A 230,686-nucleotide genomic window follows, 5' to 3' on the forward strand; every position below is an offset into this window, starting at 1 on the left:
TAGCAAAAGACAAGGACGAGCAGACAGACTATTTTTATCATCTATGGTCAATGAAAGAAAGCTTTATCAAACAGGAAGGCAAAGGCTTATCGCTTCCGCTTGATTCCTTTTCAGTGCGCCTGCACCAGGACGGACAAGTATCCATTGAGCTTCCGGACAGCCATTCCCCATGCTATATCAAAACGTATGAGGTCGATCCCGGCTACAAAATGGCTGTATGCGCCGCACACCCTGATTTCCCCGAGGATATCACAATAGTCTCGTACGAAGAGCTTTTATAAATGGCTCATCAACAGCTTGACACCGCGCTCAATATCTTCCGTTTTCACATTGGAAATATTGATTTTTAATAGATTTTCTTTCTGATAATCTGATAAATAATGACGGTCTATCGCCTCAAGGAGAACCCCTTGTTTTTTCAGTCTATGAATCACTCTTGAGGCGGGCAGATCCTGAGGAAGCACCAGGTGGGTGTGCATGCAGGGTGCCTGCCCGCTGGAGAACGTAAAGCGGCCGCTTCCCAGCTGCCTGTGTGTTTGAATGGCTTGATGAAGCTTCAGCGACCGCTCTTTATAAGAATCTCTGATTTTCTCCTTATGCCTGCCGTACATACCGCTTTTCAGGTAAATCTCCAATGCCGCTTGAGAAATCATCGAACAGTCGATGTCGTTCAGCTTTTTGTACGCATAGAACGTGTCAGTCAGCGCTTCGGGCAAAACAGCCGCCCCCACGCGAAGGCCGGGGAACATCATTTTCGAGAAGCTTTTCAAATAGATGACATGTGAGGACAGATCATATGCGTACAGCGGATCTGCCTTTTTATTTTCCTCCAGATCACCGAGGTAATCATCCTCAACGAGATAGACATCATACGCTTCTGCCAGTCTCACAAGCTCCTGTTTATCACGCTCTGACAATGAGTAGCCAAGCGGGTTATGGAAGCGCGGCATCGTATAAAAAAATTTAATCGATTCTGTTTGAAATAACCGCTCAACCTCGGCTATATCAAGCCCTTCTTCCGTTCGTTTCACCCCGATAGCGGGAATCCCAAGCGTCTCAAGCTGTTCGACCATCAAATGGTAGCCCGGCTGTTCAATGGCGATCTTCTCTTTCCCATTTGGGAACGGCATGGCACAAAGCAAGGATAACGCCTGCTGGACACCTGATGTAATGAAAATATGCCGTTCATCCGCAAATACCTGTTGAGTGGCCAAGAGCTTTCGGAGTACGCGGATGAGTGAGGGAAGCCCCTTTGGCGTCCCATAAATAAACAAATCGTTTTTGTATGTATCAATCGCTTTGTTGATACAGTGCTGAAAATCAAGATACGGAAACACATCTGGATCCGGCGCAGATGTGGCAAAGTCGATGGGGCCAGGCTGCCCGCTTCTTGATTTCCCTGTCTTTTTCACAATATAATAGCCGCTTTTCGGAACAGAATAGATAAGGTGGCGCTTTTCCAGCTCCTGCAGCGCGCGGATCACTGTGCTTTTGCTGACTTGGTAGCGGGCGGACAGCTGACGGATAGATGGAAGCCTGTCTCCTTCTTGATAGGCGGTGCTTTGCATCATCTCCTCTATCCTCATTAATAGACTCATATATTTCTCCATGCCTTCTCCCCCTGTTTTGTACCGGTACAGTTCATTGTTTTTCTCATTGTACCGTTCTGACCGCGGCCATACAATAAAAGGAGCGACCGGCGCTGCAATTCAGGTAAAGGAGCCCTTCCCATTATGGTTAAACATCAGCAAGCCCCCGCTTATATAGCGGCTATTTTATATTCGTTCATTATCGGTTTATCCTTTCTATTCGTAAAAATCGCACTGCAAACAGCAGAGCCGTTTGATATTTTGGCGCATCGGTTCACCATTGCGTTTGCTGCGGCGACTGTACCGATCTTATTCGGCTGGGTAAAGCTATCAATCCGCGTAAAGGACGTCATTGCCATTTTGCCGCTCGCCCTGCTGTATCCCGCGTTATTTTTCAGCTTTCAGGCATTCGGCCTTGTGTACTCGTCCTCCTCTGAAGCGGGAATTATTCAGGCAGCCATTCCGATTTTCACGATGGTCTTTGCCGCTTATGTTTTAAAGGAACGCCCAACGTGGACGCAAAAGGGGTTCACGGTTTTATCCGTTGCCGGCGTCATGTTTATTTTTGTGATGAAAGGCGTTGACGTGGAATCAGCCAGCTTAAAAGGGTCTTTGCTGATCCTATTGTCCGCTTTGTCCTCAGCGATGTACAATACTGCTGCCAGAAAAATGACGCAGCGGTTCAAGCTGACCGAGCTCACCTACATCATGTCAGCCATCGGCTTTGTCGTCTTCAACGCCATCGCCCTTGTGCGTCATGGAGCGGCGGGAACAGTCGGCACTTATTTTCTGCCGTTCCGGGAGCCCGGCTTCGTTCTCGCCATTGTGTATTTGGGCGTGCTGTCTTCACTTGTCACTTCATTTCTGTCTAACTATACGCTGTCGCGAATTGAGGCGTTTAAAATGAGTGCTTTTAATCATGTATCTACCATTGTGACGATGATTGCAGGAGTTATGATTCTCAACGAAAGCCTGGCCTGGTATCATCTTGCCGGGGCTGTTTGTATTATGATTGGCGTGGTGGGGAGCAATATCAATCTGGAGAAAAAAACAAAGCGCCCTGGTATGCCTGCAAAAAAATGAGAAATTATGCTAGACTGAAAGGAAAAACATGGTTAGAGGTGTAGGTTTACCGTATGATTCAATATGCTAGTGAAAGTATCAATCTTCCAGGAGAAATCGCTTTTAAGGATGTAAGAGAAATCTTTTTTTATCAAATCGCAAAAATATCATGCTTTTACTTTCTGTTGTTTTGCACCATATTTGCTGCAGTTAACTTCATTAACGGATGGCCCCGTATCGTTTATGGCAGTGACGCGCTTAACTTGTTTATGAACAGTATGTTGATTATCGTGATGTCCGTTCTGTTTACACTGCTGCTCCTCCTTCTTCTATATGTGAAGTTTTCCAGAGCATACAAGAAGAACGAACGGATGAAATTGAAAAGAACATATACTCTGAACCAAGAAGGAATTCGTATATGTTCTAAAAAATATGACCTCATTTTCAATTGGGATGAAATTACAGCTGTTTTCGAATATAAAAATATCTTCAGGGTCAATACATCAAGTGGCCAATATATTGCGATCCCCAAACATTTTTTTCACTCCGAAGAGGAGATGAACAGATTCAAGGAGATTATCCTTAAAAATACCGAAACAAAAAAACTCAAATTTAAAAAGGATCAGCATTGACAGTGCTGATCCTTTTATATTGAATGGTGGGTTTCTTTTGCCTTCTGTTTATCTAAAAACGGCACCAGCTCTATTACAGCCGATAAACCCACAAACACGATGCACACAGCGACAATCAGCAAATAACCATGAGTCATGTCAAAAAACAAACCGCCCGCATACACGCTAAGAGCTCCGGCAACCTGATGGATAAAGAAATTGATGCCTAACAGCGATCCGATCAATCCTGTTTGATAGCTTTCCGAAATTGACGCCGCGGTCAGCGGGATCACGCCTGTGTAACTGAGCCCGAATAACAGGATAAACCCGAAGTACCAAAGGTCGCTGTGATGAATTCCGAGAATGGGAATGAGCAGGCAAATGAGGCTGAGCAGCCGAATGAAAAATAAGATGGATAGCATGACGCTTCTGCTGCCGAGGAGATCGGACAGCCAGCCTGCCAATAATCCGCCAATGATAATAAACGCCCCGAACGCGGCCATCATTCCGTTGACATGAGAGACATGTGCATCCTTCAGCATCGGAACGAGATGAGCATCAATGATTCCCATCGTAAATCCGCAAGTACACACGCCGAAGTACAGGATATGAATGAGGCGGGATTGCTTCATCACGTTCCAAAACCCCCGCCAATCATAAGATTTTTTCACAGACTCCGCTTGCGCATACGGCGGGTGCTTCATCCCAATGACGAGGAGCGGCAGCAGAACAGCCGCCATGACGATTCCCAAAATCGTATAGGTGCTCTGCCAGCCGGCATGATACGGAGCCGCAGCCCAAATGGGCGAGAGAAGCAGCAGGCCCGCAGAGTTGGCATTGGTCAAAATAGCAAGCGCCAGACCTTTGTGTCTGTCAAACCAACGGCTGATGAAATACTGGGTCGTCACGCCGACCGCGCAGGAGTATCCGATTCCGCCAAGCACACCGTAAATGGCGGAAAACACATGAACATTCGGTGAATAAGGAAGCACCAAAAAGCTTGCGCTGATGCAGACAGCTCCAAGCGCCATAATTTTTCTGACACTGAAACGGTCGATGAAAAAACCGACAAAAAACTGGACGATGCCGGTTGTGATCATAAAAATGCTGACAGAAACCGAAATCAGCGACCTGTCGGCATGGAAGGCATCCGCCATTGGCAGCATAAAAAATTGAAAGGAATTTCTGAATGAGTTCATTCCGATGGCGAAAACAAACGTAAACAGCAATACAAACCATTTCATCCTGGGAGACGTGCGCATGTTTCGACCTGCCTTTATTTGAGTATTTCGACTATTATACCATGCGAAAATTGGCATTCAACACAAAAAAAAGCGGAACAGCCGAAGCTGTCCGCTTTTGATCACGGTTGAATGATCGGATGCTGATTCAAGATCGCAAAAATCCGTTCTGCGACTTCTTCCGTTTGTGACAGCAGGAACATGTGTCCTCCGTCAAATTGATGGAATGTGATGTCTTTTGCCCACTTCTTCCAGCCTTCCGCATCTCGTATGCATTTTTTATCATCAAGCCCGTTAAAGACATGAACAGGCGACTGGATCTGGGCCAGATCGTAAAGCTCAAATTGTTCAAGAGCCCGGTAATCTGATCGGAAAGAAGGCAGGAAAAAGGACATGACCTCCTTATTTTCAACAAGCTCTGCGGGCATTCCGCCTAATTGGATAATATGATCGAGAAACTGATCATCAGGCAGGTGGGACACTTTCTTCCGCTGAATATGAGGCGGCTGGATTGCAGAAATGATAACCGCCTGCGGAAAGATGCCCTCACGCTCAAGCTTTTGCGCCAGCCTGAAGGTGATCATTCCGCCCATACTGTGTCCGAACAGCACAAACGGCCGATCAGGGCGAAGGTTCAGTTCTTGCTTGTACAAATCTGTCAGCTCTTCGAGATCCTCAATGGCTGACGTTTGATTCGTGCCGTGTCCCGGCGGCTCGGCAGCGAGCATCTCGCACTCCCCCTGCAAAAAAGCATGGAGAGGGCGAAACGACGCCGAGTAGCCGCCAGCAAACGGAAAACAGATGAGCTGCGTTTTTTCCGACGCATCAAATGATTTGAAGAGTTGGCTCATTGGCTGTCTCCTCCTTTCATCACTTCTTTTATGAAACCGTTACGGTTTGTGTATTAAGAAATTCGAGCAAAATCTCCGCATTCCTATCTAGCGTTTCGCCCTGCAGCATTTCTGCGTGTGTTCCGAAGCCTCTTTTCATACGGTAAGCACCCGTTGTAGCTTCTTCCCATGATGCAAGCCATTCCGGCATGTCAAAAGCAGCGCCGGAAGTCAACAGATCAATATCTGCTTTCACCTGGCCTGTGCTGATCAGGCTGACGTAGTATGAGTAAAAAGCATGTGTTTTTTGCTTGAGGCCTTGTTTGACGGCTTCGCTGTTGAGCGCTTCATTGTCCCGATTGACATTCATCAACGCTTCGACATCACTTTCAACCGTGCGTCCGTCCAGATCACTGACACCTTGTTTTTTATAGGAATCCACCATGATGATCCGCTGAACAATACGGCCTTGTTCCTCAAGCTTTTTCGCAGCTTCAAACGCCAGGCTGCATCCCGCTGAATACCCAAACAATGTTAAAGGCCCTTCCGGCTGCAGCTTCTGGATCAAATCCGCATAGCGGTCAAGCCGGTCTTCCTCCTCAATAAAATCAAAGGCGCACAGCTTGTATGACGGCAAGCGGCTGGATAGATTTTGGTACATAAGGCCATAGCCCAAGACCGGCGGGAATGCGAAAATGATCTGCTCCTGATCCTGATTCATTATCGTTACATTCTGCAAGCCATCAGGGCCCCCGTTTTTCACATACGCTGAAATGCCGGCGATCGTCGGCGCTTCAAACAAAAGCTTTACTGGAAGATCAATCCCGAGCTCTTTCTTGATGCGGGAAGCGGCGGTCATGGCCTTCAAGGAATGCCCTCCGAGCGCAAAGAAATCGTCATGAATGCCAATTTGCTTTCTGCCGAGAACCTCCGACCAGATTTGTGCGATTGTTTCTTCCATATCGTTCCGCGGTCCGATCCATTCTTCCGCCAGCTGATCCTGATCAGGTTTTGGGAGCAGCCGTTTATTGACTTTCCCGTTCGTCGTTAAAGGAAGCTCATCCAAGAAGGTAAAGGTTTGCGGCACCATGTAAGCAGGAAGCTGTTTTTTCAGGTGCGCCTTCACGTCCTCAGCTGAAAGCTGCGTCCGGTTCACGAGGTAGGCATTGATTGATGCATCGCCAGACTCATGGCGGTCCGCCACAACGACTGCATCTTTCACACCTGGGTATTCCTGCAGCTGCTTTTCAATTTCTTCAAGCTCAATCCGGTGTCCGCGTATTTTGACCTGATCGTCAATACGGCCGGCGTATTCAATCGTTCCATCCGGCAGCCAGCGCGCTAAATCCCCTGTGCGGTAAAGCGTTTCTCCCGGCTTGAACGGGTTCTTAATAAACTTTTCCTTCGTGAGGTCAGCACGATTTACATATCCTTTTGACACGCCCATTCCGCTGATGCACAGTTCACCGATCGCCCCGAATGGCTGGAGCTGGCTTTGCTCGTTCAGAATATAAACACTGGCATTGCTGATCGGCTTTCCGATCGGCAATGAGGAGATGGAATCCGGTATATCATGCACGACGTGAGCAGTCGCAAACACTGTTCCCTCAGTCGGCCCGTAGCAGTTAATCAGCTTGCCCGGCCCCATGACCCGCAGCGCTTTTCTGACATGAGGCACTGACGCGCGCTCTCCGCCGAATAATATACAGCGTAGTCCCTTCATCCAATCCTCTCCCGCATCCGTGAGAAGATTAAATAGTGCGGTTGTCGCAAACATGACATTGACATTCTCTTGCAGGATCAGATCTGTGAGCCGTTCTGTATCAAGCAGCGTATGTTCATCTGCGATAATGAGCCGTGCCGCATTCAGCATAGAAGCATAGAAATCAAAGGTAAATGCGTCAAAGGCGTAATTGGAAACAGATAAGAATGTATCTTTCTCAGAGAATGCCATGTAGTCTACATGCTTGACCAATCCTTGAATATTGGCATGAGTGGTGATATTGCCCTTTGGCTTTCCGGTTGTGCCGGACGTGTACATGATATATGCCGGATCATTAGGATCAATCGCGGTTGCAGGATCGCTTGCCTGTTCTTCAAACCGTGTTTGATCATCAATGAAGAGCGTTGTGCCTGTATACGGCAGCTCAGCCGCTTGTTCTTTCATCTTCTGATGCGTCAGAAGACAGGCTGCCGCACTGTCAGCCAGCATATACGAGATTCGGTCCTCTGGCAGCTTCGGATCAACCGGCAGATAGGCTGCTCCCGCCTTTAATACACCGAGAATGCCGATTACCAGTTCAAGTGAGCGCTTCGTGTACAGCGCTACAACAGAGCCTTTGCCCGCACCGTGTTTTTGCAGCCGGCGTGCAAGGCGGTTCGCTTCCTCATCTAATTCGCGATAAGACAGGGTCTGGCCGGAATACGTAAGCGCCGGCGCATCCGGATTGACGTTCACTGCTTCCTTGAACCAATCCGTCAGAGGCTTTGTTTCATGAGCTTGAGCCGGCGGGTTTAAGCCGGTTAGCAAAAATTCTCTCTCCCTGTCGTCAACGAGGTTGATCGTGCTGACAGGCTGATCAGGATTCTGGATGAGCTGCTGAATTGCTGTGAGAAGCTGAGATTTCAAGCGCAGGATAAACGCCTCATCAAACACATTCTCATTATAGGCAAGCTTAATCAGCATCTCATCTCCCGGGGAAGCCATCAGGTTGAGATCATAATTCGACTTCTCAAAAACATGAACATCCACCATATCAAAGCCGTTTTCACTGCTTTCTTCATTTTTCGCATCCTGAAGCGGATAGTTCTCAAAAACAATGATGTGGTCAATCAGTTTCGGCTGATCGGCCTGGCTTTGGATGTCATAAAGCGGCACATATTGATGCGGCTCAGACTGCAGCGATTGCTCCTGCAGTTGCTTGAGCAAGCCGTTAAATGTGATACCCTCAGACAGCTTCACACGTCTCGGGACAACGTTGATAAACAGCCCGACCATATGTTCAACGCCTTTGATTTCCGCGGGACGCCCTGAAACAACTGTACCGAAGGCCAAATCGCCAGACTGCTGATAGCGGCTGATCAATACGCTCCAGACTGCCTGCAGCGCCGTACTTAAAGTGGTATGCTGCGATTTTGCAAGCTCGGTAAAAGCCTTTGTTTCCGCCTCCGGCAGTGAAAAGAGCAGCTCTTTCGGCTCATAGCCGTCCTTCTGTTTCTTTCTTTGCTCCGCAAACGTCGTTTGTCCTTCAAAGTCCTCTAAATACTCGCGCCAGTAACGCAGTGATGCTTGTTTATCCTGCTTTTCAAGCCACTTGATGTAGTCTTTATACGGTTTGACGGGGGGCAGGCTGTACGGCTTTTGTTCGCGCAGAGCATTGTATACCTTAAATAGATCCTGTACGACGATGCCGAAGCACCATCCGTCCAAAATAATGTGGTGGTAGCTCCACACCCATTCAAAGCTTTCTTCAGCTTTCTTGAAAATGGCTGCCCGCATCGGAATATCCCGCGTCAAATCAAAACCCCTGATCTTATCCTGTTCTTTGTACTCATTGATTTTGGCTGTTTGCTCGCTGCCCGTTAAGTGTGTCAGATCGATTTCTTCTATATGGAACTGCCGTTTTTTCAATACGACTTGGACAGGTCTTTTTACTTTTTCGTGAATGAACACGGTACGAAATACATCGTACCGGTCCATGATCACATTCATGCTTTCTTCAAGACATTTGATATTCAAGCTGCCTTTTACTTTCATCGTGATTTGTTCAAGGTAAAAGCTTTGGCCGGGATTCAGGATGGCATGAAAAAGCATCCCTTCCTGCATCGGCGATAGGTAATACATATCTTGAACCTGATCCTTGCTAAATTGACTCATATGTTTCGCTCCCGCCTTCTGTAATTCCCTTGCGTTTTATTTTAAATTCTCCTCAAGCATGTCAAAGATATCTCCCATCTCGTCCATTTCAAGGTCTTCGGCGCTAAAGTCGCTTGGTGTGAATTCCTTGTCTTCTTTTTCCGTGCAATGGCGGATTAGCATCAGGAGGTTTTCTTTAAACCGTTCCATTCGCTCTTCAATCGTGGCTCTTTCAAACTCCTTTTCATTGTAGGAGCAGGAAAGCACAAACCGGCCGTTTCTGATCATGCCGCTGAAGCTTAATGCGTACAGCGCCTCTGATTCTCCGCTTACTTGGCGCCCCATATCGAAAGCGGACGGTTCAAAGAAATCGGTTTTGACTTCACTGTCGAATTGGCCCAAATAGTTGAAGCTGATCTCCGGTGTGAAGCCCTTTGTTTCCGCTGTTTCTGTGAAATAACGAAGAATGCCGTAGCCAACACCTTTGTCGGGAATGCGGCGCAGGTTTTCTTTGACTGTTTTGATCACAGCCGAGGCATCTGCGTCAGATATGTCGAGCACAACAGGGTATTGTGCCGTAAACCAGCCGACCGTTCTGGAGATATTCACATTCGGGATAATGTCCTCCCGACCGTGTCCCTCAAGGTTAATGCCAATTTTGGCCCCCTTTGTCCATTCTTTCATTGTCAAACCGAGCGCGCTGAGAAGAATATCGTTGATTTCAGTTCCATATGGCTGATGAACATCTGTTAAAAGATGCTTAGTGTCTTCTTCCGTTAATTCACATAGGACGGATGATGTATCCTTGACGATCCGCTGCTCTGTTTCACAATCCTTCGGTAAAGGAGAAACCTGTTCAGCGGCAATTTGCGACCAGTATTCAGCCTGCTGTAAAAGATGCGCTGATTGGCTGAATGCCGCCAGTTCTTCCGCCCAGTCCTTGAAGGAGTTTGTTTTTTGCGGGAAGACAAGGCTCTCTTCTTTCTCAGCCTGCATGTAGCCTGAAGCAAAGTCTTCAAGCAAAATCCGCCATGACACACCGTCGACCACGAGATGGTGTACAGCAATGAGCAGGTGATCCCCAGCTTCTGTGCGATATTGCTCCGCCTTTAAAAGCGGCCCGGTTCTCAGATCGAGACTGCTTTGCAGCTTGTTCGCGAGAATCTTAATCTGGCTTCTCAGCATCTCTTCATCAGAGCCGTACAGATCCACGATTTCGAAGCTGACCTTGCTCTCACCGATCGGTTTATACGCCTGAACGATGTCCCCGTTTTCCTCACGATAGACCATGCGGAGCGCGTCATGATGCTCGATCAGCGCCTGCAATGTTTTCTCCACCCGTTCAGGGTCAAAGCCCTTCGCGGCGTGAAGCATCACCGATTGGTTCCAGTGGTGCTTGTTCGTGAAGTTCTTTTCAAAGAACCAGCGCTGGATCGGCGTCAGGATGACTTCGCCCTCTACCGGGCCTTGGTCTGCCTGTTTGCCTTCGGCACGCTCTACATATTGGGTAAGCTCTTCGATCGTCGGATGCTGGAAGAGATCTTTCATTTCCAGCTTCCAGCCGTGCTGATTCAAGCGGCTCGCCATTTGAATTCCTTTGATGGAATCTCCGCCAAGCGAGAAGAAATTGTCGGTGACACCGACTTCAGGCATTCCAAGCACGTCCTGCCAGATGCCGGCAAGCAGCTCTTCCATGTCGGTCGTCGGCGCTTTGTATTCTCCGCTTCCCGCTTCGATGTCCGGCTCAGGCAAGGCTTTGCGGTCCACTTTGCCGTTTGCCGTAACCGGAAGCTCGTTCAGCGTCACCCAGAACGCCGGGATCATGTAATCCGGCAGGGTTTCCTTCAGTGCTGATTTCAGTGCTTCTATGTCAGCTGTTTCCGGTGTGACATACGCCGCGATTGCTGTATTGCCGCCTTTATCTTTGACAGCCGTCACCGCCGCATCCTGCACCTCAGAAAGCTGGGCGAGCTGGACTTCAATTTCTGAGAGCTCGATCCGGTAGCCGCGGACCTTGACCTGCTGGTCGATCCGGCCGATGTATTCGATGCCGCCGCCCGTCCATTTCACCAAATCGCCGGTGCGGTACATGCGCTCACCCGGCACAAACGGATCAGCGACAAACCGCTTCGCGGTTTCGTCTTCTCGATTCAGATAGCCGCGTGCCAGTCCGCGCCCCGCCACGCAAAGCTCTCCGGCTACGCCTTCCGGCTGCACCTGATTGCCCTCGCCGAGGATGTATACTCTCGTATTGGCAATGGCCCGTCCGATGGAAAGCGAGCCTTCCTCCGGATGGATTTCTGCGCTTGTGGCAACGACCGTGTTTTCTGTCGGCCCGTAGTTGTTGACGAGTGTGTACGGCTTTTTCACTGCGCGCTTCAGCTTGTCTCCTCCGGTGAGCAATACGCGAAGTGATGTGTTCTCAAGCTCCATGAACTGTTCCGCAAGCTGTGTCGGCAGGAACGTGATCGTTACGCCGTTCGTTTCAAAATAATCGTTCAGGCGGACGATATCGAGGCGGATCGCTTCATCAATGACGTGAAGTTCGGCGCCGATCGTCCAGGTCGGGAACATCTCCCAAATGGAAGCGTCGAACCCGAAGCCCGCGTACTTCGCACTGCGGTCCTCCGCTGTCATGCTGAACGCGTCGTGGTGCCAGAAGCACAGGTTCACAAGCGCATGGTGCTCGACCATGACACCCTTCGGCTGTCCGGTCGTTCCAGACGTGTAAATCATGTACGCCAAGTTCTCCGCGGTTACAGCCGTCTCTGGATTTCCCTCGTCGTTTTCATCAAGCGGCAGGCTTAGAATCGTGCGGCTTCCGTCGAGAAGAATGACATCTCCCGTATAGCTGTCCGGCACTGAAATGCCTTCCTGTTTCAAGAGGAGCTTCGCGCCGCTGTCCTGTAAAATATACTCAATCCGCTGATCCGGGTAGTCAGGATCAATCGGCACAAACGCCGCTCCGGCTTTCAAGACGCCGAGCACCGCGGCGGACATTTCAAGCGACGGCTTCGTGAGAATGCCGACGCGGTCATCCGGGCTGATGCCGCAGTCCATCAGAATCCGCGCGAGACGGTTTGCCTTCGCATTCAGCTCGCCGTACGTCCAAGACTGGCCGTTGTATGTGACAGCCGGGCGGTCTTTGTGGCGCTGGACAGTCTCTTCGAATAGCTGATGAACTGTTTTGTCTGTCGGCACAGGCAGCGCCTTGCCCTTCCATGCCTCAAGAAGCGCTTGCTTTTCTGTCTCTGTGACCAGTGACAGGCTGGAAAGCGGCTGGTTCGGGTTATCCGCAACAGCCTTTAGTAGCCGCAGAACGTATTCGCTCCATTTTTCAACTGTTTCTTTCGCGAACAGATCTGTCGCATATTCGAGCTGCAAGCCAATGCCATTTTCATCAGTAAATCCGCCCAGTGTCAGATCAAACTTAGAAGTTCCCTGATGAGCCTCATAAGGTGAAATGCTCAGATTTTGCAATGTAAGCTGTTCTTTATCAGGGTTTTCTGTCGTCACCATCACATTAAACAATGGGTTTCGGCTCATATCCCGAGGGAGATCAAGCTGATTAACCAGATCTTCAAACGGATACTCCTGATGCTCAAGCGCTGACAGGTTCGTCTGCTTTGCTTGCTCCAAAAGCTCCGCAAATGTTTGCTGTTCTTTCGCTTCCATTCTCAGGGCAAGTGTATTGACGAACATTCCCGGCATGTCCTGAACATCAGCATTCGTCCGGCCGGCAGTAACGGAGCCGATGACGATATCCCGCTGTCCGGAAATTTTGCTTAAAAAGACGTGGAAAACAGCATGGAGCACCATGTGCAAGGTCGTTCCGGTTTCCGCAAGCAGTTTTTCTACCGCCTTTGCCGTCTCACTTCCCGTACGGAAACGGATCGTATCTCCTTTAAAGCTTTGCACAGGCGGACGGGCATAATCGAGCGGGAGATCAAGCTCTGGCAGCTCGCCAGAAAGAACCGACATCCAATACGCCTCATGCTCCTTCATCCGTTCTTTTTGCTCAGCTTCATTTTGCCAAACGGCGAAATCTTTATAATGAAGCGCCGGCTCCGGAAGCTGTTCTCCTTTGTAAAGCAGCGCCAATTCTTTTACAAAAATGCCTCTTGAGACGCCGTCTGCGATGATGTGATGCATATCTAAAAGCAGCAAATGTTTTTTCGCTTCTATTCGGAGCAAAGCTGCGCGAATGAGCGGTGCGTCGTTTAAGTCGAATGGCCGGATAAATTCCTTAATCTTTTGGTCCGCTTCGTCTTCTTTGGCTTCAAACACATGAAGATCAACCTCCGCCTTCTCAATGATGCGCTGAACAGGCTCACCATTAGCTTCCATAAATGATGTCCGCAATGATTCGTGACGGTTCACAAGCTGATTGAGTGAGTAACGCAGGCGCGAAATATCAAGCTCTCCTTCCATTAGAAGAACAGATGGCATGTTGTAGCTTATCGTCTGGCGGTCAAGCTGATTGAGCACGTACATCCGTTTCTGGGCGGATGACAATGGATACATAGCCTGCTTGTCAGCCGGTTTGAGGACTTGATGGCCGCCTGAAACGGCAGACGCCTCCATATAAGCCGCCAGCTGGCGAACAGTCGGCTGCTCGAACAGTGCTTTAAGCGGTACGCTTTTCTCCAATTCCGCCTGAATGTTGGCAATCAGCATCATCCCTTTTAATGAATGGCCGCCTAAATCAAAAAAATTGTCATCAATGCCGATAGCTTCTATGCCAAGCGTTTTCTGCCAAATGCGGCATAAACTTTCTTCAAGCGCTGTCTCCGGTGCGGCCAAGGCCTTGCCTCCGGATTGTGCCGCGTTAGGCTTCGGCAGAGCGTTTCTGTCGGTTTTTCCGTTTGCCGTCAGCGGAATCGCGTCAACCTGCACAAAGAAAGCAGGAATCATATGAGACGGCAGTGTTTGGGAAAGCTGGTACCGGAGCTCTGCTTTTTCAATATCTTGATCCGACGTATAATACGCGCAAAGCTCTTGAAGACCGCCCTCGGAAACCGCTAGTACAACCGCTTCTTGAATTCCGCTGAGGCTGAGCATGACCGTTTCAATTTCTTTCGGCTCAATGCGGTAGCCTCGGATTTTCACCTGATCATCAGCCCGGCCGATAAATGCAAGCGTACCGTCAGAAAGTCTTCGTACGACATCTCCGGTTTTGTACATGAGGCTTCCCGGCGAATATGGATTTTCTACAAATCTCTCGGCTGTCAGCTGAGGCCTGTTGAGATACCCTCTCGCAAGCCCCTGTCCCGTGATATAGAGCTGTCCGCTCGCTCCCGGCGGCACAAGCTTCAATGCTTCATTTAAGACAAGCGCGCCGGCATTCGCAATCGGGCGTCCGATTGTCGGGCGTTTCGCAAATGCATCCGGCTCAGACAGATCAACCCGCCCGGCGATGGCGCCGATCGTTGCTTCTGTCGGGCCGTAGTGATTGATAAATTCGGTATGTCCATACATCTTACGGAAGGCGAGAACATCAGTCGGGATGATTTTTTCTCCTCCCAAGACGATCAAGCGCAAGGATTCAAAGTTCGCATCTTTTGCAAAACTGGCGGTGTTCACCATTGTATGGAACAGAGACGGTGTCAGCTTGATATATGTGATCCCATGCTCCTTGATATAGTGCGCTATTTCATCTGGCGCCGTATAGGTTTCCTTCTGGACGATATGGAGCTCGCCCCCGCCCAGAAGTACGGGGAACATGCTCGTATATCCAAGGTCAAATGCGTAAGATGAAAGCAATACAGTCTTATCATTTTCCGTCAGGCTCGCCTCTTCACTAAACCAAGAGACATAGTTTGTCAGATTGCGATGCTCAATCTGCACGCCCTTCGGCTTTCCGGTCGTACCGGACGTATAAATGACGTATGCAAGATTGCGAGACCCTGAAATGGATGATGGGCGCTCCTTGCTTTCATTTCTCCATTTACCGTCATCAAGGCTGACGATTGTCCCTTCATATTGCCCAATAGCCGTCATGTTTCTTTCATTCACGACCGCAAATTTTGCTCCGCTGTCCTCTAATGAATAACGGATTCGTTCTTCAGGTGTATCAGGATCAATCGGAAGGAAAGCTGCCCCCGCCTTCATGACACCGAGAATCGATACCATGACTTCAGCTGACCGGTCCATAACAATCGCGACAATGTCTTCATTTCCTGCCCCTTGGGCACGAAGATGATGCGCCAGCTGGTTCGCCTGTTCATCAAGCTCGCGATAGGTCAGCAGATTTCCGCCAGCCTTCACCGCAGGATGGTCAGGTGTTTGCTGGGCCTGTTTTTCAAAAAGAGCGGCAAAGGTTGCTTCGGTAATTTGAGTCATATGTCTTTCTTCTAGCAAAGCAGCCGTTTCTGCAGATGAAAGCAGATCTACATCAGACAGCCGAACGTTCGGATTAGCCGCGGCCGCTTTGATGATATTGACAAAGTGGCGGCTCCAGCGGCGGATCGTCTCGTCCTTAAACAAGGCAGTCGCATAGTCAAAGCTTAGGCCGATATCCTCTTCACGCTCGACCGCTTCCAAGGAAAGATCAAATTTCGCAACATGATGAAGCATGGAATACGAGGAAATCTTCAAATCTCCTAATCTTAATGAAGGAATCTCCATATTCTGCATGTTGAACATCACGCTGAACAGCGGACTTCTGCTTGTATCCCTTGTAAGCGGAAGCTTTTCAATCAGCTCCTCAAGCGGATAGCTCTGGTGCTCGAATGCTTGAAGGCTGGCTGTTTTGACCTCTTCAAGGAATTGCGCGAAGGTTTTATCTCCCGCTGGTGCCGTTCTGAGTGCCACCGTGTTGACAAACATACCCGGCACACCTTGCAGATCAGGATGTGTTCTGCCAGCTGTCGGCGAGCCGACAATGATATCATCCTGTGACGCGTACTTGGAAAGGAGTACATTGAACGCCGCCAGCAAAAACATGTACATTGTCGTATCTGTTTCTGCCATGAGCGATTTGATTTGAGCCGTGATTTGCTTATCAAGCCCAAACATCACGCGCTCTCCCGCAAAGCTCCGTTCAGCAGGCCGCTCGAAATCCGCGGGAAGATCCAGTATTGGCAGTTCGCCTTTAAAGACATCGAGCCAGTATTCCTCATCTTTTTGATAATCAGTTTGTTCTTTGTGCCAAACTGCGTAATCTTTATAGTGAATTTGTGGCAGTTCCAGATCTGCGCCTTGATATATTTTGGCAAGATCACCGATTAGAATGCCTGTTGAACTGCCGTCAGTAATAATATGATGCATATCAATGAGCAGCAGGTGGCGTTTTTCTTCCAGCTGGACAAGCTTCGAACGGACGAGCGGCGCGCGGTTTAATTCAAACGGCTGAACAAATGATTTGATTATCTCTTCCGCGTCTTCTTCCCGTCCCTTGGCAGCCTCCAGCTGGAACGATATGTTTTTATGAACGGTTTGCACAACCTCTCCGTCGATCATGTCAAACGATGTACGGAGGATTTCGTGCCGGTTGATTAATTGCTGAATCGCGTTTTCAAGCCGGTCTTTATCTACTTCTCCCTCCAGCAGAAGTACAGCGGGGACGTTGTAGCTTGTGTTTGCTTGTCCAAGCTGATTGAGGATATACATTCTCCGCTGGGCCGGGGATACAGGATAATGCAGCTGATAAGATGCTTGCCTGATCGGTTCAAACGTCTGCTCCTCCTTGCTTTCGTTCTCTTCCAAATACAGTGCCAGTTCTTGAATAGTCGGCTTTTCAAAAAGCACTTTTATCGGAACTTCCTTATGAAAATGCTCTTGAATTTTCGCCGTCATCATCATCGCTTTCAAAGAATGACCGCCGATCATAAAGAAGTTATCGGTAACGCCTGCTCTGACGCCGAGTATTCCTTCCCAGATCTCCGCTAATTTCTTTTCACTCTCTGTTTCTGGTGCTGCGTATTCCGGCTGCACGGCTTCTGATTGCGGTGCAGGCAGTTCTTTTTTATTGATTTTCCCGTTTGGCGTGAGCGGCAGGCTGTCCATTTGAATCAGGTGGGCAGGGACCATATAGTCAGGCAAAGACTGAGACAGTGTTTTTCTCAGCTCACTCACAGCCACTTCACGATCCGCCGTGAAGTACGCGCAAATTTCATTTTCATCTGCTTTGTTCTTGCGGATGATCACCGCAGCCTCTGTCACATGCTCAGCCATGTTCAGTTTTGTTTCAATTTCGCCAAGCTCAATTCGGAAGCCGCGCACCTTCACTTGGTTGTCGATTCTGCCTAAAAATTCAATATTGCCGTCCGGCAGCCATCTTGCCAAGTCACCAGTGCGATAAATTCTCTCACCCGGTCTGAACGGATCTTCGAGAAATTGCTTCTCTGTCAGCTCAGGGAGATTGACATACCCACGCGCTACACCGATTCCGCCTACGCAAAGCTCACCAGGCGCGCCGATTGGCTGCAGGCATTGCTGCTCATCCAGGATGTAGGCAGTGGAATTTCCGATAGGCTTCCCGATTGGGATAGAGCCCCCATACTCACGGTCGATCAGAAAACTGGTTGAAAACGTCGTGTTTTCTGTCGGGCCGTATCCGTTCCACAATGAAAGCGACGGCGATGCCTGTTTTACTTTGCTGACAATATGCGGGACAAGGGCATCTCCGCCGATGATTAAATGGCGCAGTGTGCCGAACATACCCGCATCCTTTGCAGCAAGCTGGTTGAATAAAGGTGATGTCAGCCACATCGTCGAGATTCTTTGCTCACGCAGAAATGCAGCAAATTGTTTCGCATCAAGCAGCGTCTCTTTTTTGACCGGATAAAGCGCTGCGCCATTCAGCAGTGCGCCGAATACCTCAAACGTTCCGGCATCAAAGCTGACAGCTCCCGTTTGCGCCATGCGGTCCTCTTCAGTAACAGGAACGTACCCGGCATTTTTGACGAGGCGCAGAATGCTTTTATGTTCGATCATGACGCCTTTCGGTTTGCCCGTTGAACCGGATGTGTACATGATGTACGCCAAATCAGACGGGGCGGATGGCAGGTTGAGATTGTCAGCCGCTTCGCTCTCTTCAAAGCCTATGTCCAGTGTAAGAACCGGCACTTGCAGCTGATGTGCCTGCCCTGTATAAGAATTTCCGATCAAAACCATTCGAACGGAGCTGTCCTCTGCCATGAAACGAAGACGATCCCCAGGAAGCGCTGGATCAAGCGGCACATATGCGGCGCCTGCTTTTAAAACAGCCAGCATGCCGACAACAGTTTCTACTGAGCGGTCGTTCATAATCGCTGCTGTTTCCCCTTTTTGAAGACCTTGTTCGACAAGCTTTCTCGCCAGACGGTTGGCCGTTGCATTCAGCTCGCGGTACGTCAGCTCGGTTCCTTCATATACGACGGCGGTGCTCGCCGGCGTCCGTTTCGCTTGCTCTTCAAACACTTGGTGTACAGCCATTCCTTCAGGGAGTTCGGCTTTCGTGCTGTTAAACACCTCGACAATTTGCCGCTGCTCTTCGTTTCCAACAAGCCCGTACTCACGCACAAAAGCGGCCGGCTGAGCGACAGCTGCTTCCATCATGCGGGTAAGGTGCTCCGCTGTCCGTTCGATAAAAGCGGAATCAAAGGCGGCTCCGTTATATTTAATTTTGACGGTCCACGTTTTGCCCGGATACACAATCAGGTTGAAATCGAAGCTCGTTTGTTCAAATGCGCTTTCTACCTTAATCGAAAACCCGAGGCGGTCTTCCATGCTGCCGTTTTCAAGCTCTTGATCAAGCGGATAATTTTCAAACGCGACAAGATGGTTTAAGAGATTGCCATCAAGAGCTGAGCGTTTTTGAATCTCATAGAGCGGCACGTAATCGTAACGCTCTGCCTCTACTGCATGCTGCTGAACAGCTGTGAAAATATCAGCGAATGCAGCATCTCGTTCAACTTTCACCCGCACTGGAATGGTGTTGATAAACAGCCCCGCCATCGTTTCGATTCCGTTGATTTCAGACGGTCGTCCCGAGACGACCGTTCCGAAGATCACATCATCCGTAAAGTTGTATTTGCTGAGAACAATGCCCCAAACGGCCTGAAATAGGTTAGGCCCTGTCACTTGATGGAGATTTGCGGTTTGCTGAATACGGGCAACCAGTGTTTCGTCCCATGTAAATGAATATTCTTTATTGACGTATTCGTCTTTTTTCACAGGCAGGCGGCCCGGGAGCACGCTGGGCTGTTCAAAACCCGCCAAGCGCTCGCTCCAGTAGCTCTCCGCTTCTTCATTGTCCTGTTTTCCAAGCCACTTGATGTAATCGGAATAAGGCTTGCCCTGACCGTTTGCCGGTGTCCTGCCTGCTCTGAGCGCTTCATAGTTTTGGAACAGGCTTTTCATGAGGACGCCCATGCTCCAGCCGTCCATCATAATATGATGATTGCTCCAGACAAGATACAGCTGATCTGCAGCAAGGCGGAAAACCGCCACCTTGAACAATATGTCTTTTGCCAGGTTAAAGCCTTGGCGCTGAACGTCTTGTTTGTAACGCTCAATGTGCTCCTTCTGGCGATTCTCGTCTGCATGACTGATATCCTCATAATGCACCTTTGTTTTGCGTTCCGCTAACACGACCTGACGCGGTTTTTGCAGCTGCTGATGCACAAATACCGTACGGAGAATATCGTATGACCGAATCAGTTCATTGACGCTTTTCTCAAAGATTTCAAGATCAAAAGCGCCGTGAATCCCAAGCTCTAATTGTGTGAAGTACGAGGAAGAATGCGGATCAAGCATCGCATGATACAGCATTCCCTCCTGCATTGGTGTCAGTGCGTACACCTTTTGAATCGATTTTTTGCTCATATGCCACCTCTATTAGAAAATTTCCATTAATTTATCCAGCTCATCCAGCGTCAAATCGTCGTCACCAAGATCACTCGGGGTCAGTTCCGTACCGTCTTGAGATAGGCAATGTTCAATGATTCTGAGAAGATGCGCTTTAAAGCTGTCACTGAATGTTTGTACTGTTTTTTCATGAAATTCAAGAGAATGATAGGCCAGTGACATCGTCAGTTTTCCGTTTTCGATATATCCGACAACATCCAGCGCATTCGGTTTTTCTGTTTCAGGGCTTAATGACTGTCCTGATGGCAGCTCTGATCTCGTAAACAAACCTGCATCCGACATTTCGTCAAACTGACCTAAATAGTTGAAACTGACATCCGGCTGAATCGAGAACGCCACATCTTCTTTATGTTCCGGTGCCGTCAGATAGCGCAGAATGCCGTATCCGACTCCCTTATTCGGCACATGTCTGATATCTTCTTTCATTTGCTTCAGCTGGTAGCCCAGATCATCCGCATGCTTCATATCGAGCACCATTGGGTACATACTTGTAAACCAGCCGACTGTGCGGGAAATGGTCAGGTCTTCTATGATTTCTTCACGTCCGTGCCCCTCTAAATGAACATTTACTCGATCCTGACCCGTCCACTCCTTCATTGCCAATCCGAATGCCGTCAGCAAAATATCATTCATTTCTGTGTGATATGCCTCATGCACCTTTGTGGTGAGCTGTTCTGTCTCTTCAGCAGTCAGCGAGAATTCAATTGTCTTTGTATGTTTCATTCGCTGATCACCAGATTCGCGGTCTTTCGGAAGCTTTGCCGCGACAGCTTGTTCTTCAAGCTGTCTCCAATACTCTTTTTCTTTCAAAAAGGCTTTGGAGTTCGCGAAGTCTTGCAATCTCTCTGCATACTCTGCAAATGAATGTGTTTTCTGCGGGAGAACCGGTTCATTGCCTTGCTCAAGCTGTGTATATACTGCGGCGAAATCCTCCAGTAAAATCCGCCACGACACGCCGTCAACCACTAAGTGGTGAATGGCAAGAAGCAAGTGGTCTCCGTCTTCCGCTTGGAACAAGCCTGCTTTTAACAAGCCGCCTTCCTGCAAGTCGATGCTGCTTTGCAAACGCTCCGCTTCTCTCTCTATACGGTCTTCGTAATCTGCAGCTTGGCCCTCAATCTGGATGACCTCCAATTGAGCGGAAGCAGCTTCAAGACCTCTGTTGTATTGAATGACGTCTTCCTGTCCCTCACGGTAGACCATACGGAGCGCGTCATGATGCTCGATCAGCGCCTGCAATGTTTTCTCCACCCGTTCAGGACCAAAGCCCTTTTTGGCGTGAAGCATCACAGATTGGTTCCAGTGGTGCTTGTTCGTGAAGTTCTTTTCAAAGAACCAGCGCTGGATCGGCGTCAGGATGACTTCGCCCTCCACCGGGCCTTGGTCTGCCTGTTTGCCTTCGGCACGCTCTACGTACTGGGTAAGCTCTTCGATCGTCGGGTGCTGGAAGAGATCTTTCATTTCCAGCTTCCAGCCGTGCTGGTTCAAGCGGCTCGCCATTTGAATTCCTTTGATGGAATCTCCGCCAAGCGAGAAGAAATTGTCGGTGACACCGACTTCAGACATTCCAAGCACGTCCTGCCAGATGCCGGCAAGCAGCTCTTCCATGTCGGTCGTCGGCGCTTTGTATTCTCCGCTTCCCGCTTCGATGTCCGGCTCAGGCAAGGCTTTGCGGTCCACTTTGCCGTTTGCCGTAACCGGAAGCTCGTTCAGCGTCACCCAGAACGCCGGGATCATGTAATCCGGCAGGGTTTCCTTCAGTGCTGATTTCAGTGCTTCTATGTCAGCTATTTCCGGTGTGACATACGCCGCGATCGCTGTGTTGCCTCCTTTATCTTTGACAGCTGTCACCGCCGCATCCTGCACCTCAGAAAGCTGGGCGAGCTGGACTTCAATTTCTGAAAGCTCGATCCGGTAGCCGCGGACCTTGACCTGCTGGTCGATCCGGCCGATGTATTCGATGCCGCCGCCCGTCCATTTCACCAAATCGCCGGTGCGGTACATGCGCTCACCCGGCACAAACGGATCAGCGACAAACCGCTTCGCGGTTTCGTCTTCTCGATTCAGATAGCCTCGCGCTAATCCGCGTCCCGCCACGCAAAGCTCTCCGGCTACGCCTTCCGGCTGCACCTGATTGCCCTCGCCGAGAATGTACACTCTCGTATTGGCAATGGCCCGTCCGATGGAAAGCGAACCTTCCTCCGGATGGATTTCTGCGCTTGTGGCAACGACCGTGTTTTCTGTCGGCCCGTAGTTGTTGACGAGTGTGTACGGCTTTTTCACGGCGCGCTTCAGCTTGTCTCCGCCTGTCAAGAGAACACGGAGTGATGTGTTCTCAAGCTCCATGAACTGTTCCGCAAGCTGTGTCGGCAGGAACGTGATCGTTACGCCGTTCGTTTCAAAATAATCGTTCAGGCGGACGATATCGAGGCGGATCGCTTCATCAATGACGTGAAGTTCGGCGCCGATCGTCCAGGTCGGGAACATCTCCCAAATGGAAGCGTCGAACCCGAAGCCCGCGTACTTCGCACTGCGGTCCTCCGCTGTCATGCTGAACGCGTCGTGGTGCCAGAAGCACAGGTTCACAAGCGCATGGTGCTCGACCATGACACCCTTCGGCTGTCCGGTCGTTCCTGACGTGTAAATCATGTACGCCAAGTTCTCCGCGGTTACAGCCGTCTCTGGATTTTCCTCATCGTTTTCATCAAGCGGCAAGCTTAGAATCGTGCGGCTTCCGTCGAGAAGAATAACGTCTCCTGAGAAGCTATCCGGCACTGAAATGCCTTCTTGCTTCAAGAGAAGCTTCGCGCCGCTGTCCTGTAAAATATACTCAATCCGCTGATCCGGGTAGTCAGGATCAATCGGCACAAACGCCGCTCCCGCTTTTAAGACGCCAAGCACCGCGGCGGACATTTCAAGCGACGGCTTCGTGAGAATGCCGACGCGGTCATCCGGGCTGATGCCGCAGTCCATCAGAATCCGCGCGAGACGGTTTGCCTTCGCATTCAGCTCGCCGTACGTCCAAGATTGGCCGTTGTAGGTGACAGCCCGGCGGTCTTTGTGGCGCTGGGCAGTCTCTTCGAATAGCTGATGAACCGTTTTGTCTGTCGGCACAGGCAGCGCTTTGCCCTTCCATGCCTCAAGAAGCGCTTGTTTTTCTGTCTCGGTGACCAGTGACAGGCTGGAAAGCGGCTGGTTCGGGTTCCCGGTAACAGCATCTAAAAGCTCCATCCAATATTGCTTCCATCGTTCAATCGTTTCCTGCTTAAACAGAGCTGTATTGTATTCGAGTACGAATGTAAGCCCTCCGTCGGTTTCGTCAGCCGTCAGCGTGAGGTCAAACTTGGCTGTTTTCCGTTCAAACGGATGCGGCTCAAGCTGAATCCCTTTCATTGTTAAATCCTTTATATTCGCATTTTGCATTGAAAAAACTGCATCGAATAACGGATTTCTGCTTGTGTCACGCTGAACCTGAACATTTCCGATCAAGTCCTCAAGTGGGTAATCCTGCGCATCAAAAGCGCTGAGTGCCGTTTCTTTCACTTCGTTAAGATAGTTGGCAAACGTCTTTTCACCCTTCGGATACGTGCGCAGCGCCAATGTATTGACGAACATTCCGATGACGCGGCTGACGTCCGCTTGAGATCGTCCGGCGACAGGTGAACCGACGATGATATCGTCTTGCCCGCTAAGTTTTGATAAAAATGCACTGTATGAAGCCAGAAGCACCATGTAAAGCGTGGAATCCGTTTCTTTTGCAAGCCTGCGCAGAGCATCGGCTTTGCCTGCTTCTAATGAAAATGCAATGCGGTCTCCCTCAAATGTTTGAACGGCAGGCCGACTGTAATCAGTCGGAAGCGTCAGCACCGGCAGTTCTCCGTCCAGCTCCTTCAGCCAATGCTCTTCTTGCTTCTTGTAAAGCTCAGACTGAATGAACTGCTGCTGCCACACGGCATAATCCTTATATTGAATACGGAGCGGCTCAAGGGTTTCTCCGTCGTACAGCTTTGAAAGCTCCTCAATCAGCACACCGACAGATGCACCATCAGAAATAATATGATGCATATCGAACAGCAGCACATGCTCAGTGTCTGAATGCTTGATAAGCCCTATTCTGAACAGTGGAAGTTGGTCGATTTTGAAAGGCTTAATAAACTCAGAAACGATCCGCTCTGTCTCTTCTTCCGGGGCTTCGAAATAGGCTATCTCGCACTCAGCCTCTTCCCAGATCCGCTGCACCGTTTCTCCATCTTTTATTTCAAACGTGGTTCTCAAGGCTTCATGACGCTGCATTAACTGCTGCATGACGCTGTTAAGCCTTTCAACATCAAGCTCACCTGTCAGGCGCAGAACCGCCGGCATGTTATAGCTCGTTTGCGCATCCTCAAGCTGCTGAAGCACGTACATCCGTTTTTGCGGTGAAGAAACAGGATACGTATCTTGTTTCTCTGCCGGGCTGATACTTGCGGCTGTCCCTTTTTCAGCAGAGGCAATCACCTGTGCCAAGCCCTCAACCGTCGGTGACTGGAAGAGATCCTTGAGTGACAGCTCAACGCCCAGTTCCTGATGAACCAAGGCAAGCATCTTCATGCCTGCTAATGAATGTCCGCCAATGTCAAAGAAGTGGTCATAAACGCCGACTTGTTCTGCCTGAAGCACATGTGCCCAAATGTCTGCGACTTTTTGTTCCGTTCCATTGCGTGGCGCAACATATGAAACACCTCTTGAAACGTTGGCATCAGGAATCGGCAGCGCTCTCCGGTCAATTTTTCCGTTCCCTGTCAGCGGCAGCTCGTCCATTTGGATAAACACCGCAGGAACCATATATGCCGGCAAGTCCTTCGCAGCATGCTCTCTCATCTCCTGTGATGAGATGTCTCCCTCTCCGACACAGTAAGCACACAACAGTTTATCTCCCGCTCCTTGATCAACGGCAAGCACAACACTTTCCTGAACACGATCATGGGTTTGCAGCTGATGTTCGATTTCTCCAAGCTCGATGCGCTGTCCGCGAATCTTCACCTGATGGTCGATTCGCCCGATAAATTCGATGTCGCCATTCGGCAGCCATCTCGCAAGGTCTCCCGTTTTATACATGCGTTCGCCGGATGTAAACGGATGGGGAACAAATTTCTCCTCAGTCAGTTCCGGACGGTTGTAATAGCCTTTCACGAGTCCTTCGCCGCTGACGCAAAGCTCTCCGGCAATCCCGGCAGGCTGCACGTGTCCCGTACGGTCAAGAATGTATACTTCCGTATTGCTGACCGGTTTTCCAATCGGAACAGACAGCGTGTGCTCCTCCAATTCATCAACCGGATGATACGTCGCGAAAACCGTGCTTTCAGACGGCCCATACATGTGAAGGAGCTTGCCCTTTCCAACCGTTTGCAAAGCTTTTCTGACATGCTCAACCGAAGCCCGTTCCCCGCCAAACATAATCTTGCGAAGCGTTGACAAGCACGCCGGATTCAAGTCCACAAGCAAGTGGAACAAAGCGGTTGTAATCATGAGAATGCTGATGTTCTCCCGTTCAATGACGCGGGACAGGCGAGCCATGTCCAAAACGGTTTCCTTCGGTATCAGCACCAGCTTGGCTCCGTTTAACAAAGAGCCGAACATATCGAACATAAACGCGTCAAACACGTAATTGGAAAGACCGAGAATCGTATCCTGTTCTGTAATGCTGAGATAATTCGTTTCCTTCACCGTGCGGAGAATATTGGCATGTGTCACGATATTCCCCTTAGGTGTTCCAGTCGTTCCGGAAGTATACGTCAGGTTGGCCATTGCTTCAGAATCAAGAGGCAGTGCGAGATTGCGCGCATCGGCATGATAGCTTTCTTCCTCATCGGCTAGCACGATAACGCCCTTAAATTCCGCTTCTTCCGCCAAAGCCTTTAATTTTCTCTGAGTGAGAAGCACCTTTGCTCCGCTGTCACGGAAGAAATGCTGCATCCGCTGAATCGGATGTTCCGGATCAATCGGAACATAAGCCGAACCTGATTTTAATACTGCCAAGATCGACACAATCATATCCATTGACCGCTCGCATAAGACAGCCGCAGTTCTTCCTTCGCCAGCTCCAAGAGAAAGAATGCCGCGGGCTAAACGATTGGCCCGTTCATTCAGTTCACGATAAGTAAGTGATTCGCCTTCATATTGAAGCGCAGTGTGGTCTGGCGTATTCGCCGCTTGCTCCTCAAACAGCTGAACAATTGTTTTATCTTTAGGATAAGGTGTTCTGCCCGGGTTAAACTGCTGAATTTGCGAAGCAGCCTCCTCTTCAGAAAGAAGCTTATACTCGGAAATCCGCTTCTCCGAATCAACCGCAGCCTCTTCAAGCAAACGCGCAAAATGCGTAAGCAGCCTGTCTGCCGTGCTTTGTTTAAACAGCTTCGTGCTGTAATCCAAATCAAGCTCAATGCCTTCATCGGTTTCTCTCGCCTGCACCGTCAAATCAAATTTGGCAATCTTGAAATTGGTCTCTTGAACAGACAAGGAAAGATCGCCGACAGCCGGAATGCCCTCTGTCGCGTTTTGAAGGCTGAACATCGTGTCAAACAGCGGATGCCTGCTAACATCACGCGGGATGTTCAAATCTTCAACAAGCCACTCAAACGGATAGTCCTGATGAGAAAAGGCATCCAGCACCCGTTTGCGGACACGCGAGATCAATTGGGTAAACGTCTCATTCTGCTTCACCTCACTGCGAATCGCAAGCGTATTGACGAACATCCCGATAATGCCCTCTGTATCGGAGTGATTTCTGCCCGCTGACGGTGTCCCGACAATGATGTCATCCTGCCCCGTATACTTTGACAAAAGCGTATAGTAAGCGGACAGCATCACCATATATAAAGTGGCGCCGTTTTGTTCAGCCAAACGATTGAGGCGATCCTTTACCCCCGCATCCAGCTTGATTGACACCCGATCCCCTTCAAAGCTTTGAACAGGTGGTCTTGGGTAATCGGACAGAAGCTGAAGCACCGGGAGCTCGCCTGCAAAGACTTCCTTCCAATAAGCCTGGTCCTTCTTGTACCCTTCAGCAGCCTGTCTGCTTTGCCATACAGCGTAGTCCTTATACTGGAGACGAAGATCAGGAAGCTGTTCGCCTTTATAAATGCGTGCTAACTCCTCCAGCATAATGCCAATGGATACACCGTCAGAAATCAAATGGTGCATGTCAAACAGCAGCATATGACGGTTCTCTTCAAGCCCCAGCAAACCGATTCTGAACAGCGGAGCTTTCGCCAAATCAAATGTCCGAACGAATGAAGCCATAATTGCCTCATCTGAGCGGCCGCCTCTTTCAATCATTTCGATGTTGAAATCAACGCTATCGTGAATTTTCTGTCTCGGCGTGCTGTTTTCAAGAACAAATGATGTTCTCAATGACTCGTGGCGTCGGATTAATCCCTGAAATGCGCGCTCCAGCTTTTGAATATCTAAAGGCCCTTCCAGAATTGCTGCTGCTGGCATGTTATAGCCGACTCCCGCATCCTCGAACTGGCTGACGATATATGTTCGCTGCTGTGCCAATGAAAGCGGGTAATGCTCCTGTTTTTCAGCAGGTTCAATCACCGCAAAAGCTTTGCTTTCTCTGTGATCAGCTTCCTCTGCAAGAGCCGTAATCGTCGGATGCTCAAACAAAAATTGAAGCGGAATCTCAATGCCTGTTTCCTTATGAATCTTTGTTAAAAGGGTCATGGCTTTTAATGAATGTCCGCCAGTTTCAAAGAAATTGTCAAAGATCCCCGCCTTCTCAACGTTCAGCACGTCCTGCCAAATGGCTGCGATTGCTTTTTCAGTCTCATTTCGCGGCGCTGTATAGGCAGTGCCGCTGACAGCCTTCACCTCTAGTGCAAACAGCTTGCGGCGGTCGACTTTGCCGCTTGGTGTAAGCGGAATTTCTGTCACTTCTGTAAAGTAAGCCGGCACCATATAGTCAGGAAGCTGTCTGGCCGCATGCTCCCTCAAACCGGCTGGCGCAAATTCGCTTCCAGGCTTCTGCACAACATATGCGCAAACCTCAAGATTTCCCTGTTCGTCAGGGCGTGCCAAAACAACGGCTTTTGCAACGTCTGGCGCCTGCTGAATCACGGCTTCAATTTCCCCAAGCTCAATCCGGTATCCGCGGACTTTGACCTGGTCATCCTCTCTGCCTAAATATTCGATTGTTCCATCTGGAAGCCAGCGCACCACGTCCCCGGTCCGGTACATGCGATCGCCCGGCACGAATGGATCTTGTAAAAACTTCTCTTCCGTTAATTCAGGCAAATGTAAATAGCCTCGGCCCACACCGTCTCCCGCGATATAAAGCTCACCCGCCACGCCTTCAGGCTGCAGCCGGCCTTTTTGATCCAAAATATATAAGCGGTTATTCCCCAGCGCTTTCCCGATCGGCACATACGCTGATTGAACTGCATTCTCAGGGATAACCGGATGAACAGACGCGTCAACGCACGTTTCAGTCGGCCCGTATACATTGGTCAAACGCGGCGCTGTGCCTGCTTCTTTAAACAGCTTCAGCAGCTTGTCCGCAACAACAGTTGACAGGCCTTCTCCTCCGATCAGCATGTGCTTCAGTTTTAGGCCTTCAAAATCGCCTGCTGCTGCCAGCATTTGCAAATGAGCAGGTGTTCCATCCGTCGCCTCAATGCTGTTTCTCCGATAATATGCAGCAAGGGCGGCCCCGTTCGTCACTGTTTTCTTCGGTACGATATAAAGGGTTTGTCCCAAAAGAAGCGACGCGAAGATCTGCTTCACTGACGCATCGAAGTGGAACGGCGCAAGCAATGCCATCCGCAGGGTTTGGCTGCCGCTTTGATAAATCGTCTGCTGCAGAGATTCAACCAAATGATGAACCTGGCGATGCTCAATCATAACGCCTTTCGGACGTCCGGTTGTTCCCGATGTGTAAATAATGTAGGCAAGGTTCCGTGCGTTCACATCTGCATTCAGGCTTTCTTCTGCACCTTCCGCAATCGCCTGATCTAAGTCAATCAGCTCAGCATCGGCTTCAGGCGCCGCAACCTTCGATTCAGTCAGGATGAAGTCCGCCCCGCAGTCCTCCAAAATATATTGAATGCGCTCAGCAGGAAAACCCGGATCAATCGGCACATAGGCTCCGCCGGCTTTTAAAATTCCCATGATAGCTGTAATCATCCGTTCAGAACGTTCAATCAAAACCGCGACAGGACTGTCCGGGCCAACCCCTTTCTGTTTCAGCACATTGGCGATGCGTGCGGATTGTTCATGTAACGTTCGATAGGACAATGTACGATCTTCGAATACAACCGCTGGATGATCTGAAAGCTGCTCAGCCTTTTCTTGGAACAGTTCCGGGATCGTCATGTCCTTACGGTAGCTCACAGATTTACCGCCGGCCCTCGCAAGCAGCTTCTCTTTCTCCGCATCAGAAATCATCGTTAATTCATCAATGGTATGCTCTGGATGCGTTAACGCGTTCTCCAGCATGGTAATCATGCGCTCACAAATCATGTTGATTTCTTCACGAGAAAATAAATCAGTGCGGTAATCAAAATCTATGGTGAGTTTCCCAGTATCCCATCGATCCTTTACATGAATTGAGACATCATTTAATCCGCTGCCGCTGAAAATCGGCTCAGTCAAAAAGGCAAGATCCTCTTCTTTCTGCCACTGCATCACTTGATATTCAAGAGAAACAGTAAACAGCTTGGTCAGAGAGCTCTTTGTTTCACGCAAATCGTTGATCAGGAGATTATACGGGTACTTTTGGTGGCGGAGTGTCTTCATGAGATCCTTCATCCGGTCTTTGACAAATTCTAAAAACGCCTGCCCGCCGTCAATGTTTGTCCGAAGCGGAACCGTAGAAACAAACATGCCAAGCATCTGCTTCTCTTTCGCATTTGTCCGGTTGCCCATAAAGGTTCCCGTCACAACATCATTCTGGCCGCTGACCCTGTACAAGTAGGCGGCGAGCAACGATTGAAATACCGAAAGAACACTGACTTTATTCGCCTCACAAAACGACAGAATCTGCTGATGAAGCGCTTCAGGCACATCTTTAGAGAACCTCTCAGCATCTAAACTTCCCCCTGCGGATGCATTCCGTTTCAAGGAAACAAGTTCAGGCACCGATTCAAATTGTTTGTTCCAAAACGCCTTGTCCTTTTCAAACCGCTTCGATTGAGCATAGTCCTGTTCAGATAAAACATGATCGATAAATGAATGCGAGATTCCTTCTTTTGCCTCTGAGCCGCTGGCTAATTCTAAATAAATGTGCATGATCGCATTCCCGAGAATATTCATGGAGATACCATCAGAAATCACGTGATGAACATTTGCGTAAAACCATACTTCATTTTCCTTTATGGTGAACAAGGAAAAACGGAATAAATCACAATCGTACAACGGCAAAGGTTTTTTCGTTTCCTCCCGGCTCCATTGTGAAATAAACTCTATCGCATTCGGATCTTCAGTAGTGTCAGTATGTTTTATATCAACAGGCCGATACTCGCTAATATATTGTACAGGCTCCCCGTTTTCATCTAGCCGCAACCGAAGGCGCATGGCGTCATTTCTGCGAATAAACTCTTGAATCGCCTGCTCAACAAGCACATAATCAATCGCATCAGCTGAAACCAGCTTACCAATCCCCGCAAGATTTGAAATGCTCGTGTGAGGATAAAATTTTTCTGTGTACCAAATTCGTTTTTGTGCATCCGTTAAAGGATAAAAAGTTATTTCCATATTGTCATACCTCCCCTAATCTTTATAAGCAGTGAACATGTGCAACGCATTTTCTCTTTCTTATCCATATCAGCTTTTAATTCTTATGAACTAACAGCCGAAATAGCCCAAAGTACTACACTTAAAAAGCAGTGCTTCCAATCAAAAAACAGATGGCCGCTATTAAAGCAGGCTGCCGTCAGTCAGCATTGCGGCGTTTAACATAAGCGGATAAAGACCGCAAGACCCCACCCTAATAAGAAACCAATTTTGGCTATTTATTCATTGTTTTCAATATTTTTTATCTTTCTACCGTTTACTTTAAATGAAAAAAATGTTTTTATCACCGAAAAATGGGTGAAAAGTTTCATGCGGGATGCCGAAAGATTCCAGTTTATTTACAGGGATATTTTTGCGGGATGCCGCAATCATTTCCACTAAACATTATTTACAGAAAAATAAAAATTTTTAAACCAAACTGCTGCGTTCAATCTTTTTTTATTGCTGAATGCAATTTACAATCTTTACATGACTATGTGTACCGCGCAAAACCGAAAAAAAGGCAAAAAAAAGACACCCTTGCGAAGAGCGTCTTACAACGATTCTTTCATGACATTTTTGTCGATATCAATCAATTCCATATAACCTTTCCCCCACTCATACATGGCTTCAAGAATAGGCATGAGGCTTTCTCCGTGCGGGGTCAGAGAATATTCAACCTTCGGCGGGACAACTGGATACACTTCCCTGTGAACAATCATATCCTGCTCAAGCTCTCTCAGCTGATTCACGAGGATCTTCTGCGTAATATCAGGAATCAATGTTTTTAATTCATTGAACCGTTTTGTGCCTTCTTTTCCTAAATGCCATAAAATGAGCATTTTCCATTTACCGCCAATCACTGCAAGCGTTAATTCCTTCTCACAATTAAACCTTTTGTCGTCCATCCGGCTCAATAGAATCCCCCCCTTAGTAACCTTTTTGTATGTTAGATACGTATCATCACTTACTTTTTTGCAGACTCTTTTTTCATTATACTCACTCATAAAATCAAGCGAAAGAAATCTGATTGTCTCTCCTCACAGTATCCTCCAAGTAACTTGTTGACTTCAAAGTGCCTACTTCTCATCAAAAGAAGGAACCTATAGAATGAAAAATAATTCGAAAAAGGGAGTGGATCAACAATGGAATTACAGCTTGCATTAGACCTCGTCAACATCCCGGAAGCCATTGAGCTCGTCAAAGAGGTAGAACAATACATCGACGTAGTTGAAATCGGAACACCGGTCGTCATCAATGAAGGCCTAAGAGCCGTTAAAGAAATAAAAGAAGCATTTCCTCAATTGAAGGTTCTTGCAGACCTGAAAATCATGGATGCCGGAGGCTACGAAATTATGAAAGCGTCGGAAGCAGGCGCTGACATCATCATCGTTTTAGGGGCTACAGACGATGCAACGATTAAAGGCGCAGTAGAAGAAGCCAAAAAACAAAAGAAGAAAATCTTAGTGGACATGATTAACGTGAAGGATATCGAATCCCGTGCGAAAGAAATTGACGCACTCGGTGTTGACTACATCTGCGTCCACACTGGCTATGATCTTCAAGCAGAGGGCAAAAACTCTTTCGAAGAATTAACGACAATCAAAAATACCGTAAAAAACGCAAAAACCGCAATCGCGGGCGGCATCAAACTTGATACACTGCCAGAAGTGATCAAGCAAAACCCTGACCTTGTCATTGTTGGGGGCGGAATTACAAGCGCAGCTGATAAGGCGGAAACAGCTTCAAAAATGAAGCAGCTGATTGTCCAAGGATAACTTCTATGAAAACGACTGAATACGTAGCGGAAATTCTCAATGAGTTACACAATTCAGCAGCTTATATTTCTAATGAAGAGGCTGACCAGCTTGCCGATCACATTCTGTCATCCCACCAAATTTTCACCGCGGGTGCGGGTCGGTCTGGCCTGATGGCAAAATCCTTCGCGATGAGACTGATGCACATGGGCTTCAACGCCCATATAGTAGGTGAGATTCTCACTCCGCCGCTCGCCGAAGGAGATCTAGTTATTATCGGCTCAGGATCAGGCGAGACAAAGAGCTTGATTCATACCGCAGCAAAAGCAAAAAGCTTACACGGAATTGTTGCCGCTTTAACCATCAATCCGGAATCAAGCGTCGGAAAACAAGCGGACCTCATCATCAGAATGCCTGGTTCTCCTAAAGACCCGTCAAACGGAAGCTATAAAACCATTCAGCCAATGGGATCATTATTTGAACAAACTTTGCTGCTATTCTATGATGCAGTGATTTTAAAACTCATGGAGAAAAAAGGACTCGATTCTGAAACTATGTTCACTCACCACGCAAACCTTGAATAGCATCACACAACCGGCCTGAAGATCAGGCCGGTTTTATTTTTTCTAAAATAAAACTTTAAACCCGAAAACCCGATAAGTAATATGACCTACAAATCCTAAAAGGAGGAATTATGTTGATAAAACGATTTAAGATGAAGCTAGGAACTAAAATTCTTTGCCTCGTTTTCGTGGTGATTCTTTTGTTTTCGGCATCAGTTGGCACTGTGATGCTTAAGGAAATTACAGAAAACATGAAACAAATGGCAACTGAAAAAGCGAAAGGTGATCTCGCTTTAAGCAGCACTTATATTGATGATGTCATATCAGGCGACTGGCAGGTGAAAAACAATAAGCTCTATAAAGGGCAAACACAAATCAATGGAAATGAAGAGCTTGTTGATCTGCTTGGTGAAAAAACAGGTGATACCATTACCATTTTCCAAGGCGATACTCGTGTTGCAACCAATGTCATGAAAAATGGCGAAAGAGCTGTCGGCACTCAGGCTTCTTCTGAAGTTATTGCCGCTGTTTTAAAGAAAGGAAAGTGTTTTTACGGACAAGCAGATGTAGCAGGTTCTTCTTATCAGACTGCATACATGCCGTTAAAAGATCAAAACGGGAGCATCATCGGCATGCTGTATACCGGAGCTAATCAAAGTATTTTAGCATCACTTACACAATCACTTTTCACTCAATTCGCTATCGTTCTTGTTATCGTCATTATGCTATCAGTCATCCTTGTCTTGGTTTTCACCAGAAAAATCAACAAGCGCCTGAACGCTTTAAAAAGCGCCTTTGAAAGTGCCGGAAACGGAGATATGACAATAGAGGTGTCAGACAAAACCGGTGACGAGCTATCAGAACTAAGCGTCTATTATAATAAGATGAGAATGAAGCTGAACGATACCATACAAACCGTACAACAATCAGCCCTTCAGCTTGCGTCAGCCTCTCAGCAGCTCTCAGCCGGAGCAGAGGAAACAAATCAAGCTTCAGAAAAAATCACAGAAGCTGTACAGTAGATTGCAAATGGAGCCCAAGATCAGATCATCCGAATTGAAAATAGTGAAAGCTCATTAAAACAAGCTTCAGCAGACATCCGGGATATTTCTGCAAATACTGCCGCTATCGCTGACAAAGGGCAGCTCGCTCAATCAAAAGCAGACATTGGACAAAAGGAAATTGCAAATGTACAGGCGCAAATGGATGCGATTCACCAGTCAATTCAGAAAAGCGGAGAAATCATACACCAGTTAGACGGCCGCTCTAAACAAATTGAGCAAATTTTATCGGTCATCACCCAAATTGCCGATCAGACAAACCTGCTTGCGCTGAATGCAGCTATTGAAGCTGCCAGAGCCGGTGAACAAGGAAAAGGCTTTGCTGTTGTTGCTGATGAAGTACGGAAATTAGCAGAAGAGTCTCAACAGTCCGCGGGGCAGATTTCAAAACTGATCATAGAAATACAAAAGGATATGAACCGGTCTGCAAGATCTGTTGAGCATGTGAAAACAGAAGCTGCAGAAGGAGTCACCATGATCCAGCGCACCAGAGATGCATTTAAGGAAATTGCAGCTGCAACAGGTGAAATCAGTGCCGAGATTAGTGATTTATCAGCATCTGTAACAAACATTTCAGCCAGTGCACATCATATAAATCATTCCTTTGCAGCCAATACGGCCGACATTAAAGAATCTACTAAAAATACCCGGCAAGCAGCTGCATTAACAGAGGAGCAATTTGCTGCAATGGAGGAGATTACCGCAGCTTCTGAAACACTTTCTCAATTAGCTGAGGAGCTTACCGGTATCATAAGCCAATTTAAAATGATTAATCAAGCCGAAAACGGCTGATGACTTACTATCATTATTGTAAATTGGCAATCGTATTTTGCTGAAAACAAATATTTCGATCTGCTAAAATTACGATTTCTGCAATAAACTGAGCGTAAAACATAAAATTTAAACCTTTACACCAAATGCTTTCTGGATTACTCTTGTGTCAGTTTTAAAAGCGGGAGGTGAACATCACGACGGACATCATAAAAACGATACTTCTCGTCATCGTCATCATAGCAGCTGCAGCTGTCGGCCTGATAAAAGGAGACTTTTTCTCAGCTGATCAAAAAACGTCTCAAACGAAAGAATATGATGAAACAATCGCCTTCCCATCTGACCGGTATCCCGAAACTGCCAAGCATATTAAGGATGCGATAAATGAGGGGCACTCAGAGGTGTGCACTATTGACAGAGACGGAGCTGAAGAACGCCGCGAGCAATCATTAAAGGACGTACCTTCCAAAAAGGGGTATGACAGAGATGAATGGCCAATGGCCATGTGCAAAGAAGGCGGTGAGGGAGCTTCTGTAGAATACATTTCTCCCGCTGACAACCGCGGAGCAGGCTCTTGGGTCGGGCATCAGCTTACCGATTACCCAGACGGCACAAAGGTTTTATTCACAATTCAGTAAACAGTACATAGAGGAGGAACAGCACATTGATCAAATCATGGAAGCCGCAAGAACTTTCGATTTCATATCATCAATTTACTGTATTTCAAAAGGATTCTACACCTCCTATAATGGATTGGACTGACGAAGCGATTGAAAAAGGATATACTGCGGCAGACGGAGCCATTTCATTTGAGGCACAGCGAAATACAAAGGCCTTTATTCTTTTGCGCCTGAACAGTTCAGAAACAGTAAACTCCTACGAAAAAAAAGTGACTGTTCCTTTTCATGTCACAGAAAACGGAATTCATATTGAAAGCATTATGTCTAAGAGACTGTCCTTTGATCTGCCTAAAGGAGACTATCAATTGACATGCTGGACTGTGCCGGCTGAAATGTCAGATTTGCACGCCGACACTTATATTATTGATGCTGTTTCTGTGTAATGAAAAACCCCTGAGAGAATAACTCTCAGGGACTCTTTATAAACTTTCTCCGTTCGTCTTGATGACATCTTGATACCAATAAAAGCTTTTTTTCTTCAAGCGTTTTAAATCGTATGTGCTTTCTTCATCACGATTGACATATACAAATCCGTATCTTTTTTGGTAGCCGTTCAGCCAGCTTAACAGATCAGTAAACGACCAGCTGCAATAGCCGATTAAATCAACACCGTCACTGATGGCTTGTCTGCATTGCTCAAGATGCGAACGTAAATAATCAATTCGATAATCATCCTGTACAGTGCCGTCCTCAACTTTATCAAATTCACCCAAACCGTTCTCTGTTATAAACACTGGAAGCTGATAGCGGCTTGTAATTCGGCGAAGACCGATACGCAGCCCAATTGCGTCAATTGTCCAATCCCAGTTGCTTGTTGTCAGATGCGGATTTTTTTTCGTTTTGAACACTCCGGGTATCCCCGTCTCCTGATTGGTTCCCTTTTGGCCTGTCGTATTCATTTTCCCTTCTGACACACCATCAAGCGGATTTCGTTCATAGGTGATCGTCTGATAATAATTGACACCTACAAAATCAGGCTTCCCTTTGGCAAGCAGCTCGATATCTCCTGCTTCGATTGTCGGCGCCCATCCCTGTTTTTCCAAGTAGCGGAATGGAATTTGCGGGTAGGTTCCCCAGCAATACATGTCAAGCCACCAATTGTTCATAAATTCTTCGGCGTTTTCAAATGCCAGTATATCCTCTGGATGGCTTAATAAAGGGTAAGCCGGAGAATATGCAAAGCTAGGACCTATTTTGCCTTCAGGCACATATTCTCTAAATGATTCGATGGCTTTTGCATTAGCCAGAAACGCAATATGGTTTGCTTCGTAAAATCGTTTTCTGTCTTTCACTCCAGGCGGATGCATGGCTGTAATAAATCCGTGATTAAAATTGTAGTTCTGTTCATTTAACGTAACCCAATATTTCACCCTGTCTCCAAAACGTTTATAAAGAGTAATACAGTAGTGATTAAAATCCTCTATGATGTTTCTGGATTCAAACCCGCCGTATTCGTCCATAAGCGCTTGAGGCAAATCCCAGTGATATAAAGTCAGAACCGGCTCGATGTGATGAGAAAGCAATTCATCAATCAGACTATCGTAAAACGCTAGACCTGCTTCATTGATCTCTCCTTTTCCTTTTGGAAAAACCCGTGGCCAGCTGACGGAAAATCGATATGCTTTTAACCCCATCTCAGCCATCAGAGCGACATCTTCTTTAAATCGGTGATAATGGTCAACCGCAATCTCGCCATTGGTTCCTTTAAACGTTTTGCCCGGTATTTTCGTAAACACATCCCAAACAGAAGGGCCTTTGCCATCTTCATTCCAAGCGCCTTCAATCTGGTACGCTGCAGAAGCAGAGCCCCACAAAAAATGTTTCGGAAAAGATTTTGGATGCTGGTGGATCATAGTGTTTATCACTCCTGAATTATTTGATAAACCTATCATAGGCTATGAAACGCGTTTCAGATCAACTCGATGTTAGTCACGGAACAGCTCCGCTAATATTTTTTCTCTTTGTCCAAGAAAATATCGTGTTAATTGAACATGCTCTGTATTCTCATATTCAATATGATGTATTCTTCCACCATCAAAGCTTAAAATATTAGCATTGGGATAGCCCAGTAGGATTGGGGAGTGAGTCGCAATGATCATCTGTACATTTCCGCCCTTCACCAATTCCGCCCTTCACCAAATCATGTATAACTCTCAAAAAAGCTAATTGTCTAGCTGGAGAAAGTGCTGCTTCTGGCTCATCTAAAAGGTAAATCGCTTTCTCTTTAAAACGATGACGGAATAGAGACATAAAGGACTCTCCATGTGATTGATTGTGTAGCGGCCTCCCTCCATAGGAACGGTATGGCTGAGGAGCATCTAGTTCCATCTCATCCAGATGAAGAGAAAGATGATAAAACGATTCAGCCCTTAAGAAGAAGCCATTTGTTACCTTTGGAAGCCAAGATAAACGTATATAATCTCCTAAATGGGAATCTGACTCCCGTAATTCATAGACATTATTTCGGCTTCCGCCCGCTGTATTGAATTCACACTTATCTGCTATCGCTTCAAGCAAAGTAGATTTTCCAGATCCATTTTCCCCCACAAAAAAAGTCACTTGGCTAGTAAATAAGATGTCATTTAATTGACTTATAGCCGGGATAGTAAAAGGAAATCTGTCAAAGTCCAAAATCTTATCTCGAAGAAGAGTAACCTTTTTTAAAAACATAGCATCTCCTTTCTATACTCAGTTAAATAATATATTGAGAAATATCTTCTGCATCCATAAAAACATAGCCCATCCTAGTATTCCAACACATAATGCAAACCAAAACGGCACATGAATTTTCAGCAAAAAAGCCAAAATAGCTAGTAAACAAACTGTAGCTGGGATTCCTGTAAGCACACCAGATGCAAATTGACTTTGTATTTGCATCCAAAAAAGGCTTAATAAACTGACCAAGGGCAAAGCAGCAATGATGCCGCCATAGGTCGGATGTCTTTTTGATATTTCAGTAACAAAACCGATAATCAACGCAGAGATGATTACTTTACTTAAAACTGCCATTGTTTAGCTTCCCTACTTAAAAGTTCAAATGCCTGTTCAAGTAATTGCTTTTCTGATGTGCTCATTCGTTCAATTATTTCTTTTAATTTCTCTTTATCTAGCTGTGTATGCTGTTCAAGAACAGATCTTCCTTCTTGTGTTAAGAAAACTAAAACTTTTCGTTCATCCTGTTGACTTCGCCGTTTAGCTATAAATCCCTTTTGAATCAAACGTTTAGTATGCTCTGACGCTGTATTGTGAGAGACAGACAAGTATTCAGCCAAAGCTCCTATTGTCACCTCACCTTGCTTTTCAATATGCTGCATAATCCGTATTGCCTGGTGAGAAATATTATCTTTATGTTGATAATGTAATAAATAATAAATATCTGTCCACTGCTGATTAAGTTTAGAGATTAAATCCATTTCCATCATTATACACCCGATTTATATCTTATTATAAGATATAATCAATAAAAGCGATATATTTTTTCGGAAAATTCATTCAGTAACTTTTAACAATAAAAAAGCACCCAATTCCCATTGGATGCTTTCCATCTTAATGTCTTTTTTCAAATTTATGCGGATGAGGATGGTGCTTTGGAACAAAGCCGTTTTGTTTCATCATTTCAAAGTGTTTGTCCAAGTGATTTTTAATGTGTTCTCCTCTTTCTTTAGGCAGGACACCGTATTGTACATACTTTGAGATTACGTCTTTGCGCTTTTTAAGAATCTCTGCTTCCAGTTGTTCAACCTCTTTCTTTTGCTGATCTGTCAGTGTAACATTTGCGGGAGGCTGCTGCTGTTTTTCAGCGGCCTCAGCTGTACCGGTCAGAGAAATGACAGTCGTTGCAATGAACATTGTTATGATGTTAATGGTTATTCGTTTCATCCAGTTTATTCCTCCAATCCTATTTTTCATATGGTTTGCTGCCTTGTATTTTTTATGCATAAAAATAAAAAGAGCGAACCATTATTCGCTCTTTCTAATCTCTTCGTCAGTATTAAGTTCTTCTTCACCTGGTGTCGCATAAGTGACATATGTTCCCGCGATTAAATCATGCAGGGTCCGTTTGTCTTCTCGTACGGCAATCAGAATCAGGCTGGCGATCAAGCCGAGTCCGAAGGTTATAAAGTAAACCAGGCCGGCTACAATAACCCGTAAAAACATTGTTAACAGGCTGACTTGTGATCCTTCTTTTTTTACGATTCTGATTCCGCAGATCCTTTTTCCGATAAGATAACCGTGCCAAAACACCGGCAGCAAAATAGAATACAGCAGAACAACCAAACTGATGAACATGCTGTCGTTTGGGTCTTTTCCTGTAATCAGCCAATAGATCAGCAAAAGCGGCACGGAGACTATAATGTAGTCTAACAATGCAGCTCCAAGTCTGATCCAAAATCCGGCTGGTTTGTAAATATTCATTTGACTCCCCCATTATGGTTTAAATGTTTCCGTTTTCTTTCTCATCGAATATATCATATGCCTTAGGGGCATCAGCAAGACTTAAATTTATTCTGAAGATCGGTTTCATGCTTCTTGACCATTTCTTACGGTATTGGCATAGAGGAATAACGGATCTGCTGCATCCTTCACGTCCACATGTGTTTCCTTGGTACGTCGGGCATTCATCCTTGGACAACTCCTTTGTTCATCACCAATTCCCTTCATAGCCGCTATTAAACACCTACTATGCCTTTTGTATACACAATTCGAACTTTTTGAAAACGCGATCAACATATTGCAACCCCTTATGTTCAATGCTATCTTTTTAGTTGATTAACAGATTGGGGGAAATATAGGTGAAATCATTCAAGCAATCCAAAGCCGTTATATTCAGTTTCACAATGGCTTTCTTTCTTATATTGGCAGCCTGTTCCGGCAAAAATGAAGCCGATTCCAAGGATACAGGCTGGGAGCAAATCAAGGACAAAGGGAAAATCGTAGTCGCTACATCAGGTACGCTCTACCCCACTTCTTATCACGATACTGACTCAGGCTCCGATAAGCTGACGGGCTACGAGGTTGAAGTTGTTCGTGAAGCGGCAAAACGCCTGGGACTGAAGGTTGAGTTCAAGGAGATGGGCATTGACGGGATGCTGACAGCGGTGAACAGCGGACAGGTTGACGCAGCCGCGAATGACATCGATGTGACGAAGGACCGCGAGAAGAAGTTCGCATTTTCTACTCCATATAAATATTCATACGGTACGGCAATTGTCCGAAAAGACGATTTATCAGGGATTAAAACGCTTAAGGATTTAAAAGGGAAGAAAGCGGCTGGCGCGGCTACAACCGTCTACATGGAGGTCGCGAGAAAATACGGCGCCAAAGAAGTGATTTATGATAATGCGACGAATGAGCAATATTTAAAAGATGTTGCCAACGGACGCACTGACGTCATTTTAAACGACTATTACCTGCAGACACTTGCGCTCGCGGCATTCCCGGATCTCAACATTACAATTCATCCTGACATCAAGTACATGCCGAACAAACAGGCCCTTGTCATGAAAAAAAGCAATGAGGCACTTCAGAAAAAGATGAACGAAGCATTGAAAGAGATGAGCAAGGATGGCTCTTTGACTAAACTGTCGAAACAATTCTTCAATAAAGCAGATGTATCAAAAAAAATTGATGCCGACGTTCAGGACGTTGATTTGTAATCGGACGCCATGATCAATAGCATTCAATGGGAATATATTTTCAACACGAAGCTGGTCATTGAATCGTTCCCTTATGTCATAAAAGGCATTGGGTATACACTGCTCATCTCTTTTGTAAGCATGTTTGCAGGAACTGTGATCGGCCTGTTCATATCACTCGCTAGAATGTCTAAGCTTGCTTTGTTAAGATGGCCGGCGAAGCTCTATATCTCATTTATGCGGGGCGTTCCGATTTTAGTGATTTTGTTTATCCTTTATTTCGGGTTTCCTTATATCAGCATTCAATTTTCCGCTGTCACGGCTGCTTTAATCGGTTTTAGCCTTAACAGCGCCGCCTACATTGCGGAAATTAACCGTTCAGCCATTTCATCCGTCGAAAAAGGACAGTGGGAAGCCGCATCCTCGCTGGGTCTTTCCTATTGGCAGACGATGAGGGGCATCATTTTGCCGCAATCGATACATATTGCGCTGCCTCCGCTTGCCAATGTATTGCTCGACTTAATCAAGGCGTCCTCTCTCGCTGCGATGATTACAGTGCCGGAATTGCTCCAGCATGCGAAAATCATCGGGGGCAGAGAGTTTGATTATATGACCATGTATATTCTGACCGCTCTCATTTATTGGGCCATCTGCTCCATTGCCGCGGTCTTTCAGAATATCCTTGAGAAAAAATACGCTCATTATGTTTAAACAAACGTTTCATTAAAAAAAGCCGTTCTCCAGGGGACGGCTTTTTTTCTATTGATTCAGCTTCCATTTAAACGGGTCCTCAAACAGCGACCAGTCGGAATCAAATTCATACTCAGTCAACAGGCATTGATCAAGCTCTTTCGTGATCGTTTCTTCATCCAGGTCAGTTCCGATAAAAACTAGCTGCGTTAGGCGGTCGCCGAACTCCGGGTCCCACTCCTCCAGGATTTCCGGCTCCTGCTGTTTGACTTGCTCCTGCTCAAGCTTCGGCAGCGCCGCCACCCAATAAGATACAGGCTCAATCGTAACCGACGGACCTGCTTGCGACATCAGCAAAGCGAGGTTGTTATGAGATGCGCACCAGACGATTCCTTTGGCACGAACCACGTTCTTTGGCATTTGATCTATCCATTGATAAAACCGTGTAGAATGAAACGGCAAACGTCTCTTATATACAAATGAAGAGATACCGTATTCTTCTGTTTCCGGGGTGTGTTCCGCATGGCCTGCCGTCAGCTCTTGAATCCAGCCGGCCGATCCGCTCGCTTCCTCGAAGTTAAATAACCCTGTATGCAAAATCTCCTGCGGTTTTACATTTCCTTTGACAGCGAATGAACTTGGCTCTTGGCTGCAGTTTACGAAGAACGTTTTCAAGCTGTTCGAGCTCTTGCTCGCTGACCAAATCACATTTATTTAAGATCAGTACATCGCAAAACTCAATTTGATCGATCAAGAGGTCGGCGATTTCTCTTTCATCCTCTTCCCCCAATGCTTCTTTGCGGTCCAGAAGGCTTTCGCCTGACTGATAATCATGCCAAAAACGGTTGGCATCAACCACTGTCACCATCGTATCCAGCTGACAGAATTTTGTAAGATCGATTCCCATCTCTTCATCGATATAAGAGAAAGTCTGGGCCACCGGGATCGGTTCGCTGATTCCTGTCGATTCGATGACGATATAATCAAACCGTCCGTCTTTTGCCAGCTTCTCAACTTCAATTAATAAGTCTTCGCGAAGCGTGCAGCAAATGCAGCCGTTTGACATTTCCACAAGCTTTTCATCTGTTCTGGAAAGGCCCCCTTCCTGCTTAACCAAGCCCGCGTCAATGTTCACCTCGCTCATATCGTTTACGATAACCGCTATTTTCAAGCCTTCGCGATTTTGCAGAATGCTGTTCAGCAATGTTGTTTTTCCCGCACCTAGATATCCGCTCAGTACGGTAACCGGAATCTTTTTCATAATAGTGCCTCCATTAAAATAGAATGATTACGATTTAAATTGTATACTTCGCCATATGTACAATGGTGTAGAGCAGCTTTTCGCGCTCATTTCTCGCTGCTGCCCGATTTCTAAATCAGTAAAGGCTCCAACCGCGTTTAATCCTTTTCCCCATCGCAAATCCCTGCCCTTGCCGACATTCGGAAAACCGCAGCTTGCATAAAGCAATTGCTCCACTTGCGTTGCTGAACCGATGGAAAGCGCAAACATCTCATCAGAAAGTAGCTTGGGTTTCGTTTCAAGTTTTCAACAAGACGCTTCATGGGGATCAATGACAGCAAGATCCTTAGCCTTTCCGCTTTTCACAGATACAGCCAATGATAAGCCATTTACCACAAAACGTAATTATTACGATTTAAATTGTATGGTCTTTTTTCCTTTTTGTCAACGGTTTTCAATTCAGCTGATCACCACTTTTGTATGTTCAGGGATATTTTCATATATCCATTTTGCATCTGGAATGGTCAGCCTGATACAACCGTGAGATGCTTTCGTTCCTAGTTTTTCTGCTTCCGTTTTGATGACTTTTTGATCCTTTGTCATTGGCACACTATGAAATAGAAATTCGCCGTGGTTTTTCCATGATACCCAGTATTCTGCGCCTTCCTGGTATCCTTCGGAGAAAAACCATTCTCCCCGTTCAGGCTCTACATAAAAGGTGCCCTTTGGCGTAGCATCATCTTTTGTTTGATCAAGACCAGAAGAGATCATCATTGTATAGATGGTGTTGCTTCCTTCCTTGATGTAAGCCTTCTGCTCCTTCACATTCACATCAATCCAGACATGCTTCTGTTTAATATCCGGGTATTCTCCGCCCGAAGGCTTCGTCCAATCAATGCTTATTTTTGCTGTTTTTCGAACGTCCGTTATGTTTTCGACCGTTTTCTTTGTATTGATACTTGCGTGTTCTTCTGCATGTTCGGAGCAGGTTGACAGCAGGCAGGCTGGCATAAGAACTGCAATAATGAATAATGAGAGTTTCATATTTTATCCACTTCCTTCGAAAAACACAGCTTCGCATAGGCATCGTGGAGATGGATCGATTCTTCATTGCGGCATTCAATCTCAAAGGCCGACACCCATTCAAGCTCAAACAAATCAGCAGCGATGCAGCCGGGTGAATATCCGCCCAAATGCTGACCGTTCCCCTCTGATTATGGGCACTGTATTCGCTGATTTCCTTGGAGCAAGGGCACAGAGTCGTTACTTTTGCTGAGATGCCGGCACGCTGTTTAAACGGCTGATCTTTGCGATAGGTGACAGACATGAATATATCAGCATGCATCAAACCCGCTTTCTCAAGCTTCGGACTTTTCCGTTCGAAAAACCACGGAAACCTCACTTCAACTGAGGCAGGTGATGTGTCCATGTTTTCTGCAAGCTCTTTCGTGAATTGCTGAAGAGAGGAAAATGAGAGAATCCAGCCATTTTGATGATAGACTTGCAGCAGCTCTGTTAACCGGCTCATGTTAATCCCCTTCTGATTTCTCGGCAAATTACAAGTCATTGTAAAGTTCGCAGCCGTTGTTTGCTCGGCAGGCATCATGGCAGAAGTGATTGTGACTGGATGGGACACATTAGCGACACCTACATGCTGAATGTCAAAAAAATAATCCTTCCTGATATTTTGCAGGTCCTTCATTTTCTCTTTTTCCACTGGTTTCTCGCCTTTGATCGGACTGACCGATCCAAAGTATTGAAGACGCTCCGTTTTTTTCGGAAGCAGCGTATGTTGATTCATTCAGAAAACTCCTCTCACTAACAAATCGTAATAATTACTATTTATTTTGATCGGTTCACTGTTGAAAATCAAGAGAAAATAAAAAAGACACGCACAAACGTGTCCGTCAAAACCCTAAACATCCGCCGGGCTGCTTTCCGCGCTCCAGCTTTTCCGCCAGTAATAGCCTGCGGCAAGCACAAGTGCAAACGCCAGCAGCGCGATACAGGAAAACGTGATAAAACCGATAGCATATGTGCCTGTCATCTGTTTGAGAGATCCTAAGATGTTCGGCAGGAAAAACCCTCCGATTCCTCCGGCCGCACCGACGATTCCCGTCACCATGCCAATTTCTTTGCGAAAACGCTGCGGCACGAGCTGGAATACTGCGCCGTTTCCCATTCCGAGCCCCATCATTCCGACAAACAATAGAACAATAACCATTGAAAGAGATGGCAGGCTGCTGACTCCGGCCATACACAGTGCCACGATGACAAACAGTACAGAAAGAACTTTCGTGCCGCCGACACGATCCGAAATCAAGCCCCCGACAGGCCGGAAAAAGCTCCCCGCCGCCACACATAATGTAACGAAGTCCCCTGCGTGAATTTTTGACAGCTGGTATTGATCAACAAAGAAAATAGATAAAAAGCTTGAGAGCCCGACAAATCCGCCAAATGTGACGCTGTACAGCAGGCAGAAAAACCATGTTTCCTTTTGCCCGAACACATGCAGATAGCTTTTGAGCGGCTGGGGAGACGGCTGTGCAGGGGAATCCTTTGCCATGGATACAAAAAGAATAAAGACGATCAATAATGGAATTAGCGCAATTCCCATGACAATGTGCCAGCCGAACTGCTCCGCCAGACGAGGGCCAAACAGGGTTGCAAACAACGTGCCGCTGTTCCCCGCTCCGGCAATCCCCATCGCAAGCCCCTGCAAATGAGGCGGATACCATCGGCTGGCCATAGGCAGCGCTACAGCAAAGCTTGCTCCCGCCACGCCAAGCAGAATCCCGATGGCATACAGCTCAGTCAGGGAACGGCCGCCGAATGTCCCCCAAAGCAGCGGAATCATCGTCACCAGCATCCCGATCACTGCCGTTTTTTTCGGTCCGATTCTGTCCGTTAAAATACCAAGAATGATACGAAACACAGATCCAGATAAAATCGGCACAGCTACGACAAGCCCTTTCTCAAAAGGAGACAGGCCAAAATCCTGAGAAATATAAACACCCAGCGCCCCAAGCATAACCCATATCATAAAACTGACATCAAAGTATAAAAAGGAACAGAGCAACGTGAGTGGATGACCGCTAGTTTTCAGTTCCGACAGCTTCATAAGATTCCCCTTTCTAGACCCTCATTATTTTACATTTTCTGAATCAAGGATATAGGACCATTATTTTCTGGAAAAGACATGTGTAAGTTTTTGTGACACGTTTAATGCGTTAACAATGCATTGTGACATAATTTTTAATAGGAGAAAACTTACGAGCTTCGCCAAAGGAGGTCTGATACATGAAGAAACAAAGATTAGTGTTAGCGGGAAACGGCATGGCCGGAATCCGCTGTATTGAAGAAGTATTAAAGCTGAATCGCCACATGTTTGAGATTGTCATTTTCGGAAGCGAGCCGCATCCCAATTACAATCGCATTCTCTTATCCTCTGTATTGCAGGGTGAAGCGTCACTCGATGATATTACACTGAACAGCAAGGATTGGTACGACAAGCACGGGATCACGCTTTACACAGGCGAAACGGTTATTCAGATTGATACAGATCAGCAGCAGGTCATCACAGATCGGAAACGCACTCTGTCGTATGACAAATTAATAGTGGCAACAGGCTCCTCCCCTCATATTCTCCCTATCCCCGGGGCAGACAAAAAAGGTGTCTATGGATTTCGGACAATAGAAGACTGCCAAGCGCTGATGAACATGGCCCAGCACTTTCAAAAGGCTGCGGTAATCGGAGCCGGCTTATTAGGACTGGAAGCTGCAGTAGGTTTACAGCATCTCGGTATGGATGTCAGCGTCATTCACCACTCCGCCGGCATTATGCAAAAACAGCTCGATCAAACAGCGGCGCGGCTGCTGCAAACAGAGCTGGAACAAAAAGGCCTAACCTTTCTTTTGGAGAAAGACACCGTCTCCATTTCCGGCGCCACGAAGGCAGACCGAATCCATTTTAAAGATGGCTCTTCATTAAAAGCAGACTTGATTGTGATGGCGGCCGGCGTCAAACCGAATATTGAATTGGCTGTATCCGCTGGAATCAAAGTGAACCGCGGGATCATCGTGAATGACTTCATGCAGACAAGCGAACCGAATATCTACGCCGTTGGTGAATGCGCTGAGCATAACGGAACGGTGTACGGATTGGTGGCTCCGCTTTATGAGCAGGGAAAAGCGCTCGCCAGTCATATTTGCGGCGTTCCATGTGAGGAATATCAAGGCTCAGCACCATCAGCGGCGTTAAAAATAGCTGGAATCGATGTGTGGTCAGCAGGAAAGATCCAAGAGGATGAACGCACGACGAGCATCAAAATCTACGACGAACAAGCAGGCGTTTATAAAAAAGCGCTTTTTGTAGATGAAAAACTGGCCGGCGTTATTTTATTCGGAGACACCCGTGACAAGCAGCGGCTTCTCGACAGCCTCCTTAAACAACGAGACATCTCCATTGTCAAAAAGCAGATCATCGAACCGGAGACAAGCGGCCCTTTATTTGAATCCATGCCTTCCAGTGAAACGATTTGCCAATGCAACACAGTGACGAAAGGCGCGATTGAAGAAGCGGTGCACACGAATAGCTTAACAACTGTTGAGGAAGTCAAGCACTGCACCAAAGCCACTGGGTCCTGCGGAGGATGCAAACCGCTCGTTGAAGACCTTTTGAGGCACATGACCAACAGCGAATATACGAAGCCCGCCGGCACACCTTCGTTTTGCAGCTGTACTGATTTTACAGAAGACGACATCATCGCTGAGCTTCAGCGCAGGCCATTCACTAATCCGGCAGAAGTGATGAACCAGCTTGACTGGAAAACAAAAAACGGATGCAGTACTTGTGTTCCTGCGATTCAATACTATCTGGAAATGCTGTACCCTGGGTTTGTCCAGCCTGAGCCAGCCACTGAAGAGACATGCATCCTGATCCCGCAAATGTACGGCGGGCGGACAAACGCGGAGCAGCTAAGAACCATCGCCAACATCATTGAGGCATACAGCATTCCCGACGTATCCATCACTCACGGCCAAAGGCTGAAGCTTTCCGGGATCAAGCCTGCGGATCTCCCGAACATAAAAAAAGACCTGAAGATGCCCGTTTACACTAATGAACACCGACACGCGCTGCAAAGCATCAAAGCATGTACATGCGGGCAAAATCGATCAATTCAGCAGCTGGCAGCCCAAATCGAAAGACAACTTGAGATGCTTCCCTTACCCGCTCCCATTTCTATCAGCTTATCATGTGAAACAGACTGCACCGATGCCGCCCTGCAAGATGTCGGCGCAATTCGGAGACAAGCTGGCTGGGACATTCACATCGGCGGCGTCCGGGGAACTCATGCCCGTTCAGGAGCTTTGTTTTGCGTGACTGAGAACGAAGACAGCACTGCCGGCATGATCAAAGGACTGATCCAGTATTATCGGGAAACGGCTCATTACTTAGAAGGTGTTCATCAGTGGATAGACCGTCTCGGGATCGTTCATATCAGAGAAGTGCTATTCGAAGAAGACCTAAGGGCACAGCTGCTGGAAAGCCTCCAAACAGATCTGTCACTGATTCAAAACCCGACTGTAGAGACGGGTGCATATAAGAAAGGATGAGGCATTTTGACTGAACGACTGCTTAGATATTTCCGTGATAAACAGCAAGACGTCCAATCAGAAAAAACATATGACACTCAATGCCCGTTTTGCAGCATGCAGTGCAAAATGCAGCTCGTGGAACAAACCATCGTCACGCGCAAAAAGTACACTGCGATTGGGATTGATAATCCTACAACACAGGGTCGGCTATGCATGAAGGGCATGAACGCCCACCAGCATGCCCTGAACTCCTCCCGCATCACCCGGCCGCTGCTGAAGAAAAACGGCGAGTTTATGCCTGTTTCCTGGGAAGAAGCACTGAATTACATTAAAGACCAAGTGACAATGATACAAGTAGAACACGGCCATGACGCTATGGCGGTATACGGAAGCGCCTCGATTACAAATGAAGAGGCGTATTTGTTAGGGAAATTCGCACGGGTGGGCTTACAGACAAAATACATCGACTACAACGGGAGGCTTTGTATGTCCGCCGCAGCAACCGCAGCCAACCAAACATTCGGCGCGGACAGAGGCTTAACGAATCCCTTATCAGACATTCCCCACACCCGTGTGATCATTCTGGCCGGCACCAATATCGCGGAGTGCCAGCCTACGATTATGCCATATTTTGAAAAAGCGAAAGAAAACGGAGCTTACATCATTGCCATTGATCCGCGTGAAACAGCGACAACAAAAATCGCCGATCTTCATTTGAAAATCAAACCCGGCACAGACGCCGCCCTTGCCAACGGTCTCGTCAAAATCATCATTGACGAACAGCTTATAAACGAGGATTTCATTCAATCACGAACAAATGGATTCGAAGAGCTGAAGCAGCATACTGACTCGTTGGACCTGAATGACATCGCCGAACAGACGAGTGTCCCCCTGGCGGATATAAGAAAAGCGGCTGTAAAGTTTGCCAAGGAAACGTCCGGCATGCTGTTTACAGCCCGCGGGATTGAACAGCAAACCGATGGAACAGCGGCTGTGAAAGGCTTCTTAAACATGGTGCTGATCACAGGAAAAATCGGTACACCTTACTCAGGTTACGGGGCGATCACCGGACAAGGCAACGGGCAAGGTGCAAGAGAGCATGGCCAAAAAGCCGATCAGCTTCCGGGCTATCGATCTATTGAAAACGAACAACACCGGGCACATGTTGCGAAAGTGTGGGGAATCCATCAGGATGATCTGCCGCGAAAAGGTGTCTCAGCCTATGAAATGATGGAAAAAATCAATGACGGCGACATCAAAGGATTGTTCCTCATGTGCTCCAATCCCGCTGTCTCCAGCCCAAATGCGAATCTTGTGAAAAAGGCTTTACGTAAACTGACATTCTTTGTTGCAATCGATTTGTTTATTTCTGAGACTGCGAAATACGCAGATGTGATTTTACCCGCCTCCTCTTACTTAGAAGATGAAGGCACCATGACAAATGTAGAAGGACGCGTGACATTAAGAGAAACAAGCCGGCCATGTCCCGGCGAAGCAAAGCATGATTGGCAGATCATTTGTGATCTCGCATCCGCTCTCGGCAAGGGCCGCTACTTTTCTTATACGTCAGCGGAGGATATTTTTGATGAATTGAGAGAAGCGAGCCGAGGCGGGATTGCCGATTATTCAGGCATCTCATACGGCAGGCTCAGACGTGAAGGCGGCATTCATTGGCCGTGTCCGGAACCTGATCATCCCGGAATTGGACGCTTGTTTACAGAATCATTTGCTCATCCGGATCAAAAAGCGGCATTAAGTGTGATTCCAAACGAGCCACCTGTTCCAAAAGAGAAGCCGACAGCCGATTATCCGCTTTATTTAACAACAGGCAGAGTCATGTCTCACTACTTAACAGGCGTCCAAACAAGAAAAAGCGCCGCCCTTACCGCGAGACATTTTGAATCGTTTATCGAAATCCATCCGCAAACAGCAGCAACCTACAATATCGAGGACCGTGTGCTGGTAAAAATAGAATCGCCGCGGGGAAGCATCACCGTCCGCAGCAAATTATCAGAACAAATCAGAAAAGATACTGTTTTTGTTCCCATCCATTGGGCAGACGCTCAAAATGTGAATGATTTAATCGGGGAAGCCTTAGATCCAGCCTGTAAAATGCCCGGTTTTAAGGTATGCGCCGTCCGAATCAGACCTATTTAAATTTTTCATAAAATTTTTAGAACTTTTCGTATATTTTGTTACATTTTATAACATGTATCTTAAATATTCCTTTTTGCTGTGCTACGCTGGAAAAAACATTGATAAGGAGCGGATCATCTGATGGGAAAAAAACAGCTAGTTCTTGTTGGTAATGGAATGGCCGGGGTAAGGGCCATTGAAGAGATACTGAGTGTTGCTAAAGACGAGTTTCAGATCACAATTTTCGGAGCCGAACCGCATCCCAATTACAACCGAATCCTTTTGTCAAAAGTGCTTCAAGGCGATACAGATATTAAAGATATTACGTTAAACGATTGGGACTGGTACGAAGAAAACAACATTCAATTGTATACAAATGAAACAGTCATCAAAGTGGACACGGAAAACAAAACAGTCATCACAGATGCAGACAGAATCCAGCCTTACGACGAATTGATCCTGGCGACAGGCTCGCTCCCTTTTATCCTTCCGATTCCGGGCGCAGACAAAAAAGGCGTCACAGCTTTCCGGGACATAAAAGATACAGACACAATGCTCACCGCGTCAAAACAATATAAAAAAGCAGCCGTCATCGGCGGAGGACTTCTTGGTTTGGAAGCCGCTCGCGGACTGCTGAATCTTGGCATGGACGTGTCCGTCATCCACCTCGCCCCATTCCTGATGGAGCGCCAGCTTGATGCAACGGCAGGACGCCTGCTGCAAAACGAGTTAGAAAAACAAGGTATGACCTTTTTACTTGAAAAGCAAACCGAAGAAATTGTTGGTGACGATCGTGTCGAAGGCCTCCGTTTCAAGGATGGCACAAGCATTGAAGCTGATTTAGTGGTCATGGCTGTCGGCATCCGCCCAAATACAACGCTCGGGGCCGAGAGCGGCATTCCGGTTAACCGCGGCATCATCGTCAATGATTATATGCAGACTGAAATCCCGCACATTTACGCGGTCGGCGAATGTGCCGAGCACCGAGGAATCGCCTACGGGCTTGTGGCGCCGCTCTATGAACAGGCAAAAGTGCTGGCGAAGCATATTTGCGGCATCGAAACAAACCCGTATGAGGGCTCCGTTCTCTCCACACAGTTAAAGGTATCGGGCGTCGAGGTTTTCTCTGCCGGGGACTTTGATGAATCAGAGGACAAAAAAGCGATTAAAGTCTTCGATGAGCAGGACGGCATCTATAAAAAAATTGTCCTGAGAGACAACAAAATTGTCGGTGCTGTTTTATTCGGTGACAGCAGCGAAGGCAATCGCCTGTTTTCTATGATTCAAAAAGAAGCCGATATCTCTGAAACCTCTAAAATATCAATCTTACAGCCTCTCAACCAAGAAGCAGGCACAAGCATCACCGCAGCGATGAGCGACGATGAAATCATCTGCGGCTGTAACGGCGTGTCAAAAGGTGCGATTATTCAAGCCATACAGGAAAAGGGCTGCTCGTCAACGGACGAGATCAAAGCATGCACTGGCGCATCCCGCTCATGCGGAGGCTGTAAGCCACTCGTAGAAGAAATCCTCCAGCATACGCTCGGATCAGACTTTGATGCGTCAGCGCAAAAAGAAGCCATTTGCGGCTGCACCACATTGTCAAGAGATGAAGTCGTAGAAGAAATCAAAGCCAAAGGGCTGTCACATACAAGAGAAGTCATGAATGTGCTCGGCTGGAAAACGCCAGAAGGCTGTTCCAAATGCCGGCCGGCTCTGAACTACTACTTAGGCATGATCAATCCAACCAAATACGAGGATGACCGGACATCCCGCTTTGTTAATGAACGAATGCACGCCAATATTCAAAAAGACGGAACATACTCAGTCGTTCCTCGGATGTACGGCGGCGTGACCAACTCCACAGATTTGCGCAAGATCGCCGATGTCGTTGACAAATATGAGATCCCGCTCGTGAAAATGACAGGCGGCCAGCGAATTGATCTTATCGGCGTGAAAAAAGAAGACCTTCCGAAGGTATGGGAAGATCTTGATATGCCGTCGGGCTACGCATACGGAAAAACGCTCCGCACAGTGAAAACATGTGTAGGCGAGCAATTCTGCCGCTTCGGCACACAAGACTCCATGGCACTGGGCATTGCGCTTGAGAAAAAATTCGAAGGGCTAAACACGCCGCACAAAGTCAAAATGGCCGTGTCTGCATGCCCGCGAAACTGTGCGGAATCCGGCATTAAGGACCTTGGCGTTGTCGGCATCGACGGAGGCTGGGAGCTTTATGTCGGCGGAAACGGCGGAACCCACTTGCGTGCCGGCGATTTGCTGATGAAGGTGAAAACAAATGAAGAAGTCTTAGAATACGCAGGCGCTTACCTGCAATATTACAGGGAAACCGCAAACTATCTGGAGCGTACGTCCGCATGGCTTGAGCGCGTCGGTTTATCCCATGTCCAATCCGTGTTAAACGATCCGGAAAAGCGGCAGGAGCTGAACGACCGAATGAATGAAACACTCTCTGTCCACAAGGATCCGTGGAAAGACTTTTTAGAGGATAAACAAACCTCGAAAGAATTATTTGAAAATGTCGTGACCACATCATAATGACAAAAACAATCATTGAGGAGGAATGGGCATGGTAAACAAAGACGTAACAAAAGTATGTATCGGAAAAATTGAAGAATTGCCTGAACAATTAGGCAAAACAGTGTATATTGAAGATAAGGAGCTCGCGGTTTTCAAGCTTTCAGACGGAAGCATCCGCGCCATCGAAAACCGCTGTCCGCATAAGGGCGGCGTCCTGGCAGAAGGCATCGTCAGCGGTGAATATGTTTTCTGCCCGATGCACGACTGGAAAATTTCCTTAGAAGACGGAATCGTCCAAGAACCTGACCACGGATGTGTCAAAACATATGAAACGCTGATCGAAGGAGAACATGTTTATCTCGTATATTGATCAAAAGACCGGATCACTTTTCTAGTGGTCCTTCATTTTTTACAGTGACGGAAGGATGACATGATCATGAAGAATGGAATCGTTTATTTCGTGGGAGCCGGACCCGGCGACCCAGGCCTGCTCACCATCAAAGGAAAACAGGCGCTCGAGGAAGCAGATGTCATTTTATATGACCGGCTCGCCAACCCGAAGCTGCTCGAATTTGCATCACCGGATTGCCAGTTTATTTATTGCGGAAAACTGCCAAACCGCCATTTTATGAAACAAAAAGAAATTAACGCCCTGCTGGTTGAAAAAGCATTAAATGGGTTAACCGTCGTTCGCTTGAAGGGCGGAGATCCGAGCGTATTCGGCAGGGTCGGCGAGGAAGCAGATGCTCTTCATGAGCACGGCATTCGCTATGAAATGGTGCCGGGAATCACCTCTGGAATTGCAGCGCCGCTATATGCGGGCATCCCCGTCACGCATCGGGATTTCGCATCGTCTTTTGCCATGATTACAGCGCATGATAAATCATTAAAAGGCACGCCGAACCTTGACTGGGAAGGGCTTGCACGAAGCGTACAAACCCTTGTTTTTTACATGGGTGTCAAGAACTTGTCTTATATTTGCCAGCAGCTTATTTCATACGGGAAATCGCCTTCTGTCCCTGTCATTGTCATCCAATGGGGAACGTGGGGCCGCCAGCGGAGTGTGAAAGGAACACTTGAGAACATTCAGCAAAAAGTGCAGGAGCACCAGATCACAAACCCTGCCATTATTGTCATCGGAGACATCGTCAACTTTCAAACACACAGCTGGTTTGAAAGCAAACCGCTCATCGGACGGCATTTGATGGTTGTGACTCATGGCGAAGATGAAGACCCGCTTGCAGACAAGCTGCGCGATTCCGGCGCCGATGTCATCGAGTGGCCGAAATGGCGGACCGAAAACATGCCAGTCAATGAAGAAATTCTTCGAAAGATTGGCATCTTTGAAGACGTTTTTTTCACATCGCGCCGGGTGGTTTGTGAATTTTTCAGAGCACTGGCTTCTCAGAAAATCGACATCCGCCAGCTGACAGCCAAACTGAGTGCAGCATCTGAACAAGCAAAGACGGAGCTTGAAAAACGGGGGTTTCTTGTCACCGCCACTCAGCCTGATTCAGAGAAATGTCTTGTTGTCGGGAGCCGCCATGCAGTGGAATTCATGCAAAAGCATGAATCCTGTTCGTTTTATATCACTCATGAAAACGTCATAGATGACCGGTTCACCCACATGATTCAGCGTACCATCAGTGAATCCCCGCTGCACATGGTCATTTGCCCGAACAAGCTGTCCGTTCAGCAATTGATCAATGGTGGCGAACAAATTGGCATTTCGCCGGAACCGTCAGCAAGCCGGCCTCCTATCGTCTGTATAGGCGATGACTCAGCTGCCGGGGCTTATGGATTCACAGCCATCCAAGAACAGGATGAATTGTTTGCTTTCATCCAAAATCAACAAGCGGAAAAAAAACTCCTTCACAGCTGATGGCAAACAGCCCTTTCCCCTAAGGGCTGTTTTATTTATGTACCAATTTTTTATGATGGGTTGAATACATCGCCATATTCTCAGCCTTAGGATCCAAATAAGCCTTAGCGCTGTTGACTGCTGTCGGGCCTTCGGTAAAGCCGCCGGCAATTAATCTCAGCTTGCTTTCATAAAAAGCCGCGTCGCCCGCCACAAACACGCCCGGAAGATTCGTTCGCATATGTCTGTCAGCTTTCACCCTTCCTCCTTCAATCTCCAGCCCCCACTCCATCATCGGCCCCAGATCAATTTTGAAACCATGATTAATGATCAGCTCATCAACCTCTATATCTTCCCTCTGGCTAGACTCAGTATGACAAACGGTCACGCTTTTGATGCCCTCTTTATCCCCGTTCAACTGCTCTAGCCGATAAGGAGTAAGCACCCGCACCGATGATTGCCTCATTTTCGTCACGCTGCTTTCCATTCCGCCGAATTCCTCACGCCGATGAACGACAGTCACAGACGCCGCAATCGGTTCAAGCTCATTAGCCCAATCGACCGCAGTATCACCGCCGCCTGATATCACCACGCGCTTCCCTTTAAACGCATCGAGCTTCTCCACTCCATAATGAAGATTTTTGCCCGCATATCGGGCCGCATCCTCGCTGTCAAACTCATTGACCTCAAGCGTACCCATGCCGCAAGCCAAAATTACAGTTCTTGTATAGTGCTTTTCCCCTTCAGAACCCGTCAGTACAATGGTGCCTTCATCCAGGCGTTCAAACCCGGTCACACGCTGATTCAATACGATATCAGGATCAAATGTTGCCGCCTGCTCCTTCAGCTGCTCGATCAGCTGCTTTCCCGCAATCCCCGGTATGCCGCCGATATCGCGAATGATTTTCTCAGGAAAGAATAAAGACACCTTCCCTCCGAGCTTCGGCAAAAATTCGATTACCTTTGTTTTCAGCTCCCGCATCCCGCAGTAAAAAGCAGTAAACAGCCCAATCGGCCCCCCGCCTATAATCGTAACGTCATATACCTCTTGATTCTCAGCCATCCGTCCTGCCTCCCGTTCACTATATCAAAGTTTTAATTGAGAATGAATATCAATACAAAGTATATCATATTTCAAGGGCCTTTGTTTATTCATTTCTTCTCCTTGTGGTCAATTGCTGAAAACTCTATAATAGGCAAAAAACAATTGGGAGTAACAGATGAAAAGACGAGTCGAAACGATCACCTTCGAAGGACATACACTAGAATATTCAGTGGCTGGAAAGGGTGCCCCCATCCTTTTCATGCATGGCGGCCATTCAAATTGTTACGAGGAATTCGGATACACAGCGTTGATTGAGCAAGGGTATTCCATCATTACGCCTTCAAGGCCCGGCTATGGACGAACGTCAAAAGAAATTGGAAAAAGTCTTGCCAACGCCTGCCGTTTCTATGTGAAATTATTAGATCATCTACAAATCGACAGTGTCCATGTGATCGCCATCTCAGCAGGAGGGCCGAGCGGCATATGCTTTGCCTCACATTATCCGGAAAGAGTAAATACATTGACCCTGCAATCCGCGGTCACCAAAGAGTGGCTCACCCCAAAAGACACTGAATATAAATTGGGGAGAATTCTCTTCCGCCCGCCGGTGGAAAATTGGATATGGAAGCTGATTTCTTCTTTGAATAACGCTTTCCCGCGTTTGATGTTTCGAGCTATGAGCCCCCAATTCAGCACGCTTCCGTTTCAGCGAATCAAGTCCTTGATGAATGAAAAAGACATAGAAGCATTTCGGAAAATGAACAGCCGGCAGCGCTCGAGTGAAGGATTTCTGATTGACTTGTCACAAACCGCCGCTGTCTCTTTAAAAGACCTGCAAGCCATCATATGTCCCGTGCTGATTATGCAAAGTGTTTATGATGGATTGGTTGACTTGTCACATGCACATCATGCAAAAGAGCACATTCGTGGCGCTGTTCTCTGTTTGCTTCACTCATGGGGACACCTGATTTGGCTCGGAAAATAAGCTGCAGAAACAGACAGTATCCTACTCGTTTTTTTGGAATCCTAACCAAAGTGAAACGATCCTTTCCCCTCCTCCGTCAAACAAGCAGTGCCTTTTTTTCTGGTATCATAAGAAAGGCAGCTTAACATGAGCGGAGGTTTTATTGTGACAGCACAATCATCTTTTCTTCAGCTGAATTCTATTTTTATCAGCATTTTAATAGAAGCCATTCCGTTTATTCTGATTGGCGTCATACTTTCCGGAATCATTCAAATGTTTGTTTCTGAAGAAATGATTGCAAGAATCATGCCGAAAAACCGTTTTCTCGCCGTTTTATTCGGTGCGCTGGCCGGCGTTTTATTTCCCGCCTGCGAATGCGGCATCATCCCGATTACGAGGCGGCTTCTGTTAAAGGGAGTTCCTCTGCATGCGGGCGTTGCTTTCATGCTGACCGCGCCTATCATTAATCCTATCGTTTTATTTTCTACTTATATTGCGTTCGGGAATAGATGGAGCGTGGTCTTTTACAGAGGCGGACTGGCTCTCGCCGTTTCGCTGATCATCGGGGTCATCTTATCCTATCAATTTAAAGATAACCAGCTTTTAAAGCCTGATGAACCCGGGCACCACCATCATCATCACGGCACCTTGCTCCAAAAACTGGGCGGGACCTTGCGGCATGCCATTGATGAATTTTTCTCCGTGGGGAAATATTTAATCATCGGCGCCTTTATCGCAGCCGCTATGCAGACGTATGTCAAAACATCCACTCTGCTTGCGATCGGGCAGAATGATGTATCCTCTTCCCTCGTGATGATGGGTCTGGCGTTTGTCCTGTCGCTTTGTTCAGAAGTTGATGCGTTCATCGCGTCTTCCTTCAGCAGCACATTTTCATTAGGATCGTTAATCGCCTTTCTCGTCTTTGGCGCAATGGTGGATATTAAGAATCTATTGATGATGCTTGCGGCCTTCAAAAAACGATTTGTTTTCCTGCTGATTACCTACATTGTCGTGATTGTTTTAGCGGGATCACTACTGGTAAAGGGGTGATTGGATGTTTCGTCTATTGGTGCTGATGGGATTTACGTTTTTCTTTTATCATCTGCATGCCTCAGGAAATCTAACAAAATATATCAATATGAAATATGCCTATCTTTCCTTTATTGCGATCTTCCTGCTGGCCATTCTGACCGCCGTCCAAGCATATCTATTTATCAAGTCGCCTGAAAAAAGCGGTCATCACCATGACCATGATTGCGGGTGCAGCCATGATCACGAGCATGACCATGAACAAAACAAGCCATTTTATCAGCGTTATTTGATTTATGTTGTTTTTCTTTTTCCTTTGGTGTCAGGCATCTTCTTCCCGATTGCAACGCTTGACTCATCCATAGTCAAAACAAAAGGGTTCTCGTTTAAGGCGATGGAGAGCGGAGATCACTACTCCCAAACACAGTATTTGCGGCCTGATGCCAGCCTTTATTACGCGCAAGACAGCTATGACAAACAAATGAAACAGCTGTTTAATAAGTATTCCAGCAAAAAAGAGATTTCTCTGACCGATGACGATTTCCTAAAAGGAATGGAAACCATCTATAACTATCCGGGTGAATTTCTCGGACGGACGATAGAATTTCATGGATTTGCTTACAAAGGAAACGCAATTAACAAAAATCAGCTGTTCGTATTAAGGTTTGGCATCATTCACTGTATCGCTGATTCCGGCGTGTACGGGATGCTTGTGGAATTTCCGAAGGACATGGACATCAAGGATGATGAATGGATTCACATTAAGGGCACTCTGGCCTCAGAATATTACCAGCCATTCAAGTCAACTCTCCCTGTCGTCAAAGTAACTGACTGGAATACCATTAAAAAACCTGATGATCCGTATGTTTACAGAGGATTTTAAGTGAAGACGAAACCAGTACAAGTACTGGTTTCTTTTTTATTTCTTTTTCATCAGCATCAAATCGAGATAGAGCTGGCACCGCGTTCTGAAATCGCTTAAATCGATCGACGTCATCTCAGTAATCTGTTTGATGCGGTAATTCAATGTATTTTGGTGAATAAACAGCTGTTCTGCCGCTGGTTTTGTTTTGCAGTTGTTGAGGAGATAGATTTCCAAGGTTTTGAGCAGCTCAGTGCTGCTTTCTTCGTCTTTCGCTTTTAATAAAGCTAAATCTTTATTCTCGTATTCTAAAAATTCATTTTTCTGTTCGATGCTTTCTAAATAGCGGTAAATGCCGAGTTTGGCATATTCATATGGAATGTTTTCCTGATTGCCGGTGATTTCTGCGGCTTTGATGACTTCAAGTGCTTCTGTGTAGCTCTTGCCAAGTTTTAATAGGTGATTATATTCGTTTCCGATACCGATATAAATAGGGGTAGGTATTTTTTGAAAGTGAAAATGTGTTAACAGCTTGTTAATAAACTCAGAAGCTGCTGAGGAGACGGAGCTTTTTTGGGAAAAACTCGCTACGACGATGACAATATTTGATTCGATCGTTAAGACATGACTGACCTTATCCCGTAAATTCAGGTACGACCTGATATTTTCCTTTAAATCCTCAACCGCTTCCCCATCCCCATTTGCGGCGTGCAGGATCACAACTGAAAACATGGAAGGCAGCACGGTGTTGATCCTTTCAGCTTCCCGTCTGAGTTCCTTCTCAGAGGTAAATTGCTGATAGATCGCCCGTTTGATGAGATCCTCTGCTTTTTCTTCCTTTTCCTGTTTCAATTTATTCGTTTTATAAATGATTTTCCCGACATGGAAGGAGGTCTCGTACAAAAAGTCGAGCTCTTCATCCGTCAGATTTTGGTCCAGCTCCTGAATCCAGATGTAGCCCATGACTTCCCCTTTGTGCTTTGCACTCACGACCACCCTCTGGTTTAACCCAATGCTTTCAATTTTATTGACGCGAAAAGGCTCAGGCTCTGTTTTCAATTTTTCAATAATTCCGTCCTTCAGAAACCTCTCAAAAATCTGGACCGGACACTTTTTCGAAAAAATAGTCTGCTGGTTGGCAGAATCAAAATGGTTAATATAGTAAGAATTATAGGCTAGCAAAAAGAAATCCGCGCTTTCCAGTATCACTGGCTTTTGCAGTTCATAGCTAATAAAATCAATCAGCTTATCAACATCTGAAAATGAAAAAACTCTCTCTAAAAGCTCTTCCATACCTTTTTCTCCTATACTTTTTTTACTTTAATCATATCCATACGGGGTCTTTTTGTATAGAAAAAAATACGTTTGTTTCCAAAAGAAAAAAATGCCGCTTAAAAGGAGAAAAGAGGAAAAAGGGACAGCCCCTTCCTCCTCCTTTCGATCTTTATTGTGACATTGTATCTTGGTAGTCGTTGAACTGGTCTGTGACAGCTTGTGACGGAGCCTGCGTCAATATGCTGACAAAAAAGACAGATAATAGACTCGCAGCAAAACCAGGTATCATTTCATACAGAAAGTCCGAAAGACCGGCATTCGCCCAAATGATTACAGTCGCTGCTCCCACAATCATGCCGGCGAGTGCCCCCCATTTGGTCATTCGTTTCCAAAACAGACTGAGCAGTACAACCGGCCCGAATGATGCACCGAAGCCCGCCCACGCGTAGCTGACCAATCCAAGGATGGTGTTATTTTTCTCCCAAGCCATAACCAACGCGACAATTGAAACAGCCAGAACAGCCAGTCGGCCTAAAAACACCAGTTCTTTATCTGAAGCTGAGCGTCTGAACATCGACTTATACAAATCTTCTACCAGAGAGCTTGATGTCACAAGCAGCTGGGAAGAAATTGTACTCATAATCGCGGCCAAAATCGCTGAAATCAGAAAACCCGTGATAATCGGATGGAACAAGATATTCCCTAATTGAATAAAAATCGTCTCTGGGTCCTTCAGTGTCATGCCGCGCTGATGGTAATAAGCGATTCCGCCCAAACCGGTCAGCACTGCGCCTACTGCAGACAAAATCATCCAGCCCATCCCGATTCTGCGCGCTCTTTTGATCTCTTTGACAGACGTGATCGCCATAAAACGCACAATAATATGCGGCTGGCCAAAGTATCCCAGCCCCCAGGCAAACAAAGAAATAATGCCAAGGACGCTCGTTCCTTTGAAAATGTTAAACATATCAGGATCTACAGAGCGAATTTCAGCAACTGTATCACCTGCTCCTCCCGTGTGGAAAAACGTAACGATCGGCACAAGAATGAGTGCGGCAAACATAATGATCCCCTGAACAAAATCTGTCCAGCTGACTGCCAAAAAGCCGCCAAACAGGGTGTATGCCACAACAACACCCGTCACAATCCACAGGCCGGTGTGATAATCCATCCCCAAGATGCTGTTGAATAAGACGCCGCCGGACACCATTCCGGACGATACATAAAACGTGAAAAAGACTAAAATGACAATTCCTGAAAACAGTCTGAGAAGCTTTGTTTGATCTCCGAAGCGATTTTCCAGGAATCCGGGAATTGTAATGGAATTCCCCGCTTTTTCAGTATAGGTTCTCAGCCGCGGTGCGACGTAAAGCCAGTTCGCCCACGCTCCAAGGCAAAGTCCGATGACGATCCAAGCGCCGCTCAGACCAGTAGAAAACATGGCGCCCGGAAGCCCCATCAGCAGCCAGCCGCTCATATCGGCAGCGCCGGCACTGAGAGCGGTTACTGCCGGACCCAAAGAGCGTCCTCCCAGCATGTAATCCGTCAGATTCGACGTACGCTTGTAAGCAAAGTAGCCGATTAGCAGCATTCCCGCCATATAAATACAAATTGAAATAATCAGCTGTGTGTTTTCTATGGCACTTCCTCCTCTTTTTTATAGTATATGGATGAAATGGACACCCCCGCAGGGAGGATGCCCATTTAGTCCCGCTTAGAACATTTCACTGATTGTTTTTGCCTGCATATGCAGAGCCAAGTAATCCGGCCCGCCTGCTTTTGAATCCGTTCCCGACATTTTGAAGCCGCCAAACGGATGGTAGCCGACGATAGCACCTGTACAGTTGCGGTTGAAGTATAGGTTTCCGACATGGAATTCCTGTTTCGCACGCTCGATGTGCTTGCGGTTGTTTGTGATAACCGCGCCTGTCAAACCATATTCAGTATTGTTTGCCACTTCTAAAGCTTCATCAAAGTCTGACACTTTACAAAATGCAACGACAGGTCCGAAAATTTCTTCCTGCATGAGTCTTGCTTTCGGATCAAGGTCAGCGAAGATCGTCGGTTTGATGAAGTATCCTTTCGAATCATCACCGGTACCGCCGCTTACTAAACGCCCTTCCTGTTTTCCGATCTCAATATAGCTCATAATTTTATCATAAGAACCTTGGTCAATGACAGGTCCCATATAAACATCTGCACTGTCAGGTTTAGCTGTTACTTTTGATTCCGTAATTTCAATGACACGCTCTAATACTTGATCATACACTTTTTCATGAACTACTGCACGTGAACCTGCAGAGCATTTTTGTCCCGCAAAGCCGAATGCTGAAGTAAAGATCGATTGAGCCGCTAATTCAATGTCCGCATCCTCATCGACAACAACCGTATCTTTACCGCCCATTTCAGCGATGACACGCTTAAAGTGCTGCTGGCCTGGCTGAACCTTCGCCGCGCGTTCGAAAATTCTCGTACCAACTTCTCTTGATCCCGTAAATGTGATAAGGCTTGTTTTCGGATGGTCAACAAGATAGTCGCCTACTTCCGCTCCGCTTCCCGGAACAAAGTTGACTACGCCTTTTGGCAATCCGGACTCTTCAAGCACCTCAACAAATTTTGCTGCAATAACAGGTGTAGCACTCGCAGGTTTCAGAACCACTGTGTTTCCAGTAATGATCGGCGCCACTGTTGTGCCTGCCATGATCGCAAACAAGAAGTTCCAAGGCGGGATAACGACTGTCACTCCAGTCGGCGTGTATACATATTGGTTTTTCTCGCCTTCACGGCTGTTGACCGGTTTGCCTTTTGCCAGTTCGATCATTTGACGTGCATAATACTCCATGAAGTCAATCGCTTCAGCCGTATCGGCATCCGCCTCGTTCCAAGGCTTTCCTGCTTCTTTCACAAGCAAAGCTGAGAATTCATGTTTTCTTCTGCGGACTTTGGCAGCAGCGCGGAACAGGACAGCCGCTCTCTCTTCAGGAGACGTGTATCTCCACTCTTCAAATGCTTTTGCAGCCGCTTGAATCGCTTGCTCAGCGTGCTCTTGAGACGCTTTTGACACTCGGCCGACGACTTCTTCTTTATCAGCCGGGTTGATTGAAACGATTTTCGCTTCCGTTTCCACTCTCTCGCCGTTAATGACAAGCGGATAGTCTTTTCCTAAATATTCGCTTACTGTCGCAAGCGCTTTTTTAAACGCTTCCACGTTGTTTTGATCTTGGAAATTTGTGAATGGCTCGTGTTTGTAAGGTGTTGTCATGATAATCTCTCCTTTTTTACTTCTTTGTCATTCCTTTGAAAGCAAATGCAATGTTTGACGGACGTTCTGCAAGGCGTCTCATAAAATAGCCGTACCAATCCTCGCCGTATGGCAGGTAGACTCTCATGTTATAACCTTCTTTTACGAGGCTGAGCTGGGTTTGCGACCGCATGCCGTACAGCATCTGAAATTCAAACTTGTCATTGGCAATGCCATGTTCCTTGGCAAGCTGCTTTGTAAAGTCGATCATTTTGTCGTCATGTGTGGCAATCGCTGTATAGTGACCGTTTAAGAGCTGCTTTCGGATGATTTTTTTGTAATTTTCATCGACATCGCTTTTCTCCGGGAAAGCTACTTTTTCTGATTCTTTATAAGCTCCTTTTACAAGGCGAAGGAACGGGTTTAAAGAATCCAAATCGTCAATGTCTTTTTCCGTCCGGTACAGATAGGCTTGCAGCACTGTGCTCACATGCTCGTATTTCTTTCTGAAATCTTTGAAAATATCAAGCGTTTTCTGGCATCTGACTTCGTCCTCCATGTCAATGGTGACCATGATTTTATGTTTCTCGGCCGTCTGAAGGATTTTTGTCATATTTTCATACACCAAATCCATATCTATATCCAAACCTAAAGACGTCATTTTTAAAGAAACGTGTGAGTTCAGCTCCTGATCCGCGATGGTCGCAATGGTTTGAATGCACTCTTCCGTACGCTCCCGTGCGACCTCGGCGCTGTTCACAAACTCGCCTAAATGATCGACAGTAACTGACAAGCCTTGGCTGTTAAGCTGTCGAATGGTCGGGATTGAACTGTTAAAGTCATTCCCGCCGATAATTTTACCCGCTGCTACCCGGCTTCCCCAGTTCCTCGCCATTTTATTGAGAAAGCCGCTTTTGGATAAAAATAAGAAAAAATCTCTTGTGATCACTTCCAACCTCAACACCCCGCAATCTAAGAAGTACTTGTATGAGTTTATTGTAAATGGACAAAACCGACGTTCACAATATTCTCAAAATACAAAGATTCTGATTATTTTTGTGGGTTTGCCACAATCAGATAGTTAGAAAGTCGGGGGAATTCTGTCGAATAAAGGAGAAAAGGAAGCGACAAAAAACTTCAGCTTCCTCCATCCTTCCACACTTCTTCAACCGTATTCAAAAGCAAACGGTTCAATTCAGATGTCATATCTTTTTTCTCTGCCTTCAGTTCTTTTGCCGCTTCCATGATTCTTTCGATTTCCGTTTCAATGAATTGGTGAATTACATCGATTCTTGCTTCGAGGTCAAGCTCTTCCCCTCTTCTTTTCCGTTCAAGCAAGGTTTCCATTTCAGCCTTCAGCTCGGGTTCACGAACAAGTTCATTCATCAAAACAGTAAAGTCCATTGGCGGTATGGTTCCGTGCTTTTCAATCCATTGGCAGGCCAAAATAGGCCGAAGAACGTAGAAGTACTTTTTAATTTTGACCTCTTGTCCTTGTAGATAATCTTTGACGTTCCTTCTCGCCATATTGATATAGTGATACACGCTTGCTTCAGGCTTAAATGCCTCCGTGCGCAGTTTTCTTAACTGCTCTGCGGTCGTAAATGCTTCGTAATACACAATGTCTGAGGACAGCCATTCGAGGAGCGGAGGGTTTGACTTTTTGAAAAGCCTAAGCGTTTTTCTCAGCTCCCAGCCGCTGATATCCAGCAAATCGTGAATCGGTTCCTCAATGACATCACGCTCCTGCTCAATTGAAAAATACCACTCCTTTTTCGGCACATAAATAAAGCGGACGTCGTAATCACTATCCTGCGACGGAAATCCCCATGCGCGGCTTCCTGACTCGACGGCATACACGATTTTGACTCCATATGACTGCTCGATCCGTTTTAATTCATCAATGATTCTTTGTTTCATATCTATTCGTCTCCAGTCTGTTCTCATTCCGGCAGTTTGCAGAAAAAAACCGCCTGATGATATGCGGCGGCTTTTCACATTTATCAGCCTTTAAGATGCTGCTTAAAAAAAGCAAGTTTTTCCGTTTGAAAAGCAGGGATATACTCATGTCCGAAGTAGCGGTACACCTTCAGCTCTTTCTCTGTTTCCAAATGATTGTAGGCGGCAAACACGGTGGATGGCGGCGTGACCTTGTCAATCAGGCCGATTGACATCAGGACAGGCACCTTCACTCGGTCAGCGAGATTCATAATATCGAAATATGAAAGTGTCTTCATCGCCTGCACTTCTGTTTCCGGGCTGCCATTTCTTCTGAAGAAGGAATTGATTTCAAGGTACGGCTGTTCAAGCGCCACATCAATGGCCCGTTCGAAGTTGCTTAAATAAGGATAATCGGCAACCGCGGCTTTTGGAATGTCTGACAGCGCTGCTGCGGCAATGGTTAAACCTCCGCCTTGGCTTCCTCCTGTCACACCGATCCTTGTTTCATCAACCTCGTCGAAACTGCTGATGACCTCAAGCGCGCGGACGGCGTCCAAATAAACACCGCGGTAATAGTATGTATCTTTATCAAGAATTCCTTTCGTCATCCAGCCCAAAGCGTGACCGTGCGGTGAAATACTCGTATCCTCGCTGCTCTGCTGGCCGCGGACAAGCATGCCGAATGCGGCGTAGCCATGGAGTGCCCAGTTTACCATTTCATGAATCTCACCATCATAGCTTGCATTGTAGCCATGATATTTCACCATCGCCGGATGCGGGCCTTCCTTGTCAGGCACTGCGTACCATCCGGTAATGCGGGCGTTTCCGAAGCTTTTATATGTGAGACGGTACACTTTTACTCCGTCAGCAGGATAGTCAACCGGCTGTAAATCAGGTTCTGCTTGGACTTTTGCAAGTTCCTCTAAAGACAATTTCCAAAACTCAGAAAAATCTTTCGGTGCTGTTTTTTCAGGCTTATATGTTTGCAATTGGTCGAGCGGCAGATCGAATAGTTGCATTTCCGATTATTCCCCTTTGTTTTATAACATTTAGTTTGTATTCCTATACTACCACGTTTCGGCTTTGTTTTCTAAATATTTTCATCTTTGTTTCCCAGACAGCCTTCATCAAACGTTTGTTTAAGACTTTCCCGGGTTAGTTCCATAAAGGCCTGGGCGGTCAGACTGACATAGCGGTTCTTTAAAAAGACAAAGACGAGGGTTCGTGATGGCGCGGATTGAATCGATAAATAGATCACCCCCGGATCTTTATCCCTTCTGACCATATTCGGTGCCATTGTCACACCTAAACCGTTAGCCACAAGAGATTGGGCGGTTTCAATATGGCTCGTCTTAAAGGCAGCATTCGGCTTAAAGCCGCTTTCCGCACAGAGATCGAGAACTGTCCTGCGAAAACCGAAGCCTTCTTTTAACAGAATAAAGGGCACGTTCCTTACCATGTCAAGCGGCACACACGGCTGGCGTCCCTCCTTACCTTCCAGCGCTTTCTCAATCAGCGCGACCAATTCCGGCGGCATCCACCTTTGTTTTTCCTTCGGCACTGCGAGAACAATCGGTTCCGTGAGCAAAGGTGTAATGGAGAGCCGTTCATCCTCGATCGGCAAGGATAAAACAGAAAGGTCAACTTCTCCCTTTGCCGTCATCTCCTCTAATGAAACCGGATCTTTTTCAACAAGCTGAACCTCCACATGAGGATAGCGCGCCAAAAACTGCCTCAGCAGCGGAGGAAAGAGATATCTCCCTGTCACAGCAGGAATCCCGATGGATAATTTATGACCGATTCCCTGTGATCTCTCCTGCATTTCCCGAAGCAAATCATCTCTGGAACGAATGATGTCCTCGGCTTTTTCAATGAAACGCCTGCCGTGAGGTGTCAGTGTAACAGAGCCATGGGATCTGTGAAAAAGGGTAAGCCTCAGCTCAGCCTCAAGCTTTTTGATTTGCTGGCTGAGAGACGGCTGTGCGATATGAAGATGTTCCGCCGCCTTTGTAAAGCTTTGGCGCCGGGCAATTTCCACTGCATATTCCATCACTTTAATATCCATTTCAGCCTCCATAGGTTGAACCTATCGTTTTCATCATTTTTATATCTTGGACGAATCATAACAGAAATTGCTAACATAATCCATATCATCATTTACAAAAGAAGGAGCTGGTTCAAATGACAAATGAAACACCGTTTTCTATAAACGCCGAGATGTATCGGGATGAAAAGGTATTTGCCGAGGGGGAAGATTTGGGATTGATGATCAAAACGGCGGAATGCCGAGCAGAGCATCGGGTGCTGGATATCGGAGCGGGCGCCGGCCATACGGCGCTGGCATTTTCTCCTTATGTACAGGAGTGCATCGGTGTTGATGCGACGAAAGAGATGGTTGAGGTTGCGTCCTCCTTCGCGCAAGAAAAAGGAGCTGAAAACGTACGCTTTCAGCAAGGAACGGCAGAGTCACTCCCCTTCCCCGACGATTCATTTGACATCATCACCTGCCGATACGCAGCCCACCATTTTTCAGATGTCCGCAAAGCTGTCAGCGAGGTTGCACGCGTACTAAAACAGGACGGACATTTTCTCTTAGTTGATCATTACGCGCCTGAAGATCCCGTTCTTGATGAGTTTGTCAATCATTTGAACCGGCTTCGAGACCCTTCCCATGTTCGAGAAAGCTCATTATCAGAATGGCAGGCGATGTTCAGCGCCAATCAACTGGCCTATCAAGACATCCAAAAGTGGAATTTGCCGATTCAATACGATAGCTGGATCAAACGAGGCGGAACTCCCGCTGACCGGGAAAAACAAATCATTGCCCACTTGAACCACGCATCAGACGAAGCACGCGACACGTTCTGTATTACATTGAACCAAAACGGACAGCCCATCTCCTTTTGTTTAAAAGCGATTTTGATACAAGGGATAAAACGATAAAAAAAGCCGTGCGCTGTGATATTATCCCCTCTAAGTAGACAGTGTAAAAAGCCCGCTTTTCAAAAGTGGCTGTTACACTATACGTGGAGGGGATTTTTTATGGCGAGAAAAGGGCAACACTTTCAGCACTATACGAAAGAATTTAAGATGAAAGCTGTCAAAATGTACGAGGAAGGAAACAAAAGCTATAACACGTTAGCTGAAGAATTAGGGCTTCGAAGTTCAACCCAGCTCAAAAATTGGGTGAAAACATATCGGGAAGGCAAGTCTTTTGATGATCAAAGGGGAAAAGATACAAAGTCAGACAATCCTTTTATTGGACGCCCTAAAACAACGTTTAAAAGTGTTGAGGAAGAACGAGATTATTTAAAGGCACAGGTCGAATACCTAAAAAAGCGCTATCCAAATCTGCATGGGGAGGACGGATTTTGAAGGCAGCACGATTTGAAGCTGTTCACGAATTGAAGGACCGTTATCCGATTACGTGGCTGGTATGTATCGCCAAAGTGTCACGGTCAGGGTACTATAAATGGCGCAAGGCTCAAAGGTTTCGAATGGCAAGGCAACAGAGAGATCAGATCATAAAAGAGCACATCATGGCGATTCATCATTCACGCCTTTCTATGGCTATCCTCGGATTACTGTCGCTTTAAAGAAAGAAGGTTTCTGCGTCAACCATAAGCGTGTTTACAGATTGATGAGAGAGATGAACATCCACTCGATTATTCGAAAAAAGCGTCGTTATTTTGGAAGAAAGGCATCGGTTGTCCTGCCAAACCGGCTTAACCGAGAATTTCAAACCAATCAGCCTAATCAGTTATATGTAACCGATATTACCTATATTGCTTGCGGACAACGATTCTATTATCTTTCTGCAGTACAAGATCTTTACAACAATGAGGTTGTCGCATGGAAACTGTCAAAGCGAAATGATCTTGAACTGGTGATGAAAACAGTGGAAAGTTTAACAGCTCAACGGGATGTCCAAGGGGCCATTCTCCACTCTGATCAAGGATTCCAATACACAACAAAAGCATATCAAAAGCGACTTGAAACCGTTGGTTTGAAGGGCAGCCATTCCCGTAAGGGAAACTGCCTGGATAACGCCTGTATCGAATCATTTTTCTCGCACCTCAAAACAGAGAATACATACTTTTCTTCATGCCAAACTGAAAAAGAGCTCCACAAAAGCATTAAAGATTACATCCAGTTCTATAATCACGAACGATTCCAGAAAAAATTAAACCAGTGTGCTCCGGTAGAATACCGTAACACACTGGTTGCTTAGGCTTTTTATGGCTGTCTACTTGACAGGGGTAAGACCACTGCGCACGGCTTTTTACATCGGCTGATAAAGATCCCAGCCAATTTTTAATGTCTCAACAATGTAATCGGCAACCTCTTCCGGGGAAAGGTTGTCTGTTGCCACTTTTGAATTGTGCTTGTCATAAATGACTTTTCTTTCGTTAAACAGCTGTTCCATTTCATCCATTGAACGGTTATGCAGTACAGGGCGGCTTTCGATCAATAAATCCGCGCGCTGCTTCCAGTTCTCCCATGACAGGTCCAGATGAAGCACGAGACAGTTTTCCAGACAGCAATTTCTGATTTCTTCTTGTTTAAAAGATCCCCCGCCCAGAGATACGATTTTGAATCGTTTATGATGGCAGATGTCTAAAATATATTCCTTCTCCGTTTTCCGGAAAAAGTCTTCTCCCTTTTTCTCAAATATCTCAGGAATTGACATATTGAAATCCTTTTCGATCTGCTGGTCAATATCAATAAAATCTCTATATAATTTTTTAGCGACCAATTGGCCGATTGTTGTTTTTCCTACACCCATGAATCCGATCAGGACGATATTTCTTTCTCTTACTGGGATGGCTCGTTTAGCGTTCATCTTCGGCGAAATCCTCCTAAGGAATGAAATTATATATTCATTATATGCTTATTTAGCGAATATTTATATAGATACCGGCTTTACCGGTCAAGCTTATAGTGCGCTTTGTTGTAGCCATTTTTGCCTGAATGACATTCATTGTACAACATTTCTGCAGGTATTTTAATACTTCGACGCAAAAAAGCGTTAAAACCTTCCGCCTTTATTGTTTTTCCAGCTGACTCTTCGATGGAAGGGTCTTTTTCTGTATGATAAATAGGAAGGGAGAAATGGCGATGATCATTTGGATAAACGGGGCATTCGGTTCGGGAAAAACACAAACAGCCTTCGAACTGCACAGAAGGCTGAGCCCATCTTACGTGTATGATCCCGAGAAAATGGGTTTTGCGCTGCGCTCCATGGTGCCGCAGGAGATCGCAAAGGACGATTTTCAAAGCTATCCTTTATGGCGGGCGTTCAATTACAGTTTGCTAGCTTCTCTGACAGATACATACCGCGGCATCCTTATTGTGCCTATGACGATTGTACACCCTGAATACTTCAATGAGATCATCGGCAGGCTCAGACAGGAAGGCAGGATCGTTCACCACTTTACACTAATGGCTTCAAAGGAAACCTTGTTAAAAAGGCTGCGCACCAGAGCAGAAGGAAAAAACTCATGGGCCGCCAAACAAATTGACCGCTGTGTTGAAGGATTATCATCACCCATTTTTGAGGACCACATTCAAACAGACAACCTGTCGATTCAGGATGTGGCAGAGAACATTGCCGCGAGAGCCGAACTCCCATTAGATCCTGATACAAGAGGCAGCCTCCGAAGGTTCGCCGACAGATTAATGGTAAAGCTGAATCATATCCGCATCAAATAAAGCTTCTGTACACGACAAAAGCCCGCTCCGAGAGCGGGCTTTCTTCAACTTATTTCCACCAGTCATCAAACATAGACGCCGGAACCTGGCGTTTATGTTCAGTCATGCTGTAGCGTTTTTCCAGCGCTTCTGATACTTTCGCTGATACTTCTTTTCCTTCGAGATAATCGTCAATCTCGTCGTAGGAAATGCCAAGCTCTGTTTCATCCGACTGCTGCGGTTTTTCGTCGAGCAGATCGGCAGTCGGCTCTTTTAAGTATAAGCGTTCCGGTGCACCCAGCTCTTTCAGCAGGGTTCTTCCCTGGCGCTTCGTCAAGCCTGTCAGCGGCAGGAGGTCTGCTCCGCCGTCACCGTACTTCGTAAAGAAACCAGTCACTGCTTCAGCAGCATGGTCTGTTCCTAACACAAGAAGGCCTTCCTGGCCGCCGATCGCGTATTGCGCGATCATTCTTGTTCTTGCTTTTACGTTTCCTTTATTAAAGTCAGTCAGCTGATCGCCTGTTTCCTGCTGATACTGATCAGAAAAAGCGCTGACTGTTGATTTAATATCAAACTTCCATGATTTATCCGGCTTAATAAACTTCAAAGCAAGCTGGGCATCGTCTTCATCCTGCTGTGTGCCATGCGGAAGACGGACAGCGATAAATTGAGCGTCTCCGCCCTCCTCGCGAATGCTCTCCACCGCAAGCTGAGCGAGTCTTCCCGCAAGTGTTGAATCCTGGCCGCCGCTGATTCCCAATACAAAGCCTTTAGCACCAGTTTTCTTTACATATTGTTTTAAAAAATTGACTCGGTCCTCAATTTCTTGCTTTGGATCAATTGAGGGCTTCACATGTAACTCACGCATAATCTTTTCCTGCATGCTCATCCCAATCATTCCTCCTGTACATTTTCCCTTGTTACTGATCATTTCCCCAAATCAATGAAAATGAATCATGACTGTTATGTATCCCTATTAAATATAGCACAGGTCTTCATTCACAGTGAACAAGAGAGATCAGCTGACTTCAACCCGTATGGATGTCACACTGTCGCCATTGCATTTCCCTTTTTCAATCGGGCAGGAAGAAAACGCGACAATTAAATCCATCTCCGGCATTCGAAAGCGGCGTTTCCACAGACAGATTCCCTTTCTCATCAAGGACAGTATTCATAAAAATCGCAAATGGGTAATGCATGTGAGGCTTCGGTACGCCAAACTGCTCAAGCGCACGGTTCATATTGTCATAGCACGTATCCTGAAACTCATCCTTTTGCTTCCCATATAAGAGCCTGTTCATATCAGGACGGCAGGCGGGCAGCAGCAGATCATGCTTGCCGACCGTATCTTCAATCAGGGTTAACATCGGCTTATACAGGTTGGAGTAGAGATGGTCGTTGACCTTCACATGAATGGAGTGATTGGCGTCTATCGTCGCTCCCTGATCAAGGTGTTCATAAAAATCCTTGGCATGGTATGCGACAAAATCAGCCACCTGCTGCCCTTCTACATCAACCACCTTTAAAATCTGCCCCTTTTTCAGCTTCAGCCCCAGCCCTTTTTTCGGCTCCACAATATATTGCTGTGTCATTGGTTTGCTCCTTTTTTCATTAGTATGAGCGTCCGCTTCCTTCTCCATGTAAAAAGAGGCAAAAATCCGATGTATATAAGCTTCGGACAGATCACAATCTAACCTTAGATAAAAGGGGTTGAATAAATAATGAGCCAAACAAAAAAAGACCAGCCAAAAGGGAATCTGGCTTGGTGGCAGCTGTCACTGATCGGAGTCGGCTGCACGATTTGAACAGGCTTCTTTCTCGGTTCCAGCATCGCAATTGTAAAAAGCGGTTTTTCCGTTCTCCTTTCATTTCTGATCGCAGGGATCAGTACGTATTTTGTCTTTGAACAGCTCGCCAAGCTATCGGTGAAGCAGCCGGAAAAGGGCTCGTTTTGTGCGTATGCCCGAAAAGCATTCGGCAAATGGGCAGGCTTCAGCAACGGCTGGGTGTAGTGGACATCAGAAATGCTGATTACCAGAAGCCAGCTGACAGCCATTTCGCTCTTTACGAAGCATTGGTTTCCTCAAGTGCCGCTATGGGTGTTTGCCTCAATCTACGCAGTACTTGGGCTCCTTATTATTTTCACCGGCCTGTCCGTCTTTGAAAAAACAGAAAACGTGCTGGCAGTGATTAAAACAGCTGCTTATTTTTATGTTTATTGTCATTGCCATCCTGGCTTTATGCGGTATCCTGTCCGGCGGAAATCATGGCGTACATGTTCCAAATAAGACGAGTGAGTTTTTCCCATACGGCGCCATGGGGCTGTGGACAGGTTTAATCTACGCGTTTTACGCTTTTGGCGGAATTGAGGTCATGGGGCTGATGTCGGTTCACTAAAAAAAACCTGAGGAAGCGTCTAAAAAAGGGAAACTGATGCTGGCGACGCTGGCGATTATTTATATCATTTCAATCGGGCTTGCTCTGCTTTTGGTTCCGTTACACGCGTTTACTGAACAGGACAGTCCGTTCATTACATCATTAAAAGGATATAACCTTGAGATCATCCTTGATATATTTAACGGGATTTTCATCATCGCCGGGTTCTCGACCCTTGTCGCTTCGCTTTTTGCCGTTACGACATTGCTTTGTACAATGGCTGATGACGGCGACGCGCCGAAATGCTTTACTCTAAAGGAAGGCAAAAAAATATGCTGGCCGGCACTTCTGACGTTTGCGGGGCTTGTCCTCTCCATTATTCTGTCGTTAGTGCTGCCTAAAAACATTTATGAGCATATGACAACAGCTGCGGGGCTTATGCTTTTATACACTTGGCTGTTTATCATGTTCTCCAGCAAAAAGCTGACTGATCCCGAGGGCATGGGAAAAACGCAAATTTATTGTTCTGATTGCTGCGGCTGTGTCCGGTACATTGTTTGATAAATCAAGCCGGCCGGTTTTTTCGTCAGCATAGGTTTTCTCGTGATCATCGCCATCGTTACCATGATCTATCAAAAAAAGCAGGGTCATAAAGATCGCCCTGCCAGTCCTTGATTTATTTCATTTTGTTGAACATGTTCTTTAAATAAGAAAACGGGCACTTCGATACCTGTTTTTCGTCATCACGGAGGAAATACTGCTTCCATTCACGATTATCTTTTCCTCCGTACCAGCCTAATTGCGGGTGAATCGGAGCCTGATCATAGGCCTCTAAACGAGATCGGATCAGCCTGCTCATGTTACGGCCAAATGCAGTTGATCCATTTAGGTCCTCAAACACCCACCTTGGCTGAAACGTGATCATAAAAAAAGGAAAGCTTCGGCTTTTTCTCGCCTCGTGCGCCGGTGTAGCGCAGAGAAGAAAGTACGGCTCGCCGTCAAAACAAAACTCCCATTTATAATGCTCGGGATCGGCCGGAATGTCTTCCGGCCATTCTTTTTCGTCTTGATGACTCAGTCTATTTAAAAAGCGCCAAAACAGCTCTTCATACGCTTCAATCGAATAATGCTCCGCCAAATCTTCCGGTGTATCAAACAACACAACGAGGGATGCGTATTTTCCCGTGTCCCGCGATATCTTGCCGTACTCCGCAAGCAACGGAGCCAGTTCCTCCGCTGTGCGGTTTTCCCGCGGATCTCCGGCAAAAGCAATCCGAAGCTGATCAGTCAGAAACGCCTGGCGTCCGGGAATGCACGGAAACGTATCCGCGTCGTCCCCCAGAGTTTCTGCCAGCAGCTCAAAAGCGATTCTTTGCCATTCAGGAAGCTCTTCCTGAATACGTTCCAGAAAACTTTTGGTGTAAATCCCATTCACCATTGATCCACCTCAAGTATCCATCTGGATACTATATTAAAACTGGAAGCGGCAGGTGACTGTCCTTCATGAATCAGCCCAATAACTGTTTGATGCCCTGACCCGCAGGAGATATTCCAAGCGGGAACACGTTCCCAGATTCCTGATGCGATCCTGCATTATTGACGCGATGTCATCAAGTATTACGTATGTCTTTTTGCTCGCTTTGATTCCAATTGTCCTCGCGGCGGTTACCATTTTGTTTATGGGGAAAACCAGAGTGAAAACAACAGCCGAAATGACAAAGAAAGCAAATTAACATAAAAAAAGCAGTACATGCTGGGCATGTACTGCTTTTTTCTATTACACTCCTAATCTTGCAAGAATAAACATCCATATACAAATGATCAATAACAGAATCAGGCTGTACGCCACTGTCCTTTTAAACAGTTTAGATTCCTTGCCTGTTTGGCCGACCGCTGCGGCAGCGATGGCGATAGATTGAGGAGAAACAAGTTTCGCCATGACACCGCCCGCCGTATTTGCGGCTAACAGCAAATCTGAACCCGCACCGATCTGCGCTCCCGTGACAACCTGCAAATGGCCGAACAAAGCATTATTGCTGACAACAGAACCGGTGATGAACACGCCAATCCAGCCGAGAACAGGACTGACAAACGGGAACAGGTCTCCTGTTTTCGCCAATGCTAACCCAATTGAAGAGCTGAGCCCTGCGAAGTTGGCCAGATTGGCAAACCCCATCACGAAGCAGATCGTCATAATCGGCACCCACAGCTCTTTTCCTGTCTCCTTCAAGGAAGCAAAGGCATCCCGACAAGAGAAATTTTTGCTGAACAGCCCTGTCACGATGACCGCCGCTAAAATCGATGTTCCAGTCGCTGACAGCAGATCAACTTTAAAGACTGCATCTAACGGCATGGCAGATGGCGCAATCGGCGGCATTTTCATAATTTGCTGATGCAGAAAAGGCATTTTGAACAGGAGCGTTGATTGATATAACAGCCCGCCTTCTTGGAAAAGCGCTTTGAAGGCAGGAAGGCTCCAGATGGTGATCGCCGCAGTTAAAATGTAGAAAGGAGACCACGCTTTCGCAATATCAGCAGCACGGTATGCCTTTTTCTCACCAGCATCGCCGGCCCCTTCCTCGCGGTAAATCTCTTTCGGCTGCCATTTGCGGAGGAAGAGGGCAAGCCCGCCCATGCTGAATAAGGCCGCCAAAATGTTTGCTAATTCCGGCCCGAGCACCGCCATTGTCAGTGTCTGAACCGCTGTATACCCACCGCTCACAACCAGAAGAGCGGGCCATGTCTGTTTGATTCCTTTCATTCGGTCTAATAAGAATACAAGCAGGAATGGTATTAAAAATGAGATCATCGGCAGTGTCCACATTAATGTCCGTGACAGCTCAAGAGCAGACAAATTACCAATCTGTGCCCCTGTGATGACAGGAATTCCGATCGCCCCAAAGGCTCCGGAGGCTGCGTTTGCAATCAAGCAGAGCGCTGCCGCTTTTAACGGTTTAAAACCAAGTTCGACGAGCAGCGCCGCCAATCGGAACACCAAAACCGGCCGCGCCTTCTAAAAATGCGTTAAAACAAAAACCAATTAATAATAGCTGTAATCGTTGGTCAGGCGAAATGCCGGCAATGCTGGACCGAATAATGGTAAATTTCCCGGTTTTCACTGCGATTTTATACAGCCACACCGCCATCAGGACGATGTAGCCAATAGGCCACAGCCCGCTCCCGATTCCTAACAAAACAGAAGAAATCGCTTTTTCAACCGGCATATGAAATGCCAAAACGGAAACGAAGAAACTGACGGCTAGGGTAAGAAATGCCGCAAGAATGCCTTTCATTTTCAAAACAGTTAAAGCCAAAAGAAAAAAGAGAATCGGAGTGAGCGCCACAAGTGCGCTCACATACTCGTTTCCAAACGGATCATACAACTGCTCCCACATTGACAATCAGCCCTTTACTCTAAAGTTGCGGTTAGTTGACTTTTTGTTCTGCAAAATGAGGTTTTAAAATGTTTTTAAGGACGCCGGCGCTGTGAAGGAACTGTTCTTTTTCTTTCTCATTTAAGTTCAGCTCAGTGATACCTGCGATCCCTCCGCGGTTCACGACAGCCGGCACACCGATGTACACGTCATCTGCACCGTATTGCCCGTCCAAATATGTGCTGACAGTTAATATGCTGTTTTCATTATGAAGAATGGCTTTTGTAATGCGAGCAAGACTCATCGCAACCCCATAATAAGTCGCGCCTTTTTTCTCAATGATATGGTAAGCTGCGTTTTTCACATCATCTACAATTTGGTCCAGCTCCTCTTGTTTGTACGCATCGTTTTTCTCAACGAGTTCACTGACCGGCACACCGCCGACATTCGCGTGGCTCCAAACAGGAAGCTCTGTGTCGCCGTGCTCTCCGATAATATGCGCGTGTACGTTTTGAGGCGCTGCGCCAAAGTATTCGCTCAGCATGAAACGGAATCTCGCAGAATCTAGTGTTGTGCCGCTTCCGATCACCCGCTCTTTTGGCAGGCCGCTAAATTTCCATGTTGCGTAAGTCAGGATATCAACCGGATTTGTCGCGATTAAGAAAATGCCGTCAAATCCGCTCGCCATGACCTCACTGACGATGCCTTTGAAAATCTTCAAGTTCTTTTCTACTAATTCAAGGCGTGTCTCACCAGGTTTTTGGTTTGCTCCGGCGCAAATGCAGACAATATCAGCATCCTTGCAGTCTTCATATGTTCCGTAAGATGTTTTGACCGGTTGTGGCGCAAACGCCTTTCCGTGGTTTAAATCCATCACATCGCCCATTGCTTTTTCTTTATTTACATCAATGACCACAAGCTCATCTGTGATCCCTTGGTTAATTAACGCAAATGCATAACTGCTTCCAACAAAACCCGCTCCGATTAAAGCTACTTTATTTACATGTTTGTTCATCATTAATCATCCTTCCAGGGTATGTTTCTCTTTGATGTCTTTTTCTTTGTGAAGTATTTCACATTTATATTGTGCAACGCTTCACAAACTTTTGCAAGGGAAAAGTTTTGTCTGATTTATGAACAAAAAAGAAACCATCATAGATGGTTTCTTTCGGTAAGTCCCGTCTAGCCTTGTCCTCAATGGGGAAGAGAACCGCTTAAGCCCGAGTCATTATATAAACCATTTTGCACGTAATCAAAGCCAGGCTGATTCTGGCCGGGCACTTGGGCGCTGCCATTATTAAAAATCACTTTGGCGTTGGTTGTATCCGTGTCCGCAGGCAGTGTCAGCGTGTAAATTCCATCTGCATTTTTAGTCATTGGTTTTCCAGGCCAAGATCCCGTCAATTCAATTGCCTGGCCCCCATCATGTTTATAGATATAAGCATTTACCTGGCTCCAATGATTCGGATTTTGATAGCCGATGGTTTTGGCCGAAGCTGGATCTCTTTTAACAAAGCTGTATTCCTCGGCCCTCGTTACACCATCACTGTTCGTTCCTTTTAACATGATGGTGTATGTTTTGCCAAATGGATCTCCTTTTCCGATTGTGAATTGATCTCCATCCTTAAACGCCGTCTCTGGTCCATTATTGATTTGATAAACGGCTTTTGTTGTATTCGCATTTGCACGCAAGGTAATCGTCAGTTGATCATTGAAAGAATGTGTTACACCTGATTTCAATATCATCAGGATAAAGCACAGCTACAGACCTGGCATTGATCGTGCCTGTCAGTTTACCATCGTTCACTTGAAATGAACCCGCTCCAGCTTTATTGTCATACCTGCCATCAGGCAATTTTGTTGCCGTATTGATAGAGACAGAGGATGAACCTGCATTTGCCAGCACAACGCCATGTGAGCCGCGCTGATTCATAAATATCTGGTTGTTTCCATTCGGGTTCGAGAGTTCCTCATGCTGTCCAGCCATCACATTGTGAAATCTATTGACCGCAGTGATAGCCTGATCTTCAAATAAAGCACTCCCGCGATCGCCTATTTGGCTTTTCCCCGGGAATCTCACACCATTTCCGCCTCCCTCAGGTCTGGAAAAGAAAAGAGGCGTACTGCCTGAACGAGAAGCTATCACCGCCCAGCCTAAACGGATATCATCATCGCTCATCCATGTCGACTCTTCATCATCATTGGCATACGTATCATGCGACTCCACCCATGTCACCAGCTTGTCCGCAGACACATCAGATGCATAGTGGGAGATATTCGACACGCCCAGATTACGATTCTTTAAAGCGGACCTTATGGAATGCCCATAGTTAGACGCTGTCACATCCATATAATTCGCATATGCAGCATCTCTGGAGGCACTATCCTGCAGGATTTCTCCGTATTGGAACTCTGCAGATGTATTTGTGATATTCGGCCAAAATTGACTGCCGTAACTCCCATCATCCGGAAGCTCTATATGTTTGGCGGCATCAAATCGAAAACCGTCTGCCCCGTCATTCAATGCCCTTTCTAAGAACCGTTTCAGATAGGACTGTACTTGTGTATTTTGTGTATTCCAGTCATACAGCCCGGGCAATGAATTCTGCGTGACATCCCATCGATCAGACCAGTTTTTAATTTGTGTGTTTCCATGTGTCCAGTTTGGAATACTCTTAACCTCATTGGAAATCGCGGCATAATCACTGGTGGTATGATTGATGACCGCGTCAACAATGACCTTTATGCCATATTCTTCAGCGGCTGCACACATTTCTTTAAATTCTTGTTCAGTACCTAAGTAACGGTTGCCAATTTGATACGATGTCGGCTGATACAGCCAGTACCAGTTCGACATGCTTTTATCTCCTTGATTCCCTTCCTTTACTTGGTTAATCGGAGATGTCTGAATGGCTGTATATCCTGCATCATGAATATCCTTCATATTGTGTTTTAACGTATTGAACGACCAATTCCATGCATGAAGAATGGTTCCGCTTTTGATCGACGGTGCTGTAAGCTCATTCGATTTGTTCGCCGTTTCAGCACTCGCAGCCGCCGGTCCTGCCAGAACCAAATAAAACAGCAATAAAAATCCAGCGAATAACGGCAGTAAAGAGGTTTTGAATCGTTTTGCAAACATTCTTGACACTCCTTATTTGATTTTTTGAAGACTTACTTCGGAGTCAAAAATCCCTCTTACTTCATTCTTCCGCTTCCTCCTTTCAAGCTGATGTGAAGACTGGAGAATTTTGTTAACGCTTACATTTTAAATTATCACAATCACTCTATCAAAACAACTTGGCAGAGTGAATACAAATCAATGTTCCTATAAAAAAAACTGCCCGAGACTGTGTACGCTTCCCTCGCTTTCCAAACAAAAAAAGAAACCATCTATTTTTCAAGATGATTTCTTTTTTATTTCTTCTTTTACCGCTCTTCTGTAAGCCAGCTTCACAATCACATACCGAAGCAGAAACAGAACGCCGCCGCAGACGATAAAAAGAAGAATCATTTTCAGCCAAGCGAAGAATGTATGGGGAATCCCCCTGTCGTACATCGTAAGCACCACTACCGCAAAGGCGACCGCAATTGATTCTATTCGCTGCTGCTTCACCCGTTTTTGCAGTTCTTCTTTGGTGTCTATTCTCGGCATGAGCATTCCGGATGCCGCAGCCCTGATGCAGTAATATAAGATAATGATGAACAAAAACACAAGGCTTGCAGCCCATTCTTTAAACGGAAATTCAAACATAATGCCGCGGATGATCACATCAAGCAGCGCAAATGCTCCCGCTATCATCCCAATCTCCGACCAGATTTTTTGTTCTTTTTCTTTTACCCTCTTATTTTTCCCATTCACGCCTGAAAGTCTATTATGCAGATTATTCATGACCTTCCTCCCGCACTTTTACGAATGGCTTATGGCTTACATGTTACAATAACAGCCTGCGCTTCTGCAATGAATAACTCAAAAGCCCGCCGTACAAGCCGGCGGGCAGCAATCGTTAAAACGGCCCCCAATTGATCATGACGCCGATCACGATAAAGACAAGCCCGATCAAGAACCAAATCAGAGCAAGCGGCACCATAAACCGCAGCCACTTGACATACGGAATACCGCTGGCGGCAAGCACTGCCATGAGAACGCCGGATGTCGGGTTCACACAGTTGACGACCCCTTCTCCAAGCATAACCGCCTCCACCGCAACCTGTCTCGTGATTTCCATCAAATCAGCGAGCGGCGCCAGGATTGGAATAAATACAACGGCTTCGCCAGACCCTGAAGAGATGAGAAAATGAAGCAGCGCACTGGCGATATACATGCCGATTGCCCCGGCAATCGGGCTGAATCCGTCCAAAAGTGAAGCCAAAGCATTGACGACAGTATCGAGAAGCTTTCCATTTTCAAGGATAACGGAAATGCTTCGTGCCATCCCGACAATCAGCGCCCCATATACAAGGCTTTGGCAGCCCGTAATGAAGGTTTTGGCAATATCGTTCGCCGCAAGTCTGCCTATTAAACCGGCAAGGACAGAAATAAAAATAAATGTCGCAGCCATTTGGGAATCTGACCAGCCAAGCTTCAAAGCGCCGTATAAAAATCCGACAAGTGAGAGTCCCGCCACAGCCAAAATCAGCTTATGGCGAACGGTAAACGGCACTGGCTGATCTTCTTCTTTACCGGCTTCGCCCATTCCTGCCGCAGGGAACCAATCTGTTCCTAACACACTGGCATCTTTTGATTTTTTTAATTTTCTCGTATACAAATAGATATAAATAATAGAAGACAGCAAAAAGCATATGTATATCACAACTCGCAGGCCGATTCCAGAAAAAAGAGGGAGCTCCGCGATTGATTGTGATAAACCGAGCGGTGACGGTGATAATATGGTGGAGTTAAATCCAGCGTAGCAGCCGATGTAAATAACAGCGGCTCCCGCGACTGCGTCCCATTTTAAGGATCGTGCCACAATGAGGCCGATGGGGATAAAACCGATAACTGAATTCACGACAATCCCGGTTGTTCCGAGAATGGAGAACAATGCGCCGACAATACAAATAAATAATAATTGCTTTGTGCGGAATTTGCTGATGACATTGTAAATCAGGCCATTGATGGCACCCGTTTTTTCTAGAATAGCAATGGTGCCGCCTGTGAATAGAATCAGAAAGATGATGGGTGCTGATCCAACCATTCCATCCTGTAGAGAAGTAAAAAAGCTGATCAAGCTGACCGGAGACTGTTCAATTGAATGATAGCTTCCCGGAACAGCGGTCGTGACATCCCCCTTTGTCACGCGGTCAAATTCACCTGCCGGCACAATATATGAAGCGATTGCGCAAATGAAAGCAATCATAAATAAGAGGACATAGGCGTCAGGCATTTTAAATGTCATTCGTTTTTTCTTAGGCTGTGTTTCGGCTGCTGGCATACTCATATTTCGATCCATCCCCTCTGTTTGAAAATATTAATTATTCTGAATAGTAGCAATATGTGCTATATTATATACAGCCTATCTTCCTGTTTCAATATAAATAAAGTAAAGAGGGTAAAAATTCATTCTGATAGAAGGAGGTATTTCTTACCATGCAAAAGCTTTCAGAAGACATGAAACAAACCATTATGGACATCTTCGAGCATCTGCACGCGAATCCTGAAGTCAGCTGGAAGGAATATGAGACAACTTCATTTTTGAAACAAAAGCTTGAGGATTTAGGGTGCCGGACGCGCACGTTTTCAGACTGCACCGGGGTTGTCGGCGAAATCGGCTCAGGCTCACCTGTTGTAGCGGTACGCGCTGATATTGACGCGCTGTGGCAGGAGGTTAACGGCACATTTCGCGCCAACCATTCCTGCGGACACGATTCACATATGACAATGGCATTGGGCACGTTAATGCTGCTAAAAAAACAACCTGAGCTTCCGAAGGGTACAATCCGTTTTATCTTTCAGCCGGCAGAAGAAAAAGGCGGCGGCGCCTTGAAAATGATAGAAGAAGGCGTGCTTGATGATATCGACTATTTGTATGGCGTTCACGTCCGTCCGATCCAGGAAACACAAAACGGCCGCTGCGCTCCGTCTATTCTGCACGGATCAAGCCAGCACATTGAGGGAACGATCATCGGGGAAGAGACTCATGGCGCCCGTCCGCACCTCGGGAAAAACAGCATTGAAATTGCGGCATTTCTTGTACATAAGCTCGGACTCATTCATATTGACCCGCAAATCCCGCATACCGTCAAAATGACAAAACTTCAAGCCGGCGGTGAAAGCTCTAACATCATTCCAGGAAAAGCATCGTTCAGCCTTGATTTGCGCGCACAGACCAATGAAGCCATGGAGGCGTTAATCGCCGAGACAGAAAGAGCCTGTGAAGCGGCCGCCGCTGCATTCGGCGCAAAAATCGATCTGCAAAAAGAACACAGCCTTCCTGCGGCAACACAAAACAAAGAAGCTGAAGCGATCATGGCAGAAGCCATTACAGATATCATCGGGGCTGAGCGGCTTGATGACCCGCTTGTCACTACCGGCGGAGAGGATTTCCATTTTTACGCCGTGAAGGTGCCGAATCTGAAAACAACGATGCTCGGACTAGGCTGCGGGCTCCAGCCGGGACTCCATCATCCGCACATGACATTTGACAGAAATGCGATGTTCAACGGCATTCACATTTTAGCGAATGCCGTATTAAAAACTTTTCAAAAGGCTGATTCACCCGCTGCCGCTTACGTAAAATAACGCAAAAAAAGCAGCCTGACACAGGCTGCTTTTTTGATTACTTCTTCAAATCTTCAATTGAGTTGACATTTTTCATATATTGAGGAACAACAAGCCCCATCTTCACACCCGTCATACTTGTGCCAATATCATCATATTTGCCTTTATATTTAGCGGCGTATGCTTTATGGGTATTCGGCAGCCATGCGGAAAGGGATGCATCCGCACTTCCCGTCGCAATTGCAGTCCACATCGGCCCAGCCTCTACCTGAGTAAGTGTTACCTCATAGCCCAAGTCTTCTAAGACTTTGCCTATGACGTTTGTACTTGCAATCTCACTGTCCCACGCCACATAGGCAAGGTTGATTTTGTCTCCCTTTACCTTTTGAACGCCTTTTGTCCATTCGGCAATCTGATCCTTGTGTTTATTGACGTACTCGGCAGCAACTTTGGCAGGTTTCTCGCCTTCCTCCACCTTGATCATGATTTCGCCCATTTCGTCTTGCGTCCATTTAAACTGGCTCAGAAGCTTTGCGGCATTCGGCTGTTCTTTGCTGAAGCCTTTGCGTGTGATCGTATGGATTTCCTCTGCGCTGCCATAAGATTGTTTCGGATCATCGAGATATTTCAGCTTATATCTAGAGAACATCCAGTGCGGTGTCCATCCTGTAATGATAATCGGTTTCTTACGGTCGTATGACTTTTTAAGCGTAGCGGTCATCGCAGCACTTGACGCAGAAATCAATGTCCAGTCATTCAGGTCATAATCCTTCATCGCTTTGTCAGTCAGGGACATAATCCCTGAACCGGGGTCAATCCCGATGATGGTCTTATTCACCTGTTCTGCTGCGGATGCATTTTTTTCGTTTTCTGAACCGCAAGCCGCAAGTGAGAGCGCCAGCATGGCGGAAACGCCGATGCCGATGATTTTTTTAAGCATCAGGCATTCCCCCTGCTTTTCTTCTTCACTTTAATATTTTGAGTAATACGGTCCAGCGTAATGGCAACGATAACGATGGCGATACCGGCCTCTACTCCGACCCCGGTTTTCAGCTGTGTAACGGCACTGTATACTTCAGAACCAAGTCCCGGTGCACCGACCATTGCGGCGATAACAACCATTGATAACGCAAGCATGATGCTCTGGTTAATTCCGGCCAAAATCGTTTTTGTCGCAAGCGGAAGCTGAACTTTAAACAAACGCTGAGCTGTTGTAGAACCGAATGCCTCAGTTGCTTCAATCAGATCCGCCGGCACTTGTTTAATACCGAGAACAGTCATGCGGATTGTCGGCGGCATCGCGAAGATAACAGATGCAACAACACCCGGCACAACACCGATGTTAAAGAAGAAAATCGCCGGCAATAGATATACGAAAGCAGGCATTGTCTGCATTAAATCAAGAATTGGCGTTACAATACGGCGAACCGTTTCTTTCTGAGACGCCCAAATTCCGATCGGAACCCCGACCACAATCGAAATAATCACAGATGTCAACACAAGCGCCAATGTTTGCAGCATTGGGTCCCAATAACCTAAATAATCGATCAGGAGGAATCCAATCAACGTAAATAACGCAATTCCCCTTGTACTGATCCACCACGCAAGTGCGGCGAAAATAATCGTTAACAAAATAGATGGAATAAATCCAAGACCGGTGACAATTCCATTTACAAAAGCGGCCAATCCGTTAGCGATTCCGTCGAAGAATCCGCCAAACGTCATCGTAATCCAGTCAACAAAACGGTCAATGATATCTGCTAAAGGTATTCTAGGCAGTCTATCCATCTTACTTCACCTCCTGTGCAGAAGGATCTTGTGTTTGTTCTTTAGTGCCTTCAGCATTGATATACTCGTTATTGCCGGCAAGTGCGCCAATCAGCGCGCCTCTTACGACAATTCCTTTCATTCTTTGCTTCTCATCCACAACCGCAATTGGAATATTCGCATCAGACACAACGTCAAAAATCTCAGTCAGATACGTATTCTCTGGTACAGTCGTAAATTCTGTATTCAAGATGTCTTGAAGTGACAAATCAGACTCAGCCGCTTTTTTCGCATCAGACGCATAGATAACACCTAACAATTTCTTTTGTTTATCCACTGCATAAATTGAAGAAATTCCAAGGTTTTTCATCAGTGTCAATGCTACGCGAGGCCCTTTATCAATCCGCACTGTTTCAGCGCGTTTCATAATGTGGCCTGCTGTGAGGACTTTAGACAAATCAACATCTTCGACGAATTTCTCAACATATTCGTTAGATGGATTCATCAGGATTTCTTCAGGCGTGCCGATTTGAACGATGTTGCCGTCCTTCATTAGGACAATTCTGTCGCCGATCCGCAACGCTTCGTCCAAGTCATGCGTAATAAAGATAATTGTTTTTCCGACATTATCGTGAAGATCAAGAAGCTCATCCTGCATATCTTTACGAATCAGTGGATCAAGCGCACTGAACGCTTCGTCCATCAGAAGGATGTCCGGATCATTTGTCAACGCGCGGGCAAGGCCGACACGCTGCTGCATCCCGCCGGAAAGCTGATCTGGATATTGGTGTTCAAATCCTTCGAGCCCGACGAGCTTAAGAGACTCAAGCGCTTTTTGCTGCCGCTCTTGTTTGTCTACACCTTGAAGTTCCAGTCCGTATTCTGTGTTTTCAAGTATCGTTCTGTGCGGGAACAGAGCGAACTTTTGGAAGACCATGCTGATTTTCTTCCGGCGGACTTCCCGGAGCTGGTCTTTAGACATATTTGTTATCATGTCACCATCAATGTAAATATTTCCGGCAGTCGGTTCAATAAGCCGGTTTAACATCCGTACTAAAGTTGATTTACCGCTCCCTGATAGACCCATGATGACAAATATCTCACCATCATATACTTCAAAATCTGCCTGATTAACCCCAACGGTTGATCCGGTTGCTTTCAGGATCTCTTTTTTTGTCTTTCCGTTGGCAAGCATTTGAACTGCCTTCTTTGTTTGTTTCCCAAAAATCTTAGAGACTTTCTCGACTTTTATCTTAATTGGTTTCTCATCTACACTCATATTTTCCCTCCATATTAAGCAATCTTTATTACCGTAACATTTATGTAACTTCCCACACAAACAGCATATTCTCTTTTATTCTGTACCATTTCTTTATAAACATCCATGTGACCACATGATCTTATTTATGCTTCTAAATGCTCTGTAATCCTCCTATATGATTGTATTTTACGGGTGATTTTCCTCCTATCTTATTTGAAAACGCTTTTATTGGAATTGAATTCCTCCTTCCTCTAATAAGTTGCTTTTTCAACATCAATTATGTATTATAGTTTCATGACTATGAAACAATCAGATGATCAAATCAGAGCGCAAATTTTTAAAGCACTGTCTGATGAATCAAGGCTTGCCATTATTCGTACGCTTTATGTCACCGGAAAAGAACTCAGCTGCGGTGAAGTAGGTGAAAAGTGCAATATTGTCAAAACCACGGCATCTTATCATTTTAAAACGCTGCGTGAAGCGGGATTGACGGCAACCCGGAAAGATTCGCGGACAAAATACGTCAGTCTGCGTGAAGACACATTTCAAACATACCTGCCTGGCTTTTTGGAAACCCTCTAACAAAGGGTTTTCTCTATACATATCTGTTTCATAGTTTCAAAGTTATAAAACAATAGGAGTGATAAAATTTGAATCGCATTTGGCTTTTCTTCAGTGTCATGTTTGTCATTGGCACGGATACCTTTTTGCTTTCGCCGCTTCTCCCCCTTTTACAGAATCAGTTTCATGTCTCTACTGATTTGTTAGGCTGGATGGTCAGTGCTTATGCACTCGGTTATGCGCTCTTCGCTATCATTGCAGGCCCAATCTCAGACCGGCTGAACAGGAAAACAGTCATGCTGTGGGGACTTGCAGGCTTTATCGTATCCACGTTTTTATGCGGCATCGCTCCCTCTTTTGCCGCCATGTGCCTGTTCCGTTTTGCCGCAGGCATTAGTGCTGCGTTTGTGACGCCTCAAATTTGGGCGTCCATCCCAGTCATTGTCCAGCCTTCTCAGATCATAAAAGGCATGGGGATTGCGACAGCAGGTTTGGCCGCTTCACAAATGCTCGGACTTCCTTTTGGAGGGTTTCTCGCTTCCTTTACATGGCATACGCCATTTTTCGTTTTGTCAGCGTGCTCGCTTATTCTTCTATTGATCCTGGCGGCGGTCATGCCTGATATCCGGCCTTCTGAACCATTGGCGCACCCATCAATTGTCAACCCCTATCGGGAGCTTTTTTCATTGCCGAAAACATCGGTCATTCTGCTTGCCTATTTTCTGTTTCAAACCGGAAACTTCGCATCGTTCAGCTTTCTGGGTACTTGGCTTTCCGCGGATTATCATTTAACCGTGTCACAAATTGGCGCAGCTATGCTTGTACTCGGACTGGGAAATATGCTCGGGAGCCTTATCGGCAGCCGGGTTTCAGAAAAGCTGGGCATGTTTAAAACACTGATCAGCGGGATGCTGCTAATGGGCGCTCTCTATTTCGCTCTTCCGTTCTTTCCAAACTTGTTTTTAGTAGAAGCCGGCTTTTTTCTCACGTTCTTTACAGCTGGCATCATCTTTCCGTTAATGATGGGTGTCTTTCAATCCATTGCACCAAATGCGCGAGGAACCATCGCTTCCCTTTCCAATGCCGCTATGTATGCCGGGACCACTGTCGGTACAAGTATTGCAGGTTTTTTATATCAAAGCACACAGCATTTCGGAGCTGTCACAGGATTTACTGCCATTTTGTTCATACTTTCTATGACGCTCTACCAGGCAATCAGTAAAACCGGGAAACGCCAATCCGCAGCCCGGGCGCAAATGTAAAAAAGCACCTCATTCAAGAGGTGCCTCAGATTGAAAACCTTGAAGTCTAGGAAGGACGAGCATAGGAGCGGACATTCACAGGATGTGATGACGACGGTGTTTAGGCAGGACGCCTGAGAATTTAGCCGTTGATCCACTTCGCATTGAGCACCAAAGCGCAGTCCTGACAACGAATGCGAGGGTTTGTCGACCTCTTTTAAGAGGTGCTTTTCTATTCTAGCTCAGTTTGTTTCGTTTCTTTCCCCATAATCAAAATACAAGCAACCGCGAGTAAGATTGCAATGCAAAAGATTGAAAAGATGACCGAAAACGAAAAATGACGGGCTGCGAGCGTTCCAACGAGCAAAGGCCCGAAGAAGCCGCCGATTCTTCCAAACGCTGCTGTCGTTCCTGAACCTGTTGCTCGAATCGCAGTCGGGTATTGCTCCGGGGTATACGCATACAGCACGCCCCATGCACCGAGGTTGAAAAACGATAACAGCATTCCAGCCGTAAGCAGAAGACTTAAGGAATCCGCCGTTCCGAAGAAATAGGCGCTTCCTGCTGTACCAATCAAGTAAATGACGAGTATCCACTTTCGGCCCGCTTTTTCAATCAGCCATGCGGCAGAGAAATAGCCCGGTAGCTGAGCAAGCGTCATCAGCAGGACATATTCAAAGCTTTGAATCATGCTGAAGCCTTTCAGCAGCATGACACTCGGCAGCCATAGGAACATGCCGTAATAAGAAAACACCACACAGAACCAAACGAGCGACAGCATCACGGTCGGCCGTATATACTGTCTTGCCCAGACGCTTTTTACATTCTCCCACACCGACCTCTTTTTGGCAGAAAGCGATTCATATTTCGGCGAATCAGGCAGACTCGTCCGCAGGTACAGCGCATAAAAAGCAGTCAGCGCAGTTAACAGAAGTGCAGCCTGCCAGCCGAAGCTTGGTATCACAAAGTAAGAAATCAAGGCCGCTGCGAGCCAGCCCACGGCCCAAAAGCTTTCCAAAAGCACAATCACTCTGCCCCGCTTTTCAGGCACAACCGCTTCCGAAACGAGTGTTGAAGCGACTGGAAGCTCGCCGCCAAGTCCCATACCAATCACGAAACGAAGGATTAGAAATGCCGATAAGCTCGTCACAAAAGCGGAAATGCCGCTTCCGATGGAAAAGCATAAAAGGGTGATGATGAACACTTTTTTGCGGCCGATTCGATCAGCAAGCAAACCAAACAAAAACGCACCCGCAGCCATGCCGATGGAATTGACGCTTCCGATCCATTTCATTTCTTCGGGCGACAGATTCCACTCTACATGGAGCGCGGCGATAATAAACGATAATATTCCGACATCCATTGCATCAAACAGCCACCCCAAACCGGCGACGCCCAGCAGTTTACGCTGGGATATAGGCTGTTGTTTTCCCATTGCCAACACCTCTGATATGCAAAATGATTACCGTTTAAGTTTACACCTGTCTTTACACATTGTCATTAACTAAATGATGTAATTGAAAAACCCCGCTTATGTTGGGACTGACCCCCGTTTTTGAGACAGGGATCAAAACACCTTTTAAACAGCCAATTGCCGATAATTTATCGGTGATTGGTTGTTTAGTTTCGTTTGAATACGAATATTGTTATAATAATGAATGTATTCTATGACAGTGCGTTCTACGATGGCGGTCGTGGTTCGATCAATGCTGTTAAGATAGAACGTTTCAGACTTTAGTGAGGAATGAAACGATTCGATGGAGGCATTATCAGCGGGTGTCCCTTTGCGGGACATGCTCATGGTAATGCCTTTTGTTTTAACAGCTTTCTGATACTCGTAAGATGTATACACAGATCCTTGGTCACTATGTAACACGCAGTTCTCAGGCAGTGTTGGCAGTTGATCAAGTGTGTGTAAGACAAAGTCTGTGTCCTGCTTATCTCCAATCGTAAAAGCAATCACTTCTCCATTATATACATCCAATATACTGGAAAGGTACAATTGTTTCTGTCCATAAGGCAAATACGTGATGTCTGTTACTAGTTTTTCAAGAGGATGATCAGACTGAAAGTTCCTATCTAATATATTGTCGACCACGGCATATGGCTGCCCATTCTTCTTGCGCTTTTTCACCTTAACCCGGCACTGCCACTGATTTTTCTGCATAATACGCTGAACCGTTTTATGGTTAATACACATTCTCTTTTTTAATATAGCTGTGATTTTTCGATATCCATATCGATACTGGTGCTCTCGGCACAACGTGCCGATTTGTTTTTCTAAATGGCGCTTGGGATGATCTTTCTTCAGATTCTTCTTCCAACGATAATAAGACGAGCGAGAGATACCTAAATGAATACAGATATCCTGCACGGTCATTGTGCTGTGCAATTCTTCTACAAGTTCGACTGACGTTTGGCTATCAACTTCCTTTCCAATTCGTTGTACTTTTTTAACACTTCATTCTGTTGTCTCAGATATCGATTCTCTGCCTGCAGTTTCTCTAATTCGGAAGAATACTCCGGACCTTTTCCATAAGTGTATTGCTTACCAACAGGCTGTTCAAATCGATGTGTATCACCAGCCTTATACCATCTGACCCATGTCTTAATCTGCGTATTATTTTTGATATTCAACTCCTGCATGATCTCTTTCATAGGTACGCCTGCCAATCTCATTTCTACAGCCTTCTGTTTCACTTCAACCGGATAACTCACTCTTGTCCCCATAGAAAAAACACCTCCAAGTCTAATTTCGGATAACAATCATCCGTATTCAAACTTGAAGGTGTTTTTATTTGTCTCATCTTATGGGGTCAGTCCCTGTTCCACAAGCGGGGTTTTTATTATTGCTGCAATGCTGCTTTTTTAATATTATCCTGAAGCTGTGCAATTCGTCTCGCGCCGTCTTCGCGGAGGCGTTTGTTTTCTTCCTCGATTTGTTTTGTTTCCTGCATGCCGCTGACAATCGTGTTCCAAGACGATTCGATCGTTTCAATATCTATGCTCGGTCTGCCGGCCATTCTGGCAATTTCAACACTTTGGCTCGAGATGTTTTCAGCATTTCGTTTCAGCATCTCGTTTGTCCGGCGGTCAAGCTCGCTCATGGAATCAGCCACAAGCTTTTGCCGTTTCACCGTAACAGCCTGAATAATGCCGTTTTTGAAAATCGGAATGGTAATGATAAACGCGGAGTTGATTTTCCCGATCAGCTTTGCATTTCCTCGCTGCAGGAGACGGATTTGAGGTGCGGTTTGAAGCGCCACCATCCGTGCCATGTCCAGATCATACACCCGTTCCTCAAGCGCCTGAATGCCGTTGCGCAATGTATCGAGCTGCATTTGCGCCAGCTGGTTTCCGCTTGCCGCTTTTTCCTCATATGAAGGAAGGATCGACTGCATCTCTTCCAGTTTCATCTGCCCGGCAACGACGTATTTTTCAAGCTCCATATAGTATTTGATATTGTTTTCATACATTTCATCGAGCGTGTAGTTCGTCTTCGTCATCTCATCTTTGTATTTTGAAATCTCAACGTGGATTTTTTCAATCTCTCCGCCAAGCGTCTGATACTTTTTAAAGATTTTTTCAATCATGCTGCCGCCGCGTTTGAAAATTTTCGCCATTAATCCCTTTGGCTCATCAAAATCATTTTTGTCAAAGCGGTCCATGATTTTCCCAAGCTGAGTCAGCATTGTGCCGGAGTCTGTCACACTTGTTGTTTTCATCATCCCCAAGATGCGGTCAGAGAACTTGGATATTTCAACGGCCGGCTCCTTGCCGTACTCAAGCAGCTCCATTTGGTTTTTAACGTCAATTTGTTGAGCAAGCCGCTTCACTTCTGGTTCCTGACGGAGCTGAAGACGGATATCGTCAGCTTTTTGCTGGGAAATCTCTTCATTTTTATCGAGAACAAGCGGATTTTGATTTTCTGTTGTCATGCTTTTCTTCTCTCCTTATTTTTGGGTAATGGTTCTGAAGAGCCTTTTCACAAGCGAAGGCTCTTTGTAGTCCTGCTGAAACACCATGTCATCCAGCCAGTGGATATCATACTGGTCCTCTTCAATAAACTGCTCAATATCTTGGTGTCCGGGCGGATTATAAATGATGATATCGATTCCGATTTCATTCAGGAACAGCAGGGCGGCAGCATCCGAACGCGCGAGTCCGCCGCTCATTTCCGTATGATATAAAACGAGTTTCGGAACGGTTTGCGCATAGTCGAACATTTGAATCAATTTCAGCAGATTAGCAGGCAGGTTTGTTGTTTGTTTAAACAAATAGATTTGAACATCCTTGACTTGTTCCTGATGCAAAGCTTTAAGCCGCGGGTGCCTGCACATTCTCGAAATCGTTTTGGCAATGGCAGTCTGAACGCCCGCCGGCAGCTGTTTGTACTGCCACACATTGCTTGCCATCAGCTTGTCCGGATCAATGTTCCCTTCTTGATCAAGTGCGTGGCTGTAGTGAAATTGATAGTTCGACTTTATTTCTTCTGTAAATGGAAAGCTTCTGACCATTTCGGTTTCCTGATAATCCGCTAGAGTATGAAGCCTGTTCCAATATTCCTTATTGTCTTTCGACACGCCCATAATTTTGGCGAATACATTCGGAATCTCAATGGAATGTTTATCAGCTTTGAAATTCGGCCGAATAAAGGCGCGTTCTTTCGTGATTAAAAACAATTCATCATAGGTCGTTTTCAGCGTAACGGACACCGGTGTGTGATCTCTGAACTGCCACGGCTTATACAGCATGGATTCCTCGTGATTCAGCACATGTTCAATTTCCTTTGTTGAGCGGTAAGCCACTGTTGATTTCCGGTCTGGTTTTTCTTTCGGAAACGGCTGAAGCTCAGAAACATCCGGGAGCTTTTCCGTAAAACCGAGCTCCTGCTTCGGGTCGACAAGCGCCAGCTGATCGATTCCCGCCGGATGGAACAGTAGTACATCACAGCCGACCAGCATCAGATAATATAAGAAATAGAGCTGGCTTTTCGTCGCATCTCCATACCAAACAATCTTCGGCATCTCCCGCTCTATATCGGTTTTTTCCAGCCAGGGGTTCAGATGGTTTAAGGAAAACTTCGAGACATCAAGCAGCACTCTGCGAAAATCAGGATGATTCAGCCCCTTTTCATGACTGTCCGCAAAGGTATGTAAAAGCGTCATCAGCGCTTTTCTTAAATGGCGGTGCATCAGGGGATTTGAGTGCTTCGCAATCAGCTTTTCCCCGTCCAAAAAGGCAACAAAGCGGCTGACTGACAGCCCTTTTTCTTTCTGATTGATGGAATGAATATGCTGAAGCTTTTGAAATGTTTCCGGTTCGATTGTTTTATCAAGCGTTTCACTCAAAATCGTTATGCGGTCGTTTACAGACAGCTCATACAGCTCGTTATAGTAGTCCGTCTCATCAATAGGCGTGCCCAATATCTGACCGGCAAGACGAGAAAAAGAAAGGCCTTGTGCAGTTTCATAGTGATCCCGCTCCGGCAATGGCTGAAACAGCAGGCTTTTCCAATCGCCATCAGCCGGAAGTGCTTTATGAATGGTTAGTTCTTCTTGTCTCATCATATCCTCCTTTCCGGTTTGTCATTGAACGATATTTCGGTAACAAAAAAGGAAGGACATTGAACCTCCCTCCTTGTTTTGTTTTATTCTTCTTTTGAAGCGGCTGTTTGTTCGCGCACCTGCTTTTGTTTATTGATGTAGTGAATGATCAATGTTACCGCAAATGCAGCGATAATGATGATGAAGAATACAGAGTGCGGCATTTCGTAATGGAAAGCGCTCCCCGCCATTTTCAGCGCGATAATGCCGATTAACACGAATGCTGTGTTTTCCAGCTCAGGAATTTTATCAATCAGCACAAGGAACACTTTTGCCACTGTACGCATCATTAAAATACCAAGCATACCGCCGATCAGAAGCACCCATACTTTTTCAGATACTGCAAACGCGGCCAGGATGCTGTCCACAGAGAAGGCAAGATCCATTAATTCTACTGAAATGACAGTCGCCCAGAAGATCCCGAACGTGCGGACCATCCAAGAGTTTTTCTTGATGCCGTCCGCTTCCTCTTCTTTTTCGCCTATCCAGAAGTGCTTAATGACGAGCCAAGCCAGGTAAAGCGCGCCAAGCACCTTGATCCACCAGAATTTAATGAGAAGCATACCGAGCCCGATAAAAATAAACCTGAAAATATAAGCTCCAAACAAACCATACGTTAACGCTTTTTTCCGCTGTTTTTCCGGCAGGTGTTTAACCATGACCGCAAGAACAAGCGCGTTATCGGCCGATAAAAGGCCTTCCAGAACAACAAGGGAACCGATCAAACCCCAGGAAACAGGATCCGTCAGAACTTCCCCCCACATTTTCCAATCGAAAAATGAAGCATACGTAGACAAAATATGATGTAAAAAGTCCAAGTTTTTTCCTCCTATTAATTTGAAACGGTGACTTCTCTATTTGTCACTCGCTTACACTTGCAAACCGTAATTCCGGCACAATGCAGCCAGCCCGCCGGAAAATCCGCTGCCGATCGCATTGAATTTCCACTCGCCGCCGTGTCTGTAAAGCTCACAAACGACAACAGCTGTTTCAATGGAGAAGTCTTCTCCCAAATCGAAGCGAAGAAGCTCATTCTGCGTTTCTTCATCCACAACGCGGACAAATGCATTGGAAACTTGTCCAAAGTTTTGGCTGCGTGCTTCAGCGTCGTGAATGGTCACTGTGATGCCGATTTTCTCAATGTGAGCAGGGATTTTTGAGAAATCAACGATAATCTGCTCATCATCTCCGTCGCCCTCACCCGTGCGGTTGTCACCCGTATGGATGACACCGCCGCTCGGATGTTCAAGGTTATTATAGAAGACGAAATCGAGATCATTTACGCAGTTATCATGCGCATCAACTAAAAAGGCCGAAGCATCCAGGTCAAAATCGTGTCCGCCGGAGTACTTGTTTGTATCCCAGCCTAAGCCGATCACCGCTTTTGTCAGTCCCGGATTTGTTTTTGTTAAATCAATGCGCTGTCCTTTTGATAATTGAATGGCCATACTGCCTCTCTCCTTTCTGCTCTTCGTATTTGTCTTAACCGACTTGCAAACCGTAGTCTGTTGCAATGCGGGCAAGGCCGCCTTGGTAGCCTGAGCCGATTGCGGAGAATTTCCACTCGCCGTTATGTCTGTAAAGCTCCCCTGCAATGATTGCCGTTTCAATAGAGAAATCTTCTGCAAGATCGTAACGGATGAGCTCTTCATTTGTTTCTTCATTTACAATGCGGACAAACGCGTTTGATACTTGTCCAAAGTTTTGGCTGCGCGCTTCTGCATCGTGAATGGTAATAACAAATGAGATTTTATCAATGTTTGCCGGTACAGCGCTGAGATTTACTTTTACATTCTCATCGTCGCCTTCGCCAGCACCAGTCAGGTTGTCGCCTGAATGAACGACTGAACCGTTGCCGCCTTCAAGCTGGTTGTAGAAAATAAAGTCGTTTGGTGACGCGCATTTGCCTGCGGCGTCTAACAAAAACACACTTGAGTCAAGATCAAAGTCGTGTCCGCCGTCATACTTGTTCGTATCCCAGCCTAAACCGACAACAACCTTTGAAAGACCCGGATTTGTTTTTGTTAAATCTACTTTTTGTCCTTTTGCCAATGAAATTGTCATGTTTCATCCACTCCTTTTCTTTTATACGTATCGGCTGATAATATCTTCTAATCTCGTATCGTTCATGCCTTCACCAATCGCTGCAAACTTCCACTCACTGCCGCTGCGGTAGATTTCTGCTGTAATCAGGCTTGTTCTGCCGGCGTAATTGTCTCTCAAATTGTACTTGAGCATTTCCTCGTGATTAGATTGATCAACTACGCGGATAAACGCATTTTGAATCATGCCGAAATCTTGTTTTCTTCTGACACAATCGTAAATGTTCACTACAAATACAAGCTTATCGATGTTTCCAGGCACTTTATCTAAATCTATCATAATTTGCTCGTCATCGCCCGCACCGTCACCCGTCAGGTTGTCGCCTGTATGCTGTACACCGCCGCAGCGGCTTTTCAGGTTGCCGAAATAAATCAGATTTTTCTTTTCGGTGAATTTTCCGTTTTCCAGCATCAGCACTGAAGCATCACAGTCGATATTCGGACCGCCTCCGCCAAGCAGTTTGCTGAAGAATCCTCCGCCTGAGGACACTGGGTCCCAGCCGAGACCGACCATCAATTTTGACAGACCGGCTTTTCCTTTTGTTAAATCAATTCGTTGACCTTTTTCTAAAGAAATTGCCACACGATTCACTCCTACTCATCAAAATGTGAAGATAGTCACATTTATTTTTACGCTCACAAGGAAAATAAGCCGTAAATTACTAATATATACGTTTGTTATTATATCAAAGTTTCGTAAAAGTTAAGAATAATTGACGAAAAACCTCGAAAAAAAACTTCCATATTTGATATATGATTTGCAAATGCTATAAAGTGCGCTTCTTAAACAAACCATTTGACGCGGGCAAGTCATTTTGCCTATTCTTGTGTCACCATCTAAAAACAGACAGAAAGGAAGCGGCCTTTTGATTCATTTAAGCATACTTGATCAGGCACCTGTTTCTAAAGGAGAAAGCCCAGTGTCAACTCTCCAGCATTCGGTTGAGCTTGCCCAATTTAGCGAAGAGTGGGGCTATAAGCGTTATTGGTTTGCCGAGCATCACAGCACGAAAGGACTGGCAAGCACAGCGCCTGAAATCATGATCGCCCGCATCGCAGCACAGACAAACACCATTCGTGTCGGATCAGGCGGCGTGCTTCTGCCCCAATACAGCCCATTTAAAGTGGCTGAAACCTTTCGCCAGCTTGAGGCTCTGTATCCAAACCGGATTGACCTCGGCGTCGGCCGTTCCCCCGGCGGCACGACAAAAACCAGGCTTGCATTAACGGACGGGGTGAAAAAGCTTAACCGAATTTAACAGACAGCTGCAGGATGTCTCTTATTTTCTAACAGATACCCTTCCTCCCGACCATCCGTATGCCGGAATCAAAGCGGCGCCCCTTATTGGCACGGCACCCGAGCTATGGGTGCTCGGTCTTGGTGAAAACAGCGCAAGACGCGCGGCGCACCAGGGGATTGGATATGTGTTTGGGCATTTCATTAATCCCGAGCGAGGAGAAAATGCATTCCGCATCTACCGGGAAAGCTTTCGGCCCTCAGCCCATTTTTCGAAACCGTCCGCACTGTTTACGATTTTTGTCATTTGCGCAAAAACAGATGAAGAGGCAGAAGAACTCGCATTAAGCCAGGATTTGTGGCTTCTTCGCGTCGGGAAAGGCTTGGACAGCCGCGTGCCAAGCATCGAGGAAGCCAAAGCCCATCCCTACACAGCGTCCGATAAAAAACTCATAGAAGAAAACAGAAAGCGGATGGTGATCGGTTCTCCAACCACTGTCAAACAGCAGCTGTTAGACCTCACAGGCCGCTACGAAACAAATGAAATCATGGTTCTGTGCAATGTGTTTGATTTTGAAGCGAAAAAAGAATCGTATGAGCGCCTTGCCGGATTGTTTCTATAAAAAAAGCAGTTTTCCCTAGGGAAAACTGCTTTTCATGTTATCGATGCCTTTTTTTGCGCTGAGCTTCTTTTTTGATAAACGTCCAAACTCCCTGAACTGCAAATCCGATTAATAGCAAAACAATCAATAGCAGGGTAATAGACGGACCTGGCGGCGTCCCGAGCTGATAGGATGATGTCAGTCCCGTAAATACGCTGAATAACGAAATGAGTATGGCTGTAATGAAAACCATGTTAAAGCCTTTTGCAATTCTGATGGCGAATGCTGCCGGCAATACGAGCAGGGCTGATACAAGAAGGACCCCGATGATCGGAATAATGACTGAAATCGCAAGGCCTGTGACAATACTGAATGACAACGAGAGAACGTTTGTATTGATTCCCGATGTTTTGGCTGTTGCTTCATCAAACGTCAGCAGGTAGAGCGGCCTTCTCAGTACGATAAAATAAAGCAGGATCAGCAGTGTGATAATACTGATAATATAGACCTGCTGCTGGTTTACTGTCACAAGCGATCCAAATAGGTATTGATCAATGCTCATATTGGCTGTGCCTTTGGAAAGGCTGATTAAAAACATCGCGAAGGACAAACCAGCTGCCATTAAGATGGCAATGGACACTTCTGAATAAGTCCGATACGCCCGCCGCATGTATTCAATTCCGATCGCGCCGATGGTCACGACGACTATGCTTGCTGCGGTTATATTGGTGCTGAGAAAAAAGCCGATGGCAACACCTGACAATGAGATATGTGAAAGTGTGTCAGCCATTAAGGCCTGTCTTCTGAGAACGAGATACACTCCTAGTATCGGAGCCATGACGGCGATCATGCCGCCTGCTAGAAAAGCTCGTCGCATGAATTCCAAGTCAAACATTTCCATCCGCCTTTTTCTCCTCTCTCTAATCGAATCACTTTATCTAAAAATTGCTGTACTTCGTTTTGTTCGTGAGTAACCATCACAACTGTGCGGTTGTGATTTTTCACAAGGTGATGCATAAATTCGTAAAATCCTTTTCTGCTGTCGTAATCAACAGCTGTCGTCGGTTCGTCCAGCATCAGCAGATCCGGGTTGCTGGCGAGCATTCTGGCGATACAGATTTTCTGTTTCTGTCCGCCTGATAAATCACCGATTTTACGATGACGGAGCTCCCACATTTCCACCATTTTCAGTGCTTTTTCTACTTCAAGATGATCTTCTTCATTTAAACGTTTAAACCATTTCCCTTTTGTATAGCGGCCTGACTGAACAAGCTCCAGCACCGTGCTCGGAAAGCCGGCATTAAATGAAGAAATTTGCTGCGGGACGTACCCTATGGTCAGGCGTTTCCCTTCTGTATTCCTTTTACTGATCGTCACTGTGCCTTCCCACGGTTTCAGCATGCCCAGCATTACCTTTATGAGCGTCGATTTAGAGGCGCCGTTTGGCCCAGTGATGCCGACGAACTCACCGCTTTCAATATCAAGTGATACTTTATCTAAAACAGGCGTATGGGAATAGCCGAAAACGATATCTTTCAATGAGACGAGATTCATGTTAATCTTCCTTTCTCACAAAGAAATAGTGTGCACCCTCCGGCGCACACTATCTTATGATTTAACCAATAGTGAATCTTTCAGGGCATCGAGGTTTTGTTTCATAATGTCGATATACCCTAAACCTTTATCCTGTTCTTCTTTGCTCAAGCCTTCCAGTGTATTCAGCACTTCTGTCTTCGCGCCGATTTCACTGGCGAGCGTATCTGCGACCTTTGAGGATGCAATTTCTTCAAAGTAAATAACTTTTACATTATGTTCTTTGGCATATGTTTTCAGCTTTGCCAAGCTGGCTGCGCTCGGTTCTTGGTCAGGTGACAGCCCTGCAATCGGAACCTGCTTCAAGCCGTATTCTTTTGCCAGATAGCCAAAAGCTGTATGCTGCGTGATAAATTCTTTTTTCTCCGCTTTTTTTGCGGTTGTACGATATAGTTTATCAAGATCCTGCAGTTTTGCAATATATTCTTTACTATTTTTCTCATAGTATTCTTTGTTATCCGGGTCCTGCTTCACGATTTGAGCCGTAATATTTTTAACTTCCTTCTGTGCCAGAACAGGGCTGAGCCATACGTGAGGATCCATTGCATGACTGTGCTCATGCTCCCCATGATCATGCTCTTCGTGTTCTTCTTCAGAGCCTTCCATTAAATCAATACCTTTGCTTGCATTAACGAAAACGGCATGGCCTTGGCCCATGCTTTTTTCAGCTGACGGAACCCATGTCTCCATGTATTCACTATTATAAACGAACAAATCAGCATCCTGAATGTTAGCAATGTCTTTCGGCGTCGGTTCCCAATCATGCGGTTCAACGGAAGATGGGATTAACAGATCCACATCGCCTTTGTCTTTTACAATTTGTTTTGTGAATTCATACATCGGGTAGAACGTTGTGACAACGTGCAGTTTATCACCCTTTGAATCCGCCGACCCTTTTGTTGATGAGTTACCGCATGCTGCAACTAATAAAAAGCACGCTGCAATCACAAACAAACCGCTCCATTTTTTAAACATATCGTATATCCCCTCTTTTTCAGTAACTTTAAATCAAAATGATAACGATTTTGTAATCCTATATCATAATAAACCGAAGTCATTACGTTTTGCAATAATAAATTTCATTTTCATTTATTCTTCCCGCCTGCAGAGCGAATATATGTACTAAAAAACCCGGCTAAGAATGCCGGGCTACTTCAATCATTAGTTTGTTTTGTCCAAAAGATAGACCCTGCTCTCATAAGGCCGGAACACCATTTCGTCAGCAAGATCATCGTTGTTATAATTGCTGAGAAGCAGAGAGGCCTGAGCTTTGCCGCAGTTCTTAGGCCACTGAAAAACAGCCTGCTCTTTTGAAAAATTATTGACCGACAAAAGCTGCTGTTTACTGTTTTCTCTCATGTATACAAACAACTGCGGATCATCCGGAAGCAAAAGATCAAAGCTCCCTTTCACGAGGTCAGCGTACTGCTTTCTCAGGCTGATCAGCTTTTTGTAATAAATTAAGACAGAATCAGGATCTCCCTGCGCTTCCTCCACATTGATTGCGGTGAAGTTCGGATTGACCTTCAGCCAAGGCGTGCCGTCAGTAAATCCGGCATTTTTGCCGCTGTTCCACTGCATCGGGGTCCGGGCGTGATCCCGGCTTTTGGCTAAGATCGATCTCATCACATCATTTGGATCATAGCCTTTTTCAAACACCCGTTTATGATACATATTGATCGTTTGGATATCTTTGTAGTCTTCAATCCGGGTAAACGGCGCGTTTGTCATCCCGATTTCTTCTCCCTGATAAATATACGGCGTGCCCTTCATAAAATAAAGTACGGTTGCCAGCATTTTCGCTGATGTTTTGCGGTATTCCCCATCGTCTCCGAATCTGGACACAATCCGGGGCTGGTCGTGGTTGCACCAAAACAATGTATTCCAGCCTTGATGTTCAAGCTTCTTTTGCCATTTTGTCAAAACCGATTTTAAATCAGAAAGCTCAAGGGGCTTCAAATCCCAATGTTCTTTTCCGGGCTGCTGATCAAGCTCCATATGCTGAAAGTGAAAAATCATATTCAGCTCATGCTTATCTGTTCCCGTAAATTTCAGGCCTTCTTCCGGTGTGACACTGCCGACCTCTCCGACAGACATGACATCATATTGGGAAAACACTTCATCTGTCATTTCTTTTAAATAGTCATGGATTTGTTCGCCATTTGGCTGAAAGGGCTTCGGCTCTGCCTGCTGATTGATATAGTCCTCATACGAAGGAAGATATTCTTTCTTAGAAATGAGATGGAGCTGATCAATTCGCAAACCGTCGACCCCTTTATCGAGCCAAAATTTCATCATGTCATACACCGCCTGGCGAACTTCGGGATTTTCCCAGTTTAAATCAGCTTGTTTGACGGCATTCATATGGAGATAGTATTCTCCGGTGTGCTCTTCGTATTGCCAGACCGGGCATCCATAGTTTGAGAGCCAGTCCGTCGGCGGGCCGTTCTTTGTGCCGGGACGCCAATAATAATAGCTGCGGTATTTGCTGTTTTTGTCCAGCTCCGCTTCTTTAAACCACGGATGCTCGACCGAGGTGTGATTTAACACAAAGTCCATCACCAGCTTTAATCCCCGCTGATGCACCTGGTCCAGCAGCTCGTGAAAATCGTCCATTGTTCCGTAAGAATCCATAATCGCCTTATGGTTTGTCACATCATACCCGTAATCAACATTCGGAGAAGGATAGATCGGGCAAATCCAAATCACATCTGCCCCGAGTTCCTTTATGTAGTCAAGACGGGAAATAATCCCCCGCAAGTCCCCAATTCCGTCTCCATCGCTGTCCTGAAAGCTTCTCGGGTAAATTTGGTACACCACTGCATCCTTCCACCAGTCTGTTTTCATCCCGCAATCCCCTGTTTTGTGTTCTATTCAAGCTGAGACGGATAAAGTGTCATCCCGCCATCGACGAAAAGTGTTGTGCCGGTCACATAGCTTGCTTCCTCAGATACGAGCCAAGCCGCTGCTGCCGCCACTTCTTCAGGCTTTCCGAAGGCTTGCATCGGGATTTTTTTCAATTGTTTTTGCCTGCTCTCTTCCTTTTTCGTATCAACATTTGATTCTGTGGCAATGGTGCCGGGCGCTATCGCATTGACGCGGATTTCCTTATCCGCATAATTGAGCGCCAGCGTTTCCGTCATCATCTTGATGCCGCCTTTGGATGTGGAATACTGAACGTTGACAGGGCGCGGAATCTGCTGATGAACACTTGAGATATTCAGCACATTGCCCTTGATATTGTTTTTCATCATGTGGTTAAGTGCTGCTTTCGCTCCCAGAAAGGTTCCGGTAACATTGACATCAATTACTCTCTGCCAATCTTCAAGACTCATCTCATGCGGCATCGCCTCATCACCGTTAAAACCGGAGTTGTTTACCATCACATCGAGCGTGCCGAAATGCTCTAAAGCTGTGTCCAAGAGCGCCTGAATCCCCTCTTCTTTTGACACGTCCGCCTCAACTGCGACGGCTTTCCCTCCGTTCTGCTTAATGATTTCCAGAGTTTCATCTGCTCCAGACGGGTCGCTGTGGTAATTTACAACAACATTCATTTTCTCCTGTCCGAACCGTTCCGCAATGGCTTTCCCGATTCCTTTTGAAGACCCTGTCACAATCGCTGTTTTTCCGGTTAAATCTTTGTACATACTTGATATCCTCCTCTGTTTCTCACTATGCAGTGGAAAATACCCTGTTTTTCCGAGTTGAAAACAGCACAAAAAAAGCAGAGAACCTGTAGTTCTCTGCCATTTCCTATTGAAAACGCTGCTCGGCAAGCTTCTTTTTAATATTCAGCAGCCTGCGGTAAAAGAAAGCGGCGGACTCGTAATGTTCCAGCTGATTGAAACGTTCCGCTGTATCATGCAGCAGATCTTCGGCGTCGGCAAGAAGCTGCCTGGATTCCAGCAGGTCAAAGCATTCTGTAAGCACGTTCAGGTCGCCGCTTCCAAGATACAGTTCATGAATGAGGCGGAATTTCGTCAAGTACATGTCATCCTCCCATTCAGCCGCGCTCTTTTATCCCGCGATCATACGCCTCTGCTGCCTTGTCGTATTTTCCCTCTTTACAGTAGATATGGGTCAGTGAAAATACAGCTTGAACAGCTTGCTGAAAGTTGTGCTCCTCAAAAATGGCGGCGGCTGTTTTGAAATAGCCCTCCGCTTCTTTGTAGTCACCCAGACTGTACTTACAGTGTCCGACATTATAATAGGCAGCGGCGATCATGTACGCTTCTTCAAGCTGCCTGGCATGATCTAAAGCGCTGCACAAGTGGGTCAGTGCTTTTTCATGATGATACACATCGGTCAAATTTCCGGCGATGATAAATTCACACTGAACCCGGCGGCGACCGTACAGCTCATATTTCGTATAGATATCAAGCGCCTGGCTCGCATAATTCATGGAAAAATACGTTTGTTTGATGTGATAATACACTTCTGCGACTTTAAAAAGAAACTCAGCTTTTTCGATCTCATCCTCGACATACTCGAGCTTTTCCTCGGCATGTTTATAATGGTCGATCGCTAATATGAAATTTTTCTGCTTGAATTCGTACATTCCTCTGAAATAATAAAAGTAGTATTCCAGTAAGCCCGTGAGTTTTTGCTGATTGCTTTCAATTTCGTTCAGCATATCAGAGAACGGAGGCTTGGTGTCGCTGTCTTTCACCGGCATCAGCTTATCAAGCATGATTCGATGCCGGAATTCCATCAAAGAAAAATATAAAAGCAAGTCCTGGTTCTCTTCCATATCTTCTAAATCGTATTCAATCTCCTGCTTTAACGCTTCTGCTTGATCTGCTTCAAATGCGCGAATGAGCTTGTACCATTCATTCAGCTTTACTGCTACTTCTTCTGATGGAATCTTTGCTCTCATCGGTCTGCCTCCTTCCTCCTGCTACTATTTATGTTATATTTTATCATAGCTGTTCGCTTTTAGAGAGAGTCAATCACTTAAAAGCGTTAACATTCAGCACATCTTGAGAAAGTGAGACCGATATGAAGTTACCCGCAAAAACATTTGTTATCTTATGTATTCTATTTCTTCTAGATCTTTGTTTTAGTTATATTCGGCATGAATGGCATTCTCAAAACGCCTTGCAGGACATGCCTGTCCCCTCGGATCTTCATCCGATTGTGAAGCAGAATGCCGATGCACTCAAAGCCGCTGCAGCGAATAAAGGCATTACCGTCGTCATTACTGAAGGATTTAGGTCCTTTAAGGAACAAGATGAATTATATAAACAGGGACGTACAAAAAAAGGGAATATTGTCACCTATGCAAGAGGAGGGGAATCGTATCATAACTATGGTTTAGCGATTGATTTCGCCCTTCAAAAAAAGGATGGAAGCATCATATGGGATATGGAATATGACGGCAATCAAAACGGAAAATCAGATTGGCTGGAGGTTGTCGAGATCGCTAAGACACTCGGTTTTGAATGGGGCGGGGATTGGAAACGATTCAAGGACTACCCCCACTTGGAGATGATTCCTAACTAGACACCCCTCACAGCCTTTTCTTTTTCCTTATGTGCGCATCAATATAGGAAGGGTAAACCGGCTTATAGACAAGTTTGTAGTGCTGGTCACTGCCTGCAGTAAAGTCAGGCTGCCATTCCAGCTTCACATCAAAAGCGGCTAAAAACGCTTCTCTCGCTTCTTCAGCGGAAACATCCGGCCTGTGATTTATCGCTTCCAATTGTTCAGGTTCAATATCAGGCGCCATAAAAGCGTCAATCAACCCAGTTTCCGGATTGACAATGATGCGGGCAGCGCCGAACCGCAGCGGCACTCCTTTATACCAGACAGAAAAATGGTTGCGGACTCTCCCTCTTTCATCAATTCGGACGGGATTCACCCTGAAAAACTCAGCCGCTCTCGGATAGAGGGCATACAAAAATTGAAGCGCTATCTCTTGGCATTCTTCCGTGGAGCATTGGCGGTTGTTCGGCCGCTCCATAAAAGAAAGCGCTGCTTTTAATTTTCCGGTTCTTTTATCCGTCTTCATTTTGATTGTGTTTTTATTTCTCGTTTCAAAATAGCTTCTTATGCTTAAATCCTTACGCTCCGGCGCAGCGCCTCTGCGCCATGTGCTTCCAATTTGTTCTCCAAAGTCTCTTTCACTGACTTTCTGCATATCAGAGGTAAAACCCAGCAAGGCAAATATATCAACTTCTTCCTTGTTCTGAAGCGGCGGCAGTGGCGCCGTGTTTTCTATTCTTTCATCTGCGATATGCTGGTCGGGCACAATTTCGTCTACATCTGCGGGATAGCTGTATCCCGGGAGAATCGGTTCATATACAAGCCTTGGTTCCTGTTCGCCATCAATGACATCGTACATCAGCTCAAAAGACATTGTGTTTAAGTAATGGGACACAACCTTCTCTTTTGCTACAAATTCCGTCGGAACTTCGGCTTTATGCCCTTCCCCGTAATATAGAAAGTGGACAACCTGACCGCTGCGTGTCATATCAATTAAAAAGCCTGAATTGGGAATCGGAAGCCCCAGCTCCATTTTGGTATAGACAAACCGGATGTGCTGCCCCCGTTCTTCCTTGCCTTGAAAATGAAAATTCATAAATGTGCCGGGATGATGGACAGCGGCAAACTGAAGAGCCGTCAGCTTCAGCTCGGCATCTGGAAGTTGTTTGTCTGTCTCGGAGCGGACAGTTGTTGAAAAGGTGAGCAAAGCGCCGTCATTTCTAAGTTCAACTGTAATGTGCTTTTCCGGATCTTTAGGGTCCTTCCAGATAAAATATGCCTGCCCGTTCTTCTTTTGCTTTTGGTCGTAATCTTCTATCTCAAGCTCATAATGCGTCGGTACATTTCCGATCTCCTGCGCCTTCTTTTTCAGCTGTTTATTAACCAATGAAGTCATCCCTTTCAAAGAGTCTACGACAAAGAGAATCCTGTTTATTATATAAAAAGACCTTTCTTCATTTAAAGTGAAGAAAGGTCCTTTTCTATTATTGTCATTGTTTTTCGAGATTCTTTCTGTTACTTTCATCACATACTCTCTTCTATACCTGAGGCAATTGCGTGACTTTTGGCTGTATTACCATGAGCTGAAGACAGGCTCTCCTGTATGTGCATCGATAAAACGCGGAAACACCGGCTTATAGACGAGCCGGTAGCTGTGTTCTTCATCATCTCCGTACTCTCTTTCCCAGCCAAGCTCAACTTTAAAATGCTGCCAAAAGATAGCCTTGGCTTGTTCAACTGAAATGGCCGGAATGGGATCAATGGCTGCCAGCTTATTTGGGTCAATATCCGGTCCCATATAAACGGTGATATCCCCTGTCTGGCGGCTGACACAAATTCTGATCTGCCCAAATCGGATCGGAACTCCGTGACAATGCGCTTCAAACGTAAAACCAGCGACTGCGTTTTCTTCTTCATCTTTTTCGTCGTATCTGATCCTAAAATATTGATCGGCATTCGGAAATAAAGCAAATAGAAAGCGAAGCGCGATTTTTTCACACTCTGCCAAGGTTACTGTCAGCGGCCCTTTTTTCTCCATAAATGACATGACGCCTTCGAGTTTTCCTGTTTCTTTGTTATAGATGGTTTTCAGCACTTGATGAGTCCGTCCCTTAAACCAGCTGTCCATGCTTTTATCCGCCGGCTGATACACAGGGTCATCCGGATTCCGCCAAACGATTCCGATTCTCCCATCTCCCAAATCCGCTTCCCGCTCTTTGACAAACCCATTTTCAATACCAATCATGCTGTCAGGATCGGCCTTTTCGCGGATGCCCTCGAATAAAGGGAGAGGAAAGCTCTCCGGCTCCCTGTAATCATCGTCATTATCAACTCCTCCTTGTTCTTCTTGAACCAAATCCGCAGGTACGGTAATCGCCCTGCATTCAGGCTCATACACCAAATGCGGCTGATCATCTCCGTTTTTGTAAACAGAACGATGGAGAACCTCAAACAAAAGGTCGAACTCCACGTCCTTCTTGATAAAGGCAAGTGCCTCTTCAACATCCGCGACCCTCTTTGGCTTGATGATGCTGCCCGCTTCGCCGTAATAGCGGAAATAAACGATCTCACCTGATAAGGAAACATCAGCCATAAATCCGCTCATGGGGAGAGGAAGCCCAGCCTCCATTTGAACATATGAAAATCTCACTTTATCGCCGTATGCATGGTCATTTTCTTCACGAACAAAGGCAGAGAGTGCCCCCGGATGATGAGTCTCGACAAATTGGCGCATGATATCCTCTAGTTTCTCCTCAGACAGCCTTTTTCCGCTTTCAGGCTCAATATCACGGGAAAGGGATTCCAGCTCCCCGTCCGGTCCAAGTTCCACGATAATGCCGATATTCTCATCCTGAGGATCTGTCCAACAAAAATAGGCTCTTTTGTCATCACTGCCATAATCTTCAATTTCCAGTTTTAAGTGTGTCGGCACCCGGCCGATTTCCAGTGCTTTTTGTTTCAGTCCCTCTTTCTTCACAAAGGCGGCCCCTTTCATCCTTCTTAAGTTCCCTCCAACTAATCAAAAAGTAATAGTCTAAAATACATAAAAAGTTACAACGGAATTAATTTTAAGATTATTAGCTTTTATATTGAATAGGTTCATCATCCTATTTTTGGTGAAAAATGTTCTGGTAAAACTGGTAAGGTCCATTCATGACAAAGGAGGGCGGAGTTTCCAGAAAATCCGGTGAAAACCGTGAGAAAAGAACTGATTTTTTTGGTTATATGATGCTAATCCATTCAAAAAGATCCATTTCTCAAAGACAAAAGACTCCCCTTTCCTAAACCATTTGAGGAGGAAAAATGAATGTTTCAGAAAAAAAACGTACGCTGTTTTCCTAATTCTTCTGCTGATGATGTTTACAGCTGCTTGTTCCGGCAGCAAAACAAGCGCGGAGAAGAAAGAATCAGAAACAGAAAAAAGCTCAGATATAGCTCAAGTCAAAATCAAGGATGTCTCTTATACGCTTCCGTCTAAATATGATAAGTCCACTTCAGATGACCAGCTTGTGTTAAAAGTCAATGTCGCGGTGAAAAACACAGGAAAAGACCCGCTGAATGTAGACAGTATGGATTTCACATTGTATCAAGGTGATACCAAAATGTCTGACACAGACCCTGAAGACTATAGCGAAAAGCTTCAAGTCAGCACGATTAACGCTGACAAATCCGTTGAAGGAAATCTTTTCTTCGTTGTAGATAAAGGCAAGCAATACGAGCTTAACTATACGCCGAAATCTTACGGTGATAAAAAACCAAAATCAGTTACTTTTAAAATTGACGGAAAAGACAAAAAAATCCTGACGACGGCAGATAAGCTCCAAGATTCTGCAAAAGCGTTATCAGCTTATGTTGATGTCCTTCTTTTCGGCAAAGATAACGCCGATTTCGAAAAAATCACCGGCGCTAACAAAAATGAAATTGTAAATGATTTCAATGAATCAGCCAAAGACGGTTATCTCTCAGCTTCCGGCCTTTCCAGCACATATGCGGACAGCAAAGCGCTTGATAATATCGTGAATGGCATTAAAGAGGGATTAAGCAAAAACTCTTCCATTCAAGCAAAAACGACTTCAATCTCTAAAGACGAAGCAATTGTTGAAGCCACAGTTAAACCTGTAGATGCATCTTCTCTTTCAGACCGCATCGAAGACAAAGTGAAAGACTACTACAGTAAAAACTCTAGTGCCAGCTATGAGGAGGCAGTGAAATACGCGCTTCAAGTCTATCCTGAGGAATTCAAAAAGCTTGGACCTGCTTCATCTGAAAAAACAGTTGAAGTGAAAATGAAGAAAAATGACATCGACCAATGGCAGCTTGATATGGATGATTACAGAGCAGCAGAATTAGTCGAAGCATTCATCAAAGAATAAAACACCAAAAGGAAATAGCCATGACGGCTATTTCCTTTTTATTTAAAAATGTCGCTGATGAAATTCACTTCGTCTTCGGTGAGTTCAATGTTCAAGGTTTTCAGATTATCCTGTAATTGCTCAGGTCGTTTAGCTCCTGGAATAATGGCATCAATCGCCGGTCTCGTTAACAGCCACGCCAAGGCGACATGTGCCGTATCCGCTTGTTTTTCCTCCGCTACTGCTTTCAGCTTATCTACTTTTTTGAGATTGTGGATAAACGTTTCACCCTGAAATTGAGGTTTATCCTTTCTGAAATCATCAAAGACTGTGTCTTGCGTGAATTTTCCTGTCAGCAGTCCGGACGCAAGCGGAAAGTAAGGAATAAAGGAGATGCCTTGTTTTTCACAGTATGGAAGAAGCTCTTTCTCGGCATCACGCTGTATGAGAGAATATTCGGCCTGGAAGACCTCCAAATAGCCATCAGCATTAAATTCCTGCAATTGCTGATAATCGAGGTTCGAAGCGCCGATCGCTTTGATTTTCCCCTCATCCTTCAGCTCTTTCAAAGTGCCCGCCACTTCAGCGAGAGGTGTTTTTCCATCCGGAAAGTGAACATAATACAAATCAATGTAATCTGTTTTCAGCCGCTTTAGGCTCTTCTCGACCTCGCTGCGAAGAAACTCCCGGCTATTGTCTAATTCAATGCTGCCGTTCACTTCTTTATGAGCTCCTTTGGTGGCGATGATGAGCTCATTCCGCACGCCGCGTTCCTGTACGACTTCGCCGATTAATTCTTCAGATCGCCCCAATCCATATATAAAAGCGGTATCGATAAAATTGACGCCGCCATCCAATGCCGTGCGCACTAAATCCTTCCCTGTTTCATCATGTAGATTTGGAAATAGATTATGCCCGCCGACCGCATTCGCGCCGAATCCGATCCGCTTCACCTTCAGCTTCGTTTTGCCGAGTGTACGTGTTTGATCCATTGTTCCGTCTCCTTTGAAACCAATTTTGATGAAAAATAGTGCAGGGTCACTTTTTGTATTAGATATCCTTTTTCTATTTTCCTTCTTTTTTCAGGATATACAAAAAGGAGAAAGTGTATTTCTCCTTTTGCAAGTTTATTTTGGAAGAACCCATTTGTCTTTCAGGAAGCAGGCTCTGGCTAGTAAAAAGAAGATGGCGATCAGCACAGCGATGGTTCCTGACGTAGACAAAATGGCAGCCGGGTCAACCATCCCGAATAAAAGCTGTTTAAATAACGCATGCAGGTTCAGAAACGGGATGAGAAAGTATGATAAGTCAAATTGGTTCGGTGCCTTGCTGAAGATGAAAAACATCGGGAACACAGGCAGAAAGACAACGAGAGACATATAACTTTGCGCTTCTTTTACCGAGCTGGACATGATGCTGATGAAAAGCTCCATCGCAGATATCAGCAATGCAGAGAGCACAATGATTAAGGCTGAAGCGCCGATTACACTCCACATATGATCTCCCAGCTGGAAGGCCGTTTTCAAATTTTCGGTAAATAACACGGTGGACAAAATCAAAAACACCAAAGCCAATACACCTGAAGCCACGCCAAAAGTGGAAACCGCAAGCCACTTGCCGACCAGCATTTTGTTTCTGCTGACTGGCGTTAATAGCAGCGCCTCGATTGACTTCCGGTCCTTTTCACCGGCCATGATATCAAGAGCGATCGGCATTGCGCCGGAAACAATGGAAGTCAGAATCAGCATGGGCAGAATGGCGGAAAGCATAATAGCGGAAGTCCCTTTCTCCTCATCCGCTTCCTTTTGCTGAATCGTAAACGGCTGGATCACCGATTGATCAATATGCTTATTTGTTAAACGTTGCTGCACAATTTCATTTTTGTACTGATCTAAGGCAGACTGCACAAGCTGCATAGCATTTGAAGACCCTTGATCGATTGAATTGCCGTAAACATCAACCTTAAAAGGTGTCATGCTGTTGACATATGAGTCGAACTCTTTCGGGACGTTCAGATAGGCATCTGCTTTTCCTTCATCAACTGCCTCTTCAGGCTTTGCAAATGTTTTTACGCTGATTTCGTCAATCTCATTAAGCTTGCTTTCCAGTGCGGGCGGAAGCGAATGGCCGACAGCCAGCGTGTACTGCTCCCCTTTGTCGGACAGCATGCTTTCATAAAAGAAGACAAGTCCAAGCATCATAATCATCGGCACTAAGATTGTGAGTAAAATCGTTTTTCTGTCGCGCAAAGCGTCGATCATTTCTTTTTTATAAATATGGCCCAGCATTTAAGAAATCCCCCTGACAAGCTTAGACATAAAGATGTAATTCAAATCCTCACTGCGCTCGCTCTCGTATAGTGATTCAAGCGCCCCTCGGTAAATCACCTCTCCGCTGTGAATCATGATGACACTGTCACAGAGTGCCTGCACTTCCTCCATAATGTGGCTGGAGAAAAGAATCGTTTTTTGTTCTCTTTTCAGCTGCTGTATAAATTCTCGGAAAATGTTGCTTGACGTAATATCAAGCCCAGTTGTCGGCTCATCAAATAAAATGATGTCCGGATCGTGAATCAGCGCTCTGGCAATGGCGACTTTCTGCCTCATGCCTTTCGAAAACCCGCCCACTCTCCGGTTCATATAATCGCGCATGCCGAACCGTTTCGATTAATCTTCTATTCTTGCTTTGATCTCGTGGCGGTTCAGCCCATACAGCCTGCCGAAGTATTGGAGATTTTCTTTAGCGGTCATCCTGTCGTAAAGCCCGGTTTCTCCTCCGAATAAGACACCGATTCTTTTTTTGACTTCGGCCGGCTGCTTGACCGTGTCAAAGCCGTCTACTGTGATTACACCCTGTGATGGTTCAAGCAAGGAAGCAATCATTCTCAGCATCGTTGTTTTGCCGGCACCGTTTTCTCCGAGAATGCCGACGACTTCTCCTTTTTCAATTGTTAAGCTTACATCTCGCACCGCTTTGACTACTTTTTTCTTATCCTGAAACCTGCGGCTGCAATCGGTCAGTGTAATCATGTCACAATCTCCCTTATCTTTATTTCTAGTAATGACTATATACGAAAAGCTGGATTAGTTGGATAAAGTTGTCGCGAAGAGTTCTTTTTATGTCGCGAAATGGGATAGAATAAAGATGATTCTATGTAACTAGGGGAATGATAATGGTAAAAGTCGGACTTGTAGATGATTATCGAGTAGATTTAGAGAAGCTGGAAGCGATCGTGTCCAGAATGCAGGACGTCGAAATTGTCTTTTCCACCGATTCAGCGAAGGAAGCCTACAGGCGGGTAAAGAACGGAGACATTGATCTGCTGCTTGCCGATATCGAGATGCCCCATATGTCTGGCTACGAGCTTGCTGATTTGATCAAATCCCATTCACTTGATGTGGATGTGATTTTTGTTACCGGCCACGGCGGTTATGCGGTTCACGCCTTTGACCTGAACGTCCATGATTATATTATGAAGCCGTACTATGCCGACTGTCTGGCCGCTTCCTTCGACCGTTACTTGAAAAAGAAAACGGAAACGAGTTTGAATGGGCGTATATTGATAAAGCAAAAGTCTGAAATGCACGTCCTGCAAAAGAAGGATATTATTTTCGCAGAACGGACGGGACGTTCGACGACGATTGTGACAACCGCCGAAGAGGTGCAAACGTATCAAACATTAAATGATATTAAAGGTGACCTGCCCGAAAAAGATTTTCTTCGTTCGCATCGTTCCTTTATTATCAACATTCATTACATAAAGCATTTTTCCTCTTATACCAAGCATTCATTCACAGTTTCCTTTGAGGGAACGTCTAAAAAAGCGATGATCACTAAGCAGCAGCTTGATTATTTTCAAAACTACTATTTTTGAGGAGTTTAGTACGTGATTACCCTTTTTCAATGTCTTTATCTGATTTTATTTAGTTTCATATGTTATCAGGGAGATGCTGCTTTTTCACACAGCACAGCCGCCTCTTGGCTCGCCGCTGCTTTAGGCGCAGCTGCTGCAGGATTGTACATTTGGAATACGAAGCGGGTGTGGAAACACTGTTCCTCAGGGCTTTGTGCGTGGATTGCCGTGATTCAAGTGATGTCGGCGGGAGTAGTGTTGATTGGCACAGCCGGTATTATGTGTAATCGCGATATTTGCAGGGTGTGAAGGGCTCCGTATCGGACAGTCTGCTTTGCAGGCAAGGCTTTCTGATCAAATTGATAAGCTGACTCAAGCTGAACAGCACGCCAATCAAATGCTGATTGATGTCAGAAGCCGGAATCATGACACAATGAAACATATCACTGCAATCAAATCAGCTCAGCCCAAGGCAGATACACAAGCATATATTCAAAACTGGGCGGATCAATACAGCCAATATGACTGTTTTTTGAAAGGAGAGAACGCGTACATTGCAGGGGTGCTTTATGATTTTTTAGAAAAAGCCCGCGCCTCGAATGTGAGTGTTTCGCTGCATATGCATACACCGCTTTCTTCCCTTCCGTTTTCGCCTGCTGATCAGGTCAGCTTGGTCGGCAACATATTAGAAAATGCGCTCGACAGCGCGGCGGAGGCCCGAGAAAAAGCAGAGATTAAACTGGAGACTTCACTGCGCAGCGGGCTTTATGTACTGACTTGTGAAAACAGCACTCCCGGGATGGACCCAAAAGTGCTCGATACAATTTATCAATCGTTTGGCCGCTCAACGAAAAACGGCGCTCATGAAGGCATGGGCACATATATCATTCAAAAACTGGTGAAGAGCGCTTTTGGCAGGCTGGATTTTACCTACCGCCACCCCGTCTTCCGGTTAGAAATCAAAATTCCGTTTCAGAAATAAAAAAACCTTGAAAAGCCCGGCTTTTCAAGGTTTTTTTCATTATGAGGATAACGCTTGTGCAAAACGATCTGCTTCATCTTGCAGCGTGCTTTCAATTTCTTTGTAACGGCTGGAAATCGTTGATGCACTGACGCCGTATTTTTTCGCCAGTTTAGCCTGGGAAACGGACGCGCCGTTAAGAGAAATCGCGTTTACATAATATTCAACTGCCGCCGCAAAAGCTTCCGGCTTTCTGATGACAGGTGATTTTTTCTCGCAGAATGTTTTCCAGATGGCAATAACAGCTGGGATCAATTCAGTCGGATACTCTTCCCCGCTCATGCCTTCTTCAATAGCCGCAGCGGTTTCTTTCTCCAAGTCGTTTGCCCACTCAACAGTGCTTACTTCCGCTTTCTCTGCTTTTGGCTCTTCATCTTTCTCAGCTAACAACGCGAACAGAACGTTGTTGAATTCCTGCTTCATGAAGTCCTCCGGCGTTTTGCCGTCCTTCACAGCGGCATCCGCATATTTCTTCACCTTGCTGATCAGCGCTTCTGTTCTCTTCACCGGGAAGATCGTGAACTGCATGAAGAATTCTGCTTTTTCCGCTTCGTGGATTGGGTATCCAAGAATCAGGCTTCCCACTGGAGGAAGGTCTTGATTGCTGGCGTCCATTTCCACTTCGAATTGTTTTGCCGTAATCACATCTTCAAAGTGAATGATGCCTTCCTTCAGGTCCTTCAGCAGCAATAAAGCAGGCGTCATGCTCTGCCATGATTCTACGATCTCACGCGTTTTCGGACGAGTGATCGAATCGCCTTTTTTCTGAAGGTACTCTTCGAAGATTGTCTTCTCACCAGCAAGCGGGTGGAAGAAGATTCCCCAGATTCCTAAGTTAAATACGCTGATGTCTTTCGTCTGTCTGTCCATAGCAGAAAGAAAATCATGCTGGTTGATAAAGCCTGAAATGCTTTCTCTATGTACTGTGAAGGCATACTCCACTAAGTCTTCCTGAATTTGTTTCGCTTCTTTTGCCGCTAGTTCCGCCGGGAAGTCGACAACTTTACTTCCGCAGCATTTTTTATATTTCTTGCCGCTGCCGCATGGGCAAGGGGCATTTCGTTTCACTTTTCCCACAATAAACCCTCCGAATTCTGTTGTAACTTTTCTATTTTAACAAAAATAACTTCTGAGGGCTTGGTTTCGGGCTAAAAAAGAATTTGGTAATGTGATAAGCTGGCTGATTATGCCAATTTACCTATGACATTTTCACCAACTTTTGTGATTTAAGGCTTATCACCTATTCCCACTTTAGGCCCTTCTTTTTTACAATCATTAGGTGTTTATTTAACATTTTAAGGAGTGTTTCTATTGGAACTAGCTGGTTTCATGCTGCGCGCCTGCGCTCTTTTACTTGATGTAATCATTGCCGCAGCAGTGATTTTGGCAGCCGGATTTACGTTTGGCGATGGGTCCGCCGGTGTCATTATTGTCGCCATATTGATGCTGATTGTGTACCCTTTGCTGATGCCGCTGACAAATTGGAAGGGCACACTGGGCAAAAAAATCATCGGGCTGCAAATCGTGAGGGACGAAACATATAAAAAAATATCCTTCCCGCAAGCCATTGTCCGTTACCTGATAGCGTGGGTGCATGTGTTCTCCCGCCTGATCTATTTGACTGCCGCATTTACGAAGAAAAAACAAACCGTTCATGATATGGCTGCGAAAACCATTGTGCTGAAAGCAGAATAACCTTGAAGAATAGCATTCTTCAAGGTTTTGTTTTTCATTAATTCGTATTCTGGCCCCCGCCGTTCAGCCCTTCTTTAATCAGGCTGTTGACTTGGCTGCTGTACAGAAGGCCGATGTGTCCAACGCCATGGATTTGAACGTTTCTAGCACCATCTAATCTTGATAAGTAATTCATGACAATCATATCGGCACTGCTGTAAATGGATGTGTATAAAATCTTTTGATTTGGATCTGTTCCCGGAAGCGCCTTGCCTGTCGTCAAACGGTTCGCGCCGCCAAGCGTCACGACGTTTGCAACTTTATTTCCGCCGTCCAGATTTTTTATGTAGTAAAGTGTGTTCGCGCCCCCCATACTGTGAGCGACAATATCCACTTTTTTCGCACCCGTTTCATCTAAAACCTTTTGCACAAATCGTGATAATACCGGTCCATTGTTATAATTTGTGCCTGTCTTGTCCCAAAAATCAACTGCATACAGCTTGTCCCGCGACCAGCCCTGAGATACGAGATAGCTCTTAATTCCCGCAAAATTGAATGATGCCCCTCCAATACCGTGAACCATAACGACTGGATTGTGTTCAGCGGCTTTTGCTGACGGCTGCAACGCAAACAGCGATGTAACAGACAGCATCAAAATTGTTACAAGTGCAACGATCCTTCTTTTTACAAATTTCATAATATCCTCCTTTTTTTGTAACAAATTCTCCAAATATATTACGTTACCAAATTAATTAAGTAAAGGGTAATTTTGGCTTATTTTTAAAGAAATTTTAAGATTCATAGGTCATTATTGGTCCTAAAAAGCCAAAAAAAGAAGGCTTATTCGCCTTCTTTTCTTCAATACTCATTGAAATAAGCTTGGATTTTTTGAGGATCATTTGTTTTGGTAAGCGCAAGCATCAGCAACATCCGTGCTTTTTGGGGGTTTAAAGAGTTCGATGCCAGCAAGTCCTTTTCCGCATAGTCTTGGTTTGGTGTGACGACACCATTTCCCGTGCGGGTAGAGCGCACCACTGTGACGCCTTTTTTGACTGCGCTGTCCGCCCCTTTTTCGGCTGCGTCAGATAAAGACCCGTTCCCAGAACCGGCAAATACAATCCCCTTTGCTCCGGCTTTTACAGCAGCGTCAAACAGGTAGCTTCCGTCATTTTGGTATCCATAGATAATGTCAACCTGAGGCAGCTCATCAAGATTAGAAACCGAGAAATCCGTGTCCTTCGTATGCTTACGGGTAATCTCATTATTAAAATAGATATCATCGGCAATTGTTCCGACAAAGCCCATTTCATCTGATTTAAATGTATCTGTTGTGGTTGTGTTTGTTTTGGTGACATATCGGGCTGAGGCAATCCGGTCGTTAAGAACAACAAGCGTCCCTTTCCCTTTTGCCTCAGGGGCACCTGCCACTTTCACTGCATTGTACAGGTTAGAAGGCCCATCAGCGCTGATGGCTGTGGAAGGTCTCATCGAACCGACAATAACAACCGGTTTATCACTTTTCACGGTGAGATTCAAAAAATAAGCGGTTTCCTCCAATGTATCTGTTCCATGAGTCACGACGATTCCGTCTACATCATCTGAAGCGAGCAAGTGGTTGATGCGTTTCGCCAGCTTCAGCAATATTTTATTATCAATATTTGTGCTGCCGACGTTAACAATCTGCTCGCCGCTGACGTTTGCAATGTCCTTCATTTCTGGAACTGCCTCGATCAGTGATTCAACGCCGACAACACCTGCTTTATATTCAGTTGTTGAGGTTTTCGATTGATCGGCACCAGCTATCGTGCCTCCTGTCGCTAAAATTCTAGTGTTTGGCAGATCCTTTTTTTCAGAGGCAGAAGCCGAAGAGACTTTTTGTGTCTGCGTTTTTTCTTTCGGGGATTCTTTTGTTTCAGGAGAATGTGAACATCCGGTAAAAACAAACAATAGTGCGGTAAAAAGTACGAGCATTCGTTGTTTTTTCATCTATTTCTCTCCTTACATCCATATGATGATTAATCATTGTACATTTTATCTATTCAGTCAAAAGATCAGTCAGCTTTTCTCTCAGTATTTTTTGTTGTCATATCCTTCTTTTTTTGTCTTTTCATACAATGAATTTTTCTTGACAATTGATGATTGAATCAAGATAATAGACCAGTCACTATATTTTTGATTGCAATTCAGTAAGGTGGGAATGTTATGAGTTATGGAGATTCCCGTGAGAAAATCCTTTCGGCAGCTACCCGGCTTTTTCAGCTGCAAGGGTATTACGGCACGGGGCTGAACCAGATTATAAAGGAAAGCGGCGCGCCTAAAGGCTCTCTTTACTACCACTTTCCCGGGGGTAAAGAACAGCTTGCGATCGAAGCCGTGAATGAGATGAAGGAGTATATCCGTCAGAAAATCGCGGACTGCATGGAATCCTACACCGATCCAGCGGAAGGCATTCAAGCCTTTTTGAAGGAGCTCTCCTGCCAGTTTTCATGTACAGAAGACATTGAAGGCTTGCCTGTGGGCTTGCTAGCGGCTGAGACGTCATTGAAAAGCGAACCGTTGCGCGAAGCCTGTCATGAAGCCTACAAAGAATGGGCCTCTGTGTATGAGGAAAAACTGCGGCAGACTGGCTGCAGCGAGAGCCGTGCAAAAGAAGCCAGCACTGTGGTTAACGCGATGATTGAAGGCGGCATCCTTTTATCTTTGACGGCAAAAAACAGTACGCCGCTCCTTCATATCTCCAGCTGCATTCCTGACCTGCTGAAGAGATAAAAAAACGACATACTACATGCAGTTGATAGAGAGGGGAAATGATTTTGGAAACAACAGCTAAAGCATCTCAGCAATACAAAGTGATGCCGATTATGATTTCCTTGCTGTTGGCCGGTTTTATCGGCATGTTCAGTGAAACAGCGCTGAATATTGCGTTAACCGACCTTATGAAGGAATTGAACATTACAGCGGCAACCGTCCAATGGTTAACGACGGGCTACCTGCTTGTACTCGGTATCCTTGTTCCTGTTTCAGGACTGCTGTTGCAGTGGTTCACAACAAGACAGCTTTTTACCGTGTCACTTATCTTTTCAATTTTAGGTACATTCATTGCGGCGCTTGCGCCGAGCTTCTCGTTTTTATTAGCGGCAAGGATCGTTCAGGCACTTGGAACCGGTCTTTTACTGCCCCTAATGTTTAACACAATCTTGGTGATTTTCCCGCCTCATAAACGGGGTGCCGCAATGGGAACGATCGGGCTTGTCATTATGTTCGCGCCCGCCATCGGCCCAACTTTCTCAGGATTGGTTCTGGAGCATCTCAACTGGCACTGGATTTTTTGGATCTCTCTTCCGTTCCTTGTGCTGGCGCTTGTTTTCGGTATCGCATATATGCAGAATGTATCTGAAACGACAAAGCCGAAAATCGATGTATTGTCTATCATCCTGTCGACGATTGGCTTCGGCGGCATTGTGTTCGGATTCAGCAACGCGGGTGAAGGCTCCGGGGGATGGTCCAGCCCGACTGTTATCGTGTCGCTGATTGTCGGCGTTGTCGGCCTTATCCTATTTTCAATCCGCCAGCTGACAATGAAGCAGCCGATGATGAACCTCCGTGCGTTCAAATACCCAATGTTTATTTTGGGTGTGATCATGGTGTTCATTTGTATGATGGTCATTCTGTCATCTATGCTGCTTCTGCCGATGTATCTGCAAGGCGGCTTAGTCCTGACTGCATTTGCATCTGGTCTTGTTCTCTTGCCGGGCGGTATTTTAAATGGATTTATGTCCCCTGTTACAGGCCGCTTGTTCGATAAATACGGGCCGAAATGGCTTGTCATTCCGGGATTTGTGATTGTCACTGTTGTACTATGGTTCTTCTCAAATGTTACGACCGCTTCAACGGCTGTGCTGATTATCATCCTGCACACCTGCTTGATGATCGGGATTTCTATGATCATGATGCCTGCGCAAACAAACGGTTTAAACCAACTGCCGCGCGAATTTTATCCAGACGGCACCGCCATTATGAACACGCTGCAGCAAATGGCCGGCGCTATCGGAACAGCGGTTGCGGTCAGCATTATGGCTGCAGGCCAGCATGATTATATGAGTACAGTTAAAAACCCTGCCGATCCGGCAGTCATCCCGCAAGCTTTGACAGCAGGCGTACAGCACGCATTTGTGTTTGCAATGATTGTTGCCATTATCGGTTTAATTGGCGCTTTCTTTATGAAGCGCGTGAAGGTAGATCATTAATATGAAAAGCCCCTGACTAGTGTTCAGGGGCTTTTTCATGTTTACTTGTGGATCGTTTTCGCCGCGATCTCATCAATCGCGCGCCGCATGTCCTCCTTCGTATTATAAAAATGGGGAGCGAGACGGATCACATTGTCCCGCGGCGCGCAAATCACTTTTTTCTTCTTCAGCAACGCCGCCGTTTCCGATGCCCGCTCATCCCGGATCGCAACCATACCTGGCTGACCCCCACCTTGTGCCGCCGCCAGCTGCAGGCCTTTTTCAGCGGCATATTGAACTGCATCGGCACAGATCGTTTTCACATGATCCCGAGTATGAGAAACTCCAATATGATTCAGCAGCGATAAAGCCGCTGCAGCTGCGTATACGCTGATAAAAGCTGGGGTGCCCGTTTGAAAACGGCGCGCGTCTTTCGCATAAGCCCCCTCAAATCCGTTCTCTCTGCCGAACCAAGCTGATGCTTTCGGCTTCAGTGCGTCAGCCAGCTCCTTTCTCACATAAAGAAACGCCACACCCGGTATGCCGAGCAAATACTTCCGGGTGCCTGCTGCCAGCATTTCTTCGCCCCATTCCTTCACATCAATGGGAATATGCCCGGCTGATTGATAAGCATCTACAAACAATAAAGAGCCCTTTCTCTGAGAAATCTCGGCAATCGCTTTTATATCCTGAACATAGCCGTCACGATAATGAACGTGAGGAACACACGTCAGTACTGTTTCATCCGAAATATGCGTTTCATATTGTTCAAGCGGCAGCACGCCGTCTATTGATGGAATGACGGATACGGTATAATCGGAGTGTGCCTGCCAAACATGAGGCACCGCCGGAAAATCCATATCTGTATATACAACGTGCTTCTTTCCAAATGCAGTTAAGGACGATGCTACAGAAACCAGTGCATCAGAAACTGACGGCACAATCGCCACTTCATCCGGTTCAGCCCCGATCAGCTTTGCAAACTCGTTTCTCGCAAACTCTGTTTTTTCAATCGCTTCTTTCCAGTTCGTCCCTTTATACAGCAGGCTATCATGATAATCCTGGATCGCCCTTGATACAGGCTCTGCCAATGCGCTCTGAGAACAGCTGGCAAGCATCGTATGCGTCTGCAAGGTTGGGAATAAATGACGATACTGCTGCGGCAAATGCTCCATTATGATTCACTCCTTTACATTATTTTGATGAAAAACCCATAAATAAACAATAGAATAAAAGAAAAAGGAGATGGGAGAATGAGAAAAAAAGTGCTGATCACTGGCTTTGACCCTTTTGACAAAGAAACCGTCAATCCATCATGGGAAGCGGCGAAACGGCTTAATGGCTTCGAGACGGAAGAAGCCATAATTACAGCGGAACAAATTCCTACTGTCTTTAGATCCGCTCTGGACACTCTGCGCCAAGCCATTCAAAAACATCAGCCGGATATCGTAATTTGTGTCGGCCAAGCAGGAGGACGGATGCAGATTACACCGGAACGAGTGGCGATCAACCTTGCAGATGCGCGAATCCCCGATAACGAAGGACATCAGCCGATTGATGAAGAAATTTCTCCAGATGGGCCCGCCGCTTACTGGACAGGGCTTCCCGTGAAACGAATGACTGCTAAGATGAAGGAACACGGCATTCCAGCTGCGGTTTCCTACACAGCGGGAACCTTTGTATGCAACTATTTGTTCTACGGGTTAATGGATTACATTAGCCGGACATCCCCGCACATTCGCGGCGGTTTTATTCATATTCCTTACATTCCGCAGCAAACAATCGACAAAACAGCGCCGAGCCTCAGTCTGGACACGATTGTCCGGGCATTGAGAATCGCCGCTGTTACGGCCGCACAATATGATGAGGATGTGAAGTCACCGGGCGGTACGCTGCACTAAGCGGCCGCCGCTGTTTCTTCCCTCAGCCTCTTTTTGTAGACAAACGCCGATAGGGTGACACTCACTTCAAACAGGACAAGAAGCGGGATCATCACGAGAAAATCAGAAATAAAATCAGGCGGTGTAATCAATATGGACACGACAATCAGCAGAAAATAGGACAGCTTTCTCGCTTTGGCCAGTCTGTAAGGATTTAAGATGCCCAGCCTTGTTAAAAACATCACCACCAAGGGCATCTCAAACAAGAAGCCGAACGGCAGGCTCAAATTCACCATAAACCTAAAGTAGCGGTCAGCCGTAAACATCGTTTCAAAGTGGCCGGAGGATAAATGAGTCAAAAAGCTGAGCACGATCGGAAACAAGACAAAGTATCCGAAGGAGATGCCCGCCAAAAACAACGCAAATAAACCTGGTATGTACATGAGCGTCACCTTGCGCTCCGTTTTCGTCAGTGCCGGTGCAACGAAACGCCACAGCTGGTACGCGGCAACAGGGATAGAAGCCGCAATGGCACAAATGCCGGAAAGCATCATATACACCCAGAGGATTTCACTCGGCCCAAGCACAGCCAGCTTTCCATCCAAATCCCTGATCAGCCAGTCATAAATGTCCTGTACGAACAAAAAAGCCGTGATGAGAAATAGAAAAAATGCCGCGAGGGTGACGATAATCCGGCGGCGAAGCTCTTCTAAATGCCCGATCAGATGGGTTTCTTTTTTATCCATTCAAAAAAGCCCTCCCTTTCATAAAAAAAGAGGCAGACCCGGTGTCTGCCTCATCAGCATTCAGCCCGCGTTTTTGTCCTGCTTTACCGCTGTCAGCTCAGCTGATTTCTCTTCTTTTTCATCACCAGACACAAGTGATTTTGTGGCGCTTTTAAATTCCAGCAGTGTCCGTCCGGCAGCACGCCCGATTTCCGGCAGCTTGGAAGGGCCAAAAATAATGAGGGCGATGACGAAGATCAGAATCAAACCCGGTATTCCAATGTTTGAAAACATAATTTCCACTCCTTAATTCGTGATTTTTGCCCGCTTCTTAATCATTTGTTTTTCGTGGGCTTTGTTGTGCGCAAAGAAACGATCCTCTTCGACCTCATCGGATTGCTTCACCCCGCCTTGGATTGTTGTGGATGATACCTTTCTCAACCCAGTTTGGTCTTTCTGGTAAACGAATGAAGCCCGCGTGGAAATGGCTGCGCCCGGCTCGGTCACAAACGGCATCACCCGATAATCGGCTTTCCACTGGTGAGGCGTCACTGTACAGCGGACATATCCGCGATAGTCGTTAAAGAACTTGATGTGCGGATTTTCTTTTAAAATTTGGTCCGTATCCGCCCGCTTATCGGCGCCGTTTCCTCCGGATGTGATCGAGGTTCCGACAAATTCGGCTCCGAATATTTTTGAACTTGTCTTCTCGAAATCGACATGCAAATTCGATGCCCAGCTTGCGTGTACATCACCTGTCAGTACGACAACATTATTCAGATTTTTGCTTTTAATGAAATTGATCACCCGTTCGCGCTGAGCCGGGTAGCCGTCCCACGAATCCATGCTGTAGATCGGGCTTGCGCTTGTCCCGAAATTCCACTTGGCAAAGAAAATCTGCTGCGCCAGCACATTCCAGTGGGCAGTCGAGCTGCCCAAATTGTTGAAGAGCCACTGCTCCTGTTCTTTTCCAAGCAGGGTCCGATTCGGATTGAGCGATTCATCAGAAGGCGGCTTATTGCCGTCGTTATTGGCTTGGTCGTCCCTGTACTGGCGGGTATCAAGCACATTGAAGGACGCCAGGTTTCCGTACGTAAAGTGCCGGTACAGCTGCATATCTGGGCCATTCGGCAAAGAGGAAATGCGGAGCGGCATATGTTCATAGTATGCCTGGTATGCTGCCGCGCGACGGAGCACGAATGCTTCAACCGACTGTCCTTTTTCAGGTATTTTATTGGCATAGTTGTTTTCAACTTCATGGTCATCCCAAGTTACAACCCAAGGGAATGCCGCATGTGCAGCTTTAAGATTGGCGTCAGAACGGTATTGAGCGTGACGGTTCCGATAGTCTTGCAGCGTAATGATTTCCGCGCTGTTGTGCGTGCGGACATTGCCTGTTTTTGATACATATTCATTTGGGCCGTATTCATATATGTAATCACCGAGATGGAAGACAAGATCAAGCTTTTCCTTTGCCATATGCTTGTAGGCCGTATAATATCCGTGCTCATATTGCTGGCAGGAAGCAAATGCAAAGGTCATTTGCGGCACATTGGCGCCAGGGGCAGGCAGTGTTTTTGTTTTTCCGACAGGGCTTAGTTCATGACCGGTTTTGAAACGGTAATAGTACACTTTGTTTGGCTCAAGCCCGTCCGCTTCCACATGAACGGAATGGGCAAGACTTGGTTTAGCCATTTCAGTGCCTTTTCTTACGATTTTGCGGAAATGCTCATCCTTTGCGACCTCCCATTTGACAGGCACTGCTTGCTTCGGCATTCCCCCGCCATTCAGCGGATCTGGTGCCAGACGTGTCCAAAGCACGACACTGTCAGAAAGCGGATCACCTGACGCTACCCCTAATGTAAACGGATAGCTTGAGAATTTAGGCGCAGCATTTACTTCAAAGGCCCCAACCGACTGGGCAATCGTTAATCCAAGAGAAAGTCCTGCAATCTTCCCCGCTCCTTGAATAAATTTGCGGCGGTCAAACGTATTGTTTTGAAAGCTTTCCTCTTTCAGTTTCTGTACCCATTCATCAAAACGACTGTCGTATGCCATTCAAGATCCCCTCTCTCCTCATTGATCGTCTCCATTATAGGAAATCATTGTTAAACGACTGTGAAGAAGTGTGAACTGATTGTAAGCGCTGAACATTAAAAACAGGTCTTCCCTCACAAGCCTGCTGCTGAAACATGCCGAAAGCTGGCTGAATGACGCGTTTTCTGCATATCCTGTCGTTTGCAAGCCGCCCATTCGGCCTATTTTTCTTCACATGATCTTAAAAAAACAAAAACACCGAGCCATTTCGCAGAATGACTCAGTGCTCTTTATCAGTTATTTCGAAAACAATCTGCTGAAAAAGCCCTTCTTTTTCGGCTTTTCAGCAGGAGGCTCTTGTTCTCTTACAATCCCTTTTTCCTTCGCTTCTTTCAGCCAAAATGGAAATTCAGCAAGCAGAGCATCATAAAGCTCATCATCAGAAATGCGGTCAATCTCTTCGATATGCAGGAAGTTCGTGTTATCAATGACACGCCCTTCTAACGTATCCAGTTTATTGAGAAAATCAAAGTTTCCGTTTCCGATGCCGACAAACTGCCAGAACACCGATTTATCAGAAGAAGCTTCAATTATCGGTTTGATTGACTTTTTACAGCCCCCGTCATTGATAAAAACAATGAAAGCAGGATACGAGCTCGGCTCCTCCGCAACATATTTGCGCAGCACGTCCTTCATGACTGGCGGCTCATCATTTCTGCCGAATTTATGCAAGCGGTCATTATTTAAAATTTCACGATCGACATAGCCCGAAAAATCCTTTTCTGAAACTGGCTTTAATCGGGAAAATTCATTATCATACACCCATACATCCAGCAAACCGTTATCATCAAACTGATCAGCCACTGCCAAAATCCGCTCCACCACATTTTGAACCGTCCCGTTTTTGTAGAGCGGTCTCATCGATCCCGTAATATCAAGAACCAGTCCAACACGAGCCGTCACCTTCGTTAACTGCTTTTTCTCCAGTACGATCTTTACACTTTTCTTTTGCAGGTCAATTGTTGCCATTCTGTCATCTCCGTCAGCTCTTTTTTCTTCGATTATCTCACAGGAATATTTTCCATTGCATCTTTTCAAAGAAAAACACCGTTCAATTTGAACGGTGTCCTGTCTCTAAAATGTGTTATATACATTTTCACACGTCTCCGCCGTCGGCTGATAAAAGCAGTGTGACTTAAATCTGGCCACAAACGGCTGGTTATACCACTGGGCTGGACAGTCCCCCTGCGGCCTGAAGTACCATAAACTAAATTTTGCAGGCCAGCGCCTTTCACCATTAATCGACCGGCGTGCAAGGGCACGCTCGCTATCTCGCGCCCTTTGATAAAAATATCCATGAGTCACAGCCTCAAACGCGTGTGGCTGATAAATCATCTGCCTGATGGTGCGGAGGCCTTTAAAATCTGAGCAATTCGCCCGCAGCCGATTAATTCCAACGTTGCCGACAAGCAGCATCCCCTGCTTGCCTTCGCCTTCCGCTTCCGCTCTGAGCAGCCTTGCCATCAAATCGACATCCGCACTCGTTGCTCTCACGACCGCCATCACGTCACCTCCCCTTGATCTCTTTTCATCATATTTCATTACTTCAGAAGTGATGACGGAGGGACAGGAGAAGTTTTTAAATTTATTCATCTAAAAACAGCAAACATAATGGGCTGTTGGGCATCAAAGCAGCGTCCGGTGCAGTACAAGCTTCACGTTTCCGCTGTCGAAGCGCCGCAGCCTCAATTCCTGATTCACATCATTGACCCCTCCCCAGCAGATTTGCACCCGCCTCCGAAAAGAAATAAGGTTTAACTTTTTACATTTGAGGAATTATACATAACAAATCAAATGACAAAAGGAGGAATTGTAATGACACATGTGAAAGCGCTCGCTATTAAAGGTATTATGACGATTATTGTGTTGTATCTGGTGCTTGGTCTGGGCTTTGGTTTCACGTTTGGTGATACGCTGCTAATGACGATTGTGTTAGGGGTTATTTCTTATTTGCTGGGCGATCTTTATGTATTGCCGAGATGGAATAATATGATTGCAACTTTGGCTGATTTTGGCTTGGCCTTTCTTGTGATCTGGCTGATGGGCATGCCGCTTTCCCTGGGGATGACTGGCGGTGAAGTTGCGTTGGCGGCTTTATTCGGCGCAATCGTCATGGCAATCGGTGAATATTGCTTCCATTTCTATATGATGAGCAAAGAGATTGGCAAGAAGCATTATCTTGAAACAAGAACAGACTCATAATAGAAAGGCCGGTGCTGACAGCATCGGCCTTTTATACTTATTGGGCGCCTTTGTTTACGCATCCTGCTTTTCCGCATTCCTGATCGCCATGTAGGAAAAGAACAATCCGAATGCCGCTAACGATAACGGGATATACACAACAGATGAAATCGAGAAGCCCGGACTTGTTGAGCTGATGAGCATCACAATTACTACAGATGAAATGATGGTCGCCGGAACCGAGTGTCTACGCATCCCAAAAAAGATGGGAACTAAACTGGTTCCAGCGGCGCCAAAAGCGAAAACCGCCATTTTGACCGCCTGTTGAGAAATGATCTCGGAAGTAAGCTCTCCCGGTATGAAATGGCAGATCGAGTTCAGCCAAAAGAAACCGGCGGCTATGAGTATATTTGAAAGTAAAATCGTGATAAACGTCAGTCCGCCCGCGATCATGAGCTTAGCGGTGAGCAGCTTTTTACGGCTGATCGGGTACGTGAACATCACAAGAATGGTTTTGTTTTTATATTCCGAAATCACCAATTTTACGATCAGCACAGCGCCAAATACGATAAATACCGCTCTGACGAAGGTGCCGATGATGAGGAATGCTTCATCCGTACTTTGGAACGAAACCCCGCCATCGGCTTTTTCGGAATAACTGATCAGCCACATAAAACCCATAATGATCACGTTGGCAATGAGGGCACCTCTGATATACCAGCCCATTTTCATTTTTCTTAATTCGATTCTGATCAAATTCATCAACGTGTCTCTCCTCCTTTACGCACTGATGCTATTGCCGTTGATCAATTTGATAAAATAATCCTCCAGCGTCGTATACTTTTTGTTCATTGATTCAATGTCTACATCATTTAAAATCAATGCTTTGGATATGGCAGCCTGAGAGGCTTCAGCCTCGTAAATTCGAATCGTTTTCTCATTTAATATTTTAAAGTTGGTTAATTGCAGCTCTTTCTCCAGCACAAAGCAGGCCCTTGTCTGATTCGATGTAACAAGCTCGATGTATTCAGTGTTCTGGCCCCTGACATCCTCCATTGATACCTCTTCAAGCAGCCTGCCGTCCCGAATGACGCCGATTGTGTCCGCGATTTGTTCGATTTCACCCAGCAGGTGGCTTGAGATCAGCAGCGTCATACCGTACTCTTTGCTCAGCACTTGAAACAATTGCCTGATCTTTTTAATGCCGAGAGGGTCAAGACCATTCACCGGCTCATCCAGAATAAGCAGGTCCGGCTTCGTGAGGATGGCACGCGCAATTCCAAGGCGCTGCTTCATCCCGAGGGAAAAGGTTTTGACGGGTTTTTTATCGATTTGTTTTAAATTCACCATATCCAGCACTTCTTGTATGGCTTTTTTATTGTGGTATCCCATATATTCACAATGCAGATCTAAATTTTCTTCAGCTGTCAGGTTTTCATAAAAAATCGGATATTCAATCATGCTGCCGATGTTCCCCAGCACCTCATATGACGTGTGGGTGAACTTGTTCCCAAGGATGATGATTTCACCGCTTGTCGGTTTGACAAGGCTCGTCAGCATTTTCATGATGGTTGTTTTCCCCGCGCCGTTCGGGCCGAGAAAGCCGTAGATTTCACCTTTTTTAATATGCATGCTGACATTGGATACGACCTCTTTGCCCTGATACGTTTTGGTCAGCCCGTTTGTTTGTACGATATAAGTCAACTTTGTTTCTCCTTCCCTCTCTTTACCTATTTTCTATTGTAGCGGCGAGCCCTGTCATTTTTATTTCTCAAACCTTAAGAAATTCTTACGATTAATATGTCATGCGTTTCAATGTGATCGTAAATGCAGTCCGTTCGTACGGCTTGCTTTGGACGGATATCGTGCCTCCCATTTTTTCTGTAAGCCGTTTTGTGATGGTTAAACCCAGGCCGCTTCCTTGAAATGCTTTATTTCTGGATTCTTCAAGTGTGTACAGCCTCTCAAACACCCGCTGCTGATCGGTTTCACTAATCCCTTTTCCGCGATCCCATACGGTGATGGCGATGTTCCTCTCATCATAAGACAGCGTCAGCCCGATTAACTTGCCGGCCGCGCCATATTGAATCGCATTGGACAATAGGTTTTGCAGGATTCTGTCCAGAGCCTCTTCATTCGCCTGCGCATACACCGGCGTATCCGGGATATCGATGGCTGCTTGAAAGCCTTTTGACTGAACAGCGTCATAATAGTGCAGGATATTTCGTTTGCATATGTCATTCATATGTACTTTGGTGATCGGGATCTCTTTATCTTCAGATTCTAATTTCGCTAAATCAAAAAAGGAGTTGATCATCTGAATGAGTTCATTTGTTTTCTGGCGGAGCTTCTCCAGCAATCTTTCCCGCTCTTCGTCCGGCATGTTCGGATCACTTTGAATCGCTTCGATATAACCAAGAATGACTGTTAACGGCGTTTTCAGGTCGTGCGACATATTGGTCAGCATCCGCTTCATGGATTGCTCTGTTTTGGCAAATTGGGCGCTGATCTGCTGACGATTCTCAACGATAAGATTGATGTTAACAAGCAAGCCTTTGAGCGTATGATCGTCTGTAGGAAGCAAAACTTGTCCTGCCGAATCCCGGCTGAGCATGTAGCTAAGCTGGTCAGCCGTGTAAGCCAGATTCCCGTCCCGCTTCTTTTTCATTATGAATTGAATCACATTCAGACACGCCAGAGCGATGACAGCGGCCACCCATAGCACTGTCATTCTAAAACTCTCCTAATTTATAACCGATGCCCCATAGCGTTTTAATATATTGAGGGGAGGAGGGGTCATCCTCAATCTTTTCTCTGAGCCGCCGCATATGTACGTTAATGATGTTCTGATCATCAAAGTACTCTTCATTCCAAACGGAACGGTAGATTTGTTCTTTCGTAAACACTTTTTTAGAATTTGATGCGAATAAGCACAGCAGCTGCCATTCTGTTGACGTCAGCTGGAGCGGTTCTCCGTTTTTCAAAACGGAAACATTGTCTATATCTATCGCAAGCTGGTGAATCCGGATCACCTTATTCACAGCCGGCTCCTCTGCCGAATATTGCGTTGCCCGCCGTATCGCGGCTTTTACTCTGGCTGTCAGCTCAATCATCGAAAACGGTTTGGCGATATAATCGTCCGCCCCAAAGCCCAGTCCCAATGCCTTGTCCACATCTCCATCTTTTGCCGAAATCATTAAGACCGGAACGTTACTTTTTTCCCGGATGATTTTCAGAAAATCCATGCCGTTCAGCTTCGGGAGCATGATATCAAGGAGGACCAAATCGTATGAACCCTGCTGAAACAGCCGGATACCCTCTTCTCCGTCGAAAGCATGCACAATTCCAAAGCCTTCTTTTGTTAAATAATGATCCACCATTTCACTGATTGAGTGGTCGTCTTCTACAAGCAATATGCGCTGCATCTTCTCACCTAACCTTTACAAAATCAAAAAACACACACGTAATTACACTTATTGTAATTGAAAAACGTGTGTGTTTTATATAAATTATTCTTTTTTTCCTGTTTTCAGCTTCCTGTATTCCATGCCCGTAATGACAAAGAATACAGCAGTGCATCCAATGACTTGAATAAGTCGAAGCCGTTCACCGAGAAATAAAGCTCCATAGAAAATCGTCAGGACAGGCCCTGCCATTGAAATGGCGGCGGCTCGCTGTGCCCCGATTCGTCTTATGCCCTCAAGCATTAGCACAAATGGAATCACAGTGGTTACGACTGCAATTACCGCGAACAAACCATACATAGAAAGCGGATATGCTACCATTGGCGTATTCATGCCAGCCGCCGATTTTATCCCTGTGTAAAGCATCATGGCAGCTCCAGCAGCTGTCATCCCGTATGCATTGAGACGGATCCCCCCGATTTGATGGACGAGATGCCCGGAAAGGACAAGATAACCAGCATAGACGGCCGAAGATAACAAAATGAATACAGCTCCAATCATATTCGCCTGGAAAAGCTCAGCATTCCAGCCGCCCAGCGCCAAGAAAAGCCCAAACATGACCGCCAGAACTGCGAAGAGGTCCTGAATTGAGGACCTTTTCCGGTCACGACACACGGTGAATCCAAACACAAACAACGGATAGCTCATCAGCAATATACGTTCAACCATTGCGGATACATGGTTCAGCCCGATAAAATCAAGCAAGGGAGACAGAAAAAAACAAAACACTCCCGCGCCACAAGCCTTCCATAGGTCTCCTTTTTTCTTACCGTCTGGCATTGGAGGACGGTATATTAAAAAAATCAGCCAAAACAGCGGAACAGCCAGCAGCTGCCTGTATAGCAGCACGGCATCTGGCTCAGCACCCATTTGGTATGCCCATTTTATCCAAATCGATTTAGACGCAAAACAAACTGTTCCGATCAGCAAAAAAATCGTACCTGCTGCGGCCTCACGAATCTTACTCTGCTCTTCTGCTCTCATCTCAGCTCAGCTTTTCTCCTTTACTTATTCAAATGCTTTTGGATAAAATCCAGAAGCGTATATCCTTGAGCAGTCAGAATAACACCTTTTCCGCTGCAGGCCGGGCAAGGTGTTCCTTCGATTTCTCCCGCTCTTTCACATTTAGGACATGCGACCTCAAGATCATCAGTTGCAATGACCATTTGATATCCTCCTTTCTAACTCATCTGCTATGCCACCACCAGCCATCGTCCATTGGCCGTCACCTCCTTTAAGAAACACAAAAAACCCCCGTCCTATGCAAAGGACGAGGGTCTCGCGGTACCACCTTTATTAACAGCTATACAGCCGTTCACTCTAAGTACAGAAAACCTATGTTTCGATACTCCTCTCTTGGTAACGGGGAGAGAAACCCGGCATCGCCTACTATCCGTTCAGCAAAGCAATTCAGAAGCCCATTCGGCATCAGGGAAGGATCGGTTCACACCTGCCACCGACTCTCTGAACCTCCATTCTGATGCGTACTTGCTCTTCCTCACGATTGTTAATCCGTTCTATTATTTGTAAAGTTTATAATACTTGGTTCTTGAAATGAAGTCAATTGGTTAACCCGGTTTTACACCAAGTGCTTCCAGCGCCATATTGATGTGTTCCTCCTGCTGTGTTTGCAGAGCGAGCTTGGCGATTTCCATCGGATACGCCGCCTGCATCTCTGAAATGTGTTCCTGCATTTTTGCCCATATCCGGCCGCCTGCTTGATTATAGTATTCAAGTAAACGGGCAGTTTCTTTTTCCCCGAAAATGGTTTGATAAAGAACAAAATCCTTGGCTGGATCGGCAACCTTCGCTTCTGTCCAATCCAGAAGTCCTGTGACACGTTCATTTTGGTCGATAAGAATATGCGGCGGGTGGAGATCGCCGTGTATCAAAGAAGAGAAACCCGGCCAGTATGCATCATCATCTATCCACTTTTGCCATCTTTCCCAAAGCGTCGTAGATACGCCAAGCTTATTCTTCACATCAACCATAGAGTCTGCTGTCATTTGCCTGAAATCTTCTGGCCTTATCACTTCTATTCCGGATTGCCCAGCAGATATTTGATCCGTGCCATGTAATTCAGCCAGTATGTCGGCAAGTGTGCGGACAAAGTCGTCTGACGGCGGCTGATGATCCATATTCCATACATATTGCTTTTGTTCCAAGTCAATTCCAGCAGCCGGCGTTCCTTTTAACATTGGGTAAGCGATCAATTCCGGTGTATGAATTCTCCAATCCGGCACATCAGCAGTCAAATTCGCGCGGAGAAAGGCAAGCGTTATGCCTTCTGCAGATGCTCTTTCCACAACATCACTTCGCCGCGGTTTTCGCAGCACCCATGGCATACCTGTGTCGTCCTTGGCAAATACAACTTGAAAGTCCATTCCGGTTTCATTCAATTGCGCGTTCTCAGAATGAACCGTCAAACCTTGGCTGCGTGCAAGCCCGACAATCTCAGTGATAAGCTGTTTTTCGTTAAGGTTTGTCATCCCATTTCCCCTTTCTCATGCTCCGGCCTGCAGTAAAGAGAAGGGATGCTTGAAGGTACAAAAAAAGGGCAGGCACGCCACCCTCTTTTTTGATAATCATGTAAGGGCTCATACATAGGCGGATTCATCCCGTCTCGCATTCAGGCGAGAGTTGTTCACTATTGAATTCGTGTCACTCGGAATCTAATGAATGCCATGCTGTAACCCCTCCGTTTCCTATACGCTGATTTTCATTTTACAACATATTCCATCTTCCCGCTATAAAAACATGAATCAAGTCACTGGAGCAGGATTAAACAAGCACAAATCATTATGAAGGCCCCAACGGTCAGCCCACGTTTGTTTGCGGCCGCTTGCCACATCCAAAATCGTCCTGAAGATTTCCCAGCCTACGTCTTCGATACTGGCCTCTCCTGTCGCGATTCGGCCGGCATTGATATCGATTAAATCAGCCCAATGCTCTGATAAGGAATGCCGCGTCGATACTTTCAGCACCGGTGCAGCAGCCAGGCCATATGGTGTTCCCCTCCCTGTCGTAAACACCTGCAGATTCATGCCCGCAGCCAGCTGCAGGGTGCCGCACACAAAATCGCTTGCCGGTGTCGCCGCGAACAGCAGGCCTTTTTGCTCTGCTCTTTCACCAGGGCCGAGCACGCCGGAGATGGGGCTTGTGCCTGATTTCGCTACCGAGCCTAACGCTTTTTCCACCACATTGGATAATCCGCCTTTTTTATTGCCTGGTGACGGGTTTGCGCTTCGGTCTGCGTCTCCCCGCCGGAGATAGCTGTCATACCACTTCATCTCTTTGATCAGTGATTGTCCGACCTCTTCACTGACAGCCCGCGGCGTTAATAAATGAATGGCATCCCGCACCTCTGTCACTTCAGAAAACAAAACCGTTGCACCTGCGCGAACCAATAAATCAGCCGCGTACCCCACGGCAGGGTTCGCCGTCACGCCGGAAAACGCATCACTGCCGCCGCATTGCAGGCCGATAACCAGATCCGAAACAGGGCATGACACCCGGGTTCTGCTGTTCAGCCTGATTAACCGTTCCTCCGCCATTTCCAAAATGGATTGGATCATCGCCGCAAAACCTCGGTGATCCTGGAGCGATAGAATGTCATCATCATTTTCGGAGGCAATTCTTTCCGGGAGGAGCTTTTCACATCCCAATCCGATTACCATTACTTCTCCGCCGAAGTTCGGATGCTTCGCAAGATTTTGAATCGTGCGGATCGGAATGACAGCGTCGGGCGCATTGATCGCCACGCCGCATCCGTATTGATGATGCAGCGGCACAACGTCATCAACATTTGGGTATTTCGGCAGCAGCTCTTCTTTTATTCGTTTGACTGCATAATCCAAAACACCAACAACACATTGAACACTTGTCGTGATGCCGAGGATATTTTTTGTCCCCGCACTGCCATCCGCATTTCGGTATCCTTCAAACGTGTAGCCTTCAAGAGGCGGCCGCGGCTGCGGCACCCTGTTTGCGAGAGGAAGATCGTCTAACGCCGGAGGAGCGGGCATTCTCACGAGGGCTTCCCGTATCCAGCTCCCGCGTTTGATCGTCTCATCAGCAAATCCGATCACCTCTCCGTAACGCACGATCTCGTCCCCTTGATTGAGATCGGTGAGGGCCACCTTATGGCCTTGAGGAACATCCTCTTCAAGTACGAGCCCGCATGAGAAAACAGTGCCCTTTGGCAGTCCTCCATCATTTACAATAATCGCGGTGTTATCTATTTCATGCACTTTGATGTAAAGGGGCGCTTGGTTCTTCCTGAGGTTCATCGCCATATGAAAATCACTCCTCATAACTTAGTAAGCGTTTTCTAAATTGGTTTTAAAAAAACCGCAGCTCTTACGTTTCAACTGCGGTTGCTCACCATTATTTTTCATCCATTCCTTTTAAAATTTTGTCACGGACAAATTTCAGATGCTCATACATGTGGTAATGTGCTTTGTACGGATCTCTTTTGGCAAGGGCGTCGTAGATTTTTTTGTGATATTCGACCGTTACATCTCTCTCCCTGTACGGAATTTGGCTGTCAATTTTCGCATGGGTGATCAACAGGGACTGAATCATCCCTTCAACGACGGGGTTATTGGCGCTTAACGCAATAATTCGATGGAACTCTTTATCCGCTTCACCATAAAGATTGTCAGTGCTGTTGGCAATATCGTCGATCGTCTTCTGCAAACGCTGAAGCTCTTCCTCATTGATTTTTTCCGCGGCAATTGTCACGAGTCCGAGTTCTAGCGCCATCCGCGCTTCAATGATAGCCGGAAGATTATCAGTGGCCAAGGCAAGCATGACGGAAAACGGCTGCATGCCGATTTTATCGTTGAAATATGTGCCCCCTCGTGTTTTTCTCGTAATGACGCCCAGCGTTTCAAGTGAACTGAGTGCCTCCCGAAGCACCGGCCTGCTGACATGCAAAATGTCCATCAGTTCCATTTCTGTCGGCAATTTGTCTCCGGCCCTCAACTGTCCGCTCGATAATAAATGGACAATCCGTTCGATGACCTGCTTGGCTAATGTTTTCCGATTGACTGTATCGACTTTCAAATCCTCTAAACCTTCGTACACGAACAACTCTCCCTTCAGTTGTTCAATTGTAAGACAAAATAGCGGATATGACAATATTTACAATCAAACTTATCGCACAAGACACGGGCGCTTCCGGTCAAATTCCCAGTTGCTGATCAGGAACTGCATTGGGATCGCGTCATTCCGTGCGCCTAAATTCATTTTCCGATAGATCTCATGCGCTTTTTCCACTTGTTCCATATCAATATCGATGCCTAGTCCAGGCTTATCCGGCACCTTGACACAGCCAGAAGAAATCTCAAAAGGCTGTTTCGTTAATCGCTGCCCGTCCTGCCAGATCCAATGGGTATCAATCGCCGTGATCCGCCCCGGAGCCGCTGCTGCCACATGGGTAAACATCGCAAGGGAAATATCAAAGTGGTTGTTGGAGTGCGAGCCCCATGTCAAACCCCAATCATGGCACATTTGCGCAACCCGCACCGACCCTTGCATCGTCCAAAAATGCGGATCAGCCAGCGGTATATCGACCGCGTGGAGCTGAATCGCGTGACCCATTTCCCGCCAGTCTGTCGCAATCATATTTGTCGCAGTCGGAAGCCCTGTCGCGCGGCGGAATTCAGCCATTACTTCACGAGCGGAGTAGCCATTCTCATCCCCGCACGGATCTTCCGCATACGCGAGCACATCTTGCTTTCCTTTGCATAATGCAATAGCTTCCTCTAATGACCATGCCCCGTTCGGATCAAGAGTGATCCTTGCCTCTGGAAAACGTTTCGATAATGCGGTAACAGCTTCGATTTCCTCTTCTCCCTGCAGCACCCCGCCTTTCAATTTGAAATCCTGAAAGCCATAGCGCTCCTGTGCGGATTCGGCAAGACGCACAATGGCCTCCGGCGTCAGCGCTTCCTCATGGCGCAGACGGAACCACGCACAATCTGACTGCTCATCGCTTTGATACGGCAAGGTCGTCCGCTTTCGGTCGCCGATATAAAAGAGGTAACCGAGCATTTTTACTTCATCACGCTGCTTCCCTTCGCCCAATAAAGCCGCGACCGGTTCCTGAAGAAACTTTCCAAGCAAATCTAACAAAGCCGCTTCCAGTGCGGTGACGGCGTGCACAGTGGTGCGCAAATCAAACGTCTGATTTCCTCGCCCTCCCCTGTCCTGATCGCCAAACTGCTTTCTGACCGTTTGCAATATCGCTTGGTACGCACCGATAGATTTTCCGACAACAAGCGGCTCTGACAGCTCCAGTGTGCGGCGAATATGCTCTCCGCCAGGCACCTCGCCGACTCCCTGATTTCCGCTGCTGTCCGTTAAGATTACGATATTCCGAGTAAAAAACGGGCTGTGCGCTCCGCTTAGATTCAGCAGCATGCTGTCATGTCCCGCAACAGGAATCACCTTCATTTCAGTAATTGAGGGAATATTCGATCTTTTCTCTTTTTGAACCTGCTCTTGTATCGGTGAACTCATGCATTTTCCTCCCTTTATAAAGCGCTTTCATAAGTATTAGACAGGCAACGATTGATCGGGGTCTTGTTCTTGTTTCTTTAACACGACCCGTTTGATCGGCCCGACCAGCAGCAAATAGCTTAGGATCGCCGCAATCGCGTTAGCGCCGACAAACACAAGCGCGCCATTAAAAGATCCAGTGGCATTAACAATGTATCCGATAATAATCGGTGTTGTAATCGAGGCAATATTGCCGAAAGTGTTGAACAAACCGCCGCTTAATCCTGCACATTCTTTCGGAGACGTGTCCGACACGACAGCCCAGCCCAGTGCGCCGAAGCCTTTTCCGAAAAACGCGAGCGACATAATGATAACGACGAGCCATGCTGAATCTGTGTAGTTGCAGACAATCATACTGCAAGACAGCAGCATGCCGGCAATGATTGGCACTTTTCTTGCAAAGGTCAGTGAACGGCCTTTTTTGAGCAAGATGTCTGACACAATGCCCCCAAGCACGCCGCCGGCAAATCCGCACAGCGCCGGCAGGGAAGCGACAAACCCAGCTTCAAGAATAGACATGCCGCGGGCCTGAACCAAATATACCGGAAACCATGTGAGAAAGAAATAGGTGAGAGTCGTAATACAGTATTGCGCGATGTACACACCAATCAGCATGCGGTTCGTTAACAGCTGTTTGATATACGGCCATTTCGATTCTGTCTCTTGTTTGCTTTTACTGTCATCCATGGAAATCAGTCCGCCGCCCTGTTCGATGTACGCAAGCTCAGCTTCATTAACCTTTGGGTGTTTTTTCGGTTCGTACACCGTTTTTAGCCAGATGACAGCCAGAAGAATGCCCGCAATACCCATAACAACGAAGACGGAATGCCAGCCGAAAGAGTGGGTAAGCCAGCCCATTAAAGGAGAAAAAATGACGATTGCGAAGTATTGTGCTGAATTAAAAAAGGCTGAAGCTGTCCCGCGCTCGGAGCTTGGAAACCATGAGGCAACAACTCTGCCGTTTCCGGGAAATGAAGGCGCTTCTGATAAACCAACCAGAAAACGCAGTGCAAACAGCAGGATAATCGCTGTGCCGGCGGAGAAAAAGCCAATCGCCCCTTGCAGCAGCGTAAAAAACGACCAGAAAAAGATGCTTAACGCAATGATAGTCTTTGAACCAAAACGGTCCAGCAGCCAGCCGCCCGGAAGCTGTCCGATGACATAGGCCCAGCCAAAGGCAGAAAAGACATATCCCATGGCGACCGAGTCCAATCCCAAATCGTGCTGGACGGAATCTCCGGTGATGGAAAGCGTCGCTCGATCCGCGTAGTTAATAGAGGTCACAAGAAACAGCATAAACACGATGAACCAGCGCACGGACGTTTTTTTGCCCGCCGGTGTAACATTCGCAAAGTCTTTTTTCATAGTATCTTCTCCTTTTCAAAGTAGAGAATCATATGCTGGCTGTGATAAAGCCGGGAAAGAGACGCATGCCTCTTTCCAGCACCATTACGGCTTCACAAAAACGGTTTTGATCGCTGTGAAAAAGTCCTTCGCTGCCTCACCCTGTTCTCGGGAGTGGGAGCTCGACTGCTTCATGCCGCCAAAAGGCGCCTGCAGCTCAACACCTGCGCTTTCTGCATTGATCCGAACCAGCCCGGCATCGATTTCATCAATGAAAGAAAGCATTCGGCCGATGTTTTCCGTGAAGATGGATGCACTTAATCCGAACTTCACATCATTGGCGATGTTCAGCGCCTCTTCCATCGAGTCCACCTTGATCAAGGCGATCACCGGACCAAAAATTTCCTCCTGGGCAATTGTCATCTCAGATGTCACATTGTCAAAGATGGCAGGCTGAACATAATAGCCGTTTTGATACTTTCCGTTCTCCAGCTTTTCTCCTCCTATTAAAAGGGAAGCCCCCTCCTGTTTGCCTTTCTCAATGTATGACAGGCAGTTATCAAGCTGATTCTTGCTGGCAATCGGTCCCATCCAGACATCCTCTTTTAAGCTGTCTCCGATTGTAATATCTTTTGTGCGCTGGAGCAGTTTTTCTTTAAAGCGCTCATAAATTTCGCTTTGTACAATGACACGGCTTGTCGCGGTGCATTTCTGGCCGGTTGAACGGAAGGCCCCCGTTATGACAGCTTCGGCCGCAGCTTCAAGGTCAGCGTCATCAGCTACGATGACAGGGTTTTTGCCGCCCATCTCAAGCTGGTACTTGGCTCCCCTCGCTAAAGCGGCTTGCCCGATGATTTTTCCGACTTGATTTGAACCGGTAAACGTAACGGCGTTTACACCGTCATGCTCAGCAAGCCCCTGACCGACAACAGAACCCGGGCCTGTCACCAAATTGATGACCCCTGCCGGGAGCCCCGCTTCCTCAAAGCAGGCAATGATCTTCGCGCATGTCACAGCTGTTTCTGTCGCCGGTTTGATGACAACGGTATTGCCGTATACCAATGCCGGCGCCATTTTCCAAATCGGAATCGCCACTGGGAAGTTCCACGGAGAAATCACGCCGACCACACCGAGCGGAACACGGGTGGTAAACATGAGCGCGGCTTTGTCAGTAGACGGAATGACGTCACCCGTTTTTCGCATGCCCTCTCCGGCGTAATAGCGCAGAATGGCAATCCCACGGGCTGTTTCTCCCTTCGCTTCCGGCAATGTTTTACCCATTTCACGCGTTGCACAGGCGGCGATTTCCTCCAAGCGCTGCTCCATGATATCCGCTGTTTTGTATAAGTATTGGCCGCGCTCGGCACCCGTCAGCTTTCTCCAAGCCGTTTTGGCTTCATTGGCGGCGGCGACGGCACGTTCCACATCTTCAGCCGTTGAATTCTGTACATATCCGACAATGTCATTCACATCGGCAGGGTTTTCGACCTTGACCATATCGCCTGATTGAGACTTAACCCACTCTCCTTTAATAAAGTTGAGATACGTGTTTTGTTCCGTGATCACAGACATGCCCATTGCCCCTTTCGTGTTTTTTCTGGTCAAACCGTCGCGGCTTTTTTCGGAAAACGATCAGCCGCCTGCTTCAAAATTGCTTCCAATTGCTGATAATGATCTTTTTCAACCGGGCCGACAGGCGGTCTGGCTGTATTCCTTACATTCAAACCCATGATTTCCATACCGGCTTTAATTAAGGATACGGCGTAGCCTTTTCGTTGTTTGCGAATGTCGTTGATCGGCAGAATCACATGCCGATAGAGTTCCTTCACAAGCTCGTCATTTCCATTTTTCAATGCATCATAGAACATTCGCGAAATATGCGGGATATAATTTGAAATCGCTGAAGAGTAAGAGTGGAACCCGATCGGCAGATAAGCCGGCATCGTCACTTCAGCCATCGGCATTCCGTTGAGCCATCCTAAGCGGTCGCCGATCGTATAGACGAGGTTGATATTCAAATCCATATTTCCTACCCCGTCTTTGACACCGACAAGCTGTTCACATTCGGTCAGACGTTTGATCTGTTCAACAGAGAGAACGGCGTTATCGCGCTGATAAAGAATCGCGTTCAAGTCAGTGCTTTCAATAATCGTTTTCGCATACTGGTACAGCCCCTCCTGTTCGCCATGCACCAAATACGGAGGCAGGATCAAGTAGCCGTCGGCGCCTTTTTTCTCCGACAGCTGCGCCCAATCAAGCGCTGTGCTGAGGTTGCCGCCCACCCCCGTGTAAACCGGCACCTTTCCTCCGGCTGCCGAGACTGCGACTTCCACCATTTGCTCATATTCCTTCTGGCTGAGAGATTGGAATTCACCAGACCCGCAAGCAATAAATATCGCTTCCAAGCCCTCATTCAGCAAAAACTCAATGTTTTGAAAAAGAGCTTCTTCCTCCAGTTTTCCTTGTGTGTTAAAAGGAGCAACCGGAAAACCTAAAATTCCAGCGGGTGCTTTTCTGATACGGCTCATCAACATAACCTCCTGTTATTTGTGTATACAGCCTCTATCTGTAAGCGCTATTATTAATTTTTCTTTCACATCCGCTCCTTCCCATATATCCTTTTGTTTAATTGTAAGACAAATAAACAATAAGTCAATATCTTTATTTTCTGATATTTTATAAAAAAGCGGTAAATCACTGTCCGGCCGGGATTCTGCGCAGCAAAAAAACAGCCAGGTCAGCCGGCTGTTTGGTTTATATCCTTCTTTGTTTCATCGTCTCATGCAAAAGCTTTGCTTCCAAAAAAAACACGTGGATGAATTTTTTCATATTTATTCTAGCAGGTGCAAGGGGTTTTGCATCCTTGGATTGGAGTTCTTTTATTTTCTGGCTGACAACCGGAAAATCAAAGAATTTCGATGCATAGGTTTCAAATTTTGGATTCGAAAAATCAGTTGTGCCCAATGAAGCAAAATGGTGCAGCGAATGAATAATCGCTCTGCGGATACGCTGCTCCGAGGCTTTCATTTCGCGATTGACTTCCGTCTGTGAGGCCCCTGTCCCCAGCTTCCGTACCGCTACTTGGGTGAATATTTGTTTTAGCGAAGGGCTTTGTTTTTCGTGCGGCTCGGATTGCTCGTGTTCTGCTAAATACTGCAGGACCGCCATGAGATCATGTGCGCCGCCTTCTCCCATCATGCCCAGCTCGGACAACAGGAATGTTCCTGCCTCTTTTAAACCGCTGTCACTCTTCTGCTGGGGACGCGCTTTCCGTTCAGTCCGATTGACAAGCCGGCTTAGAGAATGCTGAATGGCTCCAATCGAGTGTTCAAGCTCGATCCGCTCCTTCACCTTTTGGAGAACCGTGACAATTTCAATGCGGTTAATCGGCTTATGGATAAAATATTCGATGCCGAGCGAGTACGCTTCCCCGACCATTTCCTTCGCCTCCACTTGAGAGATCATTATGATTTTGCCGGAGTACGTATTCTGGATCTGACGAATCGTCTCAATGCCGTCTCTTCCGGGCATTAACAGATCGATTAATAAAATATCAATCTGCTTAAATTGCAGCATATGCCCTTCCACTTGGCTTCCGTCGTCAGCTTCACCAACAGCTTCCCCGAGATCTTCGTCCTCAATGATCTGCCTTAAAATTGACCGCACTGCACGGTCATCATCTGCAATAAAAAAACGCATAGCTTTCGGTTCACCCTTTCTGAATCAAATGCCGGACAGGCAGCCTGATGGCAAACACCACTCCCCGCTGCTGATTATCAAACGTGATATCCCCTTCTAGCTCAGTCACGATTTCCTTTACGTAGGAAAGTCCGATACCCGTAGAAGGCGTGCCAAATTCGTCATATTTTGAAGTAAAGCCCGGGTCAAACACAATGTCTCCGATTTTCTCGGAAATCCCGGGGCCATTGTCTTCCACCTGGAATTCTACCATACTCTCATTTGGCTTACGGAGCCTCAGGCTGACCATTCCCTCTTCATCCATAGCCTCTACCGCATTTGCTGTTAGATTATTAATGATCGAAAGCACGATAAATACGTGATATTCGTCATGCTCTCCCTCGATCGAGCAGTAAAAATCAATCTGCTTCCCTAGTGCTTCAGCGTACTTTTCATTCATTCGAATCACGAGCTGCAGCAAATCAGAAGCCCTCATATAATCTCTCAAACTCTCATTCGAAATCAGTTTTGAAAGCCCTGCGAATATCCGCTGGTTGTCCTTTTTCACTTCATGAATCTCTCCGGCCAGTCTCAGGATTCTGCCGCTCAGCTGAACATCCTTGCCCTTCATTTCCCGATAGAACTGATACGAATCGTTTGTCACTTTCTCTGTCGTTTTCAATGTCTTTTTTAGGTGCACCGTTTCTTCATATAAATTGGAAACGATCATCAGCATGTGCTCGTGCTGCTGCCTTGTCTGTTTTTCTCTCGATTGTGTTTCATACAGCTTCAGCACACTATAAAAGCTCATCACAATAAATGTGTGAGAAATCGCAATCACCGCAATGTCAGTGATTTTCTCAGGCGTGACAACCGTATGAAAAATGAGAAATTGCACAGCCAGCTCGACACAATCTGACACAACTTCAATCATAAACCCAATGAAACCGAGCATAATCGGCCGTTCACGGAAACGATTGGCCTTTAATATGGAAAACAGACAGGCGTAAGTCATATAAAAGAAAAAGCCAGACGCTTGATCATACAGAATCGGAGTCAGTCCATTGTGTCCTCCGCCCCATAATTCCAGAAAGACGCGAAAGATGAAAACAGCCGCTCCAGTCAGAAAACCCGGCAGCACAGCGGGCACATGCCGCAACAATGATAAAAAGAAGAAAAAAACCGGTGCCCCAAAGCTGACCCGGAATTCTTCATTGAGGGGATAAAATTTCAGTTCACCGGCCAGCGGCACCGTAATCAGCATCAGGGCCAATATATATCCGTCTTTTTCAATAAACCGTTCCAGTTTTATGTTGATCACATCCTCGCTTTTTATTTTGGGGAATCGGGAGAAAACCTGCAAATTGCTTTTGACCCAGAACATGAGGTTTTTATAAATCTTACTGCTTATTTTCAAAATGTTTTTGTCGTATTTTGTATGATTCTGTAGTCTCCATTATACAGTAATTATACCTTCCGCTATTATGAAAGCGTTTAACGCCCCTTTAGCCTTCGTTTTGATACACCTCAGTCCTTTAAGAAAAAAATCAGTGAGGAGGAATTCGATGAAAGAATTGATAAAAGAGCACCAGAAAGACATAAACCCGGCGTTACAGCTTCATGATTGGGTTGAATACTATCGCCCTTTTGCCGCCAATGGACAAAGCGCAAACTATATCCCCGCTTTAGGAAAAGTCAATGATTCACAGCTCGGCATCTGTGTATTGGAGCCTGATGGAACGATGATACACGCCGGCGACTGGAACGTCTCTTTTACCCTGCAAAGCATTTCAAAAGTGATTAGCTTTATTGCCGCCTGCATGAGCCGCGGCATTCCCTATGTGCTGGACCGCGTAGATGTCGAGCCGACAGGCGACGCCTTTAATTCAATCATCCGGCTCGAAATCAACAAGCCGGGGAAGCCCTTCAATCCCATGATCAACGCGGGCGCCCTCACCATCGCTTCGATTCTTCCCGGAGAATCGGCATACGAAAAGCTCGAGTTTCTTTACTCGGTGATGGAAACTTTGATAGGAAAACGGCCGAGAATTCATGAGGAAGTATTCCGTTCTGAATGGGAAACCGCCCACCGCAACAGAGCGCTGGCCTACTATTTAAAAGAAACAAACTTTTTAGAAGCTGAAGTAGAAGAAACACTTGAGGTGTACTTGAAGCAATGCGCTATGGAGAGCACCACAGAAGATATTGCGTTGATCGGCCTGATCCTTGCTCATGACGGGTATCATCCGATTCGACGCGAGCAGGTGATTCCAAAAGATGTGGCAAAATTGGCCAAGGCGTTAATGCTGACGTGCGGCATGTACAACGCTTCAGGCAAATATGCGGCGTTTGTCGGCGTGCCGGCCAAAAGCGGCGTCTCCGGCGGCATCATGGCGCTGGTGCCTCCAAGCGCCAGAAGAGAACAGCCTTTTCAATCCGGATGCGGCATCGGCATTTACGGGCCTGCCATTGATGAATACGGTAACAGCCTCACTGGCGGTATGCTGCTGAAGCATATGGCGCAGGAGTGGGAGCTCAGCATTTTTTAAATATGAAAAAAGAGGTGATTCTATGCAGCAAATCCTGGAACATATCGTGGGTATCGCAAATGATCTTTTGTGGTCAAAGTTATTAATTGTTTTGCTCCTTTCTCTGGGAATCTATTTTACGTTCAGGCTTAAGTTTTTACAGGTTCGCATGCTGAAAGAAATGGTCAGGGTATTAAGAGAAGGTGCTGCTTCCCGGTCGAAAAACACCATTTCTCCGTTTCAAGCCTTTTGCATCAGCATGGCGGCCCGTGTCGGAACGGGAAATATTACGGGCATTGCCATCGCCATTGCACTCGGCGGGCCCGGTGCAATCTTCTGGATGTGGATTATCGCCATTATCGGATCAGCATCCAGCTTTGTGGAAAGCACACTGGCTCAGATTTATAAAGTAAAAGATGTAAACGGCTTCCGCGGCGGGCCGGCGTATTACATGGAAAAAGGGCTGAACAAAAGGTGGATGGGCGCGCTGTTCGCTGTGTTAATCACCTTATCGTTCGGTATCGTCTTCAACTCGGTTCAATCCAATACAGTCAGCCTTGCCTTTGAAAACGCGTTTGGCACAAACCGCCTGACATTGGGACTCATTTTAATTGCTGTATTCGGCACGATTATTTTTGGCGGAGTCAAGCGCATTGCAAAGCTGGCTGAATCCATTGTCGTCGTATTGGCTGTCCTGTATATCGGAGTTGCGTTTTTCGTCATTTTCACCAACATTACGCAGCTGCCAGGTGTGCTTGCGCTAATCGTGAAAAATGCGTTTGGTTTTGATCAGGCCGCCGGCGGGGCTTTGGGCGCGGCACTCATGCAAGGCGTCAGACGGGGAATCTTTTCAAACGAAGCGGGAATGGGAAGCGCACCGAATGCCGCTGCCACCGCCACAACAAGCCATCCCGTCAAACAGGGGCTGATCCAAGCTTTTGGTGTACTGACAGATACACTGGTCATTTGTACAAGCACCGCCTTTATCATCCTGTTTTCGGATGCCTATCATACTCCGGGTCTGAGCGGAATCGCCTTGACACAAGCCTCCCTCAGCTCCCATGTCGGATCATGGGCATCAGGCTTTCTCGCGATTCTGATTTTGTTATTCGGATTCTGTGCTCTAATTGGAAACTATTATTATGGCGAAACCAATATCGGCTTTTTGAACAAAAGCAAAAAACTGATTTTTGTCTACCGTATCGGCGTGCTGGCAATGATCGTGTTTGGCTGTGTTGCCAAAGTCCAGCTCGTCTAGGATCTTGCTGATTTGTTCATGGGTTTGATGGTCATCGTGAATTTAATCGCGATTTTCTTACTATCAAAGGTCGTTTTTACGGCGCTGAAAGACTATACACGCCAGAAAAAAGCAGGCAAGGATCCGGTCTTTTATAAAGATGTGCTCAAAAACCATAATGGCATTGAGTGCTGGCCGGTTTCAGACACAAAGACTGACACGCACAACAAACAAATATCATAAGAAAAGGGTGTTCAGACATATGGGCTGAACACCTTTCTCTTTTTGCGTTTATTGACAAACACGTAAGCCTCCATTACGATTTTCATATCTTTTTCAAAAAAATCTGAAAGAAGGCATCGGTACATTCTATGAATCCTATCCAACACATATTAGATACATACCCGCTTATTGTGCTAGACGGCGCCATGGCGACCGAGCTTGAACGCAAGGGCTGTAATTTGAATGACAGTCTGTGGTCGGCAAAAATCCTGATGGAAGAGCCAAATCTGATTAAACAAGTACATACTGATTATTTCGCGGCAGGCGCCGATTGTGCAATCACTGCCAGCTATCAGTCTACATTTGAAGGCTTTGCCGCACGCGGGCTGAGCGAAGCGGAAGCACGCCGGCTCATCGAGTTGTCCGTCAGCATCGCAGCTGAAGCACGTGATGAATTTTGGTCGCTTGAAGAGAACCGTTTGAATCGGCCAAAACCGATCATTGCGGCTTCTGTAGGCCCTTATGGCGCTTATCTTGCAGACGGGTCTGAGTATCGCGGCAACTACGCAATATCAGAAGATGAACTGATTGAATTTCATCGCCCCCGGATGAAGGCGCTGATTGAAGCCGGAGCTGATGTATTGGCATGCGAAACGATTCCGTGTCTGACTGAAGCCAAAGCGATTGTTCGGCTGTTGAAGGAATTTCCTGAAACGTATGCATGGATCAGCTTCAGTGCTAAAGACGGCCTGCATATCAGTGACGGAACACCTGCAGCTGACTGCGCATCATGGCTTGATGAACACCGCCAAATTGCAGCACTCGGCATCAACTGCACGCCGCTTCAGCATATCCCTTCCTTGATAGAGGAGTTAAAAAAGAACACGTCAAAACCGATCATTGTCTACCCGAATTCAGGTGAGCAATATGATCCGGAAACAAAAACATGGAACGGCGCAGCATGCGCAGAATCTTACGGGGCGAGCGCCCGCACCTGGCATGAAAAAGGAGCGAGGCTGATTGGGGGCTGCTGTCGGACAAAACCCGAAAATATTCAAGAAATTGCGGCTTGGGCCCGCTCTTTAAAAACAACTTGACTTATCGGAATAGTTTGTATATTCTAACTTAAAGCCGGTTCGCCGGCGTCTCGTGTCACTTTCTGACATGAGATTTTTTATTAGGAGGAAATAAATCGCTGATAGAAAGTTGGAAAAAGATGAACTCTGCCCACAACAAGAATGAGACAACCTTTCAGAGAAGTATGAAAAGCCGGCACCTCTTTATGCTTTCCTTGGGAGGTGTCATCGGAACCGGGCTGTTTTTAAGCTCAGGTTATACCATTCAGCAAGCAGGCCCGGCCGGAACGATACTCGCCTACTTAGTCGGTGCCGGCATCGTCTATCTGGTCATGCTCTGCCTCGGTGAGCTGTCAGTCGCCATGCCTGTGACCGGCGCCTTTCACACCTATGCAGCCAAATACATAGGGCCGGGCACCGGATTTACGGTCGCTTGGCTGTACTGGCTGACATGGACCGTGGCATTGGGATCAGAATTCACAGCAGCCGGCCTGTTAATGCAGCGCTGGTTCCCCCATACATCGGTTTGGATGTGGAGTGCCGTCTTTGCGCTGTTCATTTTCTTGCTTAACGCATTTTCGGTCAAGTTTTTCGCTGAATCAGAATTTTGGTTTTCCAGCATCAAAGTATTAGCCATTGTATTATTTATTCTTTTAGGCGGCTCTGCCATGTTTGGCATCATTCCGATCAAAGGCGGAGAAGCCGCTCCGATGCTGTCCAACTTCATGGCGGAAGGCGGGCTTTTTCCAAATGGATTTGTCCCGATTTTGATGACGATGCTGTCCGTTAATTTTGCCTTTTCGGGAACGGAACTAATCGGAATCGCAGCCGGTGAAAGCGTTGATCCTGACAAGACAATACCAAAAGCGATTAAAACAACGGTCTGGCGTCTCTCACTCTTCTTTGTCGGAACAATTTTTGTGCTGTCAGGGCTGATTCCGATTCAAGATGCAGGTGTCATCAAAAGCCCGTTTGTCGCTGTCTTTGACAGAGTCGGTGTACCATACGCAGCCGATATCATGAACTTTGTTATCCTGACAGCGATCCTGTCAGCGGCTAATTCCGGACTCTACGCTTCTTCCCGGATGCTGTGGTCTTTATCAAAAGAAAAAACGCTTCATCCGACATTTGCAAAGCTGACGTCAAAAGGAACCCCTTTTAACGCGCTGGTGTTCAGCATGATCGGCGGCATTCTGTCGTTGCTGTCCAGCGTATTTGCGCCAGACACTGTATACGTTGTGCTCGTGTCGATTTCCGGTTTTGCCGTCGTTGTCGTGTGGATGGGAATCGCTGCTTCTCAATTCATGTTCAGAAAACGTTATATCGAAGCGGGAAACAAGGTTACTGATTTGAAATACAGAACCCCTTTGTATCCGTTCGTGCCGATTGCTGCGTTCCTGTTATGCCTGGCTTCCGTTGTTGGCATTGCCTTTGATCCGAATCAAAGAATCGCACTCTATTGCGGCGTTCCATTTATGGCCATTTGCTATGCAATATATTATGTAAAAAACCGCAAAAGCCAGCCGGCTGCTGATATGACTTATTCAAAATAAAAAGAACCTGCCTTCGGGCAGGTTCTTTTTCGATTTTCACACTTCCACTGTCCAGTTAAACGGGCCTTTCACCTTGCCAAGCTGAATATCTGTTATCGTTTCATACAGCTTTTTCGAGAGGTCCCCGATTTGCCCGTCTCCTACAATCACCGTTTTTCCATGAATGTTGAGTTCACCGACAGGCGTAACGACGGCTGCCGTGCCTGTGCCGAAGACCTCTGTCAATTCTCCGCGTGCAGAGGCCGCATACACCTCATCAATCGATATTCTCTCTTCACGAACCGGAATGCCCCAGCTTCGAATCAATTCAATCGCAGACGCACGTGTAACCCCGCTTAAAATGCTTCCGCTTAAAGCAGGTGTGACAGCTTCCCCGTTTATGACGAAAAAGATGTTCATGCTCCCTACTTCTTCCACATATTTCTTTTCGATGGCGTCCAGCCACAGTACCTGGTCATAGCCCAGTTCATTCGCTTTCCGCTGTGCCTGAAGACTGGCGGCATAGTTTCCAGCCGTTTTTGCAAACCCGACTCCTCCGTTGACCGCCCGCACATACTCATCTTCGACATAGATTCTAACCGGCTTCAGCTGATCGTCGCCATAATAGGAGCCGACAGGCGAAAGCACGATCATAAATGTATAGCTCCTGGATGCCTTCACACCGAGACTCGGTTCTGTGGCAATGACAAAAGGACGAATATACAGTGACGTTCCTTTTTTCTTTGGAACCCAATCTTTCTCCAGCTCAACTAATTGTGTCAATGCCTCAAGGACCAGCTCTTCGTCTAAAGAGGGCATGCTCATGCGCTCACACGATCTGTTCAGCCGTTTGATATTTTGATCCGGACGGAACAGCAGCACTCTGCCGTCGTCTGTTCTGTATGCTTTTAATCCTTCAAAAACAGCCTGGCCGTAATGAAAAACAGATGAAGACGGATCAAGCGTAAGCGGTGCGTACGGCGCAATTCTCGGATGATGCCATCCAATCCCCTCTTCGTAGTCCATCACAAACATATAATCTGTAAAATATTGTCCAAACCCCAAGGAAGACGGGTCGGGCTTTTCCTTATAATATACAGTTTTTTCTCGTTCAATAAGCTTATTCAATCTAATCAGCACACCTTTCACATAATTGTTTAAATATTCAGTCTTTTTAAAGCTGCAAAAAGTATACAGCCTTTCCTTTAATAATACGCCGCTTCACACCTATAAATTTCAGAATATTCTTTAGGATCATCAGCTATTATACACTACATTCATTGTCAGATGAAGCTGAAATTAAAGAAAACAGCCAGTTTTATTCTGGCTGTTTGATTTAGAGCGCTAAACAAAGGACGACAATGTGGCAAATCAGCAAAATATACACTGCGAATACAAATTGCCAATTGATCTTCCGCGCCCATGCAAACACCACCATCAAAACAGGCAGCATCACAGTCCCCGCCAGCTTGTTAACCGTCAGATCCGGACTGTTCGCAACATCATAATGAATCGGCATCTGCGTCGGCAGAAAAGGGTAAAATACAATTGAAAGGATGAATGCAGCAATCACTGCTCCCCACAGCACTTTTCCATTCGTCAATAAAAACATAGAACCACCATTCCCTTCTTAAAACACATTGCTTTATGAATGATATGACTGTTCTACGGTGAATTTCGTTCGGTCTCCCCGTGTAATAATTTGCGCATATTCCACCACTTCTTCATTTTTATCATAGGTAAGGGATTCTGATAAAAACGCAGGCGCTCCGACATTGGTTAATAAGTGTCCGCTGATCGTTTCATCCGTTAAAATCGGTTCGATCGATTCCGTGCCCCTGCTGATTTCAATATTGTATTTTGTCCTTAACAATTCAAACAGCGAGCCGGTGCATTCCTCCTGCGCCAGCCCCGGTGCCGCCTTCCAGGGAATATATGAGGTATGATACTGCAAAGGTTCCCCCTCGGCGTATCTGACTCTGACAAGCTTGTTGACAGGTTCATTCTCTTTCATTTTCAAAAGCTCGGCGATGGAATGATCGGCAGGAATCACCACAAGCTCAAGCACTTTTGATTCAGAACGAAGTCCTCTCATTTGTTCTGCAAAGCTCGTAATCTTATGCGGAATCGGCGTTTGTATTTTTGCCGCCGATACAAATGTCCCTTTTCCTTGAATTCTTTTAATATATCCCTCAAGCTCTAGCTGCTGCAGAGCCAGTCTCACAGTTGTTCTGCTGACATCATATTGTTCGCAAAACTCACTCTCCGTCGGCAGCTGATCATTCGCCTGATATTTGCCCGATTTAATTAACTCAATGATTTTAAACTTGATAACAGAATATAAAGCTGTCATTTCATTCTCCCCATTCTGTATGCATTCCGTTCTTTTTCATTGAGACCATAATACCATTTGCCATCCCAATATGAAAGATTTGTATCCTTCTTTTATAACAAATTTTCAGAAATTGACAGTTTGATAAGGGCGGTGCTAAATTCGTAATGACAAGTATCATAAATTGGTCATAACAAATAAGGTGCTTGTCTATCTCTTTGAGGGGGTGTCACATGAAGATTCTGATCGCCGAGCACTACGAAGAACTCTGTAAGTTAAGCGCTGCCATTATTAAAGAACAAATACAAGCTAAGAAAGATGCCGTTCTCGGCCTGGCAACAGGAAGCACACCGGTCGGCTTGTATAAGCAGTTGATTTCAGACTATCAGGCAGGCGAAATTGATTTTTCAAAGGTTACTACATTTAATTTGGATGAATACGCTGGTCTCTCTCCATCTCATCCGCAAAGTTATAACCACTTTATGCATGAGCATCTATTTCAGCATATCAATATGCAGCCTGATCATATTCATATCCCGCAAGGAGACAACCCGCAGCTTGAGGCGGAATGCAAAGTATACGAGGTTCTCATCCGCCAGGCGGGAGGCATTGATGTCCAAATTCTCGGCATCGGCGCCAATGGCCATATCGGTTTCAATGAACCGGGATCTGATTTTGAGGACCGGACACGTGTTGTGAAGCTCTCGGAAAGCACGATACAGGCAAATGCTAGATTCTTCGGCGGTGATCCGGTGCTGGTGCCGAGACTCGCGATTTCAATGGGCATTAAAACCATCATGGAATTCAGCAAACATATTGTGCTTTTAGCAAGCGGCGAGGAAAAAGCAGACGCTATTCAAAAGATGGCTGAAGGTCCTGTCACGACAGAAGTACCAGCCTCCATTCTTCAAAAACACAATCATGTAACCGTTATCGCCGATTATAAAGCAGCTCAAAAATTAAAGAGTGCACCATGCTCATAACACAATAAAAGGAGACTGTCATGTTTAAAAAGGCATTTCAAATTCTGCAGCAGCTTGGCCGCGCGTTGATGACTCCGGTTGCCGTCCTGCCGGCAGCAGGTCTTTTGCTCCGTTTCGGAGACAAGGATTTACTGAACATCCCTATTATAAAGGATGCGGGCGGCGTTGTATTCGATAACCTTCCGCTGATTTTCGCCGTGGGGGTCGCGATCGGATTAGCCGGCGGAGAAGGTGTAGCCGGACTTGCAGCTGTCATCGGATACTTAATTTTAACCGTCACCCTCGACAATATGGGAAAATTACTCGGCCTTCAGCCTCCGTATGAAGGAGCCGAGCACCTGATTGATATGGGGGTTTTCGGAGGAATCATTATCGGGCTTCTCGCCGCCTATTTATATAAGCGATTTTCATCAATCGAGCTGCATCCGGTCCTTGGATTTTTCTCTGGAAAACGCTTTGTCCCGATTATTACTTCCGTCAGTTCATTGGTGATCGGCGTCATTTTCTCATTCGTTTGGCCGCTAATCCAAAACGGAATTAACGCAGCCAGCAGTTTAATTGCCGATTCAACAGTCGGCCTGTTCTTTTATGCAACGATCTATCGTTTGCTGATTCCTTTTGGCCTGCATCATATTTTTTATACGCCTTTCTATTTTATGATGGGAGAATACACAGACCCATCAACAGGCAACACCGTAACCGGAGACCTGACAAGGTTTTTCGCGGGAGACCCGACAGCCGGGCGCTTTATGATGGGGGATTTCCCTTACATGATTTTCTGTCTGCCGGCAGTTGCTCTTGCCATTATCCATACCGCGCGTCCGGAAAAGAAAAAAATGATCTCCGGCGTGATGATTTCTGCGGCACTCACATCTATGCTGACCGGAATTACAGAACCGGTTGAGTTTTCTTTCTTGTTCGTTGCGCCTGTGCTCTATTTGATTAACTCTATTCTTGCCGGCGTCATCTTTGTCGTTTGTGATTTATTCCATGTCCGCCACGGCTATACGTTCTCAGGCGGCGGAATTGACTACGTCTTGAACTACGGACTGTCTACAAACGGTTGGGTTGTCATTCCTGTCGGGATCGTGTTTGCTTTCATTTATTATTATTTGTTTCGATTTGCGATTCTGAAATGGAATTTGAAAACGCCCGGCCGTGAGACAGATGAAGACGGTCAGAATGAGGAGAAAGCTCCAGTTGCAAAAGACCAGCTTGCCTTTCACGTGCTGCAGGCCTTGGGCGGACAGCAAAATATCGCTAACCTGGATGCATGTATCACAAGGCTTCGTGTGACCGTTCATCAGCCAAGCCAAGTCAGCAAGGATGAATTAAAACGGCTTGGTGCAGTAGGTGTGCTGGAGGTCAACAACAACTTCCAGGCAATATTCGGAACCAAGTCCGATGCCTTAAAAGACGACATCAAAACCATCATGGCCGGAGGCGTCCCTGCCACCGCCGCCACGCTTGACACGTTAACTGACAAACAGCAGAAGCCCGATTCCGGTGAGACCTTTATCTATCCGATTAAAGGAGAAACAGTCTCTTTAGGGGATGTGCCTGATCAAGTCTTTTCAGAAAAAATGATGGGCGAGGGATTTGCGATTATACCATCAGAAGGAAAAGTCGTTGCACCTGCGGAAGGCGAGATCGTCTCGATTTTTCCGACAAAACACGCCATCGGCTTTATGAGCGCCGGCGGCACTGAAATCCTGATTCATGTCGGCATCGATACCGTCAAACTGAATGGGGAAGGCTTTGAAGCACATGTCACAAGCGGACAAGCCGTCAAACAAGGCGAACTGCTTCTCACCCTTGATCTCGATTATATCAAGCAGCATGCCGCTTCAGCCATAACACCGGTTATTTTCACAAATACCTCTGAAGAAGATCTAAAGCACATTCAAATGAAGTAAAAAAGTCCCCCCTGCTGTGGGGGACTTTTTCGCCAACATAATGAAAGCGCTATCAAAATAAAATAACTTGAAAAAAGGTGTTTGCATTTGAATCACGAATGATATGAATATGCCTACATTCTATCGTTCTAAAGGGGGATTCATTTGAAAAAATTAATCGCGTTTCAAATTTTAATCGCTTTGGCTGTCGGCGCGGTGATCGGCCACTTTTTTCCTGATTTCGGGATGGCACTGAGGCCTGTCGGAGATGGATTTATCCGCCTGATTAAAATGATTGTTGTGCCGATTGTATTTTCTACCATTGTCATTGGAGCCGCAGGAAGCGGAAGCATGAAAAAAATGGGCAGCCTCGGCATCAAGACGATCATTTGGTTCGAAGTGATTACAACGTTGGTATTAGGGCTTGGACTTTTATTAGCGAATGTCTTAAAACCAGGTGTCGGGCTTGACCTCTCCCATTTGGCAAAAAAAGATATTCATGAACTTTCCGGCTACACAGACAAAGTTGTTGATTTCAAGCAAATGGTCCTGGATATTATCCCTACAAACATTATTGATGTCATGGCCAGAAATGATTTGCTTGCCGTTATTTTCTTCGCCATTTTATTTGGTGTCGCCGCAGCTGGTATCGGCAAAGCTTCTGAACCAGTAATGAAGTTTTTTGAATCTACCGCTCAGATTATGTTCAAGCTCACGCAAATCGTCATGGTCACTGCTCCTATCGGCGTGTTAGCCCTGATGGCAGCTTCTGTGGGCCAATATGGCATTGAACTCCTCCTCCCTATGTTTAAGCTGGTTGGCACCGTATTCCTTGGCCTGTTCCTGATCCTCTTTGTCCTCTTTCCGCTTGTCGGTCTCATCTTTCAGATTAAGTATTTCGAAGTATTGAAAATGATATGGGATCTGTTTTTAATTGCATTTTCCACCACCAGCACTGAAACCATTCTCCCTCAGCTGATGGATAGAATGGAGAAATACGGCTGTCCCAAACGAGTGGTATCATTTGTCGTTCCCTCCGGCTTGTCATTGAACTGTGACGGCTCCAGCTTATATTTATCGGTTTCTTGTATCTTTCTCGCACAGGCCTTTCAAGTAGACATGACATTGTCCCAGCAGCTGCTCATGATGCTTGTGCTTGTGATGACCAGTAAAGGCATTGCAGCTGTACCCTCAGGATCGCTTGTAGTTCTTCTGGCGACTGCCAATGCTGTAGGACTGCCGGCTGAAGGCGTTGCCATTATAGCGGGTGTTGACCGCGTCATGGACATGGCGAGAACGGGCGTGAACGTACCGGGACATGCGATCGCCTGTATCGTGGTATCAAAATGGGAAAAGGCCTTCCGCCAAAAAGAATGGGTTTCCGCAAACAGCCAAACTGAAAGCATATAGAAAAAAAGAACACCTCAATACGAGGTGTTCTTTTTTTATTCAGCAGCAGCGTGATCTTCTGTTTCAATCGCTGCCAGTCTTGCGTTTACTTCTTCTTCTGTCATATTATGCTCTTTCACATACAGGTTTCTTGGGTTCGTGCGGCATTCGTGGCTGCAGCTGCGCATATATTTATACTCATTTTCCGGTGTGCATATCATTTTTTTATTGCAAGATGGATTTGCGCAGTTCACATAACGCTCACACGGTTCTCCTGTAAAGTAGTCCTTGCCGACAATCACATGCTCGACACGGTTGACAGGCACGCTGATTCTTTCATCAAATACGTAGCACTGGCCGTCCCAAAGCTTGCCTTGCACCTCTGGATCTTTTCCGTATGTCACGATTCCGCCATCAAGCTGAGCTACATCTTCAAAGCCTTGCTTCACCAGCCATCCTGAGAACTTTTCACAGCGCACGCCGCCTGTACAGTACGTTAAAATCTTTTTGCCTTCAAGCATATCTTTGTGCTCTTCAATCCATTCAGGTAATTCACGGAAGGCTTCGATGTCAGGACGGACCGCACCTCTGAAATGGCCAAGGTCATACTCGTAATCGTTACGCGCGTCGATGACAATTGTGTTTGGATCCTGCATCTTCTCATAAAATTCTGCAGGCTTCAAATGCTGGCCTGTTGTTTCGTTCGGATCGACATCATCTTCAAGACGAAGCGTTACAAGCTCTTTTTTATGGCGGACGAAGATTTTTTTGAAGGCATGGCCTTCTGCTTCATCAATTTTAAATACCATGTCCGCAAAGCGAGGATCAGCTTTCATTGTTTCCATATATTTTTCAGTCTGTTCAACCGTACCTGATACCGTACCGTTAATTCCTTCAGAAGAAACAAGGATACGGCCTAACAAACCAAGCTCCTTACAAAAAGCCAGATGCTGCTCTCTAAACGCCTCTGGATCTTCAATCGGAACATATTTATAGTAAAGTAATACTCTGTATTGTTTTTCCATGTTTTAAACACCCTGTTCAATTATAGTTAGTTGCTATGCACACTCTTACTATATCATACAGGAAAATGCCGCAAAGATGAACAGATCCGCCCAGACTGATAAAAATATCCAAGCTCTTACAAACCTAAGCAGCACAAGGGTTTATTAATAACAAATAGTATTTTCCATTAACTCACTAATAAAAGTAGTTGTCTGAAAACTATTTTTGTAGTTCCTCTTCAAAAGATAAATTTACCGGTTCATCTAAAAGTTCTCCCGGCATTTCAAGGTTTGTTGAAGGAACGCTCTCATCTACCTCTTCAAAAACAACATGATCCATCCACACCTGACCCGGCCCAGATAATTGAACGCCAAAAGATATCACAGCGCTATTTTCTGGGACATCTAAAACGATAGCATAATGATTCCAATTGGTTGTTCCGGTAATAGGTCTGTTGCTCATATTATCAAATTGGAGAACATCATCAGCAGCACTGTCAACCCGCATCCAAAGTGAGGCAAAATGCTGCACCCCCTTTGTTTTGATAAAACTTGATAGACGAAGCCTTTTTCCTAGATAGCGATCTGCTTTGAATTGCTGCATCATCGTCGCAAATTCACCGATATCCTGAACCATCGTTGACTTTAAATACCCTGAAGCTTTTCCCTGATGTACATTTTCCCGGTCAATCCCCATTTCGAATTGGAACGGATGGCTCCCGCTCAATACCCAGCCTTTCATTTTTTTCTCCATGTAAGATTCCTCCTTTTTTGAAGTAAAGCGTTTCATAAATGTTCGGTATGCTCCTGGCGGCATGTGATACATCTTTTTGAACGTCCTCGTAAATGCTTCTTGAGATTCAAACTGATAATACAAAGCAATATCGATAATACGATGATCTGTATAAAGCAAAGCTGCCGCCGCATTCGCAAGACGTCTTAACCGAATATAAGAAGCAACCGACATGCCGACTTCTTTTTGAAAAATCCGATGAAAATGGAATTTTGAAAAGCTTGAAACGTTAACAATATCCTCGTTTGATATTTGCTCATGTAAATGTGATTCAATCCAATTGATTGTTTTCTGGACAGCTTTTTCATAATACATTGCACGCTCCAATCTCCTTTCTGTTTTAGAATAATGGATCACGGATTATATGTTTTGATTATTTTTGCGATATGTAAAAATCCCCTGTTTACCACAGGGGACACCGCTCACTTGATAATGACAGAGGGCGTGATATGCTCCAGCCAAATGACACCGTCATATTGTTCCTTCAGGATCATCTGCTCTTCCATGTACCCCCAATAGAGCGCAGTCCGCGGGGTATACATCCACGAAGTGCCTTTCTTGTTTTTTGTATGGAGAAAATCAACAAAAACAGCCGGTCGGTCCGCCGCTTTCAGCAAAGCTTCAAGGCTCCCAGACGGCGGCGGGCTTGTAACCGGCTTAACAGTCTTATTATCGGAGCTATCAAGACTCGCACCTGAGTAAGCATAAATGCCAATCGTATATGTTTGTTTTTTCAGCCGCTCCGGCAAATAATCACCCATGTTAGGGCCGTTTAGCTGTACCCAGTCCTTTATCATCTTCGTATTCTGTTTGCGTAGATGGTAATTGTGGCCCCAGACAATGATTTTCTTTTTCGGATAAAGGGTGTCGGCTACCCACTGAAATTGTTCAGCCATCATGCGGTCTCTCATAAAGAATGAAAAATCCTCAATATTCTCCGGATACTCCTCTAGTTTTTCTTTCATTTCTTCCAGCATATATGTTTCCATTACGTCAATTCTCAGCTGAAGAGAATGCATAAACATCTCATAAGCTTTCGGCTCTTTTGGAAGGTTTTCTTTTAGCTCTGAAGCATGTGTTTTAGTGAACTTGATCAGCTTCTGATAGTTTTTCACAAGCTTTTCCTTCTTTTGCGAAAATTCATCAAACGTATTGCTGTCTGTCACTAATGTTGAAAAATCATTTTCTGATTGGGAGAGCAACTCTGCTTTCTCAGGGTCCACCGCTTTTACCCAATGAGTCGCAGCATCATTGAATGAATTCTTCATGCTTTGAATATCAAAACCGGTAAGGATCAGCGGATCGCCTTTCTCTTTTTGCTCTTTCATGTAATCAAACAATTCAACGACATCTTCTGTGTGCCATACAGCGTAAATGGAGTTTTTCATCGTGCTTTTAGGGGTTAATTGGTCCATATTAAGGTAGGATGCATTTGTATCAGGAAAGCCAGACTCAAATGCCAATACATCGTATCCCAGCTCTTCGTGGAGATATTTGATCATTCTGACCTTTGTGGCGTTGATTTCACCAGCGCCATGTGTCGTTTCCCCTAACTGAACGATTCGTTTCCCTTTCAGCACCTTCTTTAGAAATCGAAGGTCTTTGTTTGAAGCATTGGAAGCATCCAGTGGCTGTGCATGTCGTTCAATCCATGAATCCCAATATTTTTCTTCAGAAGCAGCACGTGCCGAGACTGAAAAAGAAGAAAACGCCAGACAGACAATCAGCAGCGGCAGAGTCATTCTCACTATCATTCGTTTCAATTCTATCTCTCCTTTTCTGCTAGGTTCTCTAGTCATTACGAGATAGATATAGAAAAAGATTCCTTTTTTCACCAACAAAAAAAGCTTCTCTGTTGAAAGAAGCTTTAGCTGGATTCTCTCATCACCTGATGAAAGTAAAACCGATACGTATTTCGTAAAAATGTCTCAACCGGAAGCTGCACATCCGCTTGGTATTTGCTGATGATGAATGGAAACCGCTCGATTCCTTTTTCGCGCAAATTGTTCGCTTGTTCATCATCTATTGCCTTCTCTTGCAAAACCGCTTCAATGATCGGCCAGCACACTTCTCGCACTTGCCGCAGGACGGCTTCATCTCCGGTGTTCTGATAATCTGTAATCCAGCTGATGATTTGTTTCTCCATAAGTCTCACCTTTCTTCAAAAAAAGAGGCGCTGCGTTTATGCAAGCTCCTCTTTTTACTCTTCATAACCTATCAGTTCTCCGACTTGAACTTCTTGGCCTTCTGCTAAATGGGCGGACGGCTGGAACGCGTCTTTTTCAAAAATCAAAATGACGGTTGAGCCAAATGAAAAGTATCCCAGCTCTTCGCCGATCTCCAATTCAGTACGGGTATTCGTCTGCACGATAGAATTAATATTCATCGCGCCGACAGGAATCATCAGGACATTTCGGCTGCCACTATTCAGCTCGTACACAAATCGGTAATTTTTCGACAGCACATCTTTCCCGTATTTTAAGCCTAATTGATTTACCGGGTATGAGCGATTTCCGAGCTCGGCCAGCTTTTGATACCTGCAGCTAATCGGAGAATGGAAACGGTGATAATGCCTCGGGCTTAAATACAGCACGACGAAGTATCCGCCGTTGTATTGATGGTCTGCGCTTTTACAGCCGGTCAGTTCAGCGAATGAGTAATCTTTTCCCTTCACCGTAAAGGTTTGATTCGGGTTGATGATTCCTACCGTCTGAACCACACCGTCAACAGGGCTGACCACCGCATGCGCCTCTTTTGACACAGGGCGCCGCTCCAGATTTATTTGTCGAATAAACAATTCAGACAGCGATCCGTAATCAGCAGCCGTACCGTCCACATCATCCCAATTCAGCCGAAAATGTTTTGAGAAAAGCGGAATGACCGGTTTGCTGATTTTTGACTCGCAAAATCCTTTAATCAGATAGGATGACAGACGATGATTCGTCAGCTCTATCAATGATCGATACAGAATCTTTACAGCCGTATTAAACATGAATAATCCCTATAACCCTTCCGATTGTAATAAAAACAAAGCACCATAAAAAGGCGCCGATTGCCGCAAACGCAACATACGTTTTCAGATCCATTTTGCCGATCCCCGAAAAGTAGCACGTCACATGTCTGACGCCGGGAATAAAATAACCTAAAATAAGAGAATATGGACCGTATTTCTTCATCCATTTTTCCACTTTCATCATTCTTTTTTCTTTTAAGCCGACCCACTTGCCGTACTTGTCGATAAACGGGCGTCCGGCTTTTCTGCCAATCATGTAGCTGATCAGCATACCTAACAAAGCCCCGACAAAACTAATCAATATCGAAAGCTCATAATTCAACACATCGGTATGCGTGAAATAGCCAACAACGGTCATCATTACTTCATCTGGAATCGGCAATCCTACAATCCCTAATACCAACATCAAAAAAATAGCGAGATAACCGTAATCCGCTATGAGCTGCTGAACTAATTCCATCTCCCAGACTCCAGGTTTTCTGCCGCATGTTTTTTAAAATGAGGGAATTTTATTTTACTCACCATCAAATATGAGAGTCCGCAAGTGCCGATTGCCAGAAGGATCGGGTTATAGGTGAAGCTTAAAATAACGAGACACATGCCCGCAAACGGAATCGGCATACCGATAAACGTCGGGAGCTTGCTTTGTTCAATGTTAAATTTAGAGAGGCGAAGCATTCCGCAAATGCTGTACGTCAATGCGCATAAGATCCCGATAAATGGCAGGGTATACAACGCGACACTGTAAGCAAGCATAGAAGGAGCCACCCCAAACGTAACCAGATCGGCAAACGAATCCAGTTCTCTCCCCATATCAGAAACGGCATTCAGCTTACGAGCAGCCATCCCGTCAAAGAAATCAAGGAACATGCCTGTAAAAATAAAAAGCACTGCTGAATGAATGTTGTGATATAGCAAGGAATGAATCGCCAGCAATCCGCAAATGAAGTTTCCTATCGTAATCATACAGGGGATGTAATTCACAGTGTAATCAAACCTCCAATTGTAAAACCATCTATATTATTTGACGATAGTGATCGAATAGCGTTACAGGAAAAATTTTTCTCCAATAAGCATGATAACATAGAATGCTCCCAAAAAAAGCAGCATTCAAATTCTATTATTATACAACATTTGTTACCTTTTGAAAAATGAATGCCAATCTTTTCATGTTCCTTACTATTTTATCCCCCCGCATAAAAAGGACAAGACGCGTTGATTGACGTACTCTGGCTGCTCCAGAGATAACAGATGTCCGGCGTTCTTTACGATTTCAGCCTGAATTCCCGGCACCAATACCGAAGCCCGCTCAAAGGCCATTTGCTGATGGTACATGACCTCGTGCTCACCGAACATCAGCAGTACCGGGACTTGTATCGATTTCAATTCCTGGTCTGTGAACACGTACGGAAAGCCGTTTTCTGTCGGCTTCAGGCTCCTTAGTTCATCCTGCCATTCCACGCCCGCCACAATTTGTCTTTGCAGTAAAGGATGCAGATCATAACTGTTGCCTGTGATCCACTTGATATATGATTCAGCTCCTCTTGCCCCTGTAAGCTCTGCAACGTATTTATAGACATCCGGATGAAATGAAATAAACGCTTCAGCGGGACTCATAACAACCGCCCGCTCTACTCTTTCAGGCGCGCGGAGTAAGAAATTCACGATATGGGACCCGCCAAGCGAAAGGCCGGCCAGGTGTGCCGTCTCAAGTCCAAGAGAATCAAAGACATCTTTCATCCATTCTGCAAAATCAGCTCTCGTTTCCATGGCTGATGATGGTATACTTTTATTTTTGTCTCCTATTATATCGACCGCATATGTACGAAATTGACTGCTCCACGCTGCGATATTCGGATACCACATCGCAGAGCTGAAAAGGCCTCCGTGAAGCAAAATGAGCGAAGGTGCGTCCTTTGGCCCACTTGCAATGATATGTGTTTTTCCAAAACGAGTAGAAACATAGAATGCTTCCGACTCAATCGGCCACAAAGAAAGGCTTTGATCATATGCCTGGTAAAAGCGCAGACCACTTTCAACCGCGGCAAACTGCATTGAATCTTGTATCATCTTCTTCTTTTTCCTCCGGGTATGATTGATATAAAGGATAACGCCCCTTTTGTCTCGTAAGAAAAAATACCTATTTCTTATTATCTCACATAATAAATTTCCAGTATATAGTTTGGTTTCCTGCAATAAATAAAAAAGGCAGTTCCCTTAAAATCAAGGAAACTGCTATTCTTTGAAGACTAATGGAATGGCATGATCTTTCATATCCTCTGTTAACGAGATCTGATGGGTTACTGATGTTTCACCCTTCGTCAATGCGACTGAGTAATCGCCTTTTCTGCCAGTATCCCATTTGATATCTCCGTTTTTGTCTGTTTTACCGAGTATCTCACCAATCTCTGTACTCGGCTCCTCATCTGAAGAGGGCGCTTTGACAATCGTCACTTGAACCCCTTCGACCGGCAGCCCCTTAGCATCCTCCACATGAAGAGTGACAGGAATAGTCGTTTCTTTTTGAGAAGAATGCGTCTGCGAACTGCACCCGCATAAAAACAAAATAGACATGAATATGGCTAGTTTGCTGTATTTATTGATTTGCCCAATATTGAATATTGTTGAATACATCGTTCGTCACCCTTGTTCCCAAGTTATATGACGATCCTCCGTTCGTGTGAATGGCAATAGCTGTCTGCCCTGTATCACTGTAGTTTCGATAAACAGGCGAGCCGCTTTGGCAGCCGTACGTATCGGTTGTATAGGTCAGCTTATACGTTTCAGCGGAGCGAATCGGCTTTGTATCAGACCACATCGTGCCAAAGGTTTTGTCACACGGGAATCCTGTCACTGACGAGGAAAGGCCCACGGGACTGCTGCTGTTTGTAGTCCGGTAGCCGTACCAGCCAACCGTGTTTCCAGGAGAACCGTTTAATTTAATAGCTCCGTAATCATAATTGGTGTCTTTGCTTTCCGTCCATCCTTTGACGGAGTAAAACATCGTGCCTGAATAAGTACCGTACGGATATGACGAGCCATTGCGGCCCGGCGCGGCGGTTATCGTCGAAGCCCATCCATGATCCTGGCTGTACACACAATGTCCAGCCGTGACGACTGTATTTGGATTGATTAAAAATCCGGTACATCCATAAGTGCTTGAAGTGTTGGGATACTTGATTGACAGTTGAACGGTTGCTCTATATGGAAAAGATGTCGTGCTGGAGATTCTGGTGCGTTCATCAGTTCCGATAATGCTCGAAGGCTGTAAAGTTTGAATGTTTTTCTCCAGTTCCGTTTGGCCGCCGTATAACGATTTACTTGTTTTTCCGATTCCCTCATAAGGGGCAGAAACCTGTTCTGCTTTTGACGTTTGGTTTTTCGTAGCATCACCTTCTTTACCGGTATTCGATACAGAAGTTTGCGGGTTCTCTGCCGCTTTTGCCGGTACGCCAAAAGAAACCGCTGCTGCCAAAGCCAAACACAAAACCGTTAAGTAAGCGAACCATTGTTTTCTGAATCTTGGAACTAATTTCATTTTGTCATCTCCCTCCTTTAGTGTCAACCGCCCGTATTGATGGAAGACTTTTACATTATAATCAGGTTTCTGATTCTTATGATAAAACTTTTACGGAGGAAGAAAAAAACAGGCCTTGTACGATGACAAGGCCTGCTCAAACTCTATTTTATCGTTAGCTGGTCCAACGCTTTCTTTGCATTCTCTCTTGCCGTTTCAACTGAATCAGCAGCAGAAAGCGCAACTGCCATCCGACGTCCGGTTTTCGTTATCGGCTTTCCAAAGACGCGCACTTGAGTCTTTGGGACTGCCAGTGCATTTTCCAATCCTTCAACAGTGTAATCCGCTAATTCTTTCGGCGCTTTGAGGGGCCTGCTGGCGCCAGGAGAAAGCTGTGTGATTTCTGTAATCGGAAAGCCGAGAATCGCCCGGACATGCAGTGCAAATTCTGACAAATTTTGCGTTACCAGCGTGACAAGACCCGTATCATGCGGACGGGGAGATACCTCACTGAAATATACCCTATCTTTCGCAAGAAACAGCTCAACACCAAACAGGCCGTATCCCCCAAGCTCATCCGTGATCGTTTTCGCAATATGCTTCGCTTCTTCTATTTGCTGCTCTGTCATATCATGCGGCTGCCATGATTCGATATAATCCCCGTCCTTTTGCACATGACCGATCGGCTCGCAAAATGCCGTACCGTTAACCGCACGTACGGTTAAGAGTGTGATTTCTGATTCGAATGGGATAAACTCCTCAACGATCACGCGGCCGTTTTTCACCCGTCCGCCTTCCATCGCCGTCTCCCAGCAGCTCTCTAAATCCGCTTCAGAGCGGCAGATACTTTGGCCTTTTCCAGAAGAACTCATCAATGGTTTAACGACACAAGGAAAACCGATCTGTGCTGCCGCTTGTATAAATTCATCATATGTATTCGCAAATTCATAGCCAGCCGTCGCAAGTCCAAGCGTTTCCGCCGCAAGCCGTCTGATGCCTTCCCGATCCATCGTCAGCTTGGCCGCACGGGCATTCGGGATGACGTGAAATCCTTCCTCTTCAAGCTTCAGCAATTCATCCGTCGCGATCGCCTCCACCTCAGGCACAATCAAATCCGGCTTTTCTTTCTCAATAATGGTTCTGATCTGCTCTGGGTCCAGCATATCAACGACATAACTGTTATGCGCGACCTGCATTGCCGGAGCATGCTCGTAACTGTCAACTGCCACCGTCTGTACCCCAAGACGCTGGGCTTCAATCACTACCTCTTTACCTAATTCACCTGAACCTAACAATAAAACCTTCTTTGATTGATACATCTTTGCCCCTCCTATCTGTTCCAAACCATTATAACTGAAATATTTGAAAAATAAATTTTTATTAAAGAAACCAAAATAAGAAGATCTTACTTTCCCTCTGCCATTAAAACGAAAACAAATGGACTCCCCATAAATGGAAGCCAGCACAGAAGATCTCCGTTTTCCAGCTGATGTGTTATACATCTCAAAAATTCACGTTTGACATTCAGAGTCATGCAAAAAATGCAGCACAAGCATACATGTCGCACGCGAAAACACACTATCAAATAAATGTTGAGTGATATCTTCTTCTATCAAAGCCGCTTGATTCTCCAGCACATCATTTTTTTCACACTCATCTAGCATTCACTCTGACATATCCACTCCTGCAAAATGCCAGCCCCGAAGTCTTGTTCCAAGCATCACCAGTTCCTTTCCGCTTCTTGCACCTCCAAATTCACTATCAAAAAGAAAAACGCCGTCTACTGGCAGAACTGCGCAGCTAATCTGACAAGCGATGCGCCAATTCAGGCTAACAATTCTCTAAACACATTTGGACAATATGATGTCGACATTTTGAATCTTTCTCACGCACTTGATATCATCTCCTTTATTAACCAACCGACCCAGCATTGATTTAACGTCATGCATGAATGGGAAAACTAAATGAAGATACACACCCAAATAATTCGCGCCGGCATTAAAAAGCACGAATAAATGAAACAGCCAAGTTTCTCATTCCAAACCGGAGCCAGCCCTGTCTCTCCTTGAAAGCAAACCGACTAACAGGAAGCACGGAACAAATAGCGTCATCAATCAATCCCGCAAACCCAACCGAAACATTAATGAACTTAGCTAATGCATTTAGTCTGGCAAAACGCGAAAAACCATAAAACTGGTACAAGAAGCTGACGAGAATTCACGCCGAAGCTGACTTCAGCAGCTTCTCCTGCCCATGAGTAAAATAATTAAAAAGAATCAGTAAAAAAGAACCGTTTTTTTGTATTTTTTCAGTTTTCGCTCCTTTCCTAAATTCACCATGTTACCATACTAATAGGGAGTTCTAGCGAAATGCCACAGGGTGTACCAGACAGAGGCCATTGAAGCCAACAAACTCAGCAATTTACTGTTACTTTGGGCGATCTTAGAGGAATCAATCTAAGTATTAGTATTAATAATCGTCCTAGAGTTGAACTTCAAAGTACACTCTTTAAGGTTCATAGAATCTTGACATATTTTCCCTGTATGGTATGTTGTTGATTGAAGGAGAGGAATAAAATAATGAAGAAACTTAGAAAGCTATTTTATTGTAATGTTGCCCTGCTACTGCTCGTGTTATTGCTTGCTGCATGTTCGGGCAATAAGAAAGAAGAATCAAAAAATCCTTCAGATAATGATTCTGCTTTACATTCTGAAGAAAATAACGATGAGACTAAAGATAGCAATCAAATAGGCAAGGAAGAATCGGAGCCAAATTCAAAAGAATCTGCAACAAAGGATTCAGAGGAAAATTCCTCAAAAGATTCTGCAACAAAAGATTCAAAGGAAAATTCCTCAAAAGATTCTGCAACAAAGGATTCAGAGGAAAATTCTTCAAAAGGTTCTGCAACGGATGATCATTCAAAAGAAACATCTTCAATAGAAGAAAGAAATGAGGGGAAAGGCGAAAATGACAATGTACTGGGAGAATATTCATCCGATAAAATCGAATATGCCCGAGTTTGGCTGCAGCTTGGGCCAAATCAAGATATAGATGAATTGAATGTTCGCCATATTTCAGCCGGCGAACCGATCAATCCTAATGATGACTCCAGTGCCAGCTATCCAGAAGATGTGATCCAGTTGGCAGGTTCTCGGTTAGTGGATGGATCAGTAACTTACAGCGGCAATGGGAATGGCACGATTAATGTATACAATGTTCCTTTACGCTGGGACTCCGCTGATAATTTAGATAAAGGGATAATGAAGAAAGAGACTGAGGACATTAAGAAAAATACAAAAAAAGTGTACGTTGATACAGGCGACGATAAGAAAATTAAGCGACTCATTGATATAATGGTTATTCATTAATCATTCATCGCTAATTATTGAAACGAAAATACCAAACATTTTTCAATAGAAGGGGCAGTTCATCAATACATTGAACCGCCCCTCTGATAAATACTATTTCCACTATCAATTAGAATACTTTAATACATCTATTATAATACATTCTACGATCTTCTAATCCATTATAACCGCCATTGACCCTTCGTGTTACTGCCTCAACTGATGGATTAGTGTCACATAGTGCATTCATATTGTTTGAATGCCACCAAAATCCCGCACTAGTCCATGGATAATTATTAGCTACATAATCAACACCTAGACTTATAATTTTAGAATCACCAATTGCATTGGAAAAACGTGTGTAGTTATAACGACCTGTTAATTGAATATAACCTGCTCCTTTAAATTTTGGACCATCACCTGGTTGAGTATTGCCTAGATCTGCGCGTCCCTCGTACGCTCTCCCTGATGCTAATTCTTTTCTCCATCGTCCAGCTCCGGATTCATGACTACATTGACTAATAAAATGACAAAGTCTAGATCTAGTTGTAATGTTGTATCTTTCTAAACAATTATTCAAATCTTGCAACATAGCTTTTGAAATATAAGAGCTTGACCATCCAATTTGATTTAACTGACTCTCGGTTACATAAGTTACAGATGAACCACCATCTCCTTTATCTGGAGTCGAGTTGTCATCTTTTGTATCATCGTTACTACCATTATCATAAACTTTCAATACTTGGCCGACTTGAATTTTATCTGGGTTGCTAATGTTATTCAGTGATTGGATCTCTGACAATGTCATTCCAAATCGTTGGGCGATACTTCCTAAATTGTCGCCAGATTTAACAGTATAAGTGGTCGTTTTTCGTGTGGAACCATCACTGCCAGAATCATTGCCACTAGCGTAAACTTTCAATACTTGGCCGACTTGAATTTTATCTGGGTTGCTAATGTTATTCAGTGATTGGATCTCTGACAATGTCATTCCAAATCGTTGGGCGATACTTCCTAAATTATCTCCAGATTTAACAGTATAAGTGGTCGTTTTTCGTGTGGAACCATCACTGCCAGAATCATTGCCACTAGCGTAAACTTTCAATACTTGGCCGACTTGAATTTTATCTGGGTTGCTAATGTTATTCAGTGATTGGATCTCTGACAATGTCATTCCAAATCGTTGGGCGATACTTCCTAAATTGTCGCCAGATTTAACAGTATAAGTGGTCGTTTTTCGTGTGGAACCATCACTGCCAGAATCATTGCCACTAGCGTAAACTTTCAATACTTGGCCGACTTGAATTTTATCTGGGTTGCTAATGTTATTCAGTGATTGGATCTCTGACAACGTCATTCCAAATCGTTGGGCGATACTTCCTAAATTGTCGCCAGATTTAACAGTATAAGTGGTCGTTTTTCGTGTGGAACCCCCACTGCCAGAATCATTGCCACTAGCGTAAACTTTCAATACTTGACCGACTTGAATTTTATCTGGGTTGCTAATGTTATTCAGTGATTGGATCTCTGACAACGTCATTCCAAATCGTTGGGCGATACTTCCTAAATTGTCGCCAGATTTAACAGTATAAGTGGTCGTTTTTCGTGTGGAACCCCCACTGCCAGAATCATTGCCACTAGCGTAAACTTTCAATACTTGACCGACTTGAATTTTATCTGGGTTGCTAATGTTATTCAGTGATTGGATCTCTGACAATGTCATTCCAAATCGTTGAGCGATACTTCCTAAATTGTCTCCAGATTTAACAGTATAAGTAGTTGTAGAATATGTTGTTGCCATAATAAACCTCCATTTTTTTTTTTAATCCCCATGAGGAAGAGTACATAATTATCTTAAATCTAGAATGAGGTTTAAGAGTACTCATTAAGTAAGCTAAAAATCCCATAAAAATAAAAAAAAGAACCTAAAAAGTATTCAACCTTAGGTTCTTAGGCACAGGTTAAAAAAGCAGTATGACCAGCTTTTTAGGGCTATAATTGACTTTTAATTCCCTGTCTCATTCATTTTATAAATTTCCTATCTCTAGATAGATAATAGACTTACTCCCTTAGTAAGCTCAGTCAAAGATGATGCGCCTATCATTGAGTGCAAAGTAATTTTATATTTTATGTATCTCATTCTACGTATATAAATAAAAAGCTCCCCTATTTAGGAGAGCTACAGGTCTTATGATTATTATTTTTTGACTTTAATTAAATTCTTCTCCTTCAATAATTGTTTTTGTGAGTGCCCTTTTTTTGTAACATAATTGTTTTTATACCATGCTATTATTGCTGCTACAGAGGTGAATACCATAGATACGAATTGTTCCAATTGTTCATTGTCTAAAGGAAGAGGTGATTTGTTATATATTGTGAGTAGTTGGTTTATAAGTGCTATGATCAAGACGAACGTTCTAACAAATGTCCCTTTATCCATCATCAAATCTCCTTTATTTTTAAAATCTATTGCTATCAGTTAAGAGCTATCTTTTTAAAAGTATAATAATTGATAACTTTAAAGAAAAAGGTAGAAGTATTTTGATTTAGTTATACTTCTATCTTCAACTTTAAAGATTTTATGTACCAATCTGCTTTTATACAGCTCTATAAAGTTTTACATGTAAACAACGCTCCCTAAGCTGATCAATAATTTATCCATTACCTGATTACGTATTACAAACAGTGCTTTATCACTATAACCGATCTCTAGTGCACTTTTTTCAATGGTCCAATTTTTAAAATAACGGTATTGAACAAATCTGTACTCTAGTTCTGTTAATTCTGATAATGAAATATCGATTGAATCTTTTAGAAGTTTGATATGTTGCAACTCACCGGCAAGTTTATCCACCGATTCCTGAAACTCACAGTCATCATCGATGCTTTCTTTAAAGATTTCCATATTATCATTTGTAGCTATGAATTCAAGCTGTTTACTTAGATTAAGGATGGCAACTTTGTAATTATTGTAGTTCTTTAAGTGCTTCTCAATATTTTTCACTAGTTTTTTTCTTTTAGGTTTACTAATTTCTTGAAGTGTATACATATGCAATCACCTTTCTTTTCCTAGAAAAAATCGAACTTGTGTTCCATATTTTAATTAATTGTCCTCAAAAACATTCGATATAAAAAACAAGGAATTTTTGTTAAAAGAAACCTACTTTCATCCTTTCATTTGTTTTTAGATTTATCCCTATATACCTATTTTAATTGTAAAAAATTCTTTCATCTCTAATATTTGTAACCTTATTCTGGCTGAAAACTCTAAAAATAATCCAAAAGTTTATTTTTTTGTAAATAAAAGACCTAAAGGGTATAGACATAGCCTTAAGGGCTTGTTTGATACATAATCTATTTCATTAGGACTTTTTATAGATAGTGCGTCTCAAAGCCTACGTCACTCTCTATGAAAACTAAAACTCGGTTATCCGGACTTTCGACAAACCTTTGAAGAGGAAAAACAGTAATCAAACATCGGAACTTTTCCAGTTCCTCTCTTTCTATGTGGTAGAATCATGAATATATGCTTTTTCTAGAAGTCAATTGCCCGAATTGATTAAAATTGCTGACACAAGTGATCTCATGGACTATTGATAAGGTGACAAAATTTATCCCTGTCAGCACAGGTAAGGCTAGGTATTAGAACCACGGGCGCTTAATGACATTATGTCTACAACGCGGCAGTGATTTTATATAAAAAGGGCAGAGGGCCCAATTGACCTGCTGATTTTCTAAAAGATTTAATCGGATTGCCTATGGCTGGTGTTAGCGGTAAATGTGGTGAACAACTAATATAATGCCCTACGTGGCATAATACGTTCACAACAAGTTTGAATCATTCATCATATAAACCTTCTTGAAAATTTGTGTCGATATACTTCTTTACCAGATGTTTAATTTTAAAATACTAAGTTATAACGAACGTAGGTGAAATCAGAGTATATTTTTGACCTCCTGTTTTCTTCTACCCGCTGACAGAATTCGTTCACATAGAAAGTCAGCATAGATTTTAAAGCCCTGTTGAGTTGGAAAAATCCAGATGCCCGCCTATTAGCACAATATGTATACGTTTACATTAGTTGAGATGGGCACCACAAATCCTATTCATGACTGATGGAAAAGAAAGCAGACCAATAACGGTCTGCTTTCTCTATTCCTAAACAGCAACATCATACAAGAAATCCCCCTAAATCATGCTACACTTAATCCAAGACCACCACACCGACAGGAGGCATCCCATGCAAAACGAAACCCGCACATTGCAGCTTGACCCACACCTTCATATAGAAGCCTACCGTTTCAAGGGAATTATGCAAAAGTTCCCGAACCACTTTCACGATTATTATGTGATTGGATTTATTGAAAAAGGGCAACGGTATCTGGCCTGTCAGGATCAAGAATATATCATCAATCCAGGTGATCTTCTCCTCTTTAACCCCCGTGACACGCATAGCTGTGAACAGATTGACGGCCGGACGCTTGATTATCGGTGTATCAATGTTATGCCGGATATCATGGAGAAGGCGGTGAAAGAGATTACTGGCTCCGGGCATCTCCCTTATTTCTCCCAGCATGTGTTATTCCGCCATGAGCTGACAGCCAGCCTGCAGGAATTGCATATTTTGATATCCGAGGAAAAACAAGCTTTGCGTAAAGAGGAGCTGTTTCTTCATCTATTAGAAGAGCTGATCCGCCATTATTCAGATGTCACGTTCCTTAGCAGCGTTCCAGAACCATCAGACGAAGTCAAAATGGTTTGTGAATTTTTAGAAGAGCATTATGCCGAAAATGTTACACTCAATGATTTGAGTGAATTAACAGGCTGGAGCAAGTATCATTTATTGCGTTCATTTACAAAACAAAAAGGCATTACCCCTAATAGCTACATGGAAACAATCCGGATTAATCAAGCCAAAAAACTCCTTGAACAAGGGGTAAGGCCGATTGATGCGGCATTTCAGACAGGATTCAGCGATCAGAGTCATATGACGAAGTTTTTTAAACGGCAGGTGGGGCTGACGCCGAAGCAATACATGAAGATTTTTGAAAAGGAGCTTCACAGATGAACATACAAAGAGAAACTTCGGGGCATATCGCAGCCATTGTGACCATTCTGATTTGGGGGACGACCTTTATTTCGACAAAAGTTCTGCTGGCTGACTTCTCTCCAATGGAAATATTATTTTATCGGTTTTTGATGGGCTTTATCGCTCTTATCCTCGTCCGTCCCAACATGATTCCGTTCAGAAATTGGCGGCAGGAGCTGTTGTTTGCCGGAGCTGGTTTATTTGGCGTAACCTTATACTTTCTATTAGAAAATATAGCTCTCACCTATACATACGCATCCAATGTCGGCATGATCGTGTCCATTATACCGATGATCACTGCGGTTTTGGCCCATTTTCTGCTCGAAGGCGAAAAACTGCGTCTGACTTTTTTGATTGGATTTGTCTCGGCACTGATCGGGCTTTTATTGATTACGTTTAACGGCAATGTGGTACTGCGTCTAAATCCGCTCGGAGACATCATGGCAGCCGGGGCTGCTCTCGTGTTTGGCGGATACTCGATATTCATGAAAAAATTAAGCGCTTACGAATACCACATCATCGAGTTGACACAGAGAGTATTTTTGTACGGCTTATTGTTTATGGTTCCCGCTTTATTTTTGTTCGACTTCCATTTTGACCTAAGCCGATTTTCATCTGCTTCAAATATACTCAACATGCTTTTCTTAGGGATTGGCGCTTCTGCCCTGTGCTTCGCCACTTGGAATTATTCAGTTGGCGTGCTCGGAGCCGTCAAATCCAGTGCGTATATATACATGGTCCCGGTTATCACAATCGCCGCCTCCGTCCTGATCCTGCATGAAAACATGACATGGATCGCTCTTCTAGGAGGCGCCCTTACGCTTTTAGGCCTCTACATCTCGGAGATGAAACCGAAAGCGAAGCTGTTGGAGAATGGATGTAAAATGGATGCTTAACGGCATCCATTTTTTATTTTGTCCTACGTTTGCCACCTATAAATGAACGCAATCTAACAAAGGAGGAATCGAAATGGTTGATGAAATGGTCTTAATCACACAGCAATGGCTAAACGATACGTACAGCGGCAAACATGGGTATAACCCAGTTGAAGAAAGCGGGAAAACTGGGTGGGATACAATCTACGGTCTGACTCGGGCGCTTCAAATTGAATTGGGTATCTCAGAGCCAGCCGATAACTTCGGGCCGACAACACAGCGCTTATTTAAGCCTCTTAAACGCCAAGCTCCAGATTCAAAACCAAGCAACATGAATTTTATTTTACAAGGGGCTTTATGGTGTAAAGGCTTTAATCCCGGCGGTTTTACAGGCGTCTTTTACGAAAAAACAGAAAATGCGGTAAAAGAATTTCAAAAAGCTGCCGGACTGACAACACAGGATGGGATTGTCACCACGTTAATTATGAAAGCCTTATTAGACATGAGCGCTTTTAAGCTGGTGTCTGGGGGTGATTCAAGAATTCGCCAGATTCAACAAAACTTAAATCGAGACTACAATGACTATATCGGGTTAATGCCTTGTGACGGACTGTATGGCCGCGATACAAATAAAGCTCTTATTTATGCCCTGCAAAAAGAAGAAGGCATGAGCACAAGTGTTGCCAATGGATTTTTCGGAAACGGCACCACAAGTTTATGCCCTACTTTAACTCCCGGCGATTCAAGAACAGGATTTGTCTTAATTGTTCAGTACGCCCTCTATTGTAACGGAAAATCGTTCGATCCTGGTGAGTTTGACGGCAAATATGGTGTGGGTGTTGTTTCAGCTGTTAAAGCATTTCAAGAGTTCATGCGCCTGCCGCAAACAGGTTATGCAGATATGCCAACCATTAAAGCTTTATTATCAAGCTCAGGAGACACAACTCGCGCCGCTTCTGCTTGTGACACTGCTACAATTATAACCGCAGAAAAAGCTCAAACACTGCGGAATAACGGTTATAAAACGGTTGGCAGATATTTGACCGGAAATGTGCGGACAAGCAGCGGCCTCACATCAAAAGCCCTGACATCTAAAGAGCTTGCAGTTATTCTTGATGCCGGATTGAAGGTTTTCCCAATTTATCAAGACGGCGGCTATGAATCTTCTTATTTTGTCAAAGACCAAGGCACAAGAGATGCATATAGTGCCGCTTCTGCTGCTAGAAGATTAGGTTTTCCGTCAGGCACGACCATTTATTTCGCTGTCGATTTTGATGCATACGATTATGAAGTGACCGATAAAATCATTCCTTATTTCCAAGAGATTAAGTCAGCATTTACAAAAATGCAGACATTTTCAACCGCACCTAAGTATGAAATAGGGGTTTACGGACCAAGAAACATTTGTATCCGTACATCAGAAGCAGGAATGACAAAGTATAGTTTTGTGGCAAATATGTCAACAGGATTTAGCGGCAATCTCGGCTATCCGATGCCAAACAATTGGGCCTTTGATCAATTTTATGAAGGAACCATCGGAAGCGGCTCTGGAAGCATCGGGATTGATAAAGACGGATTTTCAGGAAGAGACTCAGGTGCAAGCAATGTAAATCCGCCGTCTGATCCGGTATATGATGCAAGGCTGCGTACACTGACAGACATTTTATCTACCATTCCGGCTTTAGAAAATCTAACAAGTTTGGCAAACGCGATGTTTGAATTTGATACGACAGAAACCATTTTCACATCACCTGAGTTGGATATTATTCTATCAACTTCACTTCTGGCAACCATACCAAGTGAAGGTTCACCAAACACAATTACCATTACAAATGGTAAACCAGGTGCCTATATCACGGGTTTATTGGGCGACACTCAAACGTCTCTCACTGCGTCACAAATCGACTCTTATCAAAACCTTTTAAATAGTCTGAGCTTATCAGTACGCAACGGTTATTTGGAGGTTTATGTAAATCCAACAGCTGAATCTTTAAACATTCAAATTAAAATCTATACACCTGATATTCCAGTCGGTGACAATGTCACAACTGGACTAACGACTACGATTACGTTTAAAATAAAGACGTACAAGGGAGTACCAGTTACGTCTCCCGAGAGTGAATTAGCGTTAGATTGGCCGTCTTATGATCAATATTTATTCCCTGTTGTAGGTGTTGCTGCACTTTTACTAATTGGGAATATGGGCAGTGATTTAACGAACAATAAAGGAGTCAAAGTCGCTACCGCATTATCTGCTATGTTACTGGCCATTTTTGCTTATTATACTAGCTAACTTTAATACAAAACTGCATGAACATAAGTTAAAATATGCTCATGCAGTTTTTTTAGTTTATCTATCGTCTTTTGGAGGTTTATCAAAAATGAAAAATGATCAAATAGTTTTTGAAAAAACAAAAAACATCGCTCATGATATCAATCAGATGCAAAATCAGCAGGAGATAATAGATTATCTTTTTCGCCAAGATTCTCTGACACTCAACCAGTTGAAGCACTATTATTCGGAACCTTCTCTTCCGCTTCAGTTTCTTGTGAAAGTAGCAGTTTTATGCATGTTTATATCTATGACTTTAGCTTCTTTCCTTTTCATCCAAGCAAAAGAAGTCTTCACCAATACTATTCTTTCAGATATTTCACCTGCAGTGTTTTCTATTTTTACAGTCATTTGTATTTTTATGACTTATACTAAAATCATAAAAAAAGGAAATAAAAACAAAGGAAAAGCATCCCTTAATCAACGATCTGAATTCTATGAGAAAAACAAGTTAATTAATACAATACTTTATAAAAAATATAAAATGGATCAACAAAACATACAGGCTAATAAACATACTGCCTCTGATAATGAAGATTCAATGAATTTTAGTGCTGTATTGAATCATGTTCTTACAATTAGTAAAAATGATAAAGAGCTTTTGGGCTACTTAGATACAAGAGATAATGCTATGCTAAGCCAATTAAAAGCATATTTTTCAACTCGTCCATTTTCCCTTCCACATTATATGAGTTTGATGTTTTGCGGAAGTATTATTGTTGTCTATGCAACTTCTTTATTTTCAGGACAAATCAATTACATTGACATACCACACATTTTTATCTTTCTATTATTAATTATTTTCTTGAAAATCCTTATTGATTTGATAAAGCTTTTAAATATATCTAGAAAAGGACAATTACATACTGTTCTGCACTTTGCACAGAGAGCCGAATATTTGCGAATGAGAGGAGTTATAGATTTTATTCTAACTGAAAGATATAACAAAAAAATCATGTAGTTTTGTTTCATCCTTACTAAGAAATACTCAATTTTTATACTTTAAGAGATGTATATATTGAATGTGGACCACCATACATATAAAGAAACAGAAACAGCAACTTTATTTTAGAACATAAAAAAGATGATAAAGAACTTCTTATTTTCCTAAACAAATATGATTTAATCATGCTGAATCAATTAAAGGTATTCTTTAGTGAACCACAGCTTACATTCAAACACACTTGCCAAAATCGTATGTACTGTGACATTAACAACGTTATACTTCTATTTTTTCGGCACTCGTTTTAATGAATTAATAGAATTAGCTGTACAAATGTTTTTTGCCTTGATCGGCCTTTTTTTGGGTTTTTATCGTTTCCCCATTTTCAAGAAATTTCAAATTTCTGAACGCTTCAAACAAAAATCCGAAAACGCCCGCATAGTCGGTATGATCAACTTCGTATTAGAACAAAAATACAAAAAAAGCATCTCTGAATAATCTCGAAATCAGAGATGCTTTCCCTTTGTCCTCATCACTTGTCTACCACAGCCGCACTGTCACGCGTGACCGCAGCTGGCTCCCTCAGCATCACATTCATTACGCTCGCAAGCACGAGCATTCCAATCGACAAATAAAAAGCCAGTGTATACTCACCCGTTACCGTATAGATGACGCCGGGCACATACGCACCTAGTGCCGATCCGATCTGATGGGCGAGTGACAGCCAGCCAATCATGAGGCCGATCGAGTAGTTTTGAAAGTACTGGGTGGCGAGCATTTGAGTCGGTGCTACCGTTGCAAAGTCCACTAATCCAAACAGAATCGCAAAGGCTAAAAGCAAGTAGGGCTCGTGGCTGTAAATAAGAATCACGATCGACAGCGCCCGCACCGCATATAAAAAGCACAGGATTTTCCGGCTGCTCCACCGGTCCGCTACAATTCCGGACAGCAAGATGCCAGCAATATTAAGCCTGCCAGCAGACTGACAGCAGCACTCGTGACTGTCGTTGAAAAGCCATGATCATGAGAAAACGGAATCAAATGGGTATCCATCAACCCCACGGTCGTAAATCCACAGATCAAAAACGGAAAAATCAAGAACCAGAATTGCCTCATCCGAAACATCCCGGCCACTGAAAGAGCTGTTGTTTTGGGTGCTGTTTCTTTTTCTGATGCAGCCAGTCCGCCTATCGGCTCTGTATTCTTTTCTGAAGGATTGTTCCGCAGCATCAGCAGCGCAGCCGGAAAGACAATCAAGATTAACAGCAGTCCCAACACCACAACCGTCAGCTTCCAGCTAAACCAATGGATCAACATGAGTGAGCCGGGAACGAGAAGCATTTGCCCCGCGCCAAAGCCTGCTTCCATGGTCCCAAAGGCTAGTCCCCGCTTTTTGCTGAACCAATTGACGACCAATACACTTGCCGCCACATTCGACGCTCCTCCCACTCCAAGCGAGACACCCAGCCCATAAAGCAAAAACAGCTGCCAAGGCGAAGTCACAAGGTATGTTAAGAAAATGCTGACTCCTGTCAGTAACGCACTCCATGCCAAAACAGCCCGGGCACCCCATTTGTCCACAAGCCGACCGATCACAGGCTGTGATATGCCATAAACAATAAAACTCACCGTCGAAATCAGCGAGATGGTGCTTCTATCGATTGAAAACTGCCGTTCCCACGGCTCCACAAACGCACCAAACGACAGCCGCACCCCCTGAACCGCCAATAAGATCAAAAAGGTGACGGAGACGATGATCCACGCATAATGCAGTCTTTTCATGACAGCTCCAAATCCCACCGTTCTTCTGTCAGCTGCTGTCCCCATAATGGCGCTTCTTGTTTTACTTCACTTATCCTGAATCCAAATTTTTTATAGAGCGGACGAGCCTCAGCCATCGTGCTCACCGTCCAAAGGAAAATGCGGTCAAACTTCATGTCTTGGCAGTATGCAACCAGATGCTCCAGCAATTGCGTGCCAAGCCCCCTGCCCCGAAAATCCGCATCAACCAGAAACCATCTGAGCTGGACTGTCTTTTCATCGTGCTTGACCAACCCGACAGAGCCGGCAAATTTCCCGCCGCTTTCCGCAATCCATATTTTTTCGATGTCAGCGTCAAATGTCTCCTGAAGATAAGCTAAAAACGTGTCATCCCAACCGTGAGCCTCCGCGTAAAATTGTCTTTGTTTCTCAATAAGGAGTTGAATATCCTCCGAAAGAAAATAATCTCTAATCGATATCTCTGATGTTCTGGCAGAAAGCGACTGTGAAAGGATCTCTTCAATCTCTGCCATCGCCTCGGAAAGCTTCTGCTGCTCCTTTTGGTTGATTTCCTTCAGCATCAGTTCTACTTGTTCGTTGGCTTTCTCCTCCAGCTTTTTATAAATCGTTTTTCCTGTTTCTGTGACAAAAATGTAATGGTGGCGAGCGTCATCTTTGCTCCTCTGTTTATAGATCAAATCTTCTATTTCAAACTGCTTCACAATCCTGCTGACATATCCCCGGTCAAGCCCCAGCTTATCCTGAAGAGCTTTTGCCGTACAATTAGGCGTATTATAAATCTCAAATAAAATCCGTGTTTCTGTTAAGGAAAACGGGCTGTCGTAAATGTGCTCATTAAGGAAACCAAGGACGTTTGTATAAAATCGATTGAACTTTCTGAATTTTAATCCGACAGATGATTCTCTTGTTTTCAAATCAATCCCCACTTTCTAATATCGTTGACTAAAGCAATTATAATCACATATAGTTGCTTTAGTCAACGATATGTTAGAAAGTGAGGTCTTTTTAATTTCCTGATTCCTTCCTTTTCCTTACCACAATCAATGTGATATAGGATAAAGCCAGAGAAACCAAGCTATAGACAACAGCCCATCCCAAAAATGATTGATTAAAAATGGTAAAGGTGAGCACAAGAGAAATCACCAAACTAAGCATTGGCATCAGATACGGGTTTTTACAAATACAGGTCCCGACAATCGATAGCAGCATAATTCCTAACGGTAAAATAAAGAATGCGATATCTAATTCATCCACCTTTAAACAGCCTCCCTCCAGATTTTTATGTTACTAGTAAAAAAATATAATTGCATTTAGTAAAAGGATAATATTTACTTCCCTAAGGCCCAATTTGAAAATTACCCGTTTACATTCGCTCCGGACTATGATAATTTAAGAAAGCGCTATCATGATAAGTTAATAGCTTGGATGGAGATGAGGAGAGCCAGGAATCCAACCCCTTTTGACAAGGGGTGTTTTCTGGCTCTATTTATTTTTTGGGAAAGGAGGCACGCCACACATCCAGCACAAACAGCAAAGGGGGATAATTATTAATGCTTAATATATTTAAACCGGCTCCTCATATTGAGAGACTGGATGATTCAAAGATGGATGCGGCATACAAACGGCTCAGACTGCAAGTATTCATTGGTATTTTCATTGGCTACGCAGGCTACTACCTGCTACGGAAAAACTTTGCCTTTGCCATTCCTTATCTGCAGGAACAGGGATTTTCGAAAACAGAACTGGGTTTGGTGCTGGCCGCTGTGTCCATTGCGTACGGCTTCAGCAAATTCATCATGGGGATGGTGTCTGACCGCTGTAATCCGAGATATTTTCTGGCGACAGGCCTATTTTTATCAGCAATCGTTAATATTCTATTCGTTTCAATGCCTTGGGTGACTTCGAGCGTCACCATCATGTTTATTTTTATGTTTATCAACGGATGGTTTCAAGGAATGGGCTGGCCGCCATGCGGCAGGACAATGGCCCATTGGTTCTCCATAAGTGAACGCGGCACAAAAATGTCGATCTGGAATGTCGCCCATAACATAGGCGGCGGTATTCTTGCTCCGCTTGTCACTCTTGGGATCGCGATGTTCGTCACTTGGAAAAGCGTGTTTTTCTTCCCTGCCATCATCGCCATTATCATTTCATTTTTAATTGTTTTATTGGTTCGTGATACGCCTCAATCCTGCGGACTCCCGCCAATTGAAGAGTATCGGAATGACTATCCAAAACACGCTTTTAAAAATCAGGAAAAAGAATTAACAACAAAAGAAATTCTTTTTCAATATGTGCTGAACAACAAATTTCTTTGGTACATCGCTTTTGCCAATGTATTTGTTTATTTCGTGCGATACGGCGTGGTTGACTGGGCGCCTACTTACTTAACAGAAGCCAAAGGCTTTTCTCCTGAAGACTCGCGCTGGTCGTATTTTCTTTACGAATACGCAGGCATACCGGGAACAATCTTGTGCGGCTGGATCAGTGACCGATTCTTCAAAAGCCGCCGGGCACCGGCAGGCGTTTTGTTTATGGCGGGTGTTTTCATTGCCGTATTGGTGTACTGGCTGAATCCGGCCGGCAATCCGCTCGTAGACAATATCGCCTTAATCAGCATTGGTTTCTTAATCTACGGACCTGTTATGCTGATCGGCCTGCAAGCGATCGATCTAGCACCGAAAAAAGCAGCCGGAACTGCAGCCGGTTTGACCGGATTTTTCGGATACATCGGCGGATCCGCCTTCGCAAACGCCATTATGGGCTTTGTCGTTGACCGCTTTAATTGGAACGGCGGCTTTATCATGCTGATCTCTTCCTGCATTCTTGCCATCGTCTTCTTGGCTTTGACATGGAATACAGGAAAACGGGCAGAGCATGTTTAAGAAAGACACATAAAAGATTAATAGTTTTCCAACACGCCGTTTACATCCGTTTTTTAATATGAAAGACAGGTAGTGCTTATCTATAAGGAGGAGAAATCATGAGAAAAAATAGAATACTGGCCTTGTTTGTTCTGTCGCTGGGCTTACTCTCATTTATGGTAACGCCAGTGTCGGCAGCGTCAAAAGGAAACCTGCTGTCACCTGACCGTATCCTGACCGTCGCGCACAGAGGGGCTTCTGGATATGTGCCTGAGCACACGATTCTGTCTTACGAAACCGCTCAGAAAATGAAAGCTGATTATATTGAATTGGATCTGCAAATGACAAAAGACGGAAAATTGATTGTCATGCATGACGAAAAACTGGACCGCACCACAAACGGAATGGGTTGGGTGAAAGACCATACGCTCGCAGACATTAAGAAGCTTGACGCCGGTTCTTGGTTTAATGAAGCCTATCCGGAAAAAGCAAAGCCGCAGTACGTCGGCCTTAAAGTTCCTACATTAGAAGAGGTATTAGACCGTTTCGGAAAGCACGCGAACTACTACATTGAAACAAAATCGCCTGACACCTACCCAGGTATGGAAGAAAAACTGATCGCTTCTTTGCAGAAACATAAATTACTGGGGAAGCATTCTAAGCCAGGCCAGGTGATCATTCAATCGTTCAGCAAAGAAAGCCTGGTAAAAGTCCATCAATTACAGCCAAACCTGCCGACCGTTCAATTGCTGGAAGCCAAACAAATGGCGTCAATGACAGATGCTGCCCTGGAAGAAATCAAAACATACGCTGTCGGTGCGGGCCCGGATTATAAAGCTTTAAATCAAGAAAACGTCCGTATGATCCGCAGCCACGGCCTCCTGCTTCATCCTTACACAGTCAATAATGAAGCTGATATGCATCGCCTGCTTGATTGGGGCGTAACAGGAGTGTTCACCAACTATCCTGATCTTTTCCACAAAGTAAAAAAGGGTTATTAAAAGCAAAAAACCTTGCGACAACTATCGCAAGGTTTTCTTCATATTTTATTCTTTTCCGGCAGCAGCTTCTGACTGTCCATTAAGCAGCTGAGAATTGATCTCTTTCGCATCCTTTAAGTATTCTGTCTGGTAGCCGCTCTTCAGCGCCCACACATAGAATACAAGTGATACCATCGCAATCAGAACCATATCCCAGCCATAATGAATGACATTCAGGCCGCCGAATTTATCACTGCCCAAATAAGAAATGACCATCATGGCCAGCAGATAAAACATCATCCAAACGCCGGCTTTGAAGTTTCGGCCAAACCCTTTCCATTTCGCCTTCGCCTGATAATAGAAATAAATGGGAAGACCGATCAGGATAATAAACAGAACCTGCCCTGTTAACGGCCAGCGCGCCCAATACAGCACCAGTGACGCAAAGATAAATCCAAGCGGCGCAATCACGTTTAAACCTTTTAAACGAAGAGGCCTGTACAGGTCTTTCCCCGTCCGTCTCAATGTCATGACTGTGATCGGGCCGGTGATATAAGAAATTAACGTAGCAACAGAAATAATTTCCGCTAATACGCCCCACCCTCTGAACAGGAACAAAAAGATGAACGACACAATCAAGTTAAAGAACATTGCTTGTCGCGGAACGCCGTAAATCGGATGAAGCTTCCCGAATATACTCGGCATGTATTTGTTTTTTTCCATTCCGTAAATCATTCGGGACGTTGTCGCCGTATACGTAATCCCCGTTCCAGACGGTGATACAAATGCATCCGCATATAACACAATAACTAGCCAGTTAATATTCAGCGCAATCGCCAGATCAGCAAAAGGAGAATTAAAATTCAGATGGCTCCAGCCGTGAGCAATATCAGAAGGATTCACAGCTCCAATGAAGGCGATCTGCAGCAGGACATAAATCACTGTCGCAACGAAAAGAGAGCCAACAACCGCAATCGGAATTGATTTCCCCGGATTTTTTGCTTCACCCGCCATATTAATCGGGCTTTGGAAACCGTTAAACGCAAAAACGATACCGGAAGTGGCAACCGCCGTCAGCACACTTGCCCAGCCATTCGGCGCAATGCTTTGACCGCCAGTAAAGTTTTCTCCGTGGAATCCGACAAACAGCAAAGCTCCAATCGTAAGACCCGGAATAATAATTTTAAAAATCGTAATTAATGAATTCGCTTTCGAAAATAGATTGACTGTCCAATAGTTCAGCAGAAAATAAATGAGAAGTAATACAGAGGCAAATGCTAGCCCTTCCCCAGTCAGCGTTCCATTCTTCACCAAACCGCTTGTCCATTTCGCCCATTCCCATGGCCAAGAACTCATATATTGAACGGAGGCCACCGCTTCAACCGGAATGACGGACACAATCGCAATCCAGTTGGCCCAGCCCGCAATAAAACCGATAAACGAACCGTGTGAATATTGCGTATATTTTACCATTCCCCCCGCTTCAGGGAACATAGAACCTAGTTCACTATAAGAAAGAGCAATAAATAAAATGACGACCATTCCAATAACCCATGAAATAATAGCAGCTGGTCCTGCTATTTGAGCAGCACGCCAAGCCCCGAACAGCCAGCCTGAACCGATCATCGACCCGAGCCCGACCATCATGAGGGAAAACGTTCCCATTCTTCGATGCAATTGATTCATATCGTAAACACCTTTCATGTATGATGACATTCTCTTGCTAATTATATTATTATTCTGATTACTTTACTTTGTCAATATTTATCGAATTTTGACTGAAACTATAATAAGTCAATGTATATTACCTTCCAATACAGGAATGAAGTCACTAGTTTCTTCTTAAATGGGATTTACTGTTAATCCAAATGATAAAAACACAATAGGTTTAGCTATTTCCAAAACGGGAATGATACAGGAAACACTATTCTTAAAATAGAAAGGAGTATCACCATGAAACAAAAGCTGTTACTTTCAGGTCTCGCTGTTTCAACTGTCGGCATCACTTCTTATCTATTAAAAGACCCGTCAAATCGCCAAAAGGCAAGAGAATTCATTCACAGCATGAAGATGAAAATAACAAAACAGCCAGACATGGAAACGTTCCCAGTTGATAAAGCCGGCCACCCTGACCCGCAAGATAGTTTCAGAAGGCTCCATGTATCCCGTCCAATACTACGATGAAAAAAAGAAGTAATCAAAAAGCTCTCTTCGATAAAGGAAGAGAGCTTTTTAATTTAACTTTTTCGTCTAATTCCGCTCATTACAAAGCCGCTTTCAGGCAATGACGGCATTCTGGCGAGACTGTAATGCAGTGATTGTTCCGGAACATCGTATTCAATCTGATGAACGAGGAAATCCAGGCTCGCTTTCATGACTTCAATTGTAATGCCTTCCCCTGGACAGCGGTGTCCTTTCTCGACGTGCCCCCCGCCTTGAGGAATCATATCAAACGGATTTTCTTCCCGCTCCGCAAATCGTTCAGGCCGGAATTCATCGGGATGATCCCATAGACGAGGGTCGTGGTTCGTTCCATATACATCAAGCAGCACCGATGTGCCCTTCTTAAACTCACAGTTATTCCATACAAAATCTTTTTTGACAAGCGCCCCTAAAAACGGGCCGAACGGATAATATCTGCGGACCTCCTGCACAAACATTTCTCTTTTCCGGCTGTTTCCAGACCGCAGCCATTCCTTATATTTCGGATGCTCATGAAGCGCCAAAGCTGAAAACACCAGAAAGTAAGAAATGGCGACAATAGGCCGCAATACATTAATCAGCTCAATGGCTGCCATGCGGGAATCCAGCTGGCTTCCATCTTCTTGTGTGTGAAAAGCCATTTCATGCAGCGCTGTTCCGGGAGTCGTTTTCAGCAAGCCGGCACGAGCATCTTCAATCATGACTTCAATCCACTCTTCCGCACGTGGCCTTGCTCTTCTTCCCTTCCAATGCCGCGGTCCCACAGCACCGAACGCGTCGACCATGTCAATGAAGTCAGCCGCTCTCTCTTTGACTTCCGTTTCCTTCAACGGAACACCTGCCCAATAGCACGCTACCCGGCATAGGATTTCTTTTGCTTCTTCAAATAACACAACCTCATCTGCTTTCTCCCATCTTGTGACTGCTGCTCTCCACTCCTCTGTCATCAACTCAGCCAAACGTTTTTGATGCGGCGGTGTCATTAATGATAGAAAAAGCATCTTCCGATGGATATGCGCGCTGCCATCCATTCCCTGAATCGCATTAACACCAAACAGCGATTTCTGCACCCGCTTAGGCAAAGCGTTCTGCCGCTGGAATCGATCCGTATCATAAAACACCTTCGCCGCCTCAGCGCCAGTCATGCAAATAAAGTTTTTTCCCAACAAACGGGCCTGAAACAGATCTGAATTGTAGCGCTCTGTTCTGTTTTTAATAAATAAATACCCTTCCTTCAGCAGTGTCAGACTGTTATCGAGACTTTTGTCATGTGGAATCTGCTCATTCATCCGCTTACCCTGCCTTCTTCCTTTTTACCCTCTATTTTCACGTTATCTTCCGACTATAAACCCAGTAACAGTATTTGTTTACAAAACCAAATTTAAGTGCCTTTTGATTATTTTTTAAAGGAAGAACAAACGAAAGAGAGAGAAAAGGTAGTTAATCAAAACGAAGGGGAGAACAAAATGAAAAAATGGATATATGTTGTGCTTGTGCTGAGTATTGCAGGGATCGGCGGCTTCTCCGTCCACGCAGCGTCATCTGCTCATGAAAAACACTTGAATGTCAGCAGAATGAATGTCGATGATGAATTCAAGGATACGGATGGAACCTTCATTCTTCACGATTTACAAAAGGAGCAGACATTTGTCTATAACAGAAAACGGGCAAATCAAAGACAAACTCCGCAATCCACCTTTAAAGTCGTGAACGCTTTAATCGGTTTGCAGGTCAAAGCTGTAAGAGATGAATACGATGTTAAACGATGGGACGGGGTCAAGCGTGAATTCGAATCATGGAACCGCGACCATACGCTTGGCTCGGCCATGCGCGAATCCGCAATCTGGTATTATCAGGCATTAGCGAGAGATATCGGCGAGGAAAGGATGAAATCATGGCTTCATACACTATCTTACGGCAACGAGGATATCAGCGGGGGAATCGACCAGTTTTGGCTGCAAAGCTCGCTCACAATATCTCCGCTGGAACAAGAAACCTTTTTGGAGAAACTATTTAAAGAGGAGCTTCCATTTGACAAACCGGTGATGAAAACCGTCAAGCGCATGATGATTCAAGAGGAAGGCGATCATTACACGCTCTACGGGAAAACCGGAACTCGCCTGACTGATATGGGATTAGGATGGTTTGTCGGATTCATCAAAACAGAGCATGGCTCTTATGTCTTTGTCACCAATGTCGATGATTCCGGCACAAAAGCCAAAAACATCACCGTAGATATCCTGAAAAAGTATGGCCTGATCACATCCTAAATAAAAGAGCCCTGCACGGCAGGGCTCTAAATCTCATGCTCAAAACAATAATGATTCACAAGCTCTTCAATCAAATCATGATCGGGATATTCCCCGTTAAATTCAAATTCGATTTCTTCCACAAATTCTCCTTGATGGTACACATGGATGGCTCCGTTTTGACGGACAACGCTAAACTCCGGCTGAAATGTATATCCGCTTCGTTCAATTGCTCCCATTTCTTACCCGCCTTTCTCAAAGCAGTAATTCATACACCTCGTTTAATTCCTTGGCCCGTTTTTGATCCTGTTCATTCTGGGCATACTTAATTTCTTTTTCTAATACATGGTTCAAAAAAGACATTTCATTATCATCTAAGTCTTTTACAAATTCCTCTTCATTTGCATAATGCTTCGCCAGCATCTTCTTGCAAATACGCTGGCAGACTTCATTTTCTAGATGATTCGAAAGTGATTCGCGCAAATAACCGAGTGTAACATCCATTTTATGAACACCTTTCCTTCTGCTATCTTTACCCTATAGCTTGCTAAAATAGGGAAAATCCATACGCGAAAAATAAAAAAAGAGACATCCGTGAATGTCTCTTTTTTATCGTTATTCAGCTGCTTGTTCGCTTTTTGTCAAATTGGCCTGCGTGCGTTTGCCAATCCCAAACACATAATAACTAATGACCACAAGCGCTAAGAAAATCACGCCTACAATCAGGGAGATACGAGTATCATCGTTAAACCACATGCCAACCAGAACCATCAGCAAGAAAGCAATCGTGAAATAGTTTGTAAAAGGAGCAAACGGCATTTTGAATGGATGTTTATCTAATGCAGCACCCTTCGCTTTTCTGAATCCGATATGACTGATCAAAATGATAAACCAGGGAATCATCCCTGGGAGCACGCTTGCGCTGTATACATAGACAAAGATCTTCGGCGGCGCGATATAGTTCAGTACAACGCCGACAGCCAAACCGATCAGCACCGCAATTGTGCCATACAGCGGCACACCATTGCGTGAAATCTTCTTAAAGAATTTCGGTGCTTGTCCATTGACACCCAGTGTATACAGCATGCGGCCCGCGCTGAAAATACCGCTATTACAGCCGGACATTGCCGCAGTAATTACGACAAAGTTAATAATGCCGGCCGCTGCCGTAATTCCGATTTTCGAGAACGTAGACACAAACGGACTTCCGAGTGAGTTGAGCTCATCCCAAGGATACACCGTCACGATCACAAAAATAGCGCCAATGTAGAAAATCAAAATACGCCAGATAATACTTTGAATCGCATTTCTTAGCGTGTTTTGCGGGTCCTTCGCTTCACCCGCTGTAATCCCGATCAGCTCAACTCCTTGATAGGCTGCAATGACAAGAGACAGTGCAAAGAAGAAACCTGAGAAACCTCCTGCAAAGAAGCCCCCGTGTGACCACAGGTTCGACAAACCGATCGCATCTCCGCCATTGCCAAAACCGAAGAAAATAATTCCGATTCCCGCAATAATCATCAAGATAATCGTCACGATTTTAATCATCGCAAACCAAAACTCAAATTCGCCAAACGACTTAACAGAAATTAAATTCGCCGCACCAAGAATCACCATTGCCACGATACCAGGTATCCAAGCAGGCAAATCCGGGAACCAATACTTCATATAAGAACCGACAGCGATAATTTCTGACATGCCGACGATAATCCACTGGAACCAGTTGCTCCATGCTGTTATATAACCTGCCATCGGATGAATATATTGATGGCCGAACGTCGCAAAAGAACCTGTGCTCGGCTCGACATACAGCATTTCACCCATCGCACGCATAATAAAAAAGATAAAAATTCCGCATATTGCATAAGCCAGAAGGACAGATGGGCCAGTCCATGAAATCGTGCTGGCAGAACCCATAAACAAGCCAACACCGATTGTACCGCCCAAGGCGATCATCTGAATATGGCGCGCGCCCAGGCCCCTCTTTAATTCTTTATTTGCCACTCCTCTTCCTCCTCCTAACAAAATACTCATAAATGAGAAAACAGCAGACCTGCTTGCCTTCACATGAATCAGTGATAACAATCAGAAAATTCAAACTTAAAATTGTTATATAATCTCCTAAATTACTTATTTCATCATAATAAATTTCTCTGGAAAATACAATTGTTTTTTTCAGGCAAACACCTTTGTTCAGAGTTTTGAATCGTTCACTTCTTTTAAAATCTTTTATATAAAAATAATAAAATTATTTGAATATTGGGATTAATTCACCCCTTAGATTCTCATAAAAAATAAGCTGTCCTACATGAACAGCTTACCTAATAATTCACACCCGTTTGACGCTTTAATGCTTCAAGCCACCCGGTATCTCCGGTCCCATAGCTCTTGCTTTGTCCCACATCTCTCAGAGATCCATTGCTGTAATCAATTGAAAGGATGAAATCCGGAATGGCATTATACCCGGCTTCCGCGATTTTACTGAGCTCTGAACGATAGTAAGATATAGCATAAGAAGCCGTTTGTTTCTGCACTGGATCTTTTTCAAGCTCTTCCTTATATACATCCATTAAGTCACGTCCCTCAGGCGTGACGTACCGCCCATCAATCACTTCTAAATCCTTCAAATGGTAGCCTGTAACTTCATACATCTCACGAGCAGCCTGATACTTTTGATAGGCCTCTTCGGAAAATTGTGCTGAATCACTGCTTTGGCTTTTCATGATGTGCAAAAATAGTTCTTTGCTGTTGTCTCCAGATTGCAGCACTTGCTCAATTTGCTTGATCAGATCCTGATCGTCTGACCCGCTTACCCGCACCTGATAGTCAATCGGTGTGATTGTAAACGTCAGCTCTGTCCCCTCTGGAATATGAATATGGTTTCGATTCAACAGTACTTGCAGCTGCTGGTTAACCTGTCCCCGCTGATACACCTTTTCATTCTCAGCTTCCACTTCCCCATGAAATGTGACATTCCGAAACACAGCATCCTGAAGGTTATAGTTTTGCGCCTTCCCTTTGAATAACCATTCTGTTTCATTATCGTAAGCGGCCTGTCTTTCTGCAGCTGACAGATCACTTCTGAAATAAGGAGACTTTGAATTTTGGTACTTATCCTTAATATAGCCTAATGGATCAGACTTTGTTTTATTAATCGCATTCATCCTGCTGTATTTTTCATCTAGTATTTTGATTCTGATATCACTCTCAGATTCATAGTGGTTTTGGGATTGAATCACTGTTTCTTCCCCTGTGTCTGTCACTGTTCGATCATTCGCTGATTGATACACTTTGCTGAACGCCCCGCTGTTTCCCGACACGCTGGTTTTAGAATAATTGAACTGATTGATTCCCCCAGTTGAAGATTGTGACTTAAGCCTGCTGTATGCCTTTTCCAGAACTGCCGCTGGATTTTCAGTCGCATTCTCCCGTTTGGCAGGCGCATTCTTGCTCAATATGTTCTGTGCCATCAGCTGAGTGCGGATAAATTGCCGATTCAGACGCATTGAATTCCCTCCCGAGTATTCTCTCTTATTCTTTTTTATCGGCAAAGATAATGTATATATTAACCTCAAAAAACATTTATTTACACCTAAATCGTTATTATGTATGATGGAAATAAAAGGAGGTTGTTTGCATGGTGAAAAAATGGCTTATTCCATTCGCTGTTATGCTGTCTGTCTTATTCACCTTTACGTATTCGGCATCAGCTGCCGGAGTCACTGCTATCACAGGAAACAATTCATTTGATACCGCAATGCCGATCGGTTATTGGAAATATAAAAATATCGATACAACAATACTGGAAGCTGGTCAAGATGAAGCCTATTTCACTTTTACAGCTAATAAGGGAGAAAAAGTATACGTGAGGAGTACATACCAGAGCGCGTATACAGGGATGAAAATTGAAATTTATGATAAGAATAGAATACCTGTTTCTCAAGGGACAGAAGTCATTAACCCTAATACGTTTTCTTCTTTTATTTATGCAAATGCAGACGCCCAAAACACGACGGATACCTTTTATGTGAAAGTGTCACGAGGCACCTATACCGGAAACATGTATTTTACACTTTCAATTGAAGACCGAATCAAATCAGGCAGCGGAACATTCCAATTCAGCGGCGCTGCTGAAAATAAAGGAAATACAAGCCTTAGCCCCTCAGGTTCTGATTCCAGCGTGATCAAGGTTGATTTAACAAACCAATCCGGGATACCGCGTGATGCCATTGTAACCAGAGTTCAGACAACCGCCACTCAAACACCAAGCCAGGGAAATACACGCCACCTGATCATGACGAGCGAAAACAACGAATGGCGCCGTGCTCTTGTAAACAGCTCGACTTCAGGGTCTTATGATATCTCTTTGTCAGATCAACTCAGTGTGGCAAAGGTATGGAGTTTTAAATATAATACATTAGCGACAGCCAGATCGACGATGAGCAACGTAAAAGCAAAAATAGATTATGAATACGACGTGACAAAGCAGTTTTAACTTATACCGAGCCGGTGATCCGGCTCTTTTTTATTCTCTGTCTAGAAGGTAAACTATAGTCAGTACAACCAAGGGAAGTGCAGACATGGCATTAAAACTTCTAAAAAAACTGCTATTTGACCGCCCTCTAAAGAACGGCGTTATCTTAAATCATCAATACAAAATCGAAGAGTGCCTCGGTATGGGAGGCTACGGTTTGGTTTATTTGTGCACCGATATCCTAACTCAAACACCTTATGTCTTAAAACAGCTTCGGCCGACAAAAGCGAAAAAGGAAAAAGAGAAAGTCCGATTCCAACAGGAAATAAAACTGCTCAATAGCATTCACCACCCGCAAATTCCGGGCTTCATAGATGAGTTCATCATAGACGGACAGGCTTATTATGTCATGCAGTTCATTGAGGGAGAGAATATAGAAGAATTATTATTTTTTCGAAAACAGCCGTTCACAGAGCTTATGGCATTACAACTGATTTCGCAGCTGCTTGAGATTATAGAATACCTGCATGATCGCCTTATCTTCCACAGCGACATCAGGACGCCTAATATCATCATCAATGACGGCAGGCTCTGCCTCCTCGATTTCGGCCTTGCCAAACAATTGACTCCTGAAGAAATGGAGGAAATAAAGGTACGAAAACAGGATGACTTCTTCGATCTCGGAGAAACGCTGTTATTCCTGCTGTACTCTCAATATAAAGGAAAAAAGAAGAAAAACGGCACTTGGCTGGAGGAATTAACACTGACAAAGGAAGTAACCCTGCTGCTGAAAAGATTATTGGGCATCGAGGAAGAGTATCAGCACACCGCTTCCATTCGCGAGGATCTAAACCGGGCCATTCAATCGGTCACATAAAAAAACCCTTGTCCCAAAAGCGGAACAAGAACTTTTTTGGATTAACTGCTGCTGTAGCTCCGGCGTTTGTAACGATGACTGCCGCCATAACGGTCGTAGTATCTTCTTTTGCCCGGGCTGCTGCTGTAGCTGCGATAATGTCTGCGCCGGCTGCTGCTGTAATGCCGGTGTCTGCGATATCGGTCACTAGAACTGCTTGAGAGGTACTTAATCGTTTTGATGATTTTTTTAAACATATGATGTTCACCCCATTTCTTTCTCCCTATTATATAAATTTTATAGGAGAAAGAAAAACATCAGCGGGGTCACTCTTTTGAAAACAAGAACCCCGTTCCGTTATCATTTGTATGCAGCTCATAAGTAATCGCAAGCAGCCTGCATGTATCCTCAATAATCTTTAACCCAAGTCCCTCACTGCTCTCATTCCGATCAAATCCAATACCGTCATCACGAATAAAAACATCGCCATGTTCAATCGTGACTTCCATCTTTTTAGCTTTTGAATGCCTTAACGTATTTTGAAAAATATTATCAAACAGCCTTTCCATCCATAACGCGTTGCTCATCCATATCACATCTTGATCTGCCGGCTTATAGTGCAGCTCAATCCCACTCATACTGTATAAATAATCCCACTTTTTCACCGCTGTTTCTAATAGCTCGTTTAGACGCACTTCTTCATTTACAATATAAGAGCTTTCCAGCGTCTCAGCGGAATATAGATTGAATTCATTGGTTAATTCCGAGATATATTCGATTTGCTGATACAATGATTCGAATACAGCCTGACCATGACATTGGTCTTCCAAATAAAATAAATGCAACCTGAGAGCCGTTAAAGGTGTATTAATGTCATGCCGCAGTTTTTGCAAAAGCTCCTTTTTGATTTCCTCTTGCTGTCTCAGCTCCAGTTCACGATATGTCGTCCGTTCAATTAACAAATTGACCGACTTGATCAGTTCCCCGATTTCATCAGCACGCTTCACTTCAATTTTATCGGGCACCCTTTGATCACTCGCCAAATGCCGAATGGTTTGATTTAATAGATTGATTTTATGCAACAGAGAATGAATCGACTTTGAAAATAAAAAAGCTAACAATAAGAGCGATATCAAAAATACAACAATCATTGCCGGGTACGCAAACGACCTGTGAAAGGGCGTACCATGATTCATCGGTTTAAACATGCTGTCATAAATCACCGACATCAAAACACTGACCGCCAGCAATAGCATCGGAACACTAATGACTGCCGTAAACAATAACAACTGATATTTTGTCTTGAGCTTCATTTCTTCACAACGGTATTCAGCCGATACCCTTCTCCATATATATTTTCAATCATCTCACCCGCTTGATCATTGATTTTAGCTCTGATTTTTTTAATATGCACATTGACAATATTCGGGTTTCTATCTTCGAGCTGCCATAGATATTCAAAGAAATGTTCCTTTGTCAGGATACTGTCTCTATTTTCATATAAATAAAAGAAAATTTTCCGCTCAATCGCAGTAAACAATACCTCATCATGCAGGCTTTCATTGAACACTTTTTTCGTTACTGCATCAATATACAAATGTTTGATTTGCGTATATGAATAAAAGTTATCAATGATGCCATAAGTGTAAAACAAAAGAATCGGCAGTTCATTATGTTCAATTCATAACAAATTCCATACCGTCAAAACATTTATTTTCTTTAGATTATAAGATCTTTTCCAAATTTTTCTCTAGATCATTACATAATTTAAATACCATCACTCGTTCACCTGTCCGGGAGCTTAAATCAGTATGAAAACTTTTCACTTTTTCTCCGGTTATTTTTAAGATAATATCCTTAAGGCCTTCTATACCTGATTCGACTAACTCCGAACGAGTTTGTTTGATAGATAACATACCCTCTTTTGATCCACAAACTACATATTCGGCCGGTGTTAAAATCCCTTTTAAATTGACGATGATCATGTCCCGCAGTATATCAGTCTTAACAGATACAGACCCCCGCCCAAGATAATCCTTCTCCCATTGAGTAATGGACTTACTGATCTCTGATTCAATAGAACCCTTCGACTTTTTCATATCTAATACATCTCCTGAGCAAAAAAATTGGCATATTCTATTTGTGATTTCGTCTCATTAATATTCTCTTACAACATATCCTTCATATACACCTTCAATATCCAAATCAGTTTTACCGTTTCTTGTGACCACTATCATTTTGGATAACATATTTTCTTCCATCATAGAGTGGACATGCAAAAATCGAACATTTCCTGAATGGGTTTCCTCAACTTCTTCATAAGACTTTAGATGATAAAAATCAATTGCTTTTCTAATTAGTTTTTTCATACATTCCATATTTTCACGATCAAACGAGTTCATTTCCTCTATTGTTTTCGTGACAAAATCAGTTAAATTAGCGCTCATACAATCTCCTTAGAACTGCTTTCTCCATATATAGGTGCGTTTAGAAGTTGGACCTGTATTTCATCATGACAAGCAATGATCAGGTAAGGCTTGACCTGTTTTAACATCAGGAACCTCCACGATTGAGGGTTTTCCATCCTTATGATGAACGAATAAACCTCTAACTTTAACATATGACGGCACTAGGGGATGATGTCGAATCATATCAACACTTTTTTCAATGGTGTCACTGCTATTTTCATTTAGCCATTCATCGACCGTACCACCTAAAAATTCAGGCTTGCAATTTTGAAAGAGATAATCCAATGTTTGTATTTTATCTTTCATTGTTTCAAGTTGAGTTAGTCCATTACCTGCGGAAGTCTTCTTGTCTTTTGTTCCTACTACAAAAATCTCCTCAACATCTTCCTGGTAAATCGCAAAAATAACAGACCTCATGATTTCTCCATAAGGATGTGAAATACTGGCACCATAGCTTTGTATAGTCAACATATTCTCTGCAGAAGTGTTAGTTGCTTCTTGTAAAATAGGCTCCAAACCGTTTTCAATATCCGTCAAAAACAATACTTTTTTATTTTGGATTACATTCATACAGCACACCTCTTCCCTATGTTTATCATTTTTATTTTGAATAACAAATCCATTTGATAAATGCTTACATTCATCATTACCAGCTTTCCCAACATCCTTCTGGATCAATATTAGCCAGTCGGACCCATCCATTTTGAACTTTTTGCAGAAATGCTGAGTCATGATTTAATAACCGTTCTACATATTCTCTAGGTGCTTGGATGAGTATCAATAAACGAAGAGGAGAATGATAGGCCTCGTGATCTGATTCCATGACGGATTGCCAAGGCAGTCCGGCTAACAAGTCGCTTGCATTCCCCTGCATAACGCCGAGACCTGAAGTAACGGTTTGAGTTGCTTTATTTCCGCTGCCATAATAATGAGGTGCTACCGTTGATGCGTAATATTGTAAATTAATCCATTGGGCTACAGTTCCAGGTCCTGCAATAATATTTGCTAGGAGTTCACCGCTTTCATCCTGCTTCCAATCATAATTATGGAGAAAGGCTCTGCCTTCCAAATCACAATCCTGAGTTAGTTCACGTTTACCGATAATAAAAGCGGCATTACGAGCCAGTCCCCATTCCGGACGTATCTCACTCCAATCTTCCGCAAATCGGTTTGCCTCAGCCTTCGGATTTTTTAGCTTCGATTGGAAATTCGGTAATTGGGCTAGACGTTCTGCGTTTACATGATGTCTCACTTTCGGCATCACGGCTTCAATTTGTTCAAATGCTTCTTGTGCAGCTTCGGAAAGCTCTGGTACATAAAGCCAATGTAATTCATCCACCGTTGTATTATGTTCAGCTGCCGCAAAAACCGTATCCTCAGGGATTTTAATTCCTTCAGTTAAAAGAGCTTCTCGTACCTCTGATAGATTACATAAAGCAGCTAAAACTCTTGCATTGAATCCACCGGCCGCTCCACCGCAGGCGCCACAGTCAAGTGCTGCGGAATAAGGATTATTGGTACTTTGACTGCCGTGCCCGCATATCACAACCAATGGTGCGATATTCTCTGTTAACCCCATCATTTTTAATGCTTGGCGAGCATAGTTCACTTTTTCTTCATCAGTAAAACCCACAGGTATTTCCGCCTCTGTAGCATCATGATGAAGCGAGAGTTTTGTATCAGGTTTGCGCAACCAAGCCTCACGGAGATTACGAATGAAACGCCCCGCCTTTCTTGGCACAAAGCTACGGGCTGCCATTTGCAGAGTAAGCCAAGGTCCACTTAGCTCAGGCAGTAGTAAGCTCGAAAGCGCATTCTGCTTCATCGTTTTAAAGGTATGGCTTAAAGAATGAATTGCTTGCTTCCGTTGATTGTATTTTTTGAATACATCCTCATCTGCGAACTCTTTTATTTTATTTTGCGGTTTTTGTATGATCGGTAAGGAAGCATGACTGTGTTTACTGCCAAGTTCACAAGTTGCAATCGGCACCCCGAAGAAACCAGCAATACCAATCGTTTCAAACGGGCCTTCTTTTTCTAGTTGACGACGAAAAGGTTCTGATCGTACATCGATGCAGAATGCTATTTGAGCTAATGCAGATTTTTTACCGCCGGTTTCACGTTGTTTCGAGATGATCTTCTGGCTTAATCGATCAGTGTACGTTTGCTCCCAAGCTTCTAACCAAAGTTTCTTGCGAAGTTTCTCATCAAAGCTGTAGGCAAATGATAAATATTCGTTTTGTTCAATGGCCGTCATCTGTGACCATTCTTCTAATGTAAGCCCACCCCAATGAATCCAAGCTGCTATAAGGGGAGCAATTGAAATTTTTTTCTTAGATCGTTCATTAGTCAAAGGTAAGTATGGCTTTATAAGAGCCCACTCCATGGATATTCGAACCGCTAAATATTCTGTTAGGAGTGCATGTTCGTGGCTCGATTGCTGGGAGCGCCAAAGCATCATCCCTGCCCATCCAGGTAATGAAAGTAAATGACCTTCAAGATAAGTCTGGATTTCTGACTCTGGGATTTCTAGTGCGAATAAGGCTTCCTGTAAAGCCAAATGTGCCTCTTTCGGCCAATCCTTTACCCTTTCTCGCTGCTTTTTGCTAAGTGCTGGATCATATTGAATGAGATGCTGCCAAGCACGATAGAAACCTTCCTCACGATTAGGCATTGTCCAGCCTGCTTGAGAGTCATCAAGATATAATTTACTCCACTTAATGACATGATGATCTAGTATATTGACTAGCCTTTCACCATCTTGATTCTCTATATACGAACTTAGTGGCTGCATAAACACATTCTCGATATGATCCAATCCACTACATTCACCTACTAATTTCTCCAGCTCATGTGATGATAAAAGGTCGGAAGGCAGGGGATCTAACTTTAATGCAGCATGACAAAATCGCTCTGCCACGTCCCGTGGGATGTGATAAGAATGTGAATCAAGCCAACGCTGCAGCCCCATTTCCACAAAATCTTCATCAATCTCACCTTTATTCTTTGCTGAACGGATCATAGACGCACTAGGGTATATATCAACATCGCGAGTGTTTTTCAACCAACTTGCAACCTGATCAAAAGGTTGGTTTTCAAGTCCCATCCACGGATTACGTGCAGCAAATGTAGAAATAGGCCAAAGTGGCGCAATCACTCGGCTGGCAGATGTAATGAAAACGTTAAGATCCCTTTCTTGAACATCAATATCTGTATCTATCTTTTTTACATTATCTTTCGTTAATACGGATGTAATGCCCATCTCAGATTAGCTCCTTATGAAATATATTGTTTAAGGTAGTCTGGGTGACTCTCTACTGACTTTGGTTTTGCTTCACCTAATCGAACTAACCAAAGATAGAGCACCGCGAAAAAAACGGAAGAACGATAACGAGCAACCCATGTACCTAAAGCACTGCCAAATAATAAGAGACATACGACAATCATGACAGCTGACATTGGAGGTTGAACACTTTGAAAAATGGTTGTATGCAGCCACTTATAGAAAAGGTTATGAATGATAAAATATACGAGGGCTGCTCCTCCTAAAACAGTTAAGCCGGCAATTCGGCCAATTCGACCCTCTCCAAAAGCGACAAGCTGATTCCAAGAAACGGACAATGACCACCCTAAGATCAGCGCACTAATGAATTGATATACCTCTCCAGGAGCAGCGAGCCAAAAAGCAACGCCTATTACTAAGGATAAAATCCGACCAGCCATGACCCATAAATAGGATGTTCTTTCATTAGTGCGAGCCAATACTTCATGACGCCCTACTGCTGAACCAGCTTGTAGAAACAACGTAGCTTTGAATAAACCATGTAAAATAAGATGAATAATGGCTGCTATATAGGCGCCTAATGCACACTGAATGAGCATAAACCCCATTTGTCCAATCGTGGAGCCTACTAACTGACGTTTATAATCAACCTGGACTAAACTAATTCCAGTTCCAATCAATACAGAAATGCTAGCAAGCAGAAGTAAGATAATCGAAGCGATACCACCATGAAATAGAGGTGAAAATCGAGTTAGTATTATTCCTCCCGCATTTACTAAACCTGCATGCATAATTGCAGAAACAGGGGTTGGAGCAACAATAGACTCAACCAACCATCTTTGGAACGGCCATTGAGCTGCAGGAATAATCACTGCTAATACAATCAATAGCTGAATCCCTGTTCTCCCCCATTCTCCCAGCCCAGCTAAACTTTCATTTGTTACAACCAATGATAACTGCCATTGACCTGTGGCATGAAAAAGCCACGTCATCGCAAAAAACAAAGAAAACCAACTTAACAAAAATAACCGTCCAGAAATTTTGGCTGCTTCACTAGCCACTTGCCAAGCACTGTTTAACCTAATAAGTAAGGTTAATCCAACAAGAGTCGCTCCCCAAAATAGAACCATCAAGCGGAGATCACCACTTAACCATGTCATTGAAGCAGCTCCTGTTGTGAAAGTAAAAAGCGTAAAATATTTTCGATAAGATCGATCCCCCATTAAGTAACGTACAGAAAAACGCTGAATGATGAATCCAATTGCAAGAACAAAGAAAGTCATTAAACAAGCTAAGGAATCTAAGTGCCAAGGGCCAACATTTCCACTCACACCACTATTGGCAAGAATCAGTAAGGAAACCAAAAGTGGTAAAGCCAAGATCCCAATATGAATGCGAACAAAACTCAAGGGTACTCGCGGATGTAAAAACAATAGTCCACTAATCCCAGAAGCCATAAGCATAATAAAAAATAATGTTAATAATGATGACAAACTCAGCGAAACTAACATTCTAAATTCTCCCTTTTTTAAAACTCATTATTGGTCAAAAGACCTTTCAATCAGATCATATTTGTCTATTATTTATTTCAATTTTTATTTATCTCTATTTTTTTCCAACAAAAAAGCCGACAACTTCAAAATTTCAATGATTATGTTAGATCATTGAATCCTGAAAATTGTCGGCTTCACTTCAACTAACTTCAGCGAAGTTTTTTGAAGAGCTACCTTATTATTGGTCTTTACTTTATGCTATGTTTAATTTCCTTTAATATAGTCCTGATTATCAAATAAATCGACTTATGTTTCTCTTCCTTTTTAGTTAGGATGCTTTTTCATCCTATCAATATTTAAAATGAAATATGAAAAGAATGCTAAAGGCCTACATATTTTAAAAGGAAAAATAAACATCGGCATCGATTATTAAGTTACGTATAAGATATGCTAAATTTTAAAAGTTGTCAAGTTTATCAGTAAACTGGTCTTTATTTTCCTCTAAAAGAATCCAACCCATTATAGATGATTCACTTTCAATGAGGAACATCCATTTCAGATGAAGCTCGCTTTTCCAGATCGAGGAGCAGTGTCTTCATTTCAAATCCGCCCCGATAGCCAGTTAATGAGCCATTCTTTCCTATTACACGATGGCACGGTACAGTAATTAATACCGGATTAGCCCCAATAGCCGCACCTACAGCACGAACAGCTGCTGGTTTATTTATATCATTTGCAATGTCGGAATAGGATTTCGTCTGTCCATAAGGAATTTCACAAAGTGCATTCCAGACGGCTAGCTGAAATTGCGTACCGGCGTACTCAACTGGAACAGTAAAGTTTTTCCGCTTTCCTTCTAGATATTGAGTGATTTCAACAGCATAGGGTTCAAGCTTATCATCATCTTCAACAAGAAGACTTCCTGGAAAGCGTTTCTTAGCCCATTCGAACAATTCCTCGATTGGTTTGTTCTGTGAACCTACAAACACAAGCCCCTTTAAAGTTGAAGCAATATAAAAATTCCAATCCTTGAACATTAGTAAAGACCAATAAAGGGTTGGTTTATTTGTTTCCATTGTACGTTTCCTCCATTTTACTCATTTGACGAAATTGTGCTGGTGTCTGTCCAGTTTTCTTTTTAAATAAAGTAATAAAATAAGGCGCGTTAGCTATACCCACACATATAGCGATATCTCCAATCGATTTATTTGTCTGAATCAAATACTTTTTAGCCGCGTGTACTCTAACTTGTTGTATATACTCAACCAGGGTAATGCCTTTAATCTTTTTAAATGTTCGATGCATATGATACGGACTCCCATGACAAATATCTGCTAACGATTCTAGCGTTAATTTTTCTGTGAAATTTTTATCAATGTATTCAGTAATTAGATCAACCCACTCGCTATCAGGCATTTTTTCATTAGTAGGCTTGCAACGTTTACAAGGGCGAAAATTTGCGCGGAGAGCTTGTTCTGCGTTTGGAAAAATACATACATTTTCTTTTTTCGGAACGCGAGATTTACAGGATGGTTTACAGAATATCCCTGTCGATTTTACAGCGTAGAAAAATTGATTATTGTACGCTGCATCATTATTTATAATGGCTTGCCACTTTTCATCTGTTATCATTTCTGCATCATTCGAAATTCTATGCTCATGGCTCTCTTTATGTCCGTTATTGATACTATCCGGCATTTATCTCACCTCTCCTTACAATGCTCATCTAATTCAGTTTGAATTGAATCCCAATTTAAATTTTCGACACGCGTTTTTTATATCTTGGGCCATTTTTATCTACTCCCGTTTAGCATTCTTGATAACTACACTATAACCTCATAAATAGAAAAAAATAAGGTGGTTAGAATGTAATAGCAAGATAACAAAATGAGTAAAGATGATTATGTGATAAACTAATTTCAACCAGCGTGAGTTTTCTTATAATTATTTAAGATAAGGAGAATGAAAAAGTGGCATGGCATGAAGTCAATGATGTTATTGTCATTACATTACCTGAAATTTTCGACATGAATGCGAACCTAGGCTACCTAACCAGGGAAAAAAATGAATGCATGTATGAAATAGAGAACAATATCATTACAAAAGTTATAGCCATTGGGGAAATTCGGTCCTTAGTGCAGGTAAGCGTAATCAATAATAAACAAATGATTGTTCAATTCCTAAACGATTCTAGACCTGTTGAGCAGTGGAAACGGGAAGAGATTGTAAAATATATTCATGAATGGTTTGATCTTGATAACGATTTAACTCCATTTTATGAAATGGCAAAAGCAGATCCATTACTTAAAATGCCTGCCCGAAAATTTTATGGGTTGCGAGTGATCGGCATTCCCGATTTATTTGAAGCTTTATGTTGGGGAGTTTTAGGGCAACAAATTAACTTAGCCTTCGCGTACTCCTTAAAGAAGCAATTTGTAGAAGCATTTGGCGATTCTATTGAATGGAATGGTAAAAAGTATTGGGTGTTCCCACCGTACGAGTGAATTGCACGGTTAACCCCTACCGACCTGGCAGATATTAAAATGACGGTGAAAAAAAGTGAATATATCATTGGAATAGCCAGATTAATGGCAAGTGGAGAATTATCGAGGGAAAAATTAATGAAAATGAACTTTAAAGATGCTGAAAAAAACTTAATTAAAATACGAGGAATCGGTCCTTGGACAGCCAATTATGTTCTAATGCGCTGCCTTAGGTTCCCGACAGCTTTTCCAATCGATGATGTGGGTCTAATTCGTTCGATAAAAATATTACGTAATATGAATCGAACGCCTACGAAAGATGAAATCTTAGAAATATCGGTTCCATGGAAAACATGGGAGTCATACGCTACCTTTTATTTATGGCGTGTCCTTTATTGAATCATTTCAACTTAAACCGGAATGTACTCAATAAAAAAAGAATGAGCTTTAAAACCTAATCCCACAAGTACATTGTAAGTGCGACTTCTAGAATTCTTTGCCTTTATTAATTGACATTTAAAAAAAACACGTTATCATTCCAATAGGCTCTCCGGTTTTCGGATTTCTAGCATGCTTTATTCCAACTGCTATCAAAAGCGTATCATAATGAGGAATTGCTCTCTGTATTAACATCAGAAAACTCAGTTAGGCAAAAATCTTAATGCCTTTTAACCTCGTTGACCGACCTAATGAGGAAACATCTTAAATCTATAGCCATGGCCGATCGATAGTCGGGTCCTGTACCATCAACTTCTTTAATCCATTTTTCCACTGTAGACGTTCTTTCTCTTTTGGACATAAAAACACCCCTTTAGATAATCTTATCCAAAGGGGTTAAACATTTATTACTCCACAGTAACACTCTTCGCAAGGTTACGAGGTTTATCCACATCACAGCCGCGATGCAGTGCAGCATAGTAAGCGATCAGCTGCAATGGAACAACAGATACCAACGGAGCAAGCGCTGGGTTTACTTCCGGCAGTACGAATCTGTCATCCGCATCGTCTAGGCCTTTCAGTGAGATGATGCATGTGTTTGCTCCGCGAGCGGCAACTTCTTTGACGTTTCCGCGGATGCTTAGGTTTACGTGCTCTTGAGTTGCCAGTGCGAATACTGGTGTTCCTTGTTCGATCAAGGCAATCGTTCCGTGCTTTAGCTCACCGCCGGCAAAACCTTCTGCCTGGATGTAAGAAATCTCTTTCAGCTTCAGTGCGCCTTCGACACATACGAAGTAGTCAAGGCCACGTCCGATGAAGAAAGCGTTTCTGGATACAGTCAGGTATTCACGGGCGATCATTTCCATTTCGTCTTTCTGGTCGCATAGAGCTTCCATTGCGTTTGCAGCGATAGCGAGTTCTTTGACGAGGTCAAATCCGATATCGATGCCGTTTTTGTCAGCAGCCACAGAAGCAAGAACCGCAAGAACTGCAATTTGTGCAGTGTATGCTTTTGTTGACGCAACAGCGATCTCAGGGCCTGCATGAAGCAGCAATGTATAGTCAGCTTCACGAGAAAGCGTTGATCCAGGTACGTTTGTGATTGTCAGGGCTTTGTGTCCGAGCGCTTTGACTTGAACGAGAACCGCGCGGCTGTCTGCTGTTTCTCCGCTTTGAGAAAGGAAAATGAAGAGCGGTTTCTTAGACAGAAGCGGCATGTTGTAGGAGAATTCACTCGCTACATGCACTTCAACCGGCACGTTTGCCCACATTTCAATATATTGTTTACCGACAAGTCCTGCATGGTAGCTTGTTCCGCAGCCAATGATATAGATGCGGTCCGCTTCCGCTACAGCGGCAGCGATATCACCAGGCACAGACAGCTTGCCGTTTTCATCTTGATACGTTTGGATGATTTTGCGCATAACAACAGGCTGCTCATCCGTTTCTTTCAACATGTAGTGAGGGTACGTGCCTTTTTCGATATCACTGGCATCAAGCTCAGCAATATAAGACGCACGTGTAATCACGTCACCATCAAGGTTTTTGATGACAACTTGGTCATCAGTGACGATAACCATTTCTTTATCCATCAGCTCAACATATTCGTTGGTTACTTGAAGCATCGCCATTGCATCAGATGCTACGACGTTGAATGTATCTCCAAGACCTACTAATAGAGGGCTTTTGTTTTTCGCTACAAAAATCGTTTCTCTGTTGTCGTTATCGAATAAAGCAATTGCATAAGAGCCTTTTAACAGTGTAAGTGTTTTACGGAACGCTTCTTCTGTCTCAAGTCCTCCATTGACGAATTGCTCGATTACTTGAACGACTACTTCTGTATCGGTGTCACTTTTAAGCTCTACATCTTGCAAATACTCTTGCTTCAGCTGAACATAGTTCTCGATCACGCCGTTATGAACAAGTGTAAAGCGGCCCAGTGCGCTTTGATGCGGGTGAGCGTTCAGATAGCTTGGTTCGCCGTGTGTAGCCCAGCGAGTATGCCCAATTCCGGCTTTCGCCTCTACATTGGCATCCACAACTTCACGAAGATCTGCAATGCGTCCTTTTTCTTTGAACACATGGATTCCCTGTTCGTTGGCAACAGCAATACCAGCAGAGTCATAACCGCGATACTCAAGCTTCTCTAACCCTTTTAATAAAATTTCCTTCGCATCAAGCTGACCGATATAACCTACGATTCCACACATATTTTTCTTCCTCCTAAGATTGTAAAAGGAGACGAAGAAAGTCAAATTTCAAGGGGACTTTCAATCGTCCCCTCCTACATGTTTTTGGAAGATCATGTGATTTCTCTTTGTTCAAGGAGTCACCCCCTTGGTTTGAAGAAATCCTTACGGCTGTGATCTGCACACTCAGCCGGGAGGCATCCGCCGAAAATTCGATAACCTCCATCCTCGTCAACTAAGCCTTTTTCCGGGCGCTTAGTTCGGGCGCTATAATTATAGGTAAAGCAATAATCCCGTCTTCTTTTCCTATTGAGAAAATAAGAACAAGACAAGCTTGATTTTACAACATGTGGCATAAACGGTCAATTGTTTTTTAAACAACTTTGCCGTATGTCTCACAATTATCTTATGTAATCCTCGCTTGTCTTGTTCACTCTCTGATAATAGACTTCGTTACTCTAATCCCATTTCTGACCGGACGACTTCAACAATGCGATTGACATACTCATCGCACAGCTCTTTCGTCTTCGCTTCAGCCATGACACGGACGAGCGGTTCAGTTCCTGAAGGGCGCACCAAAATCCGGCCGTCGCCGTTCATTTCTTTTTCAACTTCAGAAATAACTGCTTTTACTTTTTCATTTTCTTCAACTTTATATTTATCAGTCACTCTCACATTGACTAACAGCTGCGGGAACTTCTGCATTTCAGCTGCAAGCTCTGACAGCGGCTTGCCTGTTGCTTTCAAAGTGTTCATCAGCATAATAGCAGACAATAAACCGTCCCCTGTCGTGTTGTAATCAAGGAAAATAAGATGTCCTGACTGCTCTCCGCCGACGTTGTAGCCGTCTTTTTTCATTGCTTCTACTACGTAGCGGTCGCCGACAGCTGTCTGTACGCTTTTGATGCCTTCTTTTTCGAGCGCCTTATAGAAGCCGAGGTTGCTCATCACGGTTGAAACCAAAGTATCATCCTTTAAACGGCCCTCTGATTTCAGATGTTTTGAGCATATGTACATGATTTGGTCGCCGTCTACAATATTTCCTTTTTCATCGACAGCAATCAGGCGGTCGCCGTCACCGTCGAACGCAAGACCGAGATCCGCGTTTTTCTCTTTGACAAACGCGCTGAGCGCTTCGGGATGAGTCGAACCAACGCCGTCATTAATGTTTAATCCGTTCGGGGAAGTCCCCATTGTAGAAACATCTGCATCTAAATCAGCAAACAGGTGTGTCGCCAAGGATGATGTTGCGCCATGGGCACAGTCCAATGCCACATGAATGCCTGTGAAATCTTCATCAGCTGTCTGTTTTAAGAATTGCAGATATTTTTGTCCGCCTTCAAAATAATCGTTTACAAGTCCAAGGTCTGCTCCGACAGGTCTTGGCAGCTTATCTTCAGGTTCGTCCATCAGGCGCTCAATTTCAGCCTCTTGTTCATCAGAAAGCTTAAATCCATCTCCCCCAAAGAATTTGATGCCGTTATCCTGCACTGGGTTATGAGAAGCGGAAATCATGACGCCCGCCTCTGCGTCCATCGCTTTTGTCAAATAAGATACACCTGGTGTAGAAATGACACCCAGGCGCATGACTTCTGCGCCAATGGATAAAAGTCCGGCGACAAGGGCTCCCTCCAGCATATGGCCGGAGATGCGTGTATCGCGGCCTATCAGCACTTTTGGACGTTGTTTGTCTTTTGTCAGCACATAACCGCCGAAACGTCCGACTTTAAAGGCCAGCTCAGGTGTAAGCTCACTATTGGCGACACCTCTTACACCGTCTGTTCCAAAATACTTGCCCATTTTATAATCGCTCCTTTTTTATTCCGATGAGGATTGTGAATTCGCAGTGGATTCATCCTCATCCTGATCTTGGTTTTGATCTTTATTTTCGTCTTGGTTTTGATCGTTGTTGTTTTTATCAGTGTTCTTTGTATCTTCTTGCTGATTGTTCTTTTGATCATTTGTTTGTTTATCTGTGTCATCCTGGTTCCCTGATGTATTGCTGCTGTTATCATTCGTTGATGTATTGCTTTTCTTAGACGTCAGCTTGATTTTGGCGTTTTTCCGCCCCAAGGACCAGGTTACATTCTGTGGCCCGTTCACTTCAAGCTTCACGCTATGCTCCCCGTCCTCTAAATCTGAAACATTCACATACAATTCAATATCTGATTTTTTCAGTTTTTTTATATTCGCGGGAGAGCCTTTAGCCGTTACGTCTATCGCTTGTGATTCAGGATCAAGATATTCAATGTTTTGTGAGCTGCTCAGCCCTACAGTCTTGATAGGGACATTCTCGAACTTCTGATCCGCTTCACTATCGACTTCTATATGCAAAGTCACCTTTGACGGTGAGATTTTTTTGACACCGTCAGGAAGCAGAATATCTGCCTCGATATCGGAATCCTTGTTAATTTTACTTAAATCTAGGCTGACGCCGTCAATAAATTCAAGAGAATCCAACACATCCTGTGAGCCGTAAACCGTTACTTCACTGGGGCTGGATTCAATATTCGCTATGCTGACACCGTCAGGAAGGCTTCCTGTCCGTTCAATTTTAAAGGGCACTTTTTTACTCGGACTTGTCACCGGAACGGTAATCTTGATGACCGAGGGCTCCACGTCGACAGGAAGCGCGTTTCCGTCTTTATCATAGACAGTCACTTTCGCTTCCTTTTCAATCGTTTCATCTGCGTTTTCCAAATTCACTGAAGCTTTTACAAGAGAAATATTATCGATGACATTTTTCGATCCGGTAATCTGCACATTTTTCGGACTGACAATCGGCTGCTCCGGAGAATAGCCTTTTTTCATCTTGCTTTTGTTGTAGTACTCCACTTCTACGGGAAAACTTTTGGTCGTCCGTTCCTGAATGGTCACTGTCGTAACAGACGGATTAATTGAGATTGTCATCCCATCCGACACGTTTTTGGCCTTAAGCTCAACCTTATGTGTGCCGGTTTTCAAATGTTCCATATCAGCATATATTTCAAAGTTTTTGGTCTGCCGAGCCTTTTTCACGGCGCTTGTCGAGCCTTTTATCGTGACATTAACCGTTTGCGGAACACCCGTTACGACGTAATTTTCATCATCATAATACGCTTTAACCGGAATATCAGTCAGAGTTGCTTCATCAGTTGTTGATGTCGGAAAGAAAGATTCACCCGGTTTTTTCGGAGTCGGTGCTTGGTTGCTGTTAACCGCCACATAAAGCAAGAGCGCGAAAAGCAGAGCAATGATTTTCACAGCCCAGCGGTAGTTTAAGAATTTATCCATTTTTCTTGCCCCTCCAATACCAGCGGTTAGAAGAAGTGTCTCTGGTGTTTTTCTTAAACTCGGCTTCAAGCATTTCTTTCAGCGCTTCTTCTGTAAGCTCTCTGTGAAGGTCGCCGTTCTTTGCCACACTGACGCCGCCGGTCTCTTCAGACACAATAATCGTCAAACTGTCTGTTACTTCACTGATACCGACTGCCGCTCTGTGTCGCGTGCCCAGTTCTTTAGAAATAAACGGGCTCTCAGAAAGCGGCAGATAACAGGCGGCCGCGGCAATTTCATTATTTTTCATAATTACCGCACCATCATGAAGCGGGGTGTTTGGAATAAAAATATTGATCAGCAGCTCAGAGCTGACTTTGGCATTTAGTGGTATGCCGGTCTCAATATAATCCCCCATTCCAGTATCCCGCTCAATGGTCAGCAGGGCGCCTATACGGCGTTTCGCCATATAATTGATCGCTTTTGTAATGGCCTCAATCGTTTTCTGCTGCGCTTCTTCAACAGGGGTGCCGCTCCTCGAAAAAAAGCGGCCGCGGCCTAGCTGTTCAAGCGCTCTTCTCAGCTCAGGCTGAAAAATAATAATAATTGCTAAAAATCCCCATGTTATCGCTTGGTCCATCAGCCATTGAAGTGTGCTGAGGCCCAAATATTGGCTGGCCATACGAACAAGCACGATGACTACAATTCCTTTTAACAGCTGAACCGCTTTCGTGCCGCGTATCACCATAATCAATTTATATATCACATACCAAACAAGGAGAATATCAACGGCATTGCCGAGGTACTGCAAAAAAGGGATATCCTCAAAAGCCATTTCCTCGTCCTCCAAGATTTCAGTCATTTCGTATTTTGTGTTTTACGTGTTACGCATATGTACTTTACATAGCGATCCCATTATACCACATTTCGATTTAGCAAGTGAAATGTGCCAGCCCTCTCAGCCTGCAAAAAAAGAGCAAAGCGGCTAACGCGCTTTACTCTTCTCCGTTCGGATTGAATGCATCGAGTACACTTTTCCCCGCAGACTTCATCTTGTACCATGTCCAGTCGAATAATTGATTGATTTCTTCAATCTGACCGGTGACTTGTCCAGCAGAGGCCATATACTTTTCGCCGTTTACGACGGTTACATCCCCGTCTATTTTGCCTTTAATAATCAGCTTGCCGTTTTTGACAGTGACATCACCTTTGACCGTCTCACCTTCTGGCACGGTCACAGTATGGTTATGAACCACAAGATTCGGCTGCTTGGACACGCTGAAATTGTGGTCATTATGCCAGCTGTTAAAAAAACCCCCGCCCATCAAAATGATGAATACCGCAGCAGCTGCGATAACGGGATGGGTTCTGAACCATCTTTTTACAGAAGCTCTTTTCTTCTCCTTAGGCAATTTTGCCATGACATTAGCGGTAAAATCCGCGGGGGCTTCGACATGCGATGTGCTCCGTACAAGCGCTATGGATTTCTCCATCTCGTAAAAATGCTTTCTGCATTTCTCGCATGTCTCCAGATGTTCATTTAATACGTGTTCATCTTTTGGAAGGATATCTCCATCAAGATGCATATGCATAAGCTGCACAATTTGTTCAGGACAGCTCATTTCATCACCCCACTTAAAGATCCCTTAATTGTTTTCTAAGAGCCTCTCTGCCTCTGTGAATCCGCGTTTTCACAGTCCCCACAGGAATGTTTAGAATCTCCCCGATTTCAATTAATGAGAGTTCGTCAATATACTTTAATACGATGACTGTTCTGTATTTGTCAGGAAGCTTTAAAATTTTCTGCTGTATCGTGTTTGAGAGCTCCAGCGACACAACTGCATCTTCAGGCAAAACACCATCTGCGGCGATTTGAGAATACATGGTCAAGCCTTCCGTACCAGCCACCTCTGCATCGAGGTAATAATCCGGCTTCTTTTTGCGAATGCGGTCAATGGTCAAATTGGTCGCGATTCGATAAAGCCAAGTTGAAAATTTCCGGTTAATATCAAAACTGTCGATATTAACGTACGCTCTGATGAAAGCTTCCTGTGCAATATCCTCCGCCTCATGCACATTGCCAAGCATACGGTAGCAAAGCTGATAAATTTTATCTTTGTAAATATCTACGATGTCCGCAAATGCATTCTGGTCGCCTTTTTTGACTTGTTTAATTCTTTTTTTAATCATCATTTCCATATTTATCTAACCTCTGCCTTCACCGGTCTGTATGTATACGAGCTTCGTTTCAAAAGGTTTCAATTTTTTTATAAAATAAGTTTATCAAATTTTTGGCAGGGTGTAGATGGTAATTCGTGAATAAACTACCTTAACATATTTTTAAAATTATTATACAGACTGAACAGTTAGAAGTTGGAATGATTTTTCCGAAAAGAAAAAAGACACCTTTTGATCAAAGGTGTCTGTGACTGGGCTAGCTGGATTCGAACCAACGCATGACGGAGTCAAAGTCCGTTGCCTTACCGCTTGGCTATAGCCCAATAATGGTGGAGGGGGGCAGATTCGAACTGCCGAACCCTGAGGGAGCGGATTTACAGTCCGCCGCGTTTAGCCACTTCGCTACCCCTCCACATAAAATTTTGAAAAAACAGTGCCGGCAAGAGGACTTGAACCCCCAACCTACTGATTACAAGTCAGTTGCTCTACCAATTGAGCTACACCGGCAAGATGGTGGAGGATGACGGGCTCGAACCGCCGACCCTCTGCTTGTAAGGCAGATGCTCTCCCAGCTGAGCTAATCCTCCAAATGGTGACCCGTACGGGATTCGAACCCGTGTTACCGCCGTGAAAGGGCGGTGTCTTAACCGCTTGACCAACGGGCCGTTGTGTTCTCGTCGAGCTGACAAAAGTTATTATATACAGGTCACCCCCTGTTTGTAAAGAGGAAAATTAAATTTTTTATTTTCAAACTTTTTAACTCCTTTTTTAACTGAAAAAGCCTCCCAACTAAAGCCATTTATTTTATGATAGAGACAAGCAAAGCAAGAGAGGAGAAACAATATGATTCTAGTCAGTTCCTGCCTTGGAGGCATTGAATGCAGATATAACGGCTCTCACGCAGCGTCGGAGAAAATCAGAAAACTCGTCGATGAAAAGAAAGCAGTTATGGCTTGCCCTGAACTTCTCGGCGGCTTCTCTACCCCACGCGAACCCGCAGAAATCATAGGAGGCACCGGCGAGGATGTCCTCAATGGAACAGCGAAAATCGTGACAGCTTCAGGAGAAGACGTCACAGAACTATATATGGAAGGCGCCGCGAAAACATTGGCTTACGCAAAAGAAATCAACGCTTCTGCCGTCATATTAAAAGAAAACAGTCCATCTTGCGGAAGCGGTTTTATCTATAACGGCACATTCTCTGGCAAAAAAATCACCGGCAGCGGAGTAACCGCCGCACTGTTAAAACAAGCGGGCTACCGCGTCATTTCGGAAAACGAGCTTAACGACATATTGTAAGGAGGTCACCCCATGACTCAAGACATTTCTTTATCCTTCTATAAGCCTGAACACTTGCCCGAGCTCCAATCATTCACGCTCACCAACGATGACAAACGCTTTACCTCCCTCCCGAAAGAGGTGCTGTCTCAGGCTCTGGGCATACAGGACCGATACCCGGTTGTCATCTTAAAAGACGACCTTCCAGTCGGTTTTTTCATTTTACATGCATCAAAAGAAACGCTTGCTTCCTATTCTAACAATCCATTTGCTTTACTGCTCAGCTCCCTGTCTTTAAACGCTGTGCATCACGGAAAAGGCTATGCGAAAAAAGCCATGCTTTTGCTTCCCGCTTTTGTGAGCGGATATTTTCCATGGTGTGACGAAATCATCTTGGCCGTCAATCATCTAAACATACGCGCAAAACACCTTTATATGAAAAGCGGGTTCCTTGATAAAGGACGGCGAAGAATCGGCCCGCTTGGAGAACAGTTGATCCTTCATCATTTCTTATAGTCTTGAGTGAAATAAAATTTCAAAAATTTAAAAACATAGTTGAAATATCATAACAGAAATGAATATACTGAATATTGAGATATATCATTTTAAAACAGGGGGCATCCTCATGTCAGAACCATTAAACCTTCACCGTCTCACAACGGAATCACGCAATAGCCAAACAGTTGAAATCCACAAAGCAAACACTCTCGGCATCCTCAAAATGATCAACAACGAAGATATGAAAGTCGCTGCAGCCGTTCAAGAGGTTCTCCCCGACATCAAAACAGCTGTAGACTGCGCTTATGAATCGTTTCAAAATGGAGGCCGGCTCATATATACAGGCGCCGGCACAAGTGGCAGACTCGGCGTCATGGATGCTGTTGAATGTCCTCCCACCTACAGCGTAAGCCCAGCTCAGGTCATCGGAATCATGGCTGGAGGCCCCGAAGCCTTTTTACAGGCAGCAGAGGGCATTGAAGACAGTGAAGAAGCAGGAGCTGAAGATTTAAGAAACATACAGCTCACTTCAAATGACACCGTCATTGCCATCGCAGCAAGCGGCCGCACACCCTACGCCGCAGGCGCCCTAAGATACGCCCGCAAAGTCGGAGCACACACCATCGCCCTTACTTGTAATGAAAATTCCGCCATCAGCAAGGATGCGGATCACAGCATTGAGGTTGTCGTCGGACCTGAGGCCATTACAGGATCAACACGTATGAAAGCCGCAACCGCTCATAAAATGATTCTAAACATGATATCTACCGCTGTAATGGTCAAAATCGGCAAGGTTTACGAAAACTTGATGGTAGACGTCAACGTCAGCAACAAAAAACTAAAAGAACGCGCCATCAGCATTATCCAAAGCCTTACAAACGCTTCATACGACACAGCCAGATACACTCTGGAACAAGCCGATCATCACGTCAAAACAGCAATCGTCATGCTCAAAACAAGCACAGATCAGAAACAAGCAAAGACATTACTCGATGAAGCAAACGGTTTCATTGACAAAGCAATCGAACATTACCATCCATGATAAGGAGAGAACTAGAATGGCCACAGGCGGTTTAGCGATCATCCAATCAATGAAGCATAAGCTCCCTCCATCCGAGCGCAAACTTGCAGATTATATCCTAGCCCATCCCCACAAAGCAATCGAAAGCACGGTCAACGAAATCAGCGCCTTAGCCAATTCAAGTGACGCTGCCGTCATCAGGCTCTGCAAATCACTCGGTTTAAAAGGATTTCAAGATTTAAAAATGAGAGTAGCGGGCGATCTGGCAAAGCCTACGTTTCAGGGCTACCGGGATATTGTTCCCCACGAGCCGCTGCCCTCCATTTCCGAAAAAACGGCCGGCAATGCCATTCAAGCCATTCAGGATACTTCAGACCTGATGGACTACAAAGAGCTTGAACGAGCGGTTTCTCTGCTTCTCAAAGCTCATACCGTGCATTTTATCGGCCTCGGGGCTTCCGGCATTGTCGCCAAGGACGCCCAGCAAAAGTGGCTTCGCATTCATAAACAAGCAACCGCGTTTACAGACACTCATCTTGTGGCATCTTTAATCGCAAATGCAGATAAAGACGACATCGTATTCGCCATTTCGTTTTCAGGAGAGACACAGGAAATCATTGAACTGTTTGCCATGGCCAAGGAAAAAGGCATCACAACGATCAGCCTCACACAATTCAGTCAGACATCCGTCTCCGCACTGGCTGATGTCCCTTTGTATACAGCCCATTCCAATGAAGCCTTGATTCGAAGTGCAGCCACTTCCTCCCGCCTCGCCCAGCTTTTTATAATTGATGTTTTGTTTTTAGGCATGGCGGCTGAGCAGTATGAAACGACAACCGGTTATATAGATAAAACGAGAGCAGCCATACAATATGAGAATAAAATAAGGCATCTTGAAGGGGAGGGGTTTTAATGAGCAAAGAAAATAACTACCATCATCTCGCACAGAAAATCCTTGAGCTATGCGGAGGAAAATCCAATATTTCTTCATATACGCATTGCATGACACGCCTGCGCATTACGCCTTACGATGAAAGCAAAGCAGATGCTCAGGGTTTAAGAAAGCTTGACGGCGTATTGGGGGTCGTTGAAGCTGAAACCTTACAAATTATCCTCGGCACAGGAGTCGTCAATCATGTTACAGCTGCTTTCTCAAAGCTCGTGTCAGCAGAAGAAGGTGCCGATGTCAAAGAAGCTGCGGCCAAAAAGAAAGCCGATATCAATCGAAAAAACGCCACTCCTTTTAAACTTTTCTTACGTAAAATTGCCAGCATTTTTATCCCTCTTATTCCCGCTCTAGTCGCTTCCGGTTTAATTACTGGGATTACCAAAGCAATTATTCAAGCAGGCTGGCTCTCTGCAGACTCACAAATTGCGGTTATCCTGACAGTCATCGGATCAGGGCTGTTCACTTATCTCGGCATTCTCGTCGGTATTAACGCTTCGAAAGAATTTGGCGGGACACCCGCACTTGGGGCTTTGGCCGGGATCTTGATTATCAATCCGGAGATCGCAAAAATCAGTTTATTTGGAGAAGAGCTTCTCCCGGGCAGGGGAGGTCTGATCGGCGTCCTTTTCGCAGCCATATTCATTGCTTACACCGAACAATTTATTCGCCGTTTTATTCCTCAATCACTCGATATCATTGTCACACCCACCGTTTCACTGTTAATCACCGGAATCGTAACGTATGTCGTATTTATGCCTTTAGGCGGATTCATCTCTGATGCTATTACATCCGGCCTTCTGTCCATCCTGGACATCGGCGGCATCGCTGCAGGCTTTATTCTGGGCGCAACCTTCCTTCCTCTCGTCGTAACCGGACTGCATCAAGGCTTGACGCCTGTGCACATGGAACTGATCAATTCAATTGGCAATGATCCTCTGCTCCCTATTTTGGCTATGGGAGGTGCAGGACAGGTAGGCGCGGCCTTTGCCGTTTTCGTGAAGACGAAAAAAACAACACTGAGGAAAGCAATCGCCGGCGGGCTTCCATCGGGACTGCTCGGCATTGGTGAACCGCTTATTTTCGGAGTCACGCTGCCGCTTGGCCGTCCGTTTTTAACAGCATGTTTAGGAGCTGGAATCGGTGGTGCCTTTCAAGCGTATTTTCAAGTAGCCACCATTGCGATTGGTGTCTCCGGACTGCCGCTTTCCTTTCTAGTCCTGCCTTCGCAAATCATCCTGTATATCGTTGGGCTCTTTATTTCCTACGCGGCCGGCTTTTTATTGACCTATGCATTCGGATATAAAGATGAAATGGCTTCTCAGTTCGATTAAATTGTTTCTGTTTTAGGGATAGTAAACGGGATAGAAGCACAGAAAGGGGCTAGCCTGTGAAAACAAAGACACTGTTCATATTCAGTGCCATTTTAACCCTATCGATATTCGCGCCAAATGAAACCTTCGCACAAACAGCAGACAACTTGGTTGAGCCGAAAACCATAAATGCAGAAACTGCACAATTCTCGACGAAGAAGCTAAAGAAGGTAGATCAGATGATAGAACGGGATATTGCAGCAGGATTTCCAGGCGCCGTTCTTGTGGTGGTGAAGGATGGACGCATCATAAAAAAAGAAGCATACGGCTACAGTAAAAAGTACGAAGGGTCAGAACTGCTGCGCCGTCCGGCCAAAATGAAAACCCGCACGATGTTTGACTTAGCCTCAAATACAAAAATGTACGCAACAAATTTTGTATTGCAGCGCTTAGTCAGCCAAGGAAAACTTGACGTCTATGAAAAAGTTTCTGCATATTTGCCGGGTTTCAAGGATCAGCCGGGTGACCTCATAAAAGGAAAAGACAAGATACGTGTCATTGATGTCCTCCAGCACCAATCAGGGCTCCCATCAAGCTTTTACTTTTACACGCCGGAAAAAGCCGGCAAGTACTATTCCCAAGAACGGGACAAAACGATTGAATATTTGACGAAAATTCCGCTCGATTATCAAACCGGGACAAAACACGTATACAGTGACATTGGATATATGCTACTTGGGTGTATTGTCGAAAAACTCACTGGCAAACCGCTTGATGTCTACACGGAGCAAGAGCTCTACAAACCGCTCAGGCTGAAGCATACCTTGTACAATCCGCTGCAAAAGGGCTTTAAACCGAAACAGTTCGCAGCTACTGAACGAATGGGCAATACACGTGACGGCGTTATTCAATTCCCTAACATCCGCACAAACACGCTGCAAGGAGAGGTGCATGACGAAAAAGCGTTTTACTCAATGGATGGCGTGTCTGGGCATGCCGGATTGTTCTCAAATGCAGATGATATGGCCATACTGCTGCAAGTCATGTTAAACAAAGGTTCATACCGAAACATTTCTTTATTTGATCAGAAAACAGCCGACCTGTTTACAGCACCTTCAGCAACAGACCCGACATTCGCTCTTGGCTGGAGGCGGAACGGAAGTAAAAGCATGGAATGGATGTTTGGCCCTCATGCCAGTGAAAATGCTTACGGGCATACCGGCTGGACAGGGACAGTTACAATTATTGATCCAGCATACAATTTAGGCATCGCATTGTTAACAAATAAAAAGCATACACCAGTTATTGATCCGGAAGAAAATCCAAACGTCTTTGAGGGTGATCAATTTGCAACAGGCAGTTATGGAAGTGTCATAACCGCGATTTATGAAGCGATGGAGTGAATGATTAGACGATAGGAGGAAGTTTCTATGAGACCTGTCTTTCCGCTTATCCTTTCAGCCGTTCTCTTTCTTTCATGCTTTTTCGGGGCCAGACAGACAGAAGCCTCTGCATCCAAACGTGCAATCGATGCCAATCAGATTGTCAATCGTATGTCGTTAGATGAAAAACTCGGCCAGATGCTGATGCCTGATTTTAGAAATTGGCAAAAGGAAGGCGAGTCCTCTCCGCAAGCCCTTACAGAAATGAATGATGAAGTCGCCAGCCTCGTCAAGAAATATCAATTCGGAGGCATCATCCTTTTTGCAGAAAATGTAAAAACAACAAAACAAACTGTCCAACTGACAGACGATTACCAAAAGGCAAGTCCAAAAATCCCGCTCATGCTGAGTATTGATCAGGAAGGCGGCATTGTAACGCGGTTAGGGGAGGGCACTAATTTCCCAGGGAATATGGCACTGGGCGCAGCCAGAAGCAGAATCAATGCGTATCAGACCGGCAGCATCATCGGGAAAGAGCTCTCTGCCTTAGGCATCAATACAGATTTCAGCCCTGTCGTGGACATTAACAATAATCCTAATAATCCTGTAATCGGCGTACGGTCATTCAGCTCCAATCGAGAACTGACATCACGCCTCGGTTTATACACGATGAAAGGGTTGCAGCGGCAGGATATCGCGTCTGCCCTCAAACATTTCCCGGGACATGGAGACACGGACGTTGACAGCCATTATGGACTGCCGCTCGTTTCCCATGGCCAAGAACGGCTTCGTGAGGTCGAGCTTTATCCTTTTCAAAAAGCAATTGATGCTGGTGCTGATATGGTGATGACAGCCCATGTTCAGTTTCCCGCCTTTGATGACACCACTTACAAAAGCAAACTCGATGGATCGGACATTTTGGTTCCAGCTACACTTTCAAAAAAAGTGATGACAGGTCTTCTTCGTCAGGAAATGGGCTTTAATGGTGTGATCGTTACCGATGCACTCAATATGAAGGCAATCGCAGATCATTTCGGACAGGAAGAGGCTGTGGTCATGGCCGTAAGAGCTGGTGTCGATATTGCATTAATGCCAGCCTCAGTCACTTCATTGAAAGAAGAACAGAAATTCGCACGTGTTATTCAAGCTTTGAAAGAAGCCGTGAAAAACGGGGATATTCCTGAACAACAAATCAACAATTCAGTTGAAAGAATCATTTCCCTGAAAATAAAACGCGGCATGTATCCAGCGCGAAACAGCGACAGTACAAAAGAAAAAATAGCCAAAGCCAAAAAAATCGTAGGAAGCAAGCAGCACCTGAAAGCAGAGAAAAAAATAGCTGAAAAAGCAGTAACTGTATTAAAAAATGAACAGCACACTTTGCCATTCAAGCCTAAAAAAGGCAGCCGAATCTTAATTGTGGCACCTTACGAAGAACAAACTGCTTCAATCGAACAAACCATTCACGATCTCATCAAGCGAAAGAAAATCAAACCCGTATCTGTCGACAAAATGAATTTTGCCAACCAAGTATTTAAGGCCGAGCATGCAAAACAAGTAAAAAAGGCTGATTATATCATAACCGGCTCCTATGTCGTCAAAAATGATCCTGTCGTCAACGACGGTGTCATCGACGACACAATATCAGATTCAAGCAAATGGGCCACCGTGTTTCCGAGAGCTGTCATGAAAGCCGCACTGCAGCACAACAAACCATTTGTCTTAATGAGCCTGCGCAACCCCTATGACGCAGCCAATTTCGAAGAAACAAAGGCACTGATTGCAGTCTATGGCTTTAAAGGATACGCAAATGGCCGTTATCTTCAACCTAATATTCCGGCCGGAGTGATGGCGATATTCGGCCAGGCAAAACCTAAAGGCACACTTCCAGTTGACATTCCGTCAGTCACGAAACCAGGGAACACCCTTTACCCATTTGGCTACGGATTAAATATCAAAACGGGAAGACCGCTTTAATAAGGAGGGACACATGAGAAAAACAATATTCGCTTTTCTGACAGGGCTCATGATGTTCGGAACGATAACCGCTGCCTCTGCTTCACCCGATTCAAAGAATCAAACGGCTAAAAAGCCTAAAGTCCAGACCGGTATAGACACGCTCTTGCCAGACTATAAAAAACAGCTCAAGGGAAAACGCATCGGACTGATCACCAATCCAACCGGAGTAAACGCATCTCTGAAAAGCAGTGTCGATATTCTTTACGAGAACCCAGATATCAAACTGACAGCTTTATTCGGCCCTGAACACGGCGTCCGCGGTGACGCCCAGGCTGGAGACGAAGTAGGCTCTTACATTGACGAAAAAACCGGGGTACCCGTATACAGCCTCTACGGAAAAACGAAAAAACCGACTCCAGAAATGCTGAAAAATGTCGATATTCTTATGTTTGACATTCAGGATGTCGGGACCCGTTTCTACACGTACATTTATACAATGGCATACGCAATGGAAGCCGCTAAAGAAAACGGCATTCCATTTATGGTGTTGGACCGTCCGAATCCTCAAGGAGGGAATCATATTGAAGGACCAATCTTAGAACCTGACTACGCCTCATTTGTCGGATTGTATCCCATTCCATTGAAGCATGGGATGACGATAGGCGAATTGGCTTTACTGTTCAACAAAGAATTTAGTATTAATGCCGATCTTACAGTGGTAAAAATGAAACACTGGAAGCGAAAAATGGATTTTGACGATACCCGATTGCCTTTCGTCCTCCCTTCGCCTAACATGCCGACGGTGGAAAGCACATTTGTTTATCCTGCAACCGGGCTGATTGAAGGAACAAATATATCCGAAGGGCGAGGGACAACAAAGCCATTCGAATTGATCGGAGCTCCCTTTATCAAAAGCACAGAACTTGAAGAAACATTAAACAGCCTCCATTTGCCGGGCGTTACATTTAGGGCAGCATCCTTCACACCGACGTTTTCTAAACATCAAGGAACGCTTTGCCACGGTGTGCAGCTCTATGTGACAGAAAGAGATAAGTTTGAAGCCGTTAAAACGGGTCTTTCAGTCATTAAAACCATACACGATCTCTATCCTGAGGATTTTGAGTTCCTGTCAACAGGTTCATTCGATAAACTGGCAGGCAACGGCTGGATCAGGACAAAAATTGAAAATGGAACTTCGATTGAGAACATCATAAACAGCTATGAAAAAACACTCCAACAATTCAGCAAAACAAGAAAAAAATATCTCATTTATTAGAACGTAAGCATCGTATGTTACACGTGTAACATATTCTTACCGAACGAAAGACCCTTACTTTTACACATGTGTAAGGGTTTTTTTCATACTAAAAACCCACCCGCTTTATATAGGAAAACTTTCATTTATTTGGTACAATTTTTATTGAAAATGATTATCAATTGAAAGCTTCTGAAAAGGTGGTCTAATCGTGCAAAATGCAGTGATTTATCAACCGGTACAAATTGAATATCTAAAAAAGACAAGTGATCTCTTCTCAGAACAGCAATTAGCCGATTCATTCGTGCTGATTTTTCATTTAAAAGGAAACGGCTATATTTCGATCGGAACAAACACCAATCCTTTGCAAAAAAAGACACTTTATGTTTGTCCGCCTAACGAGACCTTTGGCTTTACGCCAGCAGCCGATGGACATATAGATGCCTGTCTGATCAGGCTTCAAAGCTATATCAAGGAAGCCGGCCAAGATATTTTCACACCGTGCACAGAATCGGAATTAGCCAAACTGAAGCTTATAAATGTTTCACATATCGAAAATCTTGCCGTCCGGCTTCAAGAGCTTGCCGCACTATGGAATGAATCGTCTCAGCTTTCTCAGCTAAAATGTGGGATTGAAGTACAAAGCCTGATTTATGACCTCTTTACTGCCAGTTTATCTGATCAAACGGATACACATTCAGCAATCGAAAAAACAAAACACTATATCGAAACCCATGCCGATACAAAAATCACGCTTGCCCAGCTGTCGCAAATGGCAGGAATCAGTGCCAAACACTACAGTGAAAGCTTTAAAAAATGGACAGGACAGAGCGTAACAGAATTTATTACGAAAACACGAATCACAAAGGCAAAACTGCTCATGGCAAAATCAAACTGCAAATTGAAAGAAATCGCACACCAAACCGGTTATCAAGATGAATTTTATTTCAGCAGAATCTTTAAAAAATATACAGGCTGTTCACCTACAAGCTATATGAAAAAACGCCGAAAGAAAATCGCCGCATACGGAAGGGGCACAATGGGCCATCTCATCCCCCTTCACCACATACCTTTTGCGGCCGCTCTGCATCCAAAATGGACGTCTTACTACTATCAGCATTATTCGACAGATATACCCGTCCAGCTCAGTGCATACCGGTTTAATGAAAAGTGGGAAGAAAACCTGTACACGTTATCACAGGCAGAACCAGATGTGATTGTCAGCATGGATTCTATTTCTCCAGAAGAACAAGATCGCCTGAATCGCATCGCAGAAGTCATGTACCTTCCTTCAGAAGAAAGCTGGAGAACCCACTTTCTGCAAACTGCCTCATTTTTAAAGGAGGAGTCCGAAGCAGAAAAGTGGCTAGCGGATTATGACCAGCAGACAACAGCCGCCAAAAAAACACTTCAACACGTTCAAGGGCTGCGTTTTCTCTTTTTGAGGCTGCATAAGCAAAACTTCTATCTGGCACATAACCGAAGTGTCCGCGAAGTTTTCTTTGGGGATTTAGGACTCAGCTCGGCAACAACGGCTGACACACCTTCAGAACAAGCGATTTCGTTAGAAAATATCGCAAATTACCAAGCTGACTGTATGATGCTTTTTCTTTTTAAAGAGCCGGAGACTATAGCTTACTACCAGCAATTACAGCAGACAGAAGCATGGCAAAACCTAAGCGCGGTACGGAATAAGCGTGTTTATCTTCTATCCCTTGACCCGTGGAATGAATACTCAGCTTGCGGGCACGAACGCATCGTTCAGCAAACTGTTTCTTTATTATCCGGAGATTGTCCATGATAAATCAGGAATTTGTCCATGGTGTTATATCTGTTCATTCTCTATAATTCCAATTGATAATAGTTATCAATTGAACAGGAGGCTCTATAGATGAAAAAGATATCTCTTACCTTATTAATCTTACTTCTCGCGCTGACGGCGGCAGCTTGCGGCAGCAAAAATGAATCAACTGCCAGCAAGGCAAGCGGCACAGCATCTGAGAAGAAGAAAATTGAATACCTTGATAAAACATATGAAGTAACTGTACCGACAGACAAAATCGCCATTACGGGAAGCGTTGAATCAATGGAAGACGCGAAATTGCTTGACGTTCATCCGCAAGGCGCAATTTCATTCTCCGGCAAATTCCCTGATATGTTCAAAGACATCACTGATAAAGCCAAACCAACCGGAGAAAAAATGGAGCCAAATATTGAAAAGATTCTTGAAATGAAGCCAGATGTTATCCTTGCTTCAACAAAGTTTCCGGAAAAAACGCTGCAAAAAATCAGCACAGCAGGCACGACGATCCCAGTTTCTCATATCTCTTCAAACTGGAAGGAAAACATGATGCTGCTTGCCCAACTGACCGGAAAAGAGAAAAAAGCAAAGAAAATTATTGCAGACTATGAACAGGATCTAAAAGAAACAAAAACAAAAATCAACGATAAAGCGAAAGATTCAAAAGCGCTTGTCATTAGAATTAGACAAGGCAACATTTACATTTACCCTGAACAGGTGTATTTCAACTCCACACTATACGGTGATTTAGGCCTTAAGGCGCCGAACGAAGTAAAAGCTGCAAAAGCGCAAGAGCTGATTTCATTAGAAAAATTAAGTGAAATGAACCCGGACCATATTTTCGTCCAATTTTCTGATGATGAAAATGCAGACAAACCTGATGCCTTAAAAGATTTAGAGAAAAATCCAATCTGGAAAAGCCTTAAAGCAGTCAAAGAAGATCATGTGTATGTCAACTCAGTGGACCCTCTCGCACAAGGCGGCACAGCTTGGAGCAAAGTCCGTTTCCTGAAAGCGGCTGCTGAAAAATTGACACAAAACTAATTCAGAGTAGGTTTTTGTATGTATTCAAAACAGTGGACACGTATCATATTGATTACTTCTCCATTTGCTATAGCGCTGTCACTTTTGCTTTCAATCCTTTATGGGGCAAAGCATCTTAGCACAGATATTGTTTTTACATCTCTTATTCATTTCGATCCGGGAAACACAGACCATCAAATTATATGGCACTCCCGGATTCCAAGGGCTGCCGGCGCTCTGCTCATAGGGGCAGCCCTTGCTGTTTCTGGAGCGCTTATGCAGGGCATCACGCGCAATTATTTAGCTTCGCCATCCATTATGGGTGTTTCAGATGGTTCAGCGTTTATCATTACGCTTTGCATGGTTCTGCTCCCGCAATCATCTTCGATTGAAATGATGATATACTCTTTTATCGGCTCAGCGTTAGGAGCTGTGTTAGTATTCGGCCTTGCCGCCATGATGCCAAACGGATTTACCCCCGTGCAGCTCGCCATCATCGGCACAGTCACAAGCATGCTGCTCAGCAGCTTATCAGCGGCCATGTCGATTTATTTTCAAATTTCTCAGGATCTCAGTTTCTGGTACAGTGCCAGACTTCATCAAATGAGTCCGGATTTCCTGAAGCTTGCCGCTCCGTTTTTCCTGATTGGCATCATAATGGCCATTTCTCTCAGCAAAAAGGTAACCGCTGTATCATTAGGGGACGACATTTCTAAAAGCCTGGGGCAAAAGAAAAAAACCATTAAAATCATGGCGATGCTTTCCGTCATCATTTTAACCGGCAGTGCCGTAGCGCTGGCCGGAAAAATTGCGTTTGTCGGGTTGGTTGTTCCGCATATCACGAGATTTCTCGTCGGCTCTGATTACAGCAGGCTGATTCCGTGCTCCTGTCTTTTGGGCGGAATCTTTTTAACCCTGTGTGATCTCGCAAGCAGATTTATCAACTATCCGTTTGAAACACCGATTGAGGTCGTAACATCCATTATCGGCGTACCTTTCTTCCTTTATTTAATTAAACGAAAAGGAGGGGAGCAAAATGGCTAAAAAATATGCATTGTTCAGCGCTTTGATTCTTGTTGTCAGCTATTTCAGCTTAACGAGCGGATCATTTTCTGTTCGTCCTGCTGAGCTGCTCTCCACTCTTTTTCAAATCGACCCGAATCCACAGTATGAAATTTTGCTGTTCGATTTAAGACTGCCGCGGGTTGTCATGGCTGCTATTATTGGACTCGGTCTTGGCATTGCAGGCGCTGTTATCCAGGCCATCACGAGAAACGGGCTTGCTGATCCTGGAATTCTCGGAATCAACGCAGGGGCAGGAGCCGGCATTGTAGCGTTTATGCTCTTATTCCAAGGCCAGAAGGAAGTGACATCCATAGCTGCAGCGATGGGAATGCCGCTCTTTGGATTGATAGGCGGGCTCATCGCGGCGATCCTGATTTACATATTTGCATGGCACAGAGGCAATTTAGATTCACGAAGAATTATTCTGGTAGGGATTGCGATCAATTCAGGATTCAGCGCCCTGTCTTTGTTTTTATCTTTAAAAATGGACCCGCAAGACTATCAAATGGCCATGGTGTGGAAAAACGGAAGCATCTGGTCTGCCAACTGGACGTATATCACAGCCGTTCTCCCATGGATGCTGCTGTTTATACCGATTCTTATCGGCAAATCCCGCCTGCTCGACACCATTCGTTTTGATGAAGACACAGTCAGAAGCCTCGGCATTTCATCAAATAAAGAAAAAACCATCCTGCTCGTAGCCTGTGTAGCAATCATCAGCGCCTGTGTCTCCGTAGCGGGAAGCATGGCGTTTGTCGGCTTAATTGCTCCCCATATCTCACGGAGACTGGCTGGCGTCGAACATCGCTATATCCTGCCACTGAGCGGTTTAATCGGGATGCTTCTTGTGATAAGCGCAGACTTTGCCGGAAAACTGTTTTTTCAGCCCGCAGAAGTGCCCGCAGGCATCATTTTGGCGATCCTCGGAGTTCCTTATTTCTTATATCTGCTTTTCAAGCAAAAAAAGGGGGAGAATGCTTGAAAGGATCTCTTTCAGAACACAAAGCCGGCAACAGGAGGTTCACGCTGTACCTCCCTCCTTCCTACAGCACAGACAGCGGGGGATTTCCTGCTGTTTACGTGCAGGATGGCAGTTCTTTGTTCCAAAACCAAATCGAATTACTAGAAAGCGCCTTTCAACAGCAAAGGCTCCCTGAACTCGTGCTGATCGGTATCGAACCCGAAAACCGGCTTGATGAATACACCCCATGGCCGGCTGCATCACTCAGTGATCGGTTCACGGACTTCGGCGGAATGGGATATCACTATCTGTCTGATATAACGAACCAGTTCATTCCGCTAATCGAAGAAAACTGGAACGTCACCAGGGAACCGCAGTCAAGAGGAATGATCGGTGCCTCATTAGGCGGCCTCATCTCAATGTTCGCCATATTAAAATATCCGTCAATGTTCGGGAAAATAGGCTCTATATCAGGTTCATACTGGTACGAGAACGCAGCGGAAACCATTCATATATCTTCTTTAAAGCCTGGCACTGCACGTGTTTTCATGTCTATCGGGAGTGAAGAAGGCTGTGAAAAACAATCCATTCAGCGACATATGCTGAAAAAAACAAAGCAAGTTCATCAAAGTCTAAAAGAAAAAGGCTTCACTGAAGACCAGTTGTGTCTTTCAATTGAAAAAGGAGCGGTGCACCACCGCAAGTATTTCTGCAAACAGTTCATCAACGCGCTCGAATGGCTATACGGAAAAAACCGCTCAACCCTATGAGCGGTTTTTTTATGCTTTCTGCAACATTGGTTTTAATTCAAAACGATTCAGCATATAGCCAAACAAAGCAGCCAATATCTGCTGAAACAGCATGCCGATCACAACAGGAACGGCAACCTGAGACGGGAAGAACGTAACGGCAAGAACTGCGCCGGCACTAATATTCCTCATCCCTCCCGTAAATATAAGAGAGACTATTTCCTCTTGCCGCCTTTTCATCATTTTTCCGATCAGCCAAGCAGCGGCATAGCCTGTTAACGCGATAAAGAATACCGTTACAGCTATTCCTGCAAATCTCAAATCAATGGATTTGAAATAAGGAGCAATCGCTGAACTGTTAATCGCAATCACTGCCATCAAGCAAAGCTTTGAAAAAGGCGACAGCGCACTGCTCACAGACGCAGTTCTTTCTGGAGATGACATCTGATTAAACAGCATGCCCAAAAAAGAAGGAATCACGACCATTACAATCAGACCTTTCATCATTCCCCACACATCCATGTGAACCTGAGCGCCGGCCAGCAATGAAAGACTCAGCGGTACGATTAGCGGTGACAGCACAGTATCAATTAAAATAATCGAAAGTGTCAAACCGACATTCCCTTTGTACATCGCTGCCCAAATCAAGCTTGTAATCCCCGTAGGAATCACAACAGCCAATGTTAAACCGGTAATCGTCAAAGGATCACCTTTAAATATAAGATGGCCGCTGCCCCAAGCAAAAAGCGGCATGAAAATATGAAGAACGAATAGTGCAAGAATCATAGGGAGAGGATGAGACAATGCATGTCTCAAAGATTGAAAGTTCGCGCTCAAACTGCCTGCAAACGTAATAAAAGCAAAGATCCAAGGCACAGCCCATTCATACCCATTTAAAAACTGAGACAGCAGCACGCCCAGCACCACACTAGTCGGCGTCAACAGCGGCATCACTCTCCCCAATACACGGTTCAGCTTCTGAAGCATCATATGCAAGTCCCCTATTTAAAATTTCTCTTCTCTCTATTATATCAATGCTGCTTAAGTGTATGTTATATAAAAAAGCCCAGATCTCATTCATCTGGGCTTCTCTATTTTATGCCATCTGTTTCATTAGAGATTTACTCGCTTTATTCAAACCTTTTAACTCAGCTTCAATGCCTTGTTCCTTGAACTTCGCAACAATCTTATCAAGTGCGGCCGCACCAGAATCGTCCCATACGTGAGCTTCAGTTAAGTCAATCACAACCCGCTCAATATCCTCTTGATATATAAACGCATTCGTAAGATCAGTCACTGACGCAAAAAAGATTTGCCCCTTCACTTGATACGTTCTAAGCTTTTGATCCTCTGCATGAGAAACGATTTTCAGCTTCGAGATTTTTGCCACAAAGAACACGGCACTTAAAAGAACACCGACAAATACACCCTTAGATAAGTCATCCGTCACAACAACCGTAACCACAGTCACAACCATGACAATCGAGTCCGTGAGCGGCGCTTTTTTGAGACCTTTTAAGGAAGACCAATCAAAAGTGCCGACAGACACCATAACCATTACAGCTACTAACGCCGCCATTGGGATTTTCACCACGACATGACTTAACACCGCAATTAAAAACATCAGAAAAGCACCGGCAACAAATGCTGACAAACGTCCGCGACCGCCCGCTTTTGTATTAATGACAGATTGTCCGATCATAGCGCAGCCTGCCATTCCGCCAAAGAATCCAGTCACGATATTCGCAATTCCCTGTCCGCGGCTCTCTTTATTTTTATCACTGTCCGTATCCGTCATCTCATCAATAATCTGTGCTGTCAGCAAAGATTCAAGCAACCCGACAAACGCTAAAGCAATTGAATAAGGAAAAATAATTTGCAGTGTTTCAAAGGTAAACGGAACATCAGGGATTAAGAAATGAGGCAATGAACTAGAAATATTGCCCATATCACCAACCGTCCGCACATCCACATGGAAAGTGACCGCAATTATTGTCATCACAATAATCGCCACAAGCGGAGACGGAACAGCAGTCGTAAATCTCGGCAGCACATAAATAATAACCAACGACCCGGCAAGCATCGCATACATGCTCCAAGAAGCACCTTCAAACTGGGGAAGCTGCGCTGAGAAGATAAGGATCGCCAGCGCATTCACAAACCCGATCATCACAGAACGCGGGATGAATTTCATTAATCTTGCAATTTTACTGATACCTAAAATCACCTGAATAATACCTGTCAAAATCGTAGCCGCAAATAAATACTGAAGCCCATGATCAGCAACCAGCGACACCATAACGACTGCCATTGAGCCTGTCGCAGCTGAAATCATGCCAGGTCTGCCGCCAAAAATAGAAATAATAATGGCTATACAAAATGACGCATAAAGACCGACCATCGGATCCACACCGGCTATAATAGAAAAGCCAATCGCTTCAGGAATTAATGCTAACGCAACTAAAATGCCAGCAAGAATGTCTTTTCGGATATTGCCGAACCATTGCTGTTTTAATGTAAAACTATCATTCAAATATAACGACTCCTTTTTAGTAAAAATTTATCCGCACCATATCTATTGTATTGGGAGCTTTTTTTATTTTACGGGAGAAAATGAAAAGAAAAACGACCGGAGAAAACGGGGAAACGTTGAGTATATTGTATTGAGGCAAGGAGTTGTCATACAAAGAGTATCATAATAAATTTTTATCAATTACGCAAGATGAATGCTGAAGAAAAAAATGGCTCAAATATATAGTCTGAGACATTTTATCATATCCGGATGAAACCAAGAATCGTTTTAATGACAGTAATATCTTTTCTCCCATTTGGCAACCCGAGCCGGTTTCCGAACAAACGACAGGCATGCTGCTCGCTACCAATGGATTGGCGGCTCTATCCTGCCAATCGCAGTCGGATGGAGTCTGGATGAGTCTCCCGTACAACCTGCATTTTGATTATTTATGACTCTCATGTTGATCATGCTGGTGATTGTATTGGGATTCAAAAATATTAGAAAACTTAAAAAGCAGAAGCTTGATAAAATGGATACTGACGAAAGCAAATCGGCACAGATATAAAATAAAAAACCCAGCTCATTGAGCTGGGTTTAAGCTTGCTTGGCGGCGTCCTACTCTCACAGGGGGAAACCCCCGACTACCATCGGCGCTGAAGAGCTTAACTTCCGTGTTCGGTATGGGAACGGGTGTGACCTCTTCGCTATCGCCACCAAACAAATTGAGAGTGTTCTCTCAAAACTAGATAACAGGTGTGACATCATTCAAAAATATGGTTAAGTCCTCGATCGATTAGTATCTGTCAGCTCCATGTGTCGCCACACTTCCACCTCAGACCTATCAACCTGATCATCTTTCAGGGATCTTACTTCCTTGCGGAATGGGAAATCTCATCTTGAGGGGGGCTTCATGCTTAGATGCTTTCAGCACTTATCCCGTCCGCACATAGCTACCCAGCGATGCCCTTGGCAGAACAACTGGTACACCAGCGGTGCGTCCATCCCGGTCCTCTCGTACTAAGGACAGCTCCTCTCAAATTTCCTGCGCCCGCGACGGATAGGGACCGAACTGTCTCACGACGTTCTGAACCCAGCTCGCGTACCGCTTTAATGGGCGAACAGCCCAACCCTTGGGACCGACTACAGCCCCAGGATGCGATGAGCCGACATCGAGGTGCCAAACCTCCCCGTCGATGTGGACTCTTGGGGGAGATAAGCCTGTTATCCCCGGGGTAGCTTTTATCCGTTGAGCGATGGCCCTTCCATGCGGAACCACCGGATCACTAAGCCCGACTTTCGTCCCTGCTCGACTTGTAGGTCTCGCAGTCAAGCTCCCTTGTGCCTTTACACTCTGCGAATGATTTCCAACCATTCTGAGGGAACCTTTGGGCGCCTCCGTTACCTTTTAGGAGGCGACCGCCCCAGTCAAACTGCCCACCTGACACTGTCTCCCCGCCCGATAAGGGCGGCGGGTTAGAAGGTCAATACAGCCAGGGTAGTATCCCACCGATGCCTCCACCGAAGCTGGCGCTCCGGTTTCCAAGGCTCCTACCTATCCTGTACAAGCTGTACCAACATTCAATATCAGGCTGCAGTAAAGCTCCACGGGGTCTTTCCGTCCTGTCGCGGGTAACCTGCATCTTCACAGGTACTATAATTTCACCGAGTCTCTCGTTGAGACAGTGCCCAGATCGTTGCGCCTTTCGTGCGGGTCGGAACTTACCCGACAAGGAATTTCGCTACCTTAGGACCGTTATAGTTACGGCCGCCGTTTACTGGGGCTTCAATTCGCACCTTCGCTTACGCTAAGCGCTCCTCTTAACCTTCCAGCACCGGGCAGGCGTCAGCCCCTATACTTCGCCTTACGGCTTCGCAGAGACCTGTGTTTTTGCTAAACAGTCGCCTGGGCCTATTCACTGCGGCTCTCTCGGGCTTGCACCCTAACAGAGCACCCCTTCTCCCGAAGTTACGGGGTCATTTTGCCGAGTTCCTTAACGAGAGTTCTCTCGATCACCTTAGGATTCTCTCCTCGCCTACCTGTGTCGGTTTGCGGTACGGGCACCTCTCACCTCGCTAGAGGCTTTTCTTGGCAGTGTGGAATCAGGAACTTCGCTACTATATTTCGCTCGCCATCACAGCTCAGCCTTATGGGAAACGGATTTGCCTATTTCCCAGCCTAACTGCTTGGACGCGGATATCCAATACCGCGCTTACCCTATCCTCCTGCGTCCCCCCATTGCTCAAATGGTGAGGAGGTGGTACAGGAATATCAACCTGTTGTCCATCGCCTACGCCTTTCGGCCTCGGCTTAGGTCCCGACTAACCCTGAGCGGACGAGCCTTCCTCAGGAAACCTTAGGCATTCGGTGGAGGGGATTCTCACCCCTCTTTCGCTACTCATACCGGCATTCTCACTTCTAAGCGCTCCACCAGTCCTTCCGGTCTGGCTTCACAGCCCTTAGAACGCTCTCCTACCACTGTTCGAAGAACAGTCCGCAGCTTCGGTGATACGTTTAGCCCCGGTACATTTTCGGCGCAGAGTCACTCGACCAGTGAGCTATTACGCACTCTTTAAATGGTGGCTGCTTCTAAGCCAACATCCTGGTTGTCTAAGCAACTCCACATCCTTTTCCACTTAACGTATACTTTGGGACCTTAGCTGGCGGTCTGGGCTGTTTCCCTTTCGACTACGGATCTTATCACTCGCAGTCTGACTCCCAAGGATAAGTCATTGGCATTCGGAGTTTGACTGAATTCGGTAACCCGGTAGGGGCCCCTAGTCCAATCAGTGCTCTACCTCCAAGACTCTTACCTTGAGGCTAGCCCTAAAGCTATTTCGGAGAGAACCAGCTATCTCCAGGTTCGATTGGCATTTCACCCCTACCCACACCTCATCCCCGCACTTTTCAACGTGCGTGGGTTCGGGCCTCCATTCAGTGTTACCTGAACTTCACCCTGGACATGGGTAGATCACCTGGTTTCGGGTCTACGACCACGTACTCATGCGCCCTATTCAGACTCGCTTTCGCTGCGGCTCCGCATCTTCTGCTTAACCTTGCACGGGATCGTAACTCGCCGGTTCATTCTACAAAAGGCACGCCATCACCCGTTAACGGGCTCTGACTACTTGTAGGCACACGGTTTCAGGATCTCTTTCACTCCCCTTCCGGGGTGCTTTTCACCTTTCCCTCACGGTACTGGTTCACTATCGGTCACTAGGGAGTATTTAGCCTTGGGAGATGGTCCTCCCGGATTCCGACGGAA

Annotated in this window: 176 protein-coding genes, 5 tRNA genes, 2 rRNA genes, 23 pseudogenes and 1 other annotated feature (2 of these 207 running past the window's edge); of the genes and pseudogenes, 71 read left to right on the top strand and 135 right to left on the bottom strand. The window is 45.1% G+C overall.

Annotation, left to right across the window (positions count from 1 at the left end; genetic code table 11):
* Nucleotides 1–281 carry the final stretch of a 4'-phosphopantetheinyl transferase gene (locus PUN35_RS12830; protein WP_014478811.1) on the top strand. 394 nt of this gene lie to the left of the window's left edge, so the window shows 281 of its 675 coding nt (coding positions 395–675); its start codon lies off the left edge, out of view; its stop codon occupies nt 279–281.
* Here the strand turns inward: PUN35_RS12830 and PUN35_RS12835 are convergent.
* Entirely contained in the window at nt 276–1,610 is a 1,335-nt protein-coding gene (locus PUN35_RS12835; protein WP_014478810.1) for an aminotransferase-like domain-containing protein, read from the bottom strand. The genes PUN35_RS12830 and PUN35_RS12835 overlap by 6 nt on opposite strands.
* A 123-nt stretch (nt 1,611–1,733) precedes the next feature.
* Here PUN35_RS12835 and PUN35_RS12840 point away from each other — a divergent pair, with 123 nt between their 5' ends.
* Together PUN35_RS12840 and PUN35_RS12845 are read left to right on the top strand one after the other, a co-directional pair.
* Nucleotides 1,734–2,672, top strand: coding sequence for a DMT family transporter (locus PUN35_RS12840; RefSeq protein ID WP_003234556.1), 939 nt, complete (start codon nt 1,734–1,736; stop codon nt 2,670–2,672).
* Between the two features lie 53 nt (nt 2,673–2,725).
* Nucleotides 2,726–3,283, top strand: a complete 558-nt coding sequence (locus tag PUN35_RS12845; RefSeq protein WP_014478808.1) for a YcxB family protein — start codon at nt 2,726–2,728, stop codon at nt 3,281–3,283.
* A 14-nt stretch (nt 3,284–3,297) separates the two neighbouring features.
* Here the strand turns inward: PUN35_RS12845 and PUN35_RS12850 are convergent, their stop codons facing one another.
* The 6 genes from PUN35_RS12850 to hxlR all read right to left on the bottom strand — a co-directional run bounded on the left by PUN35_RS12850 (nt 3,298) and on the right by hxlR (nt 31,709).
* Nucleotides 3,298–4,524: an MFS transporter gene (locus PUN35_RS12850; RefSeq protein WP_014478807.1), complete on the bottom strand. Its 1,227-nt coding sequence runs from the start codon at nt 4,522–4,524 to the stop codon at nt 3,298–3,300.
* Between the two features lie 101 nt (nt 4,525–4,625).
* Entirely contained in the window at nt 4,626–5,354 is a 729-nt protein-coding gene (srfAD, locus tag PUN35_RS12855; RefSeq protein ID WP_003234568.1) for a surfactin biosynthesis thioesterase SrfAD, read from the bottom strand.
* A 28-nt stretch (nt 5,355–5,382) separates the two neighbouring features.
* On the bottom strand, nt 5,383–9,210 hold the full coding sequence (srfAC, locus tag PUN35_RS12860) for a surfactin non-ribosomal peptide synthetase SrfAC (protein ID WP_033882233.1): 3,828 nt from the start codon (nt 9,208–9,210) through the stop codon (nt 5,383–5,385).
* Between the two features lie 36 nt (nt 9,211–9,246).
* Nucleotides 9,247–19,998: a surfactin non-ribosomal peptide synthetase SrfAB gene (gene srfAB / locus PUN35_RS22500; RefSeq protein WP_031600150.1), complete on the bottom strand. Its 10,752-nt coding sequence runs from the start codon at nt 19,996–19,998 to the stop codon at nt 9,247–9,249.
* 12 nt (nt 19,999–20,010) lie between these two features.
* Entirely contained in the window at nt 20,011–30,774 is a 10,764-nt protein-coding gene (gene srfAA, locus PUN35_RS12885) for a surfactin non-ribosomal peptide synthetase SrfAA (RefSeq protein ID WP_031600149.1), read from the bottom strand.
* Between the two features lie 572 nt (nt 30,775–31,346).
* Nucleotides 31,347–31,709, bottom strand: coding sequence for a transcriptional activator HxlR (gene hxlR, locus PUN35_RS12890; protein WP_003246265.1), 363 nt, complete (start codon nt 31,707–31,709; stop codon nt 31,347–31,349).
* 228 nt (nt 31,710–31,937) lie between these two features.
* Here hxlR and hxlA point away from each other — a divergent pair, with 228 nt between their 5' ends.
* From hxlA to nin, 5 genes and pseudogenes are all read left to right on the top strand, one after another.
* On the top strand, nt 31,938–32,570 hold the full coding sequence (gene hxlA, locus PUN35_RS12895) for a 3-hexulose-6-phosphate synthase (protein WP_014478804.1): 633 nt from the start codon (nt 31,938–31,940) through the stop codon (nt 32,568–32,570).
* Between the two features lie 5 nt (nt 32,571–32,575).
* A complete protein-coding gene (gene hxlB / locus PUN35_RS12900; protein WP_014478803.1) occupies nt 32,576–33,133 on the top strand; it encodes a 6-phospho-3-hexuloisomerase in 558 nt (185 codons plus the stop codon).
* A gap of 110 nt (nt 33,134–33,243) precedes the next feature.
* Nucleotides 33,244–34,965, top strand: a pseudogene (gene tlpC, locus PUN35_RS12905) (methyl-accepting chemotaxis protein TlpC).
* A 167-nt stretch (nt 34,966–35,132) separates the two neighbouring features.
* Nucleotides 35,133–35,582 (top strand): DNA-entry nuclease, encoded by a 450-nt coding sequence (gene nucA, locus PUN35_RS12910; RefSeq protein WP_014475770.1) that lies wholly within the window; start codon nt 35,133–35,135, stop codon nt 35,580–35,582.
* Nucleotides 35,583–35,608: 26 nt separating this feature from the next.
* Entirely contained in the window at nt 35,609–36,007 is a 399-nt protein-coding gene (nin, locus tag PUN35_RS12915; protein WP_014478800.1) for a DNA-entry nuclease inhibitor, read from the top strand.
* Nucleotides 36,008–36,043: 36 nt separating this feature from the next.
* On the opposite strand, the gene bglC is transcribed toward nin, so the two are convergent.
* The 7 genes and pseudogenes from bglC to PUN35_RS12950 all read right to left on the bottom strand — a co-directional run bounded on the left by bglC (nt 36,044) and on the right by PUN35_RS12950 (nt 40,257).
* Complete coding sequence (bglC, locus tag PUN35_RS12920; RefSeq protein ID WP_014478799.1) at nt 36,044–37,477, bottom strand: 6-phospho-beta-glucosidase; 1,434 nt, start codon at nt 37,475–37,477, stop codon at nt 36,044–36,046.
* Nucleotides 37,478–37,549: 72 nt separating this feature from the next.
* Nucleotides 37,550–38,294, bottom strand: a pseudogene (locus PUN35_RS12925) (AAA family ATPase).
* Nucleotides 38,295–38,312: 18 nt separating this feature from the next.
* Nucleotides 38,313–38,633 (bottom strand): DUF3147 family protein, encoded by a 321-nt coding sequence (locus tag PUN35_RS12930; RefSeq protein ID WP_014478796.1) that lies wholly within the window; start codon nt 38,631–38,633, stop codon nt 38,313–38,315.
* Entirely contained in the window at nt 38,621–39,043 is a 423-nt protein-coding gene (locus tag PUN35_RS12935) for a MarR family winged helix-turn-helix transcriptional regulator (protein WP_014478795.1), read from the bottom strand. Before PUN35_RS12935 ends, PUN35_RS12930 begins: the two co-directional genes overlap by 13 nt.
* A 127-nt stretch (nt 39,044–39,170) precedes the next feature.
* Nucleotides 39,171–39,503: a YckD family protein gene (locus PUN35_RS12940; protein ID WP_014478794.1), complete on the bottom strand. Its 333-nt coding sequence runs from the start codon at nt 39,501–39,503 to the stop codon at nt 39,171–39,173.
* An 81-nt stretch (nt 39,504–39,584) separates the two neighbouring features.
* The gene (locus PUN35_RS12945; protein WP_014478793.1) at nt 39,585–40,040 is read right to left on the bottom strand and encodes an RDD family protein; all 456 of its coding nucleotides are present in this window, start codon (nt 40,038–40,040) and stop codon (nt 39,585–39,587) included.
* Nucleotides 40,041–40,059: 19 nt separating this feature from the next.
* Nucleotides 40,060–40,257 carry a hypothetical protein gene (locus tag PUN35_RS12950; RefSeq protein ID WP_121509395.1) on the bottom strand — a complete coding sequence of 66 codons (198 nt, stop codon included), beginning with the start codon at nt 40,255–40,257 and terminating at the stop codon, nt 40,060–40,062.
* A 160-nt stretch (nt 40,258–40,417) separates the two neighbouring features.
* Between PUN35_RS12950 and PUN35_RS12955 the strand changes: the two genes are divergently transcribed.
* Together PUN35_RS12955 and PUN35_RS12960 are read left to right on the top strand one after the other, a co-directional pair.
* Complete coding sequence (locus PUN35_RS12955; RefSeq protein WP_014478792.1) at nt 40,418–41,281, top strand: transporter substrate-binding domain-containing protein; 864 nt, start codon at nt 40,418–40,420, stop codon at nt 41,279–41,281.
* A 9-nt stretch (nt 41,282–41,290) separates the two neighbouring features.
* Nucleotides 41,291–41,971 (top strand): amino acid ABC transporter permease, encoded by a 681-nt coding sequence (locus PUN35_RS12960; RefSeq protein ID WP_014478791.1) that lies wholly within the window; start codon nt 41,291–41,293, stop codon nt 41,969–41,971.
* Nucleotides 41,972–42,019: 48 nt separating this feature from the next.
* Here the strand turns inward: PUN35_RS12960 and zinU are convergent.
* From zinU to PUN35_RS12985, 5 genes and pseudogenes are all read right to left on the bottom strand, one after another.
* A pseudogene (gene zinU, locus PUN35_RS12965) lies at nt 42,020–43,211 on the bottom strand (zinc metallochaperone ZinU).
* Nucleotides 43,212–43,238: 27 nt separating this feature from the next.
* Complete coding sequence (locus PUN35_RS12970; protein ID WP_014478788.1) at nt 43,239–43,460, bottom strand: hypothetical protein; 222 nt, start codon at nt 43,458–43,460, stop codon at nt 43,239–43,241.
* A gap of 189 nt (nt 43,461–43,649) precedes the next feature.
* Nucleotides 43,650–44,234 (bottom strand): L,D-transpeptidase, encoded by a 585-nt coding sequence (locus PUN35_RS12975; RefSeq protein WP_033882258.1) that lies wholly within the window; start codon nt 44,232–44,234, stop codon nt 43,650–43,652.
* Nucleotides 44,231–44,991: pseudogene (locus tag PUN35_RS12980) on the bottom strand (GTP cyclohydrolase, FolE2/MptA family). Before PUN35_RS12980 ends, PUN35_RS12975 begins: the two are co-directional and overlap by 4 nt.
* Nucleotides 44,992–45,105: 114 nt before the next feature.
* Nucleotides 45,106–46,311 carry an MFS transporter gene (locus PUN35_RS12985; protein WP_003246358.1) on the bottom strand — a complete coding sequence of 402 codons (1,206 nt, stop codon included), beginning with the start codon at nt 46,309–46,311 and terminating at the stop codon, nt 45,106–45,108.
* 179 nt (nt 46,312–46,490) lie between these two features.
* On the opposite strand from PUN35_RS12985, the gene nasB reads away from it, so the two are divergent.
* From nasB to cobA, 5 genes are all read left to right on the top strand, one after another.
* A complete protein-coding gene (gene nasB, locus PUN35_RS12990) occupies nt 46,491–48,806 on the top strand; it encodes an assimilatory nitrate reductase electron transfer subunit NasB (protein WP_014478785.1) in 2,316 nt (771 codons plus the stop codon).
* A gap of 6 nt (nt 48,807–48,812) precedes the next feature.
* A complete protein-coding gene (nasC, locus tag PUN35_RS12995; protein WP_014478784.1) occupies nt 48,813–50,945 on the top strand; it encodes an assimilatory nitrate reductase catalytic subunit NasC in 2,133 nt (710 codons plus the stop codon).
* Nucleotides 50,946–51,065: 120 nt separating this feature from the next.
* The gene (gene nasD / locus PUN35_RS13000) at nt 51,066–53,483 is read left to right on the top strand and encodes an NADPH-nitrite reductase (protein WP_014478783.1); all 2,418 of its coding nucleotides are present in this window, start codon (nt 51,066–51,068) and stop codon (nt 53,481–53,483) included.
* A 31-nt stretch (nt 53,484–53,514) separates the two neighbouring features.
* The gene (nirD, locus tag PUN35_RS13005; RefSeq protein WP_014475751.1) at nt 53,515–53,835 is read left to right on the top strand and encodes a nitrite reductase small subunit NirD; all 321 of its coding nucleotides are present in this window, start codon (nt 53,515–53,517) and stop codon (nt 53,833–53,835) included.
* 60 nt (nt 53,836–53,895) lie between these two features.
* Nucleotides 53,896–55,347 carry a uroporphyrinogen-III C-methyltransferase gene (cobA, locus tag PUN35_RS13010; RefSeq protein ID WP_031600142.1) on the top strand — a complete coding sequence of 484 codons (1,452 nt, stop codon included), beginning with the start codon at nt 53,896–53,898 and terminating at the stop codon, nt 55,345–55,347.
* Nucleotides 55,348–55,378: 31 nt separating this feature from the next.
* Here cobA and ffoR read toward each other — a convergent pair whose 3' ends face one another.
* Nucleotides 55,379–56,389: a ferredoxin--NADP(+) reductase gene (gene ffoR, locus PUN35_RS13015; protein ID WP_014478781.1), complete on the bottom strand. Its 1,011-nt coding sequence runs from the start codon at nt 56,387–56,389 to the stop codon at nt 55,379–55,381.
* Between the two features lie 157 nt (nt 56,390–56,546).
* On the opposite strand from ffoR, the gene PUN35_RS13020 reads away from it, so the two are divergent.
* The 3 genes from PUN35_RS13020 to PUN35_RS13030 all read left to right on the top strand — a co-directional run bounded on the left by PUN35_RS13020 (nt 56,547) and on the right by PUN35_RS13030 (nt 59,247).
* Complete coding sequence (locus PUN35_RS13020; protein WP_014478780.1) at nt 56,547–57,356, top strand: alpha/beta fold hydrolase; 810 nt, start codon at nt 56,547–56,549, stop codon at nt 57,354–57,356.
* A gap of 144 nt (nt 57,357–57,500) precedes the next feature.
* On the top strand, nt 57,501–58,385 hold the full coding sequence (locus PUN35_RS13025; RefSeq protein ID WP_010886400.1) for a permease: 885 nt from the start codon (nt 57,501–57,503) through the stop codon (nt 58,383–58,385).
* Nucleotides 58,386–58,389: 4 nt separating this feature from the next.
* The gene (locus PUN35_RS13030; RefSeq protein WP_014478779.1) at nt 58,390–59,247 is read left to right on the top strand and encodes a TIGR03943 family putative permease subunit; all 858 of its coding nucleotides are present in this window, start codon (nt 58,390–58,392) and stop codon (nt 59,245–59,247) included.
* Nucleotides 59,248–59,283: 36 nt separating this feature from the next.
* On the opposite strand, the gene putR is transcribed toward PUN35_RS13030, so the two are convergent.
* The 7 genes from putR to PUN35_RS13065 form a co-directional block, all read right to left on the bottom strand.
* The gene (gene putR / locus PUN35_RS13035) at nt 59,284–60,519 is read right to left on the bottom strand and encodes a proline utilization transcriptional regulator PutR (RefSeq protein WP_003234651.1); all 1,236 of its coding nucleotides are present in this window, start codon (nt 60,517–60,519) and stop codon (nt 59,284–59,286) included.
* 151 nt (nt 60,520–60,670) lie between these two features.
* Complete coding sequence (gene putP / locus PUN35_RS13040; RefSeq protein WP_235091735.1) at nt 60,671–62,092, bottom strand: sodium/proline symporter PutP; 1,422 nt, start codon at nt 62,090–62,092, stop codon at nt 60,671–60,673.
* 123 nt (nt 62,093–62,215) lie between these two features.
* Nucleotides 62,216–63,763 (bottom strand): L-glutamate gamma-semialdehyde dehydrogenase, encoded by a 1,548-nt coding sequence (gene pruA / locus PUN35_RS13045; protein ID WP_014478777.1) that lies wholly within the window; start codon nt 63,761–63,763, stop codon nt 62,216–62,218.
* 16 nt (nt 63,764–63,779) lie between these two features.
* Entirely contained in the window at nt 63,780–64,691 is a 912-nt protein-coding gene (putB, locus tag PUN35_RS13050) for a proline dehydrogenase PutB (protein WP_003246421.1), read from the bottom strand.
* Nucleotides 64,692–64,879: 188 nt separating this feature from the next.
* A complete protein-coding gene (locus PUN35_RS13055) occupies nt 64,880–65,662 on the bottom strand; it encodes a nucleotidyltransferase domain-containing protein (protein WP_033882269.1) in 783 nt (260 codons plus the stop codon).
* Between the two features lie 83 nt (nt 65,663–65,745).
* Entirely contained in the window at nt 65,746–66,702 is a 957-nt protein-coding gene (gene cah / locus PUN35_RS13060) for a cephalosporin C deacetylase (RefSeq protein ID WP_014478775.1), read from the bottom strand.
* 71 nt (nt 66,703–66,773) lie between these two features.
* Entirely contained in the window at nt 66,774–67,748 is a 975-nt protein-coding gene (locus PUN35_RS13065; RefSeq protein WP_014478774.1) for a LysR family transcriptional regulator, read from the bottom strand.
* 116 nt (nt 67,749–67,864) lie between these two features.
* On the opposite strand from PUN35_RS13065, the gene PUN35_RS13070 reads away from it, so the two are divergent.
* Complete coding sequence (locus PUN35_RS13070) at nt 67,865–68,626, top strand: class I SAM-dependent methyltransferase (protein WP_014478773.1); 762 nt, start codon at nt 67,865–67,867, stop codon at nt 68,624–68,626.
* 99 nt (nt 68,627–68,725) lie between these two features.
* Nucleotides 68,726–69,914 (top strand): annotated as a pseudogene (locus PUN35_RS13075) (IS3 family transposase).
* Nucleotides 69,915–69,965: 51 nt separating this feature from the next.
* Here the strand turns inward: PUN35_RS13075 and PUN35_RS13080 are convergent.
* The gene (locus PUN35_RS13080) at nt 69,966–70,526 is read right to left on the bottom strand and encodes a shikimate kinase (RefSeq protein ID WP_003246473.1); all 561 of its coding nucleotides are present in this window, start codon (nt 70,524–70,526) and stop codon (nt 69,966–69,968) included.
* Nucleotides 70,527–70,801: 275 nt separating this feature from the next.
* On the opposite strand from PUN35_RS13080, the gene tmrB reads away from it, so the two are divergent.
* The gene (tmrB, locus tag PUN35_RS13085; protein ID WP_014478770.1) at nt 70,802–71,395 is read left to right on the top strand and encodes a tunicamycin resistance ATP-binding TmrB; all 594 of its coding nucleotides are present in this window, start codon (nt 70,802–70,804) and stop codon (nt 71,393–71,395) included.
* Nucleotides 71,396–71,444: 49 nt separating this feature from the next.
* Here tmrB and nadE read toward each other — a convergent pair whose 3' ends face one another.
* Complete coding sequence (gene nadE / locus PUN35_RS13090) at nt 71,445–72,263, bottom strand: ammonia-dependent NAD(+) synthetase (protein WP_003246440.1); 819 nt, start codon at nt 72,261–72,263, stop codon at nt 71,445–71,447.
* A 129-nt stretch (nt 72,264–72,392) separates the two neighbouring features.
* Nucleotides 72,393–72,966 (bottom strand): annotated as a pseudogene (locus PUN35_RS13095) (DUF1989 domain-containing protein).
* Between the two features lie 129 nt (nt 72,967–73,095).
* On the opposite strand from PUN35_RS13095, the pseudogene PUN35_RS13100 reads away from it, so the two are divergent.
* A pseudogene (locus PUN35_RS13100) lies at nt 73,096–74,425 on the top strand (amino acid permease).
* A gap of 1 nt (nt 74,426) precedes the next feature.
* On the opposite strand, the gene PUN35_RS13105 reads toward PUN35_RS13100, so the two are convergent.
* Nucleotides 74,427–75,188 carry a YqcI/YcgG family protein gene (locus tag PUN35_RS13105; protein ID WP_031600132.1) on the bottom strand — a complete coding sequence of 254 codons (762 nt, stop codon included), beginning with the start codon at nt 75,186–75,188 and terminating at the stop codon, nt 74,427–74,429.
* 96 nt (nt 75,189–75,284) lie between these two features.
* Between PUN35_RS13105 and PUN35_RS13110 the strand changes: the two are divergent.
* Nucleotides 75,285–75,483: pseudogene (locus PUN35_RS13110) on the top strand (MFS transporter); the annotation flags it as partial.
* 44 nt (nt 75,484–75,527) lie between these two features.
* Here PUN35_RS13110 and PUN35_RS13115 read toward each other — a convergent pair.
* From PUN35_RS13115 to PUN35_RS13135, 5 genes and pseudogenes are all read right to left on the bottom strand, one after another.
* Nucleotides 75,528–77,145: pseudogene (locus tag PUN35_RS13115) on the bottom strand (L-lactate permease).
* Nucleotides 77,146–77,176: 31 nt separating this feature from the next.
* Nucleotides 77,177–78,142, bottom strand: coding sequence for an L-lactate dehydrogenase (locus tag PUN35_RS13120; RefSeq protein ID WP_014478761.1), 966 nt, complete (start codon nt 78,140–78,142; stop codon nt 77,177–77,179).
* 176 nt (nt 78,143–78,318) lie between these two features.
* Nucleotides 78,319–80,266 (bottom strand): annotated as a pseudogene (amyE, locus tag PUN35_RS13125) (alpha-amylase).
* 148 nt (nt 80,267–80,414) lie between these two features.
* Nucleotides 80,415–81,016, bottom strand: a pseudogene (locus tag PUN35_RS13130) (DUF6773 family protein).
* A gap of 115 nt (nt 81,017–81,131) precedes the next feature.
* Nucleotides 81,132–82,565 carry a YfcC family protein gene (locus PUN35_RS13135; protein ID WP_014478757.1) on the bottom strand — a complete coding sequence of 478 codons (1,434 nt, stop codon included), beginning with the start codon at nt 82,563–82,565 and terminating at the stop codon, nt 81,132–81,134.
* Between the two features lie 149 nt (nt 82,566–82,714).
* Here PUN35_RS13135 and PUN35_RS13140 point away from each other — a divergent pair, with 149 nt between their 5' ends.
* Complete coding sequence (locus PUN35_RS13140; RefSeq protein ID WP_014478756.1) at nt 82,715–83,866, top strand: M20 peptidase aminoacylase family protein; 1,152 nt, start codon at nt 82,715–82,717, stop codon at nt 83,864–83,866.
* Nucleotides 83,867–83,903: 37 nt separating this feature from the next.
* Here PUN35_RS13140 and opuAC read toward each other — a convergent pair whose 3' ends face one another.
* From opuAC to opuAA, 3 genes are read right to left on the bottom strand one after another with little or no spacing between them, the layout of a single operon-like run.
* Nucleotides 83,904–84,785: a glycine/proline betaine ABC transporter substrate-binding protein OpuAC gene (gene opuAC / locus PUN35_RS13145; RefSeq protein ID WP_014478755.1), complete on the bottom strand. Its 882-nt coding sequence runs from the start codon at nt 84,783–84,785 to the stop codon at nt 83,904–83,906.
* The gene (gene opuAB, locus PUN35_RS13150; protein WP_003234703.1) at nt 84,785–85,633 is read right to left on the bottom strand and encodes a glycine/proline betaine ABC transporter permease subunit OpuAB; all 849 of its coding nucleotides are present in this window, start codon (nt 85,631–85,633) and stop codon (nt 84,785–84,787) included. The genes opuAC and opuAB overlap by 1 nt, the downstream gene beginning before the upstream one ends.
* A 1-nt stretch (nt 85,634) precedes the next feature.
* Complete coding sequence (gene opuAA / locus PUN35_RS13155) at nt 85,635–86,891, bottom strand: glycine/proline betaine ABC transporter ATP-binding protein OpuAA (protein ID WP_014475722.1); 1,257 nt, start codon at nt 86,889–86,891, stop codon at nt 85,635–85,637.
* Nucleotides 86,892–87,152: 261 nt separating this feature from the next.
* Here opuAA and PUN35_RS13160 point away from each other — a divergent pair, with 261 nt between their 5' ends.
* Nucleotides 87,153–87,455, top strand: a complete 303-nt coding sequence (locus tag PUN35_RS13160; RefSeq protein ID WP_072592575.1) for an ArsR/SmtB family transcription factor — start codon at nt 87,153–87,155, stop codon at nt 87,453–87,455.
* 68 nt (nt 87,456–87,523) lie between these two features.
* Complete coding sequence (locus tag PUN35_RS13165; protein ID WP_014478753.1) at nt 87,524–88,696, top strand: MFS transporter; 1,173 nt, start codon at nt 87,524–87,526, stop codon at nt 88,694–88,696.
* Between the two features lie 211 nt (nt 88,697–88,907).
* On the opposite strand, the gene niaP is transcribed toward PUN35_RS13165, so the two are convergent.
* From niaP to PUN35_RS13205, 8 genes are all read right to left on the bottom strand, one after another.
* Nucleotides 88,908–90,110: a niacin permease NiaP gene (niaP, locus tag PUN35_RS13170; protein ID WP_014478752.1), complete on the bottom strand. Its 1,203-nt coding sequence runs from the start codon at nt 90,108–90,110 to the stop codon at nt 88,908–88,910.
* A 144-nt stretch (nt 90,111–90,254) separates the two neighbouring features.
* A protein-coding gene (locus tag PUN35_RS13175; protein ID WP_087614160.1) for an IS3 family transposase occupies nt 90,255–91,405 on the bottom strand; the annotation gives its coding sequence in 2 pieces (ribosomal slippage) (nt 90,255–91,132 and nt 91,132–91,405; 1,152 coding nt in all).
* A 116-nt stretch (nt 91,406–91,521) separates the two neighbouring features.
* Nucleotides 91,522–92,613: a toxic anion resistance protein gene (locus PUN35_RS13180; protein WP_003234715.1), complete on the bottom strand. Its 1,092-nt coding sequence runs from the start codon at nt 92,611–92,613 to the stop codon at nt 91,522–91,524.
* A 15-nt stretch (nt 92,614–92,628) separates the two neighbouring features.
* Complete coding sequence (locus tag PUN35_RS13185; RefSeq protein WP_014478749.1) at nt 92,629–94,242, bottom strand: YceG family protein; 1,614 nt, start codon at nt 94,240–94,242, stop codon at nt 92,629–92,631.
* A gap of 83 nt (nt 94,243–94,325) precedes the next feature.
* The gene (locus tag PUN35_RS13190) at nt 94,326–95,099 is read right to left on the bottom strand and encodes a TerC family protein (protein ID WP_003234719.1); all 774 of its coding nucleotides are present in this window, start codon (nt 95,097–95,099) and stop codon (nt 94,326–94,328) included.
* A 51-nt stretch (nt 95,100–95,150) separates the two neighbouring features.
* Complete coding sequence (locus tag PUN35_RS13195) at nt 95,151–95,729, bottom strand: TerD family protein (protein ID WP_003241242.1); 579 nt, start codon at nt 95,727–95,729, stop codon at nt 95,151–95,153.
* A 34-nt stretch (nt 95,730–95,763) separates the two neighbouring features.
* Nucleotides 95,764–96,345, bottom strand: coding sequence for a TerD family protein (locus PUN35_RS13200; RefSeq protein ID WP_003234723.1), 582 nt, complete (start codon nt 96,343–96,345; stop codon nt 95,764–95,766).
* A gap of 21 nt (nt 96,346–96,366) precedes the next feature.
* Entirely contained in the window at nt 96,367–96,966 is a 600-nt protein-coding gene (locus tag PUN35_RS13205) for a TerD family protein (protein WP_014478748.1), read from the bottom strand.
* 283 nt (nt 96,967–97,249) lie between these two features.
* Here PUN35_RS13205 and PUN35_RS13210 point away from each other — a divergent pair.
* A pseudogene (locus tag PUN35_RS13210) lies at nt 97,250–98,243 on the top strand (LLM class flavin-dependent oxidoreductase).
* 37 nt (nt 98,244–98,280) lie between these two features.
* Here PUN35_RS13210 and znuB read toward each other — a convergent pair.
* The 6 genes and pseudogenes from znuB to rapJ form a co-directional block, all read right to left on the bottom strand.
* On the bottom strand, nt 98,281–99,123 hold the full coding sequence (gene znuB, locus PUN35_RS13215; protein WP_014478745.1) for a zinc ABC transporter permease ZnuB: 843 nt from the start codon (nt 99,121–99,123) through the stop codon (nt 98,281–98,283).
* On the bottom strand, nt 99,081–99,776 hold the full coding sequence (gene znuC, locus PUN35_RS13220) for a zinc ABC transporter ATP-binding protein ZnuC (RefSeq protein ID WP_014475714.1): 696 nt from the start codon (nt 99,774–99,776) through the stop codon (nt 99,081–99,083). The genes znuB and znuC overlap by 43 nt, the downstream gene beginning before the upstream one ends.
* A 54-nt stretch (nt 99,777–99,830) precedes the next feature.
* The gene (locus PUN35_RS13225) at nt 99,831–100,790 is read right to left on the bottom strand and encodes a metal ABC transporter substrate-binding protein (protein ID WP_003234733.1); all 960 of its coding nucleotides are present in this window, start codon (nt 100,788–100,790) and stop codon (nt 99,831–99,833) included.
* A gap of 186 nt (nt 100,791–100,976) precedes the next feature.
* On the bottom strand, nt 100,977–102,662 hold the full coding sequence (locus PUN35_RS13230) for a glycoside hydrolase family 13 protein (RefSeq protein ID WP_031600124.1): 1,686 nt from the start codon (nt 102,660–102,662) through the stop codon (nt 100,977–100,979).
* A 23-nt stretch (nt 102,663–102,685) separates the two neighbouring features.
* Nucleotides 102,686–103,462 carry an SDR family oxidoreductase gene (locus PUN35_RS13235; protein ID WP_014478742.1) on the bottom strand — a complete coding sequence of 259 codons (777 nt, stop codon included), beginning with the start codon at nt 103,460–103,462 and terminating at the stop codon, nt 102,686–102,688.
* A 106-nt stretch (nt 103,463–103,568) separates the two neighbouring features.
* A pseudogene (rapJ, locus tag PUN35_RS13240) lies at nt 103,569–104,691 on the bottom strand (response regulator aspartate phosphatase RapJ).
* A gap of 122 nt (nt 104,692–104,813) precedes the next feature.
* Here rapJ and cwlK point away from each other — a divergent pair.
* Nucleotides 104,814–105,317, top strand: a complete 504-nt coding sequence (gene cwlK / locus PUN35_RS13245; protein ID WP_017695036.1) for a peptidoglycan L-alanyl-D-glutamate endopeptidase CwlK — start codon at nt 104,814–104,816, stop codon at nt 105,315–105,317.
* A gap of 7 nt (nt 105,318–105,324) precedes the next feature.
* Here the strand turns inward: cwlK and PUN35_RS13250 are convergent, their stop codons facing one another.
* Both PUN35_RS13250 and PUN35_RS13255 read right to left on the bottom strand, forming a co-directional pair.
* Nucleotides 105,325–106,686: a YcdB/YcdC domain-containing protein gene (locus tag PUN35_RS13250; protein WP_026113616.1), complete on the bottom strand. Its 1,362-nt coding sequence runs from the start codon at nt 106,684–106,686 to the stop codon at nt 105,325–105,327.
* Between the two features lie 186 nt (nt 106,687–106,872).
* On the bottom strand, nt 106,873–108,294 hold the full coding sequence (locus tag PUN35_RS13255; protein WP_014478737.1) for a YcdB/YcdC domain-containing protein: 1,422 nt from the start codon (nt 108,292–108,294) through the stop codon (nt 106,873–106,875).
* 158 nt (nt 108,295–108,452) lie between these two features.
* Here PUN35_RS13255 and PUN35_RS13260 point away from each other — a divergent pair, with 158 nt between their 5' ends.
* Both PUN35_RS13260 and PUN35_RS13265 read left to right on the top strand, forming a co-directional pair.
* On the top strand, nt 108,453–108,584 hold the full coding sequence (locus PUN35_RS13260; protein WP_003246334.1) for a hypothetical protein: 132 nt from the start codon (nt 108,453–108,455) through the stop codon (nt 108,582–108,584).
* A 68-nt stretch (nt 108,585–108,652) separates the two neighbouring features.
* Entirely contained in the window at nt 108,653–109,672 is a 1,020-nt protein-coding gene (locus PUN35_RS13265) for a DUF4352 domain-containing protein (protein WP_049832648.1), read from the top strand.
* Nucleotides 109,673–109,710: 38 nt separating this feature from the next.
* On the opposite strand, the gene PUN35_RS13270 is transcribed toward PUN35_RS13265, so the two are convergent.
* The 3 genes and pseudogenes from PUN35_RS13270 to natA all read right to left on the bottom strand — a co-directional run bounded on the left by PUN35_RS13270 (nt 109,711) and on the right by natA (nt 112,680).
* A complete protein-coding gene (locus PUN35_RS13270) occupies nt 109,711–110,643 on the bottom strand; it encodes an aldo/keto reductase (protein WP_031600122.1) in 933 nt (310 codons plus the stop codon).
* Between the two features lie 135 nt (nt 110,644–110,778).
* The gene (natB, locus tag PUN35_RS13275) at nt 110,779–111,939 is read right to left on the bottom strand and encodes a sodium ABC transporter permease NatB (protein ID WP_014478734.1); all 1,161 of its coding nucleotides are present in this window, start codon (nt 111,937–111,939) and stop codon (nt 110,779–110,781) included.
* Nucleotides 111,940–112,680, bottom strand: a pseudogene (gene natA, locus PUN35_RS13280) (sodium ABC transporter ATP-binding protein NatA).
* A 143-nt stretch (nt 112,681–112,823) separates the two neighbouring features.
* Here natA and natR point away from each other — a divergent pair.
* Together natR and natK are read left to right on the top strand one after the other, a co-directional pair.
* Complete coding sequence (gene natR / locus PUN35_RS13285; protein ID WP_014478731.1) at nt 112,824–113,525, top strand: two-component system response regulator NatR; 702 nt, start codon at nt 112,824–112,826, stop codon at nt 113,523–113,525.
* Between the two features lie 12 nt (nt 113,526–113,537).
* Nucleotides 113,538–114,486: pseudogene (gene natK / locus PUN35_RS13290) on the top strand (two-component system sensor histidine kinase NatK).
* 39 nt (nt 114,487–114,525) lie between these two features.
* Here the strand turns inward: natK and PUN35_RS13295 are convergent.
* Nucleotides 114,526–115,602, bottom strand: coding sequence for a helix-turn-helix domain-containing protein (locus PUN35_RS13295; RefSeq protein ID WP_014478728.1), 1,077 nt, complete (start codon nt 115,600–115,602; stop codon nt 114,526–114,528).
* Between the two features lie 234 nt (nt 115,603–115,836).
* On the opposite strand from PUN35_RS13295, the gene PUN35_RS13300 reads away from it, so the two are divergent.
* Entirely contained in the window at nt 115,837–116,220 is a 384-nt protein-coding gene (locus PUN35_RS13300) for an RDD family protein (RefSeq protein ID WP_009966469.1), read from the top strand.
* Between the two features lie 37 nt (nt 116,221–116,257).
* On the opposite strand, the gene lipA is transcribed toward PUN35_RS13300, so the two are convergent.
* On the bottom strand, nt 116,258–116,896 hold the full coding sequence (lipA, locus tag PUN35_RS13305) for a lipase EstA (protein WP_014478727.1): 639 nt from the start codon (nt 116,894–116,896) through the stop codon (nt 116,258–116,260).
* A gap of 161 nt (nt 116,897–117,057) precedes the next feature.
* Nucleotides 117,058–118,185 carry an asparaginase AnsZ gene (ansZ, locus tag PUN35_RS13310; protein ID WP_014478726.1) on the bottom strand — a complete coding sequence of 376 codons (1,128 nt, stop codon included), beginning with the start codon at nt 118,183–118,185 and terminating at the stop codon, nt 117,058–117,060.
* Between the two features lie 216 nt (nt 118,186–118,401).
* Here ansZ and lmrA point away from each other — a divergent pair, with 216 nt between their 5' ends.
* Together lmrA and lmr(B) are read left to right on the top strand one after the other, a co-directional pair.
* Nucleotides 118,402–118,968: a transcriptional regulator LmrA gene (gene lmrA, locus PUN35_RS13315; RefSeq protein WP_014478725.1), complete on the top strand. Its 567-nt coding sequence runs from the start codon at nt 118,402–118,404 to the stop codon at nt 118,966–118,968.
* A gap of 38 nt (nt 118,969–119,006) precedes the next feature.
* Nucleotides 119,007–120,446 carry a lincomycin efflux MFS transporter Lmr(B) gene (gene lmr(B) / locus PUN35_RS13320; protein ID WP_031600120.1) on the top strand — a complete coding sequence of 480 codons (1,440 nt, stop codon included), beginning with the start codon at nt 119,007–119,009 and terminating at the stop codon, nt 120,444–120,446.
* 41 nt (nt 120,447–120,487) lie between these two features.
* Here the strand turns inward: lmr(B) and PUN35_RS13325 are convergent, their stop codons facing one another.
* Nucleotides 120,488–121,600, bottom strand: coding sequence for an aminotransferase class V-fold PLP-dependent enzyme (locus PUN35_RS13325; protein ID WP_014478723.1), 1,113 nt, complete (start codon nt 121,598–121,600; stop codon nt 120,488–120,490).
* A gap of 78 nt (nt 121,601–121,678) precedes the next feature.
* Between PUN35_RS13325 and pcp the strand changes: the two genes are divergently transcribed.
* On the top strand, nt 121,679–122,326 hold the full coding sequence (gene pcp / locus PUN35_RS13330; protein WP_014478722.1) for a pyroglutamyl-peptidase I: 648 nt from the start codon (nt 121,679–121,681) through the stop codon (nt 122,324–122,326).
* Here pcp and tatC read toward each other — a convergent pair.
* The 6 genes from tatC to cwlJ all read right to left on the bottom strand — a co-directional run bounded on the left by tatC (nt 122,323) and on the right by cwlJ (nt 126,630).
* Nucleotides 122,323–123,051: a twin-arginine translocase subunit TatC gene (gene tatC / locus PUN35_RS13335; protein WP_014475692.1), complete on the bottom strand. Its 729-nt coding sequence runs from the start codon at nt 123,049–123,051 to the stop codon at nt 122,323–122,325. The two genes, pcp and tatC, sit on opposite strands and share 4 nt — an antisense overlap.
* A 60-nt stretch (nt 123,052–123,111) precedes the next feature.
* The gene (tatAD, locus tag PUN35_RS13340) at nt 123,112–123,324 is read right to left on the bottom strand and encodes a sec-independent protein translocase protein TatAD (RefSeq protein ID WP_003223835.1); all 213 of its coding nucleotides are present in this window, start codon (nt 123,322–123,324) and stop codon (nt 123,112–123,114) included.
* Nucleotides 123,325–123,336: 12 nt separating this feature from the next.
* Nucleotides 123,337–125,088, bottom strand: coding sequence for an alkaline phosphatase PhoD (gene phoD, locus PUN35_RS13345; protein WP_014478721.1), 1,752 nt, complete (start codon nt 125,086–125,088; stop codon nt 123,337–123,339).
* 18 nt (nt 125,089–125,106) lie between these two features.
* Nucleotides 125,107–125,283 carry a hypothetical protein gene (locus PUN35_RS13350; protein ID WP_003246278.1) on the bottom strand — a complete coding sequence of 59 codons (177 nt, stop codon included), beginning with the start codon at nt 125,281–125,283 and terminating at the stop codon, nt 125,107–125,109.
* Nucleotides 125,284–125,364: 81 nt separating this feature from the next.
* The gene (locus tag PUN35_RS13355; RefSeq protein WP_014478720.1) at nt 125,365–126,096 is read right to left on the bottom strand and encodes a vWA domain-containing protein; all 732 of its coding nucleotides are present in this window, start codon (nt 126,094–126,096) and stop codon (nt 125,365–125,367) included.
* Nucleotides 126,097–126,201: 105 nt separating this feature from the next.
* Nucleotides 126,202–126,630, bottom strand: a complete 429-nt coding sequence (gene cwlJ / locus PUN35_RS13360; protein ID WP_003246500.1) for a cell wall hydrolase CwlJ — start codon at nt 126,628–126,630, stop codon at nt 126,202–126,204.
* A gap of 312 nt (nt 126,631–126,942) precedes the next feature.
* Here cwlJ and PUN35_RS13365 point away from each other — a divergent pair, with 312 nt between their 5' ends.
* Complete coding sequence (locus PUN35_RS13365; RefSeq protein WP_014478718.1) at nt 126,943–127,329, top strand: YndM family protein; 387 nt, start codon at nt 126,943–126,945, stop codon at nt 127,327–127,329.
* Nucleotides 127,289–127,423, top strand: a complete 135-nt coding sequence (locus tag PUN35_RS13370; RefSeq protein ID WP_121509393.1) for a hypothetical protein — start codon at nt 127,289–127,291, stop codon at nt 127,421–127,423. The genes PUN35_RS13365 and PUN35_RS13370 overlap by 41 nt, the downstream gene beginning before the upstream one ends.
* On the opposite strand, the gene PUN35_RS13375 is transcribed toward PUN35_RS13370, so the two are convergent.
* The 15 genes from PUN35_RS13375 to glnK form a co-directional block, all read right to left on the bottom strand.
* On the bottom strand, nt 127,384–128,070 hold the full coding sequence (locus PUN35_RS13375) for an ABC transporter permease (protein ID WP_031600116.1): 687 nt from the start codon (nt 128,068–128,070) through the stop codon (nt 127,384–127,386). The two genes, PUN35_RS13370 and PUN35_RS13375, sit on opposite strands and share 40 nt — an antisense overlap.
* Nucleotides 128,071–128,088: 18 nt before the next feature.
* Nucleotides 128,089–129,012: an ABC transporter ATP-binding protein gene (locus PUN35_RS13380; RefSeq protein ID WP_014478716.1), complete on the bottom strand. Its 924-nt coding sequence runs from the start codon at nt 129,010–129,012 to the stop codon at nt 128,089–128,091.
* 91 nt (nt 129,013–129,103) lie between these two features.
* Nucleotides 129,104–130,039, bottom strand: a complete 936-nt coding sequence (gene ycbM, locus PUN35_RS13385; protein ID WP_014478715.1) for a two-component system sensor histidine kinase YcbM — start codon at nt 130,037–130,039, stop codon at nt 129,104–129,106.
* Nucleotide 130,040: 1 nt separating this feature from the next.
* Nucleotides 130,041–130,721 (bottom strand): two-component system response regulator YcbL, encoded by a 681-nt coding sequence (ycbL, locus tag PUN35_RS13390; protein ID WP_080283098.1) that lies wholly within the window; start codon nt 130,719–130,721, stop codon nt 130,041–130,043.
* A gap of 96 nt (nt 130,722–130,817) precedes the next feature.
* Nucleotides 130,818–131,756, bottom strand: coding sequence for a DMT family transporter (locus PUN35_RS13395; protein WP_014478713.1), 939 nt, complete (start codon nt 131,754–131,756; stop codon nt 130,818–130,820).
* A gap of 20 nt (nt 131,757–131,776) precedes the next feature.
* Nucleotides 131,777–131,938, bottom strand: a complete 162-nt coding sequence (gene rtpA / locus PUN35_RS13400; RefSeq protein ID WP_003234807.1) for an anti-TRAP regulator — start codon at nt 131,936–131,938, stop codon at nt 131,777–131,779.
* A 97-nt stretch (nt 131,939–132,035) separates the two neighbouring features.
* Nucleotides 132,036–132,283, bottom strand: a binding site (T-box leader).
* Nucleotides 132,284–132,340: 57 nt separating this feature from the next.
* The gene (mphK, locus tag PUN35_RS13405) at nt 132,341–133,261 is read right to left on the bottom strand and encodes a macrolide 2'-phosphotransferase MphK (protein WP_014478712.1); all 921 of its coding nucleotides are present in this window, start codon (nt 133,259–133,261) and stop codon (nt 132,341–132,343) included.
* A 273-nt stretch (nt 133,262–133,534) separates the two neighbouring features.
* Nucleotides 133,535–135,067 (bottom strand): galactarate dehydratase, encoded by a 1,533-nt coding sequence (gene garD / locus PUN35_RS13410; protein ID WP_014478709.1) that lies wholly within the window; start codon nt 135,065–135,067, stop codon nt 133,535–133,537.
* Nucleotides 135,068–135,158: 91 nt separating this feature from the next.
* Complete coding sequence (locus tag PUN35_RS13415; RefSeq protein ID WP_003234813.1) at nt 135,159–135,860, bottom strand: FadR/GntR family transcriptional regulator; 702 nt, start codon at nt 135,858–135,860, stop codon at nt 135,159–135,161.
* 69 nt (nt 135,861–135,929) lie between these two features.
* Nucleotides 135,930–137,297 carry a glucarate dehydratase gene (gene gudD, locus PUN35_RS13420; protein WP_014478708.1) on the bottom strand — a complete coding sequence of 456 codons (1,368 nt, stop codon included), beginning with the start codon at nt 137,295–137,297 and terminating at the stop codon, nt 135,930–135,932.
* 36 nt (nt 137,298–137,333) lie between these two features.
* Nucleotides 137,334–138,701, bottom strand: coding sequence for a glucarate transporter GudP (gene gudP / locus PUN35_RS13425; RefSeq protein WP_014478707.1), 1,368 nt, complete (start codon nt 138,699–138,701; stop codon nt 137,334–137,336).
* 84 nt (nt 138,702–138,785) lie between these two features.
* Nucleotides 138,786–140,252 (bottom strand): alpha-ketoglutaric semialdehyde dehydrogenase GucD, encoded by a 1,467-nt coding sequence (gene gucD, locus PUN35_RS13430; protein ID WP_014478706.1) that lies wholly within the window; start codon nt 140,250–140,252, stop codon nt 138,786–138,788.
* A 29-nt stretch (nt 140,253–140,281) separates the two neighbouring features.
* Complete coding sequence (kdgD, locus tag PUN35_RS13435) at nt 140,282–141,208, bottom strand: 5-dehydro-4-deoxyglucarate dehydratase (RefSeq protein WP_003246372.1); 927 nt, start codon at nt 141,206–141,208, stop codon at nt 140,282–140,284.
* Between the two features lie 226 nt (nt 141,209–141,434).
* Nucleotides 141,435–142,379: a glutamine utilization two-component system response regulator GlnL gene (gene glnL, locus PUN35_RS13440; protein ID WP_014478705.1), complete on the bottom strand. Its 945-nt coding sequence runs from the start codon at nt 142,377–142,379 to the stop codon at nt 141,435–141,437.
* Nucleotides 142,380–142,389: 10 nt separating this feature from the next.
* Entirely contained in the window at nt 142,390–143,622 is a 1,233-nt protein-coding gene (gene glnK, locus PUN35_RS13445) for a two-component system sensor histidine kinase GlnK (protein ID WP_072592621.1), read from the bottom strand.
* 301 nt (nt 143,623–143,923) lie between these two features.
* Here glnK and PUN35_RS13450 point away from each other — a divergent pair, with 301 nt between their 5' ends.
* The 4 genes and pseudogenes from PUN35_RS13450 (at nt 143,924) to mmuP (ending at nt 148,974) form a co-directional block, all read left to right on the top strand.
* Nucleotides 143,924–144,907 carry a glutaminase gene (locus tag PUN35_RS13450; RefSeq protein ID WP_014475676.1) on the top strand — a complete coding sequence of 328 codons (984 nt, stop codon included), beginning with the start codon at nt 143,924–143,926 and terminating at the stop codon, nt 144,905–144,907.
* 22 nt (nt 144,908–144,929) lie between these two features.
* A pseudogene (locus tag PUN35_RS13455) lies at nt 144,930–146,366 on the top strand (alanine/glycine:cation symporter family protein).
* A 128-nt stretch (nt 146,367–146,494) separates the two neighbouring features.
* Nucleotides 146,495–147,442, top strand: coding sequence for a homocysteine S-methyltransferase (mmuM, locus tag PUN35_RS13460; protein ID WP_014478701.1), 948 nt, complete (start codon nt 146,495–146,497; stop codon nt 147,440–147,442).
* Between the two features lie 119 nt (nt 147,443–147,561).
* The gene (gene mmuP, locus PUN35_RS13465; protein WP_033881580.1) at nt 147,562–148,974 is read left to right on the top strand and encodes an S-methylmethionine permease; all 1,413 of its coding nucleotides are present in this window, start codon (nt 147,562–147,564) and stop codon (nt 148,972–148,974) included.
* A gap of 36 nt (nt 148,975–149,010) precedes the next feature.
* Here mmuP and PUN35_RS13470 read toward each other — a convergent pair whose 3' ends face one another.
* The 3 genes from PUN35_RS13470 to gamR form a co-directional block, all read right to left on the bottom strand.
* A complete protein-coding gene (locus PUN35_RS13470) occupies nt 149,011–150,081 on the bottom strand; it encodes a branched-chain amino acid aminotransferase (protein ID WP_014478699.1) in 1,071 nt (356 codons plus the stop codon).
* Nucleotides 150,082–150,289: 208 nt separating this feature from the next.
* Nucleotides 150,290–150,565 carry a DUF1648 domain-containing protein gene (locus tag PUN35_RS13475; RefSeq protein ID WP_014478698.1) on the bottom strand — a complete coding sequence of 92 codons (276 nt, stop codon included), beginning with the start codon at nt 150,563–150,565 and terminating at the stop codon, nt 150,290–150,292.
* Nucleotides 150,566–150,598: 33 nt separating this feature from the next.
* Nucleotides 150,599–151,306, bottom strand: coding sequence for a transcriptional regulator GamR (gamR, locus tag PUN35_RS13480; RefSeq protein WP_003234841.1), 708 nt, complete (start codon nt 151,304–151,306; stop codon nt 150,599–150,601).
* 212 nt (nt 151,307–151,518) lie between these two features.
* Between gamR and nagB the strand changes: the two genes are divergently transcribed.
* The 3 genes from nagB (at nt 151,519) to gltP (ending at nt 155,573) form a co-directional block, all read left to right on the top strand.
* Nucleotides 151,519–152,268, top strand: a complete 750-nt coding sequence (gene nagB, locus PUN35_RS13485; protein WP_014478696.1) for a glucosamine-6-phosphate deaminase — start codon at nt 151,519–151,521, stop codon at nt 152,266–152,268.
* Between the two features lie 20 nt (nt 152,269–152,288).
* Nucleotides 152,289–154,184, top strand: coding sequence for a glucose-specific PTS transporter subunit IIBC (gene ptsG, locus PUN35_RS13490; protein WP_014478695.1), 1,896 nt, complete (start codon nt 152,289–152,291; stop codon nt 154,182–154,184).
* Between the two features lie 144 nt (nt 154,185–154,328).
* Nucleotides 154,329–155,573, top strand: coding sequence for a glutamate-aspartate/proton symporter GltP (gene gltP / locus PUN35_RS13495; RefSeq protein ID WP_014478694.1), 1,245 nt, complete (start codon nt 154,329–154,331; stop codon nt 155,571–155,573).
* Nucleotides 155,574–155,608: 35 nt separating this feature from the next.
* Here gltP and PUN35_RS13500 read toward each other — a convergent pair whose 3' ends face one another.
* The 11 genes from PUN35_RS13500 to purT form a co-directional block, all read right to left on the bottom strand.
* Complete coding sequence (locus PUN35_RS13500) at nt 155,609–156,577, bottom strand: oxygen-dependent tRNA uridine(34) hydroxylase TrhO (protein ID WP_003246287.1); 969 nt, start codon at nt 156,575–156,577, stop codon at nt 155,609–155,611.
* Nucleotides 156,578–156,776: 199 nt separating this feature from the next.
* Nucleotides 156,777–157,664, bottom strand: a complete 888-nt coding sequence (locus tag PUN35_RS13505; RefSeq protein WP_003246240.1) for a helix-turn-helix transcriptional regulator — start codon at nt 157,662–157,664, stop codon at nt 156,777–156,779.
* Nucleotides 157,665–157,771: 107 nt separating this feature from the next.
* The gene (locus tag PUN35_RS13510) at nt 157,772–159,112 is read right to left on the bottom strand and encodes an erythromycin esterase family protein (protein ID WP_014478693.1); all 1,341 of its coding nucleotides are present in this window, start codon (nt 159,110–159,112) and stop codon (nt 157,772–157,774) included.
* A 104-nt stretch (nt 159,113–159,216) separates the two neighbouring features.
* Nucleotides 159,217–159,495, bottom strand: coding sequence for a hypothetical protein (locus tag PUN35_RS13515; RefSeq protein WP_014478692.1), 279 nt, complete (start codon nt 159,493–159,495; stop codon nt 159,217–159,219).
* Nucleotides 159,496–159,549: 54 nt separating this feature from the next.
* Nucleotides 159,550–160,341 (bottom strand): phosphatidylserine decarboxylase, encoded by a 792-nt coding sequence (locus PUN35_RS13520; RefSeq protein ID WP_014478691.1) that lies wholly within the window; start codon nt 160,339–160,341, stop codon nt 159,550–159,552.
* The gene (locus PUN35_RS13525) at nt 160,334–160,822 is read right to left on the bottom strand and encodes a DedA family protein (RefSeq protein WP_003234861.1); all 489 of its coding nucleotides are present in this window, start codon (nt 160,820–160,822) and stop codon (nt 160,334–160,336) included. The genes PUN35_RS13520 and PUN35_RS13525 overlap by 8 nt, the downstream gene beginning before the upstream one ends.
* Nucleotides 160,813–161,346, bottom strand: coding sequence for a CDP-diacylglycerol--serine O-phosphatidyltransferase (gene pssA / locus PUN35_RS13530; RefSeq protein ID WP_009966430.1), 534 nt, complete (start codon nt 161,344–161,346; stop codon nt 160,813–160,815). The genes PUN35_RS13525 and pssA overlap by 10 nt, the downstream gene beginning before the upstream one ends.
* A gap of 195 nt (nt 161,347–161,541) precedes the next feature.
* On the bottom strand, nt 161,542–162,432 hold the full coding sequence (gene cesB, locus PUN35_RS13535) for an enantioselective carboxylesterase CesB (protein ID WP_014478690.1): 891 nt from the start codon (nt 162,430–162,432) through the stop codon (nt 161,542–161,544).
* 165 nt (nt 162,433–162,597) lie between these two features.
* On the bottom strand, nt 162,598–162,996 hold the full coding sequence (locus tag PUN35_RS13540; protein ID WP_014478689.1) for a YbfJ family protein: 399 nt from the start codon (nt 162,994–162,996) through the stop codon (nt 162,598–162,600).
* Entirely contained in the window at nt 162,959–163,900 is a 942-nt protein-coding gene (mpr, locus tag PUN35_RS13545) for an extracellular metalloprotease Mpr (RefSeq protein WP_014478688.1), read from the bottom strand. Before mpr ends, PUN35_RS13540 begins: the two co-directional genes overlap by 38 nt.
* A 143-nt stretch (nt 163,901–164,043) precedes the next feature.
* On the bottom strand, nt 164,044–165,198 hold the full coding sequence (gene purT, locus PUN35_RS13550) for a phosphoribosylglycinamide formyltransferase 2 (RefSeq protein ID WP_014478687.1): 1,155 nt from the start codon (nt 165,196–165,198) through the stop codon (nt 164,044–164,046).
* A 1,260-nt stretch (nt 165,199–166,458) separates the two neighbouring features.
* Between purT and PUN35_RS13555 the strand changes: the two genes are divergently transcribed.
* Nucleotides 166,459–167,247 (top strand): hypothetical protein, encoded by a 789-nt coding sequence (locus PUN35_RS13555; protein WP_014478684.1) that lies wholly within the window; start codon nt 166,459–166,461, stop codon nt 167,245–167,247.
* Between the two features lie 109 nt (nt 167,248–167,356).
* Here the strand turns inward: PUN35_RS13555 and PUN35_RS13560 are convergent, their stop codons facing one another.
* The 3 genes from PUN35_RS13560 to PUN35_RS13570 form a co-directional block, all read right to left on the bottom strand.
* Nucleotides 167,357–169,027: a LysM peptidoglycan-binding domain-containing protein gene (locus PUN35_RS13560; RefSeq protein ID WP_031600099.1), complete on the bottom strand. Its 1,671-nt coding sequence runs from the start codon at nt 169,025–169,027 to the stop codon at nt 167,357–167,359.
* 396 nt (nt 169,028–169,423) lie between these two features.
* Complete coding sequence (locus PUN35_RS13565; protein ID WP_072592573.1) at nt 169,424–169,669, bottom strand: phage holin; 246 nt, start codon at nt 169,667–169,669, stop codon at nt 169,424–169,426.
* Between the two features lie 174 nt (nt 169,670–169,843).
* Nucleotides 169,844–170,275 (bottom strand): hypothetical protein, encoded by a 432-nt coding sequence (locus PUN35_RS13570; RefSeq protein ID WP_014478681.1) that lies wholly within the window; start codon nt 170,273–170,275, stop codon nt 169,844–169,846.
* A gap of 1,192 nt (nt 170,276–171,467) precedes the next feature.
* Here PUN35_RS13570 and PUN35_RS13575 point away from each other — a divergent pair.
* The 4 genes from PUN35_RS13575 (at nt 171,468) to PUN35_RS13590 (ending at nt 176,484) form a co-directional block, all read left to right on the top strand.
* The gene (locus PUN35_RS13575) at nt 171,468–172,295 is read left to right on the top strand and encodes an AraC family ligand binding domain-containing protein (RefSeq protein WP_003246321.1); all 828 of its coding nucleotides are present in this window, start codon (nt 171,468–171,470) and stop codon (nt 172,293–172,295) included.
* The gene (locus PUN35_RS13580) at nt 172,292–173,212 is read left to right on the top strand and encodes a DMT family transporter (RefSeq protein WP_031600098.1); all 921 of its coding nucleotides are present in this window, start codon (nt 172,292–172,294) and stop codon (nt 173,210–173,212) included. Before PUN35_RS13575 ends, PUN35_RS13580 begins: the two co-directional genes overlap by 4 nt.
* Before the next feature lie 73 nt (nt 173,213–173,285).
* Entirely contained in the window at nt 173,286–175,484 is a 2,199-nt protein-coding gene (locus PUN35_RS13585; protein ID WP_014478678.1) for a glycoside hydrolase domain-containing protein, read from the top strand.
* Between the two features lie 88 nt (nt 175,485–175,572).
* Nucleotides 175,573–176,484: a hypothetical protein gene (locus tag PUN35_RS13590; RefSeq protein ID WP_003246251.1), complete on the top strand. Its 912-nt coding sequence runs from the start codon at nt 175,573–175,575 to the stop codon at nt 176,482–176,484.
* Nucleotides 176,485–176,998: 514 nt separating this feature from the next.
* On the opposite strand, the pseudogene PUN35_RS13595 reads toward PUN35_RS13590, so the two are convergent.
* The 3 genes and pseudogenes from PUN35_RS13595 to PUN35_RS13605 all read right to left on the bottom strand — a co-directional run bounded on the left by PUN35_RS13595 (nt 176,999) and on the right by PUN35_RS13605 (nt 179,502).
* Nucleotides 176,999–178,248 (bottom strand): annotated as a pseudogene (locus PUN35_RS13595) (MFS transporter).
* On the bottom strand, nt 178,245–179,162 hold the full coding sequence (locus tag PUN35_RS13600; protein WP_033881262.1) for a bifunctional helix-turn-helix transcriptional regulator/GNAT family N-acetyltransferase: 918 nt from the start codon (nt 179,160–179,162) through the stop codon (nt 178,245–178,247). Before PUN35_RS13600 ends, PUN35_RS13595 begins: the two are co-directional and overlap by 4 nt.
* A gap of 91 nt (nt 179,163–179,253) precedes the next feature.
* Nucleotides 179,254–179,502, bottom strand: a complete 249-nt coding sequence (locus PUN35_RS13605) for a YbeF family protein (protein ID WP_003234879.1) — start codon at nt 179,500–179,502, stop codon at nt 179,254–179,256.
* A 296-nt stretch (nt 179,503–179,798) separates the two neighbouring features.
* On the opposite strand from PUN35_RS13605, the gene glpT reads away from it, so the two are divergent.
* Both glpT and PUN35_RS13615 read left to right on the top strand, forming a co-directional pair.
* Entirely contained in the window at nt 179,799–181,133 is a 1,335-nt protein-coding gene (glpT, locus tag PUN35_RS13610; protein WP_003246460.1) for a glycerol-3-phosphate transporter, read from the top strand.
* Nucleotides 181,134–181,231: 98 nt separating this feature from the next.
* The gene (locus PUN35_RS13615) at nt 181,232–182,113 is read left to right on the top strand and encodes a glycerophosphodiester phosphodiesterase (RefSeq protein WP_014478672.1); all 882 of its coding nucleotides are present in this window, start codon (nt 181,232–181,234) and stop codon (nt 182,111–182,113) included.
* 45 nt (nt 182,114–182,158) lie between these two features.
* Here PUN35_RS13615 and PUN35_RS13620 read toward each other — a convergent pair whose 3' ends face one another.
* On the bottom strand, nt 182,159–183,778 hold the full coding sequence (locus PUN35_RS13620) for a glutamate/serine transporter AimA (protein ID WP_033881267.1): 1,620 nt from the start codon (nt 183,776–183,778) through the stop codon (nt 182,159–182,161).
* Between the two features lie 267 nt (nt 183,779–184,045).
* On the opposite strand from PUN35_RS13620, the pseudogene PUN35_RS13625 reads away from it, so the two are divergent.
* A pseudogene (locus tag PUN35_RS13625) lies at nt 184,046–184,289 on the top strand (hypothetical protein).
* A gap of 40 nt (nt 184,290–184,329) precedes the next feature.
* Here the strand turns inward: PUN35_RS13625 and cypC are convergent.
* The gene (gene cypC, locus PUN35_RS13630) at nt 184,330–185,583 is read right to left on the bottom strand and encodes a CYP152 family fatty-acid peroxygenase CypC (protein WP_014478669.1); all 1,254 of its coding nucleotides are present in this window, start codon (nt 185,581–185,583) and stop codon (nt 184,330–184,332) included.
* Nucleotides 185,584–185,760: 177 nt separating this feature from the next.
* On the opposite strand from cypC, the gene blaOXA reads away from it, so the two are divergent.
* A complete protein-coding gene (gene blaOXA / locus PUN35_RS13635; protein ID WP_033881261.1) occupies nt 185,761–186,564 on the top strand; it encodes a class D beta-lactamase in 804 nt (267 codons plus the stop codon).
* A 26-nt stretch (nt 186,565–186,590) separates the two neighbouring features.
* On the opposite strand, the gene PUN35_RS13640 is transcribed toward blaOXA, so the two are convergent.
* From PUN35_RS13640 to PUN35_RS13655, 4 genes are all read right to left on the bottom strand, one after another.
* Nucleotides 186,591–186,782: a DUF5370 family protein gene (locus tag PUN35_RS13640; RefSeq protein ID WP_003234886.1), complete on the bottom strand. Its 192-nt coding sequence runs from the start codon at nt 186,780–186,782 to the stop codon at nt 186,591–186,593.
* Nucleotides 186,783–186,798: 16 nt separating this feature from the next.
* Nucleotides 186,799–187,047, bottom strand: a complete 249-nt coding sequence (gene csgA / locus PUN35_RS13645; protein WP_014478667.1) for a sigma-G-dependent sporulation-specific acid-soluble spore protein CsgA — start codon at nt 187,045–187,047, stop codon at nt 186,799–186,801.
* Between the two features lie 111 nt (nt 187,048–187,158).
* Entirely contained in the window at nt 187,159–188,547 is a 1,389-nt protein-coding gene (locus tag PUN35_RS13650) for an amino acid permease (RefSeq protein ID WP_014478666.1), read from the bottom strand.
* Between the two features lie 317 nt (nt 188,548–188,864).
* Nucleotides 188,865–190,049, bottom strand: coding sequence for a DUF4885 domain-containing protein (locus PUN35_RS13655; protein ID WP_014478665.1), 1,185 nt, complete (start codon nt 190,047–190,049; stop codon nt 188,865–188,867).
* 131 nt (nt 190,050–190,180) lie between these two features.
* Here PUN35_RS13655 and PUN35_RS13660 point away from each other — a divergent pair, with 131 nt between their 5' ends.
* Both PUN35_RS13660 and PUN35_RS13665 read left to right on the top strand, forming a co-directional pair.
* On the top strand, nt 190,181–191,038 hold the full coding sequence (locus tag PUN35_RS13660; protein WP_014478664.1) for a hypothetical protein: 858 nt from the start codon (nt 190,181–190,183) through the stop codon (nt 191,036–191,038).
* Between the two features lie 85 nt (nt 191,039–191,123).
* Nucleotides 191,124–191,894, top strand: coding sequence for a serine/threonine protein kinase (locus PUN35_RS13665; protein ID WP_014478663.1), 771 nt, complete (start codon nt 191,124–191,126; stop codon nt 191,892–191,894).
* On the opposite strand, the pseudogene PUN35_RS13670 reads toward PUN35_RS13665, so the two are convergent.
* The 10 genes and pseudogenes from PUN35_RS13670 to adaA all read right to left on the bottom strand — a co-directional run bounded on the left by PUN35_RS13670 (nt 191,879) and on the right by adaA (nt 200,815).
* Nucleotides 191,879–192,141, bottom strand: a pseudogene (locus PUN35_RS13670) (hypothetical protein). The gene PUN35_RS13665 and the pseudogene PUN35_RS13670 sit on opposite strands and share 16 nt — an antisense overlap.
* Before the next feature lie 58 nt (nt 192,142–192,199).
* Nucleotides 192,200–193,186 (bottom strand): two-component system sensor histidine kinase YbdK, encoded by a 987-nt coding sequence (gene ybdK, locus PUN35_RS13675; RefSeq protein WP_014478661.1) that lies wholly within the window; start codon nt 193,184–193,186, stop codon nt 192,200–192,202.
* Nucleotides 193,183–193,491 (bottom strand): annotated as a pseudogene (gene ybdJ / locus PUN35_RS13680) (two-component system response regulator YbdJ); the annotation flags it as partial. The gene ybdK and the pseudogene ybdJ, both read right to left, overlap by 4 nt.
* A 106-nt stretch (nt 193,492–193,597) precedes the next feature.
* Nucleotides 193,598–193,972 (bottom strand): Na-translocating system protein MpsC family protein, encoded by a 375-nt coding sequence (locus tag PUN35_RS13685; RefSeq protein WP_003246482.1) that lies wholly within the window; start codon nt 193,970–193,972, stop codon nt 193,598–193,600.
* A gap of 57 nt (nt 193,973–194,029) precedes the next feature.
* On the bottom strand, nt 194,030–194,320 hold the full coding sequence (locus PUN35_RS13690; RefSeq protein ID WP_014475635.1) for a DUF6407 family protein: 291 nt from the start codon (nt 194,318–194,320) through the stop codon (nt 194,030–194,032).
* 63 nt (nt 194,321–194,383) lie between these two features.
* Nucleotides 194,384–194,911 carry a carbonic anhydrase gene (locus PUN35_RS13695; protein ID WP_014478659.1) on the bottom strand — a complete coding sequence of 176 codons (528 nt, stop codon included), beginning with the start codon at nt 194,909–194,911 and terminating at the stop codon, nt 194,384–194,386.
* Nucleotides 194,912–194,987: 76 nt separating this feature from the next.
* The gene (locus tag PUN35_RS13700) at nt 194,988–197,603 is read right to left on the bottom strand and encodes a DUF2309 domain-containing protein (RefSeq protein WP_014478658.1); all 2,616 of its coding nucleotides are present in this window, start codon (nt 197,601–197,603) and stop codon (nt 194,988–194,990) included.
* Between the two features lie 14 nt (nt 197,604–197,617).
* Nucleotides 197,618–199,135: an NADH dehydrogenase subunit 5 gene (locus PUN35_RS13705; protein WP_014478657.1), complete on the bottom strand. Its 1,518-nt coding sequence runs from the start codon at nt 199,133–199,135 to the stop codon at nt 197,618–197,620.
* A gap of 518 nt (nt 199,136–199,653) precedes the next feature.
* On the bottom strand, nt 199,654–200,193 hold the full coding sequence (gene adaB, locus PUN35_RS13710; RefSeq protein ID WP_014478656.1) for a methylated-DNA--[protein]-cysteine S-methyltransferase: 540 nt from the start codon (nt 200,191–200,193) through the stop codon (nt 199,654–199,656).
* A complete protein-coding gene (gene adaA, locus PUN35_RS13715; RefSeq protein ID WP_014478655.1) occupies nt 200,180–200,815 on the bottom strand; it encodes a bifunctional transcriptional activator/DNA repair enzyme AdaA in 636 nt (211 codons plus the stop codon). The genes adaB and adaA overlap by 14 nt, the downstream gene beginning before the upstream one ends.
* Nucleotides 200,816–201,087: 272 nt before the next feature.
* Here adaA and alkA point away from each other — a divergent pair.
* Nucleotides 201,088–201,999 (top strand): annotated as a pseudogene (alkA, locus tag PUN35_RS13720) (DNA-3-methyladenine glycosidase II).
* A 259-nt stretch (nt 202,000–202,258) separates the two neighbouring features.
* Here alkA and PUN35_RS13725 read toward each other — a convergent pair.
* The 12 genes from PUN35_RS13725 to PUN35_RS13780 form a co-directional block, all read right to left on the bottom strand.
* Nucleotides 202,259–202,399, bottom strand: a complete 141-nt coding sequence (locus PUN35_RS13725) for a hypothetical protein (RefSeq protein ID WP_121517040.1) — start codon at nt 202,397–202,399, stop codon at nt 202,259–202,261.
* Between the two features lie 46 nt (nt 202,400–202,445).
* Nucleotides 202,446–204,248 carry a glutamine--fructose-6-phosphate transaminase (isomerizing) gene (gene glmS / locus PUN35_RS13730; RefSeq protein WP_014478652.1) on the bottom strand — a complete coding sequence of 601 codons (1,803 nt, stop codon included), beginning with the start codon at nt 204,246–204,248 and terminating at the stop codon, nt 202,446–202,448.
* Nucleotides 204,249–204,680: 432 nt separating this feature from the next.
* Nucleotides 204,681–206,027 (bottom strand): phosphoglucosamine mutase, encoded by a 1,347-nt coding sequence (gene glmM / locus PUN35_RS13735; RefSeq protein WP_014478651.1) that lies wholly within the window; start codon nt 206,025–206,027, stop codon nt 204,681–204,683.
* A gap of 18 nt (nt 206,028–206,045) precedes the next feature.
* Nucleotides 206,046–207,500 (bottom strand): CdaA regulatory protein CdaR, encoded by a 1,455-nt coding sequence (gene cdaR / locus PUN35_RS13740; protein ID WP_014478650.1) that lies wholly within the window; start codon nt 207,498–207,500, stop codon nt 206,046–206,048.
* Nucleotides 207,493–208,314, bottom strand: coding sequence for a diadenylate cyclase CdaA (gene cdaA / locus PUN35_RS13745; protein WP_003223651.1), 822 nt, complete (start codon nt 208,312–208,314; stop codon nt 207,493–207,495). Before cdaA ends, cdaR begins: the two co-directional genes overlap by 8 nt.
* A 160-nt stretch (nt 208,315–208,474) precedes the next feature.
* The gene (gene rsiW / locus PUN35_RS13750; RefSeq protein WP_003234951.1) at nt 208,475–209,101 is read right to left on the bottom strand and encodes an anti-sigma-W factor RsiW; all 627 of its coding nucleotides are present in this window, start codon (nt 209,099–209,101) and stop codon (nt 208,475–208,477) included.
* 13 nt (nt 209,102–209,114) lie between these two features.
* On the bottom strand, nt 209,115–209,678 hold the full coding sequence (gene sigW, locus PUN35_RS13755) for an RNA polymerase sigma factor SigW (RefSeq protein WP_014478649.1): 564 nt from the start codon (nt 209,676–209,678) through the stop codon (nt 209,115–209,117).
* Nucleotides 209,679–209,908: 230 nt separating this feature from the next.
* A tRNA-Gln gene (locus tag PUN35_RS13760) sits at nt 209,909–209,980 on the bottom strand.
* A gap of 4 nt (nt 209,981–209,984) precedes the next feature.
* Nucleotides 209,985–210,069, bottom strand: a tRNA-Tyr gene (locus PUN35_RS13765).
* Nucleotides 210,070–210,091: 22 nt separating this feature from the next.
* A tRNA-Thr gene (locus PUN35_RS13770) sits at nt 210,092–210,164 on the bottom strand.
* A gap of 4 nt (nt 210,165–210,168) precedes the next feature.
* Nucleotides 210,169–210,244 (bottom strand) — tRNA-Val (locus PUN35_RS13775).
* Nucleotides 210,245–210,247: 3 nt separating this feature from the next.
* A tRNA-Glu gene (locus PUN35_RS13780) sits at nt 210,248–210,322 on the bottom strand.
* Nucleotides 210,323–210,500: 178 nt separating this feature from the next.
* On the opposite strand from PUN35_RS13780, the gene PUN35_RS13785 reads away from it, so the two are divergent.
* The 13 genes and pseudogenes from PUN35_RS13785 (at nt 210,501) to PUN35_RS13845 (ending at nt 224,929) form a co-directional block, all read left to right on the top strand.
* Entirely contained in the window at nt 210,501–210,956 is a 456-nt protein-coding gene (locus PUN35_RS13785) for a 2-thiouracil desulfurase family protein (RefSeq protein ID WP_003234960.1), read from the top strand.
* A gap of 12 nt (nt 210,957–210,968) precedes the next feature.
* Nucleotides 210,969–211,451 carry a GNAT family N-acetyltransferase gene (locus tag PUN35_RS13790; protein WP_014475628.1) on the top strand — a complete coding sequence of 161 codons (483 nt, stop codon included), beginning with the start codon at nt 210,969–210,971 and terminating at the stop codon, nt 211,449–211,451.
* Between the two features lie 109 nt (nt 211,452–211,560).
* On the top strand, nt 211,561–212,475 hold the full coding sequence (murQ, locus tag PUN35_RS13795; RefSeq protein ID WP_014478648.1) for an N-acetylmuramic acid 6-phosphate etherase: 915 nt from the start codon (nt 211,561–211,563) through the stop codon (nt 212,473–212,475).
* Nucleotides 212,476–212,491: 16 nt separating this feature from the next.
* A pseudogene (locus PUN35_RS13800) lies at nt 212,492–213,341 on the top strand (MurR/RpiR family transcriptional regulator).
* 25 nt (nt 213,342–213,366) lie between these two features.
* Entirely contained in the window at nt 213,367–214,734 is a 1,368-nt protein-coding gene (locus PUN35_RS13805; protein WP_014478646.1) for a PTS transporter subunit EIIC, read from the top strand.
* 56 nt (nt 214,735–214,790) lie between these two features.
* Nucleotides 214,791–216,116: an N-acetylmuramoyl-L-alanine amidase gene (gene amiE, locus PUN35_RS13810; protein WP_014478645.1), complete on the top strand. Its 1,326-nt coding sequence runs from the start codon at nt 214,791–214,793 to the stop codon at nt 216,114–216,116.
* Between the two features lie 27 nt (nt 216,117–216,143).
* Entirely contained in the window at nt 216,144–218,072 is a 1,929-nt protein-coding gene (nagZ, locus tag PUN35_RS13815) for a beta-N-acetylhexosaminidase (RefSeq protein WP_014478644.1), read from the top strand.
* Nucleotides 218,073–218,085: 13 nt separating this feature from the next.
* The gene (locus PUN35_RS13820; protein ID WP_014478643.1) at nt 218,086–219,330 is read left to right on the top strand and encodes an exo-beta-N-acetylmuramidase NamZ family protein; all 1,245 of its coding nucleotides are present in this window, start codon (nt 218,086–218,088) and stop codon (nt 219,328–219,330) included.
* Between the two features lie 190 nt (nt 219,331–219,520).
* Nucleotides 219,521–221,110 (top strand): bacillibactin transport transcriptional regulator Btr, encoded by a 1,590-nt coding sequence (gene btr / locus PUN35_RS13825; RefSeq protein WP_014478642.1) that lies wholly within the window; start codon nt 219,521–219,523, stop codon nt 221,108–221,110.
* A 90-nt stretch (nt 221,111–221,200) separates the two neighbouring features.
* Entirely contained in the window at nt 221,201–222,154 is a 954-nt protein-coding gene (gene feuA, locus PUN35_RS13830; RefSeq protein WP_014478641.1) for an iron ABC transporter substrate-binding protein FeuA, read from the top strand.
* 18 nt (nt 222,155–222,172) lie between these two features.
* Nucleotides 222,173–223,177: a FecCD family ABC transporter permease gene (locus PUN35_RS13835; RefSeq protein WP_014478640.1), complete on the top strand. Its 1,005-nt coding sequence runs from the start codon at nt 222,173–222,175 to the stop codon at nt 223,175–223,177.
* Complete coding sequence (gene feuC / locus PUN35_RS13840; RefSeq protein WP_014478639.1) at nt 223,170–224,180, top strand: iron ABC transporter permease FeuC; 1,011 nt, start codon at nt 223,170–223,172, stop codon at nt 224,178–224,180. Before PUN35_RS13835 ends, feuC begins: the two co-directional genes overlap by 8 nt.
* Entirely contained in the window at nt 224,177–224,929 is a 753-nt protein-coding gene (locus PUN35_RS13845) for an alpha/beta hydrolase (RefSeq protein ID WP_014478638.1), read from the top strand. The genes feuC and PUN35_RS13845 overlap by 4 nt, the downstream gene beginning before the upstream one ends.
* 9 nt (nt 224,930–224,938) lie before the next feature.
* Here the strand turns inward: PUN35_RS13845 and PUN35_RS13850 are convergent, their stop codons facing one another.
* A complete protein-coding gene (locus tag PUN35_RS13850) occupies nt 224,939–225,859 on the bottom strand; it encodes a bile acid:sodium symporter family protein (RefSeq protein WP_014478637.1) in 921 nt (306 codons plus the stop codon).
* Nucleotides 225,860–226,004: 145 nt separating this feature from the next.
* Nucleotides 226,005–227,441 carry a SulP family inorganic anion transporter gene (locus tag PUN35_RS13855; RefSeq protein WP_014478635.1) on the bottom strand — a complete coding sequence of 479 codons (1,437 nt, stop codon included), beginning with the start codon at nt 227,439–227,441 and terminating at the stop codon, nt 226,005–226,007.
* Nucleotides 227,442–227,755: 314 nt separating this feature from the next.
* On the opposite strand from PUN35_RS13855, the pseudogene PUN35_RS13860 reads away from it, so the two are divergent.
* Nucleotides 227,756–227,988, top strand: a pseudogene (locus tag PUN35_RS13860) (MFS transporter); the annotation flags it as partial.
* Nucleotides 227,989–228,025: 37 nt separating this feature from the next.
* On the opposite strand, the gene rrf reads toward PUN35_RS13860, so the two are convergent.
* Together rrf and PUN35_RS13870 are read right to left on the bottom strand one after the other, a co-directional pair.
* Nucleotides 228,026–228,141: ribosomal RNA gene (rrf, locus tag PUN35_RS13865) — 5S ribosomal RNA — on the bottom strand.
* 55 nt (nt 228,142–228,196) lie between these two features.
* A 23S ribosomal RNA gene (locus PUN35_RS13870) occupies nt 228,197–230,686 on the bottom strand; it runs 438 nt beyond the window's last position.

The organism is Bacillus sp. N3378-2at (assembly GCF_033412715.1).
Classification (GTDB): domain Bacteria; phylum Bacillota; class Bacilli; order Bacillales; family Bacillaceae; genus Bacillus; species Bacillus subtilis.

Excerpts from the sequence above, each read along its gene's own strand:
- PUN35_RS12835 (WP_014478810.1), bottom strand. The coding sequence starts at position 1,610 with ATGGAGAAATATATGAGTCTATTAATGAGGATAGAGGAGATGATGCAA.
- PUN35_RS12840 (WP_003234556.1), top strand. The coding sequence starts at position 1,734 with ATGGTTAAACATCAGCAAGCCCCCGCTTATATAGCGGCTATTTTATAT.
- PUN35_RS12845 (WP_014478808.1), top strand. The coding sequence starts at position 2,726 with ATGATTCAATATGCTAGTGAAAGTATCAATCTTCCAGGAGAAATCGCT.
- PUN35_RS12850 (WP_014478807.1), bottom strand. The coding sequence starts at position 4,524 with ATGCGCACGTCTCCCAGGATGAAATGGTTTGTATTGCTGTTTACGTTT.
- srfAD (WP_003234568.1), bottom strand. The coding sequence starts at position 5,354 with ATGAGCCAACTCTTCAAATCATTTGATGCGTCGGAAAAAACGCAGCTC.
- srfAC (WP_033882233.1), bottom strand. The coding sequence starts at position 9,210 with ATGAGTCAATTTAGCAAGGATCAGGTTCAAGATATGTATTACCTATCG.
- srfAB (WP_031600150.1), bottom strand. The coding sequence starts at position 19,998 with ATGAGCAAAAAATCGATTCAAAAGGTGTACGCACTGACACCAATGCAG.
- srfAA (WP_031600149.1), bottom strand. The coding sequence starts at position 30,774 with ATGGAAATAACTTTTTATCCTTTAACGGATGCACAAAAACGAATTTGG.
- hxlA (WP_014478804.1), top strand. The coding sequence starts at position 31,938 with ATGGAATTACAGCTTGCATTAGACCTCGTCAACATCCCGGAAGCCATT.
- hxlB (WP_014478803.1), top strand. The coding sequence starts at position 32,576 with ATGAAAACGACTGAATACGTAGCGGAAATTCTCAATGAGTTACACAAT.
- bglC (WP_014478799.1), bottom strand. The coding sequence starts at position 37,477 with ATGATCCACCAGCATCCAAAATCTTTTCCGAAACATTTTTTGTGGGGC.
- PUN35_RS12930 (WP_014478796.1), bottom strand. The coding sequence starts at position 38,633 with ATGGCAGTTTTAAGTAAAGTAATCATCTCTGCGTTGATTATCGGTTTT.
- PUN35_RS12935 (WP_014478795.1), bottom strand. The coding sequence starts at position 39,043 with ATGGAAATGGATTTAATCTCTAAACTTAATCAGCAGTGGACAGATATT.
- PUN35_RS12940 (WP_014478794.1), bottom strand. The coding sequence starts at position 39,503 with ATGAAACGAATAACCATTAACATCATAACAATGTTCATTGCAACGACT.
- PUN35_RS12945 (WP_014478793.1), bottom strand. The coding sequence starts at position 40,040 with ATGAATATTTACAAACCAGCCGGATTTTGGATCAGACTTGGAGCTGCA.
- PUN35_RS12960 (WP_014478791.1), top strand. The coding sequence starts at position 41,291 with ATGATCAATAGCATTCAATGGGAATATATTTTCAACACGAAGCTGGTC.
- PUN35_RS12970 (WP_014478788.1), bottom strand. The coding sequence starts at position 43,460 with ATGTTTGCGCTTTCCATCGGTTCAGCAACGCAAGTGGAGCAATTGCTT.
- PUN35_RS12975 (WP_033882258.1), bottom strand. The coding sequence starts at position 44,234 with ATGAAACTCTCATTATTCATTATTGCAGTTCTTATGCCAGCCTGCCTG.
- PUN35_RS12985 (WP_003246358.1), bottom strand. The coding sequence starts at position 46,311 with ATGAAGCTGTCGGAACTGAAAACTAGCGGTCATCCACTCACGTTGCTC.
- nasB (WP_014478785.1), top strand. The coding sequence starts at position 46,491 with ATGAAGAAACAAAGATTAGTGTTAGCGGGAAACGGCATGGCCGGAATC.
- nasD (WP_014478783.1), top strand. The coding sequence starts at position 51,066 with ATGGGAAAAAAACAGCTAGTTCTTGTTGGTAATGGAATGGCCGGGGTA.
- nirD (WP_014475751.1), top strand. The coding sequence starts at position 53,515 with ATGGTAAACAAAGACGTAACAAAAGTATGTATCGGAAAAATTGAAGAA.
- cobA (WP_031600142.1), top strand. The coding sequence starts at position 53,896 with ATGATCATGAAGAATGGAATCGTTTATTTCGTGGGAGCCGGACCCGGC.
- ffoR (WP_014478781.1), bottom strand. The coding sequence starts at position 56,389 with ATGGCTGAGAATCAAGAGGTATATGACGTTACGATTATAGGCGGGGGG.
- PUN35_RS13020 (WP_014478780.1), top strand. The coding sequence starts at position 56,547 with ATGAAAAGACGAGTCGAAACGATCACCTTCGAAGGACATACACTAGAA.
- PUN35_RS13030 (WP_014478779.1), top strand. The coding sequence starts at position 58,390 with ATGTTTCGTCTATTGGTGCTGATGGGATTTACGTTTTTCTTTTATCAT.
- putR (WP_003234651.1), bottom strand. The coding sequence starts at position 60,519 with ATGGAAGAGCTTTTAGAGAGAGTTTTTTCATTTTCAGATGTTGATAAG.
- putP (WP_235091735.1), bottom strand. The coding sequence starts at position 62,092 with ATGCTGCTAATCGGCTACTTTGCTTACAAGCGTACGTCGAATCTGACG.
- pruA (WP_014478777.1), bottom strand. The coding sequence starts at position 63,763 with ATGACAACACCTTACAAACACGAGCCATTCACAAATTTCCAAGATCAA.
- PUN35_RS13055 (WP_033882269.1), bottom strand. The coding sequence starts at position 65,662 with ATGAAACAAAGAATCATTGATGAATTAAAACGGATCGAGCAGTCATAT.
- cah (WP_014478775.1), bottom strand. The coding sequence starts at position 66,702 with ATGCAACTATTCGATCTGCCGCTCGACCAATTGCAAACATATAAGCCT.
- PUN35_RS13065 (WP_014478774.1), bottom strand. The coding sequence starts at position 67,748 with ATGGATATTAAAGTGATGGAATATGCAGTGGAAATTGCCCGGCGCCAA.
- PUN35_RS13070 (WP_014478773.1), top strand. The coding sequence starts at position 67,865 with ATGACAAATGAAACACCGTTTTCTATAAACGCCGAGATGTATCGGGAT.
- PUN35_RS13080 (WP_003246473.1), bottom strand. The coding sequence starts at position 70,526 with ATGAACGCTAAACGAGCCATCCCAGTAAGAGAAAGAAATATCGTCCTG.
- tmrB (WP_014478770.1), top strand. The coding sequence starts at position 70,802 with ATGATCATTTGGATAAACGGGGCATTCGGTTCGGGAAAAACACAAACA.
- nadE (WP_003246440.1), bottom strand. The coding sequence starts at position 72,263 with ATGAGCATGCAGGAAAAGATTATGCGTGAGTTACATGTGAAGCCCTCA.
- PUN35_RS13105 (WP_031600132.1), bottom strand. The coding sequence starts at position 75,188 with ATGGTGAATGGGATTTACACCAAAAGTTTTCTGGAACGTATTCAGGAA.
- PUN35_RS13120 (WP_014478761.1), bottom strand. The coding sequence starts at position 78,142 with ATGATGAACAAACATGTAAATAAAGTAGCTTTAATCGGAGCGGGTTTT.
- PUN35_RS13135 (WP_014478757.1), bottom strand. The coding sequence starts at position 82,565 with ATGAGTATGCCAGCAGCCGAAACACAGCCTAAGAAAAAACGAATGACA.
- PUN35_RS13140 (WP_014478756.1), top strand. The coding sequence starts at position 82,715 with ATGCAAAAGCTTTCAGAAGACATGAAACAAACCATTATGGACATCTTC.
- opuAC (WP_014478755.1), bottom strand. The coding sequence starts at position 84,785 with ATGCTTAAAAAAATCATCGGCATCGGCGTTTCCGCCATGCTGGCGCTC.
- opuAB (WP_003234703.1), bottom strand. The coding sequence starts at position 85,633 with ATGGATAGACTGCCTAGAATACCTTTAGCAGATATCATTGACCGTTTT.
- opuAA (WP_014475722.1), bottom strand. The coding sequence starts at position 86,891 with ATGAGTGTAGATGAGAAACCAATTAAGATAAAAGTCGAGAAAGTCTCT.
- PUN35_RS13160 (WP_072592575.1), top strand. The coding sequence starts at position 87,153 with ATGTATTATAGTTTCATGACTATGAAACAATCAGATGATCAAATCAGA.
- niaP (WP_014478752.1), bottom strand. The coding sequence starts at position 90,110 with ATGGGAAAACAACAGCCTATATCCCAGCGTAAACTGCTGGGCGTCGCC.
- PUN35_RS13180 (WP_003234715.1), bottom strand. The coding sequence starts at position 92,613 with ATGACAACAGAAAATCAAAATCCGCTTGTTCTCGATAAAAATGAAGAG.
- PUN35_RS13185 (WP_014478749.1), bottom strand. The coding sequence starts at position 94,242 with ATGAGACAAGAAGAACTAACCATTCATAAAGCACTTCCGGCTGATGGC.
- PUN35_RS13195 (WP_003241242.1), bottom strand. The coding sequence starts at position 95,729 with ATGGCCATTCAATTATCAAAAGGACAGCGCATTGATTTAACAAAAACA.
- PUN35_RS13200 (WP_003234723.1), bottom strand. The coding sequence starts at position 96,345 with ATGACAATTTCATTGGCAAAAGGACAAAAAGTAGATTTAACAAAAACA.
- znuB (WP_014478745.1), bottom strand. The coding sequence starts at position 99,123 with ATGGAAATGTTTGACTTGGAATTCATGCGACGAGCTTTTCTAGCAGGC.
- znuC (WP_014475714.1), bottom strand. The coding sequence starts at position 99,776 with ATGAATCTCGTCTCATTGAAAGATATCGTTTTCGGCTATTCCCATACG.
- PUN35_RS13225 (WP_003234733.1), bottom strand. The coding sequence starts at position 100,790 with ATGTTTAAAAAATGGAGCGGTTTGTTTGTGATTGCAGCGTGCTTTTTA.
- PUN35_RS13230 (WP_031600124.1), bottom strand. The coding sequence starts at position 102,662 with ATGAAAACAGACTGGTGGAAGGATGCAGTGGTGTACCAAATTTACCCG.
- PUN35_RS13235 (WP_014478742.1), bottom strand. The coding sequence starts at position 103,462 with ATGTACAAAGATTTAACCGGAAAAACAGCGATTGTGACAGGGTCTTCA.
- cwlK (WP_017695036.1), top strand. The coding sequence starts at position 104,814 with ATGAAGTTACCCGCAAAAACATTTGTTATCTTATGTATTCTATTTCTT.
- PUN35_RS13255 (WP_014478737.1), bottom strand. The coding sequence starts at position 108,294 with ATGAAAGGGGCCGCCTTTGTGAAGAAAGAGGGACTGAAACAAAAAGCA.
- PUN35_RS13260 (WP_003246334.1), top strand. The coding sequence starts at position 108,453 with ATGACAAAGGAGGGCGGAGTTTCCAGAAAATCCGGTGAAAACCGTGAG.
- PUN35_RS13265 (WP_049832648.1), top strand. The coding sequence starts at position 108,653 with ATGATGTTTACAGCTGCTTGTTCCGGCAGCAAAACAAGCGCGGAGAAG.
- PUN35_RS13270 (WP_031600122.1), bottom strand. The coding sequence starts at position 110,643 with ATGGATCAAACACGTACACTCGGCAAAACGAAGCTGAAGGTGAAGCGG.
- natB (WP_014478734.1), bottom strand. The coding sequence starts at position 111,939 with ATGCTGGGCCATATTTATAAAAAAGAAATGATCGACGCTTTGCGCGAC.
- natR (WP_014478731.1), top strand. The coding sequence starts at position 112,824 with ATGGTAAAAGTCGGACTTGTAGATGATTATCGAGTAGATTTAGAGAAG.
- lipA (WP_014478727.1), bottom strand. The coding sequence starts at position 116,896 with ATGAAATTTGTAAAAAGAAGGATCGTTGCACTTGTAACAATTTTGATG.
- ansZ (WP_014478726.1), bottom strand. The coding sequence starts at position 118,185 with ATGAAAAAACAACGAATGCTCGTACTTTTTACCGCACTATTGTTTGTT.
- lmrA (WP_014478725.1), top strand. The coding sequence starts at position 118,402 with ATGAGTTATGGAGATTCCCGTGAGAAAATCCTTTCGGCAGCTACCCGG.
- PUN35_RS13325 (WP_014478723.1), bottom strand. The coding sequence starts at position 121,600 with ATGGAGCATTTGCCGCAGCAGTATCGTCATTTATTCCCAACCTTGCAG.
- pcp (WP_014478722.1), top strand. The coding sequence starts at position 121,679 with ATGAGAAAAAAAGTGCTGATCACTGGCTTTGACCCTTTTGACAAAGAA.
- tatC (WP_014475692.1), bottom strand. The coding sequence starts at position 123,051 with ATGGATAAAAAAGAAACCCATCTGATCGGGCATTTAGAAGAGCTTCGC.
- tatAD (WP_003223835.1), bottom strand. The coding sequence starts at position 123,324 with ATGTTTTCAAACATTGGAATACCGGGTTTGATTCTGATCTTCGTCATC.
- phoD (WP_014478721.1), bottom strand. The coding sequence starts at position 125,088 with ATGGCATACGACAGTCGTTTTGATGAATGGGTACAGAAACTGAAAGAG.
- PUN35_RS13350 (WP_003246278.1), bottom strand. The coding sequence starts at position 125,283 with ATGGGCGGCTTGCAAACGACAGGATATGCAGAAAACGCGTCATTCAGC.
- PUN35_RS13355 (WP_014478720.1), bottom strand. The coding sequence starts at position 126,096 with ATGGCAACAATTGACCTGCAAAAGAAAAGTGTAAAGATCGTACTGGAG.
- cwlJ (WP_003246500.1), bottom strand. The coding sequence starts at position 126,630 with ATGGCGGTCGTGAGAGCAACGAGTGCGGATGTCGATTTGATGGCAAGG.
- PUN35_RS13365 (WP_014478718.1), top strand. The coding sequence starts at position 126,943 with ATGACACATGTGAAAGCGCTCGCTATTAAAGGTATTATGACGATTATT.
- PUN35_RS13375 (WP_031600116.1), bottom strand. The coding sequence starts at position 128,070 with ATGAATTTGATCAGAATCGAATTAAGAAAAATGAAAATGGGCTGGTAT.
- ycbM (WP_014478715.1), bottom strand. The coding sequence starts at position 130,039 with ATGACAGTGCTATGGGTGGCCGCTGTCATCGCTCTGGCGTGTCTGAAT.
- PUN35_RS13395 (WP_014478713.1), bottom strand. The coding sequence starts at position 131,756 with ATGAGAGCAGAAGAGCAGAGTAAGATTCGTGAGGCCGCAGCAGGTACG.
- rtpA (WP_003234807.1), bottom strand. The coding sequence starts at position 131,938 with ATGGTCATTGCAACTGATGATCTTGAGGTCGCATGTCCTAAATGTGAA.
- mphK (WP_014478712.1), bottom strand. The coding sequence starts at position 133,261 with ATGACAAACCTTAACGAAAAACAGCTTATCACTGAGATTGTCGGGCTT.
- garD (WP_014478709.1), bottom strand. The coding sequence starts at position 135,067 with ATGGCGATGAACCTCAGGAAGAACCAAGCGCCCCTTTACATCAAAGTG.
- gudD (WP_014478708.1), bottom strand. The coding sequence starts at position 137,297 with ATGAGTTCACCGATACAAGAGCAGGTTCAAAAAGAGAAAAGATCGAAT.
- gudP (WP_014478707.1), bottom strand. The coding sequence starts at position 138,701 with ATGAAAAAAGACTTTGCGAATGTTACACCGGCGGGCAAAAAAACGTCC.
- gucD (WP_014478706.1), bottom strand. The coding sequence starts at position 140,252 with ATGTCTGTGATCACGGAACAAAACACGTATCTCAACTTTATTAAAGGA.
- kdgD (WP_003246372.1), bottom strand. The coding sequence starts at position 141,208 with ATGAGCCGTATCAGAAAAGCACCCGCTGGAATTTTAGGTTTTCCGGTT.
- glnL (WP_014478705.1), bottom strand. The coding sequence starts at position 142,379 with ATGCGTTTTTTTATTGCAGATGATGACCGTGCAGTGCGGTCAATTTTA.
- glnK (WP_072592621.1), bottom strand. The coding sequence starts at position 143,622 with ATGCTGATTACGGTGCCGCTGGCCGGTGAACTGAAATTTTATCCCCTC.
- PUN35_RS13450 (WP_014475676.1), top strand. The coding sequence starts at position 143,924 with ATGAAAGAATTGATAAAAGAGCACCAGAAAGACATAAACCCGGCGTTA.
- mmuM (WP_014478701.1), top strand. The coding sequence starts at position 146,495 with ATGAATCCTATCCAACACATATTAGATACATACCCGCTTATTGTGCTA.
- mmuP (WP_033881580.1), top strand. The coding sequence starts at position 147,562 with ATGAACTCTGCCCACAACAAGAATGAGACAACCTTTCAGAGAAGTATG.
- PUN35_RS13475 (WP_014478698.1), bottom strand. The coding sequence starts at position 150,565 with ATGTTTTTATTGACGAATGGAAAAGTGCTGTGGGGAGCAGTGATTGCT.
- gamR (WP_003234841.1), bottom strand. The coding sequence starts at position 151,306 with ATGACAGCTTTATATTCTGTTATCAAGTTTAAAATCATTGAGTTAATT.
- nagB (WP_014478696.1), top strand. The coding sequence starts at position 151,519 with ATGAAGATTCTGATCGCCGAGCACTACGAAGAACTCTGTAAGTTAAGC.
- ptsG (WP_014478695.1), top strand. The coding sequence starts at position 152,289 with ATGTTTAAAAAGGCATTTCAAATTCTGCAGCAGCTTGGCCGCGCGTTG.
- PUN35_RS13500 (WP_003246287.1), bottom strand. The coding sequence starts at position 156,577 with ATGGAAAAACAATACAGAGTATTACTTTACTATAAATATGTTCCGATT.
- PUN35_RS13505 (WP_003246240.1), bottom strand. The coding sequence starts at position 157,664 with ATGTATTATGAAAAAGCTGTCCAGAAAACAATCAATTGGATTGAATCA.
- PUN35_RS13515 (WP_014478692.1), bottom strand. The coding sequence starts at position 159,495 with ATGGAGAAACAAATCATCAGCTGGATTACAGATTATCAGAACACCGGA.
- PUN35_RS13520 (WP_014478691.1), bottom strand. The coding sequence starts at position 160,341 with ATGTTTAATACGGCTGTAAAGATTCTGTATCGATCATTGATAGAGCTG.
- PUN35_RS13525 (WP_003234861.1), bottom strand. The coding sequence starts at position 160,822 with ATGGAATTAGTTCAGCAGCTCATAGCGGATTACGGTTATCTCGCTATT.
- cesB (WP_014478690.1), bottom strand. The coding sequence starts at position 162,432 with ATGATACAAGATTCAATGCAGTTTGCCGCGGTTGAAAGTGGTCTGCGC.
- PUN35_RS13540 (WP_014478689.1), bottom strand. The coding sequence starts at position 162,996 with ATGTATTCAACAATATTCAATATTGGGCAAATCAATAAATACAGCAAA.
- mpr (WP_014478688.1), bottom strand. The coding sequence starts at position 163,900 with ATGAAATTAGTTCCAAGATTCAGAAAACAATGGTTCGCTTACTTAACG.
- purT (WP_014478687.1), bottom strand. The coding sequence starts at position 165,198 with ATGTATCAATCAAAGAAGGTTTTATTGTTAGGTTCAGGTGAATTAGGT.
- PUN35_RS13555 (WP_014478684.1), top strand. The coding sequence starts at position 166,459 with ATGAAGAAACTTAGAAAGCTATTTTATTGTAATGTTGCCCTGCTACTG.
- PUN35_RS13560 (WP_031600099.1), bottom strand. The coding sequence starts at position 169,027 with ATGGCAACAACATATTCTACAACTACTTATACTGTTAAATCTGGAGAC.
- PUN35_RS13565 (WP_072592573.1), bottom strand. The coding sequence starts at position 169,669 with ATGATGGATAAAGGGACATTTGTTAGAACGTTCGTCTTGATCATAGCA.
- PUN35_RS13570 (WP_014478681.1), bottom strand. The coding sequence starts at position 170,275 with ATGTATACACTTCAAGAAATTAGTAAACCTAAAAGAAAAAAACTAGTG.
- PUN35_RS13575 (WP_003246321.1), top strand. The coding sequence starts at position 171,468 with ATGCAAAACGAAACCCGCACATTGCAGCTTGACCCACACCTTCATATA.
- PUN35_RS13580 (WP_031600098.1), top strand. The coding sequence starts at position 172,292 with ATGAACATACAAAGAGAAACTTCGGGGCATATCGCAGCCATTGTGACC.
- PUN35_RS13585 (WP_014478678.1), top strand. The coding sequence starts at position 173,286 with ATGGTTGATGAAATGGTCTTAATCACACAGCAATGGCTAAACGATACG.
- PUN35_RS13590 (WP_003246251.1), top strand. The coding sequence starts at position 175,573 with ATGAAAAATGATCAAATAGTTTTTGAAAAAACAAAAAACATCGCTCAT.
- glpT (WP_003246460.1), top strand. The coding sequence starts at position 179,799 with ATGCTTAATATATTTAAACCGGCTCCTCATATTGAGAGACTGGATGAT.
- PUN35_RS13615 (WP_014478672.1), top strand. The coding sequence starts at position 181,232 with ATGAGAAAAAATAGAATACTGGCCTTGTTTGTTCTGTCGCTGGGCTTA.
- PUN35_RS13620 (WP_033881267.1), bottom strand. The coding sequence starts at position 183,778 with ATGAATCAATTGCATCGAAGAATGGGAACGTTTTCCCTCATGATGGTC.
- cypC (WP_014478669.1), bottom strand. The coding sequence starts at position 185,583 with ATGAATGAGCAGATTCCACATGACAAAAGTCTCGATAACAGTCTGACA.
- blaOXA (WP_033881261.1), top strand. The coding sequence starts at position 185,761 with ATGAAAAAATGGATATATGTTGTGCTTGTGCTGAGTATTGCAGGGATC.
- PUN35_RS13640 (WP_003234886.1), bottom strand. The coding sequence starts at position 186,782 with ATGGGAGCAATTGAACGAAGCGGATATACATTTCAGCCGGAGTTTAGC.
- csgA (WP_014478667.1), bottom strand. The coding sequence starts at position 187,047 with ATGGATGTTACACTCGGTTATTTGCGCGAATCACTTTCGAATCATCTA.
- PUN35_RS13655 (WP_014478665.1), bottom strand. The coding sequence starts at position 190,049 with ATGCGTCTGAATCGGCAATTTATCCGCACTCAGCTGATGGCACAGAAC.
- PUN35_RS13660 (WP_014478664.1), top strand. The coding sequence starts at position 190,181 with ATGGTGAAAAAATGGCTTATTCCATTCGCTGTTATGCTGTCTGTCTTA.
- PUN35_RS13665 (WP_014478663.1), top strand. The coding sequence starts at position 191,124 with ATGGCATTAAAACTTCTAAAAAAACTGCTATTTGACCGCCCTCTAAAG.
- ybdK (WP_014478661.1), bottom strand. The coding sequence starts at position 193,186 with ATGAAGCTCAAGACAAAATATCAGTTGTTATTGTTTACGGCAGTCATT.
- PUN35_RS13685 (WP_003246482.1), bottom strand. The coding sequence starts at position 193,972 with ATGAAAAAGTCGAAGGGTTCTATTGAATCAGAGATCAGTAAGTCCATT.
- PUN35_RS13690 (WP_014475635.1), bottom strand. The coding sequence starts at position 194,320 with ATGAGCGCTAATTTAACTGATTTTGTCACGAAAACAATAGAGGAAATG.
- PUN35_RS13695 (WP_014478659.1), bottom strand. The coding sequence starts at position 194,911 with ATGAATGTAATCCAAAATAAAAAAGTATTGTTTTTGACGGATATTGAA.
- PUN35_RS13700 (WP_014478658.1), bottom strand. The coding sequence starts at position 197,603 with ATGGGCATTACATCCGTATTAACGAAAGATAATGTAAAAAAGATAGAT.
- PUN35_RS13705 (WP_014478657.1), bottom strand. The coding sequence starts at position 199,135 with ATGTTAGTTTCGCTGAGTTTGTCATCATTATTAACATTATTTTTTATT.
- adaB (WP_014478656.1), bottom strand. The coding sequence starts at position 200,193 with ATGGAAACAAATAAACCAACCCTTTATTGGTCTTTACTAATGTTCAAG.
- adaA (WP_014478655.1), bottom strand. The coding sequence starts at position 200,815 with ATGCCGGATAGTATCAATAACGGACATAAAGAGAGCCATGAGCATAGA.
- PUN35_RS13725 (WP_121517040.1), bottom strand. The coding sequence starts at position 202,399 with ATGTCCAAAAGAGAAAGAACGTCTACAGTGGAAAAATGGATTAAAGAA.
- glmS (WP_014478652.1), bottom strand. The coding sequence starts at position 204,248 with ATGTGTGGAATCGTAGGTTATATCGGTCAGCTTGATGCGAAGGAAATT.
- glmM (WP_014478651.1), bottom strand. The coding sequence starts at position 206,027 with ATGGGCAAGTATTTTGGAACAGACGGTGTAAGAGGTGTCGCCAATAGT.
- cdaR (WP_014478650.1), bottom strand. The coding sequence starts at position 207,500 with ATGGATAAATTCTTAAACTACCGCTGGGCTGTGAAAATCATTGCTCTG.
- cdaA (WP_003223651.1), bottom strand. The coding sequence starts at position 208,314 with ATGGCTTTTGAGGATATCCCTTTTTTGCAGTACCTCGGCAATGCCGTT.
- rsiW (WP_003234951.1), bottom strand. The coding sequence starts at position 209,101 with ATGAGCTGTCCTGAACAAATTGTGCAGCTTATGCATATGCATCTTGAT.
- sigW (WP_014478649.1), bottom strand. The coding sequence starts at position 209,678 with ATGGAAATGATGATTAAAAAAAGAATTAAACAAGTCAAAAAAGGCGAC.
- PUN35_RS13785 (WP_003234960.1), top strand. The coding sequence starts at position 210,501 with ATGATTCTAGTCAGTTCCTGCCTTGGAGGCATTGAATGCAGATATAAC.
- PUN35_RS13790 (WP_014475628.1), top strand. The coding sequence starts at position 210,969 with ATGACTCAAGACATTTCTTTATCCTTCTATAAGCCTGAACACTTGCCC.
- murQ (WP_014478648.1), top strand. The coding sequence starts at position 211,561 with ATGTCAGAACCATTAAACCTTCACCGTCTCACAACGGAATCACGCAAT.
- PUN35_RS13805 (WP_014478646.1), top strand. The coding sequence starts at position 213,367 with ATGAGCAAAGAAAATAACTACCATCATCTCGCACAGAAAATCCTTGAG.
- nagZ (WP_014478644.1), top strand. The coding sequence starts at position 216,144 with ATGAGACCTGTCTTTCCGCTTATCCTTTCAGCCGTTCTCTTTCTTTCA.
- PUN35_RS13820 (WP_014478643.1), top strand. The coding sequence starts at position 218,086 with ATGAGAAAAACAATATTCGCTTTTCTGACAGGGCTCATGATGTTCGGA.
- feuA (WP_014478641.1), top strand. The coding sequence starts at position 221,201 with ATGAAAAAGATATCTCTTACCTTATTAATCTTACTTCTCGCGCTGACG.
- PUN35_RS13835 (WP_014478640.1), top strand. The coding sequence starts at position 222,173 with ATGTATTCAAAACAGTGGACACGTATCATATTGATTACTTCTCCATTT.
- feuC (WP_014478639.1), top strand. The coding sequence starts at position 223,170 with ATGGCTAAAAAATATGCATTGTTCAGCGCTTTGATTCTTGTTGTCAGC.
- PUN35_RS13850 (WP_014478637.1), bottom strand. The coding sequence starts at position 225,859 with ATGCCGCTGTTGACGCCGACTAGTGTGGTGCTGGGCGTGCTGCTGTCT.